General features: G+C 63.8%; 200 protein-coding genes and 21 pseudogenes (2 of these 221 cut by a window edge). 124 read left to right on the plus strand and 97 right to left on the minus strand.

All coding sequences use genetic code 11. The annotated features are described in order from the left end of the window. The 3 genes from FQV39_RS29980 to FQV39_RS29990 all read right to left on the minus strand — a co-directional run. Positions 1–641: the 5' portion of an NAD-dependent epimerase/dehydratase family protein gene (locus FQV39_RS29980; protein ID WP_187640378.1), read on the minus strand. It extends 376 nt beyond the left edge of the window; the window shows 641 of its 1,017 coding nt (coding positions 1–641); it begins with the start codon at positions 639–641; its stop codon lies beyond the left edge, outside the window. 45 nt (positions 642–686) lie between these two features. Beyond that, complete coding sequence (locus FQV39_RS29985; protein ID WP_149134151.1) at positions 687–1,286, minus strand: GNAT family N-acetyltransferase; 600 nt, start codon at positions 1,284–1,286, stop codon at positions 687–689. A 170-nt stretch (positions 1,287–1,456) separates the two neighbouring features. Then, positions 1,457–2,434, minus strand: coding sequence for an ABC transporter six-transmembrane domain-containing protein (locus tag FQV39_RS29990; RefSeq protein ID WP_149134152.1), 978 nt, complete (start codon positions 2,432–2,434; stop codon positions 1,457–1,459). Between the two features lie 64 nt (positions 2,435–2,498). Here FQV39_RS29990 and FQV39_RS29995 point away from each other — a divergent pair, with 64 nt between their 5' ends. The 8 genes from FQV39_RS29995 to FQV39_RS33415 all read left to right on the plus strand — a co-directional run bounded on the left by FQV39_RS29995 (position 2,499) and on the right by FQV39_RS33415 (position 12,250). Further along, positions 2,499–3,098: a TetR/AcrR family transcriptional regulator gene (locus tag FQV39_RS29995; RefSeq protein WP_149134153.1), complete on the plus strand. Its 600-nt coding sequence runs from the start codon at positions 2,499–2,501 to the stop codon at positions 3,096–3,098. A 200-nt stretch (positions 3,099–3,298) separates the two neighbouring features. Then, on the plus strand, positions 3,299–4,420 hold the full coding sequence (locus tag FQV39_RS30000) for a DUF418 domain-containing protein (RefSeq protein ID WP_149134154.1): 1,122 nt from the start codon (positions 3,299–3,301) through the stop codon (positions 4,418–4,420). 118 nt (positions 4,421–4,538) lie between these two features. Beyond that, positions 4,539–4,949: a GNAT family N-acetyltransferase gene (locus FQV39_RS30005; RefSeq protein WP_349238605.1), complete on the plus strand. Its 411-nt coding sequence runs from the start codon at positions 4,539–4,541 to the stop codon at positions 4,947–4,949. A gap of 194 nt (positions 4,950–5,143) precedes the next feature. Then, positions 5,144–5,860, plus strand: a complete 717-nt coding sequence (locus FQV39_RS30010; RefSeq protein ID WP_149134156.1) for a riboflavin synthase subunit alpha — start codon at positions 5,144–5,146, stop codon at positions 5,858–5,860. A gap of 147 nt (positions 5,861–6,007) precedes the next feature. Further along, on the plus strand, positions 6,008–6,814 hold the full coding sequence (locus FQV39_RS30015; protein WP_149134157.1) for an aminoglycoside adenylyltransferase domain-containing protein: 807 nt from the start codon (positions 6,008–6,010) through the stop codon (positions 6,812–6,814). Positions 6,815–6,877: 63 nt separating this feature from the next. Next, complete coding sequence (locus FQV39_RS34275; RefSeq protein ID WP_187640379.1) at positions 6,878–7,522, plus strand: hypothetical protein; 645 nt, start codon at positions 6,878–6,880, stop codon at positions 7,520–7,522. A gap of 925 nt (positions 7,523–8,447) precedes the next feature. Continuing rightward, positions 8,448–11,501: an autotransporter-associated beta strand repeat-containing protein gene (locus FQV39_RS30025; protein ID WP_149134158.1), complete on the plus strand. Its 3,054-nt coding sequence runs from the start codon at positions 8,448–8,450 to the stop codon at positions 11,499–11,501. Beyond that, complete coding sequence (locus FQV39_RS33415; protein WP_248313558.1) at positions 11,498–12,250, plus strand: autotransporter outer membrane beta-barrel domain-containing protein; 753 nt, start codon at positions 11,498–11,500, stop codon at positions 12,248–12,250. Before FQV39_RS30025 ends, FQV39_RS33415 begins: the two co-directional genes overlap by 4 nt. Positions 12,251–12,382: 132 nt before the next feature. Here the strand turns inward: FQV39_RS33415 and FQV39_RS30035 are convergent. Continuing rightward, positions 12,383–13,482 (minus strand): annotated as a pseudogene (locus tag FQV39_RS30035) (ATP-dependent helicase); the annotation flags it as partial. 111 nt (positions 13,483–13,593) lie between these two features. Between FQV39_RS30035 and istB the strand changes: the two are divergent. Next, a complete protein-coding gene (istB, locus tag FQV39_RS30040) occupies positions 13,594–14,394 on the plus strand; it encodes an IS21-like element helper ATPase IstB (protein ID WP_149134459.1) in 801 nt (266 codons plus the stop codon). Between the two features lie 58 nt (positions 14,395–14,452). Here the strand turns inward: istB and FQV39_RS30045 are convergent. From FQV39_RS30045 to FQV39_RS30060, 4 genes and pseudogenes are all read right to left on the minus strand, one after another. Beyond that, positions 14,453–15,155, minus strand: a pseudogene (locus FQV39_RS30045) (UvrD-helicase domain-containing protein); the annotation flags it as partial. Next, positions 15,152–15,373: a hypothetical protein gene (locus FQV39_RS30050; RefSeq protein ID WP_149134160.1), complete on the minus strand. Its 222-nt coding sequence runs from the start codon at positions 15,371–15,373 to the stop codon at positions 15,152–15,154. The gene FQV39_RS30050 and the pseudogene FQV39_RS30045, both read right to left, overlap by 4 nt. 103 nt (positions 15,374–15,476) lie before the next feature. Then, positions 15,477–16,469: a 3'-5' exonuclease gene (locus FQV39_RS30055; protein ID WP_149134161.1), complete on the minus strand. Its 993-nt coding sequence runs from the start codon at positions 16,467–16,469 to the stop codon at positions 15,477–15,479. Between the two features lie 126 nt (positions 16,470–16,595). After that, positions 16,596–17,045, minus strand: coding sequence for a Ros/MucR family transcriptional regulator (locus FQV39_RS30060; RefSeq protein WP_282570353.1), 450 nt, complete (start codon positions 17,043–17,045; stop codon positions 16,596–16,598). A 327-nt stretch (positions 17,046–17,372) separates the two neighbouring features. On the opposite strand from FQV39_RS30060, the gene FQV39_RS30065 reads away from it, so the two are divergent. Next, the gene (locus FQV39_RS30065; RefSeq protein ID WP_248313549.1) at positions 17,373–18,659 is read left to right on the plus strand and encodes a metallophosphoesterase family protein; all 1,287 of its coding nucleotides are present in this window, start codon (positions 17,373–17,375) and stop codon (positions 18,657–18,659) included. Further along, on the plus strand, positions 18,659–22,120 hold the full coding sequence (locus tag FQV39_RS30070) for an AAA family ATPase (RefSeq protein WP_149134163.1): 3,462 nt from the start codon (positions 18,659–18,661) through the stop codon (positions 22,118–22,120). The genes FQV39_RS30065 and FQV39_RS30070 overlap by 1 nt, the downstream gene beginning before the upstream one ends. 149 nt (positions 22,121–22,269) lie before the next feature. Here FQV39_RS30070 and tnpC (FQV39_RS30075) read toward each other — a convergent pair whose 3' ends face one another. The 5 genes from tnpC (FQV39_RS30075) to FQV39_RS30095 form a co-directional block, all read right to left on the minus strand. Further along, positions 22,270–23,802 (minus strand): IS66 family transposase, encoded by a 1,533-nt coding sequence (gene tnpC, locus FQV39_RS30075; RefSeq protein ID WP_149129230.1) that lies wholly within the window; start codon positions 23,800–23,802, stop codon positions 22,270–22,272. A gap of 42 nt (positions 23,803–23,844) precedes the next feature. After that, complete coding sequence (gene tnpB, locus FQV39_RS30080; protein ID WP_187640172.1) at positions 23,845–24,201, minus strand: IS66 family insertion sequence element accessory protein TnpB; 357 nt, start codon at positions 24,199–24,201, stop codon at positions 23,845–23,847. Beyond that, positions 24,198–24,635 (minus strand): IS66-like element accessory protein TnpA, encoded by a 438-nt coding sequence (gene tnpA, locus FQV39_RS30085; protein WP_149129231.1) that lies wholly within the window; start codon positions 24,633–24,635, stop codon positions 24,198–24,200. Before tnpA ends, tnpB (FQV39_RS30080) begins: the two co-directional genes overlap by 4 nt. A 235-nt stretch (positions 24,636–24,870) precedes the next feature. Further along, positions 24,871–26,388, minus strand: coding sequence for a hypothetical protein (locus FQV39_RS30090; protein ID WP_149134164.1), 1,518 nt, complete (start codon positions 26,386–26,388; stop codon positions 24,871–24,873). 1,072 nt (positions 26,389–27,460) lie between these two features. Continuing rightward, positions 27,461–27,766: a hypothetical protein gene (locus FQV39_RS30095; protein WP_149134165.1), complete on the minus strand. Its 306-nt coding sequence runs from the start codon at positions 27,764–27,766 to the stop codon at positions 27,461–27,463. A 1,366-nt stretch (positions 27,767–29,132) separates the two neighbouring features. Between FQV39_RS30095 and FQV39_RS30100 the strand changes: the two genes are divergently transcribed. Then, positions 29,133–32,876 (plus strand): DUF2339 domain-containing protein, encoded by a 3,744-nt coding sequence (locus tag FQV39_RS30100; protein ID WP_149134166.1) that lies wholly within the window; start codon positions 29,133–29,135, stop codon positions 32,874–32,876. Positions 32,877–33,623: 747 nt separating this feature from the next. Here the strand turns inward: FQV39_RS30100 and FQV39_RS34180 are convergent. Both FQV39_RS34180 and FQV39_RS30105 read right to left on the minus strand, forming a co-directional pair. After that, positions 33,624–33,755 carry a hypothetical protein gene (locus FQV39_RS34180; RefSeq protein WP_282570354.1) on the minus strand — a complete coding sequence of 44 codons (132 nt, stop codon included), beginning with the start codon at positions 33,753–33,755 and terminating at the stop codon, positions 33,624–33,626. Between the two features lie 71 nt (positions 33,756–33,826). After that, complete coding sequence (locus tag FQV39_RS30105; protein ID WP_149134167.1) at positions 33,827–34,516, minus strand: Crp/Fnr family transcriptional regulator; 690 nt, start codon at positions 34,514–34,516, stop codon at positions 33,827–33,829. 282 nt (positions 34,517–34,798) lie between these two features. Between FQV39_RS30105 and FQV39_RS30110 the strand changes: the two genes are divergently transcribed. The 4 genes from FQV39_RS30110 to FQV39_RS30125 are packed head-to-tail and all read left to right on the plus strand — an operon-like array spanning position 34,799 to position 38,214. Further along, positions 34,799–35,509, plus strand: coding sequence for a porin family protein (locus tag FQV39_RS30110; RefSeq protein ID WP_149134168.1), 711 nt, complete (start codon positions 34,799–34,801; stop codon positions 35,507–35,509). Between the two features lie 19 nt (positions 35,510–35,528). Continuing rightward, positions 35,529–35,723 carry a hypothetical protein gene (locus FQV39_RS30115; protein ID WP_149134169.1) on the plus strand — a complete coding sequence of 65 codons (195 nt, stop codon included), beginning with the start codon at positions 35,529–35,531 and terminating at the stop codon, positions 35,721–35,723. A gap of 6 nt (positions 35,724–35,729) precedes the next feature. Next, positions 35,730–37,166, plus strand: coding sequence for a DUF1254 domain-containing protein (locus tag FQV39_RS30120; protein WP_149134170.1), 1,437 nt, complete (start codon positions 35,730–35,732; stop codon positions 37,164–37,166). Between the two features lie 16 nt (positions 37,167–37,182). Next, positions 37,183–38,214 (plus strand): DUF1254 domain-containing protein, encoded by a 1,032-nt coding sequence (locus tag FQV39_RS30125; RefSeq protein WP_149134171.1) that lies wholly within the window; start codon positions 37,183–37,185, stop codon positions 38,212–38,214. 382 nt (positions 38,215–38,596) lie between these two features. On the opposite strand, the pseudogene FQV39_RS30130 reads toward FQV39_RS30125, so the two are convergent. Together FQV39_RS30130 and FQV39_RS30135 are read right to left on the minus strand one after the other, a co-directional pair. Then, positions 38,597–40,212: pseudogene (locus tag FQV39_RS30130) on the minus strand (GMC family oxidoreductase). A 63-nt stretch (positions 40,213–40,275) separates the two neighbouring features. After that, positions 40,276–41,076: an alpha/beta fold hydrolase gene (locus FQV39_RS30135; RefSeq protein ID WP_149134172.1), complete on the minus strand. Its 801-nt coding sequence runs from the start codon at positions 41,074–41,076 to the stop codon at positions 40,276–40,278. 145 nt (positions 41,077–41,221) lie between these two features. Here FQV39_RS30135 and FQV39_RS30140 point away from each other — a divergent pair, with 145 nt between their 5' ends. Beyond that, entirely contained in the window at positions 41,222–41,719 is a 498-nt protein-coding gene (locus FQV39_RS30140) for a MarR family winged helix-turn-helix transcriptional regulator (RefSeq protein ID WP_149134461.1), read from the plus strand. A gap of 7 nt (positions 41,720–41,726) precedes the next feature. Here the strand turns inward: FQV39_RS30140 and FQV39_RS30145 are convergent, their stop codons facing one another. Then, positions 41,727–42,506 (minus strand): SDR family oxidoreductase, encoded by a 780-nt coding sequence (locus tag FQV39_RS30145; protein ID WP_149134173.1) that lies wholly within the window; start codon positions 42,504–42,506, stop codon positions 41,727–41,729. Further along, positions 42,503–42,835 (minus strand): nuclear transport factor 2 family protein, encoded by a 333-nt coding sequence (locus tag FQV39_RS30150; RefSeq protein WP_248313550.1) that lies wholly within the window; start codon positions 42,833–42,835, stop codon positions 42,503–42,505. The genes FQV39_RS30145 and FQV39_RS30150 overlap by 4 nt, the downstream gene beginning before the upstream one ends. Positions 42,836–42,990: 155 nt before the next feature. On the opposite strand from FQV39_RS30150, the gene FQV39_RS30155 reads away from it, so the two are divergent. Beyond that, positions 42,991–43,908 carry a LysR family transcriptional regulator gene (locus tag FQV39_RS30155; RefSeq protein ID WP_149134174.1) on the plus strand — a complete coding sequence of 306 codons (918 nt, stop codon included), beginning with the start codon at positions 42,991–42,993 and terminating at the stop codon, positions 43,906–43,908. A gap of 132 nt (positions 43,909–44,040) precedes the next feature. On the opposite strand, the gene FQV39_RS30160 is transcribed toward FQV39_RS30155, so the two are convergent. The 7 genes and pseudogenes from FQV39_RS30160 to FQV39_RS30190 all read right to left on the minus strand — a co-directional run bounded on the left by FQV39_RS30160 (position 44,041) and on the right by FQV39_RS30190 (position 51,184). Next, entirely contained in the window at positions 44,041–44,535 is a 495-nt protein-coding gene (locus FQV39_RS30160) for a hypothetical protein (RefSeq protein WP_149134175.1), read from the minus strand. Between the two features lie 470 nt (positions 44,536–45,005). Further along, positions 45,006–46,034, minus strand: a complete 1,029-nt coding sequence (locus FQV39_RS30165; RefSeq protein ID WP_149134176.1) for an IS110 family RNA-guided transposase — start codon at positions 46,032–46,034, stop codon at positions 45,006–45,008. 470 nt (positions 46,035–46,504) lie between these two features. Further along, positions 46,505–48,202: an FAD-dependent oxidoreductase gene (locus FQV39_RS30170; RefSeq protein WP_149134177.1), complete on the minus strand. Its 1,698-nt coding sequence runs from the start codon at positions 48,200–48,202 to the stop codon at positions 46,505–46,507. 197 nt (positions 48,203–48,399) lie between these two features. Next, positions 48,400–49,456: pseudogene (locus FQV39_RS30175) on the minus strand (cupin domain-containing protein). Between the two features lie 121 nt (positions 49,457–49,577). After that, entirely contained in the window at positions 49,578–50,102 is a 525-nt protein-coding gene (locus tag FQV39_RS30180) for a DsbA family protein (RefSeq protein WP_149134178.1), read from the minus strand. Then, positions 50,099–50,608, minus strand: coding sequence for a redoxin domain-containing protein (locus FQV39_RS30185; protein ID WP_149134179.1), 510 nt, complete (start codon positions 50,606–50,608; stop codon positions 50,099–50,101). The genes FQV39_RS30180 and FQV39_RS30185 overlap by 4 nt, the downstream gene beginning before the upstream one ends. Before the next feature lie 57 nt (positions 50,609–50,665). Continuing rightward, entirely contained in the window at positions 50,666–51,184 is a 519-nt protein-coding gene (locus FQV39_RS30190; RefSeq protein WP_149134180.1) for a Dps family protein, read from the minus strand. A 552-nt stretch (positions 51,185–51,736) separates the two neighbouring features. On the opposite strand from FQV39_RS30190, the gene FQV39_RS30195 reads away from it, so the two are divergent. Genes FQV39_RS30195 through FQV39_RS30205 form a run of 3 tightly spaced genes read left to right on the plus strand, consistent with a single transcriptional unit; the run spans position 51,737 to position 54,646 of the window. Further along, entirely contained in the window at positions 51,737–53,617 is a 1,881-nt protein-coding gene (locus FQV39_RS30195) for a PAS domain-containing sensor histidine kinase (protein WP_149134181.1), read from the plus strand. Further along, entirely contained in the window at positions 53,614–54,270 is a 657-nt protein-coding gene (locus FQV39_RS30200) for a response regulator transcription factor (protein WP_149134182.1), read from the plus strand. The genes FQV39_RS30195 and FQV39_RS30200 overlap by 4 nt, the downstream gene beginning before the upstream one ends. 22 nt (positions 54,271–54,292) lie before the next feature. After that, positions 54,293–54,646: a response regulator gene (locus FQV39_RS30205; RefSeq protein WP_149134183.1), complete on the plus strand. Its 354-nt coding sequence runs from the start codon at positions 54,293–54,295 to the stop codon at positions 54,644–54,646. A 59-nt stretch (positions 54,647–54,705) separates the two neighbouring features. Here the strand turns inward: FQV39_RS30205 and cydB are convergent, their stop codons facing one another. The 4 genes from cydB to FQV39_RS30225 form a co-directional block, all read right to left on the minus strand. Further along, positions 54,706–55,749 (minus strand): cytochrome d ubiquinol oxidase subunit II, encoded by a 1,044-nt coding sequence (gene cydB, locus FQV39_RS30210; protein ID WP_149134184.1) that lies wholly within the window; start codon positions 55,747–55,749, stop codon positions 54,706–54,708. A 3-nt stretch (positions 55,750–55,752) separates the two neighbouring features. Then, on the minus strand, positions 55,753–57,171 hold the full coding sequence (locus FQV39_RS30215) for a cytochrome ubiquinol oxidase subunit I (protein ID WP_149134185.1): 1,419 nt from the start codon (positions 57,169–57,171) through the stop codon (positions 55,753–55,755). A 2-nt stretch (positions 57,172–57,173) separates the two neighbouring features. Then, complete coding sequence (locus FQV39_RS30220) at positions 57,174–59,474, minus strand: FdhF/YdeP family oxidoreductase (protein WP_149134186.1); 2,301 nt, start codon at positions 59,472–59,474, stop codon at positions 57,174–57,176. A 391-nt stretch (positions 59,475–59,865) separates the two neighbouring features. Beyond that, on the minus strand, positions 59,866–62,628 hold the full coding sequence (locus FQV39_RS30225) for an ATP-binding protein (protein WP_187640381.1): 2,763 nt from the start codon (positions 62,626–62,628) through the stop codon (positions 59,866–59,868). A gap of 224 nt (positions 62,629–62,852) precedes the next feature. Between FQV39_RS30225 and FQV39_RS30230 the strand changes: the two genes are divergently transcribed. Beyond that, positions 62,853–64,031 (plus strand): MFS transporter, encoded by a 1,179-nt coding sequence (locus FQV39_RS30230; RefSeq protein ID WP_149134188.1) that lies wholly within the window; start codon positions 62,853–62,855, stop codon positions 64,029–64,031. 87 nt (positions 64,032–64,118) lie between these two features. Continuing rightward, entirely contained in the window at positions 64,119–64,640 is a 522-nt protein-coding gene (locus FQV39_RS30235; RefSeq protein WP_149134189.1) for a hypothetical protein, read from the plus strand. Between the two features lie 2 nt (positions 64,641–64,642). On the opposite strand, the gene poxB is transcribed toward FQV39_RS30235, so the two are convergent. Further along, positions 64,643–66,376, minus strand: coding sequence for a ubiquinone-dependent pyruvate dehydrogenase (gene poxB, locus FQV39_RS30240; protein WP_149134463.1), 1,734 nt, complete (start codon positions 66,374–66,376; stop codon positions 64,643–64,645). A gap of 170 nt (positions 66,377–66,546) precedes the next feature. Beyond that, positions 66,547–67,662 (minus strand): FAD binding domain-containing protein, encoded by a 1,116-nt coding sequence (locus FQV39_RS30245; RefSeq protein ID WP_149134190.1) that lies wholly within the window; start codon positions 67,660–67,662, stop codon positions 66,547–66,549. A 365-nt stretch (positions 67,663–68,027) separates the two neighbouring features. Between FQV39_RS30245 and FQV39_RS30250 the strand changes: the two are divergent. Continuing rightward, positions 68,028–68,516, plus strand: a pseudogene (locus FQV39_RS30250) (MFS transporter); the annotation flags it as partial. Positions 68,517–68,563: 47 nt separating this feature from the next. Here FQV39_RS30250 and FQV39_RS30255 read toward each other — a convergent pair. From FQV39_RS30255 to FQV39_RS30310, 12 genes are all read right to left on the minus strand, one after another. Beyond that, positions 68,564–69,670 carry an alkene reductase gene (locus FQV39_RS30255; protein WP_149134191.1) on the minus strand — a complete coding sequence of 369 codons (1,107 nt, stop codon included), beginning with the start codon at positions 69,668–69,670 and terminating at the stop codon, positions 68,564–68,566. 63 nt (positions 69,671–69,733) lie between these two features. Further along, on the minus strand, positions 69,734–71,401 hold the full coding sequence (gene actP / locus FQV39_RS30260) for a cation/acetate symporter ActP (protein ID WP_149134192.1): 1,668 nt from the start codon (positions 71,399–71,401) through the stop codon (positions 69,734–69,736). Further along, positions 71,398–71,697 (minus strand): DUF485 domain-containing protein, encoded by a 300-nt coding sequence (locus FQV39_RS30265; RefSeq protein WP_149134193.1) that lies wholly within the window; start codon positions 71,695–71,697, stop codon positions 71,398–71,400. Before FQV39_RS30265 ends, actP begins: the two co-directional genes overlap by 4 nt. A 168-nt stretch (positions 71,698–71,865) precedes the next feature. Beyond that, positions 71,866–72,276 (minus strand): cupin domain-containing protein, encoded by a 411-nt coding sequence (locus FQV39_RS30270; protein WP_149134194.1) that lies wholly within the window; start codon positions 72,274–72,276, stop codon positions 71,866–71,868. 57 nt (positions 72,277–72,333) lie between these two features. Continuing rightward, positions 72,334–73,587 (minus strand): FAD binding domain-containing protein, encoded by a 1,254-nt coding sequence (locus FQV39_RS30275; protein ID WP_149134195.1) that lies wholly within the window; start codon positions 73,585–73,587, stop codon positions 72,334–72,336. A 118-nt stretch (positions 73,588–73,705) separates the two neighbouring features. Next, positions 73,706–74,428 (minus strand): ABC transporter ATP-binding protein, encoded by a 723-nt coding sequence (locus FQV39_RS30280; RefSeq protein WP_472840678.1) that lies wholly within the window; start codon positions 74,426–74,428, stop codon positions 73,706–73,708. Then, positions 74,418–75,155, minus strand: a complete 738-nt coding sequence (locus FQV39_RS30285; protein WP_149134197.1) for an ABC transporter ATP-binding protein — start codon at positions 75,153–75,155, stop codon at positions 74,418–74,420. Before FQV39_RS30285 ends, FQV39_RS30280 begins: the two co-directional genes overlap by 11 nt. Next, positions 75,155–76,141, minus strand: coding sequence for a branched-chain amino acid ABC transporter permease (locus FQV39_RS30290; RefSeq protein WP_149134198.1), 987 nt, complete (start codon positions 76,139–76,141; stop codon positions 75,155–75,157). Before FQV39_RS30290 ends, FQV39_RS30285 begins: the two co-directional genes overlap by 1 nt. Next, the gene (locus FQV39_RS30295; protein ID WP_149134199.1) at positions 76,138–76,989 is read right to left on the minus strand and encodes a branched-chain amino acid ABC transporter permease; all 852 of its coding nucleotides are present in this window, start codon (positions 76,987–76,989) and stop codon (positions 76,138–76,140) included. Before FQV39_RS30295 ends, FQV39_RS30290 begins: the two co-directional genes overlap by 4 nt. Before the next feature lie 47 nt (positions 76,990–77,036). After that, complete coding sequence (locus tag FQV39_RS30300) at positions 77,037–78,572, minus strand: aldehyde dehydrogenase (protein WP_149134200.1); 1,536 nt, start codon at positions 78,570–78,572, stop codon at positions 77,037–77,039. 19 nt (positions 78,573–78,591) lie between these two features. After that, positions 78,592–79,575 (minus strand): amidohydrolase family protein, encoded by a 984-nt coding sequence (locus tag FQV39_RS30305; RefSeq protein ID WP_149134201.1) that lies wholly within the window; start codon positions 79,573–79,575, stop codon positions 78,592–78,594. 35 nt (positions 79,576–79,610) lie between these two features. Beyond that, positions 79,611–80,840 (minus strand): ABC transporter substrate-binding protein, encoded by a 1,230-nt coding sequence (locus FQV39_RS30310; protein WP_149134202.1) that lies wholly within the window; start codon positions 80,838–80,840, stop codon positions 79,611–79,613. A 146-nt stretch (positions 80,841–80,986) separates the two neighbouring features. Here FQV39_RS30310 and FQV39_RS30315 point away from each other — a divergent pair, with 146 nt between their 5' ends. The 10 genes and pseudogenes from FQV39_RS30315 to fdhD all read left to right on the plus strand — a co-directional run bounded on the left by FQV39_RS30315 (position 80,987) and on the right by fdhD (position 93,447). After that, positions 80,987–81,706, plus strand: a complete 720-nt coding sequence (locus FQV39_RS30315; RefSeq protein ID WP_149134203.1) for a TetR/AcrR family transcriptional regulator — start codon at positions 80,987–80,989, stop codon at positions 81,704–81,706. 225 nt (positions 81,707–81,931) lie between these two features. Then, positions 81,932–82,867 carry a LysR family transcriptional regulator gene (locus FQV39_RS30320; protein ID WP_149134204.1) on the plus strand — a complete coding sequence of 312 codons (936 nt, stop codon included), beginning with the start codon at positions 81,932–81,934 and terminating at the stop codon, positions 82,865–82,867. Positions 82,868–83,007: 140 nt separating this feature from the next. After that, a complete protein-coding gene (locus FQV39_RS30325; protein WP_149134205.1) occupies positions 83,008–84,144 on the plus strand; it encodes an alkene reductase in 1,137 nt (378 codons plus the stop codon). 276 nt (positions 84,145–84,420) lie between these two features. Continuing rightward, the gene (locus FQV39_RS30330; RefSeq protein ID WP_248313551.1) at positions 84,421–85,650 is read left to right on the plus strand and encodes an MFS transporter; all 1,230 of its coding nucleotides are present in this window, start codon (positions 84,421–84,423) and stop codon (positions 85,648–85,650) included. 116 nt (positions 85,651–85,766) lie between these two features. Further along, complete coding sequence (locus FQV39_RS30335; RefSeq protein WP_149134207.1) at positions 85,767–87,098, plus strand: c-type cytochrome; 1,332 nt, start codon at positions 85,767–85,769, stop codon at positions 87,096–87,098. 8 nt (positions 87,099–87,106) lie between these two features. Further along, positions 87,107–87,598, plus strand: a complete 492-nt coding sequence (locus FQV39_RS30340) for a (2Fe-2S)-binding protein (RefSeq protein ID WP_149134208.1) — start codon at positions 87,107–87,109, stop codon at positions 87,596–87,598. Then, the gene (locus FQV39_RS30345) at positions 87,595–89,823 is read left to right on the plus strand and encodes a xanthine dehydrogenase family protein molybdopterin-binding subunit (RefSeq protein WP_149134209.1); all 2,229 of its coding nucleotides are present in this window, start codon (positions 87,595–87,597) and stop codon (positions 89,821–89,823) included. Before FQV39_RS30340 ends, FQV39_RS30345 begins: the two co-directional genes overlap by 4 nt. A gap of 16 nt (positions 89,824–89,839) precedes the next feature. Then, the gene (locus FQV39_RS30350) at positions 89,840–91,009 is read left to right on the plus strand and encodes an HlyD family secretion protein (protein ID WP_149134210.1); all 1,170 of its coding nucleotides are present in this window, start codon (positions 89,840–89,842) and stop codon (positions 91,007–91,009) included. Beyond that, the gene (locus FQV39_RS30355) at positions 91,006–92,628 is read left to right on the plus strand and encodes an MFS transporter (protein ID WP_248313552.1); all 1,623 of its coding nucleotides are present in this window, start codon (positions 91,006–91,008) and stop codon (positions 92,626–92,628) included. The genes FQV39_RS30350 and FQV39_RS30355 overlap by 4 nt, the downstream gene beginning before the upstream one ends. Positions 92,629–92,717: 89 nt before the next feature. Further along, positions 92,718–93,447 (plus strand): annotated as a pseudogene (fdhD, locus tag FQV39_RS30360) (formate dehydrogenase accessory sulfurtransferase FdhD). Positions 93,448–93,702: 255 nt separating this feature from the next. Here the strand turns inward: fdhD and FQV39_RS30365 are convergent. After that, entirely contained in the window at positions 93,703–94,704 is a 1,002-nt protein-coding gene (locus FQV39_RS30365) for a cation diffusion facilitator family transporter (RefSeq protein ID WP_349238610.1), read from the minus strand. Between the two features lie 375 nt (positions 94,705–95,079). On the opposite strand from FQV39_RS30365, the gene FQV39_RS30370 reads away from it, so the two are divergent. The 3 genes from FQV39_RS30370 to FQV39_RS30375 all read left to right on the plus strand — a co-directional run bounded on the left by FQV39_RS30370 (position 95,080) and on the right by FQV39_RS30375 (position 96,792). Further along, on the plus strand, positions 95,080–95,574 hold the full coding sequence (locus tag FQV39_RS30370; protein ID WP_349238606.1) for a response regulator transcription factor: 495 nt from the start codon (positions 95,080–95,082) through the stop codon (positions 95,572–95,574). Between the two features lie 98 nt (positions 95,575–95,672). Continuing rightward, positions 95,673–95,804 carry a hypothetical protein gene (locus tag FQV39_RS34185; RefSeq protein ID WP_282570357.1) on the plus strand — a complete coding sequence of 44 codons (132 nt, stop codon included), beginning with the start codon at positions 95,673–95,675 and terminating at the stop codon, positions 95,802–95,804. 145 nt (positions 95,805–95,949) lie between these two features. Further along, positions 95,950–96,792: an alpha/beta fold hydrolase gene (locus tag FQV39_RS30375; protein WP_149134213.1), complete on the plus strand. Its 843-nt coding sequence runs from the start codon at positions 95,950–95,952 to the stop codon at positions 96,790–96,792. Positions 96,793–96,968: 176 nt separating this feature from the next. On the opposite strand, the pseudogene FQV39_RS30380 reads toward FQV39_RS30375, so the two are convergent. The 7 genes and pseudogenes from FQV39_RS30380 to groES all read right to left on the minus strand — a co-directional run. Then, positions 96,969–97,274: pseudogene (locus FQV39_RS30380) on the minus strand (transposase); the annotation flags it as partial. A gap of 79 nt (positions 97,275–97,353) precedes the next feature. Next, positions 97,354–97,527, minus strand: a pseudogene (locus tag FQV39_RS30385) (transposase domain-containing protein); the annotation flags it as partial. Between the two features lie 203 nt (positions 97,528–97,730). After that, a pseudogene (locus FQV39_RS30390) lies at positions 97,731–98,428 on the minus strand (IS110 family RNA-guided transposase); the annotation flags it as partial. A 168-nt stretch (positions 98,429–98,596) separates the two neighbouring features. Continuing rightward, on the minus strand, positions 98,597–100,480 hold the full coding sequence (gene htpG, locus FQV39_RS30395) for a molecular chaperone HtpG (protein WP_149134215.1): 1,884 nt from the start codon (positions 100,478–100,480) through the stop codon (positions 98,597–98,599). Positions 100,481–100,786: 306 nt separating this feature from the next. Further along, positions 100,787–100,987: a hypothetical protein gene (locus tag FQV39_RS30400; protein ID WP_149134216.1), complete on the minus strand. Its 201-nt coding sequence runs from the start codon at positions 100,985–100,987 to the stop codon at positions 100,787–100,789. An 85-nt stretch (positions 100,988–101,072) separates the two neighbouring features. Continuing rightward, the gene (groL, locus tag FQV39_RS30405; RefSeq protein ID WP_149134217.1) at positions 101,073–102,698 is read right to left on the minus strand and encodes a chaperonin GroEL; all 1,626 of its coding nucleotides are present in this window, start codon (positions 102,696–102,698) and stop codon (positions 101,073–101,075) included. A 58-nt stretch (positions 102,699–102,756) separates the two neighbouring features. Continuing rightward, a complete protein-coding gene (gene groES, locus FQV39_RS30410) occupies positions 102,757–103,071 on the minus strand; it encodes a co-chaperone GroES (protein ID WP_149134218.1) in 315 nt (104 codons plus the stop codon). 259 nt (positions 103,072–103,330) lie between these two features. Between groES and FQV39_RS30415 the strand changes: the two genes are divergently transcribed. The 3 genes from FQV39_RS30415 to FQV39_RS30425 all read left to right on the plus strand — a co-directional run bounded on the left by FQV39_RS30415 (position 103,331) and on the right by FQV39_RS30425 (position 104,671). Continuing rightward, complete coding sequence (locus tag FQV39_RS30415) at positions 103,331–103,600, plus strand: usg protein (RefSeq protein ID WP_149134219.1); 270 nt, start codon at positions 103,331–103,333, stop codon at positions 103,598–103,600. A gap of 48 nt (positions 103,601–103,648) precedes the next feature. Then, the gene (locus FQV39_RS30420; protein ID WP_472840679.1) at positions 103,649–104,068 is read left to right on the plus strand and encodes a DUF982 domain-containing protein; all 420 of its coding nucleotides are present in this window, start codon (positions 103,649–103,651) and stop codon (positions 104,066–104,068) included. 393 nt (positions 104,069–104,461) lie between these two features. After that, positions 104,462–104,671 (plus strand): cold-shock protein, encoded by a 210-nt coding sequence (locus FQV39_RS30425; protein ID WP_149134220.1) that lies wholly within the window; start codon positions 104,462–104,464, stop codon positions 104,669–104,671. Between the two features lie 943 nt (positions 104,672–105,614). On the opposite strand, the gene ligD is transcribed toward FQV39_RS30425, so the two are convergent. Beyond that, on the minus strand, positions 105,615–106,655 hold the full coding sequence (gene ligD, locus FQV39_RS30430; protein WP_149134221.1) for a non-homologous end-joining DNA ligase: 1,041 nt from the start codon (positions 106,653–106,655) through the stop codon (positions 105,615–105,617). Between the two features lie 95 nt (positions 106,656–106,750). Continuing rightward, positions 106,751–106,981 (minus strand): hypothetical protein, encoded by a 231-nt coding sequence (locus FQV39_RS30435; protein WP_149134222.1) that lies wholly within the window; start codon positions 106,979–106,981, stop codon positions 106,751–106,753. Positions 106,982–107,383: 402 nt separating this feature from the next. Between FQV39_RS30435 and FQV39_RS30440 the strand changes: the two genes are divergently transcribed. Further along, positions 107,384–107,599, plus strand: a complete 216-nt coding sequence (locus FQV39_RS30440; protein WP_149134223.1) for a hypothetical protein — start codon at positions 107,384–107,386, stop codon at positions 107,597–107,599. Between the two features lie 585 nt (positions 107,600–108,184). Here the strand turns inward: FQV39_RS30440 and FQV39_RS30445 are convergent. Continuing rightward, on the minus strand, positions 108,185–108,382 hold the full coding sequence (locus FQV39_RS30445) for a hypothetical protein (protein WP_149134224.1): 198 nt from the start codon (positions 108,380–108,382) through the stop codon (positions 108,185–108,187). 43 nt (positions 108,383–108,425) lie between these two features. Continuing rightward, positions 108,426–109,277 (minus strand): non-homologous end joining protein Ku, encoded by an 852-nt coding sequence (ku, locus tag FQV39_RS30450; RefSeq protein WP_472840680.1) that lies wholly within the window; start codon positions 109,275–109,277, stop codon positions 108,426–108,428. Positions 109,278–109,378: 101 nt separating this feature from the next. Here ku and FQV39_RS30455 point away from each other — a divergent pair, with 101 nt between their 5' ends. Further along, positions 109,379–109,606: a DUF7696 family protein gene (locus FQV39_RS30455; protein ID WP_149134225.1), complete on the plus strand. Its 228-nt coding sequence runs from the start codon at positions 109,379–109,381 to the stop codon at positions 109,604–109,606. A gap of 63 nt (positions 109,607–109,669) precedes the next feature. On the opposite strand, the gene FQV39_RS30460 is transcribed toward FQV39_RS30455, so the two are convergent. After that, a complete protein-coding gene (locus FQV39_RS30460; RefSeq protein WP_149134226.1) occupies positions 109,670–109,900 on the minus strand; it encodes a hypothetical protein in 231 nt (76 codons plus the stop codon). Between the two features lie 259 nt (positions 109,901–110,159). Between FQV39_RS30460 and FQV39_RS30465 the strand changes: the two genes are divergently transcribed. Next, positions 110,160–110,381: a hypothetical protein gene (locus FQV39_RS30465; protein WP_149134227.1), complete on the plus strand. Its 222-nt coding sequence runs from the start codon at positions 110,160–110,162 to the stop codon at positions 110,379–110,381. A 756-nt stretch (positions 110,382–111,137) separates the two neighbouring features. Here FQV39_RS30465 and FQV39_RS30470 read toward each other — a convergent pair. Further along, on the minus strand, positions 111,138–111,563 hold the full coding sequence (locus FQV39_RS30470) for a metallophosphoesterase family protein (protein ID WP_149134228.1): 426 nt from the start codon (positions 111,561–111,563) through the stop codon (positions 111,138–111,140). A gap of 372 nt (positions 111,564–111,935) precedes the next feature. Here FQV39_RS30470 and FQV39_RS30475 point away from each other — a divergent pair. From FQV39_RS30475 to FQV39_RS30485, 3 genes and pseudogenes are all read left to right on the plus strand, one after another. Beyond that, positions 111,936–112,917, plus strand: a pseudogene (locus FQV39_RS30475) (IS110 family RNA-guided transposase). 663 nt (positions 112,918–113,580) lie between these two features. Then, positions 113,581–113,763, plus strand: coding sequence for a replication initiation protein RepC (repC, locus tag FQV39_RS33425; protein WP_187640386.1), 183 nt, complete (start codon positions 113,581–113,583; stop codon positions 113,761–113,763). A 19-nt stretch (positions 113,764–113,782) separates the two neighbouring features. Continuing rightward, on the plus strand, positions 113,783–114,010 hold the full coding sequence (locus FQV39_RS30485; protein ID WP_149134230.1) for a hypothetical protein: 228 nt from the start codon (positions 113,783–113,785) through the stop codon (positions 114,008–114,010). A gap of 13 nt (positions 114,011–114,023) precedes the next feature. On the opposite strand, the gene FQV39_RS30490 is transcribed toward FQV39_RS30485, so the two are convergent. Together FQV39_RS30490 and FQV39_RS30495 are read right to left on the minus strand one after the other, a co-directional pair. Continuing rightward, positions 114,024–114,263 carry a WGR domain-containing protein gene (locus FQV39_RS30490; protein ID WP_149134231.1) on the minus strand — a complete coding sequence of 80 codons (240 nt, stop codon included), beginning with the start codon at positions 114,261–114,263 and terminating at the stop codon, positions 114,024–114,026. 109 nt (positions 114,264–114,372) lie between these two features. Then, complete coding sequence (locus tag FQV39_RS30495; RefSeq protein ID WP_149134232.1) at positions 114,373–114,561, minus strand: WGR domain-containing protein; 189 nt, start codon at positions 114,559–114,561, stop codon at positions 114,373–114,375. Positions 114,562–114,957: 396 nt separating this feature from the next. Between FQV39_RS30495 and repA the strand changes: the two genes are divergently transcribed. From repA to FQV39_RS30530, 7 genes are all read left to right on the plus strand, one after another. After that, positions 114,958–116,160, plus strand: coding sequence for a plasmid partitioning protein RepA (repA, locus tag FQV39_RS30500; protein ID WP_149134233.1), 1,203 nt, complete (start codon positions 114,958–114,960; stop codon positions 116,158–116,160). Positions 116,161–116,235: 75 nt separating this feature from the next. Beyond that, positions 116,236–117,237, plus strand: a complete 1,002-nt coding sequence (gene repB, locus FQV39_RS30505) for a plasmid partitioning protein RepB (protein ID WP_149134234.1) — start codon at positions 116,236–116,238, stop codon at positions 117,235–117,237. 156 nt (positions 117,238–117,393) lie between these two features. Next, positions 117,394–118,623: a plasmid replication protein RepC gene (repC, locus tag FQV39_RS30510; protein ID WP_149134235.1), complete on the plus strand. Its 1,230-nt coding sequence runs from the start codon at positions 117,394–117,396 to the stop codon at positions 118,621–118,623. A gap of 78 nt (positions 118,624–118,701) precedes the next feature. Then, positions 118,702–119,190: an MbcA/ParS/Xre antitoxin family protein gene (locus FQV39_RS30515; protein WP_149134236.1), complete on the plus strand. Its 489-nt coding sequence runs from the start codon at positions 118,702–118,704 to the stop codon at positions 119,188–119,190. A gap of 194 nt (positions 119,191–119,384) precedes the next feature. Beyond that, the gene (locus tag FQV39_RS30520; protein ID WP_149134237.1) at positions 119,385–119,591 is read left to right on the plus strand and encodes a hypothetical protein; all 207 of its coding nucleotides are present in this window, start codon (positions 119,385–119,387) and stop codon (positions 119,589–119,591) included. A gap of 328 nt (positions 119,592–119,919) precedes the next feature. Continuing rightward, a complete protein-coding gene (locus FQV39_RS30525) occupies positions 119,920–120,138 on the plus strand; it encodes an AbrB/MazE/SpoVT family DNA-binding domain-containing protein (protein ID WP_149134238.1) in 219 nt (72 codons plus the stop codon). After that, on the plus strand, positions 120,125–120,472 hold the full coding sequence (locus tag FQV39_RS30530) for a type II toxin-antitoxin system PemK/MazF family toxin (protein WP_149134239.1): 348 nt from the start codon (positions 120,125–120,127) through the stop codon (positions 120,470–120,472). The genes FQV39_RS30525 and FQV39_RS30530 overlap by 14 nt, the downstream gene beginning before the upstream one ends. Before the next feature lie 203 nt (positions 120,473–120,675). Here the strand turns inward: FQV39_RS30530 and FQV39_RS30535 are convergent, their stop codons facing one another. Next, the gene (locus tag FQV39_RS30535; RefSeq protein ID WP_149134240.1) at positions 120,676–121,818 is read right to left on the minus strand and encodes a site-specific integrase; all 1,143 of its coding nucleotides are present in this window, start codon (positions 121,816–121,818) and stop codon (positions 120,676–120,678) included. A gap of 127 nt (positions 121,819–121,945) precedes the next feature. Between FQV39_RS30535 and FQV39_RS30540 the strand changes: the two genes are divergently transcribed. After that, positions 121,946–122,893 (plus strand): DUF1403 family protein, encoded by a 948-nt coding sequence (locus FQV39_RS30540; RefSeq protein ID WP_149134241.1) that lies wholly within the window; start codon positions 121,946–121,948, stop codon positions 122,891–122,893. A gap of 3 nt (positions 122,894–122,896) precedes the next feature. Further along, on the plus strand, positions 122,897–123,601 hold the full coding sequence (gene scpB / locus FQV39_RS30545; protein WP_149134242.1) for an SMC-Scp complex subunit ScpB: 705 nt from the start codon (positions 122,897–122,899) through the stop codon (positions 123,599–123,601). 205 nt (positions 123,602–123,806) lie between these two features. Here scpB and FQV39_RS30550 read toward each other — a convergent pair whose 3' ends face one another. Both FQV39_RS30550 and FQV39_RS30555 read right to left on the minus strand, forming a co-directional pair. Further along, entirely contained in the window at positions 123,807–124,085 is a 279-nt protein-coding gene (locus tag FQV39_RS30550; protein ID WP_149134243.1) for a hypothetical protein, read from the minus strand. A 477-nt stretch (positions 124,086–124,562) separates the two neighbouring features. Continuing rightward, on the minus strand, positions 124,563–124,937 hold the full coding sequence (locus tag FQV39_RS30555) for a VOC family protein (protein WP_149134467.1): 375 nt from the start codon (positions 124,935–124,937) through the stop codon (positions 124,563–124,565). Between the two features lie 472 nt (positions 124,938–125,409). Here FQV39_RS30555 and FQV39_RS30560 point away from each other — a divergent pair, with 472 nt between their 5' ends. The 11 genes from FQV39_RS30560 to FQV39_RS30610 all read left to right on the plus strand — a co-directional run bounded on the left by FQV39_RS30560 (position 125,410) and on the right by FQV39_RS30610 (position 138,642). Then, positions 125,410–126,978, plus strand: coding sequence for an ABC transporter substrate-binding protein (locus FQV39_RS30560; RefSeq protein WP_149134244.1), 1,569 nt, complete (start codon positions 125,410–125,412; stop codon positions 126,976–126,978). Positions 126,979–127,024: 46 nt separating this feature from the next. Next, complete coding sequence (locus FQV39_RS30565) at positions 127,025–127,924, plus strand: ABC transporter permease (protein WP_248313554.1); 900 nt, start codon at positions 127,025–127,027, stop codon at positions 127,922–127,924. Then, complete coding sequence (locus FQV39_RS30570) at positions 127,917–128,882, plus strand: ABC transporter permease (protein ID WP_149134246.1); 966 nt, start codon at positions 127,917–127,919, stop codon at positions 128,880–128,882. The genes FQV39_RS30565 and FQV39_RS30570 overlap by 8 nt, the downstream gene beginning before the upstream one ends. Further along, on the plus strand, positions 128,879–129,829 hold the full coding sequence (locus FQV39_RS30575) for an ABC transporter ATP-binding protein (protein WP_149134247.1): 951 nt from the start codon (positions 128,879–128,881) through the stop codon (positions 129,827–129,829). The genes FQV39_RS30570 and FQV39_RS30575 overlap by 4 nt, the downstream gene beginning before the upstream one ends. A 1-nt stretch (position 129,830) precedes the next feature. Further along, positions 129,831–130,820, plus strand: a complete 990-nt coding sequence (locus FQV39_RS30580; protein WP_149134248.1) for an ABC transporter ATP-binding protein — start codon at positions 129,831–129,833, stop codon at positions 130,818–130,820. After that, positions 130,817–132,925, plus strand: coding sequence for a hydantoinase/oxoprolinase family protein (locus tag FQV39_RS30585; RefSeq protein ID WP_149134249.1), 2,109 nt, complete (start codon positions 130,817–130,819; stop codon positions 132,923–132,925). Before FQV39_RS30580 ends, FQV39_RS30585 begins: the two co-directional genes overlap by 4 nt. Before the next feature lie 4 nt (positions 132,926–132,929). Continuing rightward, positions 132,930–134,774, plus strand: coding sequence for a hydantoinase B/oxoprolinase family protein (locus FQV39_RS30590; RefSeq protein WP_149134250.1), 1,845 nt, complete (start codon positions 132,930–132,932; stop codon positions 134,772–134,774). Next, complete coding sequence (gene alr / locus FQV39_RS30595; protein WP_149134251.1) at positions 134,771–135,982, plus strand: alanine racemase; 1,212 nt, start codon at positions 134,771–134,773, stop codon at positions 135,980–135,982. Before FQV39_RS30590 ends, alr begins: the two co-directional genes overlap by 4 nt. Continuing rightward, positions 135,975–137,051: a LacI family DNA-binding transcriptional regulator gene (locus tag FQV39_RS30600; RefSeq protein WP_187640387.1), complete on the plus strand. Its 1,077-nt coding sequence runs from the start codon at positions 135,975–135,977 to the stop codon at positions 137,049–137,051. The genes alr and FQV39_RS30600 overlap by 8 nt, the downstream gene beginning before the upstream one ends. A 30-nt stretch (positions 137,052–137,081) precedes the next feature. Then, positions 137,082–138,014: a pyridoxal-phosphate dependent enzyme gene (locus tag FQV39_RS30605; RefSeq protein WP_149134468.1), complete on the plus strand. Its 933-nt coding sequence runs from the start codon at positions 137,082–137,084 to the stop codon at positions 138,012–138,014. Between the two features lie 64 nt (positions 138,015–138,078). Further along, positions 138,079–138,642 (plus strand): cysteine hydrolase family protein, encoded by a 564-nt coding sequence (locus FQV39_RS30610; RefSeq protein ID WP_187640388.1) that lies wholly within the window; start codon positions 138,079–138,081, stop codon positions 138,640–138,642. A gap of 307 nt (positions 138,643–138,949) precedes the next feature. Here FQV39_RS30610 and FQV39_RS30615 read toward each other — a convergent pair whose 3' ends face one another. Next, on the minus strand, positions 138,950–140,071 hold the full coding sequence (locus tag FQV39_RS30615) for a trans-sulfuration enzyme family protein (RefSeq protein WP_149134253.1): 1,122 nt from the start codon (positions 140,069–140,071) through the stop codon (positions 138,950–138,952). Between the two features lie 127 nt (positions 140,072–140,198). Between FQV39_RS30615 and FQV39_RS30620 the strand changes: the two genes are divergently transcribed. The 7 genes from FQV39_RS30620 to FQV39_RS30650 are packed head-to-tail and all read left to right on the plus strand — an operon-like array spanning position 140,199 to position 146,147. Next, the gene (locus FQV39_RS30620; protein WP_149134254.1) at positions 140,199–141,389 is read left to right on the plus strand and encodes a M20 metallopeptidase family protein; all 1,191 of its coding nucleotides are present in this window, start codon (positions 140,199–140,201) and stop codon (positions 141,387–141,389) included. 37 nt (positions 141,390–141,426) lie between these two features. Beyond that, positions 141,427–142,293: a transporter substrate-binding domain-containing protein gene (locus FQV39_RS30625; protein WP_149134255.1), complete on the plus strand. Its 867-nt coding sequence runs from the start codon at positions 141,427–141,429 to the stop codon at positions 142,291–142,293. Between the two features lie 19 nt (positions 142,294–142,312). Continuing rightward, positions 142,313–143,038, plus strand: coding sequence for an ABC transporter permease (locus FQV39_RS30630; RefSeq protein ID WP_149134256.1), 726 nt, complete (start codon positions 142,313–142,315; stop codon positions 143,036–143,038). Positions 143,039–143,041: 3 nt separating this feature from the next. Continuing rightward, positions 143,042–143,743: an ABC transporter permease gene (locus FQV39_RS30635; protein ID WP_149134257.1), complete on the plus strand. Its 702-nt coding sequence runs from the start codon at positions 143,042–143,044 to the stop codon at positions 143,741–143,743. Then, positions 143,740–144,510, plus strand: a complete 771-nt coding sequence (locus tag FQV39_RS30640) for an ABC transporter ATP-binding protein (protein WP_149134258.1) — start codon at positions 143,740–143,742, stop codon at positions 144,508–144,510. Before FQV39_RS30635 ends, FQV39_RS30640 begins: the two co-directional genes overlap by 4 nt. 10 nt (positions 144,511–144,520) lie before the next feature. Continuing rightward, entirely contained in the window at positions 144,521–145,225 is a 705-nt protein-coding gene (locus FQV39_RS30645; protein WP_187640389.1) for a GntR family transcriptional regulator, read from the plus strand. A 13-nt stretch (positions 145,226–145,238) separates the two neighbouring features. Then, entirely contained in the window at positions 145,239–146,147 is a 909-nt protein-coding gene (locus FQV39_RS30650; protein ID WP_149134260.1) for a homocysteine S-methyltransferase family protein, read from the plus strand. Between the two features lie 259 nt (positions 146,148–146,406). On the opposite strand, the pseudogene FQV39_RS30655 reads toward FQV39_RS30650, so the two are convergent. Further along, positions 146,407–147,400: pseudogene (locus FQV39_RS30655) on the minus strand (IS110 family RNA-guided transposase). A gap of 232 nt (positions 147,401–147,632) precedes the next feature. Further along, positions 147,633–148,523 (minus strand): LysR family transcriptional regulator, encoded by an 891-nt coding sequence (locus FQV39_RS30660; protein WP_149134261.1) that lies wholly within the window; start codon positions 148,521–148,523, stop codon positions 147,633–147,635. A 112-nt stretch (positions 148,524–148,635) separates the two neighbouring features. Between FQV39_RS30660 and FQV39_RS30665 the strand changes: the two genes are divergently transcribed. From FQV39_RS30665 to FQV39_RS30680, 4 genes are read left to right on the plus strand one after another with little or no spacing between them, the layout of a single operon-like run. After that, positions 148,636–149,292, plus strand: coding sequence for an HD domain-containing protein (locus tag FQV39_RS30665; RefSeq protein WP_248313555.1), 657 nt, complete (start codon positions 148,636–148,638; stop codon positions 149,290–149,292). Positions 149,293–149,302: 10 nt separating this feature from the next. Continuing rightward, the gene (locus FQV39_RS30670; protein ID WP_149134262.1) at positions 149,303–149,980 is read left to right on the plus strand and encodes an amino acid ABC transporter permease; all 678 of its coding nucleotides are present in this window, start codon (positions 149,303–149,305) and stop codon (positions 149,978–149,980) included. Between the two features lie 3 nt (positions 149,981–149,983). Then, the gene (locus FQV39_RS30675) at positions 149,984–150,631 is read left to right on the plus strand and encodes an amino acid ABC transporter permease (RefSeq protein ID WP_149134263.1); all 648 of its coding nucleotides are present in this window, start codon (positions 149,984–149,986) and stop codon (positions 150,629–150,631) included. Positions 150,632–150,671: 40 nt separating this feature from the next. Next, positions 150,672–151,469 (plus strand): transporter substrate-binding domain-containing protein, encoded by a 798-nt coding sequence (locus tag FQV39_RS30680; RefSeq protein WP_149134264.1) that lies wholly within the window; start codon positions 150,672–150,674, stop codon positions 151,467–151,469. Positions 151,470–151,922: 453 nt separating this feature from the next. Here FQV39_RS30680 and FQV39_RS30685 read toward each other — a convergent pair whose 3' ends face one another. Together FQV39_RS30685 and FQV39_RS30690 are read right to left on the minus strand one after the other, a co-directional pair. After that, a complete protein-coding gene (locus FQV39_RS30685) occupies positions 151,923–152,969 on the minus strand; it encodes an IS110 family RNA-guided transposase (RefSeq protein ID WP_149134265.1) in 1,047 nt (348 codons plus the stop codon). A 244-nt stretch (positions 152,970–153,213) separates the two neighbouring features. Beyond that, entirely contained in the window at positions 153,214–154,080 is an 867-nt protein-coding gene (locus tag FQV39_RS30690) for a LysR family transcriptional regulator (RefSeq protein WP_149134266.1), read from the minus strand. 162 nt (positions 154,081–154,242) lie between these two features. Here FQV39_RS30690 and FQV39_RS30695 point away from each other — a divergent pair, with 162 nt between their 5' ends. From FQV39_RS30695 to FQV39_RS30745, 11 genes are all read left to right on the plus strand, one after another. After that, positions 154,243–155,088, plus strand: a complete 846-nt coding sequence (locus FQV39_RS30695) for an oxidoreductase (protein WP_149134471.1) — start codon at positions 154,243–154,245, stop codon at positions 155,086–155,088. Positions 155,089–155,174: 86 nt separating this feature from the next. Further along, positions 155,175–156,623, plus strand: a complete 1,449-nt coding sequence (locus tag FQV39_RS30700) for an MFS transporter (RefSeq protein WP_149134472.1) — start codon at positions 155,175–155,177, stop codon at positions 156,621–156,623. Positions 156,624–156,769: 146 nt separating this feature from the next. Next, positions 156,770–157,243: a hypothetical protein gene (locus FQV39_RS30705; protein ID WP_149134267.1), complete on the plus strand. Its 474-nt coding sequence runs from the start codon at positions 156,770–156,772 to the stop codon at positions 157,241–157,243. A gap of 861 nt (positions 157,244–158,104) precedes the next feature. Further along, positions 158,105–158,998, plus strand: coding sequence for a hypothetical protein (locus FQV39_RS30710; protein WP_149134268.1), 894 nt, complete (start codon positions 158,105–158,107; stop codon positions 158,996–158,998). Between the two features lie 15 nt (positions 158,999–159,013). After that, a complete protein-coding gene (locus FQV39_RS30715; protein ID WP_149134269.1) occupies positions 159,014–159,400 on the plus strand; it encodes a cupin domain-containing protein in 387 nt (128 codons plus the stop codon). Positions 159,401–159,422: 22 nt separating this feature from the next. Continuing rightward, the gene (locus FQV39_RS30720) at positions 159,423–160,340 is read left to right on the plus strand and encodes a VOC family protein (protein WP_187640390.1); all 918 of its coding nucleotides are present in this window, start codon (positions 159,423–159,425) and stop codon (positions 160,338–160,340) included. Between the two features lie 49 nt (positions 160,341–160,389). Beyond that, on the plus strand, positions 160,390–161,742 hold the full coding sequence (locus tag FQV39_RS30725; RefSeq protein ID WP_149134271.1) for an MFS transporter: 1,353 nt from the start codon (positions 160,390–160,392) through the stop codon (positions 161,740–161,742). Between the two features lie 16 nt (positions 161,743–161,758). After that, complete coding sequence (locus tag FQV39_RS30730) at positions 161,759–162,517, plus strand: cupin domain-containing protein (RefSeq protein WP_149134272.1); 759 nt, start codon at positions 161,759–161,761, stop codon at positions 162,515–162,517. Between the two features lie 10 nt (positions 162,518–162,527). After that, entirely contained in the window at positions 162,528–164,180 is a 1,653-nt protein-coding gene (locus FQV39_RS30735; protein ID WP_149134273.1) for a bifunctional 3-(3-hydroxy-phenyl)propionate/3-hydroxycinnamic acid hydroxylase, read from the plus strand. A gap of 45 nt (positions 164,181–164,225) precedes the next feature. Continuing rightward, positions 164,226–165,074, plus strand: coding sequence for a fumarylacetoacetate hydrolase family protein (locus tag FQV39_RS30740; RefSeq protein WP_149134274.1), 849 nt, complete (start codon positions 164,226–164,228; stop codon positions 165,072–165,074). Between the two features lie 71 nt (positions 165,075–165,145). Then, positions 165,146–166,129, plus strand: coding sequence for a Bug family tripartite tricarboxylate transporter substrate binding protein (locus FQV39_RS30745; RefSeq protein ID WP_149134275.1), 984 nt, complete (start codon positions 165,146–165,148; stop codon positions 166,127–166,129). A 20-nt stretch (positions 166,130–166,149) separates the two neighbouring features. Here the strand turns inward: FQV39_RS30745 and FQV39_RS30750 are convergent, their stop codons facing one another. The 3 genes from FQV39_RS30750 to FQV39_RS30765 all read right to left on the minus strand — a co-directional run bounded on the left by FQV39_RS30750 (position 166,150) and on the right by FQV39_RS30765 (position 169,949). Further along, positions 166,150–167,076 carry a LysR family transcriptional regulator gene (locus tag FQV39_RS30750; protein ID WP_149134276.1) on the minus strand — a complete coding sequence of 309 codons (927 nt, stop codon included), beginning with the start codon at positions 167,074–167,076 and terminating at the stop codon, positions 166,150–166,152. Between the two features lie 745 nt (positions 167,077–167,821). Continuing rightward, positions 167,822–168,529: a GntR family transcriptional regulator gene (locus FQV39_RS30760; protein ID WP_149134277.1), complete on the minus strand. Its 708-nt coding sequence runs from the start codon at positions 168,527–168,529 to the stop codon at positions 167,822–167,824. A 91-nt stretch (positions 168,530–168,620) separates the two neighbouring features. Beyond that, a complete protein-coding gene (locus tag FQV39_RS30765; RefSeq protein ID WP_149134278.1) occupies positions 168,621–169,949 on the minus strand; it encodes an MFS transporter in 1,329 nt (442 codons plus the stop codon). Positions 169,950–169,989: 40 nt separating this feature from the next. Here FQV39_RS30765 and FQV39_RS30770 point away from each other — a divergent pair, with 40 nt between their 5' ends. Beyond that, positions 169,990–171,216: a CapA family protein gene (locus tag FQV39_RS30770; protein ID WP_149134279.1), complete on the plus strand. Its 1,227-nt coding sequence runs from the start codon at positions 169,990–169,992 to the stop codon at positions 171,214–171,216. Between the two features lie 454 nt (positions 171,217–171,670). Continuing rightward, the gene (locus FQV39_RS30775; RefSeq protein WP_349238611.1) at positions 171,671–172,462 is read left to right on the plus strand and encodes an endonuclease/exonuclease/phosphatase family protein; all 792 of its coding nucleotides are present in this window, start codon (positions 171,671–171,673) and stop codon (positions 172,460–172,462) included. Positions 172,463–172,665: 203 nt separating this feature from the next. Here the strand turns inward: FQV39_RS30775 and FQV39_RS30780 are convergent, their stop codons facing one another. From FQV39_RS30780 to FQV39_RS30800, 5 genes are read right to left on the minus strand one after another with little or no spacing between them, the layout of a single operon-like run. After that, positions 172,666–173,679, minus strand: a complete 1,014-nt coding sequence (locus FQV39_RS30780) for a proline racemase family protein (RefSeq protein ID WP_149134281.1) — start codon at positions 173,677–173,679, stop codon at positions 172,666–172,668. A 35-nt stretch (positions 173,680–173,714) separates the two neighbouring features. After that, positions 173,715–174,503, minus strand: coding sequence for an ABC transporter permease (locus FQV39_RS30785; protein WP_149134282.1), 789 nt, complete (start codon positions 174,501–174,503; stop codon positions 173,715–173,717). 1 nt (position 174,504) lies between these two features. After that, positions 174,505–175,338 carry an ABC transporter permease gene (locus FQV39_RS30790; RefSeq protein ID WP_149134283.1) on the minus strand — a complete coding sequence of 278 codons (834 nt, stop codon included), beginning with the start codon at positions 175,336–175,338 and terminating at the stop codon, positions 174,505–174,507. Beyond that, positions 175,338–176,393, minus strand: a complete 1,056-nt coding sequence (locus tag FQV39_RS30795) for an ABC transporter ATP-binding protein (protein WP_149134284.1) — start codon at positions 176,391–176,393, stop codon at positions 175,338–175,340. The genes FQV39_RS30790 and FQV39_RS30795 overlap by 1 nt, the downstream gene beginning before the upstream one ends. A 31-nt stretch (positions 176,394–176,424) precedes the next feature. Further along, on the minus strand, positions 176,425–177,468 hold the full coding sequence (locus FQV39_RS30800) for an ABC transporter substrate-binding protein (RefSeq protein WP_149134285.1): 1,044 nt from the start codon (positions 177,466–177,468) through the stop codon (positions 176,425–176,427). Positions 177,469–177,575: 107 nt separating this feature from the next. Here FQV39_RS30800 and FQV39_RS30805 point away from each other — a divergent pair, with 107 nt between their 5' ends. Beyond that, entirely contained in the window at positions 177,576–178,610 is a 1,035-nt protein-coding gene (locus tag FQV39_RS30805; RefSeq protein WP_149134286.1) for a GlxA family transcriptional regulator, read from the plus strand. Between the two features lie 159 nt (positions 178,611–178,769). Here the strand turns inward: FQV39_RS30805 and FQV39_RS30810 are convergent, their stop codons facing one another. Continuing rightward, positions 178,770–179,276: a RidA family protein gene (locus FQV39_RS30810; RefSeq protein ID WP_248313513.1), complete on the minus strand. Its 507-nt coding sequence runs from the start codon at positions 179,274–179,276 to the stop codon at positions 178,770–178,772. A gap of 76 nt (positions 179,277–179,352) precedes the next feature. Then, positions 179,353–180,336: a LysR substrate-binding domain-containing protein gene (locus tag FQV39_RS30815; protein WP_187640355.1), complete on the minus strand. Its 984-nt coding sequence runs from the start codon at positions 180,334–180,336 to the stop codon at positions 179,353–179,355. Positions 180,337–180,476: 140 nt separating this feature from the next. On the opposite strand from FQV39_RS30815, the gene FQV39_RS30820 reads away from it, so the two are divergent. From FQV39_RS30820 to FQV39_RS30865, 10 genes and pseudogenes are all read left to right on the plus strand, one after another. After that, entirely contained in the window at positions 180,477–181,979 is a 1,503-nt protein-coding gene (locus FQV39_RS30820; protein WP_187640356.1) for a sugar ABC transporter ATP-binding protein, read from the plus strand. After that, complete coding sequence (locus FQV39_RS30825; RefSeq protein ID WP_149134289.1) at positions 181,976–182,977, plus strand: ABC transporter permease; 1,002 nt, start codon at positions 181,976–181,978, stop codon at positions 182,975–182,977. The genes FQV39_RS30820 and FQV39_RS30825 overlap by 4 nt, the downstream gene beginning before the upstream one ends. Beyond that, positions 182,974–183,939 (plus strand): ABC transporter permease, encoded by a 966-nt coding sequence (locus FQV39_RS30830; RefSeq protein ID WP_149134290.1) that lies wholly within the window; start codon positions 182,974–182,976, stop codon positions 183,937–183,939. The genes FQV39_RS30825 and FQV39_RS30830 overlap by 4 nt, the downstream gene beginning before the upstream one ends. Continuing rightward, a complete protein-coding gene (locus FQV39_RS30835) occupies positions 183,936–184,892 on the plus strand; it encodes a substrate-binding domain-containing protein (RefSeq protein ID WP_248313514.1) in 957 nt (318 codons plus the stop codon). Before FQV39_RS30830 ends, FQV39_RS30835 begins: the two co-directional genes overlap by 4 nt. Before the next feature lie 12 nt (positions 184,893–184,904). Beyond that, the gene (locus FQV39_RS30840) at positions 184,905–185,792 is read left to right on the plus strand and encodes a polysaccharide deacetylase family protein (protein WP_149134291.1); all 888 of its coding nucleotides are present in this window, start codon (positions 184,905–184,907) and stop codon (positions 185,790–185,792) included. A 16-nt stretch (positions 185,793–185,808) separates the two neighbouring features. Continuing rightward, complete coding sequence (locus tag FQV39_RS30845) at positions 185,809–186,642, plus strand: aspartate dehydrogenase (RefSeq protein ID WP_149134292.1); 834 nt, start codon at positions 185,809–185,811, stop codon at positions 186,640–186,642. 24 nt (positions 186,643–186,666) lie between these two features. Further along, positions 186,667–187,452 (plus strand): SDR family oxidoreductase, encoded by a 786-nt coding sequence (locus FQV39_RS30850; protein WP_149134293.1) that lies wholly within the window; start codon positions 186,667–186,669, stop codon positions 187,450–187,452. Between the two features lie 14 nt (positions 187,453–187,466). Continuing rightward, complete coding sequence (locus FQV39_RS30855; RefSeq protein ID WP_149134294.1) at positions 187,467–188,159, plus strand: RraA family protein; 693 nt, start codon at positions 187,467–187,469, stop codon at positions 188,157–188,159. 201 nt (positions 188,160–188,360) lie between these two features. Beyond that, positions 188,361–189,209: pseudogene (locus FQV39_RS30860) on the plus strand (helix-hairpin-helix domain-containing protein); the annotation flags it as partial. A gap of 65 nt (positions 189,210–189,274) precedes the next feature. Continuing rightward, positions 189,275–189,478 (plus strand): annotated as a pseudogene (locus FQV39_RS30865) (autotransporter domain-containing protein); the annotation flags it as partial. Positions 189,479–189,503: 25 nt separating this feature from the next. Here FQV39_RS30865 and tnpC (FQV39_RS30870) read toward each other — a convergent pair. Together tnpC (FQV39_RS30870) and tnpB (FQV39_RS30875) are read right to left on the minus strand one after the other, a co-directional pair. Then, positions 189,504–190,619 (minus strand): annotated as a pseudogene (tnpC, locus tag FQV39_RS30870) (IS66 family transposase); the annotation flags it as partial. Positions 190,620–190,715: 96 nt separating this feature from the next. Next, positions 190,716–190,970: pseudogene (tnpB, locus tag FQV39_RS30875) on the minus strand (IS66 family insertion sequence element accessory protein TnpB); the annotation flags it as partial. Between the two features lie 161 nt (positions 190,971–191,131). Between tnpB (FQV39_RS30875) and FQV39_RS30880 the strand changes: the two are divergent. Then, positions 191,132–191,287, plus strand: a pseudogene (locus FQV39_RS30880) (RpiB/LacA/LacB family sugar-phosphate isomerase); the annotation flags it as partial. Here the strand turns inward: FQV39_RS30880 and FQV39_RS30885 are convergent. The 3 genes and pseudogenes from FQV39_RS30885 to FQV39_RS30895 all read right to left on the minus strand — a co-directional run. Then, positions 191,284–191,709 (minus strand): annotated as a pseudogene (locus FQV39_RS30885) (IS3 family transposase); the annotation flags it as partial. The pseudogenes FQV39_RS30880 and FQV39_RS30885 sit on opposite strands and share 4 nt — an antisense overlap. Positions 191,710–191,831: 122 nt before the next feature. After that, the gene (locus FQV39_RS30890; RefSeq protein WP_149134296.1) at positions 191,832–192,605 is read right to left on the minus strand and encodes an IclR family transcriptional regulator; all 774 of its coding nucleotides are present in this window, start codon (positions 192,603–192,605) and stop codon (positions 191,832–191,834) included. Position 192,606: 1 nt separating this feature from the next. Further along, positions 192,607–193,320, minus strand: coding sequence for an IclR family transcriptional regulator (locus FQV39_RS30895; protein ID WP_248313515.1), 714 nt, complete (start codon positions 193,318–193,320; stop codon positions 192,607–192,609). A 177-nt stretch (positions 193,321–193,497) separates the two neighbouring features. Between FQV39_RS30895 and FQV39_RS30900 the strand changes: the two genes are divergently transcribed. Genes FQV39_RS30900 through FQV39_RS30935 form a run of 8 tightly spaced genes read left to right on the plus strand, consistent with a single transcriptional unit; the run spans position 193,498 to position 200,505 of the window. Then, positions 193,498–194,343: a shikimate dehydrogenase family protein gene (locus FQV39_RS30900; RefSeq protein ID WP_248313516.1), complete on the plus strand. Its 846-nt coding sequence runs from the start codon at positions 193,498–193,500 to the stop codon at positions 194,341–194,343. A 43-nt stretch (positions 194,344–194,386) separates the two neighbouring features. Then, the gene (locus FQV39_RS30905) at positions 194,387–195,055 is read left to right on the plus strand and encodes an amino acid ABC transporter permease (RefSeq protein ID WP_149134298.1); all 669 of its coding nucleotides are present in this window, start codon (positions 194,387–194,389) and stop codon (positions 195,053–195,055) included. Positions 195,056–195,065: 10 nt separating this feature from the next. Next, positions 195,066–195,713: an amino acid ABC transporter permease gene (locus FQV39_RS30910; RefSeq protein ID WP_472840681.1), complete on the plus strand. Its 648-nt coding sequence runs from the start codon at positions 195,066–195,068 to the stop codon at positions 195,711–195,713. 38 nt (positions 195,714–195,751) lie between these two features. After that, entirely contained in the window at positions 195,752–196,597 is an 846-nt protein-coding gene (locus FQV39_RS30915; protein WP_149134300.1) for a transporter substrate-binding domain-containing protein, read from the plus strand. 55 nt (positions 196,598–196,652) lie between these two features. Continuing rightward, positions 196,653–197,432 (plus strand): amino acid ABC transporter ATP-binding protein, encoded by a 780-nt coding sequence (locus FQV39_RS30920; protein ID WP_187640357.1) that lies wholly within the window; start codon positions 196,653–196,655, stop codon positions 197,430–197,432. A gap of 60 nt (positions 197,433–197,492) precedes the next feature. Then, the gene (locus FQV39_RS30925; protein WP_149134301.1) at positions 197,493–197,960 is read left to right on the plus strand and encodes a MaoC family dehydratase; all 468 of its coding nucleotides are present in this window, start codon (positions 197,493–197,495) and stop codon (positions 197,958–197,960) included. Continuing rightward, the gene (locus FQV39_RS30930; RefSeq protein WP_149134302.1) at positions 197,960–199,489 is read left to right on the plus strand and encodes an acyl CoA:acetate/3-ketoacid CoA transferase; all 1,530 of its coding nucleotides are present in this window, start codon (positions 197,960–197,962) and stop codon (positions 199,487–199,489) included. The genes FQV39_RS30925 and FQV39_RS30930 overlap by 1 nt, the downstream gene beginning before the upstream one ends. A gap of 29 nt (positions 199,490–199,518) precedes the next feature. Next, positions 199,519–200,505: an aldo/keto reductase gene (locus FQV39_RS30935; RefSeq protein ID WP_149134303.1), complete on the plus strand. Its 987-nt coding sequence runs from the start codon at positions 199,519–199,521 to the stop codon at positions 200,503–200,505. A 134-nt stretch (positions 200,506–200,639) separates the two neighbouring features. On the opposite strand, the pseudogene FQV39_RS30940 reads toward FQV39_RS30935, so the two are convergent. From FQV39_RS30940 to FQV39_RS30950, 3 genes and pseudogenes are all read right to left on the minus strand, one after another. After that, positions 200,640–201,270, minus strand: a pseudogene (locus FQV39_RS30940) (beta-keto acid cleavage family enzyme); the annotation flags it as partial. A gap of 333 nt (positions 201,271–201,603) precedes the next feature. After that, positions 201,604–203,289, minus strand: coding sequence for a GMC family oxidoreductase (locus FQV39_RS30945; RefSeq protein WP_149134304.1), 1,686 nt, complete (start codon positions 203,287–203,289; stop codon positions 201,604–201,606). Then, positions 203,286–204,506, minus strand: a complete 1,221-nt coding sequence (locus FQV39_RS30950; RefSeq protein WP_149134305.1) for an enolase C-terminal domain-like protein — start codon at positions 204,504–204,506, stop codon at positions 203,286–203,288. The genes FQV39_RS30945 and FQV39_RS30950 overlap by 4 nt, the downstream gene beginning before the upstream one ends. Positions 204,507–204,604: 98 nt before the next feature. Between FQV39_RS30950 and FQV39_RS30955 the strand changes: the two genes are divergently transcribed. From FQV39_RS30955 to FQV39_RS30985, 7 genes are read left to right on the plus strand one after another with little or no spacing between them, the layout of a single operon-like run. Beyond that, on the plus strand, positions 204,605–205,288 hold the full coding sequence (locus tag FQV39_RS30955; protein WP_149134306.1) for a FadR/GntR family transcriptional regulator: 684 nt from the start codon (positions 204,605–204,607) through the stop codon (positions 205,286–205,288). Positions 205,289–205,317: 29 nt separating this feature from the next. Then, on the plus strand, positions 205,318–206,613 hold the full coding sequence (locus FQV39_RS30960) for an ABC transporter substrate-binding protein (protein WP_149134307.1): 1,296 nt from the start codon (positions 205,318–205,320) through the stop codon (positions 206,611–206,613). Between the two features lie 15 nt (positions 206,614–206,628). Continuing rightward, positions 206,629–207,537: a carbohydrate ABC transporter permease gene (locus tag FQV39_RS30965; protein ID WP_187640358.1), complete on the plus strand. Its 909-nt coding sequence runs from the start codon at positions 206,629–206,631 to the stop codon at positions 207,535–207,537. Continuing rightward, the gene (locus FQV39_RS30970; RefSeq protein ID WP_149134309.1) at positions 207,534–208,355 is read left to right on the plus strand and encodes a carbohydrate ABC transporter permease; all 822 of its coding nucleotides are present in this window, start codon (positions 207,534–207,536) and stop codon (positions 208,353–208,355) included. Before FQV39_RS30965 ends, FQV39_RS30970 begins: the two co-directional genes overlap by 4 nt. Positions 208,356–208,360: 5 nt before the next feature. After that, on the plus strand, positions 208,361–209,473 hold the full coding sequence (locus tag FQV39_RS30975; protein WP_149134310.1) for an ABC transporter ATP-binding protein: 1,113 nt from the start codon (positions 208,361–208,363) through the stop codon (positions 209,471–209,473). Positions 209,474–209,477: 4 nt separating this feature from the next. Next, a complete protein-coding gene (locus FQV39_RS30980; RefSeq protein ID WP_149134311.1) occupies positions 209,478–210,224 on the plus strand; it encodes an SDR family NAD(P)-dependent oxidoreductase in 747 nt (248 codons plus the stop codon). Positions 210,225–210,238: 14 nt separating this feature from the next. Then, the gene (locus tag FQV39_RS30985; protein WP_149134312.1) at positions 210,239–210,634 is read left to right on the plus strand and encodes a GlcG/HbpS family heme-binding protein; all 396 of its coding nucleotides are present in this window, start codon (positions 210,239–210,241) and stop codon (positions 210,632–210,634) included. A 289-nt stretch (positions 210,635–210,923) separates the two neighbouring features. Here the strand turns inward: FQV39_RS30985 and FQV39_RS34285 are convergent. Together FQV39_RS34285 and FQV39_RS34290 are read right to left on the minus strand one after the other, a co-directional pair. Continuing rightward, positions 210,924–211,740: pseudogene (locus FQV39_RS34285) on the minus strand (ABC transporter ATP-binding protein). Next, on the minus strand, positions 211,631–212,512 hold the full coding sequence (locus FQV39_RS34290; RefSeq protein WP_349238600.1) for an ABC transporter ATP-binding protein: 882 nt from the start codon (positions 212,510–212,512) through the stop codon (positions 211,631–211,633). Before FQV39_RS34290 ends, FQV39_RS34285 begins: the two are co-directional and overlap by 110 nt. A 287-nt stretch (positions 212,513–212,799) precedes the next feature. Here FQV39_RS34290 and FQV39_RS30995 point away from each other — a divergent pair, with 287 nt between their 5' ends. Beyond that, positions 212,800–213,825 carry an IS110 family RNA-guided transposase gene (locus FQV39_RS30995; RefSeq protein ID WP_149134313.1) on the plus strand — a complete coding sequence of 342 codons (1,026 nt, stop codon included), beginning with the start codon at positions 212,800–212,802 and terminating at the stop codon, positions 213,823–213,825. 243 nt (positions 213,826–214,068) lie between these two features. Then, positions 214,069–215,227 (plus strand): annotated as a pseudogene (locus FQV39_RS31000) (IS110 family RNA-guided transposase). Between the two features lie 352 nt (positions 215,228–215,579). On the opposite strand, the gene FQV39_RS31005 reads toward FQV39_RS31000, so the two are convergent. The 4 genes from FQV39_RS31005 to ehuB form a co-directional block, all read right to left on the minus strand. After that, entirely contained in the window at positions 215,580–216,575 is a 996-nt protein-coding gene (locus FQV39_RS31005; RefSeq protein WP_149134314.1) for a succinylglutamate desuccinylase/aspartoacylase family protein, read from the minus strand. 32 nt (positions 216,576–216,607) lie between these two features. Then, on the minus strand, positions 216,608–217,267 hold the full coding sequence (locus FQV39_RS31010) for an amino acid ABC transporter permease (RefSeq protein WP_149134315.1): 660 nt from the start codon (positions 217,265–217,267) through the stop codon (positions 216,608–216,610). Continuing rightward, positions 217,257–217,910, minus strand: a complete 654-nt coding sequence (locus tag FQV39_RS31015) for an amino acid ABC transporter permease (protein WP_149134316.1) — start codon at positions 217,908–217,910, stop codon at positions 217,257–217,259. Before FQV39_RS31015 ends, FQV39_RS31010 begins: the two co-directional genes overlap by 11 nt. Before the next feature lie 87 nt (positions 217,911–217,997). Continuing rightward, entirely contained in the window at positions 217,998–219,059 is a 1,062-nt protein-coding gene (gene ehuB / locus FQV39_RS31020) for an ectoine/hydroxyectoine ABC transporter substrate-binding protein EhuB (RefSeq protein WP_248313517.1), read from the minus strand. On the opposite strand from ehuB, the gene FQV39_RS31025 reads away from it, so the two are divergent. Then, entirely contained in the window at positions 218,999–220,264 is a 1,266-nt protein-coding gene (locus FQV39_RS31025) for a threonine synthase (RefSeq protein WP_149134317.1), read from the plus strand. The genes ehuB and FQV39_RS31025 overlap by 61 nt on opposite strands. A gap of 14 nt (positions 220,265–220,278) precedes the next feature. Here the strand turns inward: FQV39_RS31025 and FQV39_RS31030 are convergent, their stop codons facing one another. From FQV39_RS31030 to FQV39_RS31050, 5 genes and pseudogenes are all read right to left on the minus strand, one after another. Next, entirely contained in the window at positions 220,279–221,499 is a 1,221-nt protein-coding gene (locus tag FQV39_RS31030; RefSeq protein WP_149134318.1) for a M24 family metallopeptidase, read from the minus strand. Between the two features lie 24 nt (positions 221,500–221,523). Beyond that, positions 221,524–222,258, minus strand: a complete 735-nt coding sequence (locus FQV39_RS31035) for a GntR family transcriptional regulator (RefSeq protein ID WP_149134319.1) — start codon at positions 222,256–222,258, stop codon at positions 221,524–221,526. Between the two features lie 337 nt (positions 222,259–222,595). After that, a pseudogene (locus tag FQV39_RS33960) lies at positions 222,596–223,073 on the minus strand (FAD-dependent monooxygenase); the annotation flags it as partial. Next, complete coding sequence (locus FQV39_RS31045) at positions 223,070–223,546, minus strand: AAC(3)-I family aminoglycoside N-acetyltransferase (RefSeq protein ID WP_149134320.1); 477 nt, start codon at positions 223,544–223,546, stop codon at positions 223,070–223,072. The gene FQV39_RS31045 and the pseudogene FQV39_RS33960, both read right to left, overlap by 4 nt. 93 nt (positions 223,547–223,639) lie before the next feature. Then, on the minus strand, positions 223,640–223,990 hold the full coding sequence (locus FQV39_RS31050) for a DUF2200 domain-containing protein (RefSeq protein ID WP_149134321.1): 351 nt from the start codon (positions 223,988–223,990) through the stop codon (positions 223,640–223,642). Between the two features lie 279 nt (positions 223,991–224,269). On the opposite strand from FQV39_RS31050, the gene FQV39_RS31055 reads away from it, so the two are divergent. From FQV39_RS31055 to FQV39_RS31075, 4 genes are all read left to right on the plus strand, one after another. After that, on the plus strand, positions 224,270–224,629 hold the full coding sequence (locus tag FQV39_RS31055) for a cysteine hydrolase family protein (protein WP_248313518.1): 360 nt from the start codon (positions 224,270–224,272) through the stop codon (positions 224,627–224,629). A 749-nt stretch (positions 224,630–225,378) separates the two neighbouring features. Continuing rightward, positions 225,379–226,167: a DDE-type integrase/transposase/recombinase gene (locus FQV39_RS31060; RefSeq protein ID WP_149134323.1), complete on the plus strand. Its 789-nt coding sequence runs from the start codon at positions 225,379–225,381 to the stop codon at positions 226,165–226,167. A 433-nt stretch (positions 226,168–226,600) separates the two neighbouring features. Then, entirely contained in the window at positions 226,601–227,272 is a 672-nt protein-coding gene (locus tag FQV39_RS31070; RefSeq protein ID WP_149134324.1) for a TetR/AcrR family transcriptional regulator, read from the plus strand. Then, positions 227,269–227,831: the 5' portion of an ABC transporter ATP-binding protein gene (locus FQV39_RS31075; protein WP_149134325.1), read on the plus strand. 202 nt of this gene lie beyond the right edge of the window; the window shows 563 of its 765 coding nt (coding positions 1–563); the start codon lies at positions 227,269–227,271; the stop codon falls past the right edge of the window. Before FQV39_RS31070 ends, FQV39_RS31075 begins: the two co-directional genes overlap by 4 nt.

The following is a 227,831-nucleotide window of genomic DNA, read 5'->3' on the forward strand; positions in this document are numbered from 1 at the left end:
ACTGCTTTGACCACTGCATCCGCAATAGCGGCGACCGAAGTCGTTTGAAAACGGCTTCTGCCCTCATAAGCGAGCGGGATGACTGCTCTGCCATCGAGCAGTCTTTTGACAAACCACCACTCTCGCGCGTGTTTGCTTTCAGGCCCATGAATCGCGCAGGGGCGCAGTATCGTGACTGGGCACGCCGATTTGCCGAGAAGCAGCGCCTCCATGGCGCGCTTTCGAGTTGAGTAGGTTTCCGGCCCGGGAGGTATCGTTGGACTTTGCTCAGTCAACGGTACAGAAAACGAAGGGAACCCGCCGCGAGCAGCTTCGTCGAGCGTTCGAGCTTGGTTGTCGCAATAGACGCTGGCGCTGGAGATAGCCACGATACGCCCTGCCGACCGGCCCGCGTGCACGAGACACCCGGCATCGAGCGCATCGAAGGCAACGCAAGAAAGCAGCAGGTCCGTATCTGTCCCCACGATCGCGTGCAAACCGTCTGCGTCGCGGGCATCCGCTTCAATATGCCAACAGCCATCCGGGACGGCGGTGGCCCCGCGGCTGACAACTTGCACGTCCCATCCATCGCCGATCAGGCGTCGGGCAGTTGCAAGCCCGACTTGACCGGTCCCGCCTATGATCACAGCTCTCGAAGGCATCGTTATATTCGGCCGAATTTGTGAATTTGAAGAGTTCTACAAATCTCATTCAACTGCATTCCGGAGCTCGGCAGTCCAGTTTCCATAGAATTGCAGACCCGCCGATTTGCCGAGGGCCGCAGAAGCGCTGTTGTCCCGTTGGCACCGGAACTGCGGGTGTAACCCCTCCCCGACCGCGTAAGTAGACATCGCCAGCACGACGTTCCGACCGAAACCGCGCCCCCGCTCTGAGACCAAGGTTAGCACCCCGATGTCTCCGATCGCTGAGTTCATCCAAGGGTAGATGCTGCCCGCGGCCACCAACCTTTTACCCGAAAAGGCGCCGAAAGCCGCCCAATGCTCCAGCTCGACATAGGCCGCATCGAGATCTGGCAGCGAGACTTCGGCCTGAAATGCTGCGAACAATTCGGCGTCCGCCGGGCCGAGCCGTCTGACTCCCTCCGGCATAGGCATCCGAGCCAGACGCCGCGTTTCGGCTTCGGAATAGTGGTGCAGCAGGTCCGCGCCATTCAGCGTGATGCCTTGATGAGCCAAGGTCTTCTGTAGCTGCTCAACGGTCCAGTTTTGACCAAGCGGCTCCACAAGCGCGGAAACCTCTGGCGACATAACGACCCGCACGTCCCCCGCTGCATGTTCGAGGATCATAATCCGTATATCCTCTCCGAGAGCTCGGTTGAGGCCGTATTGGAGCTTGGAGTCGGGCGTCCGAACTCGCTGGAATAGACTATCCCAGAAGGCGTCGACCTCCCGGGAGAACGTCGTTTTGACCTTCGCTTCCTCGAATCTGGAACTGGCAGACAGACAGCCTCGCGCGCTCACGGCGTTAAACTCGTTGCCTTGTTACCGACTTCTGCATTTGCCGTTGCCCATTCGGGCGATGCTCCTGGCGCGGCAGCGTTGGCGGAAACCCGTTTGCCGATGTTCTTAAGACGGGCCAACTGGTCAATGACCGTCGGCGCCTCGTCGAGGCTTGAGACGAACGTCCAGAGGTAGGTTATGACCGAATAGATGTGGCCTGCATTCGTGCTGCTCGAGCCCGCCATGTGAACGATCGCGAAGCCGAAAAGCGACGCCGCAACGACGCCGAGCACCAGGTAAGCTGCCGCCTCGCGATCAGATAGAAGAACCCGAAGCTTTGCCGTCACCTTGTAGTGTCGGGCTAACGCCGATCGACTTTGAGCGTCGATAATCCCGATTTCCTGCTCGAGACGCCGGTTCAATCGGCCGTGCAGAATTTCGTTCTTACGCCCGAAGCGCGGCATCCACATAAGATTCAGCAGCAGGGCTGCAACGCTGACCGCGCCAACGAGAGGCTCGAGAATCAAGAGCATCCCAACGGCTCCGACGAGCGAAACTAGCGAGGTGAGTATCGTCGGGAGATGCTTGTCGAAGAAGTCGACGAACTCGCGCGCCAATACGACGCGCGCAGCAACCGTGGATACGTTCCCGCCTCTTGAGCCTTGTTCCAGCGCGACCCGAACCGCGATCCCGGCATAGATGCCGGTGTACACGCGCGTGTCCACTGCCCGACGGGCTGCCCCCACGACCCAGAACGACAAGACGATGCCTGCGTAGGATGCGGCCGACAGCGCATTTCCCGCAATGATCGCGTTCACTGCAAATCCCGCAAAGAGGGGGTACGCAAGAAAGAGCGCGTTCTCCAATGCGACCAGCGCCAGGGTGAGCGTTAGCTTTCCTGGATTCGAACTGGCGATATGGGAGAGCGAGCTCGTGGCGGTGGGCTCAGCCTCGACGCGAGCTGCTGATGGCGGTAGCTGATGAGTGTGGATCATAGGATGATTTGAGCGATTGCTCAAATATGTAATTGAGCGAGCGCTCAAGCGCAAGGGGCTGAGAATGGCGCTGCGAACACGGATATCTTCCGAGGGAAACACCCGCGAACAGATCCTAGCGGCAGCACTGGAACTGTTCAGCGAGCGAGGATTCGCGAATGTATCGACGCGGGACCTAGCGGAGAAGGCCGGGATCGCCAGGAGCCACGTCTATCATTATTTCAAGAATTGGCAGACGCTGCGCCACGAAGTATTCGACCGCTTTGCACAAGAACAGTATGACGACCTGCTTTCAGGCATGGCCAATCTAAATCCAGACCAGAAACTAGCGGTTTTCTTTCGGGAGTTCATGGCGGATGGATCCAAGACCGGGATCGCGATGTGGCTGGATGCTTGGGATGAAGCACTGCACGATCCCGTCTTGGCCGAAGCCTATATCGCCGTCAACAAGCGCTGGCAGGCGCTTCTCGCAAGCATCATTGCCGAAGGAAATCGAACCGGACAGTTTTCTTGCGGATCGCCAGAGCGCGCAGCTCGCCAGCTTTACGCGCTGGCAATGGGCTATTCCGACACCTTAATTCTCGCGCCGTCCGAAGCGCTTGTTCGAGAAATCCTGAGCGAGGTCGCTGAAGCAACCCGGATGTTGGTTGGTTCACGGCAGTAAGCCCCAGCCAGATCATCGAAGCCTTGGCGCGACACGACTGTCGCCACCTCCCGTACCCGCTCGCACGGACCGGTTTTGCCGACGGCGCAAGCGTCCAGACACTTCAACATCCTTCAACGCACTGCCCGATTAAACACGGCTTGACATATTGAGCGGTCGCTCAATATGAACTTGAGCAGTCGCTCAATTTTGTGCTCAACATGGCTACCAGTTCCCGTTCCACCGAAGTCGATACAATCCGTGCCGCTGCCCTGATCGGGATATGCGTTGTGAACGTCCCCTTTCTGGGTTTGCCCGCGATTCAGGCGGTAGGCACGCCTCAGGGCACAAGTGATCGGTTCGCGGCGTTCGCCGTCGAATTCCTGTTCCAGGGGAAATTCTTTCTGCTCTTTTCCTTTGTTTTCGGCTGGGGCGTGGAACTTCAATCACGAGCTGCTGCGCGAGCCAGCGCGTCTTTTGGCAGGCGCTATTTTCGCCGGTTGGCCGCATTGGCTGTTCTGGGTTGTCTCCACGCCGCCTTGGTGTTTCCCGGAGACATTCTGTTGATCTACGCGATCCTGGGCGTGCTGCTCTGGCCGTGCCGCAACATGGCGCCCCGGCGCCTACTCATGCTCGCGTTCCTTATGATCGTCGTGGAACTTCTCACGTTGGGCGCATTGGCATTTGTGACTCAGGGCACCGCTGGGCTGCCTCAGCCCTCCGGCGGGAGCGTCGGGCAAGGTGTCCTTGCCCGGGTATCGGAATGGCCAGAAACGCTAGGCTTCCTACTGCTTTTTCAAGGCCCCTTGGCGTTTGGAGCTTTCCTAGCAGGACTCGCGTCAGCGAAATCCAGGTTCTTCGAACCTGACAGCGACGGCCGCCGGAGGCTTGGCCGATCAGTTCCATGGCTCTGGGTGCTCGCTATTCCGGCAAACTTGGCATTCGCGATCTTCTCGAAAAGCGAAGGCTTGCCGGGCTTGGTAGGCTTCCTGAGCTTCGCAGTTGGAGCTCCGAGCCTTGCGGCAATATATCTGCACATGCTGGTGAAGATTGACGCCGCGCATCTCCTGCCGAAAATCGTTCGTCGCGCCGGACAGAACTCGCTAACCGCCTACGTCCTCCAGGGTGTGATAGCTGGCACTGTCTTCGGAGGCTATGGCCTGGGTTGGTTTGGAGCACTCGGTCAGCTTCAGCTCATCCCGCTCGCCATCGTGCTGGCAACGCTCTCCATGATGATCACCTCGCTCGCCGCGCTGGTGATCGGCTACGGCCCTCTAGAGCTGCTTCTAAGAAGAATGACTTATCACGGCGAGAAATCTGTTCGCCAGTTCACTAACGCTTGAGATCGCCATGTCTGAACTACCATCCAAAAGCTCCTCCATCTCCTTCCGTCGTGTTACGGCAAAGACCGTCTGGGACGTTTGCTGTCTTAGCGAGACACTTTCGGACGCACAGAGGAGCATGATTGCTGACAATGGCTCCTCGATCGCGGAAGCCCATTTTTCAGAGAACGCTTGGTTCCGAGCAGTCTACGCAGACGAAACGATCGTCGGCTTCATCATGCTGCACATCGGGAGCGATCACGACGACGGAATTGAATATCCGGGCGCCTTCCTCTGGCGGTTCATGATCGGTGGACGCTTTCAGCGTTTGGGGTTTGGCAGGGCCGCCATCGAGCTGCTAGCGCGAGATCTCAAGTTCCGCGGCTTCCAGGAACTGCGGGTCGGCTACGGAATCGGCGAAGGGAGCCCGGAGCCATTCTATTCGAGCCTGGGGTTCGTTCCCACAGGCAGAAAGTATGGCGAAGAAGAGCTCGAGGCCGCACTCAAATTTCCGTCGCAACATGACGATTTCGTGGAGCTCTCAGCGTGATTAACTCGGTAGCTAAGCGCGTGCCACTCCCACCCACCAAGCGCGAGCTTGAAATGTCGGCAGATGTGAGGGAAGAGGCCGATGCCTCGTCGGACGTCGCACCCGATGCGGGCGCGTGGGAGCTTTATCGCAATCGGTAGGCTCTGCGATCAGATCGAGCCTGATGGCCCGGGCTCGCAAGGACGAGGAAAGCAATGTTTACTGGGATTGTTCAGGCGGTTGCGAAGGTTGAGGCCATCAAAGATGACAACGGCATTCGGACATTTGCGCTCGAGTTCCCCGAAGGCTTCACCGAGGATCTGGCTATCGGAGCCAGCGTGGCAGTGGATGGAGTTTGCCTGACCGCGACGACCATCGAAACTGCCAAGCGAGTGCTTTTCGACGTCATGCTTCAGAGCCTGGCCGTCACCACGCTGGGAGACTGCGAGGTCGGCACGTTGGTCAACGTCGAGCGCGCAGCAAAAGATGGAGCCGAAATCGGCGGACATCCTCTCTCAGGGCATATCGACTTTGCAGCGCGAGTCGACCTCATCAAGGAATACGGGGCCAACAAGTCCATCCGGTTCTCCATTCCCAGGCCCTTTGAACGCTATATTTTTGCGAAGGGTTACATCGCAATCAACGGGTGCAGCCTCACGGTCTCCGAATGCAACAAGGCCGAAAGCTGGTTCGAGATTTGGCTCATCCCTGAAACGCGCCGCGTAACGAACCTCGATTTCAAACGTGAGGGCGAGATGCTCAACGTAGAGATCGATCGGAGTACACAGGTCGTCGTCGACACCGTAAGGGATGCCGTTGCTGAAAGCCTCGGCGAACTGCGGCCGCTCCTTGAGACTGTGCTGAAGGAACGGGGTCTGGTTCTCGAAGATCTGGTGAAACCGTCCGGGCTGTTGCCCCCGCGGCAGCATTGATCTCCTCGCGCCATTGGCGGGCACGGCCTAGGCGGCGTGGACAAAATCGGACGTTCAGAAGCGAACCTTGTGAGAGTTTGAGGAGTTGCCGAAAGTTGCCGTTCTGCCGCACGTTCCGGCGCAGCAAACGAACTCAGCGACGCGACCATGGGAGTTTTGGAACTGCCGACCCACCGAACAAATGTCCCAGCCGAAGCTTCAAGCGCATTGCCGCTTCTGAAACATCGACTCGGAATTTCTCTTTCGGCAGTCTATCTGCACGGCTCTGCCGTAGCCGCAGGGCTGCGCACGAGGAGCGACGTCGATCTGCTCGCTGTCGTGGAGGAGGAGGTGCCCGCATCCATACGTGCGGACCTCTCGTCCGATCTCCTAGCTGTTTCAGGGCACTACCCCTTCGACAGGCTCGGTCGTCGGCCGCTTGAGGTCATCATCATACGACGGACCGATCTCGAAGGCATGCCGTATCCGGCGCGAGCGGAGTTCGTCTACGGCGAATGGTTGCGGACCGCTCTCGAAAGTGGGGCCATCCCGGAAGCGGAGGCGAACCCGGAGTTCACTCTGCTTCTCGCGCAGGCGAGAGAAGAAGCGGTCCCCCTGATCGGCCCGGACATCACCGATTTGGTTCCCGTCATACCGTCCGCCATCATACGCAAAGCGATCGGTGATCTCCTGCCGGAACTGATCCGGGCCGTCGAAGGGGACGAGCGTAACGTGCTGCTGACGCTGGCGCGCATGTGGAATACGGCCACGACAGGTCAGTTTGTGTCCAAGGATAGTGCTGCGGAGTGGGCAGGGGCGAAGTTGTCCGACCGCGCCGCAGATATCCTCGCCCTCGCGCGAGATGCATATCTTGGACGCGCCGAGGACGAGTTGCATTGTCGGCGAACGGAGGTGTCGCAGGCGGTCGACGAAATGCGCGACGGCGTCGTGTCTGCGCTGCAACCATTCGAGTGATGTCGGCTGTTCCTTAATGCGACTGAAAGCTGCCCGCCCCCACCACCCAGATAAGTCGTTTCGATGAGCGCTGAATATGTCCATGCGAGCCAAGCGGGGTGGACGAATTGGTTGACGCTGGATCGAGCGGTTGATTCAACGCTTCCTTTTGGAGGCGTGATTGAGCCGGGGCGATCTGAGCGGAGCGGAGTGGCGGGTTTTAAAGGATCTGCTGCCGATCGAGCCATCGAATTCCGCAGTGCCCAGAGCGTCAGCGCCAATCCGAGAAGCGCCGGCAGCGTTACCGCCGGAAAGTCCCGCGGAATGACAGCAGGTGAGCAGATTCCGACGGCAACCTCCCAAAAATGGAAGAGCGCGTGCGCGCAAAGCCAGGACGTCGCGGCTGCCCATAGTCCAACACGGCGCCGGGGCGTGAAAAGCCCGAGGCCGAACGCCACGCCGAGGAACATCTGGATCATCCCGATGTCGCGAATGAAGTGCTGGTTGAAGAAGCCGGTATCAGTCACGCCCGGGACAAGTTCGTACCAAGCCAGTGGCGCGATCAGCATGAAAAGGCCGTTCGCGGTCAGGAAGGTGCCGTTGAACGCCACCATGATGACGACCATCGCGGCAGCGGCGCGGCCTCGAGGGAGCATCGCCTCGCACGTCAAAATCGCTTTCATCAATCACCTCTCGCCGAAGTGCGCTCACCACCGGGCACTCGCGTGATCTCGGGGCGGGGTGACAGCGCAGGAGCGAGTGAAATTGTTCTCGTTGAGCGCTTGGATCTCTACTGGCCCCTCCGATGTCTGCTCTCGATAGATCGCCAGACGGACCTGTACCTTGGCATAGACAAGAAGGAGCAACAGCCTATGCAGAGCCTGATCCGGATCCTGGGTGGATCGAGCTTCAACCCGCCTGCTGCCGGTCAGGATCGTGGTGAGAGATAGCTGGAGCTGCGAGCTCGCGACGCTAAACACCGGCATCCGACGTCCGGCTCCGGGAGCTAAGCCAAGTTCCGCTTTGGCGCGTTCTTTGCGGCAGGCCTGGAGTGCGCCCCTGCGAGTAGACAGGATCAGGCCGCGGTTTTGACCGTGAGCCGGGCGTGTTGATCCTCAAACTGCTGCGGGGTGAGATAGCCGAGCGCGGAGTGCAGTCGGCTTGGGTTGTATGTGATTAAGCGCCGAAGCCTGACCCCGCGAATTCTGCCTTTAACCTACTGACTTGAATGCCATATTGCCGTTCTGAGAGGGGTCATGATCGGCGCCGATCATGACCCCTCTCAGAATGCAGATAACCTCTTAAATTGACTGGTTTAGATATCACTTGAGGTGGGTCATGCTTCGGTGCTGAATCACAAGCCACATCCCAGTCCGCAAAAAAAGGCTTGATCTTCGAGCTGCGATTAGACGACAGCCTCGGTGGTGAGCGGAAGTCAGGCTTTTGCCAGAATCCGGACATTGGTGAGGGTTCGCCGGGACGCATCCCTTTGCCGACCGCAGCAGTGCGAAACAAGCGTGGCCGGGAAAGGCGTGTTCCTGCCGGTGCGCTCAACGTAACGGACTGTTTTTACTGTTGCCTTTCTGTCATTGGCAGCGGAAGACGAATCCCTGAAGAATGCAACTCTGGATGGCTTGATCTATGCGGGGCTTAGATGGACGCGGGCGTCAGCGGGGGCGTTTCGAAGCTTAGGTCGATCACGCATACTAGACTGCTTACTGGCGTCAGTTGCGCAGTTCTCGCGCTGGCGTTCTCTCTGCCCGCAGCAGCGCAGAACTGGACCGGCACGACCAGCTCCGACTGGACGGACGGTACGAACTGGTCCACCGGCACTGTGCCGACCAATCTCACCGCCGCGAGCATCGACACCACATCGCCCAACGTTACCGTCCTTGGTGTGGGCGGCGCGGAGACCGGTTCGACCGCCAACTTGGTCGTTGGGACGTCAGGGCTGGGAAATCTTACGATCCAGAGCGGCAGCACACTCAACAGCAGTGGTGGGACTCTGCTCGGAGGTTTTGCTGGAAGCGTTGGCGTCGTAACCGTCACCGGGCCCGGATCGAAATGGAACACGAGCGCCAGCGTTCTTGCGCTCGGCAACAATGGCTCCGCTACGCTCAACATTCAGGACGGCGGTACAGTCACCGCTCTCGGCGGGGTGCGCCTTGGAAGTAGCGCAGCGTCTAATGCTACGCTGAATATCAGCAGCGGCGGCACGCTGGAGACGACGGCAATCTTGCGCGGCTTGCTCGGCACCAAGCAGGCCAATTTCGACCAGGGAACGCTGAGAGCTCTGAGCAATAACGCGACATGGGTCGCTTCGGGCTTCATCGGCACTCAGCTCAATATCGCCGCGGGCGGGCTGACGCTCGACAGCAACGGCTTTGCGGTGACGGTGGCGAGTCCATTCAGCGGCGTCGGCAGCGTGACGAAAGTCGGCGCCGGCACCGTCACCTTCAACACGGCTCAGACCTATACCGGCGAAACGGTGGTCCAGTCCGGCACGCTGGCACTGACCGATACCGGCTCAGTTGCCGGCTCCAGCCGTGTCGTGGTCGACGGCACATTCGATATTTCCGGCATCGCGGCAGCGGGCTCTGATATCCAGTTCCTCGCCGGCAGCGGCGCTGTCGAACTCGGCACGAAGACACTGACGATCTTAAATGCGAGCAGCATCTTTTCGGGGTCAATTACCGGGTCGGGCGCGTTGGCGATCGGCGGCGGCACCCAGTTTTTGACGGGCACCAATACCTACGCGGGCGGAACGGTGATCGCCGTCGGGAGCGCATTGCGGATCGGCGACGGCGGCACCTCGGGCTCGATCGTCGGCAACGTCACCAACGATGGCACGCTCACATTCAACCGTTCGAATGACATCAGCTTCTCCGGAAATATCTCCGGATCGGGCAGCTTGAGGAAGCTCGGGGCTGGCACCTTGGTCCTGTCCGGCTTCAATACCTATAACGGTGGCACGTTGGTCACGGCGGGCGTTCTGCAAGCCGGCAGCCCCGACGCGATCGGCTCTGGCATGCTGACGCTGAACGGCGGCACCTTCCGGGCCGGGACGAGCTTCATCAACTCCTTCGCCAATCCGATCGGGCTCGGTGCCGTGGGCGGGACGATCGACGTCAACGGCCAGGTGATGCTGCTCTCGGGCAATATCAGCGACGTCGGTGACGGCGGGGGGCTCCTTTTTACCAATACGGGCGGCGCCATCGGCGCGGCCGAGCTCGCCGGCAACAACAGCTATACCGCTCAAACCGCCGTCGCGGACGGGGTGACGCTGATCGCCGCCTCCGACACGGCGTTCTCGGCGAACTCGGACGTGGCGCTCGGGGCCACTGGCGCGCTGCTGGCGAATGGTCGCAACGTCACGGTGCGCTCGCTCTCGGGAGGCGGCGCCGTCGGCAATGGCCATGACACGGTCGCCGGCTCGCTCACCATCGCGCTGCCCTCCGGCACGGCGAGCTATGGCGGCGTGATCATGGACGGCGACTTGGGCGATGCGCCGCTCGCTCTGGTGAAGGCCGGCGCCGGCACGCAGATGCTGTTCGGCACGAACAGCTATAGCGGCGGCACCACGATCATCGGCGGCACGCTGGTTGGCTCGGCGGCCAGCTTCGGCAGCGGCGCGATCGTCAACGATGCCGCGCTCGTCATCGACCAGCCGGTCAACGCTGTCTTCGCCAATGCGATCAGCGGCGTCGGCACCTTCACCAAGCGCGGCGCCGGCAACCTCAACCTCACCGGCACGAGCACGCTCAGCGGCCAGACCACGGTCGAGGCGGGCAGGCTCTCGGTCAACGGCTCGCTGGCGAACTCGGCGGTGACGGTGCTCGCCGGCGCGGCGCTCGGCGGCAATGGCACGATTGGGTCGACGCAGGTCCGGTCGGGCGCCACGATCGCGCCCGGCAATTCGATCGGCACGCTCACCGTCAACGGCAACCTCGTGCTGGCGCCGGGCTCGACCTACGGGGTCGAGATCGCCGGCAATGGCGGCTCCGACCGGATTGCGGTCTCGGGGACGGCGACGATCGTCGGCAGCCAGGTCGGCGTCAGCGCGCTCGACCCGCAGACCAGCTACATCAACGGCCAGCGCTACACGATCCTCACCGCCGCGGGCGGGGTCAGCGGCACGGTCGCCGGCGCGGTCTCGCGCTCGGCCTTCCTCGACCTCTCCGTCGATCAGCAGCCCAACCAGGTCGACCTCGTCATCCAGGTCAAGGGCACGCCGCCAGTGACGCCTCCGACCGATCCGGGCACCCCGCCGGTGACGCCGCCCGACGCTCCGCCGGCCGTGTTTCAGACCGTGGCGGCGACGCCGAACCAATACGCCACGGCAGTCGCGCTGAACACGCTGCCGCAGGCCGGCGGCACGCTGGCGCTCTACAACAGCCTGCTGATGCTCGATGCGCCAGGTGCGCGAGCCGCCTTCGACGGGCTCTCGGGCGAGGTCCACGCCTCGGCCAAGACGGCGCTGGTCGACGAGAGCTGGCTCCTGCGCAACGCCGTCAACGACCGGCTGCGCGCCGCCTTCGGCGCGGTCGGGGCCCAGCCGATGGCGACCATGAACTACGGCTTCAGCGCCGACCTCGCCCCGAGCGTGAAAGGGCCGATGCCGGCGCTGAGCACCGACCGCTTCGCCGTCTGGGGCCAGGGCTACGGCGCCTGGGCCGGACGGACGGCGACCGCAACGCCGCCAAGCTGACCCGCTCGACCGGCGGCTTCCTCGTCGGCGCGGACGCGGCGCTGTTCGACGCCATGCGCTTCGGCGTGATCGCCGGCTACAGCCGCAGCGCGTTCGACTTGAACGCCCGGCTCTCCTCGGGCGAGAGCGACAACTACCATCTCGGCCTCTATGGCGGCGGGCAGTGGGGCGCCCTCGGCCTGCGCACCGGCGCGAGCTACACCTGGCACGACGTCTCGACCCGCCGCACCGTCGCCTTCGCCGGCTTTGGCAACGGCCTGAAGAGCGACTACGATGCCGGCACGGCGCAGGTCTTCGGCGAGCTCGGCTACCGGGTCGACCTCGGCCGGGTCGCCCTCGAACCCTTCGCCGGCCTGGCCTATGTCAACCTGCACACGGACGGCTTCAACGAGACCGGTGGCGCCGCGGCGCTCTCCGCCCGCAGCGACGACACCAGCCTGGGCTACTCGACGCTCGGCCTGCGCGCCTCGACCAGCTTCGGCCTGCAGGGCATGGACCTGACCCTGCGCGGCGGGCTGGCCTGGCGCCACGCCTTCGGCGACGTCGACCCGGAGGCGACGCTCGCCTTCGCCGGGTCGAGCAGCTTCACTGTCGCCGGCCTGCCGATCGCGAAGAACGCGGCGCTCGTCGAGGCCGGGCTCGACCTCGTCATCAGCCAGAGCGCCACGCTCGGCGTCTCCTATACCGGCCAGCTCGCCGAGGACGCCCAGGACCACGCCTTCAAGGGCGTCCTCGCCGTCAGGTTCTGAAACAGGTTCAAACGCGGCTGCCGCGCTGGGCTCGCGCAGCCGCAGCCAGGTGGCCGTAAGCAGACCTTTCAAATGTCCGAGATGGGTCGATATTGCCCCTTCGATCTCGGTCCGGAAGGTGACATTCCGTCAGGCTGCGTCGATCGGAATGCAGCCATCGACCGTGTTCATGACGAAGACCGACTTCCATTCCTGGCCCTTGGCCGAATGAATCGTCGAGAGGATCAGATAGTCCTCATCGAGATGCGGCACCCCGGCCTGGTCGCTGGTCGCGTCCGGCGGGTCGAGCGTCAATTCGGTTAGGAAGCGCTCCCGCGACGGATAGCCGCTCGCGATCTGTTCGAGCTGCACGAGATCGGCCTGCCTTGTGCTGGCGTCTTCGTGGATGCGCTCCAGGTGAGGCTCGTACCAACGACGGGCTCGCTCAATCTCGGCCGGCCAACCCGCCGTGCCGGCGCGCAGCTCGCCGACTGCGTCGACGAACGACGCCCAGTCGTCGCCCGCCCGCGGCGGAGCCGGAGCGTTTTCCATAGCTTCGAGCGGCACTGAGGCCTGCGCAACATGTTCCAGGACGCGCTGCGCGGAGGTTGGACCGATGCCCGGAAGGATCTGCAGGACCCGGAGCCGGAGACCTTATCGCGCGGGTTTTCGACGAAACGCAGTAGTGCCAGCAGATCCTTGATATGGGCGCTATCCAGGAACTTGAGGCCGCCAAACCTGACGAACGGAATGTTCCGGCGCGTGAGCTCGATCTCCAGCGGACCGCTATGATGGGATGCCCGGAACAGCACCGCCTGCTGCTTAAGCGTCGAGCCACCCTCTCGGTTCTCCAGAACCTTCTCGGCGATGAAACGCGCCTGATCGGCCTCGTCCCGAACATGGACGAGCTGCGGCGGCGAGCCGGTCGCACGATCGGTCCAGAGGTTCTTGGTGAAGCGCTCGGCCGCCAGATCGATAACGGCGTTCGCTGCCGAGAGGATGGCGCTGGTCGAGCGGTAGTTCTGATCGAGCGTGATGACCTCTGCAGGCGGCACGAAGGCTGCGGGGAAATCGAGGATGTTGCGGACGGTCGCGGCCCGGAACGAATAGATCGACTGGGCATCGTCGCCGACGACCGTCAGGCCGCGGCCGTCGGGCTTCAACGCCAGCAGGATCGAAGACTGCAGCCTGTTCGTGTCCTGATACTCATCGACCATGACGTGATCGAAGCGGCCGCCTATGTCCGCCGCTGTCGCTGGGCGTTGAATTCTCCCTGAAAGTGGGCGCCGAAAATTCCCTGGCTGGCGTCCTTGCCTGAAGCTGCGGGGCGCGCCCCGCAGCTTCAGGCTTTCCACCTGTCGTCGATGATGCCGCGCGCGCTCGAGGTTCTCGACGCCACCTTCCGTCGGATCGAGCAGGGCGAGATCGACGGCATCGAAGCCCTCGATACCCTGCTCGTCGAGGAACTGACGGTGCGCGAGAACCGGCGTGTGAAGACCGCGCTGATGATGGCGCGGCTGACGGCGATCAAGACGCTGGCCGGCTTCGACTTCAGCTTCCAGCCCTCACTCGATCGCAACCGCATCCTGGCGCTGGCCGAGCTCAAGTTCATCGACAGGGCCGAGGTCGTGCATCTGCTCGGGCCGCCGGGCACCGGCAAGAGCCATCTCGCCACGGCTCTGGCAGTCGAGGCGGTCAAGGCCGGGCGCAGCGTCGCCTTCTCGACGCTCGCCGACATCATCACCTCGCTCGCCAAGGCTGAGAAGGACGGGACGTTGCGCGAGCGCATCCGCTATCTGTGCCGTGCCTCGCTTCTGGTCGTCGACGAGATCGGCTATCTGCCGGTCGTGCCCGGCGGCGGCAATCTGTTCTTCCAGCTCGTCAACGCCCGTTACGAAAAGGGCGCCATGATCCTCACCTCCAATCGCGGCTTTGCCGAATGGGGCGAGGTCTTCGGCGATCCCGTCGTCGCCACGGCGCTCCTGGATAGGCTGCTGCACCATGCCGTCGTCATCCAGATCGAGGGCTCAAGCTACCGGCTGCGCCAGCATGCCGACCTCGTTCCCGAGCATGTTCGCTCCAAGGCCCTCATCAATCCGCCGCCGGCGCCCAAACGCCGCGGCCGCCCGCCAGGAAGGCTCCAGACCGATCAAGACGCCGGCTGATCCCCGAAACCAAACCCTGCCAGGTAGGGAATTTTGGAAGCCCACATCTGGGGAAACTTCGGTGCCCGTTGACAGCCGCGATATCGGGATCAGTCACGGCCTGCGCCCAGTAGAGCAGCAGGTCGTCGTAATCCAAGACGTTCTGGCTCTGCTTCGCCTCGACATAGGCTGCGAAGAGCTCCCTCAACTCGGCCGCCCAGGTGGCGCACCAGGGATAGGACGGGCGCAGAACCTCTTCGATTGGCAGCTCGGCGTTCACACAGCGGGAATAGATCGCCAGGCAGGTGCCCTTCGTCGGAAACCGTGACTCCGTTTTGGAGAAGCCGAGCTCGTGCCGGACCAGGTTCATCTGGTCGGCGGAATCTTCCCGGTCATGGATCGTGAAAGCCGGATCGAGACCAAGCTGCTCGGCATAGTCGCGCAGCAGGCGCGCCGATGCCGTGGAAGGTGCCTGCCCAGGTGAGCGCGTCGGCGAGTACGCCGGCACCCTCGCCAAGCACCTTCCGGACGATCCGCTCGACGCGCTTTGCCATCTCGGAAGCCGCGCGCCGTGAGAAGGTCATCAGCAGGATGCGCCGCGGATCGACGCCGCTGACCATGAGATGGGCGACGCGGTGCGCAAGCGTGTTGGTCTTGCCCGAGCCGGCACCCGCGATGACGAGCAAGGGCGAGGAAGCCACCGCGCCAACCCCATGGATCACCGCGCGTCGCTGGGCCGGGTTGAGCGCGGCGAGATAGCTGATCGGGGCGATGGCATTCATGCCTTCAATTCCCGAACTGGCCGCGCTCCTTCCGAGAACCGGCCGCGCAGGAAGCCCAGTGAGGCTGCCCGATCGGCATCTCGCAAGAGCTCATCACGGTTGTGAAGCAAGGCCCCGATGGCCGCCCGGGCGTCGCCGTCGAACTCCGCCAGAACGGAATCTATTTGTTGCTCCTTAGGCTTCGGAGCAGGCGCCTGTTTCAGCACGACTGGCGGCATGGGTGCGTCCTCAAGAATGAGAACATTATGAGAACGATCGCTTTCGAGGAGTCAAGCTCCGTGGCGAAATTCACACCGGGGCGCCTACTGGAATGGGCGCCGGCTAGGCGCGATATCGATCGAGCGCCGTAAGCCGCTGGATCAGTGGTTCAGCGTCCTCCCAGCCATAAATCTCGGTGCGGAGATAGCGGAGCTCCTCCTCTTCGAGCTCGTCATCGATCTCGATCCACCAGGCTCTCGGCCTGCCGTCGCTTCCATCCGACCAGCGATAGCCTCTACCCTTCAGTTGGTCCTTCATGTCGAATGGCGCGTTCTCCGCATAGATGCGGACGCGGCTACGCTCGCTTGAACGCAAGAGTTCCGAGAATGGTTGCGCGCCACCCTCCCCCGCAGGCCTCGCCAGCACCTCGAGCAGCGCGTTGCAATCATCCGTCGCGCGATGGCCTTCGTGAAACAGGCCGGATTGGCCGACCAGATATCCGAGCTTGTTGCCCTCAAAGCCAAGATCCGCCCACGGAATCTCTTTGACGGAACATGCCCAGGCCTTCGAGACGAAGGTCGGCGAGAGTTTCTCGCAAAACGGCCGGTCGAACGCGGCATTATGGGCGATCACGAGATCGGCAGGTTCGATAAGTGCATCCAGCGCTGCAACATCGATTTCGCGACCAGCAACCATCTCGTCAGTAATCCCCGTCAGCCGCGTAATCTCCGCCGGGATTGGCTCCGAGGGCTGGCGCAGGCCGCTATAGATGCCCACGACGTCGCCGATCACGCCCTCGTTGTCATAGGTGAAGGCGACTGCACCAATTTCGATGATCTCGTCCTTGGCGTGATTGAGACCTGTTGTCTCCGTGTCGACCCAAACCGCAAGGTTTGGGAACGCGCTTTCCGCTCGCGGGATCACTGCGCGCGGCACGAGTTTGCGCAGAACCCTGTAGCGACCGCCCTGCTCCAGCCGCTGCGCAGCTTCTTCTTCATTCCAGCCCGTTGGCAGCGCCGGCGCGTTGGCTCCGCGCTTTCGCGGCGCTGGCCGAGGCGCTTCCCTGTAGCCGGGTGCGTCGTCGAACAGGTCGATCTGGGTGGATGCTGACTTCATCGTGCAGTCGTCACTTCCTTCGCCGACTGCCTGTCCGTCGTTGCCAGAACAAGAAAGTCGGGATCGTGATCGCTCTCGAAGAGGACACGGCGTCCAAGCCTCGGCGAGCGCACGCCCGCTCCAGTGCTAGGCCGCCTTGCCGCGCGAACTCTTCCGACGCTGCTGCCCGAGCCCCATGGACTTGGCCAGGTTCGATCGTGCTTCGGCATAGGCAGGAGCAACCATCGGATAGTCCGGCGGCAGGCCCCATTTTGCGCGATACTCATCGGGCGTCATGTCGTAGGCCGTGCGCAGGTGGCGCTTGAGCGATTTGAACTTCTTCCCATCCTCCAGGCAGATCAAGAAATCCGCAGTGATCGACTTTTTGATCGACACTGCCGGCGCGGGCTTCTCGGCCGGCGTCGGCGCCGGCGGCTCTTTGCCCAAGCCCGTGATCGCCGAATGCGTGGTGGCGATCAGCGCGGGAAGATCCGCCGCGGGAACGCTGTTATTCGACACGTAAGCCGATACGATATGGGCAACGAGATCGATGATTTCGGCGTTAGCTTCTGACATTTCAAATCCCAGCTGCTTCATTGCGGAGGACCCAATTCGATTCAGCGTCTTATGTTTTCGAGCAGATCAAGGCAAATTGTCGCCAGGGCTCACGTGCCTGTCTGTTTGCGACCGGTTTGCTAGAGGCGCGCCGCGGACCTTGAAGAACCACGCTCGAATGAGAGAGCAACCGCTTCAGGGCGGATGCGAACTTCATGCTGCCAAGCCGAGGTGGTCCGCCAACTATAACGACAATCCTCCGGGCTTGCCTTTCAGGGTGATTTTGTTGCGGACAAGCTCAGTGGCGTTTCTATCGGATCGTGCCACGCACCCATTATGCTGCTTGGGAATTTGCTCACGGATGGGGGCTTGAGCGTCATTTCTGGTTTTCGCTTTGTCCACTGCGCGGATCTGCACATCGACGCCCCGCTAAAGTCGCTAGCGCTGCGCAACCCCGAGCTTGCTGAGCTGGTGGCGAACGCGACGCGAAAAGCATTCGTCGCGACGATTGATCTGTGCCTCGAGGAGAAGGTCGACGCGCTGCTGATCGCGGGCGACCTCTATGACGGCGACCAGACCTCGATGAAAACCGCCGGCTTCATCGCCGCGCAGCTCCGCAGGCTCGACGAAGCTGGAATTGGGACATTCGGGATTCGCGGCAATCACGATGCCGAGTCGCGGATCACCAAGGAACTCGTTTTTCCCGACAGTGTCACGTTTTTCAAAGGTTCAGCCGCAGCCATTCCCCTGCCCGGCCAGGTCGGCCGCCGAGACGTCGTTGTCCACGGGATCAGCTTTCCGAAGCCGCACGCGCCGGAAAGCCTATTGCCGAAATTCAAGGCGCCGGTCGAAGGCGCGATCAATATTGCCCTTCTGCACACGAGCCTTGCTGGCGCCGAAGGTCATGACCGCTATGCCCCGTGCAGCGTCGCGGACCTCGCCGGTGCCGGCTTCGATTATTGGGCGCTCGGCCACGTCCATAAGCGCCAGGTTCATCTCGAAAAGCCGGCCATTGTAATGCCCGGCATCCCCCAGGGGCGGGACATCAACGAGAGTGGCGCCAAATCGGTCAGCCTTGTTACCATCGCCGACGACGGCAGCATCACGATAGCAGAACACCGCACGAGTACCGCCCAGTTTGAGCGCGTTTCAGTGGATTTGTCCGGTATCGAAGACTGGCCTGAGGCCATGCGAGCGATCGGCCGAAAATTGGCGGCCGAGCGAGACACAACCGCCTCTGAGCACCTCATCGCCCGCGTCTCCCTCAGCGGCGCGACCTCCCTCAATTGGCGACTGCGTCGGGAAGCGGACTTCCTGCGCGCCGAAGTCGAACAGCAGGCGGCGATCATCGGAAACACCTGGATCGAGAAGGTCAGCTCAGCCTGCTCGGCTCCGGGTGATGTCACGATTGAAGCCGCTGGCGCCGTCGCAGAGCTTTCGCAGCTGGTTTCTGAGACCGTCCTGCAATCCGACGCCTATCGGCTCGCAGCCAGCGAGCTGATTTCCGAGCTTCAGGGAGCCCTACCCCGCGAGCTCCACAAAATCTTCGGAGAGGACCAGGCCAGCTTCGAGAAGGCCGTCGCAGAACTCTCCCAGGACGGGGCGCTTGACGTAATTGCTCATCTGCATGAGGCCGAGCAGGAGCCGCGGATCTGATGCGGATCAGGCGCCTCGACCTCACCCGCTATGGCCGCTTCACCGACCGTTCGATCGACTTCGGCGCTCCCGAAACCGGCAAGCCCGATTTTCATTTGATTGTCGGGGCGAATGAGGCCGGGAAATCGACCCTGACGGCCGCCATTGTCGATCTCTTCTTTGGGATGGGTCAGCGCTCCCCATACGGCTTTCTGCATGGCTACGACGGCATGCAGATTGGCGCCGCGCTCGATCTTCCGAGCGGCGAACGCGAGGTGGTCCGGGTTAAGCGAGGCGCCCGGCTGCGCGATGCGAGTGGGCAAGCTATCGATGAAGGCATCCTGACGGCTGGTCTTTCCGGCATCGATCGCGAAGCCTATCGGATGATGTTCTGCCTCGATGAGGAGACGCTTCGGATGGGTGGCGAGAGCATTCTCGCCAGCCAGGGCGAGCTCGGACAGCTGCTCTTTTCTGCCAGCGCCGGCCTTGCGGCCTTTGGTCAACGATTGAGCAAGCTCCAGGAGACCGTCGACGCCTTTCACAAACCGCGTGGCAGATCGACAGAGCTCTCGGTCTTCAAAGCCAGGCTCGACGAGCTGAAAGCCCGGAAGGATGCCATCAACGTCCTCGCCACGACCCATGCGCAACTCGTGCAGGAGCGTGACGACGCCGCCGCGAAGTATGAGGCTGCGCTGTCCCAACGTACCACATCCAAGCTTCGCCTCGATGAGATCAACCGCTATCTCGGGATCCTGCCTGATCTCGCAGCTCTGAAGGCTTTCCGCCTGGACCTGTCGACCTTGGCAGACGTGCCTCAGCCGCCGGCCGCCTGGAGCGAGCGCCTGCCGGAGCTCATCGGTGCCGAGGGACGTATCAAGGCAGCTTGTGAGATTGCCTCAGCCAACGTCGAGCGGCTCCGTCGCGAGCGCGACGCTATCCACGTCGAGCAATCGCTCATCGACGCCGGGCCGGCGATCGATGCCCTCCGGAATGGCGAGGCGCGTTATGTGGCAGCGCTCGATATCTCAAAGCGGGAATCCGAGCTTACTGTCATCGAGGGAAATCTGAGGAAGATCGCAGAACGCCTTGATCGTGCAGACGAGCTACCGGCGAAACTGGTGTTGCCCGCTATGCTAGTCGGGAAGCTTCGTGGGCTGATCGATCGGCGTTCACGTATCCGCGAAAGGCTTCAGGCGGCCTTCCGCGAATGCGTTCGCGCAAGCGACGCACTTACAGTGGCAAAGCAGGTGCTCGCATCGTACGGAACCGCCGAACAGGACGAAGCGCTAACCGCACGAATCCAGCTCGTGCTCGACCAGGCCCGGGCAAGCGATCACGCAGCACGCGAGAAGGCGGCCCGGCGTGTTGTCCTCGGTCTCCAAGAAAAGCTCTCGGACCAGCTTGGCCAGCTTGGCTCGTGGTCCGGTGACATCGAGCACCTCGCTGCAGTCAAAACCCCGACGACGGACCAGATCGAAGATTGGCGCCGCCGGGGCGAAGCGATCCGTCAGGCCATTCTCAAGCACGCCTCTGACATCGAAAGCCTGACCAACACCGCGGTTGAACTCGCTGCCACCATCACCTCGATCAAGGCGGCGACGGGACTTGTCGACGATGCAACCGCTCGCATCTCTCGTGCCGATCGAGATGACGCCTGGCGAGCCCATCGCCAGGCCCTCAGCGAAGGCACTGCCACCGCCTTCGAAACCGCGTTGCGCAACGATGATGGGATCATCGAGACCCGGCTTAGCCAGACGAGCCTTGCGGCCGACCTGAGGCAGGCCGTCCAGGCCGAGGCGACGACAGCCGCTAGGCTCCGGCGGGCGGTGCAGCTCCACGCCGACGCCCAGGCGTCGAAGTCCGATTTGGACGCCGAAATGGCGGCCACGTTCATCGCCGTCGGCTTGCGAGATGATGCGCACCTCGCTGAACTCGAGCGGTGGCTGATGCGCCGCGCCTCGGCACTGGAAGTCAATGCGGGGCTCAAGGCAGCATCGACCGATCTCCGCATTGCTCAAGAAGATGGCGCTACGCAGGTTGAACGGCTGGCGGCAGCCCTGAAATCGATTGGAGTGATGCCACCTGAGGACGGGTTCGAGAGCCTCCTCGTCAGCCTTCAAACAGCGGTCGATCGGCAGACAAAACTGCGCTCCGATCTTGCCCATGCTGCGAAAGCGGTCGAAGGCGGGGCCACCGAACTGGCCACGAGGCAGAGGGACGCCGCTGAAGGGCAATCGGCTCATGATGACTGGCAGCAGGAATGGAATGCCACGGTCGGATCCTGTTGGCTGAGCGAAGTGCCCTCACCTCTCGGCCCTGACGAAGTCAGCCAGGTCCTGAGCGTTCTTGCCGAAATCCCGCCGCTGGAAAGCGAGCGCGAAAGCCTCAGCCATCGCATTGCGGCAATGAAGCGAGATCAGGGTCAGTTCGTCCAGGCCGTAGGCGACGTTGGCAGCTCACTCCAGATACAAGCGAGCGAGGCCGATCCTATCAAGCTTGCTTCGGACTTACGTCGCCGGCTGGAGATCGCCCGGTCGAACGAGCGCGACTGGCGCAACAAAGAGGCCGAGCTCGAGCGAGCGGTGATCGTCCATCGCGATGCTTTGGAGGAGCTTACCCTTCACCAGGCCGAGGTTGAAACACATACCTCGTTTTTCGGCGTCGCCTCGCTCATGGAGGTCAGCGCCAAAATCGAGGAGGCTAACCGCCGATCCGACCTCGAGCGCCAGGTGAAGGTTCTGAGCAGCCGCATTACAGTGGCGTGTCGGACGGAAACCTTGGGCGCCGCCGAAGCGACCCTTGTTGCGTTCGAGCAGGCTGCTCTGGAGGCAGAGGCGGCCGCCCTTATAGGTCGGTTGGAGGGGCAAGACCGTGAGGCTCACGAGCTCCATGCTCGGCATTTGCAGGCCGATCATGCGCTCGCCGCGATTGGTGGCGACGACGCTGTGGCCCGCCTCGACGAAGAGCGGCGCACCGTGCTGGTCGAACTCGAAGAAAAGGCCATCCAGTTTGCACGCCTGAAATTGGGCATCGCAGCCGCTCACCAAGCTCTGCAGAGCTATCGGGATACGCATCGCACCTCGATGCTACAGAATGCGTCCGATGCGTATCGGACGATCACGAAGGGCGCGTACTCCGGCTTGTCCACGCAACCGAATGGCGACAAGGAAATCCTTCTTGGCGTCATGGCGGCCGGCGGATCCAAGCTAGCGACCGAGATGTCGACCGGCGCCCGGGCACAACTCTACCTGGCGCTTCGTATCGCCGGCTATCATGAGTTCGCAAAGACGCGTCCGTCGTTGCCGTTTATCGCGGACGACATCCTGGAGACCTTTGACGATTTCCGCTCCGAGGAGGCTTGCCGCCTATTCTCCGGGATGGCGTCAACCGGTCAGGTCATTGTCGCAACCCATCATCACCATCTGATCGATATCGCTCGCCGCGCCTGTGCAGGCGTCATCGTACATGAAATCGAGGCCTGAGGAGCGGTCTTGCAAGCGCTTGTAGACTGCCGAGATTGCATCGACAGCCAAGTGAGAGATCGGGCATGATGGCACTTTCAAAGCAACCGTGAGGGGCCATGGCCGGTCTCCATGATCGAAGGGCTCTCCTCAAAGCGTAAGCGTCGTCCTCAGGCCACGTCGCTGAGAGTGGGGTGTGCCGGATAGGCCCAGGGCAGCAGTTCATCGATGCGGCTATTCGGATGACCGTTGACGATCCTGGTCATGATGTCGGCGAGATAGGCGTGCGGCTCGACGCCGTTGAGCTTCGCGGTTTCGACGAGCGAGGCGATGACGGCCCAATGCTCTGCGCCGCCGTCGGAGCCGGCGAAGAGTGCGTTCTTGCGGGTTAGGGCCAGCGGCCGGATCGAGCGCTCGACGGTGTTGGAGTCGATCTCGACGCGGCCGTCATCGAGGAAGAGGCTCAAGCCCTCCCAGCGCGAGAGCGCGTAGCGGATAGCCTCGGCGAGCTTCGTCTTCTGGCTGATCAGGCTGAGCTTCTCCCGCAGCCATGGCTCCATGGCCTCGAGGATCGGTCTGCTTTTTTCCTGGCGCGCGGCTCGGCGTTCATCGGCGTCGAGGCCACGGATCGCGGCCTCGACGCGATAGAGCTCGGCGATGCGCTGGAGGGCTTCGCTGGCGATCGGCGCGGGGCCGGCCTGGGCGAGTTCGTAGAAGCGCCGCCGCACATGGGACCAGCAGAGGGCCAGGCGAACCTCGCCGCGTTCGGCCAGCACCTTGTAGCCACCATAGCCGTCGACCTGGAGGATGCCGCCGAAGCCGGCGAGATGAGCGATCGGTCGTTCCGCCTTGCGGTCGGGAGCATAGACATAGACGACGCCGGGCGGGTCGACGCCGCCCCAGGGCCGGTCATCGCGGGCATAAGCCCAGAGCTGGCCCGTCTTCGTCCGGCCCCGGCCAGGATCGAGCACGGGCGCGGTCGTCTCGTCGGCGAACAGCTTGGGCGAGGCTTTCAGCACCGCCAGCATCCGTTGATGCACGGGCCGCAGCAGGAAGGCCGCGCGCCCGACCCAGTCGGCCAGCGTCGAGCGGTCGAGCGCGACGCCCTGGCGCGCATAGATCTGGGCCTGACGGTAAAGCGGCAGATGATCAGCGTATTTCGAGACGAGCACCTGGGCCACTGTCGCCTCGGTCGGGATGCCGCCCTCGATCAGCCGGGCCGGTGCCGGCGCCTGCACCACGATGCCCTCGCAGGACCGGCAGGCGTATTTCGGCCGGCGCAGCACGAGCACGCGGAACTGGGTCGGCACGATGTCGAGGCGCTCAGCCACATCCTCTCCGATGCGATGGAGCTTGGCGGCACAGCAGGGGCAGATGTTGCGCTCGATATCGACCACCGTCTCGATCCGCGGCAGATGCGCCGGCAGCGCGCCGCGGTTCGCGCGGCGCTGGCGCGCCCGGGCCGCCTTCTCGGCTGGCACTGTCTCCTCAGACGCCGCGAACCCGGCGGCTTCGACCTGCTCGACCTCTTCCAGCCCCAGCAGAAGCTGATCCTCGGGCAGGCTCTCGGCCCGGCGACCGAAGCGATGCCGCTGCAGTTCCTTGATGATCTGGCGTAGACGCGCAATCTCCGCTTCCCGTGCGATCAGCATCGCCTGAAGCGTCTCGGGGTCACGGGGAAGCTCTGGCGGGAGCGAGGCCATGACGCGGATTCAATCATATTCGTCAGATGCTTGCGAGTTCTTTCAGCTCGCGGCGACCGGTGTCGCCGTCCGCTGCGGTTCATGGACCCGGCGCCAGTCCAGCCCTTCGAACAGGGCCTGAAGCTGGGCCGCCGTCAGCCGCAGGGCTCCGTCCTCGATCTTGGGCCAGCGGAACTCGCCATCCTCCAGACGCTTCGAGACGAGCACCACGCCGGTTCCGTCCCAGAACACCAGCTTCACCCGGTCCGGGCGCTTGGCGCGGAACACGTAGATCGTGCCGGAGAACGGATCGGCGCCCATCGTCTCGCGCACCAGCGCGGCCAGGCCCTCGGCGCCCTTTCGGAAGTCGACCGGCTTCGTCGCGACCATGACGCGGACCGCGCCGGTCGGGCCGATCACGACCCAGCCTTCAACGCGCCGAGCACCGCCGCGATCGTGGCCGGGGAGGCCCCGTTCTCGATCGTCACCCTGACGCCGGCGACGTCGATCTCGATGGCCGCCGCGCGGCGCTGCCGAGCGCGCCGTGATGTGGGCGCCGGCCGCTGCGGTGTAACTGCAGGTTCCGGCGCGACCACCGCCGACACGAACGCTGGCACCGCATCTGCGGCCTTGCGGATCTCGCGGCGCCAGGTGAACAGTTGCTGCGGCGACAAGGCATGGCGGCGGGCGACGGCGCTCACCGTCGCCCCAGGCTCGAAGCTCTCCGCCACGATCCGCGCCTTGTCCTCGGCAGACCAGTCCCGCCGGCGCCCCGCGCCGGTGAAGACCTCAAACCGCCGAACCGGATCGTCGATCTCGGCGCTGGTTTTAAGCGTAAGCTCTGAAATCGTCATATGTCCAAGCCCTCCAGGCTCGGAACATCAACGTTCAAATCCCCGCACGAAAGGTGGGGCCAGGATGACGCTTACCTCAAAGCTGCAGGAAGACCACGTTCTCAGGACCTAAAGCAAACGCTCAGCGCTCCAAGTTCCTCAGTTTGCCTACCCGCTGCTAACTTCGGTCTACAAATAGGGAAGAGCGGCTCGCCTAACGGCGGCCGCCCTTTTTCATGCGCAATCTCTCAAACCCTCAGAGATCGATATCGGAGTAATCGATATCGGTTCGGAGCCGCAGGTTCGCGATGAAAAGCTCCCGATCTGTCGAGGCGAACTGAGCAAGCTCAGCCAAATCCGGCAGTTCGTATTTGTCCGCCCACGCTTCCTCGATCATGTAGCGGCCCAAGATCTCTTCATGAAGGCGCTTCGGATAGCTCCACCCCGGAAAGCCCTGCTTGACCTTGCACAGGGGGACCTTCGACGGATCGTGGCCGGACCACTCGGCGATATCCAACCGCGAAAAGCCTTCGAACCAGACCATAGCGTCGACAATCTCACGATAAACGCCATGTGAGCTGGTAAGCAGGTGATCCAAGATATCGCAATCGAGACTGGCCACGCGAACCATTGCGGTGTCCCGGTCAACCTCGCCCCGCATCATCAGATCATATGTCCGCTCGACATAGTGCAAACGGCGCTCGATCGCCGGCCAAACTGCCACACGCAAACGCTCGCGCTCTATCTCAGGCTCAAACGTGCGCTTGTATCGCTGATAAAAGCCCATGCACGAACCGCATTCCTTCACGTACCGATCGAAATCTGCCTTCGGGCTGTCTTCGTCGTCGAAAATCGTGCGCTGCATCCAAGCCTGCATTTCGCCCTCGGACATCTCCGAAGACGGAATATGCCGCGAGAGACCGAAGCCTTTGAATAGGGCACGAACCTCCGGCGCGGCCCTGGCTTCATCCATGGCGTCGCTGAAATCATAGGGCAGTTTGCGCGCACCATCCTGTCCGCGCTCCCAGAGAACGAATTCCTGGTTTTGCATCCGATGGCTACGCAGGATGGTGCTGCGCAAAAACGCGCCATCCTCTGAAAGCTCATCACCTGCCAGTTCCTCAGCAGCGCGCTGAAGGCTGGCCTGATGACGGGCCGCAATCGCAGCGAAATCGAGTACCGCCGGCGCCGAACTCGCCATCGGCTCGGCAACGAGCGCGCCGTCGGCAACGACGACATCGACCTCGATCGGAGCGACGACATCCTGCTGCGCAGCGATCGTTCCGGTGAGCAGAGCGCGACCGATCTCAGCAGCAGCCTTCGGCGCAATCGCGCGCGCCGGCGAAGCCGTCACCGGCGACACGAGAACAGGTGCGTTCAACTTCGCCAGACGCATCGCTTTCGCTCGCAGGCGACCAGCGCGCGTCTTTGCACGCGAGGGCCGCGGCGGACGCGGATCCCCGGGCTGATACTTGCGCGGACGTCCAGGGCCCCGACGAGCAACGCTCTGCCCTTCCTCGGGCAACACGCCAAACTGCGCGGCTACCTGCAACGCGGTTGTGCTGTCATAGCGCCCCCCAGGGGTCGAAAGCTCAACTAGCTCTAGCAGGCGACGCTCCTCCATCGCATCCGCTTCAATCTGCGCAAGACGGGCTTCGTACTCACGACGGGCAACCTCAAGCGCCGCCTCACGGAGAACCGTGGCGTTCCGCAAATGCCGCTGCTTTTTCTCGCGCGGGCGCTCAATGCCCCACGTGTACTGAAAAACCGCCATGAAAATCGAACCTTGATATCTCTCGGGTTTTTGCGACCCGAATTTCGCACAATAATTGTACCGGACTGAGCCGTACGTCGCCAAGCCCTGTCGGCGATTATTCGGCTTCAATGCGCCGCAGTTTTCAGCCGGACTTTCGCTTCCGTCTGATCGCAGTTCCCAGGCTCGCTCGCAGCAATCCCGCCGCGGTCTTTGCTCGTGTCGGGCGCGGCGGGCGCGTATCGTGCGGCCCATATTTCGGCGGTCTCCCTCGACCGCGCGGGACTGCCGCCGGCTCCGCACTATCGAAGTCAGTTCGCCCGAAAAACCCCGAATACGTCGCGTCAGCTGCATCGTAGCGACCGCCTCTGGTCAGGATATCGACCTGCGCAATCTGCGCCGCGATAGCGACGTGTCGCCGATCAATCACCGCGAGATCAGCCAATAGCCGCTCTCTCAGCCGATCGGCTTCGGCGTCTAACCCGAGATACTGCGCAACCAGCCTGTCCCTTCGGAGAGGCGGGCGTTCCGTCCCCCATACGTAATTAAACGCGCTCATTTTCCGTCACCTGAAATAGCGTGCCAGCGAATAATCCACTCCATAAATTCCGCAGTGAATTTCGCCGAAAATCTCGTCCGCGCCCAACGCATCGGACGCGGATGAAAAAGCTAATAAATAGCACCCTGAATTCCGCAATCATCGCGGTGGAGTTCACTTCGGTCAAGATGACCATCGCTATTTTTCGAGCGACCGAATTCCGCACTATTTTCATGCCGCGTTTGTCCTAGGATACCCTTACTCTCTGCTAGATCCGAAAAGCGCAAATCGCGCAGTGAATTTCCCTGTAATTGGTCATTTTTATCGCCCCACATTGCGCACTTTAAAGATGCAGAAATTCAAAGAGATAGCTTCCCTCAACGGTCGAATTTCACCCCCTATTTTGAGGCGCAAAAATCCCACATTCCACCGGACGCACAGATGCTGATGGGCTTAGTTCCAAATGGAACGAAGTTCCATAATCTTCCTTATGCGAATCAAATCCGAAGCTGAAAGCGCAGCATCTGGTATGTCGAGTATAGCTCGACACGCTACCTATTGATCCGATGCCCTGAAACGTGCCCAGCGCTTATCACGCGAGACCCAGCCTGGCTTGGTCGCCGGCCCTCTTGTCGGCCGCTTGCGCGGAAATCCATGGTCCTCGAGCCATAAACGGACAATTTCCTGGCCAATAAACCCCAAACCGATCACGACCTCGAGGCGCAGCGCCGCGACTTCGTCCGGACGCGGTTGCCAGCCTCTCGGCCGAGGCCGCCACTCCTCATGGAATGCGTCCCATAACGCATTGAGAATGCGGCTCTCCTGGTGTCGATCGAGGCAGTAGGCCAGCAGGTCCTTCATGGCGCGTCTCCCTGCGATCGAGACTAGCGCCGGCGGCCGACCGCTTGAACCCGCATTCGTGTGCAACACGATCCGGGCTCAAATCCCCAAAGATTGATAGATATGTCCCGAAAGGTGCGCAAAACTGGCGCCTACGCTTCAAATTTGCGGACTCGTGCAAACCCCGCGGTGGCTTACGACACCCCGCTTTCAAAAGGACGATTCCGCCGGCGGCATCTGCTGGCTGAAGCACTGGCAGCTGCCGCCGGCGTTCCCTAGTAAGGACGAGGCTCCATAGACGGCCTAAAGGCCCCACAGAGCCTCCCTCCCCTCTAAGGACCAGGCCCTGCCCTGCGCAGCCGGCGTTGCCCGCTCCGGGCGCCTGAGAAGCCCCAAGCAAGGACGTCGGAAACCCCCGCAAATGCGCAGCCTCACAGTGGCTGCATCCCACCAAAGACAGGCCCGGAATGGGCCTCACCCCAAAAATAAAAAATAGGCTCAATACCGCAGTTTTTGTGGGTGCCTTCGCACACCACAGAAAACTGCGTGACGCCTTCGCGTCATTGAGGTCTCCGACAGCCCCTAGGACCACATCACTTCCATCCTCTTTCGACCTTGGTGCGTGCCCACGCACCCCAGCCCAAGCCTTCGCCCGGGCACGATCGGTTTCGGATGTCGTTTGGCCGCCCTTCGGCGGCTCTTGAATGGTGGCCCAGCGCCTACGCGCTCGAGGTGCTTGGAGACGATACTGGCTATCGAATTGAGGCACAGAAATTCGTGTGTCGATCGCCTCATGACGAGGCAATGGGAGAGGCGCCGTGGCCTACGCCATAAGCCTCCCGTGACACTTCCGCGTGCCTGCGCACGAGCGAATTTTGATGCCTCATTGGTCGCCGCTACCGGCGCCTTATCCTAGCCAGTGCGGCGGCCTTCGCCGGCGCAATTTTGCTGTCACCTACCGGCGTCAGAAGCTGTCGCTTTAAGGCTGAGAATCCACACGTAGAGCTCTCATCGTTTCAGAAGTCGCTCAGGAGACTCCTGCCCCCGGCTGATCGCTATTCTACAGCGCGGGCCGAATCTCTGTGTGAGCGCCATCCTCTTTGAGGAACTGGCGTTCGGAGCAGATAGTGCTCCCCGGAGCTGAGACAGCGACTGCAGCTCTTCTCCGAAGCGATCTCCTCAGAGTTTGGCCCGGTCATGATTCCGGTCAACCTCGAGATAGCTCGCACATCGGCTCGTCTTAGAGCTCGTGCATGTACCCGTGGACATTTGCTGCAGCCGAAGCCAGGCAGCGCCTGTCACCAAGAAGCCCCCACAATCGTTCCCTTGAAGATACCCATCGGCTAGACAGTATGCAGTTACGACTGCCGGAGGCCGATTAATCGTCATGGAATGGGTGATTTTCGGCATCCTCGCCGGACTGTTCTTCTTCATCGTCGTTCCCTGGGCCGCCTTCGCAGCCTCTGGGCGCAGCAGGCAAGCACTGGAACAAGTCGGGAAACTCCATTCCGAAATCGCGTGGCTTCGAAGCGAACTGGCGACCCTCAAGGCGAGCGGCATAACCGCCACTAGCGGCGCAACCCAAAACTCCGCGCCAATCGAAGAAACCGAGGAGCAACCCCCGACCATTACGGAGCAGGCTCAAATACCGGCGCCGCCGGTGCCTCCTCCCCCATTGCCAATCGACGTTGCAGCAGACGAGCCGCCAATACCTGCCCTGGTCATCGCCGAGACCGATGAACCTGAGACCCGGACCCCTATCTCGGTTGCGGCCAGAATTTCGCACGAAGGCGAAGACATCATTGCGAACCCTCCGCCGCCACCTCCATTTACCGATCAATTTGCGCAGGACGAAAATGCCGAGACCGCTCGCGTCTCACGCCCAGACATCGAGGAAACAATCGGATCCCGCTGGGCAGTCTGGATCGGTGGCATCGCTCTCGCCTTCGGCGGCCTATTCCTGATCCGGTACTCGATCGAGGCCGGTATGTTCGGCCCGGGCGTGCGCCTGCTGATGGGAGCAACCTTCGCCGTACTCCTCGCCGCCGCCAGCGAATATCTGCGGCGCACCGAAGCCCCCCTACCCTTCCAGGTTCCCTCCAATGCCCTCACCGCTAACATCCCGGCGATACTCGCCGGTGTTAGTGTTCTTGCGGGCTTTGGCGTCGTCTTCGCAGCTCACGCGATTTATGGGTTTATCGGCCCGACCCCAGCCTTCGTGCTCATGGCGTTGATCGGGCTCGCTGCGCTCGGAGCTTCTGTCATTCATGGACCGGCTCTCGGCCTATTCGGCCTGATCGGCTCCTATGCAACACCGCTTCTGATCAGCAGCACCGCGCCGGCGTTTGCCTCGCTATCGCTCTTCATCACCTTTGTGACGGCGACTGCCTTCCTGCTCCACATCCGTCGCCCGAGCACCTTGCTCACCCTGGCAGCGGTCTCGGGACACGCCGCGTGGACCGCGCTGATTGCATTCGCAATGCAAGGGCTCTTTTGGCCTTCGTTCCTGCTAATTGCAGGTGCCACCCTCGCTCTCCTGCTGATCAAGGAAATCCCTTCTATCAAGGGTCGACAGGATAGGCCTTGGTCGATCGCTGGCTTTGACCTCACGAGCATCATTGCCATAGCTGTTCCCGTCATCCTCGCCGGGGTGCTCTGGGTTGGATTCGGTGGACCCACACCGCTCAACGTCGCGATCATCTTCACCGTCGCCATAGGTGTCATCGCCGCAGCCCGTCATCAGGACCTGGCGCCGCTCGCTCCACTCAGCGCGGCCGGATCTGTTGGCATGATCCTGCTCTGGCCGACACAGCAAGGGCCAATAGGTCTCTCGCCGGCGACCGTGGTTGACCTCATCAGGCTAACGCTCGCGCCCAATGCTGCGCCCGGACTGAATCTCACCGCCGCCGCCTTCGGCTTGATCGCCGGCGCAATTCCGTTCGCTATCCTGATCAAGCGCAGATGGTCTGGCGCCGGCGGCTACATCGTCCGCGGATGCCTCGCCTTCTCTTCCGCCCTCGCTCTGGTCTGTCTGCTACTGGCTACCGCCCTGCGCACCAACGGCTTCGAACGATCGCTTGGTTTTGCGGGCCTTGCCACGCTGCTAACTGCAGTCCTGTTCGTGGCTTCGGAGCTCCTGCTTACGGTTGAGAAAGCGAACACCAAGTCGCGTCGAAATCCGCTCGCGCTTATCGCATCCTCTGCCTACGCGGCAGCGGGCGCTATCGCGCTCGGTATGGCGGTCGCCTTCGCCCTTCGCGAAACCTGGCTCGCAGTCGGCTTCTCAATTTCCGCAGCGGGCCTCGCACTTCTTGCAAAGAGCCGTCCTATTCCGCTGCTGCGCACCATGTCCGCCAGCTTGGCGACGGCTGCTATCGCTCGGTGGATTTGGCAACCAATCCTGTCTGACATGGGATCCTGGCCAATCCTCAACTGGCTTATCCCCGCCTATGCCCTACCTGCACTTTGCTTCGCAGTCGGTGCTATCGCGCTGCGGGGGAGGCAGGATCGTCCGCGCATCATCCACCAGGCGCTCGCTGCATTCTTCGGAGCGGCATTCATCCTGCTGCAGGTGCACCAGGCCTTCGTTGGGCCCAACCTCGCTCCAAGCGTCGCTTGGGTTGCCGGCCATTACCTCACTCCCAGGAACTGGCTCTTCGAGGACGTTGCCTGCCTGACGATCGCACTCGGTTTCCTGTGCGGCGTTTTCCAACTCCTCGGCCGCGCCCCGGATCGTGCTACCTTCCGGATCGCTGCGATAGCCGCGGCCGCGCTCATGATCCTTCTCGCCGTTGGCGGTTTGGGCGGCCTGTTCAACCCGCTCTTCGATGGCACTGCGGTCAATGGTTGGCCCATCCTGAATCGGCTTCTCTGGTACGTCGCTGCCGGCGCCGTCCTAGGCAGTATCGGCTACAGACTATCTGCCGATCACCGCTCGCCAATCGCCGACGCTATCAGCTCTTGCGCGGTCTTCCTGGTCTCGCTCGGTGCTGTCCTCATGGTGAGACAAGCGTTCGCAGGGCCGAGACTGGTCCCGGTCGACGCCAATTCCGTCGGCTATTTCGAAGCGATCATGATCACGATCGTCCTTCTTGCGCTCACGGTCGCCGCGCACCTCTGGAATGACATTGGCCGTGGCGCGGTAGCGCGCTTCGCCGTCCTCATTCTGGGCTTCCTTGCGGTCGCTTGGGCCGCCCTAACCATCGGCCTCGCGCGAAATCCATTCCTCGACGGCAGCGGCGTCTTCGGGCCCGTCATCTTCAATCGCATCCTCTGGGGATATGGTGCCATCGCCGTCGCATTCGCAGCTGCGTCATGGTGGCTCAAAGACCAGCTACCGCAGCTCAAGCGTGGATTCAGCACCGCTTCCAAGGCGGCCGCGCTCATGGGAGCATTCCTGCTGATCCGGCACGGGTTCCATGGTGCCTACCTGGTATCCGACGTCCCGATTACCCTCGCTGAATCTGGCGTTTATGCTTCGCTCGGATTGCTGGCCGCCATCGGCCTCATGATCGCCGGCTCCATCACCCTAAATCGAACCGAGGTTCAGATTAATCCGTATCACGTCGCGATTGCATCGTGCGGCCTCTTCGCAGTCCTCGCATTTGTCGCGAGCCCCATTGCGACCGATGAGCCGCTCGCCGGAATTCTGGTGCTCGACAACGCGCTAATCGGATACCTAATGCCATCTGCGCTCGCGTTTATTGCTGCGCGATGGACGCGTGCGTACCGGCCTAGCCCCGCCATTGAGCGCACCTTCGGCCTCACGGCCATTGTCGGCACTCTCACATACGTACTCGTTGAGGTGCGACGCGCTTTCGTCGGACCGAATCTCGTCGGGCCCGACATCGGGGCGAGCGAGCTTTACGCGTACTCGGCTGCTATCCTAGTCTTCGGCGTCGCCCTGCTCGCCCTCGGATTCAAGCTTCGTTCGCGGGATCTGCGCCTTGCTTCGCTGGGCGTGGTGACCATCGCAATCAGCAAGGCCTTCCTCGTCGATATGTCAGGCCTCGAAGGCTTGTTGCGTGCCCTCTCCTTCATCGGACTCGGGGGCTGCCTCGTTGCAATCGGATTAGCGTATCAACGGCTCCTGCGAAAAGAGATTGCCACGACGGAGAAACTCGCAAACTAGTCCGTGACCCAATAATCCGGAACGTGGGGTTGGGTCGGGGCTGTCGTCTAATCGCAGCTCGAAGATCAAGCCTTTTTTCGGACTGGGATGAGCTTCTCCGGGAGCACCGTCGTCTTCGCGGTCGACATGAAGGCGCCGCCGTGCGTATCGCCTTGGGATGAGCCATGCTCGCCGCCTGCGGTCTGCCACGACAAGCTGCATCCAAACAGGCAGTCCTCCAGGCACCGCATGGACCTTCAGATGGTCCGCAAATGCGGCACGCGCCTCGGCGCAAATGCTAACGCTAGGGGACGTGCGGTTCGGGAGGCACCACGCGGCCTATGACGGCCAGATGCTTGTCGCTGCGGTTCATGACTAGGACGACAATTGTTGTACCGTCTTCGCACTCCAACGTTAGCCTGTGGCAAAATGCGCCGTCGTCGAATGTCGAAGTGTCCAGAAAGAGGTGACCTGCTCGTCTGTCGTCGTAATCACTGCCAAACTGGAAAACGACCTCAACTCTTTGCCCACCGCAAAGGTTCAACCAGCCCTTTCCCCTGATCATTGCTTGTCTCCGCTGAGACAATTCCTCTCAATTTTTTGCCCTTCAGGTCCCTTTGGCAAGGGAATTACCAGCGCCTGCCGGAGTATATCCGCTTACCAAAAGTGCCGGTTGCGGCACCCTTCCTTGTCATGGTCCAGCTCGCCTCAGCGCGGCAATGGCTTCGCCCTTATGAGTTCAACGGCCTGATTAGCCAGCCTCCTGGCTCACCACGTGAAGCCGAGGCGACGCCCTAGCGGCAGCAGCACGACGACCAGAAAGGATTGGCCCGCCGCATTGGCCATGAGGGCGAGGAACAATGCGACCTGCGCCATGCTGGGTCGGGATGGTGGCATCATGTCCTCGAAACGGGATATCCAAGACAACCGCAGCGCCCGCTGCCCGGCGTGGGACAACGGATGTTTGCGACTCAATCGGTACCGTCTCCCTCGGCGAAGCGGCGGAGCGCTGCCGGATCGGTGATGTGGATGGAGCGGTAGGTGTTGGTCAGCCAACCTGCCTCGGAGAAGCGCTTGATGGCGGCGTTGACCTGCTTGCGCGAGGCGTTGGCCATGACACCGACCTCGCTCTGGGTCAGCGGGATCGGTGTCTCACCGATCCAGGTCGTGCGCTGAAGCACCGAGGCGATCCGCCGGTCTGCCTCGGACTTTTGCAGATCGTGGATCACGCGGAACAGGAACTCGACAGTCATCATCAGCATGAGCGCGACATGGTGCACCACCGCCGGATCGCGTGCGGCCATCTGATCCATCGCATCGAGGGGGAGATGCAGCATCGTCGTTTCGACGACGGCCCTGAGTTCGGCCCTCCGTGGCTTCCGTGTGAGAAAGCAGCCTTCGCCGGTCCAATGCCCCGGAACCCCCAGAAGGATCAGGCGCGGCGTCGCGCCGGCCGGAGCAAGGCTGGCGCTGACGGTGCCCGCCACAAGCCCGTAAACCCCGCCTGCGGGATCGTCGAGGCGAAACACCGTCTCGCCCGGAGCGAAGTGCAGCAAGACCGAGCGCCGCAGCACCTCGGTCCGGAACGCCTCGGGCAATAGCGGCAGCCAGCCGCGCTCGCTCATGATCTGCTCGGCGCGAGCCCTGCTGACTGGCCCCATAAAAAAGCTCCGACTTTGTCCGATTCCGGACAAATACGCCTTCCGAGGCGCTTATACCAGCAGCCGCAGAACCGCTGGCTCATTGTTCTTGGGCTTACCCAAGGCGAGCGCCGTTCGACGACTGACGCGTGACAAGATTGCATCGGATGCGGTGAAGCGGTCCGCAGCTTTGGGAGTAGAGATGACGTGCACTCCGCCATGAAGCCGGTTTGCCGGAGCACACTAATTGCTGTCAGCCTATTCGTCGGCCTGCCGACCAACGCCGCGGACCTTCCGCCTGCCATGAGCGCTCCGCCTTCCCTTATTCAATCCGTTGGCCCGAGCTTCTCCTTCACCGGCTATGGCTGGGCCTCGGCGCTGCACGGGCGTGCCTCGACACTGCCGCCGCTGCCCGCAGCCAAGGTCGATCTCAGCTTCGGCGATATCCTGAAGGACTTGAACGGCGGGCTAATGGGCGTTGCCGAGATGCGGCTCGGCAACTGGGGCTTCATCGCGGACGCCATGTTCAGCCAGGTGACCTCGGGCGCGACGCTCCCCGGGCCGTACTTCTCCAGCCTGAAACTGCGCTCGCAGACGCTCACGCTGCAAGCTTCCATGCTGTATCGGCTTTACAGCGACGCCACCTTCGACCTCGATCTCGGCGCGGGGCTGCGCTTCTGGAATCTCGACAACCGCTTGACGATCGGCCCGGGCGCGCTGAATCTCTCCATCAAACATTCCGAAGCCGAGAGCTGGCTCGATCCAGTGGTGGCCGCCCGGTTGATCGCTCGGATCGGCGGGCCATGGAGCGTGACCCTGAGCGGAGATATCGGGGGCTTCGACGCGGGCTCGCGGTTGACCTGGCAGGCGCTCGGGGCCGTGAACTACCGCTGGAGCGAGGACTGGACGCTCCACGCCGGCTATAGAGCCCTGCATGTCGACTACCGCAAGGGCCGCTTCCTCTACGACACGACCATGCACGGCCCCATCCTGGCCGCGACCTATCGGTTCTGACGGAGCGCCGGAAAAGCTCATGTCCATGCTCGACCTCTTCACCTGGCTCGTCCTGATCGTGCTGCTGTTCAGTTCCATCGCCGTCATGGTCCTGGCCGCCATGCCGCCCGGCATGATCGCGCGGCATGGTCGCGCGGCGGCGCAATACTCCGGCGGATTGCGATCCTCAACGGCGTTCCCCCTTCTGAGCCGTTCAGGCCTCCAGCCAGGATAAATCAACATGGCAAGCTCCTTCTCCATCGACAGACGGGCGCTTCTCGCGTCGCTCGCGAGCATCGGTGCGGGCACCTCGCTCGGCCCGATCTCTAGCCCTTCGGCCGCCGGGGCGGCTGAAGCGGATAGGCTGCGCGCGATCGCCAAGGAAGCGACGATCTGGGGCTTCCCGCTCGTCGACAATTACCGCATCCAGTATTCGTATTTTGCGGATCGCGGCGGCTCCGAATTCAAGGCGCCCTGGAACGTGATCGCCAACACGGCGCGCGTCTACACGCCCGAAGACAAGGCGATCCAGACGCCGAACTCGGACACGCCCTATTCCTATATCGGCGCCGACCTGCGCACCGAGCCGCTGGTGATCTCCGTGCCTGCCGTGGAGGCTGGTCGCTACTACTCGCTCCAGTTCATCGATCAGTACACCTTCAACTTCGCCTATGTCGGCAGCCGCGCCACCGGCAACGAAGCCGGCAGCTTCCTGCTCGCCGGGCCGGGCTGGAAGGGGCGCAAGCCCCCGGGGGTGAAGAGCGTTATCCGCTGCGAAACTGATTTCGCCTTCGTGCTCTACCGGACCCAGCTCTTCGAGCCGGCCGACATCGAGAAGGTCAAAGCGATCCAGGCGGGCTACAAGGTGCAGCCCCTCTCGCAATTCCTCGGCAAGGCGGCGCCGGCAGCCGCGCCCGCCATCGAATTTCCCCGGCCGCTCTCGGCCGAGCAGCAGCGCAGCTCTGCCGAGTTCTTCCAGATCCTGAATTTCGTCCTGCAATTCTGCCCGACACACGCGTCCGAACGGGGCTTGCTTCGGCGCCTCGCGCATCTCGGCGTCGGATCAGGCAAAGCTCTGGATATCGCCAAGCTCGCGCCCGAGCGGCGCAAGGCGCTGGAGGACGGCATCGCCGATGCCTGGAAGGCCTTCACCGCCTTCAAGGCCAGCGAACTCGACACCGGCAAGCGCACGGCGGCAGAGGGCTTCGGAACGCGGAGCTTCCTGAAGAACGACTACATGATCCGCATGGCCTCGGCCGCGCTGGGAATCTACGGAAATTCGAAGGAGGAGGCGCTCTACCCCTTCTATTACACGGATTCCGCCGGCAAGCCGCTGAACGGCAAGGACGGGCGCTATACGCTGCGGTTCGATCCGAAGAGCACGTTCCCGGTCAACGCCTTCTGGTCGCTTACTGTCTACGAGTTGCCGCAGAGCCTGCTCTCGGCGAATGCGCTCAACCGCTACCTCATCAACTCGCCGATGCTGCCCTCACTGAAGCGGGACCCGGACGGGTTGGTGACGCTCTATCTCCAGCACGAATCTCCGGGACCGGAGCGTGAGGCGAACTGGCTACCCGTTCCCGCCGGACCGTTCTGGACGACGCTGCGGCTCTACTGGCCCAAGCCCGAGGCATTGAACGGTCGCTGGAAGCAGCCGCCGCTCGTTCGTGCCGCCTGATAGAAAGGAAGCGACCATGAGAAAGACATTCGCACTGCTGGCAGCGGCCGCCATCGCCGCAAGCTGGTCAGCCCAGGCGCAGGCGCCCCAGTCCAAGCCGGTCCCCGTCACGGTCGAGAACTTCCCGCGTGCCGAGTCGGACCTCTATTTCGCCGGCATCGTCAGGAACGGCGGCTTCGGCAAGTTCGATCATACGCGGGAACCCGCGCCGCTCGACAAGCAGACCGTCATCCGCCTCAACCGCGACACCCTCTACTCGTCCGCCGTGTTTGACCTCGATGCCGGGCCGGTCACGATCACGGTCCCCGATGCGGGCCGGCGCTTCATCTCGATGCAGGTGTTCGACGAGGATCAGTACACCCATCGGGTCGCCTATAAGCCGGGCCCCTATACCCTGACGCGCGAGAGCGTCGGCACGCGCTACGTCGCCGTGGCGTTCCGCACGCTGGCCGATCCGGCGGACAAGGACGACATGAAGCAGGCCCATGCGGTGCAGGACGCGATCAAGGTGGAGCAGCCTGGCGGGCCGGGCAAGTTCGAGATCCCGGCCTGGGACCAGGCCAGCCAGAAGAAGGTCCGCGACCTGCTGATAGCGCTCAGCGATACGCTGCCGGACAAGAACCGGATGTTCGGCACGCGCGCGGAGGTCGACCCAGTCCGCTTCCTGCTCGGCGCGGCCTCGGGCTGGGGCGGAAACCCCGACAAGGAGGCCGTCTACCTCAATGTCGTCCCCGAGAAGAACAACGGCAGGACGGTCTACGGCCTGAAGGTTCCGGCGAGCGTGCCGGTCGACGCCTTCTGGTCGGTCAGCCTCTACAACAAGGACGGGTTCTTCGAGAAGAACGAACTCGGCGCCTATTCGCTCAACAGCATCACCGCGAAGAGGGGCGCCGACGGCGGCGTCGACATCCAGTTAGGCGGCTGCGACGGCGCGCTCCCCAATTGCCTGCCGATCATGGAGGGCTGGAACTACATGGTCCGCCTCTACCGACCCCGAGCGGAAGTCCTGAACGGTACCTGGACCTTCCCGGCCGCCGCGGCGAAGTAGGAAGCGGTCTGGCATAGCCGGTGCCGGGGCAGCGGCTTGTTCGGTAGATCGCTGAGGCGGCACGACGAGATAAGGCGCCGCCGACTGTGAACCTGCAATTGAGGTCGGCACTCCGATCGGATTGCGTAGCAGTCTGATCGGCGTGCGCTCCGGTCCCTAGACACTATATTCCGAGATCTGGAAATGGGAGAATCCCTTCGTAAAGAACGTCCGGTTTCTGGCGAGCTCTCAACGTCCGCAAATGGCGCAGCGCCGCCAGCTAACCGGGAACGGCCATGACAATGCGCCGGCGAGTACGGAGATAGATATCTCTGCGGCCTCACGCGGCGAGTCTGAAGCGCGGCCGGCGCGCTTCAGCACGTATCATCAGTACATCAGGGAATTATAGCCCGTACTGCCGTCGCATTATCTCGGCAGCCCGCTCGCCGACGACGGCGCACGGCGCCATCGTGTTGCCCGTCGTGACACGCGGCAGCACCGAGCCATCGGCAATCCGCAGGCCGATGATTCCATGCACCGCCAGCTTGCCATCGACGACCGACATGTCGTCCGATCCCATCTTCGCGGTGCCGCACTGATGCCAGTAGGTAACCGCCGCATCGCGGATGAACGCGTCGTCGATCGGCCGACCGGCCCCGGGGATGCGTTCGACACTGACGAACGGCTGAAAGGCGTCGCTGCTGCCAAGCTCCCGACAAAGCCTCACGCAGGCCCGAGCCGCCTCAAGGTCGCGCGGATCCGACAACATGTTGGCATCGACCACAGGCATGTCGTCTGGATCGGCAGACTTCAGACGAATCCGGCCACGACTGTGAGGCTGGGCAAGTCCCGCGAACATCGTCCAGCCATGGCTTGGCACGCCCCTTTGGGCCGTCCGCTCGCTCGGGACCGGGAACTCCACCTGGCAGAAGAGAAGATCGGGCTCCGTCAGGTCCGGCCGGCTTTTCCAATACAGGGTGGCCTCGCTGCCGCTGTTGCGTGGCGGAATCGGCTCACGGTATTCCCATGTGCAGCCGAACGAGACGTGATCCTGTAGATTGCGGCCGACGCCGGGAAGATGCTGGACGACCGGGATGCCGAATCGTGACAGCTCCTCACGATCGCCTACCCCTGACACCATCAGCAACTTCGGCGTATTGATCGCACCGGTCGAGATCACGACCTCCATGCTTGCCTTTACGGCCGTGATTGTGCCGGCGCGCTCGATCTCTACACCTGTGGCGCGGCGCCCTCGAACAGGACGCGCCTAACGACCGTCTCGGCGAGGATCGTCAGGTTCGGACGATCGGCGATCGGCCGGACATAGGCCCGATACAGGGAATGCCGCCGTCCTTCCCGAACCAGCATGTCAGTGTAGGCAACCCCGCCCACGCCTTCCATCATCTCGCCGTTGGGATGATCGAAGCGGGGGATGCCGAGGCCTTCCGCTGCATCCAGCAGGGCGCCGGCGATGGGGCTCGGGTCTTTCGCGGGCTGGACCCAGACCGGACCGGTCGTGCCCCGGTATCTCGGATCCGGCTTACCCTGCCAGTTCTCGATCCGACGATAGATGTCGAGAACCGAACCATAATTCCAGCCGGGATCGCCCGTCGCTGCCGCGAAATGGTCCCAGTCCCTGCGGTGGCCGCGTGCCCATACCATGACGTTGACACTGGAGCCGCCGCCGAGGCCCCTACCCATCGACATCGAGAGGGCCCGGCCGTCGAGATGGGGATTGGGCTCAGCCTGGAATCCCCAATCGCGATCAGTACCGAGATTGGTAGGCCACAGGGCGGGATCAAGGACGGACTCAGCGTCGTCATCGGGACCTGCCTCAATCAGCAACACCTCGCACGCGGGATTCTCGGCCAGGCGGCGCGCGATCACTGATCCCGCCGAACCGGCACCGCAAATGATGAAGTCGTAAGTGGCCTTGAGGTTGGCTTTGCGCTCCGCCTGGTTTTCACGCGCGCGCTTTTCCAGGCCCCCGGCATCGCCGGGGGCAGAGTTGTCAGTCATCGGTTGCTCTTTCGATTTCGGCACTAGGCCGTTTAGGGAGCCGCGCGGTACGCGGCGGGCCGACTACTTCGCTGCAGCAGCGGCCTGGCGAGCGGCCTGGTCGATCACATCAGCGACGACCTTGGGCTGGGTCATGAACAGCGCATGACTGGCCGAGACCTTGGTGACCTTGGCGCCGATGCGCTTCGCCATGTGGTCCAGCATCGCCTGATCGAAGGCCTTGTCCTCGCTGGCAATCACGGCCCAGCTCGGCTTGGTCCGCCAGGCCGCGTTCTTCAGCTTGGTTCCGAAGGCCGACAGGTTGATCGGCACCTGCGAGTCCCGCATGAAGGCGACGTCCGGTTCGGCAACGTCATGGGCGAAGCCGGCCTTGAACTTGTCGCGATCCACGAAGGCGAAGCCATCTTGCGTCTTGTCGAGAACGAACTCCGTCGCCGGCGCGAAACCCTCGTATTGCTGGGCAGTGGTTTCGCCGGCATCAGGGGACAGGGCCGAGACATAGACCAGGCCGGTGACCTTGGGATCAACGCCGGCTTCCGTGATGACGCTGCCACCCCAGGAATGTCCGACGAGGATTGTGGGCCCGTCCTGCCTGTCGAGCGCTCGCTTGGTCGCAGCGACGTCGTCTTCGAGCGAGGTCAGCGGGTTCTGGACTATCGTCACGCGGTAGCCGCGAGCCGTCAGCAGGTCATAGACGCCCCGCCAACCCGTTCCATCGGCGAAAGCGCCGTGGACCAAGACGACATTCTTTGCGGGCTGCGCGGCGCGCGGCTGCGGGGTGTTCGCAGGCTGCGCGAGGGCAGCCTGTGCGAGAGTGCCGATAGCAGCTGCGGCGACCAGGACGTTGCGAATCGGCTTGCTCATGAGATTTCTCCTTAGGTTTGTTTGCTACGGTAATTGTTATCGCGATATATAAATTACTGTTCTTCGCCACGCTTGTCAATCGAAACATTATCGCGATATATGTTTTTGGGATCACGGTCCTGTGACCGCGACGAAGGGGCTGCTGATGACCAAGGGCACGACCACTCCTCCAATGCCTCTGGAGGACCAGCTTTGCTTCTCGATTTACTCAGCGGAGATCGCGATCCAGCGGGCCTATAAACCTTTGCTCGATGGCCTTGGGCTTACCTACCCGCAGTATCTCGTGCTCAACGTCCTGTGGCGCGAAGATGCCCAGACCGTTGGCGGTATCGCTCACCAGCTTGCTCTGGAGTCCAGCACGCTGACGCCGCTCCTCAAGAGGATGGAAGCAGCGGGCCTGCTGCGCCGCACCCGCAATCCCGAAAACGAGCGCCAGGTCATCATCGCGCTCACCCCGGACGGTGACCGCCTTCGCTTTCGAGCCGGCTGCCTGAACGACAACCTCCTTTTGGCGTCGGGACAGACCCCCGAGCACCTCGCCGAGCTCAATCGCCTGGTCCGGCAACTTCGAGATGCGATCTACGGCCATACCGGCGTCTTGGAAGGGGCAGAGACACCGCCGGTCACTGCCCCCGAGAGCTGAACCCGGCCTAGACTGTCGGCACGGTCCCGCCATCGATGACATATTCGGTCCCGGTGATGCTTCCCGCTCGGTCCGAAGCTACGAATGCGATCAGGCTTGCAACTTCGTCGGGTTCGGCCGGCCGGCCGATCGGAATGCCTCCGAGCGCAGTCATTATCATCTTCTTGGCAGTCTCAATATCGACGCCATGGTCCCCGGAAAGGCGCTCTGCAAAAGCGATGGAGCCCTCCGTGGCAATCCATCCTGGCGAGACACTGACGACCCGAACCGCCTTGGGCGAAACCAGCTTCGAGAGGCTCTTGCTGTAGGACGCGAGCGCGGCCTTCGCCGCGGCATAGCCGATCGTCGATTCCGGCAGCGACATGACGCGCTGAATCGAGGTGACGTGGATGACGACGCCGCTGCCTTGCGCCGTCATCGCCGGCACCAGCGCGCGATCGAGACGAGTGGCTGGCATCAGGTTCAAGTCGAGCTCCTTGCGCCATTCCTCGTCGGTGAGCGCCTCATACCCTCCCGCCGGCGCCGAAGAGCCGCCCAGCATGTGCACGATGATGTCGACGCCGCCCAAGCGCTCCCGAACGGCATCGGCCAGTTGTGCACAGCCCTCCGGCGTCGTGAGATCGGCGCCCACGAACATCTCGGCCGGCATATCCGCTGGTTTCGACCGGGCGTTGGTCAGAACCTTGGCGCCCAACTCTCTGAAGAGCTTGACCGTTGCCGCGCCAGCGCCACGTGTGCCGGACGTCACGAGAGCCCGCTTGCCCTCAAAGCTGATGAACGGGGTCATAGCGTGACCTCCAGCTCACCGATCTTGTCCCCTTCGAGACGGAAGAAGAAACGCAGGTCGATCGGGCTGCCCGGGAAGTTGCCTTCGACGTGGCAGGTCACGACAGTGCGGCCACGATCATGGGCGACCGAGATCGGGGTCGACTTAGCGGTGTATTTCTTCGAGTAGTCCACTTTCCACTGACGAATCTCGTTCCGTCCAGTGTGGACCTTGTTTTCATCCCGAACGGTAGCGTTTTCCGAAAAGCAATCGGCCATCGCCTCAGGATCGGGATCGAGATCCGCAGTGAAATACCGCGCTATCGGCGTAGAAAGTTCAAGGGACATCATTATCCTCATCAATTGATGAAGTCGGTAGAATTGGCCGTCGGCTGATCTATTCAGATTTTGCCTCGGCAGTTGCTTCCACGGACATCAACTTAGCGATGGACAACGGGGTTGATAATCGGGATAAAATGGGATGAAACATCACGAAATTCGGGACAATGATCGGCCACAACCTCATCGAACTGGACGCCGTGATGGCGGTTGCGCGTCGGAAGTCTTTCCGAGCAGCGGCCGTTGAGCTGCAGGTTTCCACGACGGCCCTGAGCAACCTGATCGCGAAGTTTGAGAAGCAGCTTGGCGTCCGCCTGTTCAATCGGACGACCCGGAGCGTTTCGCTCACCGATGCAGGTCGGAACTTCGTCGAACAGATCGGACCTGCTCTCGTCGACATACACAGCGCTATGGACAGCGCGATGTCTCAACAGGAGACGGCTTCCGGGACCATCAGGATCAATGCCTTCCCAACGGCCGCGCGCGAAATTCTCGCGCCCGTCATTCTGGAGTATCTGCGACGCTACCCGCAGGTCCACATCGACCTGGTCACTGAAGGCCGCTTGGTTGATGTGGTGGCCGATGGCTTTGATCTTGGCGTGAGAAGCGCGGACTTTGTCCCGAGCGATATGATCGCAATCCCGATCGGCCCTAGCAGATCATATGTGGTCGTGGCTTCGCCTGATTATTTTGAGAACCACGACACTCCTCGCGTGCCGCTGGACCTCCTCAACCACACGTGCATCCGCATCAGGTTGCCCGACGGCGGCATCTACAAATGGCATTTCGAGAAAGATGGCCAGCCGGTCCAGATCGACGTCAAAGGCCCGATCACATTGGATGAGGCCAGCCTCTCGCGAATTGCCGTTCTCAGCGGGATCGGCATCGGCTTCTTCATGGAATCGGACGTCCGAGAAGACATTGCAGCCGGCCGCCTGATCCGCGTCCTAGGGGACTGGATGAAGCCCGCGGCGCCACTGTGTCTCTACTATCCCGGCCGGAAGAACCCTTCCGCAGCCTTCAAAACCTTCATAAATCTCGCTCGCGAATTCACCTCAGCTGTCAATGATATCGTGAACCGGTGATCCATTCTGATGCTCCGAGCGCATCGCCACGTGGGCCATGCGCTAGGCGAGAGAACGTCACACCCCGCAAGCCCGTGAACTTTCGGCGCCTGTCTTCTTCGTGGACGCGCTAACCGTGCGCTTCGAGAAGGGCTAGATCAATCTATCGACGCCCGACGTGGCCGCCTTACGGTCTACAATGCTACCGTCAGGGGAATAGAAGTATTTGGCGCTTTTCGCGATTTGGTCGGAATTGACGCCATTCTCGGTCAGCTCCTTCCAAAGCGCGGTTTTGGTCATGTCGATCATCGGATTGCGCAGCTCCGCATCTTGCTCATGTCGAGCGGTAATCGCGTCGATGAGCTTCTGCTGATCGGCGGATGGGGCTGGCACATAGCCCCGCTCATTCGCTGGGATCATCATCTGAAATGCGGGGTAATCGCCCGAAGTGTCCTGCCGGGCCCGATAGGCGACCAGGTCGTCCTTGAACTGCTTAATTTCGGCGTCCGAAGCCGGCGCTTGCGACTGACCAGGTTCTGATGGTGCCTTAGTGCCAGGTGGAGCTTTCGCTCCAATGCGTTGCGCGGCACCAAGATCATAAGCGGGCCTGTCGGGAAGATAGGCTGAGCCGAAACCGAGAACGTTCATTTCCTACCCCCATGCTACTCTCACAGTACGGATCAGCAATCGCCGTGCCGTCAGAAAGTCCGAAATGGACGGCAATTCTCGGCATTCTGGGTAACGACGCAGTCTTCGAGGCTGGCCGACCGCGGCAGATTTTGCTTTGCGGTCGGCAGTATCTGCCGCCTCTAAGTTTAAGCCGCGCCAACACAAATGTCCGCTTCTCGGCTGGAGCCCAACTTCAGCTTCTCTAATCGGGCATGAGGGTCAAGCTCTGGTTTGATCTGCGCTGGCCTTATCGTTCACGCGGGTCACGCTTCTCTTCGCAGTCTGATGGCTCCTTCCAAGCGGAGCCGCTGCACGCATGCATGGGATCAGGGTCTGGCGAGCCTCGCTTTTGGTCGCGCTCGGAGCGCAGCAGAAGTTTGCGGCTTCATCCATCCCGTCGTCCGCGTGGGACGATCCGGCCGGGATCGGTTCGTTAGTTTCGAGTTAGCTCATGCCACAGCCTCCGATCCCAGGCGGAAGTCGGTGCCATCGACCCACATGCGATGGAGGACGACGGCGATCTTGCGGGCGACGGCGACGACAGCGCGCCGGCGGCCCTTGGCCTTCATCAGGCGAACCCCCCAGGCCTTGAGGCTCGACCAGGTGATTGAGCGCATCAGCATGGCGTTCGCGGCGGCGTAGAGGGTGGCGCGCATGTCGGCGTCGCCGGCGTGGGAGATGCGGTCCGGGTTGTCGGTCTCGCCGGACTGGAAGCGCCTGAGCGTAAGCCCAAAATGGGCGCCGACCGTGCGGGAGCTCTTGAAGCGGGCGGGATCGTCCACCGCAGCCTTGAAGCTGAGGGCGGTGATCTCGCCGACGCCCGGCACGGTCATGAAGCGCCGGCAGATGGCGTGGTCGCGGGCGACCCGCTTCACGCGCCGATCGAGCTCGAGGAAGGTCTCCAAGAGCATCTGACGCGCCTGCAGCATCGGCAGGAGCGCATGGCTGAGCGCTGGATCGCTCTCGATCATGTCGCGAACGGCGAGGTCGAAGGCGCCGCGGGACAGGCGCATCGGCAGCTTGACGCCAAAGACCTTCAACAGGCCGCGGATCTCATTCTCCAGGTCGATGCACTTGCGCTGCATGACCTTGCGGCTGGTCAGCAGCGCGCGGGTGTGATGGCTCTCGACGCTTTTTACGTGCACTCGGCTGTACCAGCCCGACCGAAGGATCTGGGCAATGCCGCGGGCGTCGTGCTTGTCGGTCTTGTTGCGCATGGCCGACAGTGCGGCATTGACCTGGCGCGCTTCAATGCAGACGACCTCAAAGCCGGCCTCGGTCAGGCCATAGGTCAGGTGCTGCGTGAGCGTGCCCGCCTCAAGACCGACCTGGTGGATCGGCTCGCCGAATTCCCGAAGGCAGCGGACCAGGTCCGGGACCTCGGATGGGATCGACCTCTCGAGCCTGACCTTGCCGTCCTGGTCGATGATGCAGACCGCCACTGACCGCAGCGACACATCCAACGCAGTGTAGAACATCGTCCTCTCCCTTCGTCTCGGCTGAACCGAGACCACCTTAATGGGAGCTTGGCCCCTCGCGGGACCGCCCGATTACGCATGCTTTTGGCGCATCTCGCCCGCACGAGCGATGGTCAGAGGTGTAAATGTCCGTCGGATTCGGCACTGGTGGGCCAAGCGCATCAACGAGTTGAGGAAGTCGGCGGGACTGCCCAAACGTCCTCAATCGAGAGCCCCCCTTCAGCCAGTTGACCGCCATCCGCTCTCCACATCCCTGACCGAGCCTGCGGGCAGCCAAGCCTCATGCTCGGTCTTGCCCGGCATGCGCAGACAGGGTTGACGCCATCAGATTGTGAATCGGCGCGCTGTTGCCCCGCGGCAAGGCATTGAAACATGACCCTATCGATCACTTTCCAAGCCTTTGAGAAAATTGGTAAATTTGCCAATGGTAATGCTTCGGCGCTTGTTCGCACGTACGGTCGATGGCGAATCTACCTTGCCTCCTCGCCTCTTAGCGCGGCCAGGTAAACGTGAACCTGAGCTACCACCGCCGCTCCTTCGCCGACGGCGGCCGCGACACGTTTGGTTGAGCCCGCTCGGACATCCCCGATCGCGAATACTCCCGGTTGATCCGTCTCCAAGGGGAGGACGGGGCGAACGGATCGTTCTGATCCGGTGCATTCGGGCTGCCCTGTCGGAATGAAGCCTGCCTTGTCGACGCTGACGCGGCCGGAGAGCCATTCGGCATTGGGATCCGCGCCGACGAACAAGAAGAGATGGCGCAAGGAGACCCGGGTCATCGCGCCGCTCGCCCGATGACGCATGATCGCGCCCGTGAGCCCTCGCGCCGCGTTGCCTTCCAGTTCCGAGATTTCCGTTTCGGTATGGATCTCCACATTGGGAAGCGTGGAGATACGATCAATCAGGTAACGCGACATCGACGCCTCCAAGCCCTTGCCCCGAATGACCAGATGCAGCCGCTTGACCTTCGGCGCCAGAAAGACAATCGCCTGCCCCGCCGAATTACCGCCTCCAACCAGCGCTATTTCCTCACCGGCGCAAAGAAGGGCTTCGACGGGCGACGCCCAGTAAGAAACGCCGGATCCCTCGAAAAGCGGAAGGTTGGCGATCGCGGGCCTGCGATAGCGTGCCCCGGAAGCGATGACGACGGTCTGGGCCAGCACGGTCTGCCCGGCCGACAGATCGAGCTTAAGCGGCGCCAGAGGGGATGAATCGCGCACGGCGCAGTCCAGCCGCTTCACTTCCACCGGGATGGCCAGCTCGGCGCCGAACTTCTGGGCCTGATTATAGGCGCGTCCCGCCAGCGCCTGCCCGGAAATCCCTGTAGGAAAGCCCAGATAGTTCTCGATACGGGCGGAAGCACCTGCCTGGCCCCCGATCGCGCGCTGGTCCAGCACGAGGACGCTCAAACCCTCGGATGCGGCGTAAACGGCAGTCGCCAGACCCGCTGGACCCGCCCCGACGACGGCGACGTCATAAATCTTGGCTGGATCGAGTTCGGGGGTCATGCCCAGGCAAAGGCCGGCTTCCGCGATCGTCGGCCGTTTCAGCACGGTCCCGACCGGGCAGACCATCAAGGGCAATTCATCGGGCTGGATGCCCAGCCGTTCTACGATGGCACGCCCCTCGCTGTCGTCCTCAGCGTCGATGGTCGTGTAGGGATAGCCGTTGCGAGCCAGAAATCCCTGAAGCCGGGTCAGGTCGATCTGCCCCGGCGTTCCGATCAGAACGGATCCGGCTGCGCCCCCTTCGATCAGAGCAACGCGGCGCAGGATCAGCGCCCGCATCATGATTTCGCCGATATCGGCCGCGCCAATGATGAGAGCTCGCAAGTGAGCCGCATCGAGCGGAACGGCGAGGCACCCGTCAGGACCGGCTTTGCCGGCGGCCAGCGAGCTGCGACCCGCCAGTTGACTGACCTCGCCGGTGAACTGCCCGGCGCCCTGGAGCGTGATGATTTCCTCTCGCCCCAGGCCGTCACGGCGGACCACCTCAATTTCTCCTTCGAGGACCACCCAGGCCGGGGCGTTATGATCGCCCACGTCAAAGACGATTTCGCCCGCAGTGAACCTTTGCGGGGCGGCACTCGCGAAACGCCTGGCCATCGCTATCTGCGCGACATCGAGGATGGGGAACATTTGTTGGCGGCGCGTGTCGATCAGGCTCATCTAAGGGTCCTGGTTATTGTTGGAAGTGGCGCCCGGTTCGTCGCCTGGACGTTGGCGTAGACATTCGCATCGAGGATCGTCACGCCGTTCGATCACGCTGACCCTGCCTGCGCCAAAAGCGACGGGATGTCGCTTGCCGTCGCCGAGATCGTCCAAATGTCGCGGCGTGAAACGCGCCAACTAGTTGGTAGCAAAAGCTATCCGGACGCGGATTTGCCTGGCACCATGAAACGCGAATGTCGCGGCAGCTTGGCCGCGACGTCTCGCGACAACCCAAGATTGGTCGCGAGAACATCGACCGGATTCGAGGCGAGCCAGGCTGACAGATCGTTCGCCTCGTAGTGCCCGTTATTGAAGCCGATCAACACGCGCAGCAGCGCCGGGCCTGTGTTGCGGATGTAGTGCCCTGCCCCCATTGGCGCATAGCCGACGTCGCCGGCCTCGAATTGCTCCGTGACCACCTGCCCCTCCGCAAGGAACACAGCCATCTCAGCTGTTCCCTCCAGATAGTACTGCCACTCGTCGGCATTGGGATGCCAGTGCAGCTCGCGCATCGCATCCGGCTGAATCTCCAGCACAGACCCCGCTATGCTCGTCGAGATCGGAAACTCGTCCACCGTGACGGTGCGCTGCGTCCCGCCGCCCGCCGCCCGCCACGCGTCGCGGCTGCTGCGCATGCAGGGGATAGCGATGCGGTGTCACGAGCTGCGGCTCCGGCCGAACGGCAGCGTCGAACGAAGCATCGTCGGGAACGGGTCCTTTGGCGAAATAAGCCTCGCCCTTGGGAAGGGTGGCGAGATCACCCTCCGGAACACCCAGGTTTTGTGAGACCACCGAGAGCGGCGTCCGCGAAAGCCAGTCTGTTACGCTGAAGGTGTGATCTTCCGAAAAGTCGCCGTTGTCGAAGATCAGAATGAAATGGCACTCGCCGGGCCCGATTCCCTGGATCGAATGGCCCCAGCCGCGCGGAAAATACCAGACATCGCCCGGGCCAAACGTGTCTGTCGCCGAGACGCCATTGGGGTGAAGGATCGTCGTGCGGCAATTGCCCGACACGACATAGGCCCATTCGGCGGCGTTGGCGTGCCAGTGCAGCTCCCGCATCGAGCCGGCTTCAAGACGCATCGATACCCCGGCAATGCCGACGCTGGCGGGAAACTGGCGGACCGAGGCGCCGCGCGTAGTGCCGCCGGCTCCGACACGCGGGGCCGCGTTTTCGAGCTGGTAGCGGAATGAGAGTTTCGGATCGTTCATCGTTTCAACCCTTCGCATGAGAACCGGCCATCGCAGGTCCGCAGGTCGGGACAGCCGTTCGGCTCGAGCAGGTAATGTGTTTGTCAGGCCGCCAGCGGCGGGACGTGGTGTGCTGCTTGGGCTAGCCTCGCGCCGCCTGCCGGAGCATCTCGACGAGGCTCTCGACATCCCGTTCGCCGTCGTAGCGCAGGCCGTTGATGAACAAGGCCGGTGTCCCGTTCACGCCGCTTCGGACTCCGCCCATGAAATCGCCTTTGATCGTCTGGTCAAAGCGACCATCGAAAGCGTCGCGCAGCGCTGCTGCGTCGAGGCCGATCCTGCTGCCGTAGTGGAGGAGATCGCTCTCGGTGAGGGCGCCCTGATGCTCGTAGAGCATGTCGTGCGCCTGCCAGAACTTACCGATACCGGCGGCCGCTTCCGCGAACTCGGCCGCGCGAACGGCGTGGGGATGCAGCTCCGAGATCGGGAAATTGCGGAAGACGAAGCGCAGCCGGGAACCCATGGCATGCTGGACGGCCTTGAGGACCGGGTAGGCCTCTCCGCAATACGGGCATTCGTAGTCGCCATATTCCACGAGCGTGACGGGAGCGTCGGCCGGGCCTTGCGCATGATCTTGCGGGCCGACGGGAATGGAGAGATGGCTCATGATTGATGCCCCTGGGATGGTAAGGTTGCGGCGAGCTTGTCGAGCGCATCGAGGATGCCGTCGGCGCCGGGATTGATGCCGAGCGGAGACACGAAGCTCCAGCGGATGATGCCGTCCGCGTCGAGGACGAACAACGCCCGCTCGGCGATCCCCTCCCCGTGCCGGTAGACACCGAAGTTGCGCGCCACCGCGCCCTTCGGCTCGAAATCGGCGAGCAGCGGGAAATGCAGCTTGCGCTGTTCGGCGAAGGCCGCGTGGCACCAGACCCCGTCGACCGAGATGCCGACCAGCTGCGCGCCTGCCCGATGGAACTCAGGCAGGATCTGGTTATAGAGCGCCATCTGGTCGCCACAGACTGGGCTCCAGTCCGCAGGATAGAAGGCCAAGATCGCCGGCTTGCCACGAAGATCATCGAGCGAGACCTTCTGGTCCGGCGTCACCGGCAGACTGAAGGCCGGAGCGGCCGTGCCGGGTGGCAAGGCCGCAGCGGGATGCGGTTGAAGCATCGGGAACTCCCTATCGAATTCTGGCAGGACAGCGCGACACCACGGATCCGCCGATGATCAGCGCTCGCTGCGCGTAATCTCGTAGAGGAACCAGCCCCGACGCTCGGCCTCGTCGATCCAGACCTCGATCAGGCTGGTGGAGGCGACGTCGTTGTGGGTCTCGCAGACGGCGTGGGTCGCCCGAAGGAAGCCGGTCAGCTGGCGATTGTCGTCGGCAAGTTCGGCGATCATGTCCTGCGGCGTCACATACTCGGCATCGTTGTCGAGCAGGCGCTGGATGCGCTGGATGTGGCCGATCGAGCGCAGGGTCGTGCCGCCGACCTTGCGGGCCCGTTCCGCGATGGCGTCGGTGGTCGCGAATATCTGGTCGCCCTGCTCGTCGAGCATCAGGTGGTAATCGCGAAAGTGCGGCCCTGAGAGGTGCCAGTGGAAGTTCTTGGTCTTGAGATAGAGCGCAAACATGTCTGCGAGCAGGCCGGTCAGCGCGGCGGCGATGTCCGTCGTGGCCTGCGCGCCGAGATCGGTCGGCGTGCGGAGGGCGGCGCTCCGATGAGGCTGAAGCGAAAGATCGTTCATGGGAAATCTCCTGGAACATCGGCGATCCCGAGACCGAGACTTCGCTCGTCACCGAAAAAGGGATCGTCAGGGCGATCGGGGTTCGACACCCGATGACCAGAAGGATAGGCGGCGGCAGGGGGCGCCTAAATTGACCGATCGTTTCGCCGCCTCATACGTCAGTTTAGTCCCGGCATCCGAAGGTGTCCCGACGTGACGCCAGCGTCCCTGACAAGCCGGTGTCAGCGACACTTGGAGAAACTGCGGCTCATGTGCCCTGCGCCCGGCCGCGTAAAAGAGTCGCGGATATCGTCTCGTCCGAACTAAACTCCAGTATGATTTCCTCCGTCTCGGATTCCGTCACATTGGCAAGGCGGCACACCCCGCAATCGAAGCGGAAGCCATGATGATTTGCGACCAAACAGCATGGGCCGGCACAACGCCCTCCACGATGAGGTGGGCTGCGCCAACTCGCCGAGGCGAACCGTGATCATGTCGTCCCGGGAGCCCTCCCGACAGCTGTCATCGCTACATCAAGCTCCTAGAGACCGTGCTCAGCTTCCCGGTTCGCGCATGATGCGTAGCGCTTTTCGCGCCGCAGCCGCGCTGCTTGCCCTGGGAATATTTCTGATCGACACACTCACCCCCCTCGAGGGGGCAGTGGCTGTGCTCTACGTGGTCGTGGTTTTGCTCGCCGCGCGGACGTCGCGGCGTGGCGACATTCTCGCGGCCGCGGCCGCCAGCATCGCGCTCACCGTTGCGGCCTATGTTGACAGCCACGGATTGGCTCATGCCGGGTCGCCAACCTTGCGAGCGCTCGTCAGCCTTTCGGCGATCGGCATTACCGCTGCTCTCGCGCTCCAAAACCAGCGCGCGACCGATACGCTCACCGCACAGGCCAGACTGCTGAACCTCTCGCATGACATGATCTTCGTGAGGGACCAGTTCGGCGTGATCGCCTTCTGGAACAGCACGGCCGAGGAGGTCTATGGATGGCGTTCTCGCGAAGCGGTCGGTCGCGTAGCGGATGAGTTGCTTGAGACGAGCTATTCCGAGCCGCGCGAAACGATCGAGGCCTCCCTGTTCGAAACGGGGCGCTGGGACGGTACTCTTAGACAGAAGACCAAGCTCGGCGATATCCTGGTCGTCGAGAGCCGATGGGCCGTGCAGCGCGACCGGCTGGGAAGACCGGTGGGCGTGCTGGAAACACACACCGACATCACGGACCGCCAAGCAGCCCATGCCGCCCTTGTCCAGAGCGAGCGGCGCTACCGCCGCATGTTCGACGCCAGCCGGATCGGTGTCGTTCAAGAAGACTGGACCGAAATCCGGGCCGAACTGAGGGCGCTTGGTCTGTCAGACTCCGCGGCTCTGGGGGCACACCTGGCAGGCCATCCGGAGTTCGTCGAACGTGCCCGCAGATTGGCGAAGATCGTCGATGTGAATCCTGCATTTCTTGCTATGGTTGCGGCAGGCAGTTCATCCCGGTTCCTGGAATCGGTCGACGAGATCCTCTCGGAAACCGACAGGACTTTTACCGCCGCGCTGGCAGCCTTTGCTCGCGGCGAGACCTCTCACGAGGGCGAGACCGAGATTATTCGGCTCGACGGCCGCCGCATCCCGGTGCTCTTTGCGATCACCTTTCCAAGCGTCGATGACCATGATGCCAACGTTCTGGTTTTTGTTATCGACAATACAGAGCGCAAGCAGGCGCAGGACGCCTTGCTCGCAGCCCAGGCCGAACTCGCCCATGCAGCCCGTGTCGCGACGCTCGGCGAACTCACGGCCTCGATCGCCCATGAGGTCAATCAACCGCTGATGTCGGTCGTGACCAGCGGCGAAGCCGGGATGCGCTGGCTGCGCCGCGAAAAGCCTGACCTGCACGAGGTCGAGACGGCGATCGAACGCATCATCTCCGAAGGGCGCAGGGCCAGCGAGATCGTAAAGCGCATCCGCGCGTTCCTCACGAAAGCTCCGGCGCAGCACAATGAGCTCAGCGTCGCCGCGATCATCGACGAGGCGAGCCTGCTCGTGCAGCGCGAACTCGCGCGCGAACGCGTCGAATTATGCGTCGAGATCGAGCCCGACCTGCCATCGATCACGGGCGACCGGATTCAGCTCCAGCAGGTGCTGGTCAATCTCATGGTCAATGCCGGCCAGGCGATGGCGGATCAGCCGGGCCCGCGGCTCCTGTCCGTCGGCGCGACGCGCCCGACAACCGAAAGCCTCGTCGTGACGATCGGCGATTCCGGACCAGGCATCGCAGCCGGCGACATCGAACGCCTGTTCAGCCCCTTCTTCACGACCAAGAAGGAGGGAATGGGCATGGGGCTTGCGATCTGCCGAACGACGACGGAAGCTCATGGCGGCACGCTGTCCGTCGAGAGCGTGCCGGGCAATGGCGCGACGTTCCGGCTCACGCTCCCCGTATTGCAGATCGGCACGGCACCATGATCAGGCAGACTTCGGCAAAGACCGCCCCCGCCGCGAACTCGAGTCAGCCCGTGGTCATCGTCGTCGACGACGACCTCGCCGTGCGCGAGTCCCTCGACAGCCTGTTCCGCTCCATCGGGCTCCAGACGCGTCTGTTCGGATCGCCTGCGGAACTCCTTCAAGGTTCGCTTCCAAACCTGCCGGGCTGCATCATCCTCGACGTGCGGCTGCCGGGCATCAGCGGCCTGGATTTCCAGGACCAGCTCGCGAGGCACGGCATCGACCTGCCGATCATCTTCATGACGGGTCATGGCGATATCCCCATGACGGTGCGTGCGATGAAGGCCGGCGCCATCGACTTCCTGTCGAAACCGTTTCGGGATCAGGACATGCTCGACGCGGTCACCACTGCGATCGAGCGCGACAAAAACAGGCGAACCAAGGCCGCAACCGACGATGACCTGCGCGCCGAATATGAGACCTTGACGCCGCGCGAGCGTGAGGTGCTGGCCCATGTCGTGTCGGGGCTGATGAACAAGCAGATCGCCGGCCTCATCGGCTTGAGCGAGATCACCGTGAAGATCCATCGCGGCAACGTCATGCGGAAGATGGGCGTGCGATCGCTCGCCGACCTGGTGCGCAAGGCGGAAGCGCTGGGCATTTCTCTTCCCTGACGAGAGCCGCCTCCAAACCGCTGTGCGATGTCCAAAGCGATCCCTGGGGACCGCAACCGCCGAGGTACGCAGCTACGGCTCAGCGCCCGAGTTCCTGAATGATCGGGAGGTCGGGGACCCGGACTGCATGATCGCGGATATCCAGATGCCCCAGATGACCGGCGATCAGCTCCAGGCGGAGCTGATCGCGGCCGGCCGAAGGTTTCCGATGATCTTCATGACGGCCTTTTCCACGCCGGCGACGCGCGACCGCGTCATGAGCGCCGGAGCCAGCGCCTATCTCGACAGGCCCGCCGACGGCGACACCATCGCACGCTGTCTCGCGGCCGCCCTCGAGCGCCGCCACCCGTCCGAAGCCACCTCCCCGCGCCCCTGACGGGGACGGCTTGTGGCAATACGAGGAGCGGACGGGCTCCCGTCCCAAGGTTACCGTGCTCAAGCCTTGGTGCTGATCGCACCACCACCATATCCGTCGGCAAGGCCGGTCTTGCCGCGGAAAACCCAATAGGCATGCGCCTGATAGACAAGGACGACCGGCAAGATCAGGACAACGCCTGCCATGATGAAGGCCAGTGATTGCGGGTCGGAAATGCCGTCCCATACTGTCACGCTGCGTGGTACGACATAGGGCCAGAGGCTGACCACCAAGCCCAACAGGCCGAGCATAAACAAGCCGAGCGACAGCAGGAAGGTGCGGGCGTCCGCGCCACGCCATAGGCCGCGCCAGATGGACGCAATAACCGCGAGAGTGACCAGAGGCACCGGTGCGAGCAGGATGAGGTTGGGCCAGGAGAACCAACGCGCGGCAACCTCCGGGACGCTCCAGGCGCTCCAGGCGCTGACCAGCAGCATCATGATGGCGACGAGGATGAGGGCGGCATGAGCTATCTCACGGGCAAACACCTGTGTCGGCCCGTCGGTTTTCCAGATCAACCAGCCGGCGCCGATCAGCCCATATCCGCCCAGAAGACCAACCCCGCACAACAACCCAAGCAGAGTGAAGGAACTGAACGTGCCACCGGTAAACATCCCGTTGTCAACCGGAACGCCCGTCACAAGACCACCCAGGATCATGCCTTGGCACAACGTGGCCAGGATCGAGCCTCCCGCGAAAGCGGCGTCCCACACAAAGCGGAAGCGGGTCGCCTGGAGTCGGAATCCGAATGCGACACCGCGGAAAATCAAGGCAAAAAGCATGAACATGATCGGCAGATAGAACGCCGGCAGCAGCACATAGTACCCGGCAGGAAAGACGGCGAACAGCAATGTACCGCCCATCACCAGCCAGGTCTCGTTACCATCCCAAACAGGTTCTATGCTCGCCATCATCAGATCGCGGTCGGCATTGCGCGGAGCAGCGAGAAAGAGAATTCCAACGCCCAGGTCGAGACCATCTGCCAGCACGTAGACAGTCACGCAGAAAGCCGCGAGCGCGCCGAAAAGGAGGGGAGCGTGGTCGGTAAAGAACTGCCAGATCATGGTTCAAGCTCCCAGATGTCCGGCGCCATCGCCGATTGCTAGCGAGCTAGCCTTGTGTGTGGGGACGCCGGCATTGGTTCGATCGATGCCGGGCCGCTCACGCGTCGGCAATGCGTTGTCGGCTGGTCCCTTGAGCGCGACGCGTCCCGCGAACCAGAAGAAGGCGAGCAGAAGAAAGTTGTAGACGAGGAAGAAGATGAGAAGCGTCGTGGTGACGGCCCCGGCTGTGACCGGAGCGACCGCATCGGCCGTCCGCAGCAGGCCGTAGATGATCCAGGGCTGCCGCCCCGCCTCCGTCACCGTCCAGCCGGCCAGCACGGCGATGAAGCCCAGCGGCGTGACGGCCATGGCAACGATGTGGAACCAGTGGGCATAGAAGAGGCGGCGACGCAGCCGCAGGACCAGCCCCGTGATAGCGGTCACAAGCAGGATCACCCCGATGCCCGCCATGATGCGGAAGGCGAAGAACACCACCGGCACATAGGGACGATCGCCCGGCGGAACGGCCTTCAGCCCCTGAACCTCGCCGTCCCAGGAGTGTGTCAGGTAGAGACTGGCGAGATGGGGAAACTCAATCGCATAAAGATTGCGTTCGGCCTTCATGTCCGGCCACCCGATTACCGTCATTCCCGGCCCGCGGGTGGTCTCCCACAGCCCTTCCATCGCGGCGAGCTTGGTCGGTTGCTGAGCGAGGGTATTGCGCCCATGAAGGTCCCCGATGAAGATTTGGGCCGGCGCAAGGATGAGAGCCATCCACATCGCCATCGAGAACGCCGTACGCGACGCCACAAGATGCTGCCGCCGCCACATATGGAACGCCGACACGCCGGCGACGACGAAAGAGCAGGTCAGGAAGCTCGCGCACACCATATGCGCGAGGCGGTAGGGGAAGGACGAGGTGAAGATCACCGCGGACCAGTCGACGACATGGTAGATGCCCTGCGCGTCCGCCACCGCCCCGGCCGGAGTCTGCATCCAGCTATTGGCGGCGATGATCCAGGTCGAGCTGATGAGCGCGCCGATCGCGACCATCAGGCAGGCGAAGAAATGCGCACCGCGTGACACCCTGCCCTCGCCGAACAGCATGATGCCGATGAAGCCGGCCTCCAGGAAAAAGGCCGTCAACGTCTCATAGAGGAACAGCGGGCCAAGGACGTTGGAGACCGAGCGCGAGAAGCCGGCCCAGTTAGTGCCGATCTCGTAGCTCAGCACGATGCCGGTAATGACCCCCATGCCGAAACCCAGGGCAAAGATACGCATCCAGAAGCGTATCAGGTCGCGATAGACCTGGTTTCCGGTCCGCCACCACAAGGCGCTCAGCCATGTGATGAACCAGGCGGTGCCGATCGTGAAAGTCGGCCATAAGATGTGGAAGCCGATTGTGAAGGCGAATTGCAGGCGGGCAAGCTGGACCGCATCCATGATCAGTGCGCTCCCTTTTCCGCGAGCGACCGCACGATGCGGACCGGCACCGCCTTGGACGATGGGGTGAAGCTTTGCGGATCATGGGCGTAGAGCGGCACCAGCGGATTGGTCTCAGGGTAGTAGGCCGCGCAACCCCCATCCGGGAATGCATAGGCCACGACCCGAAAGCCGCGGACCGCACGCTCCATGCCGTCCGTCGATAGCGTCACGATGTCGACGCGATCATCGGCTGACAGGCCGCGCTTCTGCATTTCGCGTTCATTGAGAAAGATCACGTCGCGCTGGCCGTAGACACCGCGATAGCGATCCGAAAGCGAATAGAGCGTCGTGTTATACTGATCATGGCTGCGCACGGATGTGAGCCAGAGCGCATCGGGGTCCCCCAGTGCGGGATCTTCGCCGAGACCCTCATGGACGATGAGGTTCGCCCTGGCTGTCGACGTCGCCCAGACGCGCTCGCGAGCCAGTGAGGTGAGATGGAAGCCGCCAGGCTCACGGATGCGGGCGTTGTATCCCTGGAACATTGGGAAGACGGCTTCGATATCTTCGCGAATAAGCGAATAATCGCCGATCAGTTTCTCCCACGCGACCTTGGAGCGGGCGGCGAGCGTCGCGCGTGCCATGCCGGCGATGATGGCCGGCTCGCTCCGCAGATGGTCGGAGGCCGGCACATTATGTCCCGTCGACGCATGCACCATCGACATCGAATCCTCGACGGTGATGGACTGAGGGCCGCCCAACTGGATGTCGGTCTCGGTGCGGCCGAGGCAGGGGAGAATGAGCGCCTCCCGACCGTGAACGAGATGGCTGCGGTTGAGCTTCGTCGAGATATGGACCGTCAGGTCGAGCTTGCGCATCGCATCCTGGGTCAACTGCCAGTCCGGGATGGCGGCAGCGAAGTTGCCTCCGAGCCCGATGAACACGCGTGCCTCGCCACGCACCATTGACTCGAGTGCGGTGACGACGTTGTGGCCATGTGCGCGGGGCGGCTCGAACCCGAACCGGGCCTTCAGACGGTCGAGGAACTCCGGGGTGGGGATTTCCGTGATGCCGACCGTGCGATCCCCTTGCACGTTGGAATGGCCGCGCACGGGGCAAATACCACTGCCTGCCCGGCCGACATTGCCGCGCAGGAGCGCGAGATTGGCGATCTGCTGGACATTCTGGGTGCCGTGGCGGTGCTGGGTGATGCCCATGCCGTAAACGAAGATGGCCCGCTTGGCCTTCATGTAGATCTCGGCCGCCTGCGCGATATCGGCTTTCGCGATGCCGGAGATGCGTTCGATGTCCGCCCAGTTCACAGCGTTCAGATCGCCGATCAATTCGTCGATTCCTGTCGTATGACCACGGATGAAATCCCAATCGAGGACCGGCGCGCGTTCCTGATCGCGTGCGGCCGCATCCGCCTCGACGAGGTATTTCATCATTCCCTTGAGCAGCGCCAGGTCGCCGCCGATGCGCACTTGGTAGAGGCGGGAACTGATCGGAGTCGAGGTGAGCGTCGCCATTTCGACCGGATTCTGCGGTGACTGAAAGCGCTCCAGCGCCCGCTCCCGAAATGGATTGAACGAGAGGATGGACGCGCCACGGCGCGACGCATTGCGCAGGCTCGTCATCATCCGCGGGCTATTGGTGCCGGGATTTTGACCGAAGATCAGGATGCAGTCGGCCCGATCGAAATCGTCAAGCAGCACAGTGCCCTTGCCGACTCCGATCGACGCGGGCAGCCCCACACTCGTCGCCTCGTGGCACATGTTCGAGCAATCGGGGAAGTTGTTGGTGCCGTATTCCCGGGCGAAAAGCTGGTAAAGAAAGGCAGCCTCGTTCGAAGCTCGACCGGAGGTGTAGAACTCTGCCATGTTGGGATCGGGCAGCGCATTGAGGTTGCGGGCAACGATCGCGAATGCCTCCTCCCACTGCACCGGCACATAGGTGTCGGTCTCGGCCGAATAGCGCATTGGGTGCGTGAGGCGCCCTTCCATCTCCAGTTCGAAGTCGCTCAGGCCGCCGAGCTCGGTCACCGTATGGGCGGCAAAGAAATCGGGCGTGCAGCGCTTGGCCGTAGCCTCCCAGGCGACGGCCTTTCCACCATTCTCGCAGTACTCGAAGGGCGATGTCCGCTTCGGGTCTCCCCATCCACAGCCAGGGCAGTCAAAACCGCCATGCTGGTTCATGCGCGCGAGCGTAGCCATCCCCGAAATCGCGATATCCTGCTCGGCCAGCGCTTCTCCCATGGCCTTGAGGGCGCCCCAGCCGCCAGCGGGGCTGTCGTACGGGCGAACGGACTTCACGATGCCCATGGATAGCTCCTATCGCTTGATGAATGGGGAAATCGACTGACGGATGGCTGAGGTTTGAAAGCAGAGCCCAGGATGGCCCCTTTGAAGCACCTGGCGCCGGATCGACCGAGCATGGGGCTGAAGTCCATGCGGTTCGGGAAACCGAATTTGAGGACGATGAGAGACACGGACGTGACCTCTTACTCGCGGATGTGAGCGAAGCCGCCGAATGTCGTCACAACGAGGTCAGTCCCGGTGTAGGCAAGGCTGCTTGGCCTCCGCCCATCGGTCCTGGTGCCCGCAATGACTTGAGACGCCCACGCTTCGGCTCGCTATGGCCAAAGCGTATGTCAAAGGCGAACTCACTCCATGCTACATGGGTCTGCTCGGCTATAACGTATGTATGAGGAAATTATACATTCGTATGACTGGTCGCATAACGGCCGAGCACTTCTCGCGCGTTGCGATAGTCCGGCTTGGCATGGCCCTCGCCAAACGCAGCGACGAGCCCGCTCAGCCGTTCCACGATTTGAACCTTTTGCGGCGCGAACCTCGCCGCTGCCGTCGCGCAGCGCAACGCCCATGACCGCATGCCAGCCCCCTGGGCGGCTCGCCACGCTTCATCGAGGCTCGCAAGTGCCGCGTGAGGCCGCTCCGGCGCGATGATACCGGCGCGGATGTGGAGCAATTCCGGCAGGATCCAACTTTCCCCGGTGGTGCGACAGAAACTGATCGCCTCCTCTGCACGCGCCGTCGCGTCGCCCACCCTGCCGAGGCCGTCGAGAGCTTGCGCGTAATGACCAAGGAACAGAGCCCTGCGGACCGGCCAGCGCGTTTGCTCCAAAGCTTCGAGACCGGCCGCCAGCTCCTCCGCCGCCTGCGAGAAGTCACCGTTCAGGAGATGGAACGAGCCGCGATAGCACCGGCACCAAGCCCGCCATGGTCCGAACGAATGTCGGCTGGAGATATCGGCCAACAAATCGAGCCGCTCGGCCAGCATCTCCGCCTCGCCACAGTAGAAGGCGACCGGACAGCCGGAATCGACGAGGTTGAGCGCCAAGGTGGTGGCGTGCCCCCGCGCGCGCGCATCGGCCGTATTGCGGGTCGCGAGCGCCGACGCCTGATCCTGAAGGCCGAGCAGCCATAGTGTCACCGAATAGAATGCGCGCCCGTTCAGCTCCTGATCGTACTGCATACGGACGATAGTATTGGCCGAGATGCCGCCGCCGAGCGCCGCCTCAAGAGCGACCGCCGCCTCTTCGACACGACCTAGGAACAGGAGCGACATGCCCATGAGGCGATTGGCAATGACGAGATCAGCGCCCTGCGCGCCATCACCGATTGTGCCGGCGAGCTTGGCGAAATCGCGAGCGATCTCCAGTGCGGCGTCGTGACGGCCGGAGCAGAAAGTGACAGCCCACAGTCCCCAGATTGCCCGCAACTGCAACTCGACGCTGCCCGCCTTACGAGCGGCTTGGCAGGCCACCTGCATCGGCTCCTCGGCCTCGCTCCCCGGTCCGATGGTATAGAGCAGTGCCGTGCCTAGCGCGGTCATCAATGACACCTGGCGAGCCAAGTCGAGGGGCGCGCCCTCGCCCAAGCTAGAAACGGCGCGCTCGAAGCGCGCCCGGCACTCAGTCACCAGCGACTGCTGAAACCACAGCACGGCCGAGGAGACGGTTAACGCCACCCCGATCTCGCGGTCGCCCTTCGGGCCGAAGCACCAATCGAGTGCGGCACGAACATTGTCTAGCTGGCCGGCAAAGGTGGCGAGCCAATCATCTGGCTGCGCGCGCGGCCAGTCCTGCTCGGCGGTTGCGATCAGGTCCTTCATATAGGTGGCGTGGCGACGGCTCAACCGCTCGAGGCCGCCGGCTCCCCTGAGCTTCTCCAGCGCATAGGCGCGGGTAACCTCCAGTAGGCGATAACGGGGTATCGCCTGGGAGAAATCGGCGGCGACAAGTGATTTCGAGACGAGACTTGTGAGATTCTCGATCGTCGCCCAGCTCGCTTCCTCGATCGCGGCAACCTTGCTCGCCGCGTCCAGCGAGAAATGACCCGCGAAGATGGAAAGCCGGCACAGCGTGATCTGCTCGGCTGGGCTGAGGTGGTCGTAGCTCCAGGCCAAGGTCGCTTGCAGCGTTTGGTGGCGCGGCAGGGCGGTGCGACGTCCCGACACCAGCAGGCGAAAGACGTCGTCGAGCCGCTCCGCCAGTCCCTTGACTCCAAAGGCGTCCACGCGCCCCGCCGCCAGTTCGATCGCCAGCGGCAACCCATCAAGACGGCGACAGATCGCGACGATGTCCGCGATCTCTTCGGGGGCCGGCGCGTAGGTACCAAGCGTGGCAGCGGCACGCTCGACGAACAAGCGAGCTGCCGGATAGGCGAGCACATTGGCGGTCGCCTCGCCGACCTCCCGGGGCGGCACCTCTAATCCAGGCAGCCGGAAGACATGCTCACCCTTTGCCCGCAATGGTTCGCGACTGGTGACAAGAAGCCGCAATTCGGGATTGGTGGCGAGGAGCCGTTCGGCCAATGCAGCGGCGGTGGCAACAACTTGCTCGCAATTATCGAGGATCAACAGGCCGCGTTCGATCGGCAACTTCTCGTTGAGTTGCGGCGCCCCCGTCCCAAGAGTCATACCAATCGCGGATGCGACCGCGTCTTCCACAAGCGCCGTTTCGATGATCTGTGCCAGCTCGACCATCACGACGACGTCGATGGCTTCTGCGCCATCCTGTGCCAGCGCCACGCGAGCCACGTCGAGCGCAACCGTGGTCTTGCCAACTCCGCCGGGACCGACCACGCTGACAAAGCGGCGGTGAGCAAGCTCTTGGCCGATCGCCGCCACTGCCGCGCCGCGTCCCAGCACAGACGAAAGGTTGAAAGGCAGGTTTTGCCTTTTCGACCGGCTTGGCGGTGCGACACGCTCCGCAACTTCGGTGAACGTGACGTCGGCCACGAAGCTGTAGCCGCGCCTGGCGATATTGATGATGTACTGGCGTCCGTCCTGACCGTCGCCGAGCACGCGCCGAAGCGCCGTCATCTGTACCCGAAGATTGGCTTCTTCGACGAAAAGACCGGGCCACGCACTGGCCAGTAGCTCCCCCTTTGTAACGATATCGCCGGCACGCTCCACCAATGCAACCAGGAGGTCCAGCGTCCGTCCGCGCATGGGGACATGCGTCCCGTTCCTATACAGCCGCCTTGAGGACAAGACGAGCTGGAATGGGCCGAATTGGGCGGCGTGGAATACAGATTGCATCGACGATCCAGGAAACAACCATCAGGCGCTTGCGTTATTTATCAGTCTATCATTTATGATGCTATCATCGATTTCATATGTGAAATGCCGACGATCTCCTTTCGGACGGCGATGAAGAGGGCGAGACCGGAGACATGACGTCCACTCTCGCGGTCGAGACCGCTCGGATCGCGCCGCGGCCAAGCGGACTGCGGATCGCCTTGTTATTGGCTTTACTCTCCATGGCGGGGCCGCTCTACATCGACATCATGCCCTCGATAGTGGCTGCACTTCGTACCGAGTACGGCCTCGACGCGACACAGGCGGGATTCGTCGCCGCGAGCAATGGCTACGGCTCCACACTCGGTGCGCTCCTTGCTCTGTTCATCGTACCGCGTCTCCCCTGGCGACCGCTGGCAATCGGTCTCCTCCTCGGGCTGGTCGCCGCCGACGTCGCGACGACCGGCGTACGCAGCTACGAGGCGCTGGTCGTAGTCCGGGCGGTGCATGGGGTAATCGGCGGACTGCTGGTTGGTCTTTGCTACGGGTTGATCGCCCGCACCGCGGATCCTCGCCAGGCATTCGGCATCCTGTTCCTGTTCCATTTCGGCTTCGGCGGGATCGGCGTATTCGCCTCGACATTTCTCGCACCCTACATGACGCATGGCGTCGTCTTCCTGGTGCTCGCCGCCTTCAGTATTCTGGCGTTGCTCGTGGTGCCGTTCTTGCCCTTGTTCCGGTCGCCGCAGCCGGGACTTGAAAGAGCAGGCACTGACTCCGCTGGAATCCCCGTACGCAATCTGTTTCGCATTGGCGGTCTCTTCTTGTTCCAGGCGGCCAATCTCGGGTTGGGTGCCTTCTTGATCGGCATCGGCTCCGACCTCGGACATGCCGCGAGCTTTTCGGGCGCGGCTGTCGGGTTCGGACTTTGGGCGGGAGTGCCGGGCGCTCTCGCCATGTTGGCGATAAGCCGCGTCTACGGCTGGCGGCCCATGGTGGCGGTCGTGCTGGCGGCAGGCTTCAGCAAGGCGCTGATCGGACTGGGTCATGATCAGGCGCTGTTCGCGTTTGCGATTGCGGCCGTCTTCTTCGCTATGGCGATGGCACTGCCTTACGCGTTCGCGATCTGCTCCGATGGAGATGATAGCGGCAGATCGGCGATGCTGGCTGGCTTTGCCTCCAAGCTCGGCCTCTCAACGGGCCCGGCGATCGGAGGGCTTGTCTATCTGCACGGAGTTTGGGCACTTATTGCTGCGGCTATCGTCACGGTGATAGCCGCTTCGGCATTGTTCGCCTGGTCGCTGGTGCTGCAAAGGGCTCAGCAGAGCATCTGACGAAAATTTTGCAGTTTTTTACAGTGCCGCCTCCTCCCCATCGGCTAGTTCCTATTCATCGTTGAACGACGGTAAGGGGGAGAGGTCATGGCCGAGATTGCAAGTGAGATTGCACCCGAACGGCACAATGGGCTGACGTTCAATGACGAGCAGGCCGGGCTGCTCGATCCATGCGAGTTCGAGCTGATCCGGCAGGCGGCCACCACGGTCTTTTCGAGTGGTGACGAGTGCGAGATTGAACAGATGCTGCGGCTGCGCGACATGTTGCCGGTGCGTCGACGCATCCAATTACGGCCAGAGCGCGATCTCAGTGGCTTGATTACAGCGATGCGTATCGTGGTTGAACGGGACGGAGAACCCGTTGCTGATTGGACAGTAGCTCGTGGGGATGAGTACGTCGGCGACAGCGGCAATGCGACGTCTCGGGCTGTGGAAGCCATCGACGCATTTATGGCGATCATGCTGCACGCTGGAGCCGTCAAGCGCCACCTCGAGCGTAGCCAGTGGGCGGAGACCGCCAACTCGGCCGATCATATCCTCGCGAATGTCCAGCGAGCCTGGCGGCAAGTAGGGGGCTACTGCCGCAAGCACGCCGTTCCCGCTTCGTAGCCTCAGCGCGGCAGCAGGTTCTGCTTGGCGAGATCGATCACCTCGTCGCCGCGCCCGCTCATCACGGCGCGCAGCATCCAGAGGCTGAAGCCCTTCACCTCCTCGAGCCCGATGGTCGGCGGCATCGACAGCTCTTGCGTCGCCGTCACCACGTCGAGCACGGCGGGCCCGTCATGGGCGAGCACGTCGGCGACCGCGCCCGGCAGATCGCCGGGATCCTCGACCCGCACGCCATGGATTCCCATGGCGCGGGCCATCGCGGCGAAATCCGGGTTCTGCAGGTCGGTACCGAGCTCGACAAAGCCCGACGCCTTCATCTCCAACGCGACGAAGCCCAGCACGCCATTGTTGAAGATCACGATTTTCACCGGCAGGTTCTCCTGCTTGAGCGTGATGAGGTCGCCCATCAGCATGGTGAAGCCGCCATCGCCGGAGAGCGAAATCACTTGCCGTTCACGCTGTGCCGCCTGGATCCCGATGGCCTGGGGCATGGCGTTGGCCATGGAGCCATGCACCAGTGAGCCCACCAGACGCCGCTTGCCGTTCATCTTGAGGTAGCGCGCGGCCCAGATCGTCGGCGTGCCGACGTCGAAGGTGAAAGCGGCATCGTCGGCGGCAACCTCGCTGACGACCTTCGCCAGGTATTGGGGGTGGATCGGCTTGCGTCCCGGCGTACCGCGTGCAAGCGCGTCGAGGCCGTCGCGTGATGTCGCATAGCGGGCGAGGCTGTGGTCCAGATGCAGCCGGTCCTGCTTCACGGAGAGGCGCGGCAGCAAGGCGTCGATCGTCGCACCCACATCGCCGACGACGCCGAGATCGAGCTTGCAGCGCCGCCCGAGCTGGGCTGCTCGGATATCGACCTGGGCGATCTTGATGCCGGTGGGCAGGAACTGCTTATAGGGAAAGTCGGTGCCCAGCATCAGCAGGGTGTCACAGGCATGCATCGCCTCGTAACCCGAGGCGAAGCCGATGAAACCGGTCAGGCCGACATCGTAGGGATTGTCGTATTCGACATGCTCCTTGCCGCCGAGTGCATGCACGATGGGGCTCTTGAGCGTCTCGGCAAGCTGCATCAGTTGGGGATGCGCGCCGGCGCAGCCGCGACCGCAGAAGAGTGTCACGCGCTCTGCGCCATTGAGCATGGCGGCGAGCGCCTCGACCTGCGCATCGCCAGGGGTGACCACCGGTACCGGCGGAAGAAGACCGGCGACCGGCGAGACGGCTCGGTGGGGCGCGGGCTTGAGCGCCACGTCGCCGGGGATGACGATGACGGCGACGCCGCGTTCGCCAACGGCCGCCCGGATCGCGTTCTCCAGCACATAGGGCATCTGGCTCGGGTCGGAGACGAGCTCACAGTAGACGCTGCATTCGCGGAACAGATTTTGCGGATGCGTCTCCTGGAAATAGCCACCGCCGATCTCGGCCGACGGGATTTGTGCGGCGATGGCAAGCACCGGCGTGCGGCTGCGCTGGGCATCGTAGAGACCGTTGATCAGATGCAGATTGCCCGGCCCGCAGGATCCGGCGCAGACGGCGAGGTTGCCGGTGATCTGTGATTCGCCGGCCGCTGCGAAAGCTGCCACTTCCTCATGCCGGACATGCACCCATTCGATCTTGCCGGTCTGGCGTAAGGCTTCGGTCAGCCCGTTGAGGCTGTCACCCACGACGCCATAGATGCGCTCCACACCGGCCTGATCGAGGGTTTCAACAATGAGATCGGCGACGTTTCGTGACATGGTTCCTCGCAGCGGATGGTTCCAAGGTGGCGGAAGCACGGGGTCCCGGGGCTTCACGCCCCTGCTAGGTTCGTAACAAGCGGCCGCCGAAAGCACATTAAGACCGAAGGCTGCTCGTCTCATACGAAGGGATGTACAACCCGGCTCCGTCGACGCCGCCGCAGCCCCAATCACAGGGCGGAGGCGCCGAGCCTGCGTCCATAGGCGGCAATCTCCTCGCCAATGGAACGACGCTCACCTTCGTACGCCAATAGCGCGGCACCGAGATCGCTTTGCGCCGTCAATCGGCGCTGCAACGCCAAGACGTCGCCTGCGGCCTTCGACACACCCATGGCGGTATGGGGCCTGACGACGAAGGCGGCGTCGCCGATCAGCGCGATGGAACGACCAACCATGCGCGGAGCCTCATAGTCGAAGATGCCCTGGATCGAAGGCGTCTCCTCGGCAGCCACAGCGAGCGCGAATTGCGGGGGCAGCACCTCGAAGGCGTCACGGCGCAATCCGTCGCGTCTGTCCTCCGAAAGGCCACCCCGCGGAAGTGAAAATTCAAACGTCTGGCCGCTGCGATCGGTGAAGAGCCCGGCCAGTTCGTCAGCCGGCACTTTGCGATACCAAACCCAATTGTAGCGGCGCTCGCCTCTGGCCATCTCGCCCTTGGGCCCGGGCACGAGATAACCGAGGACATGGACACCTTGCGTCACATAGAAGGCGAAGCGCTCCAACAGGAGTCCTGCCCTTTCGGGAAGGGCAGTCTCCGGGATCAGCCCACGCCAGGCGACATAGCCCGCGAAGCTGTTGGTGTGGTGTTCGGGATTGACCGCTCGGCGAACCGCGGAACCGACTCCATCGGCCCCGATGACCAGATCCGCCTCCTCCGAAGTTCCGTCTGAGAAATGGATCGTCGCGCCGTCGAGACCGTCGCTGACGCGTTCGACCTCGCGACCGAGCACGTAGTGGTCGGACGCCATATGGGATGCGACCGTTTCGTAGAGCACATCCCAGGATACTTGCGTTTGCGGCGTGGCAAAGGTCTGCGCGACACGGCCGTCGCGCTCCAGATAGATGCGTTCCCGGGCGACGACACCGATGCGTGCGACATGCTCGCATCCGATCAGCCGGAGCATCTGGAAGACCTCTTGCTGCGGTACAAGGCCGGCGCCGCGCCCACCCAGCCCGTGGCGGGATCGCTCGTAGATGCGGACGTCGTGTTCGTCACGCTGGAGCAGAACGCCTGCGAAAAGACCCGCGAGCGAGCCGCCGACGATCCTGATGCGAAGAGCCTTCACGACCTTTTCCTTCCACGGGGTGGGAGTGGTTTTCGGTTACTTCCCGAAGCCAGCCGCGAGCGCCATCGACGATGCGCAGATCCAAAAGCAGGCTCGCTTAATCGTTCCGTTGCGCCGTCGATTTCCGCTTGGCCAAGGGACCGAGAGGCTTCGTGAAATACAAATCGCGAACAAATTCATCATTATCTTGCGGACAGGCTGTAGCCACGCACTTCAAAAACTGCGTCCGGTCCTGGGATGCAATCATACGCAAGTGTAAGTCAGACATCCGCAAGCACTAATGAAATGGGACCATCAGGGCTCTAACGTTGATGGAGTACCGTCGCCCTATCGATGCGAGCGACTGCTTGAATACTGCAGAGCGTCCGACGTTGACGGAACTGACCGGCGCGTCGGAGGGGTTCGTCACGCTCGCACTCGTGTTGATCGGGGTCGGGTTCACCATAGGCAACGGACTCGGCGGACGGCTCGCCGACTGGTCGCTCGATGGTGCGACCAGGATCTTCCTGGGCGCGCTCGCGCTCATCATGCTGGCCCTGCCCTTCGTGCTGACAAGCCATGTCGGAGCTGCGATCGGGCTCCTCATCTGGGGCGCGGCGGCCTTCGCCATCGTGCCGCCGGTCCAGATGCGGGTGATGCAGGCGGCATCGGAAGCGCCGGGCCTCGCCTCATCGATCAATGTCGGTGCGTTCAACCTCGGCAATGCGCTCGGCGCGGCCGTCGGTGGCGCCGTGATCAGCCTTGGCCTCGGCTATGTGGCCGTGCCGGTCGCGGGCGGGCTGCTCGCAGCGGGAGGCCTCGCGCTGGCTTGGCTCGGACGCGCCCGCCCGATGATCCAGACATGCGAAGCCTGACGCCGAACTCCAACGGGTTGAAGCGACATCGTCGCGTCGCAACGGAATCAGACTGCGCTGCCATTCGGCGGCGCAGTCTCCCTCGCCATCGGATAGTCGATGTATCCCTGCGGACCTTGACTGTACCAGGTCTCCATGTCGTCGGCGTTCAAGGGCAGAGAGGCTGCAATGCGAGCCGGCAGATCGGGGTTGGCGAGGAATGGCCGACCGAAGGCGATCGCATCGGCCGTGCCATTATCCAAAGCAAGCTGGGCCGTTTGCGCGTCATAGTCGGAATTCAAGATCAAAGGGCCGTTGAAGCCCGCGCGTATCATCGGGGCCAGGGCTGGCCGATCGGGTTTGCCGCGCGTGCCGTTGGGGCCGGGTTCGCGCAGCTCCAGAAACGCGATCCCGATTTCGGAGAGCACGTTGGCGACCTGCGCAAAAAGAGGCTCGGGATTCGGATCGTTGATCCCCTGGGAGTCGCCATTCGGCGATAGTCGGACCCCTGTTCGGTTCGGCCCGATCGTCGCAGCGACAGCCTCCGTAACTCCGCGCAACAGGCGGATCCGATTCTCTATCGATCCGCCATAGGTATCGGTCCTGTGGTTCGCACTCGCGCGCAGGAACTGATCGATGAGGTAACCGTTGGCCGCGTGAATTTGGACGCCGTCGAACCCGGCAGCCATCGCGTTGGCGGCGGCAGCACGATAGTCGGCGATCACGCCTGGTATCTCGCTTTCCGCGAGCGCGCGCGCCTGCTGGTGTGGTTGTTTTCCGTCGTAGGTATGTGCATAACCCGGGGCGGTTGTGGCCGAGGCCGAGACCGCTCGGCTACCACCCAGGAGACTGGGGTGGACAACCCGTCCCATGTGCCAGAGCTGACAAACGATGCGGCCGCCCGCCTCGTGGACGGCCTTCGTGACGCGCCGCCAACCGTCGACCTGCGCGTCCATCCAGATGCCGGTCGCGAAGGGCCAGCCCAGGCCCTGGCGGCTGATGCCGGTCGCTTCCGAGATGATCAGGCCCGCGCTCGCCCGCTGGCGATAATACTGGGCCATTATGGGCGTGGGCAGATGGCCGCGCGTGCCCCGCGCCCTCGTCAACGGGGCCATGAAGATTCGGTTCGGAGCAGAGATCGATCCGAGCTTCAAGGGGTCAAACAACGTCGGCATGGATGTGTCTCCAATCGTCCGGCACGGCAGGACCCACCGCGGTGGCCTTGCATGCAAACGGGCTTAGTGATGGCTTCCCGCGGGCTTCCGCTCGAAGCCGGTGTGAGCTGTGATGTACTGAGCCGTGAAGGCGGCTCGGACTGCTTTCGCGCTGCTGCTTTGATCCAGGATCGACACCAGCCACGATGTCGCGAACGCCAGCGGCACCGAGATGAACGCGGGATTGTCGTATGGGAAGATCGCGGGCCCTAACTTCAGGGTCGCGGTCCAAACGCTCGGGCTCAAGGCGACAAGCACGAGCGCGGTTATCAGCCCGACGACCGAGCCGGACACAGCGCCGGCGGTGGTCAGACCGCGCCAGGACACGGACAGCAGAATGACCGGGAAGTTGGCACTGGCTGCGATCGCGAAGACCAAGCCCACCATGAACGCGATGTTCTGGTTCTCGAAGAGGATGCCAAGGCCCATCGCCGCAAGGCTGATGAGGACGGCGGCCGCCTTCGAGATCTTGACCTCCTCCTGCTCGCTGACACGACCGCGACGCAGAACACGGGCATAGAGATCATGGCTAGCGGCCGAGGCTCCGGCGATCGTCAAACCGGAGACGACAGCGAGGATCGTCGCGAATGCGACTGCAGAGATGAACCCTAGCAATATTGATCCGCCCAGTTTGTCTGCCAAATGCAACGCGACCATATTCGCGCCGCCGATGAGGGCACCCTTCGGATCGACATAGGTTGCGTCACCCGAGACCAGCGCGATCGCGCCAAATCCGAGCACGAATAGCAGCGTGTAGAACACGGTGATGAAGGCTGTCGCCACCAGGACCGAGATGCGGGCCTGGCGTGCATCGGCGACCGTGAAGAAGCGCATGAGGATATGCGGCAGCCCGGCTGTTCCGAAGATCAGCGCCATCCCAAGCGAGATCGCAGAGATGGGATCCTTCACCATTCCACCCGGAGCCATGATGGCGGAGCCTTTTGGGTGGATGCTCACAGCCGCCGCAAAAAGCCGCTCCACGCTGAAGCCGAACCGACCGAGAATGAGCAGCGACATCACGACCGTACCGGTCAGGAGCAGCACGGCCTTGATGATCTGGACCCACGTCGTGGCGAGCATGCCCCCCAATGTGACGTAAAGCATCATGAGCAGGCCGACGATTCCGACGGCGACCCAGTACGGCAAACCGAACAAGAGCTCGATCAGCTTCCCGGCGCCGACCATCTGGGCGATCAGGTAGAACAGCACGATGACGAGCGTGTTGACGCCGGCGACCGTCCGAATGGGCCTTTCCGCCAGCCGGTATGCGGCCACGTCCGCGAAGGTGTACCGACCCAGGTTTCGCAGAGGCTCGGCGACCAGGAACAGGATCATGGGAAAGCCGACGAGAAATCCGATCGCGTAGATCATTCCATCGTAGCCGGACCCGTAGACCAGTGCCGTCACCCCGAGAAAAGTCGCAGCCGAGGTGTAGTCGCCCGCGATCGCCAGGCCGTTTTGTATGCCGCTCAATCCGCCGCCGGCGGCGTAGTAGTCTCGGGCGGTTTTGGTCCCACGGCGGGCCGCCCAAAGCGTGATGGTCAGGCTCGCCACCACGAAGACCAGAAACAAGGAAATCGCCACCGGATTGAGGGCTTGCCTGCCGGCCGTTGCGGTTATGGCGTCGGCCCGAGCAGCCGAGGTTGGCGCGATAAGAGCCGAGACAAGCAATGCTGTGCGTATCCAGTTCATTTCAGTTCCTCCTGGATGCGGCGCGTCAGCGCGTCGAAACGCCGATTTGCGCAGATGACGTAAATCGCGGTCAGGACGAACCCGAAGCTCAGGATCGAGGCACCGACGACAACGCCCCACGTCAATGCCGCGCCAGGATGCGTCGGAATTCCGAGCGATGCGGGTGAAAAGGCGACGATCAGGATGAAGCTGAAGTAGACCGTGATCATTGTGAGAGCCAACCCGCCACCAAGGCAGTTTCGTTCAAACGAGAGTTGCTTGAAGAGCGGATTTCTCCCCACGCGATCGTAGTCCATGGCCGTCTCCCCTTATTCGATCTGTGGCGAGTCCCGTTTGGGGAACGTGGGCCGATCAGCGCAGCGCGGAACCGGAATGCCCCCGCAGGATATTCAGCGTGATATATTTGATCGCATGATAATCAGCGACTTGGGTCAGTGCTTGCGCTGGATGCTGAACTACGCCGCTCAATTTACCTTCAGCGGGGCATTGACGCTGTCCAGGAACTCGACGGTCGTGAAGACCAGCTCGGTGTCGCCGATATTCTCGAGGTCGTGGATCATGAACTCTCCCGCCTCGTAATGATGGTGCTGGGTGTCTCCGGAGGCGTAACTGACCTCGGCGACGCGTCCGTCCCAGTAGTGGGAGCGTGCACGCCCTGGCGTGACCGCGGTCCAGAAGTAGTCGAGCACGTGAGTATGGAAGCCGATCCGTTCGCCGGGCTGCAAAACCAGGGTCCAGACGCGGACTCGTTCCGATTCCGAAACCAGGCGGCTTCCAACGCGCCCATTCCCGGCGTTTGCCGCGAATTCCGATCGTAGTTGCTCCGACAGATTCTGCGGCGCTGCCGGCCATTTCGGTACGATTGCTATCCCCATGACTTTCCTCCGTTGCTAGACATGGCCAGGTCGGCCTTCGGGCTGGTGGTGGCTTCCTCAGGCAGCGATACCGGTCGCAACGGCGGTTTCCGACATCACGGCCTCGGGTTGACGGTGCTTCTCGGCCATAGCGCGCTCTTCGTCGGTCGCGATCTGGGCCTGCATATACGCACCCAGGTGCCGGGCACGGCGGATCACGGCGCGACCAAACGGCAAGCGCGCAGCGTCGAAGCGGGCCAACGCCTTCGGGATATCGTCGGGTGAACTGGCGAGCGCATCGGCCAAGGCCAGGGCATCTCCAGCAGCCTTCGTGACGCCCATGCCGACATGCGGGCGCGCGACGAATGCTGCATCGCCGATCAGGGCGATCCGCCCGGCCAAGGCCATGGCCGGCGTCTCCAGGTCCTGGATGGCCTGAATGAAGGGTTGCTGCGTGCGCAGCACGACTTCGGCAAATTGCGGGGCGAGAAGGTCGACCGCAGCGCGGCGAAGATCATCGATGACCACGGGCCTGATGCGATGCGGGGGAATGGACAAGGCGTGCTCGACACCATCGACATCCGTCAGCAGCTCGCGGAGCGCGCCATCCTGCCCGGCGGGACGATACCAAACGAAGTTGAAGCGCCGCTTCCCCGCCTCGATGGATTCATCGGCTCCGGCGACAGGGTAGCCCAGCATCTGCTCGCCGGGCGGTAAGGAGAAGGCGAAATGGTCGCACAGTGCCGCGCGGGTCGCGGGCGTCAGGTCGCTCTCATCGACCAGCCCACGCCAGGCGACATAACCGACATAGGTTGGGGCTACGTCAGGCAGGAATTTGGCCCGGACCGTTGAAAAAATGCCGTCAGCTCCGATCAGGACGTCGCCCTCGGCCCTTGAACCATCGGCAAAATGGGCGACTACGCCATCTTCCGTGGTCGTCACGTTCTCGATGTTGCAGCCATGATGATAGATGCCCTCGGGAAGCTGCTCCTTCAGCAGCGCATAGAGCCGGCCCCACGACGTCAGAACCTGAGGTAGGGCCTGTTCACCGATGAGGTCGCCCTCGCCGGAGAAGACGCGGCGCCCCGCCACTGAAACGCCGATCTTCGCGCTCTCGCTGTCGATGCCGCACGCATCGAGGATATCGAAGAGTTCGGCATGCGTGACGATGCCTGCCCCGCGTCCGCCGAGCTCGGATGAGATCCTCTCGTAGACGTCGACCGTCCATCCGCGGCGAAGCAGGAGAAGTGCGGCGAAGAGCCCACCCATGGATCCACCCACGACCAGAGCGTGAGGGCGGCGATTGCGCGCGCTGCTGCTGTCATGACTCATCGTCGATCCTCCTCATCGGCTCGCTTGCCGCTGCTCAGGCTTTTTATTTATCTATTGATAAATATAAGCGAGATCCGGTTGACTCGCAACACTCTTCGATGTGCGCGCTGGCTTGTTTTCAGTGCACCCCGAGGTGGGTTTCCAGCAGCGCGCTGTCCTCGACGATGGCCGCGGCCGAGCCGCGCGCAACGATCTCTCCAGTGCTCATGATGACCACCTCGTCGGCCAGCCGGAGCGCAAAAGTGGTGTGCTGCTCGACGAGCACGATCGACAAACCTGCGGTTCTCAACTGCCTGACGATCTGGCCGACCTCGGCGACAATTTGCGGTGCGAGACCTTCCGTTGGCTCATCCATCAGCAGGAGCTTGGGATTGGTCATCAGCGCGCGGCCGATGGCGAGCATCTGCTGCTCACCGCCGGAAAGGTTGCCGGCGTGGTTCGCGTGGCGTTCTTTCAATCGAGGGAACAGCCCGAATATCGCGTCGACATCCCATTCGACGCTGTCTGTGGAAGAAGGCTTGTGCCGCGCGACGAGCAGATTTTCCGTCACGGAGAGGCTACGAAATATCCTTCGGCCCTGGGGAATCAGCGCCACCCGCGAACGGCAGATCGCCTCCGGCGAACAGGCGGCAATATCGACTCCATCCGCTACGATCCGACCGCTCCGGGCTGGAAGGAGACCCGCGATCGTATTCATACACGTCGACTTGCCGGCGCCGTTGCGTCCCAGGAGTGCCAGAATTCGACCTGCGGGCAGATGAAACGACACGTTTCGAAGGATGTGACTGTCGCCGTAATAGGCATTCACCGCGGCCAGGGTCAGCGCGAATTTATTGGGCAAGATAGGCCTCCCGCGTCCTGGGGTCGGCGATCACTTCATCCCGCGTGCCGTCGACGAGAAGCCTTCCGTGCTGCAACAGGGCAATCTTCTCGGCAAAGGCGAGCGCGACATTCATATCGTGCTCGATCATGATCACGGTGAGCGACCGCGGCAGTTTCTCGAAGAGTTTCGACACGGTCTTTCGCTCCTCCCCGGACAATCCGGCGAGCGGCTCGTCCAGAAGCAGCAGCTTCGGCTGTTGCGCGAGCGCCATGGCGATCTCCAGGCGTCGCTTCTCTCCATAGGAGGCCTCGGAGACCGGCCTGTCGGCGATCTGGTCGAGCAAGACAGAGGTCAAAATCGCAATGGCCCGCTGGCGCAAACCGGCATCGCGATCGATCGGGACGAAGGGATTCCAGCGCCGCGCATCGCTTCCGAGCATGGCGAGGATGACGTTTCGAATAACCGTCTCACGGGAAAACAGCGTCAGTATCTGGAAGGTTCGCCCAATCCCGTACGCGGCGCGCCGGAATGTCGGAAGCTTCGAGATGTCGTCGCCGGCAAGCGCGATCGAGCCGTCGCTGGGGCGAATATCTCCAGCGATGAGATTGAACAGTGTGGTTTTCCCCGCCCCGTTGGGCCCGATGATCAATCTCCGCTCGCCCGCTTCGACACGAAAGGAGATATCCTGAATGACATGCAGTCCTCCGAAGCTTTTCTTCAGGTTGGCAATCTCGAGCGTTGCCATCAGCGCGTTCCCTTTTGATCTGCCCGCACGACGCGGCTCGACACCACCGCCTTCGGACGCAAGATAGTCGAGGCCTTGGTGCCAAGGCGCCTGAGGCCGGGAACCAGCCCTTCCGGCACGGCGACGATGATGAACAGGAAGATGATGCCGAGCAGCGTCGGCCACCGATCGGTGTAGGCGCTTGCGACGTTCTTCAGGAGAACGACGAGAGCCGCGCCGATCAAGGGGCCAAACGCCGTTCCGATCCCGCCGGCAATCACCATCAGCACCGCTTCCGAGGAAACAGTCAGCGAGAGCGCATGCGGGCTGATGAAGCGAAACAGGTGGATGTACAGAATGCCCGCGACGCCGGCGACGAACCCCGAAACCACATAAGTCACGTAGCGGATGACCCAGACATCGTAGCCCAAGGTGCTCATCCGCCGAGGCTGGTCGCGCACACCCTCTATCGACGCCCCGAACGGCGATCGCATGAGGAGTGCGAGGAAGCCCATGGTCGCAGCCAGCGTGGCCAGACAGACGTAGAAGAACACGGTCGGACTGACCACAGCGGCGCTCGCGGACGATCGCGGCAAGGAAATGCCGTTGTCGCCATTGGTGAGGTCGACGAACCGAAATGCCACTCCCCAGACGATCTGGCCCAGCGCGAGCGTGATCATCAGGAAGCCGAGGCCGGTCGTTCTCAGGGCGATCAGCCCGAACAATGCCGCCGTGGCAGTCGTCAATGCGAGCGACCCGATGATTGCCGGCAAGGGTGACAGACCGCTGACGGTCGTCAGCAGCGCAAACGCATATGCGGCGATGCCAAGAAATGCCGCATGTCCGAGCGACACCATGCCACCGTAGCCTGCGATCACGTTCACGCTGACCGCAAACAATCCATAGATCAGGATTTGCGTTGCGATGCCGACGTAGAAGGCACTCGGCAAGATCAAGGGCAACATCAGGATGGCGGCCATCAGGAGGGCCGCAATGATCGTCTTCATGCGACTTGCCTTCCGAAAAGACCTTGAGGGCGCACCGCGAGGACCAGGACCATCGGCAGAAACAGGATGACGTAGGCGAGATCAGGCAACAGCATCTGGCCAAAGGTGTAGATGATGCCGATCAGGAGGCTTCCGAGGAAAGCGCCGCCCAGGCTGCCGATTCCACCCAGGATAACGACGAGGAGCGCGAGCGGAAGCATCTCTGAGTCCAGGCCGGGATAGACCGACATCACGGGCGCTGCCAGCGCGCCGCCCATTGCCGCCAAGGCGCAGCCGAGACAGAAAATGATCGTGAAGAGGCGCGACACGGGAATGCCGGTCGCCCGGGCCATTTCCCGATCATCCACTGCGGCGCGGATCTTGGCGCCCAGCGTCGTGCGTTCGATGAGCAGCCAGAGCAGCGCGGCCACAAGAGCCGCCAGAACGATGAGGAAGAGGCGATAGGCGGGAAACGCGAACGAGCCGATGCGAACGGCGCTCTGCAACCCGGCAGGCGCGGGATGGGCGATGGGATCGCCACCCCAGGCCAGGAGGCATTGATCGGCGATGATGAATGCCAACCCGAGCGTGCCCAGGACCTGAGCCAGTTCTCGCCCCGCCAGCCGGCGGATCAGAAGGCGCTCGACGAGGCCGCCAAAGAGCGCTCCGGCGAGGCCCGCGGCAACGATCGATGCCGCGAACCCCGCGCCGGCCGCGGATGTCGCAACATAACCGCCCAGCATGAAGAAGGCGCCATGAGCAAGATTTGCCACCCGCATCAGCCCGAAAATGAGCGAGAAGCCCGCGGAGAGAAGAAACAGGAGAGATCCGAAAGCCAGGCTGTTGAGGAGCCCATTTGCCCAGAACATTGCTGCGTGCCTTTGCTGCGACGATGCTTTCGTCGCGGACCTGAAGATCAGTTCAGACGGACGTCGGCGGCTTCGAGATCGAACCAGTCGAAGGGAGCGTCGCCGACATTGACCATGACGGCCTTGACGTCGAAATAGGCGTCGAACGCCTCTTTCCCGAACTCGCGCCCCATTCCGGAGAGCTTGAAGCCACCCCAGGGCGAGGCCGCATCGACGCGATGATGGTCATTGATCCAGATGATGCCGGCCTCGATCCGGTCGGCGACGCGGTGGGCCCGGGCGACATCCCGGGTCCTGACCGCCGCGGCAAGACCATAGGGACTGTCGTTGGCCAGGCGAATGGCCTCTTCTTCCGTGTCGAACGGCGCTACGACGGTGAAGGGACCGAACACTTCTTCCTGGAAGATCCGCATATGCGGCTGCACGTCGGCAAAGACGGTCGGCTCGACGAAATACCCCGCCTGGTCGGACAAGGTTGGAGGCACACGCCCCCCCGCCACCAGACGGGCGCCCTCCGCCGTCCCGATCCGCACGAAATCGAGCACGCGATCGCGCTGTCGTGGTGAGATCACCGGGCCCATTTGGGTTCCCGCGTCGAATGGATCTCCGACTTTGATCGACCGCGCCTTGTTCGCAAGCTTCTCGACGAACGCGTTGTAGATCGAGCACTGGACGATGTGCCGTGCAGCGCAGACGCATGTTTGTCCCGCACCGACGAAGGCGCCGAACGCGGCATAGTTCACGGCTTGGTCGAGGTCGAAATCCTCGAAGACGACGACCGGCGTCTTGCCGCCGAGCTCGAGCGTCTGCCGCGCGAAGTTGCTGGCCGCGGCGGCGCCCGCCAGCCGCCCTGCCGTGGTGCCACCGGTCAAGACCAGCTTCCGGATCAGGGGGTGTTCAGTGAGCGCCTTGCCGGCACCGGCGCCTGTGCCGCATACGACATTGAATACTCCGGGCGGCAGCCCTGCTTCGGAGAAAATCTCGGCCAGGCGCAGCGTCGTCAGCGGCGTGTACTCCGATGGCTTCACCACCGTCGTGCATCCCGATGCAAAGGTCGGGGCTAGATTGCGGGATGCGATCAGCAAAGGGTGGTTGAAAGGCGTTATGTTGGCCACCACTCCGACAGGCAGGCGCCGCGTATAGGTCAGGTAGTCGCCTTCGACGGGAATCACGTCGTCCCGGCGGGCGATGGCCAATGCGGCGTTGTAGCGAAACAGGTCCGGTACGCGGGCGAGCTGAGCCCTCGTTTCGCGAACGGGGCGGCCGTTATTCAGCGTCTCCAGCTCGAAGAGTTCATCGAGGTGGGATTCCATGACGTCGGCGAGCTTGTTGACAAGACGCCCCCGCGTGCGAACCGACATCTTCGCCCAGTCGGGGCTCTGGAACGCCGCGGCTGCGCTGCGGACCGCCACGTCCACGTCGGCGCTCGTGCTCTCGATGACGCGGTCGATCACCTCACCGGTGCCGGGCGAGTGAATATCCATAAGCTCGCGCGGACCCGGATCATGCGCGATGCCATCGACGAATAGGCCTCGAACCGGCGTCGAAGGCGACACCAAGGCTCTGTGCAGTCGCAGTCCCATTCTAGCCTCCCGCTTGTTGTCAGGCGCCGATCAGGCGCATTGCATTGCCGCCGCTGATCAGGGCGAAGGCCTCTTCAGAAAGGCCCTTCACGCCGCGCAGGGTGGAAACAGGCGTGACGTCGGCCATGTCGAACGGCAGGTCGGTGCCGAGAAGAACGTGCTGCTCGCCGGCGAAATCGATGAGATATCCCAGGGCAGCCGAATCATGAGTGATGGTGTCGAAGTAGAAGCGCCGGAGCAGATCTTTGGGCGACGCCGTTGTCGTCTTTGCTTCGCGGCGGACGTTCCAACCGTGCACCAGGCGGCCGATCTGATAGGGCAGGAAGCCGCCCGCGTGGGACAGGCAGAGCTTCAATTCCGGCAGTTCGTCCATGACGCCGCCAAAAATCAGATGGGCGGCCATCACTGCGGTATCGAGCGGGTTTCCGATCAGGTTGGTGAGATAGTAGTCCTCGAGGCCGGGCTTGGACCCGAAGTAGTAGGGATGGGCGAGGATGAAAACGTCCAACTCCTCGGCCCGACGCAGGACGTCGCGGAACTGAGGCGCCGCCAGCTGGACTCCGTCGATGTGGCAGCCGATCATGACCGAGCGAATGCCGAGGTCGTTGACGAGGTAGTCGAGTTCCGCAATCGACGCTTCAGGGGATTGCATCGGCAACGTCCCCATGGCTCGCATCCGCGTGGGATCGACGGCTGCGAAAGCGGCGACCTCTTCGTTGACGCGTCTGACGAACTCGGCGTTGCGGGATCCCTCGATCCGATAGAAGAACAGGGTCGGCGAAGGCGAGATGATCGCCTTGTCAAAACCGCGCTGGCCGAGTTGGCGCAGCTTCTCGGCCGGCTCGACGAATTCGTCGAACAGAGGGTAGGCAAAGCCATCACGATGGATCATCCGAGCTGCGCCCGACGAATTGTCGGTCGTGACGCCGAAGGGCTCCGGATTGGACGAGAGCAGATCGACGATGGATTTCGGAATGACGTGATTATGCGCGTCGACGATCATGCGACGAGGTTCCTTCGACAGAAAGCGGCAAGAAATCAGATTTTTGCTGGGTCGTTTCTGGAATAAACCGGCGCCTTCAGAAACGCCTCCGGATCGTAGTTCCAGAATTGGGACACATTCGGATAGCTTTCGATGACCGTATTCATCAGCCGCCCGTTCTTTTTCTCGGTTCGGCGAATGTAGATATTCTGGACGGGGTTGGCATATTCATCGAGATGCCAAGGTCCGCGGGGATCGTCATCGACGCGCACCTGTCGCAGTGCAGCCATGAATGCGGCCTTGTCTTCGATCTTGCCGCCTATCGCGACAAGGGCCTTTTCTAAGGCCAGGCCCGCCGAATATGAGCCGACCGAATAGAACCCCGGGTCGTTGCCGGTTTCCTTGCGCAGTTTTTCAACGAAACGCTGGTTTGGTTCGCTCTCGAGTGCAGCCGAATACCAGCCGGCCGAAATGATGCCAGCAGCTTCGTCACCCATGCTGTGAAGGACGCCTTCATCGACCGTCGTCATGGCGGCCACAATGGGAGTTGTCTGCTTCAGGCCGTACTCCGCGTATTGCCGGAGAAAGCGCTGGCCGTTGGCACCGGCGAAGGCTGCGAAGACGGCATCCGCCCCAGTGATCTGGGAGATATACGATCCATAGTCGGCCGCGTTCAGCGGCGCCCAGAGCTTGGTGGCAATCTTCCCTCCGGCCGCCTCGAAAGCCCGCTGGAAGCCTGCCGTCTGCTCCTGTCCGAACGCAAAATCGTCGGCAATCGTGATGATCTTCCGGTACCCCAGTTCGCGCGCTGCGTATTCGCCCAGCGGATGACAAGGTTGGGCGGACGTCGAGGACGTCCGGACGAACCACGGATTGACCTTGCGCTGGGTCATGTCTTCGGCGGCAGCGGAGGCGCAGAGAAATGGAATCTCGGCCTCAGCGAAGTAGTCGTTGATCGCCAGCGCCTCGAAGGCCGCAACAGGGCCGACGACAAGATGAACATTGGAGCGCTGGACCAACTCCTGGGCCCGGGTCTTGGCGAGAGCCGGCTGCCCGCCTGTGTCTGCGACGATGAATTCGACAGGCCGACCGGCGATCTGATTGTTCCGTTCCCGAAGAAAGAGGCGAAAGCCGTCCTCCATCTGCCGGCCGCCCGAGGCGAGAGCACCCGACTTCACAGTGAGCATTCCGATCCGGATCGGGCTGGCCTGAGCCCGGCTTCCACGGGTCGCAGCCAATGTGGCCATAGCGGCGCCCGCCGCCACGAGACTTCTTCTCGTCAGCATGATCGTCTCCCTAGTGATCTTGTTATTTATCGTTTGATCATTTTATTTCATCCGACAAATTGCGAGTCAAGCACAATTTTTGGCCGCAGCGGCCGATAAGCGGAATTCAACGTTGCCAAAAAGAGAGCGAATGATAAATTGCTGGGATGGCGACCGACGAGAACCGCAACTTCCCCAATGGTGGCTTCGCCTCGCAGAAGAGCGGCCCGGCTCTCGGCCCACGAGTGGGCAACACGACCGGCGTTGGAAAGAGATTGCCCCCTGCCAAACGGGAGGAGGAAATCGTCCGCGAGGCGATACAGTTCTTCGCGCAATTCGGGTTCGAAGGGCAGACGAGAGAACTGGCGAAGCGGCTGAACATTACGCAGCCGCTGCTCTATCGTTATTTTCCAACCAAGGATGCCTTGGTCGAACGCGTCTACCAGGAGGTTTTCCTGCGCCGCTGGAACCCCTTTTGGGAAGAGCTGATCCTCGACGAAACGCGGCCTTTGAATGACAGGTTCGTCGCGTTCTACGTCGACTATGCGCAGGTCATTCTAACGTATGAATGGATTAGGCTTTTCATGTTCGCGGGCCTCAAGGGCCTGGACTTCAACACGCGGTATCTCGATCTGCTTAAGAGCAAGATCTTCGGGGTGATCATTAATCAGCTGAGAACGGAGTACGGCCGTCCGACGTCGGACAAGCTCCCCATTACGGATCTGGAGATCGAAGCGATCTGGAGCTTGCACGCGAGCATCTTCTATCTCGGCGTGCGAAAATTCATTTATCAGATGCCGGTTGGCGATCTGAGGTCGATCGTCGAGATGAAGGTCAAGATGTTCGTGGGCGGGATATCCGCGGTTCTGGCCGGAGAACCGGTTTGAGCCCGGAACCAGTGACGCGTCCAAAAATGGATGCCCTGCCAAAATCGTGCGCAATTGGCGTCATTCATAGAATCATGCGGTCTGATGAGGCCAGTCTCGGTGGCTGCCGGCGCTCATTGGGGACGGTGACGAACGTCCCCAGTCCGCCATCTCGACCGGACGCTGACGCGCGTCCCCGCTGACCTGTTGCGGTCAAAGCTGCCACATCGGGCGCAAAGGTGAACCATGGACCTGTTCGGCGCGATGAAGGCGTTCGTTGCGGTGGCGGACGAAGGCGGGTTCGCGCCGGCAGCACGCAAGGCCGGATTGGCGACATCGTCGCTGACGCGACAGGTCGATGCGATCGAGGAGCAGTTCGGGACGGTGCTCCTCAACCGCTCGACGCGCAGCGTGACGCTGACGCCTGCCGGGGAGGACTATTATGTTCAGGCCGTCCGCATATTGTCGGATGTCGAGGAAGCCAATCGCAGCATCAGCGAGCGCGGCGGCCCTCCCCGTGGCCTGCTCCGGGTGAGCCTGCCTGTGACCTTCGCCCGCCTGCACGTCACCCCGTTCCTTCCCGAATTCCTCAAGGCATGCCCGCACATCGAGACCGAACTTGTCATGACCGACGAGGTGGTGAATCTGGTCGAGAACAGGATCGACGTCGCCATCCGGCTCGGCAGTCTGGAATCGTCGAGCATGATCGCGCGTCGGCTGGCGCCGCACCGTCGCCTGCTATGCGCGAGCCCCGACTATCTCCGCGCACAAGGCGAGCCGACCGCGCCGGCAGAACTTGCAAAACACAACTGCCTGACCTTCTCCTACGCCACCGGCGATCGCACGTGGCGCTTCTCGAAAGACGGGCGCGACGAGCAGGTGCGCGTGCGTGGCACAGTGCGAGCCAACAACTCCGAGACGCTCAAGGAGGTCGCGCTGGCCGGTCTGGGTCTCATCCTGATGCCGACATGGCTCATCGGGCAGGAACTTGCAGAAGGGCGGCTGCGGCCAGTTTTGCCGGGCTGGGAGCCAAATACCGGGCGAATCTCGGCGTCAGCGCAGTCGGACGCCGGCATCCACGCGATCTATCTTCCCGACCGACGCGGCTCGGCGAAGGTGCGCGCCTTCACGGACTTTCTGGCTGAAAGCTTCGGTTCGCCTCCCTACTGGGATCGTGCATAGCGCCCACGCAGTCCCCGTGCTTCGTTGCGTAGCGCGCAACAGACATCGCGAATATCCTGGGATTATAAGTCCGCGATAAAAGGAGGAAGTTTGATCGCAGTCCACGGGCGCCCCACTGGCGCCGAGCAGGAAACACCGCGATGAAGCCCTCCCTCTTCTCCCCGATCGCCCTCGCAGGCATGACACTCCCACATCGTGTCGCGATGGCGCCGCTGACCCGTTCGCGCGCCGGCGAGGGTAACGTGCCGACGCCGCTCACCGTCGAATATTATCGGCAGCGCGCCGGGGCGGCGCTCATCATCACCGAGGCCACCCAGATCTCCCAACAGGGTCAGGGCTATGCCTGGACGCCGGGTATCCATGACAACGCTCAGATAGTCGCCTGGTCTAAGGTCGCGGCTGCGGTGCATGCGGAAGGCGGCCGCATCTTCATGCAGCTTTGGCATGTCGGGCGCGTCTCGCATCCCATATTCCAGCCAGAGGGTGCCCTGCCGGTAGCGCCCACCGCAATGCCGGTACCGGGTAAGACCTTCATTATCGACGAAGGCGGCAATGGCGTCTGGGCCGACGTGCCCGTGCCACAGGAACTGACGATCGCAGGCATCGAGGCGATCATCGCCGACTATGCCGAGGCCGCGCGCAACGCGATCGGGGCCGGCATGGACGGCGTCGAAATCCACGCGGCCAACGGCTATCTGTTGGACCAGTTCATCAATACCAACAGCAACCACCGCACCGACCGCTATGGTGGCAGCGTCGAAAACCGCGTGCGACTGCTGCTGGAAGTGGTTGATGCGGTGACGGCGGCAATCGGCAGCACGCGGGTCGCTGTCCGACTGACGCCGATGGGTCGGTTTTTGGGGATGGGCGATGAGACGCCCGAAGACACCTTCGGCTATATAGCCGCTGAGCTCGACCGACGGAAACTAGCCTATCTCCATGTCGTCGAACCATCGACTATGGGAACGGAAACGGACACGGCAGAGGACCCGCGCTGGGACGCGATCGTGCGACTGATGCGCCAACGCTTTTCCGGCACGTTGATGCTAGCGGGCGGCTATGATCAGGCCGGCGCCGAACGCGCCCTTGCAGATGGCCGGGGCGACATCATCGCCTTCGGCAAGCTTTTCCTGTCCAATCCCGATCTGCCGGAGCGTTTCGCGCGCGGAGCTGAGCTCAACGATGCTGACCGCACGACCTTCTTTGGCGGCGCAGCGACGGGGTACACGGATTATCCAAGCCTTGGGCCAGTGCGCGGTACGACAGCCACGGCCTGACAAGCGACACCAGCATCGCAATCCGAATGGCGGCCCTCTGGATAGCCGCGAGGAGCGCATTCAGCCGCGGTCGGGGCGACGAGTCCTCCGGCCGCAGAAGTTACGACCAGGCCAAGGGCACGCAATCATACGCAAGTGTGAGAGAGGCATTCGCAAGCGCTAGAGCTACGCGCGTGTCCAAGCCCTATTCCTAAGCGAACGATACAGCTTGCCGGACAGTGCCGTTCGCGTCGGTCGACCTCGACGATCCGGATATTTATCAAAGGAAAATCGACGATGGATCAGCCACCGGATGCACAACAACGCCCCAGCGCGATGAGCAGGCCTCTGATTTACGCCATGGCCAGCGCCGCCGGCATCGCCGTCGCCAACATCTATTACAACCAGCCGATGCTCGGGTTGATCGAGGACGAGCTTCCCGGCAATCTGACTGGCCTGATACCAACTGCCACACAGCTCGGCTACGCCGCGGGACTCTTCCTGATCGTTCCTCTCGGCGACATCGTCGAGCGCAGGCGCCTGATCGTGGCCCAGTTCGCCATCCTGGCTTTCGCCCTCGTTCTGGCCGCGATCGCGCCGAGCGCCCTCCTGGTTGTGCTTGCCTCGCTGGTCGTGGGGCTCGCCTCGACAGTGGCTCAGCAGATCGTCCCGCTCGCGGCCCATCTCTCCTCGCCGGAGCGGCGCGGAGCCACCGTCGGTACGATTCTGGCCGGCATTCTGACGGGCATCCTGCTGAGCCGGACGCTGGCCGGTTTCGTCGCGACCCATGGCGGCTGGCGGGAGATGTTCTGGCTAGGCGTGCCGATGGCGCTCGCGGCCGGGGCCCTGATGATGCTGAAGCTTCCGCATAGCAAGCCCGACTCGCAGCTCGGCTATGGCAGTCTGCTCCATTCGATCCTGCATCTGTGGCGCGAATTCCCGGCCTTGCGGCTAGCCGCCTTCACGCAGGCCCTGATCTTCGCCGCCTTCACGACCTTCTGGACCGTCCTCGCCTTCCGTCTGCAAGCGCCGCCTTTCGGACTTGGCGCCGACGTCGCGGGTCTCTTCGGAATCGTCGGCGCCGTCGGGATCTTCGCGGCCCCACTCGCCGGCCGCTTCGCGGACAAGCACGGTGCGGCTCCGGTCGTCGCGATGGGGGCGATCTTGACACTGGTCTCCTGGCTCGTCTTCGGCCTCTGGACCTCGCTTTCCGGACTCGTCGTCGGCGTGGTGCTGCTCGATTTCGCGATGCAGTCGGCCCTGGTCTCGAACCAGCACATCGTCTTTGCCCTACGACCTGAAGCGCGCGCCCGGCTGAATACCATCCTGATGGGTGCGATGTTCCTTGGTGGAGCGTTCGGCTCGGCGACCGGGACCGCGGCTTGGCAGGCCGGAGGCTGGCCAGCGGTCGTTTCGCTGGGCCTTGCCTTCGGTGCCGCCGCCACCCTGCTGCAGCTCCTCAGCCTGCTTCGCGAGCGCCGACAGCAGCTCGCGATGGATAAGCCGGCCAGCTCACCGCCGCGGTAAGGCCGGTCGACGACCCGCTCGGCGTCGCCGGTCGCCACAAGAAATCGACAGCAGTTGATGGCCGTCAGGCCCGAATCCGAAGCCGTCGAGGCGGCGCTGGCAGAGGACTCATGCCCATGCGAACCAGATCGATCCTCATGGCCGGTTCGGCTGTTGCCGTTGCTGCCGCCGGCGTCGCCCTCGCCTATGCCTGGCACTCGGAAATCGCCCCGATCCCCAAGCCGACCGCCGCCAGCTTCGATACGGCGCTCGTGCGGCAGGGGGCGACCCTCGCACTGATCGGCGACTGCAGGACCTGCCATACTACGCCCGGCGGCCGGGTCTTCGCCGGCGGCCTCGCAATGCCGACGCCATTCGGAACACTCTACTCGACCAACATCACGCCCGATCCCGAAACCGGAATTGGGACCTGGTCGGAGGACGCCTTCAAACGCGCCATGCGCGAGGGCGTCGATCGTGAGGGCAGGCATCTCTATCCAGCCTTCCCTTATGACCATTTCACCCTGACCTCCGATGAGGACATCAAGGCGCTCTACGCCTTCTTCATGTCGCGCGAGCCCGTGAAGGCGAAGGCGCCGGCCAATGAGCTGCCGTTCCCGATCAACATCCGGCTGGTCCTGGCCGGTTGGAAGCTGCTTTTCCTGCGCGAGACGCGCCTGCAGCCCGATCCTCTGAAGGATGCCGTCTGGAACCGGGGCCGCTATCTCGTCGAGGGCCTCGGCCACTGCGGCGCCTGTCACACGCCCCGCAACCTCATGGGAGCCGAGAAGAAATCCCGCGCCTATGAGGGCGGAGAAGCCGAAGGCTTGCATGCCTACGCGCTCGGCAAGGCGTCCCAGGCCCCTGTCCCCTGGAACGCCGCCGCGTACGAACAGTATCTTGCCGAAGGCTTCCACCCCCAGCATGGCGTAGCCCGCGGGCCCATGGCGCCGGTGGTCGAGAACCTCGCCTCCGTGCCGCGCGAGGAGGTCGCCGCGATGGCGACCTATCTCGCCTCCCTCGCCCCGGAGGCCGTGGGGCAAGCAAAGACCACCGGGCCATCCCAGACGGTGGCGTCCCCGCCCTCCCCTCCACAATCGGCCGGAGTCCAGACCGCGACGCCGGCCGCGACCTCCCAGCAGGGCTCCCGCCTCTACGCAACAACGTGCGCATCCTGTCACGATGCCGGCCGCCCCCAGCCGCTCGGCGCAATAAACCTCTCACTATCGACTGCCGTTGCAGGCGAGAGCCCGGAGAACCTCGTCAACCTGATCCTTGACGGCATTCCAGCCGCGAGTGGTGCGACGGGGCCGGTCATGCCCGGCTTCGCCACGACGCTGAGCGACCGGCAGATCACGGATATCGCCGCCCATCTGCGCGCCGCCGCCGGCAAGCCCGTCTGGCCCAATCTCGGTGCAACGATCAGCAGCGCGCGTTCGGCGCGCCAAACCCAGCAAGCGAAACGGTGAGGCCATCGATGACGACGCTGACGATCAATGGCGTATCGCGAACCGTCCAGTCGGACCCGGACACGCCGCTGCTTTATGTCCTGCGTAACCAGCTCGGGCTCAACGCCGCAAAATATGGCTGTGGGCTCGGCCAGTGCGGAGCCTGCACCGTCATCGTCGACGGCGAAGCGGTCTTCTCCTGCGTCACTCCGGTCATGCTTGTGGAGAATCGGTCGGTGACGACGCTGGAAGGCCTCGGCACGCGCGAGCAGCCGGGCATTCTGCAGCAGGCCTTCATCGACGAGCAGGCCGCCCAGTGCGGCTACTGCATTCCGGGCGTGATGATGCGTGCCCAGGCGCTGCTCGAACGCGAGGCCGAGATCTCCGATGCCGCGATCCGCGAGGAGCTCGAACCGCATCTGTGCCGCTGCGGCACGCATATGCGGATCCTTCGTGCCGTCCGCCGGGCCGCAAACATCATGCGGGCGAAACGCCCTGCCTTGGCAGGAGCGAAACTATGAGCGCTTCGATCTCACGGCGCGCCGTCCTCGCTGGCGGCGGCTCGCTTCTTCTCGCCTTCAGCTTGTCGGGCGCGCGAGCCCAGACCGAGACCGGCAAAGGCGGGGGGCCTGCCAAGCGTGGGCTGCCAGGCAGCCTCGACGACACGCCGCGTCTCGATGCCTGGATCCGCATCGACGCGAAAGGCACCGTCACCATCCTGACCGGAAAGGCCGAACTTGGGCAGGGTCTCAAGACCGCCCTGCTCCAGGTCGCGGCCGAAGAGCTCAAGGTCGCGTTCGACGGGTTGACGCTGATCACCGCTGACACAGGCCTGACCGCTGACGAAGGCTACACCGCCGCCAGCCATTCGATGCAGGATTCCGGCAGCGCGATCCGCAACGCAGCAGCGCAGGTCCGCGAAATTCTGATCGCGGAAGCAGCGCGACGCCTCGCCATCCCCGAAGCGGGGCTGCGAGCGAAAAACGGCGCGGTGATAGCCCCCAATGGCGTACGCATGACCTATGGCGACCTGGTTCGTGACGAACTGCTGGAGGTTGAAGCCAAGCCCGTCTCGCGCCTGACACCGACCGCCGACTTCACGGTGATGAACCGACCCGTGCCCCGCATCGACATTCCCGCGAAGGTCACTGGCGGAGCGGCCTATGTGCAGGACATGCGTCCACCTGGGATGCTGCATGCACGCATGGTCCGTCCGCCCAGTTATGGTGCGACGCTCTCAGGCGTCGACGCTGCTGCCATCGAGCGCCTGCCGCGTGTCGTCAAGGTGGTGCGCAACGGCAATTGGCTCGCCGTCGTTGCCGAGGATGAATGGGCCGCGATCCAGGCGATGCGCCGGTTGGCGGCGAGCGCGACCTGGACGGAGACGCCGAGCCTTCCGGACGAAACGAAACTCGCCGCGCAACTGATGGCGCTTCCCTCCAAAGACACCACCATTCTCGACCGGGGAAAGCCTGGTGCGGCGGGCCGCATCGTCGAGGGTCGTTTCGTCCGCCCCTATCTCGCCCATGGTTCGATCGGCCCATCCTGCGCCGTCGCCGAGGCCCGCGATGGGACGGTGACGGTCTGGACCCACACGCAGGGCGTCTTTCCGCTGCGCCAGGCCATCGCGGAGCTGCTGAAGCTGCCGCTCGAAAAGGTGCGTTGCATTCACGCTGAAGGCGCCGGTTGCTACGGGCAAAATGGCGCGGACGATGTCGGAGCCGATGCCGCCCTGCTCGCAGTCGCCGTCCCGAACCGGCCGATCCGCGTCCAGTGGATGCGGGAACAGGAGCATTCCTGGGAGCCGTTCGGCCCCGGTATGGTCACCTCCGTCCACGCCGCCGTCGACGATTCAGGCGCCGTGGTCGACTGGCATCACGAGGTCTGGAGCCAGTCCCACATGATGCGACCTGGCCCTGCGGGCACGCTGCTGGCGGCGCGCGAAATCGCTGACCCCTTCCCTCCCGCGCCACCGGTCGAACTCGCGCAGCCCGAGGGTGGCGGCGACCGCAATGCCATCCCGCTCTACGACTTCCCCAACGCCCGAGTCGAGCATCATTTCCTCCCAGAGTTCCCGTTGCGGGGCTCGTCGATGCGCTCACTCGGCGGCTACCTCAATGTCGTCGCGATCGAGAGCACGATGGACGATCTCGCCCGCGCCTCCGGGCAGGATCAGGTCGCGTTCCGTCTGCGCTGGCTGCAGAATTCACGTGCCCGTGCCGTCATCGAGGCCGCTGCTGCGAAATTCGGCTGGACGGGTCGCCCGGCCCTCCCGGCCGGAGGCGGTTATGGTTTCGCCTTCGCCCAGTACAAGAATCTCGAAGCCTATTGTGCGATCGCCGTCGAAATCGCGATCGAACCCGAAACGGGCGAGGTCGATATCCGCCGCGTGACGGCGGCGGTGGACACCGGCGAAGTGATCAACCCGGACGGGGTGCGCAATCAGATCGAAGGCGGCGTCATCCAGTCGGCCCGCTGGACGCTGTTCGAGCGTGTCACCTTCGACCGCACGCGCATCACCTCCGTCGACTGGTCGGCCTATCCCATCATGCGGTTCGCGAGCGTACCGGCCTCGATCGACGTCGAGATTCTCGACCAGCCCGGTGCTCCGTTCCTGGGGGTCGCGGAGGCGGCGCAGGGCCCGATGGGCGCGGCGCTCGCCAATGCGATCCGCGACGCGACGGGTCACAGATTGCGCGAACTGCCGCTGACCCCCGAGCGCATCAAGACGGCTATTGGCCCCTGAACTGGCGTGACCGAACATGGCGACGACCATCACCGACGCAGCTAACCCCGCACCGGCTACGGCCACGGCGATGCCGGACGCTCAGAAAGCCGGAGCCATCGGCGCCGTGCTGACCCACCCGCTGTTTCATGCGGCGATCGTCGTGGCGATCGTCGCGCTGGGCTGGACCATCGCCTCGCGCTGGGATCGCTGGACGGGAGCGGCGCGCCTCCAGCGCACGGACGACGCCTTCATCGCCGGCGATACCACGCCGCTGGCGACACAGATTTCCGGCTACGTCAGAACGGTCGCGGTCGACGACTATCAGCCGGTCGAGGCCGGACAATTGATCGCTGAGATCGAGCCCGCGGACTACCAGGCGCAACGCGATCTCGCGGAGGCCGATCTCGCCGCCGCTCGTGCCTCATTGGCGAGCGTCGCCGACAAGCGCGCAGTGCAGCGAACGCTGATCGAGCAGGCGAAGGCCACGATCACCATTGCCGAGGCCGAGCTGGTGCGCGCCAATGCCGAGGCTGTCCGCCAGCGCGAGCTGCTGCGAAAAGCCTTGGCCGGCACCGAGCAACTCGTCGAACAGGCCGATGCCGCCGCGGCGAAGGCGGCCGGCACGCTGTCCTTGTCTCGCTCGCAGCTCGCTCAGCAAGAGGTGCTCCTGACCTCTCTCGATGCCACGGAGCGCGAGCTTGCGGCACAAGTCGACAGCGCAAGAGCGCGCCTGAAGCTCGCCCAGGACAATCTCGGATACACCCGCATCCAAGCACCGGTCGCCGGCTTGACCGGCGCGCGGCAAGTCCGGCCCGGGCAGTTCGTTGCGCCCGGCACGCAGATCATCACGGTCGTGCCGATGGCGACGCTGTGGGTAGTCGCCAATCTCAAGGAAACCCAGATGACCAATGTGCGCGCCGGAGAGCCCGCGCGGGTCACGGTCGACGCCTTTCCGGGCACCGTTCTGACGGGCCGCGTGGCAAGCTGGTCGCCCGGCACGGGCAGCGTCTTCGCACTGCTCCCGCCAGACAATGCCACCGGAAACTTCACCAAGGTGGTGCAACGCATGCCGGTCAAGATCACGCTCGATCCGAACCCTGATCTCGGGGTCCTGATCCGGCCCGGCATGTCGGTGGTTGCGACGATCGATACTGGCGGCGAACCGCAAAAGCAGGACGGCACGTCGCAAGGGCCACGACCGTGACTGCGATCGTTCAAGGCCAGCAGTCACCGCAAGCGGTGGTTCCCAATGTCGGCTGGCGCCCTTTCGTTGGCTTGGCCGGAGTGATGCTCGGGTCGATGATCGCCACGCTGGGCACGCGCGTCACCAGTTTCGGGTTCGCCGACCTTCGCGGCAGTCTGGGCGCCGGCTTCGACGAAGGAGCCTGGATAACCACGTCATTCGGGCTCGGCCAGCTGATCTCGGGCATTGCGTGCCCTTACCTCTCCTCGATCACCGGCGGACGGCGCATCCTTCTCACAGGCATCTTCATCGCCTTCATGGCCTGCCTGCTTGCTCCATTCTCCCACAACATTCACGGATACATCGCCACGCAGTTCTTCGCGGGTCTGGGAACGGGAACCTTTATCCCGCTGACGATCATGTTCATCGTCCGTCACCTGCCCAAGCCATTGCTGGCCTACGGTATCGCCATCTATGCGATGAACCTCGAGATTTCGCTGAACGTCGCGGCCTCGCTCGAAGGCTTCTACATCGACAACTGGTCCTGGCGCTGGATCTCATGGCAATATTGCCTCGCGCTGCCGATCATGGGCCTTTGCGTCTGGCTCGGCATGCCCAAGGATGCGCCGATCCGTGACTCGCTGAGGAACCTGGACGGTGCAGGGCTTGTTTACGCCGGGCTCGGGCTTGGCGCGCTCTATGCCGCCCTCGACCAAGGCAACCGGCTGGATTGGACGGCGAACGGCCTCGTCGTCGGCCTGTTCGCAATCGGCGGCCTGTCGATCATCGCATTCCTCGTCCGCGAGATGACGACGCCTCACCCGGCCCTGAACCTGCGCATCCTCGCCTCTCCGGGCCTGATCGTGATGTTCGCGTTGCTGGCGGGCTTCCGCTTCATCATCCTCTCGACAGCCTATGTAATCCCCAGCTATCTCCAGATGCTTCAGAACTATCGCGCCCTCGACATCGGCGCCGTCCTGATCTGGATCGCAGCGCCGCAGATCTTCCTCGTCCTGCCGTTAGCCGTGCTGATCCAGCGGATCGATCCGCGCTGGACCCTCGGATCCGGAGCGGTGTTGATCGCGGTCGCCTGCCTGATGGCAGCAAAGCTGACGGGGGCCTGGGCTACGGCGGATTTTCTACCCTCGCAAATTCTTCAGGCGGTCGGGCAGTCGCTGGCGCTGACAAGTCTCGTAGCCCTGGTCGCACGAACAGTGAGACCCGAACAGGCCGCTACGATCGGCGCCTTCATGCAGACAAGCCGGCTGCTTGGGGGCGAGGTCGGCGTCGCCTTCATGCAGACCTTCGTCCGACAGCGCGAACAGATACACTCGAACCTGCTCGGCCTTCACGTCCAGGGGCAGGCGGGCGACACAGCCAACCGGGTTGCGCAGTACGGTCGCGCTCTTGCCGGCCAACTTGCCACGACGACCGAAGCGGCAGGCGCCAAAATCCATCTGCTCGCGACTGCTGTTACCCAACAAGCCTCGGTCCTTGCCTTCATCGATGCGTTCGAGGCGGCTGCCGCAGTCGCGATTATTTGCTGGTTCCTGGCTGCTTTCGTTCCGAAGTCGCCGCCACGGCCACCAGCCGCCCCGGCTGAACACTCCAACGTCCATCCACGGTCAGTGAGCATTTGAAACGGAGCTGTGTGGTGAACCTCGATTCTGCGACCTCATGGCGAGCTCAACTGTCCTGGCGCGACGGCTGCCTGTCCAACCGCCCGCGGATGGTTCCGGCCGAGACCGCCGTCGCGCTGAGCTATGGCGGGTCGACCCACGCCGTAATGATGGCGACGCCGCAAGACCTTGAGGATTTTGCCATCGGCTTCTCCCTCAACGAGGGCTTGATCGCTGATCCCGACGAAATCCATAGTCTTGACATTCGACCCGAGCGGCAAGGCATCGACGTTCAAATTTGGCTCAGCCCCGGGGCGCTCGAACCTGGTCACCGCCAGAAGGAGAGCCATGGTGGGACCTGTCGGTTGCGGTCTGTGTGGTGTCGAAAGTCTCGCGGCGGTGTCGCGATCCTTGAAACGGGTCGAAGCGGGACGACGCTTTAGCGCGGCTGCGCTGCTCGCAGCCATGGCGGAGCTGACGCCACTGCAACGCCTCAACCAGCACACCCGCGCCGTCCACGCCGCAGCCTGGTGGCAAGAAGATCTCGGGATCGTTGAACTACGCGAAGATGTCGGTAGGCATATCGCCCTCGACAAGCTCGCCGGTGCGCTGACACTGAAAAATTTGAGGCGGGACCGCGGGGCCGTTCTTCTCACCAGCCGCGTTTCCGTTGAAATGGTCCAGAAAGCCGCGATGATCGGGGCTCCCCTTATCGTTGCGGTTTCGGCTCCGACATCCCTGGCGGTCGACGTCGCCGACGAGGCCGGCATCGCACTGGTGGCTATCGCGCGAGACGATGGCTTCGATGTCTTTTCCCATGCCGATCGGATCGATTTCTGATCGTCCGTCGCATCCGCCATCACGCGCATGGCCCTGGGCAGTCTCGACTATGAAAGGCGCCGTCCGTCGCGGCCAACACCATATCGCGCTGGCTTTGAAGCTCGCCCTTGGTGCCCGCCGTTCCGTCGCCCCGAGACCGCTGGCTCGGCGGGCGCCCCCCTGCCGACAAACACCCTATCTCGGCATCCAAGATCCGAGATTACGACTTGCAAAGATGGTGGCAACAGCCTCTCGCATTGCCATGTACGGCGGCGTCTACCAGCCACGCGCCGCACTCAGTTCGGCAAAGGTCTTGCGACTCTGAGGCTTAACGAAAAACGAGACGACTTCGGGATGTTTGCTTTTGACCGCGACATCCAGCGCTGCTGTAGCCCTCTCGATCTCGGGCGCGCTCAACCGCCCTTCGAACGTCACGCTGAGAGCCACCAATATCTGTTCGGGGGACAGTTGAACCGTTGTCGCGCCATTGACCGATTCAACTCCTGAGACCGCCGCAGCGATACCGATGATGGCCTGGGTCGTAGCCGGCGACACTGACCGGCCAATCAGCAGCGATTTGCCCTGTGCTGCCAGGATGAGAGCCGTGGCTGCCAATATCAGTGCGATCCCGATGGACGCAAAGCCATCCAGCAAGGGGCGGTCGAGCAGGGCGCCGAGTCCTATCCCCATGGCTGCGATGAACAATCCAGCCAGACTAGCCAACCCGCCGAAAAGGATCGTGAGAGACGATGTATCAGGGCTTCCGCGGATGAAACGGCCCAGACCCGAAAGACCTCTGGATCCGAGGATCCAGTAAAGCGCATACCTTGTAGACAGAAGCTCGATGACAAGTGAAATGAACAATATCGAAAAATTCAGCGTGAGCGCTTCGATAGGCTGAGGACTGGCAATTTGCGTTGCGCCGTCATGGAGAGCGCTACCGGCCCCAGCCGCAAAGATCACCAGAGCCGCGACAAAGCTCCAGAAATAGACCTCCCGTCCAAAGCCGAGCTGGTGGACCGCATTGGCCGGCCGGCGCGCTGCCACAATGCCGTAAAGCAATGCGATTTCGGTTGAAGCATCCATGATCGAGTGGAGCGCTTCGGCATACATCGCCGAGCTTCCACTTGCGTATGCAGCAGCGAATTTAAGCCCGGCCACGGCCACGTCCGCACTCATCGCGACGGCGACGATACGCGCTCTGCCATGGAGCAACGCCACAATGTGGCGTACCCAATCATGAGGATGCGCTACCCTTGCCCATATCGTCGCTCGCATGATGGACAAAGGCTCCCACGAACCAAATTGACGTGGCGAAAACCAATGCCAGCGGGCGCCGGCCGGCGAAAGGCATACCTAAGTGTGCCCATATGGCGCTTGGAAGAGAGGATTGCCTTGCGGAGGATCGTGCCCTCACGATCGATCATTCGAGCCCTTTCAAGTCTTCGCCCCCGGGCGCGGCGAGCGGATCAATGTGACCGAGCGGCGTCGCGCGCGAATCTGGTCATGATGTTAAGCGAGCAGCCGTCCTATTCATTGGGCGATGGAGGCCGGCTTCATCCGTCAGCATACGCAACTGATCAACGCCCTGGCTCGGCAATTCGTCGAGTTGGGCTTGTAGTTTCCTCCCGGGAACGCCCGCCAAACCTGTGTATGATTTCCGGCGCGCCGAAGAGAGGGCATACCAGACCACAGCTGCGCATCGGACGCTCCTTTCGTGCGACGCACGGCACGAAGGATTTTGAGATGAACCGCTCTGTCACCATTGCGATCGTCGAGGATGACGACGGCGTTCGCACTTCGCTCGTCAGCCTCATTCGCTCGCTCGGCTACGAGGTCCGCAGCTACGGCTCAGCGCCCGCGTTCCTGAACGATCGGGAGGTCGGCGACCCGGACTGCATGATCACGGATATCCAGATGCCCCAGATGACCGGTGATCAGCTCCAGGCGGAGTTGATCGCGGCCGGCCGAAGGTTTCCGATGATCTTCATGACCGCCTTTTCCACGGAGGCGACACGCAACCGCGTCATGGCCGCCGGAGCCAGCGCCTATCTCGACAAGCCCGTCGACGGCGACACCATCGCTCGCTGTCTCGCGGCCGCCCTCGAGCGCCGCCACCCGTCCGAAGCCGCCTCCCTGCGCCCCTGACAACAACACCTTCGTATGAGGCCGTGAACCAAGTGTAGGATTCTCGGTCGCAGGCCGCAGGCCTAGCCTCCCTTCGTCAACCCGCTCTGGAGATAAGCATGAGCACGATTAAGACGATGGACGGCCTCGGAATGTTTCACCAGGACTGCTGCAAGCGCTACTTCAGCCGACGGGTCGGCTCGCTGCGCCGCGCCTGCGCAACGCGGGCGGCCACGAACGGGTCCCGGTAGGGCCACCATGTCGAACACAGCACCCAGCCTGACGCGGCGCGACATCGTTGCCGGAACTGCCGGCGTCGCCGCAGCGACGTGGCTTCCCCCGCAGGCGATTGCCCAACACCAATCATCCCGTCAGCATTCAGGAAGAGAGACTAAAATGAGCAGCGGTTTCATCAAGACCAAGGACGGCACCGAGATCTTCTACAAGGATTGGGGTCCGAAGGCCGCCCAGCCGATTGTCTTCCATCACGGCTGGCCTTTGTCATCCGACGACTGGGATGCCCAGATGCTGTTTTTCCTCGCGAACGGCTTCCGCGTCGTCGCGCATGACCGGCGCGGCCATGGCCGCTCCTCGCAGGTCGATACCGGCAACACCATGGATCAGTACGCCGCCGACGCATCTGCTGTTGTCGAGCACCTCAACCTCAGAAACACCGTCCATATCGGACATTCGACCGGTGGCGGCGAGGTTGCCCGCTACGTCGCCAAATTCGGCCAGCCCCAGGGCCGCGTCGCCAAGGCCGTGCTCGTCAGCGCCGTGCCCCCACTGATGCTCAAGACCGAGAAGAACCCCGGTGGCCTGCCGATCGAGGTGTTCGACGGCTTCCGCAAGGCGCTCGCCGCCAATCGCGCGCAGTTCTATCTCGACGTGGCGTCGGGTCCCTTCTACGGCTTCAACCGGCCCGGCGCGAAGGTCTCTCAGGGCGTGATCGAGAATTGGTGGCACCAGGGCATGATCGGCGGCGCCCTGGCTCATTACGAAGGCATCAAGGCCTTCTCGGAGACCGACCAGACCGAGGATCTGAAGGCGATCACCGTGCCGACCCTTGTGCTCCACGGCGAGGACGATCAGATCGTCCCGATCGACGATGCCGGCAGGCTTTCGGTCAAACTGGTGAAGAATGGGACGCTGAAGACCTATCCGGGCTTCCCCCACGGCATGCTCACCACTCATGCCGACGTCATCAATCCCGATCTGTTGGCCTTCGTGAAGGGTTGACCGGCTGCCCGGCTTAAGGATCAAGCGAGGTCGGATGAAATCCGCCCTCGCTTGATCACAATGAACTGATGGGTTGTCTAATCGCTGATATGCGGTCAAGGCCTTTGCGATCTCGGAGGCATGCATGCCGGGTGCATGGTTGTCTTCGCGGTCGGCATCGGCCGCCGCATGATGGAGCCGATCCTCTCCCGGAGCTTGAGGCCCCACGTGCGCAGGCTGCTGTCGGTCGAGCTGCGAGTGAGGATGACCGCCGCGGCCTCATAGAGACGTCCCCGCAGTTGGCGATCGCCGCGCCGAGAGATATGACCGTCACAATCGACTTCGCCCGACTGGTAGCGGCGGGTTGTCAGGTCAATCCAGGCGCCGACGGAACGGGATTGCTTGAAGTTGTCCGGATTCTCGATGGCAGTGGCGAAAGCAGTCGCAGTGATTACGCCGACGCCGGGGATCGACATGAGGATGCGGCAGGCTTGGCTCTGGCGAGTTTGGACGGACCGACCTCGGTCAGGCTGCGCAACAAGAAGCGTCGCTCGTCCTCGCTTGGCTCAGGTCGCTTCGCCGTCACGCGGCGGCCTTCATCTGGACGCGACGCCAGTTCCAGGGGAGCAACTCGCCGAGGCAGCTCTGCGGTGTGTCGGCGATGCGCGCCAGGACATCGGCCAGCCAAGCCTGCGGATCGATGTCATTGAGCTTGGCGGTGCCGATGAGGCTGTAGATGACCGCAGCCCGCTCACCGAGTACAATTTCGCTTCAGCCTACACACTGGAAGGCGATGCCGGCGATCCTGACGACCCAGGAAGAGGTTGATCTTTAGCTGGCTGACCGGCGAATGGGACGATGTGCGGCACCTGCAGCAGCCGCTTCCCGGCGACATGCTTGTGATCGTCGAACCGCTAGCGAAGCCTGACGACAAGCTGCGGTAGGCTGCATGGGATGGGATCCGGTATGGCGGCTACGAGAGCGCTCGCCAGGAGAGGACCGACGCCCGGCACACCCATCAGCCTGCGGCCGATCTCGGTCGCGCGGGCGTTCGTTCTGATCCGGCGATCCGTTTCCAAGATCTGATCGTTGATCAGCGCGAGTTGAGCAGCCAGCCTTCCAAGACACATCTGCGCCTCGGCGGGCACACGCTCGTCTTTGTCGGCGATGAGCCTGATGAGAGCCCCCAGACCTTCCCTCCCGATCGGCGCCGCCAGCCCAAACTCCGCCATGTGGCCTCGGATCGCGTTCGACAGCTGGACGCGCTGGCGCATGAGCATGAGCCGAACACGATGCAGCACCAGGATGCCCTGCTGATCGACGCTCTTCACCTCGACGAAGCGCATGGTCGGGCGGGTCACGGCTTCGCAGATCGCTTCCGCATCGGCCGCATCATTCTTCTGCCGCTTGACATACGGCTTCACATAGCTCGGCGGCATCAGCCGGACCTGGTGGCCGAGCTTGATCAGCTCGCGCGCCCAATGATGCGCCGTGGCACACGCCTCGATCCCGATCAAGCCGGCAGCTTGGCGAAGAACGGAAGGAGTTGCGCTCGCCGAACCTGCCGCCGGACCACGACTGTGCCGCTCCGGTCGACACCGTGAACCTGAAAGACCGACTTCGCGATGTCCAACCCGATCGTGATTGCCTGATCCATGCTCTCCTCCATCTCTGCGAGAGCTTATGCTCCCGCGGGGCTGGAGAGCCGTCCACAGCATCACAACCGGACATTCAGAAGCCGCCTAGAACCGGACATTCAGAACCGTGTTATGCGCGGCAAACTGCATAGCCAGCCGCGCCAACAATGCGTTCCCTGCTTCGACTATCAGCCATCGCCGAAGCTTCGCGTCACCAGCCGGTTCAGCCTTTCGGCGAATGCATTTACGTCTGTCGGGCGTTCGCCGTCCAAGACGCGGGCGGTATCCAGGAGGAGATGGGTGACGTCGCTACGTAGCGCGCCATCCTCGATAGACGCGAGGGCTGAGACCATCGCATGGCGCGGGTTGACCTCGAGGATCGGCTTGGCCGCACTCTCCACTCGCCCCGCGGCGCTGAGCAGGCGCTCGAACTGGCGATCCGGTCCCTTGTCGGACGCAACAAGGCAGACCGCGCTCTCGGTCAGCCGATCGGAGGATCGGACATCCGCGACCTCGTCGGCCAGAATCTCCTTCATCGACGCGAGCAGAGCGCTGACCTTCTCACTCGTTTCAGCGGCAGGAGGCGCTACGCCGTCGAGCAGCGGGATGAGGCCGAGATCGGCCGCACCTTGCGTCACCGACTTGAACGGCTTGCCTTCGAATTCCGGTGCTGCCGACGCCCAGAAGCTGTCGATCGGATCGGAAAGCAGCAGCACCTCGATGCCGCGCGCCCGGAAACCTTCGAGCTGCGGAGAATTCGCGATCCGTGAGGCATCGTCGCCGGCGATGTAGTAGATCGCGGTCTGGTTGTCCTTGAGCGTGCCGACATAGTCCTTGAGGCTGCGCCACCCCTCGCCGGAGGCAGTCGTCCGGAAGCGAGCGAGAGCGAGTAGCTGTTCCCGGCGCTGGAAATCCTCATAAAGTCCTTCCTTGATGACGGCGCCGAAATTGTCCCAGATCATCCGGAACGTGTCCGGATCCTGCTCGGCCAGTTTCGCGAGATCGGCGAGGACACGGTTGGTGACTCCCTTCTTGATCGCAGCGAGCAGCGGGCTGTCCTGGATCATCTCGCGGGACACGTTGAGCGGCAGGTCGGCGGTGTCGACGATGCCGCGGACGAAGCGCAGGTAGCGCGGAAGGAGATCGGCCTCGTCGGTTATGAAGACGCGCTTCACATAGAGCTTGATCCGGCCCTTACGGTCGGCGTCGAAGAGATCGAACGGACGCGCGCCCGGGACGAAGGCCAGCGCGGTATATTCGTGCAGGCCTTCCGCGCGAAAATGGATCGTGGCGGCGGGCTCATCATACTGTCCTGCAACGCTGCGATAGAAATCGGCGTATTCGTCCTTGGTAATCTCGCTCTTCGGCTTGGTCCAGAGCGCGGCCCCGTCGGAGAGGGCCACCGTATCGGCGCCCGGCTCCGTGATCAGCGAGATCGGGACAGGCACATGGCCGGACTGTTCCTTGACGATGCGCTCCAGGGTCCAGCGCTCCGCATAGGACTTGGCATCCTCCATCAGGTGCAGCGTCACCCGTGTCCCGCGTGTCGGAGCCTCGTCCAGCGCCGCTGGCGCCACCGTGAACTCGCCCTTGCCGTCCGATGACCAGGTCCAGGCTTCGGTGCTATCGGCGCGACGGCTGACGACCTCCACCTTCGCAGCGACCATGAAGGCGGAATAGAAGCCAACGCCGAACTGGCCGATGAGCTGCGCGCCGTCCTTGCCATCGGCGGTTGCGACCCGCTCCATGAAGCTGCGGGTTCCCGAGCGCGCGATCGTGCCGAGAGCTTCGATCATCTCGTCATGGCTCATACCGATGCCGTTGTCGGCAATAGTCAGCTTGCCGGCCTCCGGGGCGGCCGAGATGGTGATCGCAAGCTTGGGTTCTTCGCCCAGAAGCTCGGGCTTGCCGATCGCTTCGTAGCGCAGCTTCTCGCAAGCGTCGGCTGCGTTCGAGATCAGCTCGCGCAGGAACACGTCGCGGTCGGAGTAGACCGAATGCACCATCATGTGCAGCAGGCGGGAGACGTCGGCTTCGAAGCTGCGATGCTCGGCTGTGGCGGTCGTTGTCATTCGGATTTTCCGGATAGGGTCCTGATCAAGGCGAGTATGGCGTTCAACCGCGCGGTAGCGAACTCTCCCGCGCCAGGCAATTGGGACTCGATGTGAGCGGCGACCGTCTGCCAGGTCGCCGATCCGTCCCGTGTCATGACGGCCAGGAGATTATCCTTAAGCCCGTATGTTGCGCTCTCGGCGTTCGTAATGAGGGCCTTGAAGCGGTCGGAGGGTGAGATTTCCTTAGGTTCCTGCGGACCATCAGTCATGTGGCTGCCTGATATAACCGCGGCGAATGCTAGGGGCTTTCCAAAGGCGTCTCGCCTAGGCTTTTTCGCGAAACCGATCGATCGCACGCTGTGCGAGATCATCCTCGTCGAGCGCCAGAGGCACCAGCGACGCAACGATATAGGCGAGGTTGTTTCGCTCCAGCTCGTCAGAGCCCGCCGCAAGCGACGGCTTGAGTTCCGCCCAGGCCTTTTCAAGAGCAGCTTCGGCGCGGGCCAGATCGATGGGATCGGTCAATGATGAAAAGGGCATAGCCTTCCCCTCGGCATACTTGTTGGGGCCTTGAGAGAGGGCGCCGCGAAGCCGCGGCGCCCTCGATTTCTCAATAATCCATGCCGCCGGCGGGCATTGCGGGTGCCGGATCCTTCTTCGGCGCCTCGGCGATCATCGCCTCGGTGGTGATGAGTAGGCCCGCGACCGATGCCGCGTCCTGGATCGCCGTGCGCACGACCTTGGTCGGGTCGATGATGCCAGCCTTGACCAGATCGCCGTACTCGCCAGTCTGGGCGTTGTAGCCCCAGGCGTAGTTCGGCGCTTCGAGCAGTTTGCCGACTACGACAGCGCCATCGCCACCGGCATTCTCGACGATCTGGCGGGCCGGAGCGGTGATCGCCTTGCGGACGATCTCGACGCCGGTGCGCTGATCGTCATTGCCTGGCACAAGACCCTCCAGAGCCTTGGCCGCGCGCAGGAGGGCGATGCCGCCGCCCGGCAGGATGCCTTCTTCCACCGCGGCGCGGGTCGCGTTCAGCGCGTCGTCGACGCGGTCCTTCTTCTCCTTGACCTCGACCTCGGTTGCGCCGCCGACGCGGATCACCGCGACGCCGCCGGCGAGCTTGGCCAGACGCTCCTGCAGCTTCTCACGGTCGTAGTCCGAGGTGGTCTCCTTGATCTGGGCCTTGATCTGCGCCACCCGGGCCTCGATCTCGACCTTGGAGCCCGCACCATCAACGATGGTGGTGTTCTCCTTCTCGATGCGGACCTTCTTGGCGCGGCCGAGCATGTCGAGCGTTACGGTCTCCAGCTTGATGCCGAGATCCTCGCTGATCGCGGTGCCGCCGGTCAGGATCGCGATGTCCTCCAGCATGGCCTTGCGGCGGTCGCCAAAGCCCGGAGCCTTGACGGCAGCGATCTTGAGGCCGCCGCGCAGCTTGTTGACGACCAGCGTAGCAAGGGCCTCGCCTTCGACATCTTCCGCCACGATCAGCAGCGGCTTTCCGGTCTGCACCACCGCTTCCAGCAGCGGCAACATCGCCTGGAGGCCCGAGAGCTTCTTTTCGTGGATCAGGATGTACGGGTCTTCGAGCTCCGCGACCATCTTCTCGGTGTTGGTCACGAAATAGGGCGAGAGGTAACCGCGGTCGAACTGCATGCCCTCGACGACGTCGAGCTCGGTCTCGGCGGTCTTGGCTTCCTCGACGGTGATGACCCCCTCGTTGCCGACCTTCTTCATCGCCTCGGCGATCATCTCGCCGATCGTGCGATCGCCGTTGGCGGAGATGGTGCCGACCTGCGCGACCTCCTCCGAGCCGGTGATGGTCTTGGAATGCTCGCCGAGCGACTTCGTAACCGCCTCCACGGCGAGATCGATGCCGCGCTTCAAATCCATCGGATTGATGCCCGCGGCGACCGCCTTTGCGCCTTCGCGGACGATGGCCTGGGCGAGCACGGTCGCGGTCGTGGTGCCGTCACCGGCCGCGTCGTTCTGCTTCGACGCAACCTCGCGGACCATCTGGGCGCCCATGTTCTCGAACTTGTCGGAAAGCTCGATCTCCTTGGCGACGGTGACGCCGTCCTTGGTGATGCGCGGCGCGCCGAACGACTTCTCGATCACGACGTTGCGGCCCTTCGGACCGAGCGTGACCTTCACGGCATTAGCCAACGTGTCGACGCCGCGCAGCATCCGCTCGCGCGCGTCCTGCGAAAACTTCACGTCCTTCGCAGCCATGATTCCTCACTCCTTCAGACTTGAGGTTTCAGCTTGATGAGATGGGATGAAGGCCCCTTCAGGCGGCCTTCTTGAGTGTCGCGGTCGTCTCGACCACGCCCATGATGTCGGACTCCTTCATGATCAGGAGATCCTGGCCATCGATCTTGACCTCGGTGCCGCTCCATTTGCCGAACAGCACGCGGTCGCCGACCTTGACGTCGGGCGGCACGAGCTTGCCGGTCTCGTCGCGCGCGCCGGCGCCGACGGCGACGACCTCGCCCTCCTGCGGCTTTTCCTTGGCAGTGTCGGGAATGATGATCCCGCCCCGGGTCTTCTCCTCGGCGTCGATGCGCTTCACGACGACGCGGTCATGCAGTGGCCGAAACTTCATGAGTTCCTCCAGTTTCCATGTCGGTCACATGTCAAAGCGGGCCGGCCCTGTATGGGTCTCGCGGCGATGCCGCGCGCCCCTGAGGCGCCGTGCCCGCGCGATGATTTGGGTTGCTCATTTTTGGCCTTCAAGGGGGCGGCAGCACTTTTTTGGGTCGAGTGCTAACAGCCTGAAAAGGCCGCGCAAATGCAACCTTTCAGCTTGCGCGGGCGTTAAAATCGCGCTGCCATCGGCCAGTGAAACCAGGGAGCTGAAAGTAATGGCTTCGACGGACTTCGCCCGCCAGATCGCCGGCTACGGATTGACCACCGCCGGGATCCTCTACCGACTGCCCGACCACCCTTCGATCCTCCAGGAATACATCTGGCAGGACTACGACCTCGCCCCCCGCTTTCCCGAGCTCAACAAGTTCCTCGCCTTCTGGCAGGCCAAGCTCGACGGCAAGCTGTTCCGCATCACCGTGGCTCACAGGGACCTGATCGGCCCAGCCGACCTCAGTGCGGTGAGCGGCGAATTCCGGCTCCAGTAACGTCGAGGCTTCGGCGGACTTGATCCGGGGCGAACGCATCCCAAAATCATGGCAGCCGCCGACAGCGACAGCGCGCTCGACGCGGCGATCAACCCAACCGGATCCATGTTGCTTCCAGGAGGATATGGCTATGGCAACGTTGGCAATCGCTCCCCAATCAGGGAGGGCTGCATGATGACATCCGACGACTTCGAGAGGCCGGTCGTAATCCTGACCGGGCTCGGGCACCCGGCGGCGATCGCGTCTGCCATGGAGGCCTACATGTTTCTCGCTGATTGGCCGGTGAGCCGGCGTGATCCGGTCCACGGCTTTGCGTTGAAGGCCTGCCTGGCAGCGATCCGCGGCGACATCGAAGCGGATACAGCGCGCGGCCTGTTCGCGTCATGGGCCGAAAAGCACGACCTTCTCGCGCCCGACGTCACTGCGTTCATGGGAAGCCGAAGGGAAGGCTCCCGGGGCCGTGCCTGAGGACCAGATGCCCCCGGCTGCTTGGCGGCCCGGGGGCATTCGCCGAATCTGGACGCGACTTCGTGCTTCACTTCTGGGCAGCCAGATCGCGTTGCCCCCATCCAAGCGCCCCTACCAACGCTCCGATGCGATTGAGGATTGACACAATTTCTTAGAAAATGCCACGAAATTGATAGTGAAACGATCGATATCAAAATAAAAAATCGAATATCTGAAAATTGTCTTGAAATTATCATTGGCCTGAGATAGAAATATTTCTATCGAGATTGCTTGGACGGCCGTTGTTATTTTCGCGCTTTGGCGCGGCTCTGATAATCCCCCCTTTCGAAATCGTTCTGAACTCGCCGTACATTTTGTCGGCGAGCGACAGGTGTAGCCAAAGGAGGGTTTTTCATGACCACCGGCACAGTGAAATGGTTCAATTCCACCAAGGGTTTCGGCTTCATTCAGCCTGATGACGGCAGCCAGGACGTGTTCGTACACATCTCCGCCGTCGAACGCGCTGGCATGCGCGACCTGCGGGAAGGCCAAAAGCTTGGATTTGAGGTCGCTCGCGACAACAAGTCAGGCAAGATGGCCGCGGAACAGCTCCAGACTGCGTGATTAGGCAATCGTCGCCGTTGACCACGGATGTACTGGCACCAGCGACTATAGCCACTCTAAAGGCCGGGCATTCGCTCGGCCTTTTTGCATTCCATCCAGATGCGAACGGAAACCATTGTGATCGAACTTTCGAAGCAGCGCTTGGTCGCTGACAACCAGTTCTTGAAGATCCAAACCAGAGCGAGTTCCCACGCCAGGATTGTCTCCGAAACGGAGAGGCTAATCCAGCAGCGTGCAGACAACATGCTCAGGCAGCGCGGGCTGCGAATGGCCAAGGAGGCTTCCGATAGGCAGGCAGCGCGTGCGGCGCAGGTCAGCATGAAAGGACACCGACGGCCTGGCTCCAAATAGCACCGGACGATCGCCGATCTGAAAAAACCAGCCGTCAATGGCCCGAATTGTTATGGCCAACGGGTCAGTATTGCGCGTCTTGACGGCTCCACGACAAATCATCAAAAGACATGGACAGAGCCTGCAATAACGTGCCGACAATTGCTTCGAGCGAGTGAAATAACTGCACGAAAAGGACGGCAAGCTCGAAGGGCTCCGGGCTCAAGTCCATAGCGCCGAACTGTTGCCGGCGGGGCGACAAGCGCGACCAGCAGCGCGACGGCGTGGCGGAAGACAGGTCAAGGCGGACGTCGACACCAGGTATAATCGCCGGACTTGGTGACGGTCGCGGGTTAGCGCCCCTATGCCCATCCGCTTGAGCCCGGTCTCCCAAGGGGACTGCGCCTTTTTGGATTTCATACGACGTCCTAGCAGCGGGCCAGTGCCGCCATGTACAGCAGTAATTTTGCCTGACGATTTGCCGATCCCGGATATCTGCCTGCGCTATCGCTGCTCCAAGTGCGGCGGCAAAAACCTCTCTTCGCGCGGCAGCATCAGGGAGCACTACGAGAAAGCTGAGGAGAGCCGGCGCAAGGCTTAATCGGCCGAGCCGTTAGCTAAGCTGATAGACAGCGGCTTCGTCAGCCTCTTCGCGAAGACCTTTGAAGGCGGCGTGCCGCAACTTGCCGTCGTCGGTCCAGGCGCGGAATTCGATCTCGGCGACGAGCGTAGGTGTCAGCCAACGATACGACTTCGGCCTGCCCTTCATGTTCACGGCTGGCTTGAAAATGATGAGCTGATCCATCTGCTCTCGCAGCGCCGTTGCGCTTGCATGTGTGAAGCCAGTCCCGACGCCGCCGACATAAACCAGGTGGTCCCCCTGACGAGCTGCAAGAAGCAGCCTGCCAACTCCGCCAAGCGCTACGGTCGAAGGGTCATAGCCAATGATGACGAAGCTCTCGGACTGGACGCATTTGATCTTGAGCCATTCGCCACCGCGGCCGGATCGGTAGGGAGCAGACCGGCGCTTCGCGATGATCCCTTCAAGGTCCATCTCACAGGCAAGTCTCAGGAAGGCCGCGCCGTCCGCGTTGATGTCCTCGCTCATGTGGATCGAGCCGTGCGGCGCGATGCCCAGGGTGTCATCAAGGATAGCGCGCCGCTCACCGCAGCCAAGCGCCCGGAGATCGTGGCCATTCAGGTAGAGAAGGTCGAACGCGTAGAAGATCGCCTCAGATGCGAAGCGCTTCCCTCCCCGGCCGCCGAGAGCCTTTTGCAGAGCCCCGAAGTCCGAAGCGCCGCGCTCGTCGAGAACCACCGCCTCACCATCGACGATCGCGCTATCGACACCAAGCTCCAGGGCATCATGAGCAATGGTTGGGAAGCGGCTTGTCCAATCATGCCCGCCGCGGGTGACGATGCGGACCTTGCGGCGTGGCCCGATATGAACGGCGAGACGATAGCCATCCCACTTCACTTCGAAGGCCCAATCGTCGCCGCTCGGCGGCTTGCTCGCCAGACGCGCCAGGCACGGCTCCACGCGATCAGGCATTGGATCGGTAAAGAGGTCGAAGACGGCCTTCTGTCGCCGGGTGAGCGGTCCCTTTGGCGTATCCCCGCTCAGCCCGGCCCCCAGAACGCGCTGCGCACACATGGACGCAACTCCGCAACGAACGAGTCGCAAACGGTCGGCGGGTCGATTAGTTCCTCATGATGAGGAGCCCGCCGGCAATCGTCGGCGGGCATGGCTCAGCTGAGCACCGATGGTTCGTGATGATCGTAATGAAGCAGGACGTTATGCTTCAGATCCTCCTCGTCGAGCGCCAGGGGCGCAAAGCCGGCGACGAGATAGGCGATTCTGGTCCGTTCCCTTTCATGCTCCGGCTCGGGAATGGACGTCTTGACCTCGTTCCAGACGGCCTCCAGTGCGGCATGGGCCCGAGCGAGATCGGCAGGATCACTCAAAGATGAAAACGGCATGGCTCCTTTCCCCTAGAAGTGGACCGCGGGGAAAAATTTAGGATCAAAGAAACGGTGCGCAAGAGCCTCGACAAGGTGTCGGAACCGCGCCTCGATCGGCCCGTTGAATCCCTCATCACTGCGTTGCGTTGAGGTGTGAAATGGTTGCGTTGCGAAAGCCTGCAGGGCCGTCCGCGCGCCGGCCGATGCCACCTAAGCGCGAGCTTTATCGGGAGCGCTGCCAAGATGAGTATGGCAACCACTATATCGTCATTGTCTGGCGCGAGTGGCCCGGCCTCCCAACAACATCCTACACGCTCAAGGACGGGACGCCGGTTCACTATGAGGATGAGTGCTACTTCACGATCGCCCCAACCGGAAAACGTCTAACCCGATGCGACGTCTGAAGCGGCGGGCCAGACAATGCCTCCAGCGCATAGCAAGAACCCCAGGATCGATGTCGTCGACATCAAGCAGATGGTGGTGGCAGGAGAACCGGGCGGCCCGGCTGTTCTGACGTGCCGCGGGGTCGGCGGCAGGCTGATCGACCTTCACCTATCGCCCGAAGCGATGACGAAGCTCGAAGCTTTCCTCGCCCGAGCGAATCTGGAACAGGCGAAGCTCCACCAGATGCACTGACCGACGCAACCGCGCTGTTTTGGCTTGGAATGATCTTGGCAGTATCTCTCGGCGCAGTGGTGCCACGAGCCAGCCTAGGCAGGCCAGCTCGGTATCAGTGTGGCCGCGCGCATGAGCAGTCTGATCCCGCCGAATATCAGATGGCCGAGAAGCGGGCCGATTTGACTCGCTGAGCTATCGGGCGCCTACTTAACCACCAGCCGACTACCCGCCCGTTTGGGCGGTTAGCATCATCAGTTCCCGCGTCGCACGCGGACGATCGGCGATCCAGTGAAACCGACAGTCGAGGCGTACACGGTCGCTTTGCCGTGGTACGAGCCGGAGGATTTCCGGCTGCTCTGGGAACTCGCCCATGATCGAAACGAGATGCCTTCCTGCTATGAGGCTTGGCATCGCAACGCTGTTGCGGTCATGAACGCTTGGCTCGCAAGAGGGCGAGCGCTCGAAATTGTCACCATTCGGCCCGCCGAGTTCCTCGGATGGCTCGCCCAAACGGGACTCCCCAATACTGCCGAAACACGCCGCCGCTTTGTCGAGCAGCGCGCGTGCTCTTGCCTCGATGTGGCCTAACAGCCTCAGAGAGCCCTAGCGCTCCGCAGTGTCTTGGACCGCGACGATTTCCCTGGCGAGCTGCTGGAGTCGGTACGACGCAGCCGCCAGCGCCTCGGCGTCGACGGTGGTCACACCGACTGTGGCGGGCCCAAGCGCCACGACAGCCCGGGCCGACACTTCCTGAGCCTCGGCGAAGAGGCCGCGCAAAACTTTCAACAATTTTGGGCTCATCCTGGCGGCCAGCCTCCTATTACCGCTTTGAGCATGGCTGCAGCTATGCCGCCTTCTTGGTGGCGCGCCGTTTCGGCGGTGGTGGCCTGCCGCCCTGCTTCGCGCTGGCGCGCAGAGCCTCCATGAGGTTGCCGACCTTCGGCGGCTCAACCTTCTTCGGCGCCGTGATCGTCTTGCCCGCGAGCTTTGCCTTTACCAGCTCAGCCACCGCAGCTTCGTACCGGTCGTCGAATGTGGCCGGATCAAACTCGCCGCGCTTGCTGTCGATGATGTGCTTGGCGAGGTCGATCATCTCCTTCTGGATCTTCAGCTTGGGGATGTCTTCGAAGGCGTCTGACGCCGATCGCACCTCGTAGTCGAAGTTCAGTGTGTGGGCGACGAGGCCCCGCCCCTGCGCGCGGATCATCAGTCCGCGATAGCGCCGGAACAGCACGGCATGGGCCAGGGCGCCGACGTTGCTGGCGCGCAGCGCTTCACGAATCACCGCGAACGCCGCGGCAGCGCTCACACCGACCGGGGCGAGATAGTAGGGCTTGTCGAAGTAAAGCGTGTCGATCTCAGCGCAAGGGATGAAGGCGGCCACGGCCAGGATCTTGTTGCTTTCGGGGATGGCCTGCGCGATCTCGTCGGGTTCAACCTCGACGTATTGGTCCTTGTCGATTTCGAAGCCCTTGATCTGGTGTTCGCGGTCGACCGGCTCGTCCGTGACAGGATCGACGAACTCGCGTCGCAGGCGGTGCCCGGTGTCGCGATTGATCATATGGAATGACACCCGCTCGGATGTGCTCGCACCCGTGTAGAGCGCCACCGGACAACTGATCTCGCCGAATCTCAGATTGCCCTTCCAGTTCGCCCGCGCCGCAACCATGGCACTCAACTCCGGACGCAACACCACCGGATTCAATGCTGAGCTGGTCGGCATGTTCCGAGGCGGTTTCGAACCGCGTGCGAATCTGGCATCCGCCGCGCATGCCCTACCCGCCCGCCAAACCTCCCATGAAGTTCTCGATCCTCGCCGGCCGCGAGGTTTCGACCTGGTCGGAGGAGTGGAAGCACGAGTGCGAGATCCGCTATCTCGCCGGCATGAAGCTCGGCGAGCGCAACGAAGCCCTCGACGGCGTGAAGGATGGCCTGAGGGGGATCAAGAGCATTCGCGAAGATGCCGCCGCAGCACACCTGCGCGCCGAGATCGACCGCTATGCGGCGCTTACGGCGAAGGGCTAAACGATCACCGAGACGGCGCGTGCCAGGGCCGCATCTAGGGCCAGGATGGATTGGATAGGGATCTCAATAGACGATCAGTTCAACCGCGATCCACGCGATCACAGCCAACGCGAGCCCCGCAATCAGCACAATCAAAACCGGCCATCCCAGGAAACCCTGCCGCGCCTCGACGGGTGTTTCCACCGCCGGATCGGCATTGCTGTGGTCGTCGGCTCGTAGCGGCGGCAGCGGGTCACCGCCGCGCAACTTCTCCAAATCCTGTTCGGGCACTTTGGGTCGAGTATCGACCGTCATGACCGTCTCCCTTGGTACTCTGCAGGCCTTTCGGCCATTCACCGCAAAGGAAACTCCTGTCGGCCTGCGGTGTTCCTGGCTCCCGCCCAAACGCCCCATGGGAGGGGAAAGGCAACAGCTCGGCACCACGCCGCATCCAAGGCGCCCCAAGAGCCTGACCCGAAATGGTGAACGACTCTTGTTCAGTAGCGGGCTAGATTGTTGTCGAGCGATCGACGCGGAACTTCCGCAAATGTCAAAGCCCGAAGGCCCAATCGCAATGGCGCAGCGGCACGTTCGCGAAGGCGAGGCGCACGTGCAGAAGCTGCGCGACCAGGTCGATAGCTTGATGAGCCGAAGCGAGGATGCTTCCGGTGCGAAAGGGCTGTTGCGCCTTGGCGAGGACGCACTCGCGATGCATCAAACGCTTCTCGTTGAGATGCTTGAACAGCAGGCGGCTGGGCTGCGCGACGAGGATGGGAACTGGCTCTCGCTCCGGTGAGCAAACGAAAATGGCCCCGCCAGCCGAAGCCAGCGGGGCCAACTCAGGTGATTACGGGGGAGCAATCACCGCCGCTATCCGGGGATGGCAACCGACGCCGCGGAAGGATTTCCTCGGCGCTTGAGAGCGGCACGAGCGGAACTTCGACGCTAAGGTTTAGGTTCCGGAGCGGGTTGTGTCGGGATGACGCACCAACGAAAAATGCCACTACGAGATCTAGCGAACCCGATGCTCACAGCCAGCGAGATAGCGACAGATGCTGATCTCTAGCTCGGCCCGCTCCCGTCCTCTTGGAGAATCCTCCGCTGCGATCTCGATGCATCGCAAGCGCTCAAGAGCATCGCGAAATTGTTCGGGCGTTTCGATTTGTTCCAATACTGGGAATGTGCGGCTTTTGGTTCGGTTCTGCATAGCCATCCTCCAACGACCATACGGCATTTGGGAGGCAGGCAAGCTTGCGACGAAGGGAACCGCGTCGGCGGGGGACCAACGCGGTTCCCCTCTCTGGTGATTGCGAAGTTCAACCAATCACCGCCGCTCTGCGACGATGGCTCAGTGTCATCGGCTCGAACGCCGATCACATCGATGTCCTTGCCCAAAGCGCTACTCAAGCGCGCCAAGAAAGGGCGGAATCGGTCTGACAGCGGGCCGGAAATGTAGCTCGAGAATGCAGGGGGCTTTGTGCATTGCTGAGCCCCCTCCCCTCCCCTCCCTTTCACGCGCCATGCCGAACCGAGATCGAACCCAACGTCGTCGCTATATTTCGATGACGCAGTGCGGATCGAAACCGCGGTTTTCTCGGTCGCCGTGAAGATTAGGATAGCCCGCCTGGTTTGCGAAGACGCGCGTCCGTCCTAACCGATAATCATGTGATCCATGATCGTGACCATGGATCCAGAGCTCTGGCTGAAATTCTCCGATGACATTGCTGAGGTCAGAAGCAAAGGCGGGGGTCAGCGGGCTGCCGTGATACCGCGACGCGATCGAATTTGGGTGAGGTGCGTGGTGGGTGACGACTATCGTCGGGCCGTCGAATGCCTCCGCCAACTCCTTCCTAATGAATGCCAGATCCAGCCGATGCTCGGCCGCGGCGTGCCACGGCATGAAGCGGCTGAAATGGCCGCTCGCCTCTTGGTACCTTATCAAGCGGTGGTCGTTCAGCGTTTCGCCCGCATAGACCATCGAGGGCCCAGATTGATCTCATATTCGGCCGCAACTTTACCGAAGCACACTCTGCTTCAACTTCAGCCTGCCAACGCAAAACTTCATCTTCCGATAGAGGAATATCTAGCTGTTTTGCTAAATTTTTGATGCCGATGGGCCGTGTCATCGCCCATAAAGCTACCTGATGGTAGTCCGATACAATTCTAAACGGATGGCGTCGATCGGTTATCTCGACAACAGTGCCGAATGCGTCGAAGCAGACTGCGCGGATGGTGGTCACGTGTTCACCCCAGATGAGTTCTTTGTCTGTGTATTGTCGGAAACCTTCATCCGCTGCGTCCGCGGGACGTTGGCTGACGACCCCCGCGCTTAGATGTCAGCGGACGTGCAATTGGCTTTCGGAGACATTCCTCAATGGCGGACCTACGGTCTCGTCGGCGAGCCACGGCGCCTGCTCCGCAGTGCCCTTCTTCATATGTCGGTTCGCTCTGCGCCAGTGCTCATTATTGGGCTCGGGAGATCTCCACCCTAGGGCACGAGACCCGGCTCATCCCGCCAGCATACGTGAAGCCCTTCGTCCACCGGCAGAAGAATGACATGGCCGACGCGCAGGCGATCTGCGAGGCGGCGCAGCGGCCGACGATGCGGTTCGTCACGCCCAAGAGCGCGCAGGCGCAGGGGGCGGCGGTGATCTTCCGCACGCGCGACCTTCTGGTGCGCCAGAGAACTCAGCTGATCAACGCGCTGCGCGGCCACCTTGCCGAGTTCGGCTTCATCGTGGCCCAGGGACCCGGCCATGTGAGCAAGCTCATCGACCTGATTGACGATCCTGCGAGTGACATGCCGGCCGAGGCTCGGCCGGTCCTGGCAATGATCGCCACAAGCTTGCAGATGCTCCAATCAAACATCGCAGAGCTCGATCGAAAGATCGCGGCCCGGTCGAAAGATCGCGGCCCGGTCGAAAGCCGATCCTGTCGCAAAGCAGTTGATGACGATCCCTGGCATCGGACCAATCGCGGCCACAGCCTTGGTGGCATTGGCGCCAGCAGCGCACACCTTTCGACGGGGCAGAGACTTCGCCGCGTGGTTGGGGCTTACCCCCAAGCAGCATTCCAGTGGTGGTAAGGAGCGTCTGGGCAGGACCACAAAGATGGGCGAACGCAGCCTGCGCAGACTCCTGATCCTGGGCGCAAGCTCGGCGGTCAAGGTCGCGGCCCGCGACAGATCGCGAGCCAGTCCGGGGCTCGACGGCATGCTGGCACGCAAGCCACGCATGCTGGTGACGGTGGCATTGGCCAACAAGATTGCCAGGATCGTCTGGGCGCTCATGGCGCACGGCGGATCCTACAGAGCTCCGACTGCTGCGGCATAGAAGCCGAGGCGGTCAGAGGCGGTCAGGGAGGCAGGAAGGTCCGAAGAGAGGTATGGCGCAACGGTCAGAAGACGGGGTCGGGAAAACCAGGGAATATGTCCCAGCGCCTCGAGCGCGCGGAAGCGGTGTGGACCCGACCCGCGATCTCCATACAGGCCAGCGGTCCCGTGAACGGCCGCACCAGTAGGCCGGACACACGGACGCACCTGAACCTGAGCGCCAATCGCCTCGACAAAAACCTCTTGCATCCGAAGGGGCGTCCACACACGGACATCACGAAGACCCTCGACTACATGAGCCTTCAGTCGAGGGCCTCGACACTTCCAGGTGGAGGGATGAGGCGATCATCGTTGCGGTGGAGGCTACTCGCGCTCGCGGCTGGCGCCTTGACGGAACTCGTCGGCCGTCTGGTCGAGATCAGCCACTAAATTTCTAAGTGTCTGGCCGATCACGTTAATCGGACGATTCTGAGCCGTAATGCAGCTCAGAATGAGCCACATATTCAGATTCAAACCTCCGATTCCATTGAATCTGAACCGGCTCTCCAAGAAGGCCGGGAGGACGCTTCAAGCAATCCTTCCCGCGATGCGCCCTCCCCGATGTCCGGTGCTCTGCCAGTGCCTGACACTCCATCGAGTAAGCCGCTCCCGTTTGATCGACGTGATGGGCGAGGTCGACGCCGTCATTACCGTGGTCATGATCCAGGAAAAGGGCGACGCCATCCGATCACCAGGCGGCTACCTGCGACAGCTCACGCAGAAGAGGAAAGCCGGCGCGTATGCGATCGGACCGATGCTGATGGCGCTCTTCAATTCTCAGCTCAAATCCAGCGCCCGCGCTGCTTAGCCATCCCGAGGTTCACCTCATGACACTCAGCAACCAGAATGGTGCCCGCTGCTCTGACGGGGTTATCTGCGTCGCCTTCCGCAGTCGCTGCCTTGCGCCGGCGCCTGTACCAGATCCCGTCGTTCCGACGATCGCAAGGCTCTCCGCCTTCATCAGCAAGGAGGCCGGCTGCAGCGTCGAAGCGGCCAATGACATCCTTGAGGTGCTGATGGAGGTTTTCGGCGTCAACGAGACCCAGCTCTCATAACGCGCGGGGCAAATCACGCGAGACGCTCGCGATAGCCGCGTCGGCGCTTCCGATGGAGCCAAGCATCCAAGGCGACCTTCGCGGCTGCCTCATCCGGATGGATATCTATCCTGCTCCCGCCTTGGTGGCCTATCCGGCCCCACTGGCGAACGAGGCTCATCTCGCCCCACAAGGTCGGTTCGATCGACAGGACATAGTACCGCTGCATGTTCTGTGAGGGCTCAATACGGTCGAGAACGACTAGGTGGAGCATGGGGCATGGCCGATTGACAGGTGCCCAAGAATCATCGGTAGGTCGACGCCGGTCCAACGCATTTTAAGAATCAATGGGCGCGAACGGATTCCCGATTGGAATGGTCGGCCTATTCCCGCACCTTCGCGGCTGCCTCATCCGGATGGATATCTATCCTGCTCCCGCCTTGGTGGCCTATCCGGCCCCACTGGCGAACGAGGCTCATCTCGCCCCACAAGGTCGGTTCGATCGACAGGACATAGTACCGCTGCATGTTCTGTGAGGGCTCAATACGGTCGAGAACGACTAGGTGGAGCATGGGGCATGGCCGATTGACAGGTGCCCAAGAATCATCGGTAGGTCGACGCCGGTCCAACGCATTTTAAGAATCAATGGGCGCGAATGGATTCCCGATTGGAATGGTCGGCCTATTCCCGCACCTAAACATCGACAAGCTTACTTCGTTCTACGGCACTACAGCTGCTGAATTGACAGCTGTACGGAAATCGAAATTCGCTTGTGGTATCAAGGTGTTCTGGCGAGCTATGCCTCGTATTTTGACAGCCCAGCCGCCGGGGCTACGTGTTTACTTCTCGTTAACGCAAAATTGGTTGCCGCCTTTGTCGAATCAGGCATAATTCACGCTTGAAATTACCATTGCTCCGGAAAAGCGTCACTGTTCCGGAAAAGCGTTATTCCGATAGGCGGACACCGGATGAACTTCGCGAACATCAGCGATGATGCTGGCAAGCTTTTTCATGAGATCATCCTCCAGCAGGGGGAGCTGATCTCTGAAAAGCTCAATCTGCTGCGTATCGAGCACTATCCACCAAATGCAACGAGGAGCTTGCGACAGTTCGCGCTGGGCGAAGTGGCGTATTTTCTGGGCGTCACCCCGTCGAATGTTAAAAAGCTCCACCTGGAAGGAAAAGGGCCGACGCCCACAACCACCTCCTCTGGCCGCAGGACGTACACTGCCGAGCAGATGCTGGAGCTCAGGCAGTACCTCGATCGCCACGGGCGATCGGGGGTCAAGAAGTACGTGCCGCACCGCCGTCCGGGCGAGCCGCTGCAGGTTATCTCCGTCGTGAACTTCAAGGGCGGCAGCGGCAAGACGACGACGGCCGCCCACCTGGCGCAGTATCTCGCGCTCACTGGCCACCGCGCTCTTGCGATTGATCTCGATCCGCAGGCGTCGCTGTCAGCTCTTCACGGGATCCAGCCGGAACTCGACAAGAACCCCTCGCTTTACGATTGCCTGAAGTACACGGCCGATCGGGTTCCGATCTCGCACGTGATCCGGCCTACCAACTTCCCGGGCCTGGACATCGTGCCAGCGAACCTGGAACTCCAGGAGTACGAGTACGACACGCCGATGGCGGCCCAGAAGACAGTCGAGGGGAAGCAATTCTTCTTGCGGTTAAGCGGGGTGCTGAAGGAGGTCGACGACCGCTACGATGTCGTTGTCGTCGACTGCCCGCCTCAGCTCGGCTATCTTACGCTGACGGCGCTTACTGCATCTACCTCGGTGATCATTACGATCCACCCGCAGATGCTCGACGTCATGTCGATGAGCCAATTCCTTCTGATGCTTGGAGGAATCCTCGGCTCGATCGTGGGGCACGGCGCCGACGTCCGCCTGAAATGGTTCCGCTATCTGGTCACGCGATATGAACCGATGGATGGGCCCCAGGCCCAGATGGTTGGCTTCATGCAGGCGATGTTCCCAAAATTTATGCTCGCGAGCCCGATGCTGAAGTCCACAGCCATCGCGGACGCCGGCATTACGAACCAGTCGCTATACGAACTCGATCGGTCCCAGTTCACTCGCGAAACCTATGACCGGGCGATCGGATCCCTCAACTCTGTCAACGAGGAAATCCGTTCCCTCATGCACGATGCATGGGGGCGGAGATGACCGCCGAATTGACAGCTGTACGGAAATTGAAATCGGCTCACCAATTCAACGCTTTACGCGGAGCTAGTGTCTAAAATGGCGCGTAAGAACCTGCTCATCAGGGCAATGGAAAGTCCGGTGGAGGTCCCGGACATTCCGGCATTGCCTATCCAGGATGCTCGGTCGCTGTACGCGAACCGCGGCGCCTCGCGCGCCATGAAGCAATCAATCGAAGAAATGGCCGACCAGGCCAAACTCATCGCCGACGGCGAAGTCGTCGTTGAGCTCGACCCGGACCTCGTTGATGGCTCATTCGTCTCAGACCGCATCGAGGACGACGAGGTCGAGTTCGCGCTGCTCAAGGAAGGCATTGAGAAGGAGGGGCAACTCCAGCCGATCCTTGTCCGGCCTCATCCTGAGGTAGCCGGCCGGCATATGATTGTCTTCGGCCATCGCCGGCATCGCGCCGCGAAGGAACTGGGAAAGCGGGTCCGGGCCATTATCCGGTCACTGGACGACGTCGCCCATATCGTAGCGCAAGGGCAGGAAAACGCGCGCCGGGCCAACCTGTCGTTCATCGAGAAGGCCCGGTTTGCAGACAGCCTACGCCAGCTCGGCCATAACAGGCAGACGATCATGGCGGCTGTTAGCGTCGACGAGACGGTGGTAGCCCGGATGTTTAGCATCATCGACGTCGTGCCAAAGGATGTCGTCGAAGCCCTTGGCGCTGCTAGGGCCGTCGGCCGGCCGCGTTGGGAGGAGCTGAAGAAGCTTATTGCCCATCCAACGAAGGGCGAGACAGCGAGCGCTATCGTGCGCTCGGAAGAATTCAGTCACACGCCGATCCCCGACAGGTTCAGCTTCCTCGTCGAGAGGATCAAGAAGGCGCATAAGGCCCCCCAGCAGAGGAGGGCGGCTGAAGGCCTATGGGCGCCGAGCGACAACCGTGTCGCCGCCAGCTACCGGAACACCGGCCGCACATTCAGCCTCTCGCTCAAGTCCAAGGACGCGGGCGAGTTCGGCAACTTCATTTCGAGTAACCTGGAGAAGCTCTATCGCGACTTCAGGGAAACGAAAGACCGCAACCAAGGAGATTGAACGCAAAAGAAAACGCCCCCGAAACGGCTGTTCCGAGAGCGCTCTCTGTCTTAAGCAAACTGAGAATCGCACTTCCTCGAATCACCGTCAAGAGTCTCGCGAGAGATTTGCGCCATTCGGCGAGCGGATTTCTTTTGCCTGAATAGGGCAAAGGACATGGAACCACGGCTATCAACGACGCCCTTTGGGCGGCGGACGCTGACGCTTGCCCATGTGGCGAGCCAGGCGCTCGCAAAGGAGCGGCCGCCCGAGAAGGCGGTCCACAAATGGAATCTGTTTCGGGACATTTGCACGGCCAAGGCTCCGCTCGGCGTGAATGAACGCGCCCTGGCAGTGCTCGACGCTTTGCTGACCTTCCACCCGGAGACCGTTCTGACGGGCGAGCAGCTCGTCGTCTTCCCGTCGAACCAGCAGCTGGCGCTACGGGCCCACGGCATGTCGCCAGCGACGCTCCGCCGCCACCTGGCTGTGCTCGTCGACGCCGGCCTGATCATCCGCCGCGATAGTCCGAACGGGAAGCGCTACGCTCGCAAGGGTAGGGGAGGGGACATCGAGCTCGCCTTCGGCTTCGATCTGTCGCCGTTGGTTGTACGATCCGCGGAGATCGAGAGATCAGCCGAGGACGTCAGGCTCGAGGAGCGAGCCCTGAAGCTCGTGCGCGAGCGCATCACCATCTGCCGGCGGGACATCGCCAAGATGATCGCGACAGCGATGGAGGAGGGCGTTCCGGCCCACCAGGTGGGGCAGGGACCTTCGACCTGGCAGGAGATCCACGCCCTGTATCGTTCAATAATTGGCAGGATTCCACGGACCGCTCCACGCGAGATCCTGGAGCCGATTGCCGACGAGCTGTCGATGCTGGCCGACGAAATCCTCAACCTTCTGGAAATTCACACAAAAGCTCAGAATTTAAGCGGCAATGAGTCTCATTCTGAGCGGCACAAACAGAATTCAAAACCAGATCTCCCTACTGCTCTTGAACCTCGCTTTCCAGAAAGCAGGGGGATCGAAGTCGAGATTGATCCGGAACCAGTGAGGAAGCCAGAAAAGGCATTCCCGCTGGGGATGGTCCTCGATGCCTGCCCAGATATCATCGATTACGCCCGCGGCGGAATTTCCAACTGGCGAGACTTCCTCGCTGCAGCCGCGATGGTGCGATCGATGCTCGGAATTAGTCCGAGCGCCTGGTTCGACGCGCAGAGTGCGATGGGCGAAACAGAGGCTTCGATCGTGGTCGCGGCGATCCTGCAGCGCGGCGACGCGATTTCCAGCGCCGGCGGTTATTTGCGTGGCCTGACACGGAAGGCGGAAACCAACGAGTTCTCAATCGGGCCGATGCTGATGGCGCTGATTGGAAGCCGTCGGCGTGAGCCGAGACGGGCGTAGGTTGCCCGCTGATGACATGCGAGGACCGTAGCCGGCACAATTCTGGTACAACGAGTACTTAGCGACGAGGAATGCACGATGGCTTGGAAACCACCCGCGCCGATCGACACCAGCCCCGAGGATCGGGCGCGCGTGAGCGGCCCAGGGATGCGGGCCTTTCTGAATATCGCGCGAGTTTGGGAGCTCGACTTTGCCGAGGTGCGAAAGCTCCTGGGCATGCCGGCGGCGGCCGAGTTTCAGACTTGGTACGACGCTGCCCGCGGCGAGGAGCCGCTGACCCTTGAAACCGACGTCCTGCTGCGGATCTCGGCTGTCCTCGGCGTCTATCAGTCCCTCCGCGTCCTATACGGATCAGAGCATGAGGGCGCGGGATGGCTCCGAGGCGTCAATCGTGCAAACCCCTTCAACGGCAAACCGCCGATGGAGCTGGTGCTGTCGGGCTTTGAACCTGGTCTGATGGATGTACGCCGCTACTTGCTCGCCAAGGAACACGGGGCTGGCGAGGCCCCGAACGAGATCGACAGGGACTTTAGGCCCTATACAGATGCCGATTTGATTTGGAGATGATCGGCGTTACGAGCGGCATTGAGAAAGAACGAACCGCGGCTTGCCAAAATGTCTGTTGAAATCGAGCCCGATCTGTAATCGATCACGGGCATATCCTCAATTTCATCAGATTGCCGCTGTCCAAGGCGTTGGAACTGTGCTCCTGCGGTTCACGCTCGCCTCGCAGCCTCGTTCATTCGTCGAGAGGAATATTCGTGTTTCAAATCAAGGCCATGGTCCGCGGCAGCAAAGTCAGTGAGCGAGCTCCAACTGCGACAGAGGCACTCCGGCGGTTCAAGGATATCCAGACGCGCGCCGGTGTGACTGCCTGCTCGATCATGAAGGCCGGTGTCTTGGTCGCTCCGGCCGAGCTTCTCAGCGCCGCGACGGTCGAAGACATGCGGGCGAAGTCGGGGCTGTAATACGTGGTTGGGCGGAGCCACGCCGTTCGCCAGCCGAGCGATCTCGTTCGCAACTCGACGCCTTCGTTTGGGCGTCGGCAGCAGTGTGCCGAGGCAAGGCGGACTGGCGGGGATGAACACAGGGCATAGCGTTGAAAGTACGCTAAACGACGCTATGCCCTCGAATATGCTACATCGAGGATCGTCAGCGGGTTAGGTCCTGCTGATTGGGAGTCACACGGCCCGATCCGAGAGCGGGGAGGGGGATTGGACACCCCAAAAATCCGTTCCGGCTTGCACGAGGAAAGGAAAATCCTTACTGTAAGGAATTTCCTTACAGGAGATCCTCATGATCACAAGCAAGCTGACAAGCAAGGCACAGACGACAATTCCGCAGCCAATCCGGGCGGCCCTTCGTCTACGCGAGGGCGACGAGATCGCATATAGCATCGAGGGCGACGCGGTTGTGATCCGCAAGGCCACGGTCCCGCTGCCGGCCGAAGATCCGTTTGGGACGTTCAGTGAGTGGGACAGCGAAGCCGACCGGAGGGCCTATGCCGACCTCTGATTTCCGCCAGGGTGATGTTGTCCGCGTTCCGTTCCCCTACACCGACCGCAACACCCGGCAACATAGGCCGGCGCTTGTTGTCAGCAACGGCGGGATCGGCGAGGGCGCCGCCCTATTGTGGGTGGTGATGATCACCAGCGCCGAAAATCGGCCATGGACCGGTGACGTATCTCTGGGCCAGTTCTATTCGGAGGCTGGCTTGCCGGTGCCGAGCGTGATTCGTCCCGCCAAGATCGCGACGATCGAGGCGGCCCATGCCGATAAGCTGGGGCGGATCAGACCCAGGTTGATGGCCGAAGTCGGCACCCACCTTAAGAAGCATATTGGCCTTTAAGGTGTCATCTCGTCCCTAACCGGAACCAACCCCATCGAGGCATTTTTTCCGTGGCAACAAAGTCAGCGAGTGCGCTCCGCCGGCAGCCGAGGCTCTAGGCCGGTTCAAGGGCACCGGACCGGCCATCATGAAGATTGGCGTCCCTGTTGGCCCGGCGGCGCTTCTGAGTGCTGCTACTGTCGAAGAGATGCTCATCGTTCGGCTCAAAGCCCCGCGGCCTTGGTGAGATTGACCCGGAAGCGGTCACGCCGTCGTTGATACCTTCGAGTCATTTCGGCCGAGGCATGGCCGAGCTGCTTCTGGACATGGCGCTCGTCGGCCTCGGCCGAGGAGGCGAGGCCGGCGCGCAATGAGTGGCCTGAAAATTTCTGTCGACGCTCTCCTTCGGAGAGATCACCGCGCACGCCGGCGGCGAGCGCCGTGCGCTTGACCAGACGGGCGATCTCCCGGTCGTTCAGGCGTTCGGAACCGACGCCCCGGCCCTGGTCGGTCACCCGTCGAAACAGCGGACCGTGCGCGATCCTGGCGAGTTTCAGCCAGGTTTGCAGCGCCACGACCGGGCAGGTGGCGTCGGCGGAGCCGCGGCCGACCTCGACCTCGCGCCAGCCGGTCTTGCCGCGTAAGCTGACGACCAGCCCCAAGTCGAGGATCTCGACCCAGCCGCGGCCATCCTCGGTCTGGTCGCGACCGACATCGAGTCCGACGATCTCGGATCGGCGCAGGCCGCCGGCGAAACCGATGAGCAGCATCGCCCGATCCCTGAGCCCGCGGAGCGTGCCGCGATCGAGCGTCTCGAGCATGGCGATGATGTCCTCGGGCAACACCGCTTCCTTTTGGTGTGGCGGTGCGGCGTGACTGTTGCGGATGCCGGCGAAGACGGTGGCGATATGCCGGTCCTTGCGATCCAGTGGCGTGCCGCGCTGCGCGTAATTCCAGGTCAGGGCTGACAGCCGGCGCTCGATCGTCGAGACGCTGTTCGGCTTGCGCTCGGTCGCCGCGCCGGAGGCGCAGGCGGTGATGTAGAGCCCGACGACGTGCGGGGACGGCGGGTACGCCTCGAGACCCTGCCGCCGGCACCAGCTCGAAAAATGCCGCCAGTCGGAGGCGTAAGCCCGGCGCGTGTTGGCCGAGCTCGCGGCCGCGACGTAGTCGCGGGCGCGATCGGCGAGCCGCGCGAGATGCGGCGACAGACCGGATGTTTCGGCCGTGACGGGGGAGGGGAGGACGCCGGCGGTCTCGGCCGGTGCCCGGACCTCGGAAAGATCGACAGCTGCCGTCGGACTCTCTGGCGGAGCGGAGCTCTCCGGAGCGTGATTTTCGGCGTTCTGGGCGGCGATTTCGGCCATCTCTTCTATAAGGCGCAAAACATCCGATAAGGCAAGCTTATCGGACATTATCTGCGCCTGACAGGGCGTGCGCTTTCAGCCGAAACGGATGGCATAAACCGCACTTCAGGGGTATCGTTCCCGGACGATGTCCGCAGCCGATTCGACCGCCAGCCTTGCCTTCATGCCTCCAGCCGTACCCGGTTGGGCGCTGCCGCGCGGACCGGTGACGAGCGATGTTGAGGCGGCGTTCCTGGCCGGCGCGGCCTTGAATTCCTTGGATAATTTGGTTTGCACCGCGACGCCCTGGGCCGGCGCCTGGCGCCAGCGCATGGCGCTGAAATGCGCGGCCGCAGCGGTCGCGCTCGCCGGACGAACCGAGGACGAAGCGCAGCTGCGCGACGCCTGGCATCTGCGCACGGCCGGCGCCGATCCCGGCCCGGCAGGCAATCTTCTCGCCGCCTGGAGACGTCTTGCCGAACGGTCGCCGGATATCGGGCCTGATGCCTTGCGGTCGATCGTCGCTGTGCTCGGCCTGCGCTGGCGCGATGATCTCGCTGGTCTGGAATGCTTCGATGGCCTCGCCCGATCGAACCGGCCAGCGCCGCTGGTCGCCGCCGCGCTCATGGCTGAGGTCCAGCGGGTGCGGCCTGATGCTGAACTGCTCGCCTGGTGGCTGGCTGATCTAGCGATCGCTGCACGGATGCGTTGGCCGATGGCCATGCCGATGTTGGTGACGCAGGCGCGGGGGCCTGCCTTCCGCAGTGCGGGCGGTCGCGGTCGCATTCGCCCGGGAGGGGAGGGGTTCGAGCGCGGGATTTGTGTGGCGCTCGCGCTGGCGGCGGCGCAAGCCTGCCGACTCGCCGGCGAGATCGCACCACGAGCGGCCCGGCTCGTCGCCGCTGCGCCGAAGCTGCGGGCGAAAGGGGCAGGGGACGTCATCCAGCTTCTGCTCGACGACGACGCCGTGTCGGGGACATGGCAGACCGCGAGCCTGACGCGCTGGGGCGCGCGTCGCCTGTTCGACAGGCTGACCAGCCTTGACGCTGTGCGTGAGCTCTCCGGCCGTGCCAGCTTCCGGCTCTATGGGCTTTGACGCATGGCGCGGCGCACGCAGACAGAAGAGCTCTTTGACGCCGAACTCGCCGACATGCCGCCGGAGCTGCGCTGGCGCGAATGGATGGGCCGGGTCGAGGCGGTGATCTTCGCTTCGCCCGTCCCCGTCGGCCGCGAAACCCTGGCCCGCGTCGTGGGCCGCGACTGCAGCCTTGATCTCCTGATCGACGACATTCGCGATGAGCTGGTCGGGCGCCCCTACGAGCTCGTCGCTGTCGCCGGCGGCTGGCAGCATCGCACGAAGAACGGCTTTGCCGCAGCGATCCGGGCTGCGACCGGCCTCGGTGCGCCTGACAGCAAGGCGCTGTCGCAAGCAGAGAGCCTGGTGCTGTTGTGCATCGGCTACTTCCAGCCGATTACCCGCGCCGAACTCGGCCAGGTTTTCGGCAAGGAGGTCAGCCGCGACACCATCGGCCATCTGCGCAAGCTCGGCTTCATCGCCGCCGGACCGCGCAGCCCACAGCCTGGTGCGCCCTATACCTATGTGACGACGCCGGCCTTCCTGTCGCAGTTCGGCTTCGAGACGCTGCGCGATCTGCCGGATTTCGAAAGGCTCGAGGATGCCGGACTGCTCAGCAAGGACAGGCTGCTCGCCGGCGATCTTCTGCCGTCGTTCTCGGCGATCGGGGATAGCGAAGAGGTCACCCCGGTTCACGATCAGCACGAGGTCTCGGTCGATGACGAATAAGCGGGCGGAGCGCAACTTTGGCCCTGAGCGGATGTATCGACGACAGCTCAGAGCGCGGTAGTCGATCTCGTTTTTCGGCCGGAGGTTTGGGCAGCCCCGGTGATTAGGCGAGGGAACGCGGCCTCGACTACGCGAACATCCCCGCGGTCGCCCTCATCTACCTCGCCTCGAACCGGGATCGCTATCGGGACTAGCAGAAGCCTAGCTATTGTTGCCGACGCTTGATTGCCTCTCTAAGCAACGCCACCGCCGCATCTGCATTCCCCTTCGGACCCTTAAGGCCGACCGCGACATATTCGCCGCCGACGACGGCTCCGGCTTGCCACTCACCACCCATTTTCTTGCCCATGACCTCCATTATGGGTGTACGAACGACATAGGCTTTCGCGCCGATATTTGGCAGGGACCGGAACCCCTCCCAGTTCTCGAAGCTCCAATTCTTGAGTTGCAGTGCATTGCCCGCTGGAAACACACTTATGCTCATCTTGTGGTCCGCGCCTTCATCGGACCATGAGCACCCGGACGAGCCCGGCAAGAGGCCGCTCTCAGCGTTGCCGACCGATGCGCCGACGTATGCGGAGGCCTCCCTCTGCGTGAACAGCTTGCACGCGGGGTTGTCCGCGGCCTGCGCTGCCAAACGGCCGCTAGATGCCGCGAGCAGGATAGTCGCCAAGACCGGGAGCAATAGTTTACGCACGAGTTTGCCTCATGTTTCGACTCAGAACAGGCTAATGCACGCTGCGAGCTGCGTCCTGATGCAAATGAAGGATATCGGAGAGATCGAGTGCGATCTCGCGCATCGGATGATGAGACTGCGGCGCCGAGAGCATACCTTTGCTGCGGTCTCCGGCGCGACTTGGCGGGCCGGTTGACCAAAGGAAAGTCCGAGACTGGACCGTCCGCTTGCCGGCGGATTTCCCGAAAAGCGGAATGATCTTCGGAGCAGCTATTGCCGATTGTGTTACTTCGTCGGCTGAGAGCGCGCGGTGAGCTTGTTTCCGTCCGGATCGCGAAGGTAGGCGACGAAGGCTCCATTCGGGCGCTCGCTGGGTGGGCTCTCAATCGCCGTCCCACCGTGCGTGGTGCCGGCCTTATGCCACGCGAGAACATGGTCACGGCTCGCAGCGGCAATACCGATAGTGCCACCGTTGGCCGCGGTCGCTGGATTGCCGTCGATCGGCTTCGTGACCATTAGCCGACCGCCCTTGTGGGCATAGATCAGCCTGCCTCTGGCATCTATCTCGCCAGGCTCGCCTCCTAACGCGGCGAATGTGGCGTCGTAGAAATCTCTAGCCCGCTCTAGGTCGTTGCTGCCGATCATGACGTGAGTGAACATATTTCTATCTCCAAGGAGAGCCTGTGCGAGATAATCGAGCGCGGAGACGAGCGACAAGGCATGTCCGCAGAGTTGGCGGCAAGCCCAGCGCCTATCCGCCTCTGAAGATGCAACGATTACTGCAAGGCGAATGTCCGCTCACAGGCACCGAACCAATCTCCGCTAACGACCCAAGTCGGACATTGGCCACTCGCTGACGCAGCGATCGAAAATGGCCCATTCCCGACGCTAAGGTCCGGTTTCGGGCAAACTGATCGGCCTGCCAGCAAAATGCCGAAGGTGTCACTTTCCAGACTTGAATTATGCTGGTCCCCGGCGGTCAGCTTCCCGTACGTCCCGCAACCGGGATTGAGAATTTCCGCGCATCACGGATCGCTGCCGATGCCGATCGAGCCCCAACCCTCTTGACAATGGATTCGCTTGGTGAAACGTTTCCAGTAACAAAGGAAACGTTTCCACAAGGGGGATCGCCATGGCTTCTGCCTCTCTCAATCGTCGTGTTTTTCTCCAGGGTGGAGCAGTCACCATTGGGGGGCTCGGTCATTCAGTCGCCGCACGAGCGGCCGATGAGCGCTCTCTGGTCGTCGCGATCCCGTCGAACCCCTCGACCTTCGACCCGATCAACCAGGGCAATCACGATGCCATGGTGGTCAATCAGCTGATTTTCGAGAACCTGATCGAGATCGATGGCGAAGGTCGCCGGCGCCCCATGCTCGCGAAGGCGATGCCGGCGATCTCCGTCGATCGAACCGAATATGTTTTCGAGCTACGCGACGACGTCACCTTCCAGAACGGCCAGCGGTTCACGGCGGAGGACGTGAAGTACAGCTACGACTACATGCTCGACCCGGCTCACAAGGCGCTGCGACGCTCGGTCTGGACGAATATCGAATCCGTCGATGTCCTGGATCGTTACAAGGTGCGCTTCAAGCTGAAGACGCCTTTCCGGCCCTTCCTCGACTACATGACCAAGTATATGGGGATTTTTCCGGCGGGAAGCCGCGAGAAATACGGCAACGAGGTTTTCCAGCAGAAGCCCGAGGGGCTTGGAACCGGGCCCGGCATCTTCGTCTCGGCGCGGTCCAACGATGTCGTCGAGTTCCGCTGCAATCCGAATTACTGGCGCAAGGACAGCATCGCCTGGGACCGGCTGCGCGTGCGGATCGTCTCCGAGGAGGCGGCCCGGATCGCTGCGCTGCTATCGAAGTCGGTGCACATCATCGGTGCGCCCCCCGTCCGCGACTATGTTCGCCTGCGGCAGGCCAAGGCGCAGGGCATCACTGGCGGCAGCCGCCCGGCGCTCGGCAGCATGATGCTGATGATCCACAACACGCGCAAGCCGCCGTTCGACGACCCCAATTTCCGCAAGGCGGTCTCGCTGGCGACCGATCGCAAGACCATCGCCGAGAAGATCTTCAACGGCCTGGTCGAGCCTTCGGCGGTGCCGGCGCCGGCCTCGGCCTGGTGGTACAACGCCAAGGCGGCCGAAGGGCTGGCTTTCAATCTCGACCAGGCAAAGGCCTATCTCGCCAAATCCCGCTACGCCTCCGGCGCCGAGTTCGAGCTGCTCTATTCGTCGCAAGGCTATCTGCTGGATGTCGGCGATGCGGCCCTGTTCATCCAGGCCTCGCTGGCGCGGCTGGGCATCAAGGTGAAGCTCCAGCCGCTCGAGACCGGCCAGCTGATCGAGCAGGTCTTCGCCGGCAACCAGACCTCGGTGCTGATGGCCGTGATCGGCCCGTCCGACCCGACCTTCATCATCCAGGGCATCTACACGCCGAACCAGGTGATGACCCGCAGCTCCGGCTACAGCAGCGAGCGGCTCAACACCCTCCTGGCCGACAGTTTCCGCGTCGACGACGAGCCGTCGCTCGGGCCGATCCTCGCCGACATGCAGACGATCCTGGCAGAGGATTCCCCCTCGACCTGGATCGGCGCGATCCACAGCTTCAACCTTTGGCGGACCAATGTGCAGGGATTCGAGCCCAATACAGGGATCACGCTTCGCCTGACCGACGTCGCCCCGACCGACGCGCGCTGAGGCAAGGACCATGTGGTTCGCAGGTCGGATAGCCAGCAGCCTTGGGGTGCTCATCGTGGTTAGCGCGGTGCTGTTCGCGCTGACGCGGCTGACGCCGTTGTCGCCAGCGCGGATCGTGCTCGGCGCCGATGCCACCACCGAGCAGATCCAGGCCTTCGAGCATGATCGCGGTCTCGATCGCAGCCTGCCGGCGCAGTATTCGGCCTGGGTCGCGCAACTGCCCCGGTCAGGGTTCGGGCAGTCCTACATCACCGGGCGCTCCATCGATCTCGAGCTGCTGGAGAGCCTGCCGGTGACGGTGGAGCTGGTGGTGGTCACCTTCCTGCTGACCCTGGCCGGCGCGATTCCGCTCGGCCTCATCGCTGCGCTGACCGAAGACCGCTGGCCGGACCATCTGATCCGCATGCTGTCGCTGATGGCCGTGTCGGTTCCGGGGTTCTGGCTTGCCCTGATCCTGATCCGCGTCTTCGCTGTCAGGCTGGGCTGGGTGCCCCCCATCGGAATCACGCCGTTCGCCGAAGGCTGGCACGCCCATCTCGCCTCTCTGGTGCTGCCGGCTCTGTCGATCGCGCTCTATTATATCGGCGCGCTGAGCCGCCTGATGCGTGCCGCCGTCATCGAGGTCCTGGGGCAGGACTATGTCCGCACCGCGCATTCGCTCGGCCTGAGCCGGGGCCTAGTGGCCCGCTACGTGGTCAAGAACGCGCTGCCGCCCTTCGTCAGCGTCGCCGGCATGTCGTTCGGCTATATGTTCGGTTGGGCGATCATCATCGAGCTGGTCTTCAACATACCCGGCCTGTCGCGGGCCTTGCTGACGGCCATCACGCAGCGCGACTACCCGATGATCCAAGCCACCGTTCTGGTCGTCACGGCGATGTTCATCGTCTCGAACCTTGTCGCCGATCTCATCCAGAGGCTGATCAACCCGAGGCTGCGACATGCTTGACGTCGTGCGCTCCACGGAAGCTGCGTCCGCGGCTAAAGCCGCCGGAGCCAGGTGCTCGCGTCCGCTCTCCGCGCTTGCCGATCTCGTGCGCCGCCTTGCCGGAACCCGGATCGGCCTGGTGGGCCTGGTGATCGTCGGCTTGCTCTGCCTGGCGGCGTTGTCGGCGCCCTGGCTCCCGCTGCACGATCCGCTCGACCTGATGATGGAGCATCGGCTGGAGCCCCCGGGCGCGTCGTTCCTCCTCGGCACGGACGAGATGGGGCGCGACATCTTCGCCAGGCTCGTATGGGGCGCGCGTGGCTCCCTGATGATCGGCGTGCTGACCGTCGCGATCGGGCTCTCGGGCGGCCTCCTGGTCGGAACCCTGTCCGGCTATTACAGCGGGACGCTGGTCGAGAGTGTCCTGCTCGGCCTGATGGACATCTTTGCGGCGATACCGCTGCTGGTCTGGGCCATCGCGATCGTCGGCATCTTCGGCACCGGGCCGGTGCAACTGGGCCCGCTCCTGCTCCCGAACGAAGCCAAGATCATCGTGCTCGTCGGGTTGCTGTTCATTCCCGGGCTGGCGCGCGTCACCCATGGCCTGGCCCTGGCCGAGGCCAAGGCGGACTATGTCGCGGCGCGGCGCCTGCAGGGCGCAGGGGCGTGGTCGATCATGACCAGCGATATCCTGCCCAACATCCTCTCGCCGATCTTCGTCCAGGCGAGCGTGCTGATCGGCATCGGCATCATCATCGAGGCATCGCTGAGCTTCATTGGCCTCGGCGTGCAGCCGCCGACACCGAGCTGGGGCGGCATGCTGGCCGATACGCGTTCGCTCGCCTTCTCTGACGAATGGTGGGTCGCGACCTGGCCGGGCCTGGCCATCTTCCTGGCCGTGATCGGCTTCAATCTGGTCGGCGATGCGCTCCGCACCGTGCTCGATCCACGGCGGCGTGACGGAGGGCCGGCGCTATGACCGCTCCCGCACTGTCCCTCACCGACCTCTCGATCGCCTTCGGTCCCGAGATCGCCGCCCGGAAGGTCGTCCACGGGGTGACGCTTCAGGTCATGCCCGGCGAGAAGCTGGCGATCGTCGGCGAGTCCGGTTCGGGCAAGAGCGTCACGGCGCTCGCCGTCATGCACCAGCTCGGACGCGGCGGCCGCATCGTCGGCGGCGCGATGCACCTCGACGGCGAGGATATCACCAGCCTGCCCGAAAGCGCCTGCCGCGAGCTGCGCGGTCGCAAGGTGGCGATGATCTTCCAGGACCCGATGACCGCCCTCAATCCCGCCTTCACGGTCGGCCGGCAACTCTCGGACGCCATCCGCAGCCATGACGACCCCGGCCGCAAGGCGGCACAACAGCAAGCCGAAGAACTCCTCGCCAAGGTCGGTATCGACGATCCGCGCCGGCGCAGCAGCCAATACCCCCACGAGCTCAGCGGCGGCATGCGCCAGCGCGTCCTGATCGCGATGGCGATCGCCTGCCGGCCGCGGCTGCTGATCGCGGACGAGCCCACGACCGCGCTCGATGTCACCGTTCAGGCGCAGGTGGTCGCGCTGCTGCGCGATATCTGCGCCAGCTCCGGGATCGCCCTGCTGTTCATCTCGCACAATCTCGACCTGGTGGCGGAGTTCTGCGACCGGATCGCGGTGATGTATCGCGGCCGGATCGTGGAATCTGGCAGTGCCGAGGCGATCTTCAGCGCGCCGCGCCATCCCTATACGCGCCTCCTGCTGGACGCCGTGCCGCGGCCAGGCCGTCCGTTGCGGACGGCTGTCCCCGCCCCCCTGGCCGAGAGCCCGGGCGAGGGTGCTTGCGACTACTTCTCCCGCTGCCGCCTGGCGGATGCGGATTGCCAAGTGCGGCCTGCCCTGCGGGGCGCGGGGACGCATTTGAGCGCCTGCTGGCGGAGCGCCTGAGATGAGCTACGCACAGGGATCCGCAGCACCGCTTCTGGCCGCCACGAGCGCCGGCCGACGCTATCCGCTCGCACATTCGCCGCTGGCGCGCCTATTCGACCGGCGCACCACGCCCGCTTTGTCAGGGGCGAGCCTCGACGTGCACGCCGGCGATGTCCTCGGGATCGTCGGCGAAAGCGGCAGCGGCAAGTCGACGCTCGCGCGCCTACTCGTCGGCCTCGACCGCCCGAGCAGTGGCCAGGTCCTATTCGAGGGGCGGGATCTATCCTCGTTCACGGCTGCCGATTGGCAGCGTTTCCGAAACCGTGTCCAATTCGTGTTTCAGGGGGCGCACACGGCGCTCAACCCCCGCAAGACCGTTGCGCGCAGCTTGAGTGAAGCCTTCCCGGAGCAGCCTGCGCCGGGCGCGCTCAATGCCCTGCTGGCGCAGGTCAGCCTCGGGCCGGAGCTACTCGACCGGCTGCCGCATCAATTATCGGGTGGACAGAAGCAGCGCATCGGCATCGCCCGGGCTCTCGCACGCCAGCCGGAGGTGCTGATCGCCGACGAGCCGACATCAGCGCTCGACGTTTCCGTGCAGAGCGAGATCGTCGCGCTGCTGCAGCAGCTGCATCGCGACCGGCGCCTGACATTGGTGATCATCAGCCACGATCTCGGGCTCGTCGGGGCGTTCTGCGACCGCGTGCTGGTCATGTATGCCGGGCGCATCGTCGAGACGGGGCCTGCTGCGCAGATCCTGGCGGAACCGGCGCATCCCTATACGCAGCGCCTGGTCGCCGCCATTCCGCGCGGGCTCGCCGGGCGCGGCCGTCCGGCCGAACCGCCGCTTTCCGAAGCCGCCCGCCATGGCGGCTGCCCGTTCGAACCCCGTTGCAGCAACCGGATTCCGATCTGCGCGCAAGCCGAACCGCCCGAGGTCGTCCTCGGCGATCGGCTCGTCGCCTGCCACCTCGCGCCAGCTCGGTCCATCATCGCGGAGACCAATCCATGACAACGCGCTCGTTTCGCGTCGGCGCCGATATCGGCGGCACCTTCACCGACATCACATTCCTCGAAAACGGCGAGACGGTTCATTCCTTCAAGCACCCGTCGACGCCGGACGACTACAGCCGCGGCATCGTCGACGGCATCCTGGCGCTGCTCGAACGCATCGGCGGCAGGGTGAGCGAGATCGAGGAGGTCGTGCACGCCACGACCGTCGCGACCAACGCCATCCTGGAAGGCAAGGGCGCCACGACCGCACTGCTGACGACGCGCGGCTTCCGGGACGTCCTCGAGCTCGGCCGGCTGCGCATGCCCGAGCTCTACAACCTCAACTACGAGAAGCCGACGCCGCTGGTGCCACGCCACAGGCGCTACGAAATCCCAGAGCGCATCGGCGCGCATGGCGAGGTCGTCCTGCCCCTTGACGAGAAGGCGGTGGCCGAGGTGGCGCGCCGCATCGCCAGCGAAGGCACGCGCGCCGTCGCGGTGAGCTTCCTGCACGCCTATGCCAATCCGCAGCATGAGCGGCGGACCTGCGAGATCCTGACCGAGATCCTCGGCCCGGATGTCTTCGTCAGCTGCTCCAGCGATGTCCTGCCGGAGATCCGCGAATACGAGCGAACCAGCACGGTGGTGGTCAACGCTTATCTCGGGCCGGTCGTGCGTTCCTATCTGCGTGCGTTGACGACCCGGCTGCGCGAGGCCGGCATCCACGCTCCGCTGCAGGTGATGCAGTCGAGCGGCGGCGTGATGAGCGCGCTGGCGGCGAGCGAGAAGCCGGCCTGCATCATCGAGTCCGGCCCTGCGGCCGGGGTCATCGCTGCGGCCCGCATCGGCGCGGCCGGCAGCTCCAGCGATATCATCACCATCGATATGGGCGGCACCACCGCCAAGGCCGCGATCATCGAGCAGGGCCAGCCCGCGCGCACCACGGAGTACGAGGTCGGCGCCGGGATCAACATTTCGAGCAAGCTGATCAAGGGTGGCGGACATGCGGTGAAGCTGCCCTTCATCGACGTCTCGGAGATCGGGGCCGGCGGCGGCAGCATCATCCGGGTCGATGCCGGCGGCCTGATCCAGGTCGGCCCCGACAGCGCCGGCGCCGTTCCGGGCCCGGCCTGCTATGGGGCGGGCGGATCCCGGCCGACGCTGACCGATGCGCTCGTCACGCTCGGCTACATCAATCCGGAATACATCGCCGGCGGCGCCGTGCGCCTCGACGCCGCTCGTTCCCGGCAGGCGCTCAGCGAGCAGGTCTGCGCGCCGACGGGCCTCAATCTCCAGGCCGCGGCGCATGGCGTCTACGCCATCGCGGCATCGACGATGATGCGCGCCGTCAAGGCGGTCTCGACCTATCGCGGACGCGATCCGCGCGATTTCACCCTGTTCGCATTCGGCGGCAACGGCCCGGCCGTGGCGGCCGAGATCGCCCGCCTCCTCGACATGAAACGCGTCGTCGTCCCGTCTCATCCTGGCGTCTTCAGTGCGCTCGGGTTGCTCTATTCGACGACCGAGCACGACCTGATGCAGACCTATTTCTGCGCTCTGGATGGCATCGATTCCGACGAGCTCGACATTGCCTATCGCAAGCTCCAGACCAGCATGATCGCTGGTCTGGAGGCAGACGGGTTCGCCAAGGACGACATCGAGATCGACCGGCTCGCCGACCTGCGTTACGCCGGGCAGGCCTATGAGCTGACGATCGCGGTCGCCCGCCATCCTGACGGGGCAATCGATATCGCGGCCACGAGCGAGGCCTTCCATCGTGAGCATGAGCTGACCTACGGCCATGCCTCGGCGGGCGATCCGCTCGAAATCGTCAACATCCGCGTCACCGGTCGCCCTCAGGGCGAGAGCGCCACGGCCTACCGGCCGTCGGCCCCTCAGCCACTTGCGGCATCGCCCAGTACCCAGCCGGCGCGGACCTGCTGGTTCGGCGCGGAATGGGGCCATCTGCCGACGCCGGTCATCACCCGCCGAGACCTCGCCGCCGGCGATCGCCTGAGCCCGCTGATCGTCGAGGAATACGACGCCACCTGCGTCGTGCCGCCCGGCTGGACCGCGGGTCTGGATGAATTGGGCAACCTCGTGCTCACAGCCTCCGAAAGGTAACGCCATGCTCGCCACCAATTCTGTTCCCGATCGGACGCGCTCCGATCCGGTGACGTTGGAGATCGTCAAGAACGCCCTGGCCTCAATCGCCGACGAGATGGCGCTCGTCATCCTGCGCAGCGCCTATTCGCCGATCGTCCGGGACTCGATGGACTATTCGACGGCGCTCTGCGACCGGGACGGGCTCATCATCGCGCAGGGCCTGACTAATCCCGTGCATCTCGGCTCGTTCCCGAGCGTGATGGCGAATATCCTCAAGCGCTTCGGTGGGACGATGCAGCCAGGCGACGGCTACATCACCAATGATCCCTACGGCGCCGGCGGCATGCATCTGCCGGATGTCTACCTGGTCAAGCCGGTCTTCCATGACGGCGAGGTCGAGGGCTTCGTCGCCAGCCTCGTCCACCACACCGACCTCGGCGGCATGGCGCCGGGCAGCATGGCGCTCCATGCGACAGAGATTTTCCAGGAGGGTCTGCGCATCCCGCTGATCAGGGCGATGCGCGAAGATCGGATGGACGAGAACCTTCTCGCCTTCCTCGAGGTGAACTCGCGCATTCCCGATCAGGTCCTGGGCGACCTGCGGGCGCAGATCGCCGCCTGCGCCGCGGCGGAGCGCGGTTTCGGCAAGGTACTCGCCAAATATGGTGCGCTGCCGATGCGTGGCATGTTGGCCGAGCTGCACGACTATGCCGAGCGTCTCGTACGCGACGAGATCCGTGCGATGCCCGACGGCGTCTACGAGGCCGAGGATTTCATCGATGGCCTCGGCGAGGTCGGTGGCCCGATCCGGTTCAAGGTCGCGATCACGGTCGCCAGCGACGAGATCGAGATCGACTGGACCGGAACCAGCGGGGAGGTGCCGGGCGCCATCAATGGGCCGGTCGCGATCACCTATTCGGTCGCCTATGCTGCATTGCGCTGTGCCGTTCAGGCGGCGGTGCCGAACTGCGAGGGCTATGCCCGCCCGGTTCGGGTCGTGGCGCCGCTCGGCACCATCGTCAATCCGCGTCCGCCAGCCGCCTGCGCTGCGCGCGGCGTCATGGCCTATCGGATGCTCGACGTGCTGTTCAATGCCTTCGCCCAGATCGTGCCCGACCGGATGCCGGCCGCCGGCGAGGGCGGCCCTTCGGCGATCTCGCTGAGCGGCGTCCATGACGGCAAGGCCTGGCTGATCACGGACGGAATCCTCGGAAGCTGGGGCGGCCGTGCCACCAAGGATGGCGTCGATGGGATCGCCAACCCCGGCGCCAACCTGTCGAACATGCCCGTGGAGCTGATCGAGGCGCGCTATCCGCTGCGGATCGAGAGCTATGGCCTGGTTGCCAATTCGGGTGGTGCTGGGCGACGCCGCGGTGGCATGGCGATCACGCGGTCCTATCGCATCCTTGGGAAGACTGCGGCCCTCACTGTCCGCTCGGACCGCCGCGCGCATCTGCCACCGGGGCTGTTCGGCGGGTGCCCGGGATCGCCGTCCCTCAATGTTCTCGATCACGATGGCAAGGCCGATCTCCTGCCGGTGATGCCGATGCGGACGCTTGCGCTGCACGAGGGCGATCTCTTCACGCATGTCGCGCCCGGCGGCGGCGGCAATGGCGACCCGCTGGAGCGCGATCCGGCGCATGTGGCGGCCGATGTACGTGACGGGCGCTTCACCGAGGCATTTGCGCGCGATGTCTATGGCGTCGTGATCGGTGCGGATGGCCGCGTGGATCCCAGCGCGACGAAGGCCCGCCGCGATCGCCTGGCGGCCGATCCTTCCGGGCTGGCTGCCGCCCAACTTCGTCTGTTCATGGACCGCAATCGGAGCGTGGCCTCGAACACCGAACGAAAAGGAGAGGCGGCATGACCGTGCATGCAGCATTGGCGGGTTACGATCCCGCCCAGACGCGGACGGACTGCCTCCGGCACGATCGCGCTCGCTTGCTACGCCCGAGCTGGGCGGAGCTCGATTTTGGCGCGCTGAGCCGGAATGTCGCCGCGACGCGCAAACGGGTCGGCCCGGATGTCCGCATCTATTTCGTCTGCAAGGGCGACGGTTTCGGCTTCGGAGCCGCCGCGGTCGCGAAGGCTGCGGAACGGGCGGGTGTCGATGGCTTCTGCGCAGGCAGCCCGGATGAGGTCGTTTCGATCCGCAGCACCGGGACGACGCTCCCGGTCCTGCTGTTCGCCTCCACCATCCCGGCCGACCTGCCGGCCGCGGCGCGGCTCGGTGCCACGGTGACGGTGCAGAGCATCGCCGATGCGGAGGCGGTGATCGCCGCGGGCGAAGCGATCGAGGTCTTCGTCGAGGTCGATTGCGGTCTCGGCCGCTATGGTTTGCGCCGCGAGCAATGGCCGGGCGTGCTGCAGCGCCTTCGCGCCGCTGGTCATGTCGCGGTTCGGGGCCTGTACTCGCATTTGAGCGCGCCGGACGATCCCGCAACGAGCAGGGATCAAGCCGCACTCTTCCGGCAGGCGGCGGCCGATGCCGCCGCAGCCGGGCATGACGATCTCACCCTCATGCTCGCATCGAGCCGTGTGGTGCTGGCCTATCCCGACATGCTCTTCAATGCGGTCGATCCCGGGCGGCTGATCTATGGCGGAGGGCTCGACGAGAACTGGATGGAGATCGGCGCTCTCTCGCCTTTGCTCAAGGCCGTGAAATCCCGGATCATCCAGATCCAGGAGCACCCTCCCGGCACCGTGCTCGGCATAGGCTATGGCGCGCCGATCGCCATCGCGCACGGCATGCGCACCGCAGTCGCGCCCATCGGCTTCTGGGACGGGCTGAACCATATCCCGCCACTGGGCGAAGTCCTGATCCGCGGCCGGCGCTGTCCTGTGCTGGGCCGCCGGACCTTCCAGCATTCGGTCCTCGATGTGACTGCGCTCGGCGATGTCGCACTCGGTGACGAGGTCGTCGTCCTCGGCCGGCAGGGAACCGAGGAAATCTCGATCCACGATCTCGCCAGGGCAATCGGCATTCCCGTCATCGAACTGGTTCCCCGGCTCGCACGGTGCTTGCCACATGTGTATGTCGATGAGGCGCAGGAGAGGGGCGGTCCGGGTGAGTGAGGAAAGGGCGGGGCAAGCGACGAGCGAGCCCAGGACCGTCACGATCAAGGATGTCGCCAGCCGGGCCGGGGTCGGCCTCGGCACCGTCTCGCGCGTCCTCAACGGAAACGAGAATGTCGCGCCCCAGTTGCGCGACCAGGTCTTCCGGGCCGTTCAGGAGCTCGGCTATCGTCCCAACTCCGTGGCCCGCTCCATGCGGCTCGGCAAGAGCTACGCCGTGGGCTGCCTCGTCACGGATATCCGGCAGCCGATCGCGGCCGAAATGATCGCAGCGGCGGAGACGACGCTCGGCCGGGCCGGCTACACGCTGATTGTCGCGAGCACCCATTTCGACAACGGGCGCGAGGCCGAGATTTTATCGTTGATGCAGAACCGCGTCGTCGACGGCATGCTTTTGACCGTCAATCGCGACAACGACCCGGATGTGGCGCAGCGGCTCGCCGCGATCAACATCCCGATGGTGCTGTGGGAACGCAGCCCGAGCGGCGGCTTCGATACCGTTCTGACCAAGCATCGGGACGGCGCCCGCAGCGCGACCGCTCATCTCCTCGAACTGGGACACCGCGAGATCGCGCTCGTCGCCGGTCATCTCGACACATGGGTCGGCCGGGAACAAAAGGCGGGCTTCGATGCCGCGTTCGCAGACCACGGGCTTGAGGCGGCGGCAGGTCTCGTCTTCGAGGTCGGTCTGTTCAAGATGCGCGAACTGGAGGCGTTATGCCGCCGGGAACGGCCGATCACGGCCATCATCGCCAATATCGACGAGATCCCCGGGATCCTGCGCTTCTGCGCGAAGCGCGGCCTGATGCTGCCGCGCGACCTGTCGATCGTCTCGATCGGTGACGCCAGCATCCTGGAAGTCATGACGCCCTCGATCACGGCGGTACGCGGCAACGGCACGAAAGTGGCGCAGCTCGCAGCCAATCTCCTGCTGAAGAAAATGTCCGACAAGCAGCCCGAGACCGTGCCGGAGCGTCTCACCGTCGGGATGCAGCTCAAGGTCCGGCGTTCCACCGCTCCTTTGGGCACGGGTGGCGAGAATGGCTCGGGCCGCCAGGGGCGTGTCTGAGCCCGATCGCTCATGATGGAGAAGACCGGGGTGCCCCTCCATGTCAGAACGCCTACCTGCTACTCACTGGCTCTCTCCCGCGCGAGCGGCCGCAAGGTCTGGCTGAAGCTTGAATCTCTCCAGCCCACGGGATCGTTCAAGCTCCGCGGCATCGGCCTTGCGTGTCAGCACCATGCACGGCACGGTGCCAAACGCTTCGTCAGCTCCTCCGGGGGCAACGCCGGGATCGCCGCCGCCTATGCCGGGCGCGAGCTTGGCATCCCGGTCACGGTGGTCGTTCCCGAGACGACACCGGCAAGGGCGCGGCGCCGCATCTCCGACATGGATGCCGAAATCCTTGTGCATGGCGCCTCCTGGCAGGAGGCGAACGAGCACACGCTCGCGATGCTGGGAGACGGCGATGCGTTCATCCACCCTTTCGACGACCCGGTGGTCTGGTCAGGGCATTCGACGATCATCGACGAGGTGGTCGAGGATGGCGTGCGGCCTGACCTCGTCGTTCTCTCCGTCGGCGGCGGAGGATTGCTCAGCGGCGTCGTCAAAGGCCTGCAGCGCCACGAGCTGACGACCCCCGTTCTGGCCATGGGGACGACCGGTGCCTCCTGCCTTGCCCAATCGGTTGCCCGCAAGGAACGCATCGTCCTGCCGGCGATCGACAGCATCGCGACCTCGCTCGGCGCCCGCCAAGTCGCGGAGCATGCGTTCGCCCTGCTGTCGAAGCATCGCATCGGCTGCGCCGTGGTGTCGGATCTTCAGGCGGTCGATGCCTGCCTGCGTTTCCTCGACGATCATCGCATTCTCGTCGAGCCGGCCTGCGGGGCGAGCATCGCTGCGATCTACGAGCAGGTGGCCGAACTCGCCGATTTCCAGAACATCCTGGTCATCGTGTGTGGTGGGGCGCTCGCGAGCGTGGAGCAGTTGACGGCATGGCGTCGCAGCCTTCCTTCAACGAATGCGTCCTGAGTTCAGGTCAAGCTGCGCGTACGACGTGTGAGGCCTGGCTCAAATCTAGCGATGGATGATTGCGATGACGGTCGATTTCCAGGACAGCTTCATCGAGCGGGCAGCCCTCGTCGTCATGCACTATCAGGTGGATGTGTTCGACATCCTGTTCGGCGAGCAGCCATCGCCCCTGCTGGATCGTTGCAACGCCTTGATCCGGCGCTGGCGCTCGACCGGCCGGCCTGTGTTCTTCCCGAATTTTTCCTTGGGCGCAGGCTATGAGCATGCACCGCCGGCGAGCAACCGCCAGATCACCCCTTATCTCCCGAGCGGGCGATTTCGGACCGGGCTGCCTGTCACAGGGTTAGCCGTGAAGACAGGAGATCTCTTCTACGCATGTCCGCGCGCCAGCGTCTTTCATGGCACGTCACTCGACGCGGATCTCAGGACGCGCGGAGTAAGCACCCTCGTCATGGCTGGGATAAGCACGACCGGCGTCGTTCTTTCGAGCGTCGCCTGGGCCTGCGATGCGGATTACGATATCCGCCTGGTCGAAGACTGCTGCTACGATCCTGACCAGGACGCGCATGAGGCGCTGTTCCGCTCTGGTTTTGGAGGGCGCGTGCAGGTGGTGAGCGGGGTGCGTTGAGAGCTGACCCGGTTTAACTGAACAGTTTCCGGGCTCTTGCTAAGTGGGTTTCGGCCTTGGTTATGCCGCAGCGGCGATTGGCAGCAGCGCGTTGAAGTAAGTTGGTCCGGCGTTTGCCGGGCCAAGCCCTGGTGCCGCTTCAGGGGCTGAATCGTACTGTCAGTGCGTGCCCCTGCATGTCTGCTTCCGGGCGATCGCCTAGAGTCGGCTATTGGCGCATTGCGCCTCTAAGCTCTCTCAGCCGACGTAAAACCAACGGCGATGAAGGACTCTGCAAGCCTGTTCGAGGTCGTGGCCTCCGCAAATGTCAGCCGTTGGTGCAGAGCATCTGCCGAAGGTCTTCGTGGAGATCATCTTGATCCTCCAATCCGATCGACAACCGTACCAGCCCCGGTGGACAGTCGGACGCCTCTCCTTCTGTGCTTCGCCTGTGTTCGATGAGGCTTTCGGGCGATCCGAGCGAGGTTGATGAACGGAATATCTTGGCGCGGGAGCACAGGGCAACGGCTGCCGCGGCATCATCGAGCTCGAAGGAGAGCATGCCGCCGAAGCCGCCCTTGAACTGGCGGCGGGCCAGTTCGTGCTGGGGGTGCTGCGGCAGGCCCGGATAATGCACGGCCCGCAGCTGGGGCTGGAGCGCAAGCCATGAGGCCAGCGCCCAGGCCGTCTTGGAGACGCGTTCCATCCTGAGTGCCAGGGATCGCATGCCGCGCAGGAGGAGCCAGCCCTCGAAGGGCGGCAGGATGCTGCCTTGCGCCTCGCGGGCCGCTACGATCTCACGCCACCACGCATCGTTCTCTGACGCGACGAGGACGCCGGCGACCAGATCGCCATGGCCGTTGAGATACTTCGTCGCCGAATGCAGCACGAGATCGGCGCCCAGCGTCAGCGGCCGGCAGAGCACCGGGGTCGCCGCCGTCGCATCGACCAGCAGCCTGGCGCCGTGACGATGCGCCAGCGCTGCCAGCCCAGCAATATCCGGCACCCGCCAGAGCGGGTTGCTTGGGCATTCGGCCCAGACCAGACGTGTCGGCGCGGCAGCGAGACTCCGGTCGACCGCATCGAGATCGCAGAGATCGACTTGCTCCAGTCCTAAGCCGAAGCGTGAGGCGAACGCGCCGATGATGCGCCCGAACTCGTAATAAAGGCCGCGGTCGATGAGCAGCCGATCGCCCGGCCTGAGGGTCGCGAGCACAGCCTGAGCAGCAGCCGCGCCCGCCCCGAAGGCAGCCGCCGCCTCGCCACCATCGAGCTGGCGAAGAATGGTCTCGATAAGTGTCGCTCCGCTGTTTTCCGAGCGGGCATAACCCATCGCGCCGTCGCCGCCCGGTCGTCGATGGGTCACGCCAGGATGGATCGACGGTACCAACCCGCCTGTCGAAGGATCGGCGACGTGATCGAGCTGGGCGAGAATGGTTGCAGCGTGCATTGAGAAGATTCTGCTCCAAGGGCGGCCCACTTTAGAAGCTCGTTGTCGATTGTCGATCCTCGATCCGATTGCGATGGCTAAGGATCTGTGCGACGTTCCGCCTCCCTTACCGTCCGTCAGAGCTGAGATGACCGCCGACCGACCCAACGATCCCGCCGCCGATATCGAGCGACATGTCGCGGCCATCGAACCGCAACTGATCGCGGTCCGGCGCGATATCCACGCCCATCCGGAAATCGGTTTCGAGACGGTGCGGACGGCCGAGCTTGTCGCGCATGAACTGGAGCGCATCGGGCTCGCGCCCCGGCGTGGCGTGGGACGCACCGGCGTCGTCGCGGAGATCGCCGGCGGGTCGCCTGGTCCTTGCCTGCTGATCCGTGCCGACATGGACGCGCTGCCGATGCAGGAGCGGACGGGCCTGCCCTTCGCCAGCACCATCCCCGGCAAAATGCACGCCTGCGGCCATGACCTGCACACGGCGACCTTGCTCGGTGTCGCCTCAGTGCTGCAGACGATGGCACCTCAGCTGCGAGGCAGCGTGCGGCTGGTGTTCCAGCCGGCGGAGGAGACGGTGGAAAGCGGAGCCGCCGCCATGATCGCCGACGGCGCTGCCGACGGCGCCGCCATCGCGCTCGCTTTCCACAACCGGCCCGAAATGCCGGTCGGCCGCTTCGGCTATGTCCGGGGAGCGTCCACAGCATCCAGCGACGAGTTCGACGTGATCGTGCGTGGCAAGTCGGGCCACGCGGCCCGTCCGCATTCCGCGCTCGATCCGATCGTGGCGGCGTCGGCGATGGTCATGCAGCTCCAGACCGCGATTTCGCGCGTCATGGACCCGACGCACTCGGCGGTGCTGACGATCGGCCACATCCAGGGTGGCTCGACGCACAACATCATCCCCGACAGCTGCCTCTTCCAAGGCACAGTCCGCTGCCGCTCGACTGAGAGCCGCGATACGATGGAAGCCGCCTTCCGCCGCATCTGCGAGGGTGTCGCCGCCTCCATGGGCGTCACCTGCGAGATCGACTACAAGCGCGGCGCTCCGGCGCTGATCAACGACGATAAGGTCGTCGATGCGGTGATCGGCTCGCTGAGCGCTCAGTTCGGCGCCGGCCGGATCGGCCACCTCGAGGGTCGCTTCGGCGCCGAGGATTTCTCCTATTTCTCGGAGCGCATTCCATCCTGCCAGCTACTGGTCGGCTCATCTCAGCCCGGCCGCGACGACCGGGTCCACAATTCCGATTACCAGCCCGACGAGCGCTGCATCGGGCTCGGCGTTGCGGCGCTTTCCCGCACCGCGCTCGACATCCTGTCCTGATCCCCGCCATTTTTGACAAGGCACCGGAGACCTCGCCATGACGATCACACGCTCCGATTTCTTCAAGCTCGGCCTCGGCGCCGCGGCCGGCCTGGCGCTTGGCGCCACTCCCCGCTCCGCCGCTGCAAAGGAGTGGAAGCTCATCCGCGTCGCCACCGAAGGCGCCTTTCCTCCCTACAACATGCACGCCCCCGATGGACGTCTGATCGGCTTCGAACCAGATCTGCTGCAGGAGCTCTCCGCCCGCATGGGCGTGAAATGCGAGATGATCGCGCAGGCCTGGGACGGCATGATCGCCGGCCTGACCGACGGCAAATACGACGCCATCATGGACGCGGTTTCGGTCACGCCGAAGCGCGAGGAGGTCATCGCCTTCTCCCGCCCCTATGCCTCGGCCGGATCGGGCTTCGCGATCATGAAGGAAGGAAGCATCAAGTCGCTGCCCGGCACGGGCGCGCCGCGTGTCCCCTTCGCGGATGAGGCCGTCGCGAAGAAGGCGATCGAGGAACTCGCCAAGCCGCTGGCCGGCAAGACCGTCGCCGTGCAGGTCTCCACCATCCAGAACGATGTCCTCAATCGCTACTTCAAGGATGTGCTGACCATCCGCACCTATTCGTCCGGGCCTGACACATTCCTCGACCTCAAGAGCGGCCGGGTCGACGCGGTGATGGCCTCCCAGATCAACATCCAGGCCAACGCCAAGAAGTCGAACGGCGAGATGATCCAGTCCGGTTATCTCTTCACCGGGGGCCTTCTGGGCGTCGGGTCCGCGGTCGGTCTGCGCAAGGGCGACCCGGAGCTCAAGGAGATATTCGACAAGGCGCTGAAGTCGACCATCGATGACGGCACGCTGAAGAGGCTGGCGCTGAAGTGGTTTGAAATGGACATCACGCCCGCGAGCTGACCGGGACGAGTGTGACGGGATGGACGACAGCCTGACATTGCTGGGCTTCGGCCCGGAGGGTTGGGGCCATGCGCTCCTGAACGGCGGGCTGATGACGCTCGCTGTGTCGGCCGGTGCCTTCGCGCTCGGCCTCGGACTGGGCACCTTGCTTGCCTGGGCCCGGATCGCCGGGCCAGCGCCGGTGCAGCGTCTCGCGCAGGGCTACGGCGTCGTCATGCGCGGCATCCCGGACCTGCTGGTCATCTATCTGTTTTATTTCGGCGGGCGGCAGGTCGCCTCCGCCGTCGCCAAGCAATTCGGCCACGCAGGCCCGGTCGAGATCAGCGGCTTCGCGGCCGGTTGCCTCGCCATCGGCCTTCTGTCGGGCGCCACACAGGCGGAGGTGCTGCGCGGCGCCTTCCACGCCATTGCGCCGGGTACGCTCGAGGCGGCGCGTGTCACCGGCATGAGCCGCTGGACGATGTTCCGGCGGATCATTGCGCCGCTCGCCCTGCGCCCTGCGCTGCCGGGCCTGGGCAACCAATGGCAATCCGTCATCAAGGAATCGGCCTTGGTCTCGGTCACCGGGCTGGTCGAGACGCTGCGCGCCGTGACGGTGGCGGCGAATTCGACCGAGTTGCCCTTCCTGTTCTTCGTCGCCGGCGGGGCGATCTATCTCGTCATCACCACCATTTCCGGCTTCCTCTTCCGCATCGCCGAATGGCGTTCCATGCGCGGGCAGCCCGCCGCGGCCGGACGAGGCTGAGCGATGGATTTCGTCTTCATCGCCCAGGTCTTTCCCAAGCTGCTTGCCGGTCTGCCGCTGACGTTGCTGCTCGCCGTGCTGTCGCTTCTCGGCGGAGGCCTCATCGCGCTCGGCCTCTCGGGGCTACGGGCATCATCATGGATTGGCGCACGCATCGCCGATTTCTACGTCTACATCTTCCGCGGCACGCCGCTGCTGATCCAGATCTTCCTGATCTATTACGGGCTTGCCCAGTTCTCGGCCGTGCGCCATTCCGTATTCTGGCCGTTGCTGCGCGAGCCCTATGTCTGCGCCCTGCTTTCGCTGATGCTGAACGACGCCGCCTATACTTCCGAGATCCTGCGCGGAGGCTTGCGGGCCGTGCCTGCCGGAGCGATCGAGGCAGCCCGTGTCGCGGGTATGACGCGCCTGACGATGCTGCGCCGCATCGTCCTTCCTCTCGCTTTCCGCCAGGCGCTACCGGCCTATGGCGCCGAGATCACCAGCATGGTCAAGGCGACCTCGCTGGCGAGCGTCGTCACGCTGATGGAAGTGACCGGCATCGCCCGCGCGGAGGTGTCGGAAACCTATCGTGCCATGGAAATCTTCCTTTGCGCGGCGGTGATCTATCTCGTGCTGGTGACGGTGATCGCGCGGGCGGTCGACCTGCTCGAAAACCACCTCACCCCCTATCGCCGCCCGACCAGCGCACGGAGCGTGGCATGAAGCCGATCACGGTCAAGCTGACCCACATCCGCAAGAGCTTCGGCGGCCATGAAGTGCTGCGCGGGATCGATCTCGCCGCACGCGACGGCGATGTGACCGCGATCATCGGCGCGAGCGGCTCCGGCAAAAGCACCCTGCTGCGCTGCATCCCGCTGCTCGAAATCCCGGATCAGGGCGAGGTCACCGTCGGCGATGCGCAGATCCGCATCAAGGATGCCGGCCACCGTTTCTCGCGCACCGAGCGGCAGACCGTCCGCCGGCTGCGCGGCCAACTCGGCTTCGTCTTCCAGAGCTTCAATCTCTGGCCGCATATGACGGCGCTTCAGAACGTGATGGAGGTACCGCTGCACGTGCAGGGCCGTCCCCGCGCCGGATGCCGCGAAGAGGCCGAAGCGATGCTCGCCAAGGTCGGCCTCGCCGACAAGTTCGATGCCTGGCCGGCGCATCTGTCCGGCGGCCAGCAGCAGCGTGTCGCCATCGCCAGGGCCTTGGCAATGCGGCCGCGCGCGCTGCTCTTCGACGAACCGACCTCGGCCCTCGATCCCGAGCTCGTCGGCGAGGTGCTGCGCGTCATCCGGGCCTTGGCCGAGGAAGGGCGGACCATGCTGATCGTGACCCATGAGATGGCCTTCGCGCGCGAGGTCTCGAACCACGCCATCTATCTGCAGGATGGACGCATCGAGGAGCAGGGCCCACCTGAGCAGGTCTTTCTCGATCCGCAATCCGAACGCACGCGCCGTTTCGTTGGCATGCAGCGCGGAGGCTGAGGACGTCATCATGCCTCTGTCAAGCGACCAGCAGCCGATCGAGCGGCTCAGCCTCGCGGATGTGGCGATGCGCCGCCTGCGCGACGAGATCGTGCACGGCCGGCTCGAGCCGGGCGAGGTGCTGACCGAGATAGCTCTGGCGGCCCGGCTGGGCGTCGGGCGCGGCACGGTGCGCACGGCGCTGTTCGCACTGGAAGCCGACGAACTCATCGTGCGCGCGCCCTATTCCAACTGGCGCGTCGCCAGCCTCGACGATCAGGTCATCTGGGAAATCTACACGCTGCGCGAGGCGATGGAGGGGCTCGCCGCCCGCATTCTCGCCGAACGGGCCGAGCCGCGGTCAAAAACTGCTCTCGCCGCCGCCTTCGCACAACTGGCGCCAGCAGAAGCGGGTTCGGTCGATGAGCGTGTCGCAGCCGATCTCGGTTTTCACCGTGCGATCGTCGAGACGACCGGCCACCGCCATCTGATCAAGCGCTACGGCGCGCTCTCGACCAAGATGGAATGGCTGTATCGCTGGTCGGAAACGCATTGGCCGGCGCGCTTCCCGCTCGTAGACGATCATCGCGCCCTGTTTGAGAGCGTGATGCGCGGCACGCCCGACGAGGCGGAACGCGCCGTACGCACCCATATCGACCCCAGCCTTGCGGCCGATCTCGAGGGATATCGGAGTCTCATGGCGGCTGGCGGCACAGTCTCGGAAACGCATTCATGAAGAGCGGTCGGTGATGGCGGATCAGGTGATCGTGCTTGATGGCGGGATGGGCCGCGAACTCAAGCGCATGGGCGCTCCGTTCCGCCAGCCCGAATGGTCCGCGCTAGCGCTGATCGAGTCGCCGGAGACTGTGGTCGCGGCCCACCGCGCCTTCATCGAGGCCGGCGCCGAAGTCATCACGACCAACAGCTATGCGGTTGTGCCCTTCCATATTGGAGAGCAGCGCTTTGCGCAGGACGGCGCGCGGCTGGCCGCTCTTTCGGGCGAACTCGCGCGGCGTGCCGCCGATGAGGAGTTTCAGCGCCGCGGGCGTACTGTCAGGGTAGCCGGATCGCTCCCGCCACTGTTCGGCTCCTATCGGCCTGATCTCTTCGACGCCAAGCGAGCCCCCGCCATGCTGGCTATGCTGATCGAGGCGCTGCTGCCTTCCGTCGATCACTTCCTCGCCGAGACGCAAAGCTGCATCGAAGAAGCGTTGGCGGCCTGCGTGGCGGTCGTCCCCACGAGCAAGCCGATCTGGATCTCTTTCACACTGCAGGATGCGTGCGGTGTCGGCGGCCTGCCGGCACTCCGCTCCGGCGAAAGCGTCGCGGAGGCCGTCGCCGCTGTCCGAAAGGCTGGAGCCGCCGCTGTGCTCTTCAACTGCAGCCTGCCGGAGGTGATGGGCCCGGCTGTCGATGTCGCGCGCTCCGTGCTCGGCGATACCGTCCCGATCGGCGTCTATGCCAATGCCTTCCCGGAAAAGACCGGGAACAGGGCGGCCAACGAGGGCCTCAGCGACCTGCGCGACGATGTCGGGCCTCAGACCTATCGCGACTTTGGACGAGATTGGCGCCGCCGCGGGGCACGCATCATCGGCGGATGCTGCGGCATCGGCCCGGATGCGATCTGCGCGCTTCATACCGAATTCAAAGCCGATTGAACGTCCGCTTCTCTAATCGGGCAGATGGGTCAAGCTCGGATTGCACCTCTGTGCCGGGGTCTCGTTCACGCGGGTCACGCTTCTCTTCGCAGTCTGGTGGCTTCTGTCGAGCGAAGCCGCTGCACGCATGCATCGGATAGGGTCTGGAGAGCCTCGCTGTTGGACGCGCTTTGAAGTGCAGCAGACGTTTGCGGCTTCATCCATCCCGTCGTCCGCGTGGGACGATCCCGGCCATGATCGCTGGAAAGCTGTGGTCAGGTCATGCTGCAGCCTCCGATCCCAGGCGGAAGTCGGTACCGTCGGCCCACATGCGATGGAGCAGGACCGCAATCTTGCGGGCGACGCCGACGATAGCGCGCCGACGGCCCTTCGTCTTCATGAGCCTGACACCCCAAGCCTTGAGGCTCGACCAGGTGATCGAGCGCATCAGCATGGCGTTTGCGGCGGCGTAGAGCGTCGCCCGGACGTCTGCGTCACCTGCGTGCGAGATCCGGCCCGGATTGTCCGTCTCGCCAGATTGGAAGCGCCGCGGCGTCAGGCCGAAATGGGCCCCGACCGTCCGAGAGCTCTTGAAGCGGGCGGGATCGTCCACGGCGGCCTTGAAGCTGAGGGCGGTGATCTCACCAACGCCTGGCACGGTCATGAAGCGTCGGCAGATCGCATCTTCGCGCGCGGCCCGCTTCACCCGCCGATCGAGCTCGGTGAAGGTCTCGAAGAGCATTGCTCGTGCCTCCAGCATCGGCAGGAGCGCATGGCTGAGCGCAGGGTCGGTCTCGATCGTCTCGCGAACAGCAGCATCGAAAGCCCCTCGGGAGAGTCGAAGAGGCAGCACCACGCCGAAGATCCGCAACAGGCCGCGGATCTCGTTCTCGAGGTCAATGCACTTGCGCTGCATCACCTTGCGGCTCGTCAGTAGCGCTCGCATGTGGTGGCTCTCGATGCTCTTCACGTGCACTCGGCTGTACCATCCCGACCTGAGGATCTGGGCCGCGAGCGTCATGCTTGTCCGCGACCTGGCGCGCTTCCATGCAGACGACGTCGTAGCCAGCCTCCGTCAGTCCGTAGGTGATGGGCTGCGTCAGCGCGCCGGCCTCAAACCCGACCTGATGGATCGGCTGACCGAACGCCGCGAGGCAAAGAAGGACATCGGGCACGTCGGAGCGCACCGAGCGCTCCAAGCAAATCGTCCCGTCATGGTCGATGATGCAGATCGCCACCGAGCGCAGCGACACATCCAGCGCAGCGTAGAACATCGCGACACCCTCCCTCTTGGATCTGCTGAGATCCTAATGGGAGCTTGCACCCTCGCGGGTCCGCCCGATTACGCATGCTCCTGGCGCAGCTTGCATGTCTGGCAAATCGCCAACGCCGATCATGACTTCGACGCGGCGAGCCATTCAGCGGAATTTGCATGATAATCGAGCTCCCGGATGCGTGGAGCTGAGCGAAGCACCCATTTGCGGCCCGACTGCTTGCAAACCGACGTCAGTCACAAAAGGCGTGCCGGCCGGCCACGGCACGGATGGCATCGGTCGCGGCCGGAATGACCGGATCGAGAACGCCGACCGGGACGCCGATGAAGACGTCCTGCGGGGCTACCGGCTCGATCTCGCCCAGGACGCACAAGGTCCCGGCCTTGACGGCCGCTTCGACCAGCTTGACCGGCATGACGCCAATGCCGGCACCGGCCGTCACGAGCCCGACGATGGCGGGCATGCTGTTGCAGATGCTGAGCGTCGGCATGTCGATGCCGGCATCGCGGAACCAGTCGGCGATGATGGTGCCGACATTCGACGGCGGCGGCGTGGAGAAGATGCGCTGGCGCGACAAGGCGCGGGCATCTTGGACGATGCCGCGATAATGCGGCGTCGCGATCCAGGCGACGTTCAGCGCACCGAGGCGCAGATAGCGCAGGCCGGCGATGCTCGGCGGCGTCGAGACGACGGCGATGTCGAGCTCGCCGGCATCGAGCTTCAGCGTCAGGCTGTGACTGAGGTCGACCACCACCGAGACGGCGAGCCTCGGATGCCGCTCGGACAGGTCCCGGAGCAGGTCCGGCAGGCAGATGGCCGCGAAGGCGTCCATCACGCCGAGTCGCAGCACGCCGCTCACCGGGCTGTCGCGCCCGAGATGCTCATGCATCTCCTGCATCAGGCTGACGAGCCGTTCGGCATAGGCGAAGACCGCCTGGCCCTGCGGTGTCAGGCGTACCGGCTGGTCGCTGCGAACCAGCAGCGGGCGGGCGATCTGGCGCTCCAGCTCCTTAACCCGGTAAGTCACGGTCGGCTGCGTCACATTGAGCCGCCGCGCCGTCGCGTGGAAGCTACGCAGCTTCGCCACCCAATAGAAGGCCTCGATCAATTTCAGGCTTGTCATCGGCGATCCGATACAATGGCTCTATCAGCCTAGCCGTATTTTCGATTGGAAACCAGGAAAGGGCTGGGCTTAGGCTCCGCTTCCAAGACGCGCCAGACAGCCGAGGTTCTTCGTGCCGACCCTGCCCGAATCCGAATTGAGCAACGTGCCGCCGCAGGTCCGGGCGAGCATCCTGGAGGACCTGCCGGAGATCCTCGGCATCGGCGACGAGGCGCTGCGCGAGGCCGTCATCCGCGCCTGGGCCCTGTCGCTGCGCGACTCCTCGTTTACCCGCATCTCCGACATGCCAGGTGAGGGCGCGCCCAATCATTTCGTGCTGCACCAGGGTTCGCAGGAGCTGCATCTGCGCGGCGTCGCCAAGCTTGCCATGGCGATCGTCGACGAGTTCACCTCGACCTTCCCGCAAGTCGAGATCGACCGCGATCTCGTGCTCGCCGGCGCGCTCTGCCACGATATCGGCAAGTGCTGGGAATGCGACCCGGTCAACCTCGCCCGCTGGCAGGAGCGGCCCGACCGGGCCGGCTATCCCTCGCTGCGCCACTCCGTCTACGGCGCCCATATCTGCCTGGCGGCCGGGCTACCGGAGACGATCGCCCATATCGCGCTCGGCCATTCGATGGAAGGCCAGCACATCAAGGTCAGCACCGAATGCATGATCGTGCGCTGGGCCGACAATTCCTGGTGGTACAGCGCGGCGGCGCTCGGGCTCTGCCGCGCCGACAGTCTCTCGGCCGCCGGGCCGATGATGACGCCGCGGCCGCTACCGTGATCGCGGCGTGATGACCGGCTATTCGCTCACCTTCGGGCCTGTCCTCGAGCGATGGCCGCCTCTGGTGGACGGGCTCGTCCTGACGATGCTGCTGACGCTGGTCGGCATGCTCCTCGGTACCGGCGCGGGCCTTATCATCGCGTTGGCGCGACGCTCGGCGCATTGGCCGCTGCGCTGGCTCGCCCGAGGCTATGTCGAGATCTTCCGCAACACGCCGCTGCTGGTGCAGCTCTTCGTCATCTATCTCGGCTTGCCTTCGCTCGGCATCCGCCTCTCGCCGGTCGCGGCGGCTTTCGTCTCGCTGGTGCTGAACAACGCCGCCTACACCGGCGAGATCATCCGCGCCGGGCTGGCCGGGACGCCGCGCGGGCAGATCGAGGCGGGAAAGAGCCTGGCGCTGCGGTCTTGGCAGATCCTCGCCTTCATCGTGCTGCCGCCGGCACTGGCACGCGTCTATCCGGCGCTGGTCAGCCAGAATGTGCTGCTGATGCTGTCGACCGGCATCACCTCCGCCATCGGCGCTCAGGAACTGACCGCCGTCGTCTCGGACATCAATTCCGACACCTTCCGCAGCATCGAGGCCTTCTCGGTCGCGGCGGGGCTCTACCTTCTCCTCAACTATTTGCAGCGGCTCCTGCTCTGGCTGCTGGGGCTGAGGCTGTTCCGCGGCAGCCGGGTCTGGGCCTGAACCATGCGCAGCATCGGCGTCAACGAGCTGACCTATATCGTCCTGGCGCTGCGCTGGACGCTGCTCCTGTCGCTGCTGGCGCTCGCCGGCGGGGCTGCCTTCGGCGCGCTGCTCACCGGGCTCGGCCTCAGCCGCAGCACGCTCGTGCGGCGCTGCCAGATGCTGTTTGTGCAGTTCGTGCAGGGCACGCCGCTGCTGATCCTGTTGCTGATCGCCTATTTCGGGCTCAGCGCCGTCGGCTTCGACATCGGCGCGCTGCTGTCGAGCGCGCTGGCGCTCACACTCTATGCCGGCTCCTATTTCTCGACGATCTGGCTCGCCGCGATCCGCGCGGTGCCGCCCGGCCAATGGGAGGGCGCCTCCGCGCTCGGCCTGTCGCGCTGGCTCAGGATGCGGCTGGTCGTGCTGCCGCAGGCGCTGCGGACCGCGCTGGCGCCGAGCTGTGGCTTCGTCGTCCAGGTCATCAAGAACACCTCGCTGGCCTCGATCGCCGGCTTCATCGAACTGACCCGCGCCGGCCAGATCGTCAGCAACGCGACCTTCCAGCCGCTGCTCGCCTTCAGCGCAGTGGCGGCCGCCTATTTCGTGATGTGCCTGCCCTTCACCCTACTGTCCGAATGGTTGGAGCAGCGTCAGGCCCGCTCCCACTGAAGCCCGTAGTCCGTCAATGCAAGAAGAGGGGAAAGAGACGATGACGATGAGGTTCGGAAACTGGCTGCGCAGCCTTGCGGCTGTGATCCCGCTGGTGCTGGCGGGCGCGGCTGCCAACGCCCAGACGCTCGATGCGGTGCTGAAGCGCGGCAAGGTGCTGGTCGGCGTCAATACCGCTTCGCCGCCCTTCGGCACGACTAATGCCGAGATGCAGCCCGACGGCTACGATGTCGAGATCGCCAGGATGCTGGCGAAGGAGCTCGGCGTGCAGCTCGAGATCGTGCCGGTGAACAATGAGAACCGCATCCCGAGCCTACTCACCGGCAAGGCGGACGTGATCGCCTCGACGCTGCAGATCACGCCGGAGCGGGCCAAGTCGGTGCTGTTCACCGCGCCCTACGGCATGCATGAATCGATGGTGATCGGCCCGCCGGAGCTGAAGGCGGCGCAACTCTCCGACCTCGCCGGCAAGCGCGTCGGCGTCGCGCGCGGCTCGGCCTATGCCAATCTCATCGCCCAGGCGAACATCCCCGGCCTGCAACTCGTCCAGTTCGCCGATGACAGCGCCAATCTCAATGCGCTTGTCGCCGGGCAGGTCGATGCGGCCGGCACGGTCTCCTACCTCGCCTCGGAGCTGAACAAGCGCTATCCCGACAAGAAGTTCGAACGCAAGCTGACGCTGACCAGCAATGTCTATGCGATGGGCGTGCGCCGCGGCGATTTCGATTTCCAGCGTTGGGTCAACACCTTCCTGTTCGTCAACATCCTGAACGGCGCCATCCCCAAGGCTTATGAGAAGTGGATGGGCGACGCCTGGAAGCCGCTTCCAGCGTTCTGAGGGATACGCAAAGCCAGAACGGTATGGCCGATCAGCCGTACCGTTCGGTCTATGGCTGCCTAGTGTGAAATAAGGCGCCTGTCCGGACCGCCGATATCTCTTGATGTGAATGTCCGCTTCTCTATCGCGGTTTAAGTCAAGAGGCGGCACCGATCGACCGCCGGTTGTGCCAGCGGGGACGACGGCAGTGCGGATCGCGTCCAGCTGCGGTCGGTTCCTGCTCGGGGGCATTTCGGTGTGAGGTCGCCGCACGGGGCTCGCGCTTCTCTCCGGGGTCGGCGCAGTGGCCGCCCCATGATGGGGTAAGAGGATGAGGCGGACCAATCTTTCGGGCGCTCTTGCCGCCGTCGCGCGGCAGAGGCTGCGGACATTACGATCTCGTCTCACCACCGTCCCCGTGAGGACCTCTTCCTGCCGTGGCAGAACCTGTCGCTGCTCCTGTGCGGGGCGGGGTCAGGCCGCCTCAACGGTGGCTGCCGGGTCGCGCCCCCAGCGGAAGTCGGAGCCGTCGACCCACATGCGATGCAGGATCACCGCCAGTCGCCTGGCGACGGCCACGATGGCGCGCCGCATGCCGCGCCGCTGCGCGACCCGCGTGCCCCATGCTTTGAGCCAGGACCAGTGCCGGCTCTGCGTAAGCAGCGTCTGGGCGGCCTCGTACAGCATCGTCCGCAGCATGGTGTCGCCGGACTTGGAGATGCCGCCATCATAGTCGCTCTCGCCGGACTGGTGGCGTCGAGGTGTCAGACCAACGTGCGCGCCGACCGCCCTGGAGTGAACAAAGCGCTGCGGCTGATCGACCGTCGCCCGATAGGTGAGCGCCACGACCGCCCCGACGCCAGGCGCGGTCATCAGCCGCCGGCACACGGGATCCTGGCGAACCACTTCGAGCAGCATTTTGTGCATCCGCGCGAACTCCTGGCGCAGGACGCGCCGGACGGTGAGCAGCGGCTCCACGATCGCCGACAGACTGGACATGCCCGCCACCAGGTCGCGGATGCGAGCCTCGAACCCGGCCGTGCTGACCACGCCGACCTTGAGGCCGAAGTTGCGCAGCGTGCCGCGCAGGTCGAACTCGATGTCGAGCATCTTGCGCTGCAGGAGTTTCCGGCTGGTCAGCAGCATCCGCTTCTCCTGGCTCGCCAGCGTCTTGACGTGGACCGGTTTGAACAGGCCGACGCGCATCATCTGCGCGATGCCACGAGCGTCGTGACGGTCCGACTTGTTGACCTGTCGCGCCTTCAGGAGCGAGTTCATGTGCCGCGTCTCGACGCAGATCACCGGCAGGCCTGCTTCCGCCAAGCCATTCACCAGCCACTGCGAGAGCGGACCGGCCTCTATCCCGATCCGGCCATAGTCGCCACTGATGGACGTGAGCAGCCCGACGAGATCGTCCGGCTCGGTCGCAACCTTCTGCTCGCACACAACCTTGCCGGCTTCGTCGACGACGCACACCGCCGTCTCCTGCACCGACACGTCCAGACCTACGAAATGCGCCATCGCCGTCGCTCCTTCGCTCGCTGCCGAGGTCAGGTCCGACCTCTCCGGCACCGTATGTGAAGGGCCGCGCACTCCCGCTCCCAGATCGCGCGCAGCCACCGCGATACGTCATCTTCCGGGCAGTGCTTCAATGTCTGCAACTGGCGCAACGCGAAAGGAACACCCCGTACGATATCGATGGGAAACAGGCGCCCGTAAGTCCGTTCCGGCACGGCCCTCAAGCTGAAGTTCCCGACTGCAGCGTTCACAGTTGGAGTGGTGTCTTCGCAATATGATCGGTCACGACCGTTATGAAGGTCCGCAGCCGCTGAAGGCGCCGGATGTCCCGGTGATAGCCCATCCAGATGTCCCGTGAGGGTGGCTCTACTGGCAGGTCGAGCTTGCGAAGACCCACTATCTGGCTTCCGACCACCTGTGGCAGGACGGCGATGCCGATGCCCTGGCGGCTCATCCGCCCCTGCACGTTCCGATTGTTCGACCGGAGGAGCGGCTTCGCGTTCGGAAAGCTCTCTATGAGCCAGGCAATATCCGGGAACTGGCCGGTGGACGTGTCGTGGGTGATGAGCCGGAAACCGGCTCCATCGCCATAGACCGGCTCGGGTGAGCCTGCCGCGACGTAGACGCCATAGGGCAGACGGACCAGTCGTCGCTGCACGACATCGGGGTTGTCGAAGGGGACGATCCGGAAAGCGATGTCGGCCTCCCGCTGCGCGAGGCTGAACAGGCGGGTGCCAGTGAGAATTTCCAGATCGACGTGCGGACAGGCCCTCGCATAATCGTCGATGATCGGCGGCAGGACATAGGCGCCGAACCAGTCGGCCGAAGATATGCGTAAGGTGCCCTGAAGGGCTTGCTCCCGTCCGGCGAGGCGCCGCTCGATGGCCAGAGCGCCTTCCTCCATCTGCTCGGCCAGAGCGACGACGGCGTTGCCTTCTTCCGTCGGAATGAAACCGTCGGCCGTTCTCTGAAACAATGTGTGGCCGGTGGCCTGTTCGAGAGCCCGGAGGCGGCGTCCGACCGTGGGGTGGCTCAGATGAAGCGCGCGGGCGGCAGCGCCCAGCGTGCCGGTACGGGCAATGGCCAGAAAGATCCTGACGTCGCTCCACTCCATCGCCGCACCCACAAAATTGAACCGAGATCGAACGGTACTGTCAGTTATCGAACAAATCCAACCGCCTATCTTCTCCGCATCCCGTTAAAGACGCAAAGCGCGCCGGCCGCTTATGGCGGCGGTGTGGTGCGGCGCTCGGTCCCAACGCTCAAGGAGGACATGATGAAAACCTGGCTGATCACAGGGTGCTCGTCGGGCCTGGGCCGGCAGCTTGCCGAGGCCGTGGTCGCGCGAGGCGATCGCCTCGTCGCCACGGCCCGCTCGACGGATAGCTTGCAGCTGCTGTGCGAACGCTATCCCGAGACGGTGCGCACCATTTCGCTGGACGTCACCCGCGCCGGCGAAGCCGCAAGGGCCGTGGCGCTCGCCGAAAGCGCGTTTGGCGGTCTCGACGTCCTCGTCAACAATGCCGGCTTCGGCTTCATCGGTGCGATCGAAGAGGGAGAGCCCGACGAATATCGACCGATGTTCGAGGTGAACGTCTTCGGCTTGATCGAGACGACCCGGGCCGCGCTGCCGGTGCTGCGCAGACGCGCCGGAGCTCGCATCGTCAATCTCTCATCGGGTGCCGGGATCGCCGGCTCCGCGGGTTTCGGCTTCTACAATGCGAGCAAGTTTGCGGTCGAAGGTCTGTCCGAAGCGCTCGCACAGGAGCTTCGTCCGCTCGGCGTGCAAGTGATCATCGTCGAGCCTGGGCCTTTCCGCACCGAGTTCCTCGGTCGCTCGATGATTACCGCGGCGCGGGAGATCGCCGCCTATGCCGAGACGGTGCCGGCGAGACGTCATTACCGTCACACCAATAACGGCAGGCAGGCAGGCGACCCGGCCAAAGCCGTCGCCGTTATGCTGCAGGCCGTCGATGCCGAGCATCCGCCGCTGCACCTCCCGATCGGGCCGCGCGCCCACGCGATAGCGAAGCAAAAGCTGGACTCCTTCCGCGCCGACATCACCGCCTGGCGCGACATCTCCATCGCGACCGACTTCGACACTCACAACGACGCGATCTGAATTGATCGGAGGTAGCGAAGTTGAGGTTCGAGAACGGAACTACACTCATGAGCGCGACGACATGTGAAGCCGGGGCCCCTACGACTATGGTCCGGGAAGGTGACGACCCGCCCGAGCCTCGGCGCTGGACGACGTTCGTGATCCTGCTCGTCGGCGCGTTCCTGCCGCCGCTCGACTTCTTCATCGTCAATGTGGCGCTGCCCTCGATCCGGGGGGATTTGGGGGCCTCTTCCTCCGCCGAGCAGCTCGTCATTTCTTCCTATGCCGCGCTGTATGCCGTGACGCTGACAACCGGTGGGCGGCTTGGCGATCTGTTCGGTCGCGGCCGTGTGTTCTTTCTCGGCCTGATCGGCTTTGCCGCCGCCTCGACGCTGTGCGGCTTTGCCTGGTCGCCTTGGGTGCTGGTAGCCGGGCGCGTATTGCAGGGCGTAACGGCCGCCGTGATGGCGCCCCAGGCGCTCGCTTCTGTGCAGGCGATTTTCCCGGAGAGGGAGAAGCCGCTCGCCCTCAGCATCTATGGTGCGATCTTCGGTTTGGCCGCGGTGGTAGGGCAGGCATTGGGCGGCGTCCTGATCTCGCTGGATCTTATGGGGCTGGGGTGGCGGGCGATCTTCCTGATCAACCTGCCGGTGGCGATGCTCGTCCTGCTGTTCGGCATTCCTCTGCTGAAAGAGACGCGCGCGCGCGTCGCACGCCGGTTGGATCTCGGTGGCATGGCGCTCTCGATGCTGACGCTCGGTGCGCTGCTCGTGCCGCTGATCGAGGGGCGCGAAGCTGGGTGGCCGCTCTGGTCCTGGCTGTCGCTCGTCGGGGTGCCGCTGCTGGCGTGGCTCTTCTGGCGTTATGAGACCCGGCTGGCACGAGCGGACGGTGCCCCCCTGCTCGACCCGGTCGCCTTGCGGACACCGGGACTGGGCCACGCGCTGCTGATCGCGCTGTTGTTCTATTCGATCGGCAGCTTTTTCCAGCTGTTCTCTACCTATTTGCAGGACGCGCTGCATGTGACTGCGCTGCAGGCGGGCCTCGTCTTCCTGCCGTTTGGTGCCGGATTCCTGCTCGGGCCGCTGTCGACGCCCTTTCTCCGACGGTTCTGCGGCGCCTATGTCAATCCGATCGGCATGGGGCTGGAAGTTGTCGGGTTCTTGGGTCTCGCCGGGCTCATCGCGGCGACATTGACCGGCGTGCATCCCGCACCGATGCCGCTTGCCGCCCTCCTGTTCGTCATCGGTTTTGGGCAAGGGCTCGCGCTGCCGACCCTGATGCGGATGGTGACAGGCCGGGTCGCGCCGGCCCTTTCCGGCATGATCGCCGGCATCGCCAGCTCGACTCTCCAAGTCAGCACCGCGCTCAGCGTCGCCGTGATCGGTGGGATCTTCTACGAGGTGTTGGGTGCGCGAACCGATCCGGCTGCCATCACGCAGGCGCTCATCGTCGCCGTCCTTTGCATCGCCTTCTGTCTCGCCGGAAGCGCAGCTCTGAGCATCACGCTCGTCCGGCTGCCTCCTCCGCGCGACGAGGCGCAGGGGCTGGTTTGAGACCCCCTCCACGGCGCATGCCCAGAGGCGCTTATCGCCAATCACGAAGGCTCCACCGGAGCCGAGAACCGGCACGCCTGCACAAACCGCGACGCCCATCGACCGGGGTCATCTATCGTACCAGATCAGAAAACAGGACAGCCTTCATGTTTGGAATTTCGCCGCTCGGCTGGGTGCATACGCTTGGCAGCCTGCCTGCCATTCCGCTCGCCATCTACATGTTTGCCCGACACGGCCGGATCGTGCCGCGATCTGTGCCCGGCGCCCTTTATTTCGTTTCGATGCTCATCGGCGCGACAACGGTGTTTCTGGTTGCCCGTGAGCCAATAAGCTACGGCATCGGCGCGGCGACGATCCTGTTGCTGCTCGCCGGCTACGGCGTCGGGCACATTTCTCGTTTCGGCCGTGGCGCCACATACCTCGAAACGATCTTCCTAAGCCTTACGGCATTTCTTCTCATGGTGCCGAGCGTCAGCGAAACGCTTCGTCGCGTCCCGGATGGCCATCCCCTGGTTACCGATCCGAAGTCACCGCTCCTCCAGGGCGCCCTGGCCAGCCTCTTCGTCATGCTCATCATCGGCTTGACCACTCAGATCGTTCATTTGCGCAGACAGAGCTGACTCGGGACAGGCTCCTCACCAAGCAGGATGGCCGCCAAGTGAATGGGCATATGGACGTGCGCCGACGGCGGTACGCAGCCAGGATTTGCTAGCAATCCCGTTCGGCTGAAGGCGTTCCACCTCGCGCCACGAACCCACCTAGCCCTAGTAGTACCGCGTCAAGGGCCGACGTCCGCTCCTCGGCGATAAACCAATGTCCGCAACTGGCGCCGAGCGATGGAGCGGATGAGCTATGGTGGTTTCGGATGCGGCATCCCGATGGAGGATGCGTCATGGTTGTCGAAGCTCAACCGATCTATCAGCATCCGGCCTGGATACCGGACGCATCATAGGCCCGAAACTGCCGCTGAAGCCGCGCCACATCTGAGCCATCCGGACACGGCTACAGCACGACCGGCGCGTAGTTTCCGCTCATCTGAGGGCCGACATCACTATTGGGGTTCTTGAGAAGCGGACCGATCTCGCAGCGCTTGTCGTACCATCATCCGGTGCTCGGCACGATTGCTTCGATGGTTCGGTGCTCGCCGTTTTTTGGAAGTGCGCGAAAAGGCGCGGCGTCGCATACGAAGCCGTTGATCTAAAACAGCGGCTGTCAAGATGACATGCCGAGCGAGATGCCGTTATCGCGAACTGGGCGCAGCGTGCAGGAGACGCACGTCGTGCACTTTATATAGATAAAAGCTATATTAAGCTGCGCAATCATTATTATTAATGGGCTGTTTCCGCTGTCACCATCTCTCGCGTCAGTGAGATGCGGAGCGCGAAGACGGCATGCGACAGGCGCCCATAGCGGTATCGGGGCGGTTGCGACGAGGCGGGCCTGCGAGCGCCGGCCTGCACATCATCGGCGCATTCCCAGGGATGGATTCCAGGACGGCGCTGACGCTGCAGGGGGATGAACTGGCGGGGCTGCTGTCGACCGTTTCGGACGGCCGCGTGCACCACCCCGCAGACATCGCGGGATCGTCTGAGGACCGATCGCTCGAAACCAGCCCCGAGTCCTACCCTGCTTGGCGGGCTGCCTCGCTGGCCGCCTTCTCCGAGCTCAAGGCGCAAGGCCTCCTCCCGAGGGAGGCCAGGCTGCAGACGAGCGTCCCAGTCACCATGGGAAACTCCGGGTCGCCCGGCCAGTCTGGCGAAGCTGAAGCCGAGACCAGCGTTAACAGCGCACTTCCGGCGCATATTGCTCGCATTGCCGCAGCCTTGCCGGCCGCCGAATGTGCGATCCAGCTCGAATTGCCTTATGCGGCTCTGAGCGAGGCGACCCGGGCGTCGACTGACGCCGATGCGGCAACCGGGCGTGCCGCTTTCGTGGCCGAGGCGCTGCGCGTCATCGAGGCAGTGCCCGGAGACGTAGAACTTTCCCTGCATTTCGATTGTCGCGACGGCGCGCGCTTCACCATGACGCCGAGCGATGCCGAGGTCATGGCCGAGCTCGCGCGGGAGATACTCGCTCGCGCCTCTCGACCGGTCGATCTGATCCATATCCCCGTGCCGTTGCGCCACGAGAGCGACGCGTTCTTCAGCGGCCTGGCCTCGCTTGAGCCGCCGCCGGCGACGCGACTTTGCCTGGGATTGATCCATCTGTCCGACGGGCTGGAAGGCGCGCGGCGACGCATCGATCTGGCTCGCCGCCATCTCGCGACATTCGCGATTGCGGCGCGCAGCGGCTTTGCCGCGCGGCCGCCGGACGCGATCAGGCCGTTTCTGCGGCTCCATGCCGAGGTCGCACGCGAAATGGCCGCACTATCCTGAATTCGGGAGGACAACATGACAGAAAAAACGGCCGTCAAGGCCTATCACTGGGATGACATTCCCTCGCGAGAGCTCAAGCCCGGCATCATCCAGCGCGGCTTTCGCAGCGATGGTGTACTGGTCACTTACAACTACCTCGAGCCGGGCTGCCAAGGCTCGCCCCATAGCCACCCGTTCGATCAGATTTTCATGATCGTCCAGGGCCGGGTGAAGCTCCATGTCGAGGATCAGCTCTTCGATTGCCCGGCGGGAACCGTGATCCGCATCCCGGCGCATCACGTCCACTATGTCGAACCGCCGGCGCCGGAAGACGGCACGGCAATCAATGTCGATATCTTTGGCCCCGTGCGCGAGGATTACCTGCCGATCGTCGCCTATCAGGGCGACGAGTTCTCGCGCTGAAGCCGCCGACATGGCGACGGCGATGAGAACGACGATCAGCGGCGTGAGGAGCGTCGAACTCGAACTCGCGGATCCCGAGCGGGCCGCCTGCTTCTACACGGATGTCTGGCACCTGACCGAGGTCGCACGCGTGGGCGAAACGATCTATCTGCGCGGGACGGCGGGGTTTCATCATATCCTTGCTCTGCGTGCGAGCCACGGCCCGGCCCGTGTCGGCCGGGTGGTCTACGAGGCGCGAACACCAGCCATCGTCGATGCGCTTCACGCGCGGTTGGCGGCGGACGGCGTGACGCAGCTGGAAGTCCCCGGCGAGCTCGACGGAGTCGATGGCGGCTACGGCTTCGGCCTCGCCGATCCGAGCGGGCGTCGCCTGGCGATCGTCGCCGACGCGGCGCGGCACCCGGATGACGAACGGCGTCCCGACCGGCCCTACAAGATCGCCCATGTCAACTTCAACGATCCTGCGGCCGATCGCTTGACGGAATTCTATGTCCAGTGCCTCGGGATGAAGCTGGTCGACCGCGCGGGGCGACAGGCCTTCCTCAACGCCGACTCACCCGACCACAGCTCGATTGTGATCTGCCAGGCCGAAGCGAACACGCTCAACCATATCTCCTTCGAGATGGCGGACCTCGATTCCGTCATGCGGGGCGCCGGCCGCATGATCGACGCCGGCCATCCCATCGAATGGGGCGTGGGGCGCCATGGCTGCGCCGATAATGTCTTCGCGTATTTCGCCGGACCGGAGGAAATCCCGCTCGAATATACCTCCGACGTCCTGCAGATCGACGAAACCTATCCCTATAACGGCCCCGAGTATTGGGCCTGGCCCGCGGGCCGTCTCGATCGATGGGGCGTGACGCCTCCTCACACCAAACGCTGGAAACGCATCCAGAGCCTCTTCGCATTCCGCAGCGGCGACTACCGGCTGCGCGGCTGATCACCTGTCGGGCGCAAGATCCGACGGACAAAAACCAAACGAGGAAACCATGGAAACTCCATCGAGGATATCGATCGACGCATTGATCGATACGCAGAGCATCGGCGGCTACAGGCTCGCCGTCTTCGCACTCGCCGTCATGCTCGCGATGCTGGACGGGATCGACAACGTCACGCTCGGTCTCGCCGCCCCTGCCTTGTCGGCGGAACTCGGCATCGCGCGCTCCGAACTCGCCTCTGTCTTCACCGCGACCTTGGTCGGGCTGACTGTCGGGGCCTTCGCGCTCGGCTATGCCGGGGATCGCTGGGGCCGGCGGCCCTGCACCATCGCCTGCGTCGCATTGTTCGGCGCGTTCACGCTCGCCGTCCCCTTCGCACAAGACATCAATCATCTCATCGTCTTCCGGGCGCTCGCAGGCGTCGGCATCGGCGGGCTGCTCCCCAATATCTGCGCGCTCGTCGCCGAATTCGCGCCGTCCCGGCATCGTCAGACGGGTGTCCTCGTCGTCAGCGGCGGCATCGCGGCCGGGGCGATGCTCGGCGGCGTCCTGAGCGCGATGCTCGAGCCCGCATTCGGCTGGCGGGCGCTCTTCTTCGTCGCCGGGGGGGCCACGCTCGTGGCCCTGATCGCGACATGGCTCGGCCTGCCCGAATCCGTGCGCTTCCTGCTGGCTCGACGTGGCGACGAGGAGCGTGTCGCCGCTCTTCTGCGCCGCATTGCGCCACAGGCCCCGTTGCCGCCCGATGCCCGTTTCACGATGGCCGACCTGGGCGGTCGGGTGTCGCTGGGCCGGCTGTTCGGCGACGGGCTCGCCGCGACCACGATCCTCCTTTGGGTGAGCTATGCGACCGTGCTGGCGGTGATGTACCTGCTGTTCCAGTGGCTGCCGACGCTGGCGCGCGATTTCGGCTTCTCCCAGCAACAGGCGATCTTCGCCGCGACGGCTTTCAACCTGGGCGGAATGCTCGGCTCCGTGCTTCTCGGCCCCTTGGCCGCGCGCTGGGGCACCTATCGCGTCGCGACGGTCAACTTCCTCCTGATCGCGCCATTCGTTTTTGCGATCGCCCATTCCTCCGGGAGTTCGACGCTGCTCCTCTCGGGCGCTTTCGCGGCCGGCTGGACGGTGATGGGAGGGCTCGGCCTCGTCAATGCGCTGGCGGCCGAAAGCTACCCGACCGCGGTGCGGGCGACGGGGATCGGTTGGGCGAGCGGCATCGGACGCCTGGGTTCCGCATTCAGCCCGTCCTTGATCGGCTTGCTGCTTGCGGCCGGTTGGACGGCGCGGGACGTCCTCGAACTGCCGATCGCGCCTGCCGTCGTCATGGCGCTCGCCGTGATCGGGATCGGGAGGATGCGTCGCAAGCGCCTTCCAGCCGCAGCGGCTGGTTTCGCCGCAGCCTGACCGGAAAGCGCTTCTCATGCACCAGGTCAGCTCCGTCCCCGCCGCCCCCGCCGGACCGTCGCGTCATATCCTCGCCGGCAGGGCGCAGGGCATTGAAAGCTGCGAGATCGCACTGCTGCGGCTCGCCGCAGAAGACTCGGGAGATGTTAGGCCGGGCAGTTCCGAAGAGCGGCTGATCTATGTCCTGTCCGGCGCAGTCGAAATCTCCTCGGGCGAGCAGTGCGTGACGCTGAGAAAAGGGCACTTTCTCTTCCTGCCCCGTGGGCGATCTCACGAGCTGCGCCAAGAGGGGCCGGACAACGCTGTGGTGTTGGACATCCGTGCCTTCGTCGCTGGCGCGGCGGCGGCGCCGCCAGCCCCGACCACGCCGCTGACCAAGCTCACGGGACAGGTGTCACCGGACGCATTGGTCACTCATCAGGGGCATCTGGCGGAAGGGCGTGCCTTCGAGACGCAAACCCTGATCGACCGCAAGCGCGGTTCGGAGCGGCTGAAGGTCTTCTTGGCCGCCGTTCAGCCCGGCAGCGGCATGGGCCTGCACATTCATCCCTTCGATCAATTCTACTACATGCTCGATGGCGAGCTGGACCTGCAGATCGGGCTGGAAACCGGCATCGCCGCAGCCGGACAGCTCGCGCTCTTTCCGGCTGGCATTGTGCACCGCAACCGTAATGCGTCGTCGGCTCCCGCGCTCCAGATCACCATCAACGCTCCCGAGGCGTCGGCCGGCGCCCCCAGCGTCTTCGACGTGACTCTCTCCCAGCCCCAACGCTGAGAAACCATCGATGCCAGCCGATCCTTCCAAAACGCACCTTTCCGGCAAAGCGAACGACGTTCAGGTCGTCGTCGTCGGCTTCGGTCCGGCCGGAGCCCTGGCCGCGAACCTTCTCGGCCAAGCCGGCATCCGCACCCTTTGCGTCGACCGATCGCGCGAGGTTTACGGCAAGCCTCGCGCGATCGCTCTCGACCATGAGATCCTGCGCATTCTCGACAATATCGGCGTTGCGGAGGCGGTGTCACCCCACATCGCCCCCTTCGATCTGTCGGAGCATTTCGGCGTCGATGGAGGGCTTCTTCGGCGGATCGGCATGGTCGGGACGCCCTATCCGCTGGGCTATACCCCCACGATGGTTTTCACCCAGCCGCCTCTGGAAGCGGCGTTGCGGGAGCACGCCCGCCGCTGGCAGAGCCTCGAAGTCCGGCTCGGCACTCAGGTGACGGCGATCGTGCAGGACGAGCACGGCGTCGCTCTTGAACTCCGCGACGCGGCCGGTTCGGTCGGCCGCGTCACGGCCGATTACGTGATCGCCTGCGACGGCGCCTCGAGCAGCCTGCGCGGCATGGTCGGCCTGACGCTCGACGACCTCGATTTCGACGAGCCGTGGGTCGTGATCGACCTCAAGGTCGACGCCGACAAGCTGGGCAGGCTTCCGGCCAACTCGGCCCATTACTGCGAGCCGACCCGTCCGGCGGTCTACATCGTCGGACCGGGCAATCACCGCCGCTGGGAGATCATGCTTCTGGACGGGGAAGACCCGCGCGAGATGGAGCGGCCCGAACGCGTCTGGCAATTGCTGAGCCGTTGGCTCGGTCCTGACGATGCCATACTCTGGCGCGCTGCCAGCTATCGCTTTCATGCCCTCGTCTTGCGCGAGTGGGGCCGCGGCAGGGTGTTCTTCGCCGGAGACGCCGCGCATCAGCAGCCACCGATCCTGGGGCAGGGCATGTGCCAGGGCATGCGGGACGCGACCAACCTCGTCTGGAAACTGCAGGCGGTGATCGCAAGCGAGGCCGATCGGTCCCTGCTCGACAGCTATGGCGAGGAGCGAAGCCTGCACGTGCGCGAACTGATCGAGCAGATCAAGCAGATCGGCGCCGTGCTGTGCGAGCGCGACCCCGACGAAGCGCGCAAAAGAGACGCGAGGATCCTCGCTGAGAGCGGAGGCGTGCCCGCGACGATCACAAGGCAGTCGGTGATACCGCCGCTGCGCGCGGGCCTTCTGTCGGACTCTGCGCGGGACGGCACGGGAAGCCTCTTCCCGCAACCGCGTGTCATGGCTGCGGCAGGAGAGGGCCTGCTCGATCGCGTCTGCGGTACGGGCTGGCGTCTGGTGATCGATGCGGAATCGCAGCGATGGGAGCAGGATGAGCTTGTGGCTCTTTCGGATGCCTCCCGAGGTCTCGGGATCACGGTTCTTGCTCTCACGCGCGATGCAGAGTCCGTCTCGCCCGCCATCAGGTCCTTTGGTGAGCGGGATGGCATCCTGGCGGGCTGGTTCGCGGATCACGCCGCATCCGCCGTCCTGGTCCGTCCGGATCACTACGTCTTCGGAACGGGCGACGCGGCGGTGACCACCCTCGCGCTCATCGCCGAGCTCGGGACCCTATTGAGACCCGCCGCCGGGGCGCTGCCCAGCCAACGGACCGCCGCGGCCTGATCAGCCATAGCTTCACACTATTCACTTCACAAAGAGATCGAGATCATGAAACTGGCTTCCTTCACCGTCGATGGTCGCGCGAGCTGGGGGCTCGTCGAGGATGGCGCCGTCGCCGATGTCGGCGCGGTTCTGCGTGATCGCTTCGCTGACCTGAAGGCCGTGCTCGCAGCTGAGGCGCTGACGGCCATTCCCGGCGCGGCTGTGCCCGCCGAGAGAATTCCCCTGTCCCGGATCACATGGCTGCCGGTGGTTCCCAATCCGGACAAGATCCTCTGCATCGGCCTGAACTACGAAATGCACCGACAGGAGACCGGACGCTCGGAAGTGGAGCATCCGACCGTTTTCGCTCGGTATGCCAACAGCCAGATCGGACATCTCGCCGATATCGTCAGGCCCAAGGTCTCGACCGATCTCGACTATGAGGGCGAGCTGGCGGTCATCATCGGCAAGGCGGGGCGCTATATCGAGAAGGCCGACGCTTGGAACCATATTGCCGGCTATGCCTGCTATAACGACGGCAGCCTGCGTGATTTCCAGCGGCATACGCATCAGTTCACTCCGGGCAAGAATTTTCCCGGCACCGGCGCCTTCGGTCCCTGGATGGCGACACCCGACGAACTCGGCGAGCTTCCTGGCCTCAGGCTACAGACCCGGGTCAACGGCCAGATCGTCCAGGACGCCCTGTTCGGCCAGATGATCTTCGATATCCCCACCCAGATCGCCTATTGCTCGCGCTTCACGCGGCTCGAGCCCGGCGACGTAATCGCGACAGGAACACCGGGCGGCGTCGGCGCCAAGCGCAATCCGCCCCTCTGGCTCAAGCCGGGCGATCTCGTCGAGGTCGAGATCGATCGCCTCGGCACACTGAGAAACGGTGTTCGCGACGAAATCTGACGACGGCCGGGCGATGCCGGATCGGGACCGCTCCACGTCGATAGGAGCGGCCCAAACCCAGGGAGGATATCATGAAGCCTTTGAACAGACGCGCCGTCCTGGCCGGCTTGGCCAGCGGCATGGTGGCTATGACGGCAGCGCACGCACAAAGCTGGCCCCAACGTCCCGTCACCATCGTCGTGCCGCAAGCGGCCGGCAGCAGTCCGGATATTCTGTGCCGGATGGTGGCCGAGCGCCTGGCGCGGAGCCTGGGACAGCAATTCGTTGTCGAGAACAAGCCCGGCGCGGCCAATGTCGTCGGCACGCAGGCCGTGGTCCGCGCAGCGCCGGACGGCTATACGCTGCTGTTCACGACCTCGGCAGGGCTGGTCACCAATCCCTTCACCTTCAAGAAGCTGTCCTACGACCCGTTGCGCGACCTGTCGGCCATCGCGTTCGTTGCCCGAAGCAATCAGGTGATCGTCGTCACGCCATCGGTGAAAGCGAATTCACTCGCCGAATTGATCGCGCTGGAAAAGACGAAGCCGGGTTCGCTGTCCATCGCCGTGGACGGCCCCCGCAATCTGTCGGGCATTCTGGGGCAGGCGATCAACAAGGCCGCGGGGACCCGTTTTGTGCTCGTGCCGTACAACACGATCTCAAGCGCCGTTCAGGACACGGTCACGGGGCGGACCGAGGCGGCGATCCTCTCCGTCTCGGTCGCCGAGGCCCATATCGAGGAGAAAACGCTGCGCGCCATTGCCGCCGCGGGCACGCGCCGCATCGCCTCGATGCCGGACTTGCCGGCGATCGCCGAGATCCTGCCGGGTGCCGATCTGCAGGCCTGGTTCATGCTGATGGGGCCTGCCGGCCTGCCGGCCGCGATCGCCGAGTCGCTCGCCAAGGCGGTCTCACAGGCCGCGGCGGATCCCGAGCTGCCGCAGGCAGCCGCAAAGCTCGGCTTCGAGATCGAGGGCGACAGGGTCACGACACCGGCGAGCGCCGCCGCCTTCCTGCAGAAGGAGTACGACAGCGCCGGCAAGCTCATCGCGACGCTGGGTATCGAACCGCAGTGAACGCGATCAGGTGATCCCGCTCAGGAATGATCGTAATGCGCCGCCTTTTCGCGCGCGATTTCGATGAAGCGCCTGGCCAGCGCGCTCGTCGGCCTCTGCTTGAGGGTACGCAGGCCGAAGACGCGTCTGGCGGGTTGCTCCCGCAGCGGCAGGGCGACGAGGGACCCGTCCTCCAGCTCGCTGCGAACGATCTGATGCGAAAGAATCGTGATGCCGTCCGTCCGGCGCACGATCTCCTTCAGCACTCCGAACGGTGCCGCACGAACGATCCGTGTGGGGAAAGTGAGGCCTGCAGTCGTGAATAGTGCCTCCACCAGGGTGGTGAAGGTGCTGCCTTCGGGCGGCATCACCCAGAGTGCGTTCTTATGATCGAGCAGCGACAACTCGCCTTCTCCGGCCAGCGGATGGCCCTGCCGCACGACAGCGGCGACGCCGGCCCCGAATAGCGGTTCGTTGGCGACGTCCTCCCGTTCCCGACCGCTGGAGCCGTGGCCGCTGATCGTGCTGATCACCACGTCGATGCGGTGTGTCAGGAGACCGGCGAGCAGATCATCGTCCGAGCCTTCGATTACGTTGCACGCCATTGCCGGATGTTCACGGCAGAGGCTCGACAGGATGTCGGGTATGATGCTGCTGGCCGAGAGCGGCGTGCCTCCCACGGTCAAAGGTCCGGCGATGCCGACATGGACATTCTGCATCTCCTCGCCAGCGGTCCGGAGGACGGCCTCCAAACTCTCCGCATGCCTCAGGAGCGTGAGCCCGGCCGGGGTGAGCTTCGCACCATGCCTCCCACGCTCGACGAGCGCATGTCCGGTGACATCCTCGAGCCGGGCAATGCTGACGGAGAGTGAAGGCTGCGCCACACCAAGTCGCTCGGCCGCGCGTAGCAGCGAGCCGGTTCGATGAATTGCCAGCAGATGCGCGAGCTGACGCGGCGAGATGTCCATTCGGCGGAAATCCAGACGTTCAAGATGCGTGGACGATATCACTGCCGGTGCACGACTTGGCTGATCGATTTGCGCGAAAGGTTATCCTCGGATCGGTCCTGACTGATTGAAGCGAATAAATTCCTTACGACGTGTTCGGGACTTCGGCACGCTTTTGCCGTGCTGCCGATAGATGTTCGCCGACGCTACACGTGCTTGGACTGAAAGAAGAAAATTTCTCTCAATATTCATGCCGCCCCGCAAACAACCGTGACTGCCGTTTCCGAGCCGGAATACACACACTGCTAAACCAGCCGTGCCCAGGCTACGATACGCAGAACGACGATCGCCAACGCGAACGAGGTAGCATTACGTGGCTGACGCAGCCGATCTGCAGCGCCGGCTTATGGCCGGGCGCCGACTTCAGCAGTTGGCGCAGGATCACCTCAACCCAAGCTTCCCGCAAAGCGCTCGGCCAGCCGTTGCGTCTTGAATGCGTCGCTGACCCAATCGATGAATACTCTGGTCTTACGAGGCTATGGTAGCGCCGCGACAGCGCTCTCCACTGTCGGAGTGGCGCGGCGCAGGCTTGCATAAGAGGCCAGTCCGAATACCCGCTCGGTCGACCGGGGGACGACAACTCGATCGACCGGGAATGTCTAATGTCTGGTTTCGGGCGACAAGCCAACGTCTGGAAATGGCGCAAGCCGCTGAGAAGCCGTCGTAGGCCAAGATGAACTCTGCTCTTTTGGCGACGCTCCCGTCTTCAGGCTGAAAAGACAGGCTTGTCAGCAAAGCCAGTATGTCGCCGCATCATGCGGCCGACGACTCGATCCCTCGATATCTTCACATGCCGAGCCACCGCTTGCCGCGCAGCAGCAGCATCTCGACGCGCGAGGGCATCGATGATCTCGTCGTGATCGTGCCGTACCTCTTCGGCGTCTTCGGCTGCGCCGAGATCGGCGAACAGCAGGCGCTGCATCTCGTCCATGGTCTGCGCGATCGCGCGCAAAAGCCGGCCGTTGTCCGCGATTTGCGCAATGCCCTCATGGAACTCCTGATTGGCTCGCATAAAGGCGCGGTAACTTGCTTGATTGCCGACCTGCAACTCGACGGATGACAATCGCCGCATCGTCTCGACATGGCTGTCGGTAATCCGCGGCGCGGCAAGTTCTGCCGCCGAACATTCCAGGATCAGGCGCATCTGGATCAGCTCGTGAAAATCGCGGAGCGTCAGCTCCGTGACGCTGTAGCCGCGACGGGGAATGACGCGAACAAGGCCATCCTGCCTGAGCCTCGATAACGCCTCGCGCAATGGCGACGTACTGACCTTGAAGCGAGCAACAAGGTCCGATTCATTGAAGACAGACCCTTGAGCGATCTCCCCCAGGACGATCGCGGCTCGCAGCTCTTCATAGACGCGATCGGCGAGGGAGATCTTTCCCTCCGATTTCGAATCGGCCTTAGCCAGCATCACCTTGTCCCCTACGGGTTAGGAGTCGCGGCACGAGTCGCACCGCGACTGCGCGTCGTGTCTAAAAGGTCGGCTTCATTAAGCCAGCACGTCAAGCACGGCGGCCGGCGAAGAAGCGCCGCACGACCAGGATCAGCACCAGCGCCGCAGAAGCCTCGACAATCGCCACCGCCAAGAGTCCCGGTGCGATGTTGCCGGTGGCGTCCTTCAGCAGGCCCAGGCCATAGGGGGCAAGAAAGCCGCCGAGGTTGCCGAACGAGTTGATGATCGCGATGCCCGCCGCCGCCGCGGTCCCCGCGAAGAGCTTGCTCGGCAACTGCCAAAAGACGGGAATGGCACCGTAAGCGCCCGCGAGAGCCAACGCGAACATTACGAACACGAGCTGTGGCGAGGAATGAAGAACGGCGGCAATGCCAGCCAACCCCAACGCGCCCGCGGCCAGCGAGCCGATGCACTGCCAAAGCGGACGTCCGGTGCGATCGGCCATCAGCCCATTGCCGATCATGACTGCCGAGCCGATCAGCGAAGCGCCCGAGACCAGCCAGCCAATCGTGGCCACGTTCGCAAATCCGGCCTCGCGCATGATTGTTGGGCCCCAGAATGCGACGGTGGCGTTCGCGACGATGACGCAGAAGTAGACCAGTGTGAAAATCCACAGCCGCGGGTCGCGCAGCGCCGTCGAAAGCGCATGCTCCCGCTGTCCCAGCATGCGCGCGTCACGATCAAGATCGCTTCGAACCGCGGAGCGTTCGTCGTTGCTCAGCCAATGTGCCTGCTCCAGCCGGTCGGTCAGCCAAAGCAGGGCGACGAGGCCGATAAGGATGGTCGGCGCGCCCTCGACGATGAACAGCCATTGCCAGCCGGACAGCCCACCCCACCCTTGCATCGTGGTCATGATCAGCCCGGCCAGCGGGCCGCCGATCACGCCCGACAAGGCGACCGAAGACATGAAAATGCCGAAGACCCTCGCCCGGCGTTCCGTCGGGAACCATGTGGTCAGGTACAAGATCACGCCCGGAAAGAAGCCGGCCTCGAAAGCGCCGAGCAGAAAGCGCAACGCATAAAAGGTCGCTGGCGTTGTCGCGGATGCCATTGCCATGCAGACAACACCCCAGCCGATGGCGATGCGGGCGATCGTCTTTCGTGCCCCGATCTTCTGAAGCAGCAAGTTGCTCGGGACCTCGAAGAGCAAGTATCCGATGTAGAAGATGCCTGCACCGAGACCATAAACCGCTTCCGAAAAGCGGAGCTGGTCCGCCATTTGCAGCTTCGCAAAGCTGACGTTTACGCGGTCGACCCAGGCCAGCACCCAAAGAACCATGATCAGCGGGATCAGGCGCCAGAAGATTCTGCGATAGGCACCGTCCAGCAGCGCATCCCGAGAGCGGGGGGCGACGCCCGCCAATGATGTTTCGGCCATGTGAAATTCCCCTCAGTGGCCTTTAGCCAGCATATGCCGGGTGGGCTTGATTTGTGATGCATTAAAAAAACATCACAAATCAGTCAAGCGAGTCAAGCGGTCTCGTCTCGATCTCGATTGGGAGAGAGATGGGATTGACGATCGCGATTTTCTGATACGAAAGTGGTGCATCAAAAAAATATTACAGGATGAAGCGGTAATGGTAGTGCTCGGTGCAGTGGGGGATATCGTCGTCCGCAACAGGATTTATGCGGATGGCGAAGCGATCGATCGCGATTATCAGGAGACGCTTTCGTACGTGCGCGAGAGCGATCTGGTTTGGGGGGCGTGCGAGGTTCAGTTCGCTGGCCGCGGATATCGCAGCGATGCGCCGATCGCATATCTCGTCGATCCAGCCGTTGCGGGCGATTTGGGACGAGCGGGGTTCGGCCTGCTCACGGTTGCGACCAATCACACCTGTGATTTTGGACCCGACGCGTTTCTGGAGACCCTTCGGCACTTGCGCGAGGCCGGCGTGTCGACAGTCGGCGGAGGAGTGAACCTGGAGGCATCCCTCGCACCAGACATCCGGGAGATCAATGGCTGCCGCATCGGCACGCTCGCCGTGTCCTGCTTGTTGCCGCCGGACTATGCTGCGACCGAAACACGGCCCGGCATCGCCCCGCTGGCGATCGAGCAATGGCCAGAGATCCATCCCGTCTTGCTCGCAACCGAGCCTGGCGCGCCGATGCGAATGCGCAGCAAGGTGTCCGCTGGCCATCTGGATCGCCTTCGGGAAGCAATCGCAAATCTGCGGCTGCGCGTCGACGCGCTCATTGTCAGCGTGCATTGGGGCTACGGGCGCGGCGACCCACTGGCGGAGTATCAACGCCCGCTTGGGCACGCCTTGATCGATGCCGGTGCCGACATGGTGCTAGGCAATCACGCTCACAGCCCCGCAGGTCTGGAGACGTATCGAGGCAAGCCCATTCTCTACAGCCTCGGCAATCACATCGCTCAGCAGGATTGGAAGAACGCTACGCCCGATCAGCAGGCCATCTTCTCCCAGATCGATCCGTGGTCCCTGGTCTGTCGCATCAATATCGACAGCGTCGGCATCTCTGCGATCGAGTTTCGCGCCACCGAGTGCAACAAGGCGGGCTTTCCGGCCCTTCTTAATGAGCCCTCGCGTGCACTGCCAATCTTCGAACGATTTCTAAGGCTTGCGGCAAGTGAAAACACCAGATTCGAGATCTCTGGTGCGAGCCTGATGGCAAGCTTCGGTTGAGAAGCTCGTGATGAACTGACCGAATCGGGGCTCGGGCGGTTCATCCATAAACGCCCGCTTGCTCGCGAGGGTTTCGTCCGTGGCGTGCTTCGCTAGGAGGTCCGCTTTCGGGCCGAGAGCCAATGTCCGTGTGTGGACCTCAGCCGCCGAAACGTTCACGCGCATTATCATGATGTCCGGCCCCTGAAGGCTAAGCGAGCCTGCGTGGGGCAGGATCGCGCCCACCTCTTGATGGGCATCAGGCTACCGCATGCCGATGTCTGCTTCCAGGCGACCAGCCAATGTCTGGAAATGGCGCGAGGCTCGCGGCCCTCCGAGTCCATAGTCGGCCTAGAAGCTGCAATCTGCCAGCGACGAACTGTCGGGAGACTATCGACCCCGAACCATTGCCACCGCTACAACGCCTCCGGGCAGGGAACAGTCGAGGCTCAAGGCTGATAGATAGATGAAGATCATGTGTCTAAACGGCTGGGGCGGGAAGCTCCATGCGCCGCTCACTACCTATCTGGGGGCGTCATCTCCAGACATCCTCTGCTTCCAGGAGGTGGTACACAGCCCTGAGACCACGAAAGAGTGGCTGACCTACCGAGACGGAAGCCACGTTCTCCCGCAACGAGCGAACATGTTTCGCGATGTCGCGAGGGTTCTCCCAGATCACACGCCGATCTTCTGCCCGGCAGCGCAAGGGGTGCTCTGGGATGGGGAGTCATCCATCCCATCACAGTGGGGCCTTGCAACATTCGTGCGCCGCACGCTGCCGATCACAGGGCAGGTGCAAGGCTTCGTCCACAAAGCCTTCTCTCCCGATGGCTATGGCGAGCACCCGAGGTCCCGAAGCGCTCACGTCGTCCGGGTTTTCGACTTCGAAAAGGCGCAGTTCATCTGCGTTGCCCACATGCACGGCTTACGCGACCTCGGAGGAAAGGGCGATACCCCCGAAAGGGTCGCGCAAGCCAACCGGCTGGCGGAACTCGTTCAGCAAATCGCGGAGCCAGGCGATCCTGTCGTCGTGTGTGGGGATTTCAACGTCGACCCTGGGAGCCAAACGTTTGAGATCCTCGGCCGCATCGGTCTGGTGGATCTTGTCACCGCACGAGGGTTCGACAGCACGCGCACGTCTCACTATTCGAAAGCAGGAAAATTCGCTGATTACATGCTTGTAAACGGTTACGTGGACGTGGCGGACTTCACCGTGGTCGCTGAGCCCGAGGTCTCGGACCATTGCCCCTTGGTTCTGACATTGTGAGAGGCTTGCCCGAAGCCGCGCCGTCCGCGCTCCACCAGGTGCTCGGAGAGGCATGGAGGATCGAGGGTCTATCATTTTCCCACGAGCGCGGAGCGTCCGCTTCTCGGCGCGCTTAATGTCCGCAAATGGCGCCAGACGGCGATACATGTCGACCGAGAGCGGGCCGGGACAACTCCATTCTGTCGTCCCGGTGCTATCGTCGATCAAGCCACGAGGAAGCCGGCGTCGACCGGGTCGTCGCGGTTGATCGTCCAGCGCGCCGTGCCGAGCAGGCCAGCGGTGCCCTTCACCGTCGGGCGCACGGCGCGGGTGCCGTTCAGGCTGGCTTCGCCGATCAGGCAGCCCTCGAAGGTGCCGGAGCCGAGCAGGCCTTCCGAGCGGATCGGCTGGTGCAGCTTCATCAGGCCGCGCGCTTCATACATCGCCATCATCGCGCTGGTGCCGGTGCCGCCGGGCGAGCGGTCGAGCTGGCCAGCTGAGAAGACGTGGACGTTCTTGTAGAAGGCGCCTTCGATCGTCGGCTCGTGCCAGAAGGTGACGAAGTTGAAGTTGTTGATGTGGGCCGAGGCCGGGTGCTGGATCGCGACCTTCTGGCGGAGCTGCTCGCGTGCGATGATGCCGAGACGCGAGAGTTCCGAGCCGTTCTCTGGCGAGATCCGGAGCGAGGTGCCACGCAGGTCGATGATGCCGAAATAATTGCCGCCCCAGACGATGTCGGCTTTGAGCGAGCCGACGCCCGGCAGGTCGAACGGCACGTCCTGCGCCGCGACATAGGCCGGCACGTTCTCGAAACGGGTCCAGAGCACGTCCGGACCGTCATTGGCGACCTCGGCGGTGACCAGCCCGGCGGTGGTCTCGAAGCGGATAGTGGTGCGGCCGTTCTCGCCGCGCCGGACAAGGCCGAGCGCGACCATCGCCATGCCGACGGCGATCGTGCCGTGGCCGCACATATGGGAGTACTGGGTGCCGTCGATATAGATGAGACCGGCATCGTAATCCGGGCTCGACGGCGGCGTCAGGAAGACGCCGAACATGTCCTTGTGCCCGCGCGGCTCGCGCATCAGGGCGCAGCGCAGCCAGTCATAGTTCTCCTCGAGGAAGCGGCGCTTCTCCAGGATGCTCGATCCGGCCGGGTACGGAATCCCGCTATGGATGATGCAGAGGGGCTCACCCTCGGTATGCGTGTAGACGACGTCGAAGACATTCTGCTGGCGCATGGTCGGCTCCTTGGGAAAACAGGTGGTCGAAAGGGTTAGCGGCGTCGCTCCGAGAGCACGTCGAGGCCGATGGTGAGGTCGAGCAGCACGATCACGACGGCGGCGACGATGATGGTCAGGCCGGAGACTGCCGCGATCGTCGGGTCGATCGTGTACTGGACGTAGTTGAACAGCTTGACCGGGATCGTGGTCAGCTCGGCGGTCGTGTTGAAGATGCTGAGCTCGACATTGATCCAGGAGGCGATGAAGGCGAAGATCGCGCCGCTGACGAGCCCGCTGCGGATCTGCGGCAGGGTCACCAGGAATAAGGTGGTCAGCGGCCGAGCCCCGAGATCGGCGGAAGCCTCCTCAAGGCTGCGCTGCTCGTCGCTGAACTGCGGCAGCACGGCACGCAGGACGAAGGGCATGATGATCACGACATGCCCGACGAGCAGCGCCGGAAAGCTGCGGACGAGCCCGATCGCGCTGCCATATTGCAGCAGCGCCGCGCCGAGCACGACATGCGGCAGGCTCAGCGGCGACATCAGCGTCTCCGAAAGGAGGCCGCGGCCGGTGAAGCGATAGCGGGCGATCGCGATCGCCGCAGGCACCGCCAGCAGCACCGCGACAATGGTCGCGACGACTGCGAGCAGCGTGCTGATCAGGAAGGCCGAGACATAGGAGGGGTCGCCCAGCATCTTGCCGTACCAGGCGAGCGTGAGGCCCTGTGGTGGGAAGGCGAGGAAGCTGGTCGTGGTCAGCGATGCCCCGACGAGGACGACGAGCGGCAGCGCGAGATAGGCCAGCGCAGCGAAGGAGACGATCCGGACGAGAGCTGAGATCATCTCAAGCCCTCCTCGGCTCACTGAACCGCCCGGCGATGGCGACGAGCGCCAGCGTCAGCACCAGCATGGTGATGCTGAGCGCACCGCCATAGTTGAAGTCGAAGACCGAGCTGTATTGCTGGAAGATCAGCATCGAGAAGACGGTGATCCGCCCGCCGCTGAGCAGCGCCGGCGTGACATAGGCGCTGACCGCCAGCATGAAGACCATGACGGCACCGGCCATCAGGCCGGGCAGGCTGAGCGGGAAGATGATGGTGCGGAAAGTGCCGGCCGGCGTCGCGCCGAGATCGGCGGCGGCATGCTCCAGCGCCGGATCGACCTTGGCGAGCGCGTTGCCCACGGCGAGCACGATAAAGGGCAGCAGGATGTAGACAAGGCCGATCAGGATGCCGAGCTCGGTGCCGAGGAAGCGCATCGGCCGCTCGATCAGGCCGAGCCCGATCAGCCCGTCATTGACCAAGCCGTTGCGGCCGAGCAGCACCATCCAGCCGAAGGAGCGGACGATATTGCTGGTGAACAGCGGCACCACCAGCAGGATCACGCAGAAACGGCGCCAGGGCCGCCATTTGACGATGCGGACGAGATACCACGCGAGCGGATAGCCGATCAGCACGCAGACGAGCGTGGTAAGCGCCCCGATCCGAAAGGTCACCCAGAGCACGTCCCAGTGATAGGCGTCGGCGAGGATGCGGACGTAATGCGCGAAGGTCGGCTGGCCCGCCAGCGTGGTCAGGCTCGCGATCAGCACGACTGCCATCGGCGCCAGGAAGAAGGCGACGAAGAAGGCGGCCGGCAGGGCGCAGAGCAGCAGGACCGGGCGCAGCGTTCCCCTCATCACGCATCCCCCAGCACGAGGCGCAGGTCGCTAAGGCGGAGATTGGCGAAGACGGGCTGACCGACGCCCAGGCCGGCCAGAGTGGACGGGGCGAGCCGGGAGGTCAGCGTGGAGCCGGGAACGGTAAGCGCCACCGAGGCATGGCTCCCGACATGGACGATGTCAGAGACAACGGCCGGCAGGGCAAGGCGCTCGGCGACGGGCTCGGCCGTGACGAGGATATCCTCCGGCCGCAGCACGCCGGTGAGTTCGCCCAGCGGTACATCGGCGGCGGGAAGCGTGATCGCGCCGTCAAGCAGCGAGAAGCTGCCATCGCCACGCCGCTCGACCGGAAGCAGGTTGGCATCACCGATGAAATCGGCGGCGAAGCGGGTCGCTGGCCGGGCATAGATGTCCTGGCCACGGCCGATCTGCTCGATCCGGCCGCGGTTCATCAGCACGATCCGGTCGGCCATCGTCATCGCCTCCTCCTGGTCGTGCGTCACGAACAGGAAGGCGATGCCGAGCCGATGCTGGATCTGCTTGAGCTCGCTCTGAACCTTCTTGCGCAGCTTGAGGTCGAGCGCGCTCAGGGGCTCGTCGAGCAGCAGCAATTGCGGCCGGTTGACGATGGCGCGCGCCAGCGCGACGCGCTGCTGCTGGCCGCCTGAGAGCTGCGCCGGCAGCCGTTCGCCGAAACCAGCCAAGCCGACGAGCTCCAGCGCCTCGGCCGCGCGCTTGGCCGCCTCGTCGTTGGCGACGCCCTGCCGGCGCGGCCCATAGGCGACGTTCTCAGCCACACTCATATGCGGGAAGAGCGCGTAGTTCTGGAAGACGGTGTTGAGCGGGCGCCGATAGGGCGGCAGCCGCGTCACATCCTCGCCCGCCAGCCGGATCGTGCCGGCCTCCGGCGTCAGGAAGCCGGCGATGCAGCGCAGCAGCGTCGTCTTGCCGCAGCCCGACGGCCCCAGCAGAGCGATGAACTCGCCCTGCTCGACGGCAAGCTCGATCGCCGTCAGCGCCGGCTGTCGGCCGAAATGCTTGGACAGGCCGTCTATGGCGAGGATGGGGCTCATGCTGCGGCTCGCGGTGCTTGTTGCCGTGCGATCACTTGCGGGCGATCTGGCGGTTCCACTCGTCGACGACTCGCGAGCGCAGGCCGTTGATCTCGGCCCAGTCGAACAATTGCAGGTTTTTGACCGAGCCGGTCTCGCCCCAGGGCAGCTTGCGGGCGGTCTCGGGCTTGACCGTGACGTTCTTCACGGACGGGCCGAGATAGAGCTTCTCGGCGAGACAGCCGGAGGCTTCCGGCGTCAGCGCCTGGTTGATGAACTTGGCGGCCGCCTCCTTCTTCGGCGTGCCCTTGACTAGGTGCAGGCGGGCATCGGTCGCCCAAGCGCCTTCCTTCGGCACGACGAAGCCGATCGGCAGCCCCTTGTCGGCAAGATCCCAGGCGCCGACGTTGAAATGCGCGCCGATGATCGCTTCGCCACTCTGATAGGCATTGGTGGCGGCGCCCGAGGAATCGAAGAACAAGGCGGCCTTGAGTTCCTTGATCTTCTTGAAGGTCGGAGAAAGATCGCCGTCCGGGTGGCCCCAGATCTTCGACAGGAACATCACGAAGGGCACGCCCGAGGAATTCGCCGGCGAAGGGATGGTGACGGCGTCCTCGAACTCCGGCTTCCAGAGATCGTTCCAGGAGGTCGGCACGGCCTTGACCTTCTGGGTATTGTAGGTGAGCCCGAGCGAATAATAGCCGGTGCCGAGCGCATAAGTGGTCGCGCCGCTCTTGTAGATCGCTTCCGGCAAGGTGTTGGCGAGATTGGGGATCGCCGCCGGGTCGAGATTGTCGGTTACCTCCGCCGCGAGAGCAAGCTCGCTGATGCCGCCATCCATCCAGGCGACGTCGATGGTGGGAGCCGCCTTCTGCTGCTGCAGCTTCGCCAAAGTGACGGTCGAGGTGCCGATCTCGGCGTTGACGGCGATGCCGGTCGCCTTGGTGAAGGGCTCGGCGACGCAAGCTTTGAAGGCATCGCCCCAATTGCCGCCATACCAGGCGACGGTGATCGACGAAGGCTGCTGCGCCAGGGCCGGGGCGGTGAGCAGGGTGGTGGCGAGCATGGCCGCGGCCAGCCGGATGGGTCGGGTCATCGTCGTTCTCCTCTGCCGAGCGTCTTTGCGCTTCTGTAGGGATATGTTGGCGCGCAGGCCGCAAAAGGCACTAGAATGCGCCGGCCCAAAATTTGAATAATCACGACATGAGCACCGTGCAGCTCCAGCCAGCCAGCGATCGGCCACTGCCCGCGACAACGCCAGTCTCGCGGCTGCGGATCGGCTTCCTGCTGCTCGACCAGTTCACGCTCGCCGCCTTCTCCGGGCTGATCGACGTGCTGCGTCTGGCGGCTGACCATGGCGGGCGCAGCCGCCAGCTCCATGCCAGCTGGACGGTGATGAGCCTCGACGGCGAGCCGCGGCGTTCGAGCTGCGGCGTCTCGGTCACCCCGAATGCAGGCCTGCTCGACCCCGCCGGCTTCGACTACATCGCCGTCTGCGGCGGCAACGACTACCTCAACGACGCTCTCCCCGAGAGCCTGCTCGGCTATCTGCGCCGGGCGGCTGCCTCCAGCGTGCGACTACTTGGCATCTGCACCGGCACCTTCGCCATCGCCCGTGCTGGCCTCGCCGGCCCGCGCCGGGTCTGCGTGCACTGGAACGTGCTCGACGCCTTCAAGGAGCGCTTCCCCAAGGTCTCGGCCGGGGTCGAGCGGCTCTTCATCGACGAGGGCGACCTGATCACCTGCGCCGGCTCGACCGCCGCGATCGATCTCGGCCTCTATCTCGTCGCGCGCCATTGCGGCCGGGACAAGGCCCAGCAGGCGATGCGGCACATGATGCTGCAGGACATGCGCCCGGCCGAGATGCCGCAGGCGCATTTCTATGCCGAGCTGGCGCCCAATCTCGACGTTCGGGTGCAGCAGGCCGCGCAATTCATCGAGCAGCGGCTCGACAATCCCCCGCCCATCGCCGCGGTGGCGCGCTATGTCGGCGTCAGCCCGCGCCAGCTCGAACGTCTGTTCGGCGCGTCATTGGGCCAGAGCCCGGCCGCCTTTCAGCGCAAGCTCCGGCTCGACTATGCGAAATGGCTGATCCTCAACAGCAAGCGCTCGCTCACGGACATCGCCATGGGTGCCGGCTTTGCCGACAGCGCCCATCTCTCGCGCGACTTCAAAGCCGCGTTCGGTGAACCACCGCGGTCTCTACGCCGGGCCGCTCCGGCACGCAGGGACGGCTGACAGCGATCGCTATCGCAGAGCGCGCCGGCCGCGAGGTCGATGCCGGCCACTCCAGTTGCGATAATGGCGCATCGCGGCCGTGCCTGACCTGTGAGGTGATCAGGCATCAAGTTGTTGGCCCAATTTTGCCGGATGTCCCGGACTCTGCCCGTCGTGAAGTCAGCGCCGCTTTGCCGCGATGACTTCGATCTCCACGAGCCAGCCCGGCCAGACGAGGCTGGTGACCTGAGCACGTGTGCGCACCGGAATATTCGGGTTCTCGGACGTGCCGAAGAATTCGAGATACGCCTTCGAGAAAGCCTGGAAGTCGGCCTTGCCGCCCTTAGCGGGATCGCCAACGAGGAAAGCCTGCATCTTGACGATGTCACTCATTGCGAACCCGCGTTTGGCGAGCGTTGCCGCGATGTCCTTGAGGATTCCTCGCGTCTGCGTCTCGGTGTCGCCATAGGCGGCGACGGTGTCATCTGGAACCGTCGCGTCGACGACCGGCGGAGTCACTCCGCTCAGCATCAGAAGGTCGGTCCCGGAGGGAACCAGCAGCGATTCCAGGAACTGGTTCTTGTACGGCGATGCGTCATCCAAGCGGAAACGTTCGATGTCGGCACTCATGGCAGCCTGTGTTCCCGTCAACAGCCATACGATGGCGAAAGCCTTGAAGCCCGGCATGGTTGTCCCCCTCGTCTCGATGCCTGAAGCAGCATCGAAGCGGGGCCGGTTCACAAACGAAAAAATAGCCGTCTATCTATGAGGCCGGCTCATGCGTGACCCCGGGCAGCGCATCCCGAGCCCGAAACGCCTCGGCGAGCGCCCAGGAGCGGAATTGCTGAACGTGGCGCTCGTCCAGACGCGTCTCGTGGATCAGCAGATAGTACTCGCCCGCACTGTCGAGACCACCCGCAACGGGCATCACGAGCTCACGCATCCCGTCCTGATGTGCCAGCACGATGTCGGGAACGAGCGCGATGCCGCGGCCCTGCCGTGCCGCATCCAGCGACATGAAAAAGTGCCCGAACTGCAGCGTCTGCTCGATCTCGACCGCGGCGCGCACGCCATGGGCCTTGAGCCAGTCCGGCCAGGCATGGCGGCGCGTCGAAGTATGGATCAGCGGCCAGCGCGCCAGATCGGCCGGAGTGATGCCAGTTTCGCCGATCAGGTCCGGTGAGCAGACCGGCACGAGCCGATCCGGAAAGAGTTCGTCGGCATGGACCCCGTCCCAGCGCGTCAGCATCGATAATTCGATGCGCGGCTGGTTGCGCTCATAGTGCCGGCCGGGCAGCCGGCCGACACGGATCGCGACATCCGCATCGTGCGCGAGCAGATCGGCGGGCTCGATCGAGGAAACGACCCGCAGCTCGATCTCCGGGTGCTGGCTGGTGAAGTGATGGAGCCGTGGCATCAGCCAGACCGAGGCGACCGTCGGCAGCACGGACACTGTCAGCGTCGCCCGGTCGCGGCGGCGGGTGAAGCGGCCAGCGGCGCGCTCGAGCTCGTCGAGCATGCTCTCGACGCTGTGGAAGAACTGCTCACCCTCGGCGGTGAGCTCGATCCTGCGGGTGAAGCGGTGGAAAAGCTCCTGCCCGAGATGGAGTTCCAGCTCCTTGACCTGACGGCTGACCGCACCCTGCGTCAGGTTCAGCTCCTCGGCCGCCTTGGTGAAGGACAGGTGGCGCGCCGCAGCGTCGAAGCCGCGCAACGCATTCAATGGCGGCAGACGCCTCTTTCGCATGCAGCACCTCTCGTATGCATGAGAATAGATCATGCATGAGCGCCGAACAATTCGTTTGTGACGACCGGGTGGCGGCTCCATCGTCACGGCAACATCGGTGCAGCCGAAGAGCGCATCAGGTGGTGAACGGGGAACTGCCGATGACGATCGAGCCAGCGATCGCGCTAGCCATGCGCGACATCACCAAGCGCTACGGTGCGACCTGTGCATTGCGCAGTGCCGATCTCGCCTTGCGCGCCGGCCGTGTCCATGCGCTCCTCGGGGAGAACGGCGCCGGCAAGTCGACCCTGGTGAAGATCATCGTCGGCGCGGTGAAGCCCGACAGTGGCAGCGTCGCCCTTGCCGGCAAGCCAGTCGCCTTCCGCTCGGTCGCCGAGGCGATCGCCGCGGGAATCGTGCCGATCTATCAGCATCTCAGCCTGTTTCCCGAGCTCTCCGTCCTCGACAATCTCTCGGCGTTCCAGCTCGCCGCCGGCCGGGCCGGTCTCAGCCGCAACGCGCTGGCGGGGCGCGACGAGGCCAGGGCCTGGCTCGCCCGGGTCGGGCTCGACCTCGATCTCGACCGTCCGGTTTTATCGCTCTCGCTCGGCGAGCGCCAATTGCTCGAGATCGCCCGCGGTGTCGGCCGCAACTGCCGCATCCTCGTTCTCGACGAGCCCACGGCGGCACTGAACGGCGCCGAGGCCGAGCGGCTCTTCGTCGTGGTGCGCGATCTCTGCGCCGGCGGCGCGGCCGTGCTTTTCATCTCGCACAAATTCGACGAGATCGAACACCTCGCCGACGAGGTCACCGTGCTGCGTGATGGCGCCACCGTGATTGATGCCGCTCCGATCGGCCGGCATGACCGCGCCACGCTGGTCAAGGCGATGCTCGGCACCCAGGTCGAACATGAGCAGCGCTCCGGCAGCGCTCGGGCCGAGCCGGTCCTGATTGCGGCAGGCGTGCGCATGGCGACTGGCCATAGCCTCGATCTTTCCGTGCGAGCCGGCGAGATCGTCGGCCTCGCCGGGTTGGTCGGCTCCGGTGCACTCGCCATCGCCGCCACCATGGCCGGAGCTACGTCCGGTGCCGGCGAGATCGCGGTCGGCGAGCAGCGCTTCGCGCTCGGCGACCGGCGCGAGGCCGTCCGCCTCGGTGTCGCCTATGTCCCGGCCGATCGCCATGCCGAAGGGCTGTTTCCGCCCGTCAGCGCGATCGGCAATGCCTCCGCCAGCGCGCTCTCGCGCTTCTCCGCCCGTGGCCTCCTCGGCAAGACGCGCGAACGCAATGCGATCGAGCCGCTGCTGCGCCGTTTGCATCTGCATCCGGCCCGGCCGGATGCGGAGGCCGCGAGCTTCAGCGGCGGCAATCAGCAGAAGCTTCTGATCGCGCGTTGCCTTGCTCTGCCGAACCTGCGGGCGCTGGTCCTGCTCGAGCCGACGCGGGGCGTCGATGTCGCCGCCCGCGCCATGATCCATCGCGCCATCATCGAGATGGCTCGCAGCGGCGTCGCCGTCCTGATCGCATCGAGCGATCTCGACGAGCTGACGGCGCTCTGCGACCGCTATCTCGTGGTCCGCGACGGGATGATCGCGGAGGAACTGCCGGGTAGCGCCTCGATCGAGGCGATCATGGCCGCGCTCGCCGGAAGGGCCGCGGCATGAGCAGCTTTCCTCTCGGCGATCGAGGCCCCTCCAGCATGGCCGCCATCCTGCGTCCGCCCGCCATCCTCGTCGTGACGGCGCTGCTGTTTGCGCTGGCGGCCCTGACGGTGCCGCGCTTCGGCACGCTCGGTAATGTCGAGAACGTTCTGCGCATCGCCGCGATCCTCGGCATCGTCGCCTGCGGTCAGGCCATCGTCGTCATTCTCGCCGGCATAGAGTTCTCCTTCGGCGCCTCGGCGGCGCTGGCGAGTGTCGTCATCGCCATGGCCCTGCCGACGGCCGGAGTCGTCGGCGCCTTCCTCCTCGGCGGCCTGCTGATCGTGGGCGTCGGCATGCTCAATGGCCTGCTCGTCGCCCGCTTCGCTGTGCCGCCGGTGATCGCGACATTGGGCATGCTGATGATCGCCTCCGGTCTCGCCGCCTGGCTTGCCGGTGGCCTGCCGATCGATGCGCCGCCCTCCAATGCCTTCTCCTTCCCGGCGCGCGGCCGCGTCTTCGGCATCCCCGTGCCGATCCTCTGCGCCGCCGCCGCTTTCGCCGCGCTGCATGTGCTGCTTGCGAAAACCCGGCTTGGGCGCGGCTGGTATCTGGTTGGCGCCAATGCGACGGCGGCCAGGCTCGCCGGGCTTTCCGTGCCCCGCCTCGTCTTCGCCGGCTATGCCGTGGCAGGCCTGTTCTGCGCGCTCGGCGCCGTCATCCTGACCAGCCGCGTCGCCTCGGGCCAGCCCATGCTCGCGCCGAACCTGCCCTTCGAGACCATCGCCGCCTGTGCCGTTGGCGGGCTGCCGCTCGGCGGCGGGCGCGGCAATGTCCTGCAGGTCGCCTGCGGCGTGCTGATCGTCGCCATGCTCAACAACATCGTGGTGCTGCTGAACCTGCCGACTGCCTACCAGTTGATCCTACTCGGCACGCTCGTCGTCGCTGCGGTGCTGCTCCAGCGCGACTGGGCCTTCCTCGGCCAAGCCGCCCGCGTGCTGACTGCCGGGAGGCGCGGATGACCCCCGCTATCGCACCTCGTCTCCTGGTCGCACCTGCCGGCATCCTCGCCGCCGGCTTCGTCTTCGCCACGATCGCACCCGGCTTCCTCTCGCTCGGCAATGCCGCCAGCGTCGCCGGACAGGCCTGGGTCCTGATCCTGCTCGCGACCGGACAGATGTTCGCCCTCGCCGCCCGCGGCTTCGACATCTCGGTCGGAGCGATCGCGGCGTTCGCCGGAACGCTCGCCGCCATGGCCGCCAACAGCTTCGGGCTGGCGGGCCTGCTGGTCGCCCCCGTCGTCGGCTTCGCTTGCGGCACCTTGAACGGCTGGCTGGTCGGCCGTCTCGCCCTGCAGCCGATCGTCGCGACGCTGGGCTCGCTGGTCGCGCTGAAGGGCCTTGCCCTGCTGGTCAGCGATGACGGCCAGGCCGTGCCGCTGGTCGAGGCCGGTCACGCCACCAGTCTCGCCTTTGATCCCATTCTTGGCCTGCCGCCGCTGGCCTGGCTCGCCCTCGGCTGCGTTCTCGGCGCCCAGTTCCTCCTGAGCCACGCCACGCTCGGCAAGCGCATCCTGATGCTCGGCGCCAATTCCGAAGCCGTCGCCCTGGTCGGCGCCGATGCCGGCGCGCTGCAGATCCGCGCCTACCAACTCTGCGGCCTTTTCGCCGGACTCGCCGGAGCGCTGATGACGGCGCGGGCCGGCGCCGGCCTGCCGACCGAAGGCGCCGGCATGGAATTGCAAGCGATCGCCGCCGCGATCATCGGCGGGACCGCCCTGTCGGGTGGCGTCGCCAACGCCATCGCGGTCGCTGCCGGCGCCTTCTTCGTCCAGGTCGTGCTGACCGGGCTCAACCTCACCGGGGTCTCACCCTTCCTGGCGCAGGTCACCGTCGGCCTCGTCATCCTCGGCTCCGGCCTGATGGACACGGCCCTCCGCTCGCTTCTTTCCCGCAACCGCCAGCCCAAGGACATATCGCCATGACATCCCTGTCCCGCCGTAGCCTCCTGCTCGCCTCGATCGCTGCCGCCGCGCTGGCGCAACCGGCCCTCGCCCAGGAGAAGACGATTGGCATCGCCGTGCCGAACCTTGCCTCCTCCTTCTGGATCTCCGCCGTCTACGGCATGGAGAGCGAAGCGAAGGCCGGCGGCGCCAAGGTGCTGAAGCTCAATGCCGGCGGCGACGCCAATGCCTCGCAGCAGATCGCCCAGGTGCAGGACCTGATCCAGCGCAAGGTCGCGGCGATCGTGATCGGCGCGACCAATGGCGACGCGGTCAAGCCGATCGTCGAGCGCGCGATCGAGGCCGGCATCCCGGTCGTCGGCATCTCCTCGCCGCCGAACACGCCGAAGCTCGCCTCTCTGGTCAGCGCCGACCATGCCGACATGGGCAAGCTCCAGGCCGAATGCCTCGCCAAGGCGGTCGGCGGCAAGGGCACGATCGCGATGATGGCGGGGCCCGCCGGCCAGGCCTGGTCGGACCTGCGCGCCCAGGGCTTCCGCGAGGCGCTGGCCAAGGCGGCGCCCGACGTCAAGATCGTCGCGGAATCGCGCCTTGCCGACAACCGTAATGCCGCGCTCGGCACCGCCGAGGACTGGACGCAGCGTTTCCCCGACCTCGCCGGCATCTATGCCGCGACCGACGACATGGCGGCCGGCGTCGTCTCCGCCTTCAAATCAGCGAGCAAGCCGGTGAAGGTCTCGGCCTCGAATTTCAGCCCGACCGCCCAGCAGATGCTGAAGGACGGCGACATCGCCTGCACCTCGATCCAGCAGGTCGTCGCCCAGGGCAAGGCCGCGATGGCGCAGGCGCTGAAGGCCGCGGCCAAGCAGCCGGTCGAGGCGCGGGTCGTGCTGCCCGCGCTGCTGGTGACGCGTGAGAACGTCGCGACCGTTGATCTCTCCTCGGTCGTCGCGCCGGCCGATTATCGCCCCTGACGGATACCGGTCATGCTGCCTACCCCTGGACGTTTCCCCTACTCGCCCATCGTCGACCGGCCTGACTTCACTTGGCCGGGCGGCAAGCGGCTCGCGGTCTATGTCGCGCTCTGCGTCGAGCACTTCTCCTATGGCTCGGGGCTCGGCCTGCCTTATTCGCCGGGGCTCCAGCACCCCAACACCTATAACTGGGCCTGGCGCGAATACGGCAACCGCGTCGGTGGCTGGCGGCTGATCGAGCTCTTCGACGAGTATCGCCTGCCGCTCTCGGTGTTGCTCAACACCGCCTGCTACGAGCACTGCCCGGAACTGGTCGCAGCCCATCGCCGTCGCGGCGACGAGATCGTCGCCCATGGCCGGACCAATTCCGAGCACCAGAACGGCATGGACGTCGATGCCGAGCGCCGGCTGATCGCCGAGGCGACACAAGCGATCGCGAGGCACGAGGGCGCTGCGCCCGGCGGTTGGATGAGCCCCGGCGCCCATCCCAGCGCCAACACCGAGGATCTGCTCGCTGAGGCCGGCTACGGCTACACCATGGACTGGCCGATGGACGACCAGCCGGTCTGGCTGAAGACCAACAGCGGCCCGTTGCTGGCGATGCCCTATCCGCACGAGGTCAACGACGTACCGATGGTCGTGCTGCATGACGGCACGGCGCAGGCCTTCGCCGACATGGCGATCGACAATCTCGACGAGATGCTCGGCCAGTCCGAGCAGCAGGCGTTGGTCTACGGCATGACGATCCACACCTTCATCGTCGGCCAGCCTTTCCGCATCCGGCAGTTCCGCCGGGTGCTCGACCATCTCAACAAGCATCAGGACCGCATCTGGTTCACCACGGCCGGCGCCTGCGCGCGCCATTACGCCAGCCTGTTCCCGGCACCGTCTGCCGGCTGATCGCAAGGAAACGCCCATGACTTCCCCTACCGCACCCGGCGCGCATCCGCGCCGGCGGGTCGCCATCGCCGGTCTCGGCGCCGTCGGCCTCAAGATCGCCAGCGTGCTCGACCAGGGCGTGCCCGGCTGCGAGCTTACCGCCGTCTCCGCCAACGATCGCGACAAGGCGCGCGAGCGGCTCTCGCATCTCTCCCGGCCGATCCCGGTCGTCGCGATCGACGAGCTCGAGGGCCTCGCCGACATCGTCGTTGAATGCGCACCGGCCGCTTTGCTGCCGGCCATCGCCGAGCCCTTCCTGCGCGCCGGCAAGACGGTGATCGTGCTGAGTTCCGGCGCCATCCTCTCGCATGAGGGCCTCGTCGAGATCGCCCGCACCCATGGCGGCCAGATCGTCGTGCCGACCGGCGCCCTGCTCGGCCTCGACGCCGTCACCGCCGCGGCGGAGGGCGTGATCCGCTCGGTCCGGATGATCACCCGCAAGCCGGTGCGCGGCCTCGTCGGCGCGCCCTATCTCGTCGAGAACAATATCGTCCTGGACGATGTCAGGGAGCCGACACGGGTGTTCAGCGGCACGCCGCGCGAGGCTGCGATCGGTTTCCCGGCCAATCTCAACGTCGCCGTCGCGCTCTCGCTCGCCGGCATCGGGCCGGACCGGACGACGCTGGAGATCTGGGCCGACCCGGCGCTGACCCGCAACACCCACACCATCGAGGTCGACGCCGACTCCGCCAGCTTCTCGATGACGATCGAGAACGTGCCGAGCGACAACCCCAAGACTGGTCGCATCACCGCGCTGTCGGTGATCTCCTACCTGCGCAAGCTCGACGCTCCCCTGCGCATCGGCTCGTAAGCCAGGACTCACAAGGAACCCATCATGGATCTGGGAATTGCTGGACGCACGGCGCTCGTACTGGGCGCCGGCGGCGGGCTCGGCCGCGCCATCGCCAGGACGCTCGCAAAAGAAGGCGCCAAGGTCGCACTCGCCGATATCGACGAGACTGCGCTCGCCGCCACGGCGGCGGATATCGCCGCCCTCGGCGTGCCGCATCTGGCGCGACGCTGGAACATCGGCCGCCTCGACGAGGCCGACGGGCATCTTACCGCGATCGGCGAGGCGCTCGGGCCGGTCGACATCCTCGTCAACAACACCGGCGGCCCGCCGCCGAGCCTCGCCGCCGGTGTACCGCCCGAAACCTGGACGGCACAGTTCCAGGCGATGGTACTCTCCGTCATCGCGCTCACCGACAAGGTGTTGCCGGGCATGCGCGAGCGCGGCTTCGGGCGGATCGTCACCTCGACTTCCTCAGGCGTGATCGCGCCGATCCCGAGCCTCGCCATCTCGAACGCCTTGCGCCTGTCGCTGGTCGGATGGTCAAAGACCTTGGCGCGCGAGGTCGCCGCGTCCGGCATCACCTGCAACATCATCCTGCCGGGGCGGATCGCCACCGACCGCATCCTCTTTCTCGACGAGCAGAAGGCCAAGCGCGAAGGCCGCCAGCTCGCCGACATCGTCGCCGAGAGCACGGGCTCGATCCCGCTCGGCCGCTACGGCACGCCCGAGGAATACGCCGACGTCGTCGCCTTCCTCGCCAGCGCCCGCGCCGCCTACATCACCGGCTCGGTCGTCCGGGTCGATGGCGGCTACCTCCAGAGCATCTGAAAGGATTTGAGGTCATGACCGAACTGCCCCAGCGCGACGCCACCTGGCGCGAGGACATCTGCCGCCGCTTCCTCGCGGTCGACACCTCGAATGTCGCCGACGTGCTCGATACGCTTGGCCTGCCCGACCAGGGGCTGGCGCCGCAATTCGCGCCTTACCCAGCGACGACCGGCCGGCTCGCCGGCTTCGCCTACACGATCCGCGGCCAGATGACGCCGTTTCCGCTTGGCGGCGACGCCGAGAAGATGAAGGCCTGCCAGGGCGTCTCGCCCGGTGAGGTCACGGTCTGGAGCGGCGACGGCGAAGGCATCTGCTATTTCGGCGAGCTGATCGCGATCGGCATGAAGGAGAAGGGCTGCGTCGGCGCGCTCGTCGATGGCGGCATCCGCGACATCCGCTGGATCGGCGAGCAGGCCTTCCCGGTCTATGCGCGCTATCGCACGCCGGTGCAGTCAATCGGTCGCTGGAAGGTCAATGCCAGCCAGGTGCCCGTGCTGATGCGCGGCGCGACCAGCCGCTATGTCGAGATCAAGCCCGGCGACTTCATCCTTGCCGACGAGGACGGCGCCATCGTCATCCCGGCCGAGCGGATCGAGGAGGTGCTGGTAGAGGCCGAGCGGCTGACCGCCGTCGAGGTCAATATCCGGCAGGAGCTCTCGCGCGGGCTCTCGCTCGCCGACGCCCTGGCGAAGTACGGCCACGTCTGAGGTTCGGACAAGCAGCGCCCGGACGCTGGTCCGGGCGCTTCACCTCGCTGTTCAAAAGGGGAAAATAAGCAATCTGTCTCACAGTCGTAACCGCGAACACACAGCGGCAATCCTGACTCAATAACAACGGCACTTTCTGCTCGTCTGCTGCCTCCTGACATCGATGTCGACTTCGAACATGAGCGGCGGGAGGAGGTCAGCCGCGAGGGCAGGGAGGATGTCGTCTATCCAAAACCGGAGCTCGCAGCGGTGCTTGGAAAGATCCTGGGCGTGCCGCTCTTCCAGGAGCAGGCGATGCGGGTCGGCCATCGAATGCGCCGGTTTCACGCCTGGCGAAGCTGATCAGCTCCGGCGCGCGATGGCGACTTTCAAGCACACCGGCGGCGTCTCGAAATTCAGCGAGAATCTGATCAATGGCATGGTCGCGAATAGCTATGAGCACGGGTTTGCTGAGCGCACGTTCCGGCAACTCGAGGGCTTCGGGAGCTATGGCTTCCCAGAGAGCCACGCTGCATCGTTCGCGCTGATCGCCTACGCCTTGTCGTGGATGAAATGTTGGCACCCGGACATTTTCTGCTGCGCGCTACTCAACGCTCAGCCGATGGGCTTCTATGCCCCCGCTCAGATCGTCCGCGATGCGCAAGAGCATGGCGTTGAGGTCAGGCCGGTCTGCGTCAACGAAAGCCACTGGGATTGCACTCTGGAGCCACGCGATGCCGACGACGGGCGTCTGGCTGTTCGGCTGGGCCTGCGGCATGGTGAAGGGCCTTGGCAATGCCGAGGCGGCGCGCCTTATCTTGGCCCGGGCCAGGCAGCCCTATGCCTCGGTGGATGATCTCTGGCGCCGGGCCGGAATCCCTTCAGCCGCCTTGGTCGAGCTCGCTCGCCGATGCGTACCGGCCGTCGCTCGGCATCGCGCGGCGGGATGCGCTCTGGGCCATCAAGGCCCTGCGTGATGAGCCACTCCCGCTCTTCACGGCGGCAGCAAGGGACGAGCTGATCCCGATCGCGGAGCAGTCAGAACCAACTGTCGCCCTCAGGCCAATGACCGCTGCGCCAGCTACACTTGGCACGCCGTCGAGACCAGCCGCAGGGTCGCCTTCGCCAATTTCAGCGACCGCCTGCGCGCCGACTACAATGCCGTCACGGCGCAGATCTTCGGCGAACTGGGCTACCGCATCGACCTCGGCCGCGCCGCGTTCGAGCCCTTCGGTGGCCTGGCCTATGTCAACCTGCACACCGACGTTAAAGATATAGACACAAAGCACTACCTCACGCGAAACACATACTGGTTCCATTGGGGGCACAGAGCGCAATGAAGGCTGAAGACAATTTTATCGCCGCCTCGAAGAGCTTGTCGATACGAGTGACGGCTTCGAAGGCGATCGGTGAGATCGGCGCGGCGTTACGCCCGCGCCGGCGACTCGTGGCGATATCGGCAAGCTCGAAGAACTTCCGGCGAGCATGGGCCCAGCACAGGGCTTCGACGACCGGCCCAGACTGGCGATCGGGCGCGAGCAGCCGGTTATAGCCGGCATAGGCGTCGGCCTGCAGGACGCCGGTGAAACCGCGCAGGTGCTCATCGGGGTGATCGCCCGAGCGGTCTCGCGAGGCCTGGACCAGCACGGCCGGCGGATCGGCGCCGCCGAATGGCCGGTCGTCACGGACATAGACCCAGGCCCTGCCGGTGTCGGTCTTGCCCTTCGCCAGGATCGGCACCGGCGTGTCGTCGCCATGAAGCCGTTCGGCCGCCATGACATGCTGCTCGATCAGGCTATGGAGCGGCCGCAAGGCCGCAGCGCAGGCGCCGACATGGTCGGCCAGCGTCGAGAGCGGCAGATCGATGCCTTCGCGGGCATAGCGCTCGCTCTGCCGGTTCAGCGGCTGGTGCTGGCCCTACTTCTCGAACAGCACCATCGCCAGCAGGTTCGGTCCGGCATGACCACGTGGGATGACATGGAATGGCGCCGGCGGCTGGGCGATCGTCTCACACTCGCGGCAGGAGAAGCGCTCGCGCACCGTCTGGATCACCTTCCACTGGCGCGGGATCACCTCCAGCGTCTCGGTGATGTCCTCGCCGAGCTTCACCAACTTCAGCGAGCCGCAGCACGAGCAGCTCTCCGGTGCGACGACGACAACGCGTTCGCGCGGCAAGTGGTCCGGGAACGGCTGGCGCGCGGGGCGCTTGCGCTGGAACGCCACAACGCTTGTCGCCCGCGCTGCAATCTCCGCCGCCAGTGCGTCTTCGGTCGCGTCGGCTTCGAGATCCTCGAGCTGCATCTCCAACTGGTCGAGGAGCCGGGCCTTGCGCTCCGAGCGCGTGCCGTAGAGCTCGCGCCTGAGCTTCTCGATCTCCAGCTTCAGCCGCCCGATCAGCGCGTCCGTGCTGCTGTTTGCAGCACGCTCCCGGGCGGCAGCCGCTTCGGCCTCCAGACGTGCCGCGCGCTCCGCCAGGATCATCGCATGGGCGGCGGCGAGGTCGCTCGGCAGGGCATCGGAGGCGTTCGTCACAGGGCGATGGAATCACTCCATCGCCCGCGAGCCAAGCGCAAATGTTCATCCCGTCGCGCTGGGGCGCCAGCTCCGCTGCGGCATCCGCCAATCGATGCCTTCGAGCAGATAGCCGAGCTGGGCCGGCGTGATCGTCACGATGCCATCCGCCGGCGACGGCCACAGGAACCGGCCACGCTCCAGCCTCTTCGAGAACAGGCACGCACCCTGACCGTCGTGCCAGATCACCTTGAGCAGGTCGCCGCGCCGGCCGCGGAAGACGAAGAGGTGGCCGCCATGCGGATCGCGACGCAGCACCTCACGGCACGCTTCTCGTCCCAGTTCCAATGCCTACGCCGTACATACGTCTCGTCGCCCACTACCGTTCTCCAGCGCCGCTGCTGGCATCGATGCCAAATCAGCGTGATGGCAGGCTGGACAGGCTCTCACCTTCGAACAAGGCGGCCCTCGGCGGAGGGATACTCTGCGCCGACACCTTCTCAGCCCGCATGATCCGCCAACACAACGATGCCAACATGCTGTCGATTGGCGCGCGCGTGGTGGGCGAAGGGCTGGCGCTCGATATCGTGGATGCGTTCCTGACTGGCCTGCTGCCGGTTCTGTGGACAGTCAGTTAAGCTAATCCCACCTTCTTTTCGAACTCGACCGGGCTGAGGTAGCCGATGGTCGAGTGCCTGCGAACGACGTTGTAGAACCGCTCGACGTAATCGAACACGTCGGCACGAGCGTCGTCGCGTGTCCGGTAGACCCTGCCTATGATCCGCTGGGTTTTGAGCGAGGAGAAGAAGCTCTCCATCGCGGCATTGTCCCAGACATTCCCCGAGCGGCTCATCGAGCAGATGACGCCGTTGTCGGCCATGAGCTTCTGGAACTGCTCGCTGGCATACTGGCTGCCCTGGTCCGAATGGTGCAGCAGGGCATCCGGCTTTCCCCGTCGCCAGATCGCCATCATCAACGCGTCGGTCACGAGTTGAGCGGTCATCTCGGCCTTCATCGACCAGCCCACCACCCGGCGGGAGAAGAGCTCGATGAGCATCGCTCTGAAGGCCGTTAGAGCCTCGCGGACGATGGCGGTGCCTTTGGCGACAGGCCGGAGGTCAAGTCGATCTTGGATGCGCTACGACGAGCCCGCGGCCTTTGTCAGCCAGTTCGAATTTCCGCTCAGCTCAGGCTGAATAGCGGGGATGATGCCGCTGCGGCGCCGAGCTCGTCAGCGCTGGCGAGTAGCCATGGAGCGATTTCGGCCATTCGTTCCAGCGTCATGCGTATCGTCGGACCCGCAACGCTGATCGTGCCGACAGGTTGGCCGACCCCGCGCTTGCGAATAGCCGTGGCCATCGCCGAGGTCCCGATTTCATAGGCTTCCGTGACACAAGCATAGCCCATAGCGCGGGTCCGTTCGACTTGCGCGAGCAATTGCTCGATCGTCGTCGGAGCATTCGGGCCGAGGCCCGGGCGGTGCAGGCCTTGCTTCTCGACGACCGCTCGCACCTGCGCGTCGTCGAGGCTTGCGAGCCAGGCCTGCCCGTTCGCGGTAGCGGCGAGATAAACCTCGGGCTCCGTGTGCGGAACGTAGAACAGTCCGCTTTGTGCGCTCTGGGATTTGGCCACCCAGGTCAGGTGATCGCTTTCGACGACCGCGAGCCTCACCAGTTCTCCGGTCCGCTTCGCCAGATCGTCGAGAATGGGCTGAACGAGGTCGGTGATGCCGCTGGTTCCGAGATAGGCGAGCCCCAGCGCCGCCAGCTTGACGCTGAGACGCACCGCGCCATCCGGCGTGCGGAAGACGAAGCCGCCCTCGGCGAGCCCCTGAACCGTCCGCTCCGCGGCAGCCTGCGGCATCTTCAGGAGTTGGGCCAACGCGCGCGGTGTCAGGCCGCCCGGATACTGCGCCAGTGTTTCCAGCATGCCCAGGGCTCGAATGCGGCTGGACATGTCAGTGAACCGGTTCGGCGAAGATCGGCAATCCCGCGCCGGCTTCGGCGATCGCCGCGGCTGTCTCGCGCAGCGCCGGCAGGATGTAATCCATCGCCGCGCTCGTCATGCGAATGACGGGGCCGGCGACGCTGATCGTACCAATCGGGCGTTTCGAGCGCTCGCTGAAAGCCGCGACGGCGATGGCCGAGGTTCCCGGCTCGTAGGTCTCGAAGATCTTGGCGTAGCCCAGTTCCCGCGCGGTCTCGACGAAGCTCAACAGCGCGCGCATCGTCCGGGGCGCGTTGGGGCCGTAGCCGTCGCGCTTCACGCCCTGTCTGGCGACCAGTTGCAGGACCTCGTCCTCTTCCAGGCAGGAGAGCCAGGCGTGGCCGTTCGAGGTCGCGGCCAGATACACCTCCGCGCCCTCATCGGGATTGTACAGCAGCCCGCGCCGCGCGCCCTGGGCTTTCGCGACACGGATCAGCTTCTCCTCATGGATCACGGCCAGCGTGACCAGTTCGCCGGTCCTGTCCGCCAGCCGATCGAGCAGGGGCTGGATCCGGGTGGTCACCCCGGCGGAGGCCAGGTGGCTGAAGCCGAGCGCCACGATCTTCGCGGTGAGCCGATATGCCCCACCGTCGAATTCCTGGCGGATATAGCCCTCGTCCTTGAGGTCCGCGAGCAGCCGATGCGTCGCGCTGCGCGGGATCGCGAGCGTGTCGGCGATCGTCATCAGCGGCAGGCCGCCGGCATGACGGGACAACAGCTCGATAATCGCGACGGCCCGATCCATGCTCGCTCCATTCCAATTGGACTCTATTCAAAATGGAATGATGTGTCACCTGCTTGACTCGAATGGAACAATATCATTTATGGAATTAATTCCAATTTATCGAGCGGGCGCGATCCGGTGGCGGCAGCCTTCCACAGCGGCGATACGAGCGATCTTCCTGCCATCCCAGCGGGGACGGCGATCAGTGGCCGCACGCGCCTCTTTGCGGTGCTCGGAGATCCGGTCGCCCAGGTGATGGCGCCGGCGATGATGAACCGTCTCTTCGCCGAGAGCAGGGTCGATGCCGTGATGATCCCGGTGGAAGTGTTCTCCAGTGATCTCGCGGTGGTCGTCGGAGGCTTGAAGCGGATCGCCAATCTCGACGGCATCCTCGTCACCGTCCCGCATAAGCTCGCAGCTTGCAGTCAGGCCGATCGGCTGAGCCACGCCGCAAGGCTGGCGGGCTCCGTCAATGCGCTGCGGCGCGAAGCCGACGGCATGTGGTCCGGCGACAATTTCGACGGCGAAGGCTTTGTCCGGGGCCTCCTCCGCGCCGGCCGCGCGGTTGCCGGCAAGCGCTTCGCCCTCGTCGGAGCGGGCGGGGCCGGCGTCTCGATCGCCGTGGCCGTGTTACAGGCAGGGGCGTCGGCGCTGTCGATCGTCGACACAGATCCTCCCCGTGCCGTGGCGCTTGCCGGCCGCCTCGCCGCACATTGGCCGGGCCGCGCGCAGGCGGCCGAGATCCTCGATCCCGCAAGCGACGTGGTCGTGAACGCCACACCGCTGGGATTGCGCGCGGACGATCCGCTGCCCTTCGGGCTCGATGGCCTGCCGCAGCATGCCGTCATCGCCGACATCATTATGAAACCGGCCGAGACGCGGCTGCTGCGGGAGGCCGCGGCACGCGGCCTCGGCACGCATCCGGGGCTCCCCATGCTCAGCGAGCAGATCCCTCTCTACCGGGAGTTCTTCCGCATCCCCTGAGACAACGACCCTGGCAGCAGACCGGGGCGCCTGGAGGAAAACTTTGACCTATCAGTTCGATTTCTCGGCCTTGCTTCCCTATTGGGAGCAATTGCTGCGCGGCTGCTGGCTGACGATCCTGCTCTCCGCCATCTCGATTTCGGCGGGGCTCGCGATCGGCATCCTGACCGCTCTCGCCAAGCAGAGCCGGTTCGCGGCGGCGCGGATCGCGGCCAGCACCTATGTCGAGGCCATCCGGAACACACCGTTCCTGGTGCAGGTCTTCTTCATCTTCTTCGGCCTGCCGGCGCTCGGCATCAGCTTCCAGCCCTGGAGCGCTGCCATCCTGGCGCTGAGCCTCAATTGCGGGGCCTTCTCGGCGGAGGTCATCCGCGGCGGGATCGACGCGATCGCGCGCGGCCAGTACGAGGCCGGCACGGCACTCGGCCTCAAGCCGCTTCAGATCTTCCGCCACATTATCCTGAAACCGGCGCTGCGGATCATATTCCCGGCTCTGTCCGGCCAGTTCGTCCTGACGCTGCTGACGACCAGCATCGTCTCCTCGATCTCGGCGGAGGAACTGACCTCGATCGCCCAGTCGATCGATACGCTGACCTTCCGCAGCTTCGAGATCTACATCGTCGCGACGATCCTCTACCTGACGATGTCGTTCGGCTTCGCGACTTTGTTCAAGCTGATCGACCGCGTCTATTTCTCCTATCCGGTGAAGTGAGGGCGCCATGATCAGGCAATTCGGTCTGCCCGAAGCTCTCGCCATCCTCTCGGGTGTGCAGGCGACGATCCTTCTCTCCCTGATCGCCTTCGTCGGCGGCGGTGTCATCGGGCTCGCCGTCGCGCTGATGCGCACCTCGGAACGGCCCTGGCTGCAACGCTGCGCCGGCTTCTACATCGACTTCTTCCAGGGGACGCCGCTGCTGATGCAGCTCTTCCTCGTGTTCTACGGGTTGCCGGTGCTCGGCTACAAGGTGAACCCCTGGGTCGCGGTCGCCATCGGCTTCACGCTGCATGCCAGCGCCTTCCTCGGCGAGATCTGGCGCGGCAGCATCCAGGCCGTGCCGCGCGGGCAGACTGAAGCCGCCTATGCGCTCGGCCTGAGCTACGCCTCACGCATGCGCAACGTCGTGCTGCCGCAGGCGATGCGGATCTCCGTCGCGCCGACCGTCGGCTTCATGGTGCAGCTCATCAAGGGCACTTCGCTCGCGGCAATCATCGGCTTCGTCGAATTGTCCCGCGCCGCCCAGATCATCGCCAGCGCGACCTACAAGCCGCTGCTCGCTTATGGCTGCGCGGCGATCGTCTACTTCGTCCTCTGCTTCCCGCTTTCACGCCTGAGCATGCGCCTCGAGAAGCGCTTCGCCGTAAAGACCTGACGGCCCCTGAAAACAACATTCAACCGGAGGAAACACGCATGAACTGGATTCAGACATTCCGGCGTACGGCGCTGGCTTCGGCCATCGTGCTGGCAGCCGCATCCGCCATGGCGGGCGCCGCCGCGGCGCAGACGGTGGAGGCGATCAAGAAGGGCGGCGTGCTCAAGATCGGCTCGCAGGTCTCCCAGGTGCCGTGGGGCTTCAGCGACGCGTCGGGCAAGCTGACGGGCTTCGACATCGAGCTCGGCGAGATGCTGGCGAAGGATCTCGGCGTGAAGGCCGAGGTCACCCCCGTCACCTCGAGCAATCGCGTCGCCGCGCTGCTGACGGGGCAGGTCGACGTGCTGGCGGCGGTGATGGGCATCTTCGCCGACCGGCAGAAGGTGGTGCTGTTCTCGCGGCCCTACACCACCAACGATACGATCTATATAGGCAAGGCCTCGGCCAACATCAAAGGCTGGGACGATCTGAAGGGTGTCCGGGTCGGCGTCCCACGCGGGACACCGCAGGACATCGCCATCACCAAGGCGGCGCCGGCCGGGGCGACGATCCAGCGTTTCGACGACGACGCCGCGACCGTGCAGGCGCTGATCGCGGGACAGGTCGACATGATCGGCGGTGCCGCGACGCAGGTTCCGAACATCGCCCAGGTCGCCGGTCCCGGCAAGTTCGAGCAGAAATTCATCGTGGCGCGCGCCTACAACGCCTTCGCGGTGCGGCCCGCCTCGCGCGAATGGGCCGATTATCTCAGCGATTTCGTCGCCCGCAAGCTCGCGAGCGGCGAATTGCCGGCCCTTTACAAGAAGTGGATCAGCGGCGAGCTCGCCCAGATGCCGACGACCGGTGAGGGCGAGGCCGCGCTCCCGGTTTCGATGGTGCAGTGATCTGCGCGCGGGCGGCGTCGTCGCCGCCCGCCGCTTTCCAGAGTGAGCAAGACTTATGTCAGTCACCCCTGATCAACGAAACGGCACAGGCACGCCTCCGGAGACCCCGATCATCGAGATCGCGGGGTTGAGGAAATGGTTCGGCACCTTCCAGGTCCTGCAGGATATCGCGCTGACGGTCGCGCGCGGCGAACGCATCGTCATCTGCGGGCCATCCGGCTCGGGCAAATCGACCCTGATCCGCTGCGTCAACAGCCTTGAGCGCTATCAGGAAGGCCGCCTCGTCGTCGACGGGCACGATCTCGGAACCGGCCAGAAAGCCATCGACACCGTGCGCGCCGAAGTCGGCATGGTATTCCAGCAGTTCAACCTCTTTCCCCATCTGACGGTGATGGAGAACTGCATGCTGGCCCCGATGAAGGTGCGTAGCATGCGGAAGAAGGAGGCGCAGGAACTGGCGATGCACTTTCTCGCCCGTGTGCGGATCGCCGACCAGGCTCTGAAATATCCGGCGCAGCTTTCCGGCGGCCAGCAGCAGCGCGTCGCGATCGCCCGCGCGCTCTGCATGACGCCGAAGATCATGCTGTTCGACGAGCCGACCTCGGCGCTCGACCCCGAGATGGTCAAGGAGGTGCTCGACACCATGGTCGGCCTCGCGGAGGACGGCATGACGATGCTCTGCGTCACCCATGAGATGGGCTTCGCCCGCAAGGTCGCGGACCGCGTCATCTTCATGGACGCCGGCCTGATCGTCGAGATCGGCAAGCCCGAGCCCTTCTTCGCGAACCCGCAGAGTCCCCGCACCCAGACCTTCCTCGGGCAGCTCCTGCACTGACGCATCGCAAGCCGCGCGGGCGGCGCCCATCGCCGCAGCCGTTTTCCAAAGGGACCCATCATGCTTCCGGGCAAGTTCTACGAAGAGATCCAGATCGGCGACGAACGCCTGACGCCGCGCGTCACTGTCACCGAGGGCCATGTCCTGGCCTATGCCGGCGTCGCCGGCGATTTCTCCCCGATCCATATGGACGAGGTTTATGCCCAGTCGACGGTGTTCGGCGGGCGCATCGCCCATGGGCTGATGGGGCTCTCACTGACCGACGGCATGAAGGTGCAGTCCGGCTTCTTCCATGACGGCATCGCGCTCGGCTGGAGCTGGAACTTCAAGAAGCCGATCCGGATCGGCGACACCTTGCAGGTGAAATTCCGCGTCGCCGACATGCGCATCCCGAAAAGCCGCAGCGACATGGGAATCCTGATCGTCGCGATCGCGCTCCTCAACCAGCATGGCGAGGTGGTCCAGGAGGGCGAGCACCGCCTGATGGTACCGCGCAAGCCAGAAGCCACCTTGGCGGAGGCGCGGTGATGACCCGCAACAAGTTCATGACGGCCGATCAGGCCGTCGGGCTGATCAAGGATGGAGACACCGTCGCGCTCGTCGGCGGCGGCGGCGGCCTGATGGAGGCCACCCACACCTTCCGGGCGGTTTCGCGCCGCTTCCTCTCGACCGGCTATCCGCGCCAACTCACCGTGCTCCACGCGCTCGGGATCGGTGACAAGAAGAGCGAGGGGATGAACCACTTCGCGCATGAGGGGCTGGTCAAGCGCGTCATCGGCGGCCACTGGGTCTGGTCGCCGAAGATGCAGGAGATGGCCCGCGACGAGAAGATCGAGGCCTATGTCCTGCCGAGCGGCTGCGTGATGCAGCTTTATCGCGAGATCGGCGGGCAGCGGCCGGGCCTGTTCACCCATGTCGGGCTCGGCACCTTCGTCGATCCGCGGCATCAGGGCGGCAAGATGAACGCCTCGGCGAAGGAAGATCTCATCGAGGTGGTGAATCTCGGCGGGCAGGAACTGCTCTGGTACAAGTCCTTCCCGATCAACGTCGCGATCATCCGCGGCTCCTTCGGCGATGCGGATGGCAATATCAGCCTCGACCAGGAGGCGGCGAATGTCGATGTCTATGCGGCCGCCCTCGCGGCGCACAACTCCGGCGGCATCGTCATCGCGCAGGTCCGCACGGCGGTGGACGTCAACTCGCTGCCGGCACGGTCCGTGCGGGTTCCCGGCGCCATCGTCGACGTGGTCGTCGTCGATCCCGACCAGCGCATGAGCTACGACCTACCCTACGATCCGCTGATCTCCGGCGAGCGCCGCGGCCCGACCCTGCTCGATCCGCCGCAGCCGCTCGACGTCCGTTCCCTGATCGCGCGGCGAGCCTATCGGGAACTGACCGAGGGCGACGTCATCAATTTCGGCGTCGGCATCGGCGAGGGCGTCGCCAAGATGGTGGCGGAGCGCGGCGAGGTCGGGCGCTACTACCAGACGATCGAGCACGGGACCTATGGCGGCTCGCTGCTGGTCGGGCTGCTCTTCGGCTTCGCGCGCAGCGCTTCGGCCATGATCGACGGGCCCTCCCAGTTCGATTTCTATGCCGGCGGCGGGCTCGACACCGCCTTCCTCGGTTTCGGAGAGCTCGATGAGGCGGGTGACGTCAACGTCTCCAAGCTCGGCGGCCTGACCGTCGGTCCGGGCGGCTTCATGGACATCGCCCAGAATGCGAAGAAGGTTGTGTTCTGCGGGACCTTCGACACCAAGGGCAGCAAGCTTCAGGTCGGCGACGGCAAGCTGACGATCGCGCAGCACGGCCATGTGCGAAAGCTCGTCGGCAAGGTCGAGCAGATCACCTATTCCGGCAGGCAGGCGCTGAAGCGCGGTCACAAGGCGGTGTTCGTGACGGAGCGGGCTGTCTTCCACCTCGAAAACGAGGGGCTCGTCCTGAGCGAGGTCGCGCCGGGGGTGGATATCCGCCACGACATCCTCGAACGGATGGACTTCATGCCGCTTATCCCCCGCGATCCGAAGCTCATGGACAGCGCGATCTTCACCGACTGAACCAGCCTTCGATCCGTTCCGAGGACATCATGGATTATCGTAATCTCGGTCGCACCGGCCTCAAAGTATCGCGCATCGCGCTGGGCTGCATGAGCTATGGCGACCCGACGCGCGGCAACCATAACTGGGTGATGGGTGAGGAGGAGGGGCGCCCCTTCATCCGCAAGGCGCTGGAAGCCGGCATCAACTTCTTCGACACGGCGAACGTCTATTCGGACGGCGCGAGCGAGGAGGTGCTCGGTCGGGCCATTCGCGACTTCACCCCGCGCGACGCCGTCGTCATCGCCACCAAGGTCTATGGCCGCATGCGCCCCGACGCCAATGGGCAAGGCCTGTCGCGCAAGGCGATCTTCGCTGAAATCGACGCGAGCCTGAAGCGTCTCGGCACGGACTATGTCGATCTCTACCAGACCCATCGCTGGGACTACGAGACCCCGATCGAGGAAACGCTGGAAGCGCTCAGCGACGTCGTCAAGGCGGGCAAGGCCCGCTATATCGGCGCCTCGTCCATGCATGCCTGGCAGTTCATGAAGGCGCTGGGCTTGCAGCGCCAGCACGGCTGGGAGCGGTTCGTCTCGATGCAGAACCATCTTAACCTGCTCTACCGCGAAGAGGAGCGGGAGATGCTGCCGCTCTGCCGTTCCGAGGGGATCGGCGTCGTGCCGTGGTCGCCCCTGGCGCGCGGGCGGCTGACGCGGCCCTGGCAGGACGAGCCCGCGACGGCGCGCGCCGCAGCCGACGAAGTCGGCAAGGGCTTCTACGATAAGACGAAGAGCGCGGACCGCGCCGTGGTCGAACGGGTCGGGGACATTGCGGAGCAGCGTGGCTTGCCACGCGCGCAAATCGCTCTTGCCTGGCTGCTTCAGAAAGAGGGAGTGACCGCCCCGCTCGTGGGGGCGACTAAGTTGGCACAACTTGAGGATGCCCTGGCGGCGCTGACGCTCAAGCTTTCCGATGCGGAAGTCCACGCATTAGAAGAGCCATACGTTGCCCACGAAGTGTCAGGCTTTGTCTGACACCGAACCGGCTCGCGCCCATCGGTTAGCGATGTCGGTCACCAATGCATTTGGCCTAACCGCCCAGGTGCCGGTTCGGTCGGTCTACTTGGCCGGCGGCGGGCATGACTTCAGTTCTGAGCGGTCCGTCGAGACTATGACGCGGGCAGGCGCAGCAGAGTGCGAGCCTCTGCGACCGAGGCCGGGTGCCGGCCGTATTCCGGGCACAGCGCGGCGACGCGCTTCACGAGAGCGGCGTTCGAGGGAGCGAGCGTTTCGCGGTCGAGCCTGACATTGTCTTCCAGTCCGGTGCGGTGGCCGCCGAGCTCAAGTGACCAGCGGTTGAGCGTGATCTGGTCGCGCCCGATGCCGGCGCCGGTCCAGATCGCGGCAGGCGTCAGGCGCTTGAGCGTCGCGATGGAGAATTCGAGGGAGGCACGATCGACCGGCATCGCGTTCTTCCACGCCGTCCTTCTCCATCGCGGCCGCCTTGAAGATCATCGACAGGTCGAACGCCTCGATCTCGGGTTTGACGGCGTGGCTCAGCATCTCGGCAGCGAGCCAGTCGATGAGCTCGGGGCTGTTCTCGTAGACGCGCGTCGGGAAGTTGCACGATCCCGTCGAGAGCGACGCCATGTCGGGCTTCAGCGGGATCATGCCGCCACGCTCGCGGCCGGCACCCGATCGGCCACCGGTCGAGAACTGCACGATCATGCCGGGGCAGTGCTGGCGCAGCCCCTCGAGGAGGCGCGCGAAGCGCTCCGGATCGGAGGTGGGCGTGCCGTCAGTCTGGGCCTGTGTGGCTAGCCGGCATTCCACAGTCAGCTACGGGACCGGTCCCGCTCTGGCGGCGAAAGCGCTACCTAGACTGCCCGAAACCGGACGCTGCGGACGTCAGGAAGTGGCCAACGTCGGTCGCAACACAGGCTGGCGGTCAATGTCCACGATGGGTCCGATTTCGGCCATCACGCGCCGCGTTCGGTAGGTCCGCTCTCGGGCAAGGAGCCAGAGTCCCCTTCTGGCGCAACACGGCCTTGAGATTTCCCCTAGCAAGCGATGAGCTGCAAGGCCGCAGATTGGGTCCAATGCGGATCAATGGTTCTTCCCCATGGAGCTGTGTCAGATCAGCCCGTCAGCGAGTTTCTCCGACAGCATGATGGTTGGGAGGTTGGTGTTGGCTCGCGGTACGCAGGGCATGATCGAAGCATCAATCACATGCAGCCCCTCGACACCGTGGACGGCGCCGTCGCGTGGCGAGACGACGGCCGCCTCGTCGTCGGCGCGCCCCATTCGGCAAGTGCCGGAGGGATGATAGCCGCCGATGGTGTGCTTGCGGATCATCTCCTCCATCGCATCGTCGTCTTCCAGCGCCGTCGGGATGTCGTCGCCGCTGGCGAAGAGGCGGTCGACCAGCAGCTTGCGCAGCGGTCCCGGTCCTTCGGTCAGAAGGGCAGGCCCCAGCGTGACCAGCCAGTTGCGCAGGTTGACGCCTCCGACGAGCTTGGCCATGGCGCCATGGGTAGCAGCAAAGGGGTTGCTGCAGGCTTGCCGCAACTCGTTCGAGGCATAGAGCGACCACATCCGCCGCACCGCCAGCTTCATCCGTGCCATGTCGCGCGGGTCGGACAGCATCTGGAAGGCTATCTCGGGTCGCCCGGTCGGGTTTTCCGGATTCAGCCGAACCCAGCCGGTAGAATAGGGCTTGTTGATCCAGCTGAAGAGCGAGCCGATGCGCCTGCCGATCGGGTGCCAGGCCGATTTCGAGACGACGACCATGAACATGTCGCCATGCCCGCAGCCCTCGACCTCGGAGGAGTAGCGCCAGGCCGCCTGAACATGACGTCGCGGTGTCCTGCCCAGACGATGCCCACGCCGAATCCATGACGACATCGCCATCGAGGGATGCTCGTTCAGGTTCCGACCCACCCCTGGCAGATGCTGGACAACGGTAACGCCCGCCTCCTTCAGATGTTCGGCATTCCCGATGCCAGCACGCAGAAGCAGCGCCGGGCTTTCGAGCGCCCCGGCCGACAGGATCATCCGGCGCGCCGCGATATGCTCTTCGCCGATCTGGACGCCTGTGACGCGCCGACCGTCCATCAGCAGGCGATCGACCTTGCTGTTGGAACGGATCGTTAGGTTCGGCCTGCGGCGGGTCGCGGCGTCGAGATAGCCCATCGCGGCCGAGCAGCGCGAGCGGCGATCGGTCGTCAGCGACATCGGGAACCAGCCATCCTCGAAGACCGCATTCTGGTCGCCGATATTGCGATAGCCTGCGGCCGTCAGCGCCTGCATCGTCGCGCGGGTAAAGCCGGGCCATTCCTCGGGCATGACCCGGCTGATCGTGATCGGGCCGGACGAGCCGTGCAGCGGCCCGTCATAGTCCATGTCGGTCTCGAGCTTGCGGAAATAGGGCAGAACCCCTTCCCAGCCCCAGCCCTCGGCGCCGAGCGCTGCCCATTCGTCGTAGTCGGCCGGTAGCCCGCGATTGCCGATCTCGCCATTCATGCTGGAGCCACCGCCGATCACGCGCGGCTGGATGTAGGGCTTCACTGGCGAGCGGGCGGGATCATTATGCGAGAGTGGCATCAGCCGGGCACGCAGGTCGCGCCACTGATAGGCGGAGTTGAAGGCGGCACGATAGGGATAGACGTCGCGAATCTCGTCGGGCTCCAGCCCCGGCTGGAAATCAGGTCCGGCCTCGATCAGGAGGACGCGGTTCTTGCCCGACGCCGAGAGCCGGTTGGCCAGCACGCAGCCTGCCGGCCCACCACCGACGATGATTTCGTCGTAGGCCGCGGTCATTTTGCGGCTCCGCCGCCCTTCTTCAGGGTGAATTCCTGATAGGCGGTGCGGTTGGCGAGAATGTAGTCCCAGTCGTACTCGACGCCGAGGCCGGCCCCATCGGGGACCGGCATGCAGCCGTCCTCTCCGATATCTTCCAGCGCATCGCTGTAGCCGGAGCCGAAGACCGGCGGCACGGGATTGGCGACACCGGGAGCGACGAGGGAGAGCTCGTACCAGCTCGAATTCCGCATCGCGGACATGCAATGCCGCTGCGCCGGGCCGGCGGCGTGGATCTCGCAATCGAGGCCGAAAGCCTCGGCGAGGTGCGCGACCTTCATCGTGCCCGTGATGCCCATGTCGTAATCGGGATCGACGCGCATGTAGTCCGTCGCCCGGTCCCGGAGCCAGGCCGCCTTGCTCTCGAGGCCGCGTACATGCTCGGTCAGCATCAGCGGGGTGCGGACGCTCTCCTTGAGTTGCCGGGCCGCGTGGGGGGACCAGCCGGCATCCATGAACGGGTCTTCGTACCAGAGATAGCCGCCCTCATCGCAGGCCTTGCCGACATAGATCGCGTCGGCCAGCGTGTGCAGCTCGCTCGCGGCGTCGTACATCAGCTCCATCCGGTCGCCGACGCGCCTGGCGCAGAGCAGCAGGTTCGCGGCCTCCTCCTTCGGGTCGCCCTCACCCCAGCCATGGATCTTGTAGCCGCGATAGCCGAGCGCGAGGCACTCCTCCGCGAAATCGGCATAGGCCTCGATGCTGTCGAGAATGCCGTCGCGGCCGCCGTTCAGCGTGCTGGCATAGGTCGGAAGCCGCTGGCGGTAGCCGCCCAACAGCCGCCAAACCGGACGATCGACCGCCTTGCCGGCGAGGTCCCACAGCGCGATGTCCAGCGCCGAATGGCCGATCGCCATGTAGTGCCGGTGGGCGCGCTTGAGCTTGTTGTAGATCGCCTCGCGCTCCTCGGCGTCCTCGCCCAGGATCAAGCCGGCGGCAGCCTTGACTTGGCCGACCATGACACCGTTCTTGCCGCTGTGGACGCTGCAATACTCGCCGCGATGCCCGCCGTCGGTCTCGATCCGAACGGCGAAGGCCGTCAGCCGCGACTGCGCGCCCTTCATCACGCTGCGGTTGCCGCTGGCATCCACGCCGAGCCCGTCGACCGTATAGCCGAACTCATGGATCTCGATCCGTGCGATCCGCGCTTCCGGCCGCGAGCCGATCAATCTGTTCATGGCGGTTCCTGACAATTTCGGCTTGCAATGAGCAAAGCTGTCTGACAACATAATTTTAAGCAGACTGATTTGGAGCCGTCAACGGGACAAGACGCCAGATGGACTCGGAGGAAAGCCGCTCCGCGATCGCCTACAGGCAGATCGCCGGCTACATCGACAATGTCGCGGATGGGGCGCGACTGCCGCCCGAGGCGGATTTTGCCGAGATGTTCGGCCTGTCGCGGGCCAGCATCCGCGAGGCTCTGGCGCGGCTGCGGGCCGAGGGCATCGTCCGCTCGCGCAAGGGCTCGGGCACCTATGCGGTGCGCAGCGGCGCGCCCGAAATGGTCAGGCTTTCAGCGATTTCCTCGGTGCGCGAACTGGCCCAGTGGCACGAGGTGCGGCTTGCGCTGGAAAGCGAGGTCGCGGCCCTGGCGGCCGACCGGCGAACCGAGGAGGACTTAGCGCGGCTTGTCGCGGCGCAGGAGGCGCTGCTCGCCAGCCTGCTGACCGGGCGGGGCGAGCGCGAAGACGTCGCCTTCCACGCGGCGCTGGCGGTCTGCGCCCATAATCCGAAGCTGTCTGACGCCTTGGGGCGGCTGACCTCACACATCTTCAGCTGGGGCAATCTTTCAGCGCAGCGCTCCGTGCTGACCATGGCGGAGCGCCGCGAGCTGATCGCGCTAGAGCACGGCGCCATCGTCGCCGCGGTCGCGGCGCGGGACGGGGATCGCGCCCGCGCCGAGATGCGCCGTCATCTTCTGGCTGGCCGCACGCGCGTGCTCAGCGACCTGCAAATGTAAGCAAAAACCGATCGGGGAGGATCCAGTCCATGAAAGCGATGGTCTTTGACAGAAGGTCGGTGCTGCGTGCCGGCGCGGCGGGGCTGGCCTTCGCAAGCCTGCCGAAACAGGCTGGCGCACAGGGCCTTTCGGGCACCGTTCGGGTCTGGACCTTTCTCGGGGCGGATGGGCAATCGCCGCGCGAGGTCGTGCTGCGCGAGATCATCAAGCGCTTCAAGGCAGCGCATCCCAGCGTCGATATCCGGATCGAGTCCCAGCCCTTCCAGGAGCTCGAGGTGAAGTTCGTCGCCGCCTCGGCCCAGAACCGCGCGCCCGATGTGATCTGGATGCGCGACACCTTCCTCGATCTCGTCCAGCAGCGCGGCGCGCTCGCCAATCTCGACGACCTGCTGTCAGCCGATTTCAAGGCGAAGGTGCTTCCCGATCTCTTCCCGGTCTTCGTCGAGAAATCGGTCTTCAACAAGAAGCGCATCTCCCTGCCGCTCTGGCCCAGCCCTGCCCAGGCGATCTTCTACCGCAAGGATGCGCTGTCCGAGCTCGGCCTCGATACCCCGCCGCTCACCTGGGACGCTTTCATCGCCGCCGCCGGCAAGCTGACCAAGGGCGAGCGTCTGGGCTTCGGCCTGCCGACCAACGACAACAGCGTCTCGGCCTTCATCAACATCATGACCGGCTTCGGCCCGACGATCTTCGATGCGGCCACAGGGCAATTCAACGTGACCGGCCCCGAGGCCAAGGAGGCGGCCAATGTTGTCAGACAGCTTGTGGCGAACGGAGCGCTCTCGCCGACGCTGCTGAATGCGATGGGCGACGATATCCAGGACCAGTTCGCCTCCGGCCGCTTCGCGATGGTGCAGGCCTTCGCGCCGCGCTTGCAGCAGTACAAGCAGATCGCCGCCGGCTATAACGGCAAGGACCTGGCGGTGACGGCTTGGCCGGCCTTCGGCACGCGCCCACCAGCGGTGCTGCTCGGCCCCTACTGGACGGTGGGCATCTCCGCCAAATCCGCCAACCTGGCCGCGGCGACCGCCTTCGTCGAGAGCCTGTTCAGCGCGGAGGCGTCGCTGGAATGGGCGAAGACCGCAGGCCTCGTGCCCGATCGGCGCTCCGTGCTGAAAGATCCCTATTTCGCGACGCCGGCGGCGTCCGACATCCACGCCTTTACCGCGCTGCTCTCGGCGCCGGGCGTGCTGACCTTCCCGCAGCGCATGCCCAACATCACCAAGGTCTTCCCGGTGATGAACACGGCCCTGCAGGAGCTGATCGGAACCAAGGAAAGCGTGGACGCCATTCTCGAACGGGCGAAATCCACGCTGGGCTGGTAGCGCACCATGCATGCCATGCCTCTCGCGAAGCCGCGGAGCCTCGACGCCGTCGCGCGCCAGGCCCGGCTGGTGGGCTCGTCGCTGGTGGCGCCGGCCCTCCTGCTGGTCATCGCCATCAACATCCTGCCGGCGCTCTACGGATTCTACCTGAGCCTGCACAAGGTCTTCTTCTTCGGGAACGAGGGCTTCGTCGGCCTCGGCAACTATGTCGAGCTCTTCCGCGATCCATTCGCTTGGCAGGCGATCGGCCGGTCGCTGCTCTTCACCTTCGCGGCACTGGCCGTCGCCGTGCCGCTGGCGCTACTGGCGGCCATGGGCATCCGGCGCCTCGGCCGCTGGGGCAGCGTCCTGCTGACGGTCCTGCTGGTGCCCTGGGCGATGAGCCCGATCGTCGTCGCGCTGTTGTGGAAATGGATCCTGGTGCCGTCGCCCGGCGGACTGGTCGGCGCGGCCTTCAATGCCTTCGGCCTGCCGCCGCGGGACCTCCTGACCGACCCGCTGCTGGCCATGCCGACGCTGATCATCGTGGCGGTCTGGCGCAACTTCGCCTTTGCCACGATCATCCTGATCGGCGGCCTCGGCCAGATCCCGCGCGATCTCTACAAGGCGGCCGCAGTCGACGGACTCGGCTCCTGGGAGAGCTTCCGCAAGATCACGCTGCCGCTGCTCGCGCCCTCGCTGCTGATCGTGATCTCGATGCTGACGATCAGCTATTTCAACGAGGTGCAGCTCATCATCGGCCTGACCGGGGGCGGCCCGATCCGCCAGACCAGCACATTGGCCTATGCGCTCTACCACACCGGCTTCGTCGAGCTCGACCAGGGGCGCGGCAATGCCATCGCGGCCGTGATGTTCCTGATCAATATGGGGCTGATCGCCATCTATATTCGCATCCTGGGCAAGCAGCCGGGAGCTGCCGCATGAAAATCCTGTCGCGCGCCTCGCTTCTCGTCGCCTGCCTGCTGGCCGGCATCGTCGCCCTCGGCCCGATCCTCTGGGCCGCCTCGACCTCGTTCAAGGCGACCAGCCGCATCTTCGCGGTTCCGCCCGAACTCCTGCCGCAAAGCCCGACTCTGGAGCACTACGTCAAGCTGGTCGCCGAAGGTGTCCACTGGGCCTTCCTGAACAGCTCGGCCTATACGGTCGCCGCCGTGCTCCTCGCGCTGATCCTCGGCGCGACCGCAGGCTATGCGCTGATGCGCTATCCTGTCGCGGCCAAGCCTGCGGTGCTGCTCGTCTTCCTCGGGACGATGGCGGTGCCCGGCTTCGCCGTGCTGCTGCCGACGCAGATGCTGGCGACCAGCATCGGCCTGCACAATACCTGGGCGATCCTGCCGATCCTCTATGCCGGGCACATCCTGCCCTTCGCGGTCTGGGTCACGCGCTCGCATTTCGCCACCGTTCCGCGCGAGCTGGAGCAGGCCGCCGAGATGGACGGCTATTCGCGAGCCGAGGCTGTCTGGAAGGTCGTGCTGCCCGGCGCGAAGCCCGCGCTGCTGGCGGCGGCGACCTTCGGCTTCCTGCATTGCTGGAACGACTACGTCACCGGCTCGACCATGGTCGATGCGCCCGAGCTGCGCACGCTCCAGGTCGCGCTGATCTTCTTCCAGGGCTTCCACGGCCGCGACTGGGGCTCGCTGATGGCGGGCGTGATCATCGCGACGATCCCGCCGGTGGTGGTCTTCCTCCTGTTTAGAAAATTCCTGATCGGCGGTTTCGCCGACGGGTCCGTCAAAGGCTGAATCATATGACCGAGGCACGGCCGAACCCGGCCCAATCCGTCCGCTTCCGCAATGTCGGGAAGAGCTACGGCTCCGGCTGGGCGGTGTCGGGCGTCAACATCGCCATCGAGCCCGGGCAGTTCGTCACGCTGCTCGGCCCCTCCGGCTGCGGCAAGAGCACGACACTCAACATGATCGCCGGGCTGGAGACGCCGACCGAAGGCCAGATCATGATCGGCGGCCGCGACGTCACCACGATGAAGCCGGCCGACCGCGACATCGCCATGGTGTTCCAGTCCTACGCGCTCTACCCGCATATGACGCTCTACGAGAACATCGCCTTCCCCTTGAGGGCGCGGCGGCGCCGCACGCCCGAGGCGGATGTCGACCGCAAGGTCCGTGCAGCCGTGAAGATGCTCGGCCTCGAGGCGATGCTCGACCGATTTCCGCGCCAGATCTCGGGCGGCCAGCGCCAGCGCGTCGCACTCGGCCGGGCCATGGTGCGGACACCCACCGTCTATCTGCTGGACGAGCCGCTCTCGAATCTCGACCAGCAATTGCGGGTCCAGATGCGTTCCGAGCTGAAGGACATCCATCAGCGGCTGGGCGCCACCATGCTCTACGTCACCCACGACCAGAGCGAGGCGATGACCCTGTCGGACCTGGTCGTGGTCATGTCGAACGGCCGGATCGAACAGGCCGGCAGTCCGCGCGAACTCTACAACAACCCGGCCAATCTCTTCGTCGCCCGCTTCCTCGGCGAGCCCGGCATGAACATTCTCGACGGCGAGGCCGAGGCCGGGCGGCTGCGCGGGGCAGGCTTCGACATCGCCCTTCCCGCGGTCGCGGAGAAGGCCGGGCGCAAGATTTCAGTAGGGCTTCGGCCGGAGGACCTGCAACACGACCCGTCCAAGACGGCAGTCATCCGCGGCACGGTCCGCACCGTCGAATATCTGGGCTCACGCAGCCTCGTCCGTGTCGAGGTGGGCGAGCGCCTGATTGCCGCCTTCCTGCCGCCTTCCGTCGACCTTCCGGCCGGCGCCGCCATCGGCTTGTCGCCGGCCGATCCGGACAAGGCGCGCTTTTTCCAAACCGATGGCGGCGCTTCGCTGCATTACCATCAGAACCTTGCAGGCTGAGCCCATGAACAGGATTTCCCTCGACGATCAGGTCGCGGTCGTCACCGGCGGCGCGCAGGGGCTGGGTCTTGCCATCGCCAAGCGGCTCATTGCGTCCGGCGCGCGCGTCAGCCTCTGGGATCGCGACGCGGACGAACTGAAGAAAGCGCTGGCGCTGCTCGGCCCCGCGGCTTTCGCCAAGCCGGTCGACATCACCGATCTCGACGGCCTGGCGCGCAGCCATGGCGAGGTCGAAGCCGAAATCGGCCCGGTCTCGATTCTCGTCAACTCGGCCGGCATCGCCGGCGGCAACGCACCACTTGACGCCTATGACCCGGAAGAGTGGCGCCGCGTCGTCGAGGTCAACCTGAACGGCACCTTCTACGTGAACAAGGTGGTCGTGCCCGCCATGAAGGCGCGGAATTACGGGCGGATCGTCAACATCTCCTCGGTCGCGGGCAAGGAGGGCAATCCCAACCTCGCAGCGTACTCGGCCGCAAAGGCGGGCGTGATCGGCCTGACGAAATCGCTGGGCAAGGAGCTCGCCGGCTACGACATCGCGGTGAATGCGATCTCGCCTGCTACCGCCAAGACCCGCATCCTCGATACGCTCAAGCCGGAATTCATCCAGTACATGCTGTCGCGCATTCCCCGCGCCCGCTTCCTCGAAGTCGACGAGGCCGCCGCCATGGTCGCATGGCTCGTCAGCCGCGAGAACAGCTTCACCACAGCTTCGGTCTTCGACCTTTCGGGCGGCCGTTGCACGTACTGAGCACGGGAGGCACTATGACGCTGGAACGGGCGCAGAGCCTGATCGCCGCGGCTCTCGCCGCTGGCCGTGCGCGCGGAACCAGGCCTCTGGCGGCCGTGGTCGTCGATGCCGGGGGCCATATCGTAGCCTCAGCCCGTGAGGACGGGGCCACGATCGCCCGGCACGACTTCGCCCTGGCGAAGGCCTGGAGCTGCATCGCGCTCGGATTGGATACGCGCGACCTCGTCGAAAGAGTGGAGGCAAATCCAGCCTTCTTCTCCGCAGCCGCGACCCTCTTGTCCGGCAGGTTGCTCCCTGCCGCCGGCGGGGTACTGGTTCGCGAGGATGAACAGATCCTAGGCGCGCTCGGCGTCTCCGGCGACGCTGCAGAAGTGGATGACGCCTGTGCAATTGCTGCCATTGGACGGTGAACTGGCGAGCGAACAGGCTTCGTGGCTTGGTTCGAACCGAGATTGACACCCCTTTGCAGCTTTTGAGCAGGCCTTCGATGTCCGTTTCAGGACAGATGTTCAAGGTCCGCTTATCGGCGATCAACCGATGTCTGGTTCTGGCGCATTTCACCCGGTCACGTTTCGGGGCAATTTGGCCCTTTCCGGAGGCCGAGCCTCACCCCCCAGCTAACATTCTCGCGACGTGTTTCGCAGAACCAAATTGCCAGCCTCGATGACGGGAGCCGCCGAATGAGCTTGCTCGACGCCTTTACTGCTTCCGAGAACCCTGCGGGCGTGGTGGCACGATAAAGCCTCCGGATTGATGCGCCCACAGGTCGGCGTAGAGCCCGCCGCGATCAAGCAATTCCGCATGGGAGCCTTGCTCAACAATGCGCCCGCCATCCATCACCACAAGTCGGTCCATGAGTTGCAGCGTAGAGAGGCGATGTGCGATAGCGATGACAGTCTTCCCGCGCATGAGATCTGAGAGCGCATCCTGGATCGCGGCCTCGACCTGCGAGTCGAGGGATGGCGTCGCCTCGTCGAGCAGGAGAATCGGGGCGTCCTTCAGGATCACCCGTGCGATGGCGATGCGCTGGCGCTGTCCGCCGGAGAGTTTGACGCATCATCCGCTCATCGGCGTCGTGGCGGGCGTAGAGGATGTTCTCGCCGATGGAGCGGTGCAAGAGCGAGGAATCCTGAGCCACCATCGCGATCCGTGCGCGCAGCGACTCTTCGGTGACGCAGGCGATGTCCTGACCGTCGATCAGGATTCGACCCGATTGCGGTTCATAAAAGCGGAGCAGCAGATTGACGAGCGTGGACTTGCCCGCGCCCGAGCACCCGACCAGACCGATCTTTTCACCGGCGCCAACGGTCAAGGATAGCCCGTCCACCACGCGGTGCGGCTTCGTGTAGTGAAAATGCAGATCCTCGAACCGAATCTCGCCATGTGGAGCCTCGAGCGGACGCGCGTCAGGCTTGTCGAGCTGGCTCAGCGGCTGCGCGATCGTCTTCATTCCTTCCTGCACTACGCCGATATTCTCGAAAATGCCTGCGATTTCGAACGCCACCCAACCTGACATGGCGATGATCTGGGTTGTCAGAAGAAGGGCGGTCGTCAGCGTGCCCGCATCGACGCGCCCCTGCGAGAAAAGCCAGACGCCGATCCCGCCAGTCGTCGCCAACAGGATCGCGTTGAGGCAGACCAGGCAGAACATAGACGGTATTGAGTCGCTGCTGGCGGGCGAAAGTGGCCTGGAAGCGAAGGAAGCCGTCGCGAATATAGGCGTCATCATCGGTCCGGCGCCCGAACAGCTTGACGGTCATCATGTTGGTGAACGTGTCGACGATCTTGCCGGAGATGGCCGAGCGCGTCTCCGAGGTCTCGCGCGACCGGACCTGCACCTTCGGCAGCGTGTAGGCGAGAAGTGCACCGTAGAACAGAAACCAGACCATCATCGGTGCGGCGAGGCGAATGTCCTGCGTGCCGAGAAGACCAATCGCGGTCGCGCCGAAAATGAGTATCTGCCAGACCGCGCGAACGAAGGAGACGATACTATCCCGCAGCGGCCGGGCCGTCTGCATGACCCGGTTGGCCAAACGCCCGGCGAAGTCGTCATGAAAGAAGGCGAGCGGCTGGCGGACGACGTGCCAGTAATTTTGCCAGTGAACCAGCGTCGTGAAAGAGACGGCGATCGAGTGGTTCACGAGCAGGCGAAACAGGATCGTGCCCAGCGGCCGCACCACGAGCACGATCGCCGCCATGATCAGAAGCAACTGGCCAGCAGCGTCGAAAACGCGCTCGCGCGGTACCGACGACAGGACAGAGACGAGGCGCCCGATAAGATAAGGCACCACTGCCTCAATGACGGCGAGCGCAAAGTGGGAGGCTCGCCCGGAGGCGAGGCTGTCGAATCCACAAGAGAATCGAAGAACCTGAACATCATTCCTTATGATTATTACGGTGCCGACGGTGCAACCTCTAATGGTCGCAACCAGACGGGAGTTCAAAACTGATCAACCGCGTTTCCACGTAGCCGCCCAGATGATTGGCATTCGCTGTCGCTGTCCGGAGTTGATGCTGTGGACGGCTCTCCGCCCCTGCGGGAGCGTGAGCTCCTGCAAAGCAGGAGGAGAGTTTCATGGTCGAGGTGGTCACAGTCGGTCTGGATATCGCCAAGTCGGTCTTTCAGGTTCACGGCGTGGATGCCGGCGGGGAAGTCGCGCTTCGTCGCCAGCTCCGGCGGGCGCGGGTCTTGCCCTTCTTCGCCAAGCTGCCGGCGTGTCTGATCGGCATCGAAGCCTGCGCTACGGCGCACTATTGGGCCCGCGAGCTCGGCGCGCTGGGCCACCAGGTGAAGCTCATACCGCCGAGCTATGTGAAGCCATATGTGAAGCGGCAAAAGAACGATGCTGCCGACGCCGAGGCGATCTGCGAGGCCGTGACCCGGCCGACGATGCGCTTCGTGGAGGTGAAGAGTCCTGAGCAGCAAAGCGTGATGGTGCTGCATAGAGTCCGGCTGACCTTGATGCGCCAGCGCATCCAGCTGTCCAACACGATCCGGGGGCACATGGCTGAGTTCGGCTTGGTGGCGCCGATCGGGCGCGAGGGGCTGCAAAAGCTCATCAGGCTGGTGGAAGAGAGGGATCCACGCGTGCCGGATGAGGCGAGGGTCTGCTTGGAGTTTCTGGTCGCCCAACTGCAGCTGGTGAACCTGCAGATCCTGGAAACCGATCGACGGATCAGGACCAGCGCACGGTCCACCGAGGTCGGTCGCAGGCTGATGAGCATCCCCGGCGTCGGGCCGCTGCTGGCCAGCGCTCTGGTCGCGACGGTGGCTGATCCGAAAGCCTTCAAATTCGGCCGTAACCTGGCAGCCTGGATCGGGCTCGTGCCCAAGCAGAACTCCAGCGGCGGGAAGGACCGATTGGGCGGGATCACCAAGCAGGGCGACCGCTATCTGCGGCAGCTCCTGGTCGTCGGCGCCTTGGCCGTGGTTCGCTACGTCGAGCGGCACGGGACTCGCCGGCCGTGGCTCGTTCAGTTACAGACGAAGCGACCGACGAAGGTGGCGACGGTGGCTTTGGCCAACAAGATCGCCCGGATCGCCTGGGCCATCATGACCAGCGGCGAGAGCTACCGCGAGCCGGAGCCGGCTGCCGCGTAAATCAGGCGCGCCAGCGCCGACAAACTTGGGAAGGGCACCGACGGACTAACGCATCCCGCCGGTCGATACCGAAGGACAGGAAAGCCCTCTTGCGCCGCTGCGCCTCCAAGCGCGCGGTTTTGGTCGGGACCCGTCCTCGCGGAAGGCATTATGGCCAGCGGCCATGCGCGCCGCCCCAACAGATCCCATGATTGCGGCGCAGGCGGATACGCTGCGTCATCCAAAAGAGAGGGATCCCCGGCCATGTCGCAGTCATCCAACACTCTCGGCCCTGTTCATTACGATGGAACGCTCGTGCTCGCGATCGAGCTGAGTAGCAAGAGTTGGGTTCTGGCGGCGCAGATCCCCGGTCTTCCGCAGACGCGGGCGAAGCGCACCATCGATCCGGACAAGCTCGCCCTTCAATCCGCGATCGACGGCTACCGGCGCTCGTGCGGCTGCTGCCGGCCACTCGGTCGACCGGGTCATTGCGACCTATGAAGCCGGGTGGTCCGGGTTCTGGCTGGCAAGATGGCTCATCGCGATGGGCGTAGAGGTCCATGTCATCCAGCCTTCGAGCGTGCCCGTGGATCGGCGTATGCGCCGCGCGAAGTCCGACGGCATCGATGCCGAATTGCTCCTGCGCACGCTGCTCGCATGGCTCCGCGGCGAACCCCGCGTCTGTTCGATGGTGCCGATCCCTGATGAAGTCGACGAGGATGCCCGGCGCTGCGTCCGGGAACGGACCGAGCTGGTCTCCGAGCGTGTTGGCCTTGTCAACCGGATCGGTGCTGTTCTGGCGACGCTCGGAGCCGGCGACTACAATCCCCTTCTCCAAAATCGCCGCCGCCGGCTGGCTGAGCTGCGGACCGGGCTTGGCAAGCCGCTCCCGCCAAACGCGCTGGCCAAAATCGAACGATTGCTCACCAGGTTGGAACTTGTGATCGCGCAAATGGCGGAGTTGGAGCGCGACCGCGATGCCGTTGCCGAGGCCGTTGCGCCAGACGAAGGCGGCAAGATGATCCAGCAACTTTGCAGCCTGCGCGGCATCGGTGTGCAAAGCGCGACCGTGCTGGTCCGCGAGGCCTTTGTGCGCCGCTTTGCCAACGGGAAGGCGCTTGGCTCATACGCCGGTCTTGCTGCGACTCCGTACAGCAGCGGCGGGATCGAGCGCGAGCAAGGGATCGGAAAAGCTGGCAATCGACGGCTCAGAACCGTGATGGTCGAGCTCGCCTGGCTCTGGCAGCGCTATCAGCCTGGTACAGCGCAAGTGGCCTGGTTCCGCGATCGCGTCGGCTCAACCGGCCGGCGTGTCCGCAAAGTGATGGTGGTCGCCCTCGCGCGCAAACTCCTGATCGCCCTGTGGAGGTTTGTCATTGACGGTATCGTGCCCGAGGGCGCGATCATGAAGCCCTCGGCGTAGACCATCTCCGAGATCGGGCTGCACTGCTACGGCATTGCGGCCCGGTGATCCGAGGGAACGTCGCCGTTGTTCGGCGTGGCGCCTGGCGCGTCTTCACAGAGTGGTGCCGTTCCTTTGGAGCTCTCCCGTCCCGTATGCGGGACAGTGGTCGGGATCGCCATCCCGCCGGATGTGAGGTTTGCAGGCAGGTCCTGCCGCGAGAGAGCTCACCTCGGTTCATGATCGGAAAAAACCGTTGACCGGAGAATCATCATGTGAGGTCGAACACATGGCCGCACCGACCAGCCCTGCCGCAGTCCAACAAAACCCTTGCCAACGGGGAGCCGTCCACACATGGCGCTTAGCGCACTCACTACTGCGCATCGAACAATCCGAATAAGGCGTCGCCCGTCGCAGTAAGGGTTGGAAATCGTCGATAGGCTACGGTTCCGGCAGCCGCAAATGTCAACGGAACCGGGTCGGAGGGGGTTTCGTCGAGACGATGCACGACACCGGCGGCCTGTCCGGTCGAGACCTTCTCACCCGTTGTGACGAAAGGCTCGAACAGCCCTTGGCAGGGCGAGAATATTGCGCCTTCCCGAATGAACCTCACAAACTGGGTCGGCACTGCCTGCTTTGCTTCGAGATCGGGAGCAATCCCGTACTCGCGAAGAACGCGGGCCAGGCCATCCTCTGCGATCGTGAGCCCGTCGCGTGAAAGGGTAGCGCCACTGCCGAGCTCGGTCGCGATTGCTGGAACGCCGCATTGCTCTGCCGCAGCATAGAGCGTCGATTTCGCGCCGCCCCCCGATCCATCCGTGATGATGCTGTAGGGAGCGGCGAAAACATCAAGCAGCCGCCGAACGGCCTGCGCTTCAACGTCATCGCGACCAGGATGGGCGAGCGTTACTGTGAAATAATCGAGCGAACTGCCGCCCGAATGGAGATCAACGACCAGGTCGGCCATCGGGAAGAGTTCAGTGGCAACATAATGCGCGATCATCGAGGTCGGCCCGCCATCGGCGTTGCCGGGAAAAACGCGGTTGAGATTGCCGCCGTCCAGCGGAGAATTGCGACGCCCGGCTGCGACCGCGGGCTGGTTCAGGGCCGGGAGGATAATGACGCGTCCCTCCACGCGCGACCGCGAGAGCAGCTGGACCAGCTTCCGCAAGGCAACCTGGCCCTCGTATTCGTCGCCATGGGTGCCGGCGGTGAACAAGGCGGTCGGGCCGTTGCCGCCGTTGAAACAGATCATAGGCACTGGAATCCAGCCATAGGCCGAGATGTCGGAGGAATAGGGCACCCGAGCGTGATCGCTTTGCACACCCAGCGCGTTGAAATCGATAGCACTCGAAACTCGGCTTTTCATGTTGTTTCCATGTGTGAAAGAGCGAGGCCGGATCAGCGCTCGTAGAGGCGCTGCATGCGGACTTCGAGACGGCGGACCAGCCAGGCGATGGTGAGGGCTAGAGCGAGGAAGAGAATGCCGAGCACGATCATCGGCTCGGCGTAGCGGAAGGTGTCGGAGGCCACTTCCAACGCGGCGCCCAGCATCTCCGGGACGGCGAGGACGCCGAGATAGGGCGTCGATTTGAGGAGCGACACGAAGTAGTTGCCCATCGGGGCCGCAACCTGACGCAGGACCTGCGGCAGGACGATATGTGTTAGCGTGATCACGCGGCCGAGACCTAGCGACCTGGCCGCCTCGAACTGACCCTTGCCGATCGAGTCGATGCCGGCCCGGAACACCTCGGCGAGATAGCTCGAATAGTACAGGGCCAGGCTTAAGATGCCGACCATATAGGCCGACAGCGTGATTCCGTAGGTCGGCAGCACGAAGAAGAGAAAATAGAGCTGGGCCAGAATCGGGATAGAGCGGATCGCATCGATCGTGAATTGCACGCAGATGCCGGTCAGCCGGCCGGAGCGGCGCAGCAGCTCCCAGGCCAGTCCCATCAGCGCCGCCAGCAAGGATGCGACGATCGACACCCAGATGGTTGTCCAGATCGCCGCGAGGATGCGCGGCAGGATTTCGATCGCGAAGGCAGGGTCAAACCGCATGGCCGAGCCCCTGCGACCGCGCGACCTGACTTTCCACCCAGCGCCCAAACCGGGTGATCGGGTAGCAGACGATCAGGTAGGATAGGAGCAGGCCGCTATAGACGCCTGCAGGATCATATTTGACCTGTGCGATTTCCTTGGCCCGAAAGGTCATGTCGGTCAGCATGATCAGCGATACCAGCGACGTGCCCTTGAGCAACTGGATGAACTGGTTGATGAAGCTCGGCATCATGATCGGCAGCGCCTGCGGAAGCTCGATCAGGAGCAGGATCGGGAGCCGCCGGAACCCGAGCGCGCGGCCCGCTTCGATCTGTCCTCGCGCGAGCCCCTGCAGAGCGGCCCGTACCGCTTGGCTGGCATAGCCACCGGCATTGAGCCCAAGCACCATCGATCCGACGAGGATGGCTGGAAGCGTGATCCCGAAGGCCGGGAGCGAGTAGTAGAATACGAAAAGAAGCACGAGGACCGGCGAGGAGCGCCAGAACTCGATGAGCGCGGTGATGATCCAGCCCCAGATGCCGGTCGCCAGGTATTGGGCGACGCCGCAGACGAACATGAAGGGCAGGGCGAACAGAAGGCCAAGGCACGTGACCTGCAAGGTGACGGAAAGGCCCTGAAGAATGGACAGTGTCGTGCTGATCATCGTGCATCCACTAGCGAGGCTCGACCGCGCGGATGAAGTACGGCGGAACGAGCTGGCGTTCCGCCTGTTATTGTCTCTTGGGATTGCTCAGCCCTGGCAGAGCTGAGCGGCCGTGACGGTTTCCGGCGCCATCTCCTCGCTCGGCGAGAAGCCGTATTTCTCCATGATCTTCGCCAGCGTGCCGTCCTGGCGCATCTCGACCAATCGCTTGTTGTAGAGATCGCGCAAGGCGGTATCGGCGGGCCGGAACGCGAGCGCCGCGTAGTTCAGCGCCGGTTGCCCGTTTGGCTTGATGAACGGCTTGAACGGTGTTGCACGCTCGACATCCTTCAGGTTCGGGCTTTGCATCACCGCGATGAGCGAGCCGATCGACATCGTTACTGCGTCGACGCGCTTGGCGGTGAGAGCCGATACCGACGAGCCGACATCCTGAAACAGGGTCATCTGTGAGGCTGGGATGCCGGCGTCGAGGGCGTTTTGCGTATTCGAGCTACCGCGACCGCCACCCATGCGGATCTGCGAATTCGCGACAATGTCGGCATAGCTATGGATCTTGAACGGATTGCCTTTCGCGACCAGCACGCCGTCACCCACCGCGAGATCAGGTTCGCTGAAAATGACCTGCTTGCAGCGCTGTTGATTGATCGCCAGGCCGGAGGCGACGATATCAACCCTGCTGGCCGCCAGCGCGGGAATAAGCGCGCCGAACTCAGCGATCACCAGCTCGATCTTCTCAACGCCAAGCGGTTTGAAGGCTGCACGGACGAGATCAGGGTGAAAGCCCGTTGCCTCGCCGTCCTCGCCCTTGAACCCCCACGGCGATTGGTTTGCAAAGCCAACCGTGATCTTGCGATCCTTCAGCACATTGTTTGACGCGGCCTGGGCAAAGCCCTCGGGGGCAAAAGTGAGGGCCGCAAGCGCAGCCGCAACGCCGAGCGCAAGGCGCCCGGCTGACAAAGTCCAAGATGGCATGGAAGCCGTTCCCCGTTTGATTGACCCTGTCATTGGGACTAGATATACCAGGTATGTCAATATCGATTGCAGTTCCGCGGCCCGCCGCTGGCGCTGCCCTTTCAGGCACTGGAAACATGACGAACACAGCGGAAGCCGGCGCTGACACCCAGTCGCGCGCGATCGGGCAGCGTTCACTCGGACCGGACGCGACCTTGCATCCGCTATACCCAGTCTTCACCAGCGGAGCGCCGCTGCGCAGCCAGCAGCGATGGAACTATCCGCTTGAAGTCGCCTTCGATTATTCAGGAGTGGACCCAAGCGTCTTTCACCAGCCACCTTTGGCCGGAATCGCGCGTTGGGCTCCGCTTCTGCCTCCTCTCGATCCCAGGCTCAGCTTCGGGGAAGGCGGCACGCCGTTGATCCCGATTTCGACGGCAGCGACAGCGAGCGAAATTCCGGTTTTCCTGAAGGACGAGTCCCGCAATCCGACATGGAGCCATAAGGATCGGCTGAACCTATGTACGGTCAGCGCGGCTGTCAGGAGCGGCGCAAAGGGCGTCGTGGTCGCATCCTCGGGAAATCACGGCGTTTCGACTGCGGCCTATGCCGCGCGGGCAAACCTTCCCTGCGTGGTGCTTACGCCATCCGAGATCAGCAAGACTTTCCTCGCCATGCTGCGAGCCTATGGAGCCTGTCCGGTTCCGGTCGAGACCGCCCATAGATGGCCGTTGGTGCAGGCGATCTGCGAAAGGGCAGGGTACCATCCGACCAGCAACCTGACGCCGTTTCATACAGGGCATCCATTCGGACCGGAGGGCTACAAGACGATTGCCTACGAGATCTTCCTGCAGTTTGGCCGGGCCGTACCGGCAGCGGTCGTTGTCCCGACCGGATACGGCGAGCAGCTCTACGGCATCTCGAAAGGCTTCAAGGAGCTCGTCACACTGGGCCTCTGCTCCAACATGCCGCGCATGTTCTCCGTGGAGCCTGCGACACGCGGCCCCCTGCATCGGGCCGTTCAAACCCATGAGCCGATGGCAACGGTGGAGGCTGGGGAAACGCGACAGTATTCGATTGCCTGTACGGCTAGCGGGTACCGCGGCGTGCTCGCATTGGAAGCCAGCCGAGGAATGGCTTTAACCGTTGACGACGCCTCGGTCTGTGCCGCCCAGGCGACTTTGGGGCGTCAGGGCATATGGCAGGAATTTTCAGCCTGTGCCGCCTTCGCGGCGCTGCCCCAGATTCTCACCCAAAACCTGTCCGGTCCCATCGTTCTTATCGGCACGTCGGGAGGGTTCAAGGATCCTATCGAGGCGGAAACTCTGCCGGTCGTCGGTCCTGGTTTCGAGCACGTCGCGGACTACGTGCGCCAGAAGAGCGGCATCGACCTCAGATCGTGAGTGCTGGTTAAGCCTCAAAGCGGGATGACGGGCATCGTCTCGGGGGACAGCGCGCCGACGAATTCGGGCCCGTCACTGTCGATGTAGACACATTCTTCAAACTGGAAAACGCCTCCGCCTGCTTCGAGCTTCGGTTCAAGATGCAGGACCATTCCCGGTTCGATGACGGTATGGTCGTCGCGGCTGATCGACGGGGGCTCGGTCACCTCGCGCCCGCCGCCATGCCCTATGCGCGAAACCGCTCCATAGACTGACGGGAGCCCTGCCTCGATCCACAGCCGCGTGAATCTTGCATGGACCTCGGCGCAGGTTTCGCCAGAGCGAACGCTTGAGGCCAGCTCGATCGTCACACCGCGAACAGCGGCATAAAGCGCGCATTCACGCTCGCTCGGTTCTCCGACACGGGCAATCCGGTTGCGGTCCGCCGAATAACCGCCATAGCAGGAGCGAAAATCGGTCCAGACGTAGTCGTTCTCTCGCAAGGGCCGCGCGCCGGATGGGCGCGAATAAACGAAATCCCCATTCATGAAGAGCGCCGAGATCGGGTCCTGCCGCTCCGCGCCATTCAGAGCTATGTGAGCTTGAAGCTGACGTGCAAACTCAGCCTCGCTCATTCCCGGCCGTGCTTGTGCCACGACCGCATCGAACGCGTTGTCGACGATCGCCAAAGAGATCCGTTTCAGCTCGACCTCGTAGCGCGACTTGATCATGCGTACCCGCCACAGGACGGTTTCAGCATTGATCAGGTCGTATCCGCGCGCGCGGATGCCGTCGACGAGAGAAAGAGAACCGCGGCCGAGCATGTCCTGGCCGTAGTCGACTCCGATCCTCGCATTGGCCAGCCCAATCGCGTCGGCTACGGCTTCAATTGTCGCAAGGGCACCTTCTGCGGCGTAGCCTCGATAGAACCGCGCCGAGAATGGCCGAGGCGTCGAAGCGACGTTTCGTTCTTCGATCGTGCTGCCGACGACGATGACATCACGCAGCGTGATCACGGCCTGGAGCGGCCTGGCGTTGTAGGACCAGGTCATCGTACGGTAGCCGGTGAAATACTCGAAATTGTTGCGCTCGGTGATGACGACGGCGTCGATTCCCGCCTTCGCGAGCTCGATCCTCAAGCGGTTCAGGCGATCGTCGAATTCGCTCTGAGGAGTTGGGCCGGTTGGAGGGGCGGGCAGACTGACGTCGGCAGGGGCAAGCCGCTTGAGCTGTCGGGTCGGCATCATGCGCAACATGGGTCCGTTGTTTCGAAACGGCGATCAGGCCGCGGGATCATCGATGGGGATGTCGATGTTGCAAGCCAGCTTGTCGAACGGTGCCTCGACGCTCCCGAACACTGACAAGGCCGGGTCTCGGGTCGTCAGGTGATAGAGGCGCCTGAGCGTGGGGTATCCGACGGGGATTCCGAAGGCGGACTGCGCTTCGGCTGACGCCGGCGCAGCATCGATGACGAGCCGCTTGTTGATCACTGGAGTTTTCGTCGGCTTGAGGATGTCCATGATGAACTTGGTGGAAACGTCTCTCATGATCGGGTGATCCATCGGGACCGGGACATAGGACGTGTCGAACATGATCGGCTCGTCGCTGATGGAGATGACCCTGCGAATGCAGGACATCGGCCCGCGCGGCGGCGAAAACAGATCGAAAGAGCGGTCGGTGATCGGTTCCCAGCTCAGCGAAATCAAAGTGAGTGATAGCGGGAGCTTGGAGTCCATGGCCTGCTCCAGCGACGTCATGGACACGTCAATCTCGCGGATGAAACGCTTGTTCTGTCGTACAAACACGCCGAGGCCTTGCACCGTGCGCAGTAAGCCGAGCGCCTTCAGATCCTTGATGGCGCGCTTGATCGTGATCAGGCTGACGCCGAATTCTTCCGCGAGACTTACGGCTGAAGGAAGCGCGTCGCCGGGCTGATAGCGCTTGGTGTCAATGCGGCGCTGGAGCTCTTCGCGAACCGCTTCGTTCAGCGGCTGCCCCTCCCGCGCATTCAGCATCTATGTCTCCAGTTCGTGATGCCCATCGGTCGAAATCAGGCAGGATGTGAGGGGGTGCTGAATATACCTCGTATACCCAAATATCGAGGCTCGACAATCGACCTTCTGCTCGGCGCGTTCCTCTGTCCGAATTCGAGAAGCTCTGGGATGCCGGCCTGCTCTCCAAGGACAGGCTGTTGGCGGGCGACGCCGCCAGATGGACCCGTCGACGACGGGAGCTGATACCGAGAAGACCCTCAAACAACACTTGCAGCTGGTCTGCCGAGGTCTGGCCGGAGCGCTTGTCCTGAGTGAGCTCATGGGAGATCTTCTGCCCATCTCGCAGCTCGCGCAGGCCGGCACGCTCCACCGCGCTTCGCCCACCATCGCACCCGACCAGATATTGCGCCCGCATCGCCCGACAATCGGACAATTCGGCGGCGCCCGTGGCGTCTAGCACCAAACCCGTCGCCTCGCATCCGCGATAGACCCGCACCCCGAACTCATCGACCCAGTCGGCAAGGATGCGCTCGATGTGCTTCTGCCACAGGGCCAGCACGTAGTTGTGCCGCGTCGGGAAGTCGCTGATGTCCAGTGAAATGCCGGAGAACCACATCGATCGGATCGTCTGGCCCTGCGAGAGAAAGCGGTCGGCGATGCCGCGCTGATCGAGGACCTCGAGGTGCGTGTGTGCAGTCCGCCGGAGCGCAAACCGATCAGCTCTCGATCGCCGCGCCGCGCGACGATGGCAGTGTCAATGCCCGCCAGCGCCAGTTCGCCCGAAGCATCAACCCTGTCGGGCCGCCTTCGACGATCACGACCGCGTGCTCATTCATGGCTGTCTGGCGTCGACGGCAATGTCGAAGTGCATCACGTCTTCGCGGACGCCGAGCTTTGTGTACAAGGCGATCGCTGGCTCGTCGCCATAGTCCGCCTGGACATAAATCACCCAGGCTCGGGATTTCCGCGCGATGCCGCGCAGATGGTGGATGAGGGCCGTCGCGATGCCTTGCCGGCGATGTCCTTCATCGACCGCAAGATCGTAGATGTAATATTCGCGCCTTTCCTGCTCGCATTTGTCGAGCGCGTAGGCGACGAGTCCGCCGACTACGTCCTCGCCCTTCAGCGCAGCAACCACGGCGACATTTTCCCTGGAGAGCAGGCCCTTGAGATAGGTATCGCTTGGTGGGCCGTCCCCGAACGTCGCGGGGTCTGCGAAAGCTCGTCCGAACAGGGCATTCAGTTCGCGCATAAGCCGGACGTCTGAAGCCTCAAGGCGGCGTGTGACATAGGCAGGAGATGAAGACATGGTCGCTCCCCGACTCGGCATTTCACGTTTGCGCCGGTCTGGGCACGGCAACCGTGCTTTCGTCGTTATCGAGCCGGTATCGACACGACCACATCAAGTTCGCAGGATTTTCTGCATCGCCTTGCCCTTGGCCAGCTCATCGATCAGCTTATCCAGGTAGCGGATTTCTTGCATGGTCGGTTCCGTGATCGTTTCGACCCGCACGCCACAGATCACGCCCGAAATCAGGGATCGCGAAGGATGCAGACGAGGCGCGTCGGCGAAGAAATTCTCGAAGCAGGTTTTCTTTTCCAACTGAGCGTCCAGCCCTTCCTGACTGTAACCCGTCAGCCAACGGATGATCTCGTCGACCTCAGCTTTGGTCCGCCCCTTTTTCTCCGCCTTGGCAATATAGAGCGGATAAACGCTGGCAACGCTCATTGCATAGATTCGATGCCTGATCATCTGGCCTCCCTCATCGACCGACTTCGCTCACCAAAAGACCGCCGAGTTACTAGCGGCATCGCTTCTTGGCGTTTGTCGTAGCGGCGCAACCGGATTGGAGTCTGACGAGCGGAGGGCGCACACGCTACGCTCCAACAGGCGCCATTGGACCAGAATCGACGAAAGAATGTCAATGATCGACCAGGTTTCGCGAATTATCCGCGCGCGAACCTTGCCCAGCGACGAGAAGTGTCTATACCCGATCGCCTATGTCGACTAATTGCCCAGCCGGGGCTGGATGTGCGCGAGGAAGACCTCATCGTCCGCAAGACCCGTTACTCCGGGATGATCCAGGGCGCCGGCGATCTGCATGAGGCGCTGCGCCGGCGCAGGATCGAGGCGGTTCTTGTCGCTGGGACGATGACCAATGCCTGCTGTGAATCGACCGCCCGCGATGCGATGATGCTCAACTACCGCACCAGCATGGTGCACGACGCAAATGCCAGCCTTCGCGATGATGAGCACGCTGCGGCACTGATCAATTTCCACCTGTTCTTCGGTGATGTCGTCTCGACCGAAGATCTTCTGCTTCGCTATCAGGCATTCGAACAATCGGACGCCAGCACGGATCTGGCCGACCGGGCAGCATCCTTCACTTGACGACGTGCCCGCGCGGTTACGCCTTAGAAAGCGCGCTTCCCGCCTCCCTAGGCCGACCCGTTGGTGCGAGGGGATCGCTCGGCTGAATTGTCTCGAGGGGCGATGAATCGACGAGCTCTCAGCTCACCAATCCCATTGGTGGGGAGCGCCTCTCAGAACTCACTGAGGGGCTCGTCTTTTAGGAGCGGCGAGCCATGGCCGATGAAAGCGAGAACTGTCAATTGGTGCTGGCAACCTCACGGATGAACTCAAGAAGCTAGCGCTGTTTTGCGTTGGCCAACGCGCTCCATCGTCGAGCTCGGCCAGCGCGGCGCCATCGAAGCGCGGCATGGCGAGGCGGACTGCGAGACCCTCCAGCACCGAACGGATCTCGGTGCAGATCTTCGATGACCAGTTCGACACCACGAGCTACCAACCGACCCAGCGATCCGAAGCTGCTATCTCACCAAGCCTGGTCCATTGGCGTCAGAAAACGGTTTGGATGTGGGCTGGCGACTTTTCACAGCGCGGTGGAAGCGACGGCGATCACCGATACCCCAAGCGGCAGGCAGAGCGGCGTGCAAACGAGATGCGGCACTTCAGAGATCTCGCCGTTGCCGCCGCTGGTGAGGAACGCGGGCGGTGAAATATTATCTATCGGCTTGCACAACGGACAAAGAAAAAGGGCCGCCCGCTAGGGCGGCCAAGTCTAGTTGTTTAGTCCCACGGTGTGATGGCGTATCGTTATCGTCGTCAGAGAGGGACGCGCTATGGGCCAGGTTCTTCACGGGAGCGCCACGACCACGCACGCCGTTCGAACGGAGCTACAGCGATCGCAAGCTTCGGCCGCGGAGCTCGCGCGGCGCTTCGGGATCAACGAGAAGACCGTGAGGAAGTGGCGGTCCCGGCAGACGGTCGGCTGCCTTCAGCGTCACGGAATCTCTCGCCTGCCGAAGGCCGATCGCGAAAAACCGAAGCGGTTCAAGGCCTACGAGATCGGCTGCTTCCACATCGACATCGCCGAGCTGCGCTATGAAGGCGGCAAGGCCTGTCTGTTCGTGGCCGTGGACCGGACCTCCAAATTGGTCTTCGCCAGGATCTACCGGAAGGCGACAAAGCTCGTAGCGGCGGGCTTCCTCAAGGCGCTGGTCAGGGCCGTTCCCTACAAGGTCCACACGGTGCTGACGGATAACGGCGTTCAGTTCGTCCAGCACGACAAGAGGGCCGAGGGCGGCTTCCTCGCTCACGTCTTCGGAAGAGTCTGCGCCGAGAACAGCATCGCGCACAGGCTCACCAAGCCCTATCATCCGTGGACCAACGGCCAGGCGGAACGAATGGTCCGAACCATCAAGGACGCCACCGTCCGCACCTTCCACTACGCCTCGATCAACGACCTGAGGCGCCACGTCCGGGACTGGCTGCTGGCCTACAATTACGCCAAGCAGCTCAAGGCGCTGCGGTTCAGGACCCCGCTTGAGGCCATCAAGCAAATCAGCACCGAAAAGCCAGAGCTGTTCAGCCGTCGGCCAGGCCATGACATGCTGGGACTAAACACTTAGAGCGTTTTGCGCTCTTCTGGGTCATAGCCTGCGGCTTTGAAGAACTTTGCACATTCGGCTGGCGAGAAGAGCGGAATGATGTCTGCGATCCTGCTCCAGAGAGTTTGCTGCGGGGCTGCCAGCCTGACAGTCGCGAGCGCACCAGCGGATCGCGCTGGCCACGCTCACTCCGAACCGTTCAGCCGCTTGGCGCCGCGACATCCCACCTGAAACGGCCGCTACAACGCGTTCGCGAAGATCGAGAGACAAGCTGCGAGCCATAGCTGCCGGCCTCCGATCCGGCAGACAGGTTGAATCAGAACACGCGCCCCTTAAGAATCCTCAACGATTCAGCTCGACCGGAAAACGCTCTAACAGCAAGTCGGATCACGCGGTATCACAAAAACAATCTTGACTGTTTGTAAATTGTGTCTCAGCCTCGGATTTCTTTCCGATGGCTTGGATCAATGCCAGAGAGTTTGGCGTGAGCGGCAATAGGCGATCACAGAAAGAACGTAGTACGGAGACTTCAACGCGGTTGCTGACGGCGGCGATCGACCTTCTTCACGATCGCGGCCTTGCCCGCACCTCAACACCGGAAATCGCGCGTCGAGCAGGGGTCTCGCGCGGCGCGTTAACGCATCACTTCCCCAGCCGCGAGGCGATCATCAGCGCCTCCGTCGCCGATCTGCTCAGCAGGACCGCGCGAGACCTGCATCGCTTCGCCGAAGAGTTCATCGCGCGCGGCGGCTCAAGCGACGAGATTGTCGACTACATCTGGCGGATGATGGACGACCGCCTTTTCTACGTCACGATGGAATTCTTGCCCGAGGCGCGCCACAACGACGAGTTCCGGGCGCAGCTCATCCCGACTGTTCGCGAGTTCCATGCCGGTCTGGACGCGATCTGGACGGCGCTCGCCGTCCGCGCCGGAACTGACCCCGACCATACGCGCACGGTGATGAACGCAACTATGTGCCTCGTGCGCGGCATGATCAGCCAGACGGTGCTGCGGCCGAACGATCCAACCTACTACGACGGCATGCTTCAGTTCTGGAAGGGGCAGGTGCGCCAGCAGTTTCCGATCAAGCCCGTTATGGCCGGGAAACACAGGGCGGCGTCTTGAGCGCAGCGCTGACGATCGGGGGGCTGAAGCTCTCCTTCTACGGCGTGCATGTGCTGCGCGGTGTTGATTTTGCCGTTCCCGAAGGGTCGTTCACCGGGCTGATCGGCCCGAACGGGGCGGGAAAATCCACCCTCTTCAACGCGGTGTCGGGGCTGTACAGGCCGGATGCCGGCTCGGTTCGGCTGCGGGATGTCGAAACGGCCGGGCTGCCGCCCGAAAAGCTGGTCGCGGCCGGGCTTGTCCGCTCCTTCCAGCTCGCACGCGGCTTCCCCAAGCTCAGCGTCTTCCAGCACCTGATGCTGTACGGCGCGGCGCAGCCCGGAGAACACCTGCTGGCGGGGCTGTTCGGCTCGCAGCAGGCGCGGCAGCGGGAAGCGGCGCTGGCCGAGCGCGCCTTCGGCATCGCCCGCAGGCTGAAGCTCGACCATGTGCTCGACAATCCCGTAACGGCCCTGTCCGGCGGGCAGAAGAAGCTCGTCGAGATCGGTCGGGCGCTGATGGCCGAGCCGACGATCCTGCTGCTCGACGAACCGATGGCCGGTGTCAATCCGAGCCTGAC

This window comes from Bosea sp. F3-2, from assembly GCF_008253865.1.
GTDB lineage: Bacteria > Pseudomonadota > Alphaproteobacteria > Rhizobiales > Beijerinckiaceae > Allobosea.

Excerpts from the sequence above, each read along its gene's own strand:
- FQV39_RS30070 (WP_149134163.1), top strand. The coding sequence starts at position 18,659 with ATGCGGATCAGGCGCCTCGACCTCACCCGCTATGGCCGCTTCACCGAC.
- FQV39_RS30345 (WP_149134209.1), top strand. The coding sequence starts at position 87,595 with ATGAGCGCTTCGATCTCACGGCGCGCCGTCCTCGCTGGCGGCGGCTCG.
- cydB (WP_149134184.1), bottom strand. The coding sequence starts at position 55,749 with ATGATCTGGCAGTTCTTTACCGACCACGCTCCCCTCCTTTTCGGCGCG.
- FQV39_RS30375 (WP_149134213.1), top strand. The coding sequence starts at position 95,950 with ATGAGCAGCGGTTTCATCAAGACCAAGGACGGCACCGAGATCTTCTAC.
- FQV39_RS30555 (WP_149134467.1), bottom strand. The coding sequence starts at position 124,937 with ATGTTCACTCACGTCATGATCGGCAGCAACGACCTAGAGCGGGCTAGA.
- FQV39_RS30025 (WP_149134158.1), top strand. The coding sequence starts at position 8,448 with ATGGACGCGGGCGTCAGCGGGGGCGTTTCGAAGCTTAGGTCGATCACG.
- FQV39_RS30230 (WP_149134188.1), top strand. The coding sequence starts at position 62,853 with ATGACGTCCACTCTCGCGGTCGAGACCGCTCGGATCGCGCCGCGGCCA.
- FQV39_RS30120 (WP_149134170.1), top strand. The coding sequence starts at position 35,730 with ATGGCAAGCTCCTTCTCCATCGACAGACGGGCGCTTCTCGCGTCGCTC.
- FQV39_RS30685 (WP_149134265.1), bottom strand. The coding sequence starts at position 152,969 with ATGGCGCATTTCGTAGGTCTGGACGTGTCGGTGCAGGAGACGGCGGTG.
- FQV39_RS30640 (WP_149134258.1), top strand. The coding sequence starts at position 143,740 with ATGAAGCCGATCACGGTCAAGCTGACCCACATCCGCAAGAGCTTCGGC.
- FQV39_RS30825 (WP_149134289.1), top strand. The coding sequence starts at position 181,976 with ATGAGCAGCTTTCCTCTCGGCGATCGAGGCCCCTCCAGCATGGCCGCC.
- FQV39_RS30645 (WP_187640389.1), top strand. The coding sequence starts at position 144,521 with ATGCCTCTGTCAAGCGACCAGCAGCCGATCGAGCGGCTCAGCCTCGCG.
- FQV39_RS34185 (WP_282570357.1), top strand. The coding sequence starts at position 95,673 with ATGAGCACGATTAAGACGATGGACGGCCTCGGAATGTTTCACCAGGAC.
- FQV39_RS31015 (WP_149134316.1), bottom strand. The coding sequence starts at position 217,910 with ATGATCAGCACGACACTGTCCATTCTTCAGGGCCTTTCCGTCACCTTG.
- FQV39_RS30010 (WP_149134156.1), top strand. The coding sequence starts at position 5,144 with ATGTTTACTGGGATTGTTCAGGCGGTTGCGAAGGTTGAGGCCATCAAA.
- FQV39_RS30105 (WP_149134167.1), bottom strand. The coding sequence starts at position 34,516 with ATGGGGCCAGTCAGCAGGGCTCGCGCCGAGCAGATCATGAGCGAGCGC.
- FQV39_RS30635 (WP_149134257.1), top strand. The coding sequence starts at position 143,042 with ATGGATTTCGTCTTCATCGCCCAGGTCTTTCCCAAGCTGCTTGCCGGT.
- FQV39_RS30815 (WP_187640355.1), bottom strand. The coding sequence starts at position 180,336 with ATGCGAAAGAGGCGTCTGCCGCCATTGAATGCGTTGCGCGGCTTCGAC.
- FQV39_RS30180 (WP_149134178.1), bottom strand. The coding sequence starts at position 50,102 with ATGAGCCATCTCTCCATTCCCGTCGGCCCGCAAGATCATGCGCAAGGC.
- FQV39_RS30110 (WP_149134168.1), top strand. The coding sequence starts at position 34,799 with ATGAGCGCTCCGCCTTCCCTTATTCAATCCGTTGGCCCGAGCTTCTCC.
- FQV39_RS30215 (WP_149134185.1), bottom strand. The coding sequence starts at position 57,171 with ATGGATGCGGTCCAGCTTGCCCGCCTGCAATTCGCCTTCACAATCGGC.
- FQV39_RS30835 (WP_248313514.1), top strand. The coding sequence starts at position 183,936 with ATGACATCCCTGTCCCGCCGTAGCCTCCTGCTCGCCTCGATCGCTGCC.
- FQV39_RS30425 (WP_149134220.1), top strand. The coding sequence starts at position 104,462 with ATGACCACCGGCACAGTGAAATGGTTCAATTCCACCAAGGGTTTCGGC.
- FQV39_RS31005 (WP_149134314.1), bottom strand. The coding sequence starts at position 216,575 with ATGAAAAGCCGAGTTTCGAGTGCTATCGATTTCAACGCGCTGGGTGTG.
- FQV39_RS30225 (WP_187640381.1), bottom strand. The coding sequence starts at position 62,628 with ATGCGCGGACGGACGCTGGACCTCCTGGTTGCATTGGTGGAGCGTGCC.
- FQV39_RS30575 (WP_149134247.1), top strand. The coding sequence starts at position 128,879 with ATGACCGCTCCCGCACTGTCCCTCACCGACCTCTCGATCGCCTTCGGT.
- FQV39_RS30805 (WP_149134286.1), top strand. The coding sequence starts at position 177,576 with ATGAGCACCGTGCAGCTCCAGCCAGCCAGCGATCGGCCACTGCCCGCG.
- FQV39_RS30005 (WP_349238605.1), top strand. The coding sequence starts at position 4,539 with ATGATTGCTGACAATGGCTCCTCGATCGCGGAAGCCCATTTTTCAGAG.
- FQV39_RS30760 (WP_149134277.1), bottom strand. The coding sequence starts at position 168,529 with ATGCTGGCTAAGGCCGATTCGAAATCGGAGGGAAAGATCTCCCTCGCC.
- FQV39_RS30795 (WP_149134284.1), bottom strand. The coding sequence starts at position 176,393 with ATGAGCCCCATCCTCGCCATAGACGGCCTGTCCAAGCATTTCGGCCGA.
- FQV39_RS30495 (WP_149134232.1), bottom strand. The coding sequence starts at position 114,561 with ATGCTCCACCTAGTCGTTCTCGACCGTATTGAGCCCTCACAGAACATG.
- scpB (WP_149134242.1), top strand. The coding sequence starts at position 122,897 with ATGGCGCGGCGCACGCAGACAGAAGAGCTCTTTGACGCCGAACTCGCC.
- FQV39_RS30585 (WP_149134249.1), top strand. The coding sequence starts at position 130,817 with ATGACAACGCGCTCGTTTCGCGTCGGCGCCGATATCGGCGGCACCTTC.
- FQV39_RS30970 (WP_149134309.1), top strand. The coding sequence starts at position 207,534 with ATGAAAATCCTGTCGCGCGCCTCGCTTCTCGTCGCCTGCCTGCTGGCC.
- FQV39_RS30985 (WP_149134312.1), top strand. The coding sequence starts at position 210,239 with ATGACGCTGGAACGGGCGCAGAGCCTGATCGCCGCGGCTCTCGCCGCT.
- FQV39_RS30695 (WP_149134471.1), top strand. The coding sequence starts at position 154,243 with ATGAAAACCTGGCTGATCACAGGGTGCTCGTCGGGCCTGGGCCGGCAG.
- tnpC (WP_149129230.1), bottom strand. The coding sequence starts at position 23,802 with ATGGCCTCGCTCCCGCCAGAGCTTCCCCGTGACCCCGAGACGCTTCAG.
- FQV39_RS30625 (WP_149134255.1), top strand. The coding sequence starts at position 141,427 with ATGACGATCACACGCTCCGATTTCTTCAAGCTCGGCCTCGGCGCCGCG.
- FQV39_RS30490 (WP_149134231.1), bottom strand. The coding sequence starts at position 114,263 with ATGCTCCACCTAGTCGTTCTCGACCGTATTGAGCCCTCACAGAACATG.
- FQV39_RS30435 (WP_149134222.1), bottom strand. The coding sequence starts at position 106,981 with ATGCCGTTTTCATCTTTGAGTGATCCTGCCGATCTCGCTCGGGCCCAT.
- FQV39_RS31050 (WP_149134321.1), bottom strand. The coding sequence starts at position 223,990 with ATGATCAGGCATCGAATCTATGCAATGAGCGTTGCCAGCGTTTATCCG.
- FQV39_RS30350 (WP_149134210.1), top strand. The coding sequence starts at position 89,840 with ATGGCGACGACCATCACCGACGCAGCTAACCCCGCACCGGCTACGGCC.
- FQV39_RS30925 (WP_149134301.1), top strand. The coding sequence starts at position 197,493 with ATGCTTCCGGGCAAGTTCTACGAAGAGATCCAGATCGGCGACGAACGC.
- FQV39_RS30535 (WP_149134240.1), bottom strand. The coding sequence starts at position 121,818 with ATGGCCGAAATCGCCGCCCAGAACGCCGAAAATCACGCTCCGGAGAGC.
- repB (WP_149134234.1), top strand. The coding sequence starts at position 116,236 with ATGGCGCGTAAGAACCTGCTCATCAGGGCAATGGAAAGTCCGGTGGAG.
- FQV39_RS30235 (WP_149134189.1), top strand. The coding sequence starts at position 64,119 with ATGGCCGAGATTGCAAGTGAGATTGCACCCGAACGGCACAATGGGCTG.
- FQV39_RS34275 (WP_187640379.1), top strand. The coding sequence starts at position 6,878 with ATGAGCGCTGAATATGTCCATGCGAGCCAAGCGGGGTGGACGAATTGG.
- FQV39_RS30125 (WP_149134171.1), top strand. The coding sequence starts at position 37,183 with ATGAGAAAGACATTCGCACTGCTGGCAGCGGCCGCCATCGCCGCAAGC.
- FQV39_RS30920 (WP_187640357.1), top strand. The coding sequence starts at position 196,653 with ATGTCAGTCACCCCTGATCAACGAAACGGCACAGGCACGCCTCCGGAG.
- FQV39_RS30270 (WP_149134194.1), bottom strand. The coding sequence starts at position 72,276 with ATGGGGATAGCAATCGTACCGAAATGGCCGGCAGCGCCGCAGAATCTG.
- FQV39_RS30840 (WP_149134291.1), top strand. The coding sequence starts at position 184,905 with ATGCTGCCTACCCCTGGACGTTTCCCCTACTCGCCCATCGTCGACCGG.
- FQV39_RS30290 (WP_149134198.1), bottom strand. The coding sequence starts at position 76,141 with ATGAAGACGATCATTGCGGCCCTCCTGATGGCCGCCATCCTGATGTTG.
- FQV39_RS30670 (WP_149134262.1), top strand. The coding sequence starts at position 149,303 with ATGACCGGCTATTCGCTCACCTTCGGGCCTGTCCTCGAGCGATGGCCG.
- FQV39_RS31045 (WP_149134320.1), bottom strand. The coding sequence starts at position 223,546 with ATGTCTTCATCTCCTGCCTATGTCACACGCCGCCTTGAGGCTTCAGAC.
- FQV39_RS30135 (WP_149134172.1), bottom strand. The coding sequence starts at position 41,076 with ATGAGCAAGCCGATTCGCAACGTCCTGGTCGCCGCAGCTGCTATCGGC.
- actP (WP_149134192.1), bottom strand. The coding sequence starts at position 71,401 with ATGAACTGGATACGCACAGCATTGCTTGTCTCGGCTCTTATCGCGCCA.
- FQV39_RS31025 (WP_149134317.1), top strand. The coding sequence starts at position 218,999 with ATGACGAACACAGCGGAAGCCGGCGCTGACACCCAGTCGCGCGCGATC.
- FQV39_RS30095 (WP_149134165.1), bottom strand. The coding sequence starts at position 27,766 with ATGAAGGACCTGCTGGCCTACTGCCTCGATCGACACCAGGAGAGCCGC.
- FQV39_RS30465 (WP_149134227.1), top strand. The coding sequence starts at position 110,160 with ATGGCGCAGCGGCACGTTCGCGAAGGCGAGGCGCACGTGCAGAAGCTG.
- FQV39_RS30265 (WP_149134193.1), bottom strand. The coding sequence starts at position 71,697 with ATGGACTACGATCGCGTGGGGAGAAATCCGCTCTTCAAGCAACTCTCG.
- FQV39_RS30935 (WP_149134303.1), top strand. The coding sequence starts at position 199,519 with ATGGATTATCGTAATCTCGGTCGCACCGGCCTCAAAGTATCGCGCATC.
- FQV39_RS30515 (WP_149134236.1), top strand. The coding sequence starts at position 118,702 with ATGGCTTGGAAACCACCCGCGCCGATCGACACCAGCCCCGAGGATCGG.
- FQV39_RS30320 (WP_149134204.1), top strand. The coding sequence starts at position 81,932 with ATGGACCTGTTCGGCGCGATGAAGGCGTTCGTTGCGGTGGCGGACGAA.
- FQV39_RS30715 (WP_149134269.1), top strand. The coding sequence starts at position 159,014 with ATGACAGAAAAAACGGCCGTCAAGGCCTATCACTGGGATGACATTCCC.
- FQV39_RS30590 (WP_149134250.1), top strand. The coding sequence starts at position 132,930 with ATGCTCGCCACCAATTCTGTTCCCGATCGGACGCGCTCCGATCCGGTG.
- FQV39_RS31035 (WP_149134319.1), bottom strand. The coding sequence starts at position 222,258 with ATGCTGAATGCGCGGGAGGGGCAGCCGCTGAACGAAGCGGTTCGCGAA.
- FQV39_RS30775 (WP_349238611.1), top strand. The coding sequence starts at position 171,671 with ATGTGTCTAAACGGCTGGGGCGGGAAGCTCCATGCGCCGCTCACTACC.
- FQV39_RS31060 (WP_149134323.1), top strand. The coding sequence starts at position 225,379 with ATGGGCCAGGTTCTTCACGGGAGCGCCACGACCACGCACGCCGTTCGA.
- FQV39_RS30420 (WP_472840679.1), top strand. The coding sequence starts at position 103,649 with ATGGCAGCCGCCGACAGCGACAGCGCGCTCGACGCGGCGATCAACCCA.
- repC (WP_187640386.1), top strand. The coding sequence starts at position 113,581 with ATGGGCGAGGTCGACGCCGTCATTACCGTGGTCATGATCCAGGAAAAG.
- FQV39_RS30440 (WP_149134223.1), top strand. The coding sequence starts at position 107,384 with ATGCCTCCAGCGCATAGCAAGAACCCCAGGATCGATGTCGTCGACATC.
- FQV39_RS29990 (WP_149134152.1), bottom strand. The coding sequence starts at position 2,434 with ATGATCCACACTCATCAGCTACCGCCATCAGCAGCTCGCGTCGAGGCT.
- FQV39_RS30975 (WP_149134310.1), top strand. The coding sequence starts at position 208,361 with ATGACCGAGGCACGGCCGAACCCGGCCCAATCCGTCCGCTTCCGCAAT.
- FQV39_RS30705 (WP_149134267.1), top strand. The coding sequence starts at position 156,770 with ATGTTTGGAATTTCGCCGCTCGGCTGGGTGCATACGCTTGGCAGCCTG.
- FQV39_RS30525 (WP_149134238.1), top strand. The coding sequence starts at position 119,920 with ATGATCACAAGCAAGCTGACAAGCAAGGCACAGACGACAATTCCGCAG.
- FQV39_RS30955 (WP_149134306.1), top strand. The coding sequence starts at position 204,605 with ATGGACTCGGAGGAAAGCCGCTCCGCGATCGCCTACAGGCAGATCGCC.
- FQV39_RS30690 (WP_149134266.1), bottom strand. The coding sequence starts at position 154,080 with ATGGAGTGGAGCGACGTCAGGATCTTTCTGGCCATTGCCCGTACCGGC.
- FQV39_RS30950 (WP_149134305.1), bottom strand. The coding sequence starts at position 204,506 with ATGAACAGATTGATCGGCTCGCGGCCGGAAGCGCGGATCGCACGGATC.
- FQV39_RS30980 (WP_149134311.1), top strand. The coding sequence starts at position 209,478 with ATGAACAGGATTTCCCTCGACGATCAGGTCGCGGTCGTCACCGGCGGC.
- FQV39_RS30650 (WP_149134260.1), top strand. The coding sequence starts at position 145,239 with ATGGCGGATCAGGTGATCGTGCTTGATGGCGGGATGGGCCGCGAACTC.
- FQV39_RS30895 (WP_248313515.1), bottom strand. The coding sequence starts at position 193,320 with ATGACGATCGCCGACACGCTCGCGATCCCGCGCAGCGCGACGCATCGG.
- FQV39_RS31010 (WP_149134315.1), bottom strand. The coding sequence starts at position 217,267 with ATGCGGTTTGACCCTGCCTTCGCGATCGAAATCCTGCCGCGCATCCTC.
- FQV39_RS30050 (WP_149134160.1), bottom strand. The coding sequence starts at position 15,373 with ATGCCGCCAGTCGTGCTGAAACAGGCGCCTGCTCCGAAGCCTAAGGAG.
- FQV39_RS30370 (WP_349238606.1), top strand. The coding sequence starts at position 95,080 with ATGATTTCCGGCGCGCCGAAGAGAGGGCATACCAGACCACAGCTGCGC.
- FQV39_RS30765 (WP_149134278.1), bottom strand. The coding sequence starts at position 169,949 with ATGGCCGAAACATCATTGGCGGGCGTCGCCCCCCGCTCTCGGGATGCG.
- FQV39_RS30615 (WP_149134253.1), bottom strand. The coding sequence starts at position 140,071 with ATGCACGCTGCAACCATTCTCGCCCAGCTCGATCACGTCGCCGATCCT.
- FQV39_RS30200 (WP_149134182.1), top strand. The coding sequence starts at position 53,614 with ATGATCAGGCAGACTTCGGCAAAGACCGCCCCCGCCGCGAACTCGAGT.
- FQV39_RS30460 (WP_149134226.1), bottom strand. The coding sequence starts at position 109,900 with ATGACGGTCGATACTCGACCCAAAGTGCCCGAACAGGATTTGGAGAAG.
- FQV39_RS30820 (WP_187640356.1), top strand. The coding sequence starts at position 180,477 with ATGACGATCGAGCCAGCGATCGCGCTAGCCATGCGCGACATCACCAAG.
- FQV39_RS30945 (WP_149134304.1), bottom strand. The coding sequence starts at position 203,289 with ATGACCGCGGCCTACGACGAAATCATCGTCGGTGGTGGGCCGGCAGGC.
- FQV39_RS30485 (WP_149134230.1), top strand. The coding sequence starts at position 113,783 with ATGACACTCAGCAACCAGAATGGTGCCCGCTGCTCTGACGGGGTTATC.
- FQV39_RS30785 (WP_149134282.1), bottom strand. The coding sequence starts at position 174,503 with ATGATCTCAGCTCTCGTCCGGATCGTCTCCTTCGCTGCGCTGGCCTAT.
- FQV39_RS30720 (WP_187640390.1), top strand. The coding sequence starts at position 159,423 with ATGAGAACGACGATCAGCGGCGTGAGGAGCGTCGAACTCGAACTCGCG.
- FQV39_RS30700 (WP_149134472.1), top strand. The coding sequence starts at position 155,175 with ATGGTCCGGGAAGGTGACGACCCGCCCGAGCCTCGGCGCTGGACGACG.
- FQV39_RS30740 (WP_149134274.1), top strand. The coding sequence starts at position 164,226 with ATGAAACTGGCTTCCTTCACCGTCGATGGTCGCGCGAGCTGGGGGCTC.
- FQV39_RS30630 (WP_149134256.1), top strand. The coding sequence starts at position 142,313 with ATGGACGACAGCCTGACATTGCTGGGCTTCGGCCCGGAGGGTTGGGGC.
- FQV39_RS30145 (WP_149134173.1), bottom strand. The coding sequence starts at position 42,506 with ATGACCCCGTTCATCAGCTTTGAGGGCAAGCGGGCTCTCGTGACGTCC.
- FQV39_RS30300 (WP_149134200.1), bottom strand. The coding sequence starts at position 78,572 with ATGGGACTGCGACTGCACAGAGCCTTGGTGTCGCCTTCGACGCCGGTT.
- FQV39_RS30310 (WP_149134202.1), bottom strand. The coding sequence starts at position 80,840 with ATGCTGACGAGAAGAAGTCTCGTGGCGGCGGGCGCCGCTATGGCCACA.
- FQV39_RS30915 (WP_149134300.1), top strand. The coding sequence starts at position 195,752 with ATGAACTGGATTCAGACATTCCGGCGTACGGCGCTGGCTTCGGCCATC.
- FQV39_RS30445 (WP_149134224.1), bottom strand. The coding sequence starts at position 108,382 with ATGAGCCCAAAATTGTTGAAAGTTTTGCGCGGCCTCTTCGCCGAGGCT.
- FQV39_RS30000 (WP_149134154.1), top strand. The coding sequence starts at position 3,299 with ATGGCTACCAGTTCCCGTTCCACCGAAGTCGATACAATCCGTGCCGCT.
- FQV39_RS30845 (WP_149134292.1), top strand. The coding sequence starts at position 185,809 with ATGACTTCCCCTACCGCACCCGGCGCGCATCCGCGCCGGCGGGTCGCC.
- FQV39_RS30170 (WP_149134177.1), bottom strand. The coding sequence starts at position 48,202 with ATGAGCCTGATCGACACGCGCCGCCAACAAATGTTCCCCATCCTCGAT.
- FQV39_RS30570 (WP_149134246.1), top strand. The coding sequence starts at position 127,917 with ATGCTTGACGTCGTGCGCTCCACGGAAGCTGCGTCCGCGGCTAAAGCC.
- FQV39_RS30220 (WP_149134186.1), bottom strand. The coding sequence starts at position 59,474 with ATGGGCATCGTGAAGTCCGTTCGCCCGTACGACAGCCCCGCTGGCGGC.
- FQV39_RS30530 (WP_149134239.1), top strand. The coding sequence starts at position 120,125 with ATGCCGACCTCTGATTTCCGCCAGGGTGATGTTGTCCGCGTTCCGTTC.
- FQV39_RS30470 (WP_149134228.1), bottom strand. The coding sequence starts at position 111,563 with ATGGTCTATGCGGGCGAAACGCTGAACGACCACCGCTTGATAAGGTAC.
- FQV39_RS31030 (WP_149134318.1), bottom strand. The coding sequence starts at position 221,499 with ATGTTGCGCATGATGCCGACCCGACAGCTCAAGCGGCTTGCCCCTGCC.
- FQV39_RS30100 (WP_149134166.1), top strand. The coding sequence starts at position 29,133 with ATGGAATGGGTGATTTTCGGCATCCTCGCCGGACTGTTCTTCTTCATC.
- FQV39_RS30315 (WP_149134203.1), top strand. The coding sequence starts at position 80,987 with ATGGCGACCGACGAGAACCGCAACTTCCCCAATGGTGGCTTCGCCTCG.
- istB (WP_149134459.1), top strand. The coding sequence starts at position 13,594 with ATGATGCCGCGCGCGCTCGAGGTTCTCGACGCCACCTTCCGTCGGATC.
- FQV39_RS30365 (WP_349238610.1), bottom strand. The coding sequence starts at position 94,704 with ATGCGAGCGACGATATGGGCAAGGGTAGCGCATCCTCATGATTGGGTA.
- FQV39_RS30340 (WP_149134208.1), top strand. The coding sequence starts at position 87,107 with ATGACGACGCTGACGATCAATGGCGTATCGCGAACCGTCCAGTCGGAC.
- FQV39_RS30960 (WP_149134307.1), top strand. The coding sequence starts at position 205,318 with ATGAAAGCGATGGTCTTTGACAGAAGGTCGGTGCTGCGTGCCGGCGCG.
- FQV39_RS30335 (WP_149134207.1), top strand. The coding sequence starts at position 85,767 with ATGCGAACCAGATCGATCCTCATGGCCGGTTCGGCTGTTGCCGTTGCT.
- FQV39_RS30060 (WP_282570353.1), bottom strand. The coding sequence starts at position 17,045 with ATGAAGCAGCTGGGATTTGAAATGTCAGAAGCTAACGCCGAAATCATC.
- alr (WP_149134251.1), top strand. The coding sequence starts at position 134,771 with ATGACCGTGCATGCAGCATTGGCGGGTTACGATCCCGCCCAGACGCGG.
- FQV39_RS30745 (WP_149134275.1), top strand. The coding sequence starts at position 165,146 with ATGAAGCCTTTGAACAGACGCGCCGTCCTGGCCGGCTTGGCCAGCGGC.
- FQV39_RS30800 (WP_149134285.1), bottom strand. The coding sequence starts at position 177,468 with ATGACCCGACCCATCCGGCTGGCCGCGGCCATGCTCGCCACCACCCTG.
- FQV39_RS30725 (WP_149134271.1), top strand. The coding sequence starts at position 160,390 with ATGGAAACTCCATCGAGGATATCGATCGACGCATTGATCGATACGCAG.
- FQV39_RS29985 (WP_149134151.1), bottom strand. The coding sequence starts at position 1,286 with ATGATCCTCGAACATGCAGCGGGGGACGTGCGGGTCGTTATGTCGCCA.
- FQV39_RS30660 (WP_149134261.1), bottom strand. The coding sequence starts at position 148,523 with ATGACAAGCCTGAAATTGATCGAGGCCTTCTATTGGGTGGCGAAGCTG.
- repA (WP_149134233.1), top strand. The coding sequence starts at position 114,958 with ATGAACTTCGCGAACATCAGCGATGATGCTGGCAAGCTTTTTCATGAG.
- FQV39_RS30675 (WP_149134263.1), top strand. The coding sequence starts at position 149,984 with ATGCGCAGCATCGGCGTCAACGAGCTGACCTATATCGTCCTGGCGCTG.
- FQV39_RS29995 (WP_149134153.1), top strand. The coding sequence starts at position 2,499 with ATGGCGCTGCGAACACGGATATCTTCCGAGGGAAACACCCGCGAACAG.
- FQV39_RS30305 (WP_149134201.1), bottom strand. The coding sequence starts at position 79,575 with ATGATCGTCGACGCGCATAATCACGTCATTCCGAAATCCATCGTCGAT.
- FQV39_RS30995 (WP_149134313.1), top strand. The coding sequence starts at position 212,800 with ATGGTCGAGGTGGTCACAGTCGGTCTGGATATCGCCAAGTCGGTCTTT.
- FQV39_RS30150 (WP_248313550.1), bottom strand. The coding sequence starts at position 42,835 with ATGATGTCCCTTGAACTTTCTACGCCGATAGCGCGGTATTTCACTGCG.
- FQV39_RS30830 (WP_149134290.1), top strand. The coding sequence starts at position 182,974 with ATGACCCCCGCTATCGCACCTCGTCTCCTGGTCGCACCTGCCGGCATC.
- FQV39_RS31070 (WP_149134324.1), top strand. The coding sequence starts at position 226,601 with ATGGCTTGGATCAATGCCAGAGAGTTTGGCGTGAGCGGCAATAGGCGA.
- FQV39_RS30055 (WP_149134161.1), bottom strand. The coding sequence starts at position 16,469 with ATGAAGTCAGCATCCACCCAGATCGACCTGTTCGACGACGCACCCGGC.
- FQV39_RS30330 (WP_248313551.1), top strand. The coding sequence starts at position 84,421 with ATGGATCAGCCACCGGATGCACAACAACGCCCCAGCGCGATGAGCAGG.
- FQV39_RS30850 (WP_149134293.1), top strand. The coding sequence starts at position 186,667 with ATGGATCTGGGAATTGCTGGACGCACGGCGCTCGTACTGGGCGCCGGC.
- FQV39_RS30275 (WP_149134195.1), bottom strand. The coding sequence starts at position 73,587 with ATGAGTCATGACAGCAGCAGCGCGCGCAATCGCCGCCCTCACGCTCTG.
- FQV39_RS30890 (WP_149134296.1), bottom strand. The coding sequence starts at position 192,605 with ATGTCCAGCCGCATTCGAGCCCTGGGCATGCTGGAAACACTGGCGCAG.
- FQV39_RS30750 (WP_149134276.1), bottom strand. The coding sequence starts at position 167,076 with ATGGACATCTCGCCGCGTCAGCTCGCGCATCTGCTGGCAATTCATCGA.
- FQV39_RS30190 (WP_149134180.1), bottom strand. The coding sequence starts at position 51,184 with ATGAACGATCTTTCGCTTCAGCCTCATCGGAGCGCCGCCCTCCGCACG.
- FQV39_RS30560 (WP_149134244.1), top strand. The coding sequence starts at position 125,410 with ATGGCTTCTGCCTCTCTCAATCGTCGTGTTTTTCTCCAGGGTGGAGCA.
- FQV39_RS30295 (WP_149134199.1), bottom strand. The coding sequence starts at position 76,989 with ATGTTCTGGGCAAATGGGCTCCTCAACAGCCTGGCTTTCGGATCTCTC.
- FQV39_RS30730 (WP_149134272.1), top strand. The coding sequence starts at position 161,759 with ATGCACCAGGTCAGCTCCGTCCCCGCCGCCCCCGCCGGACCGTCGCGT.
- poxB (WP_149134463.1), bottom strand. The coding sequence starts at position 66,376 with ATGTCACGAAACGTCGCCGATCTCATTGTTGAAACCCTCGATCAGGCC.
- FQV39_RS30965 (WP_187640358.1), top strand. The coding sequence starts at position 206,629 with ATGCCTCTCGCGAAGCCGCGGAGCCTCGACGCCGTCGCGCGCCAGGCC.
- FQV39_RS30325 (WP_149134205.1), top strand. The coding sequence starts at position 83,008 with ATGAAGCCCTCCCTCTTCTCCCCGATCGCCCTCGCAGGCATGACACTC.
- FQV39_RS30550 (WP_149134243.1), bottom strand. The coding sequence starts at position 124,085 with ATGAGCATAAGTGTGTTTCCAGCGGGCAATGCACTGCAACTCAAGAAT.
- FQV39_RS30140 (WP_149134461.1), top strand. The coding sequence starts at position 41,222 with ATGACCAAGGGCACGACCACTCCTCCAATGCCTCTGGAGGACCAGCTT.
- FQV39_RS30580 (WP_149134248.1), top strand. The coding sequence starts at position 129,831 with ATGAGCTACGCACAGGGATCCGCAGCACCGCTTCTGGCCGCCACGAGC.
- FQV39_RS30455 (WP_149134225.1), top strand. The coding sequence starts at position 109,379 with ATGAAGTTCTCGATCCTCGCCGGCCGCGAGGTTTCGACCTGGTCGGAG.
- FQV39_RS30780 (WP_149134281.1), bottom strand. The coding sequence starts at position 173,679 with ATGCGCCAGCAGAATGTCTTCGACGTCGTCTACACGCATACCGAGGGT.
- groL (WP_149134217.1), bottom strand. The coding sequence starts at position 102,698 with ATGGCTGCGAAGGACGTGAAGTTTTCGCAGGACGCGCGCGAGCGGATG.
- FQV39_RS30810 (WP_248313513.1), bottom strand. The coding sequence starts at position 179,276 with ATGCCGGGCTTCAAGGCTTTCGCCATCGTATGGCTGTTGACGGGAACA.
- FQV39_RS30790 (WP_149134283.1), bottom strand. The coding sequence starts at position 175,338 with ATGAGGGGAACGCTGCGCCCGGTCCTGCTGCTCTGCGCCCTGCCGGCC.
- FQV39_RS30160 (WP_149134175.1), bottom strand. The coding sequence starts at position 44,535 with ATGAACGTTCTCGGTTTCGGCTCAGCCTATCTTCCCGACAGGCCCGCT.
- groES (WP_149134218.1), bottom strand. The coding sequence starts at position 103,071 with ATGAAGTTTCGGCCACTGCATGACCGCGTCGTCGTGAAGCGCATCGAC.
- htpG (WP_149134215.1), bottom strand. The coding sequence starts at position 100,480 with ATGACAACGACCGCCACAGCCGAGCATCGCAGCTTCGAAGCCGACGTC.
- FQV39_RS30735 (WP_149134273.1), top strand. The coding sequence starts at position 162,528 with ATGCCAGCCGATCCTTCCAAAACGCACCTTTCCGGCAAAGCGAACGAC.
- FQV39_RS30610 (WP_187640388.1), top strand. The coding sequence starts at position 138,079 with ATGACGGTCGATTTCCAGGACAGCTTCATCGAGCGGGCAGCCCTCGTC.
- FQV39_RS30185 (WP_149134179.1), bottom strand. The coding sequence starts at position 50,608 with ATGCTTCAACCGCATCCCGCTGCGGCCTTGCCACCCGGCACGGCCGCT.
- FQV39_RS30165 (WP_149134176.1), bottom strand. The coding sequence starts at position 46,034 with ATGTTCTACACTGCGTTGGATGTGTCGCTGCGGTCAGTGGCGGTCTGC.
- FQV39_RS30195 (WP_149134181.1), top strand. The coding sequence starts at position 51,737 with ATGATGCGTAGCGCTTTTCGCGCCGCAGCCGCGCTGCTTGCCCTGGGA.
- FQV39_RS30115 (WP_149134169.1), top strand. The coding sequence starts at position 35,529 with ATGTCCATGCTCGACCTCTTCACCTGGCTCGTCCTGATCGTGCTGCTG.
- tnpA (WP_149129231.1), bottom strand. The coding sequence starts at position 24,635 with ATGACGATTTCAGAGCTTACGCTTAAAACCAGCGCCGAGATCGACGAT.
- FQV39_RS34180 (WP_282570354.1), bottom strand. The coding sequence starts at position 33,755 with ATGATGCCACCATCCCGACCCAGCATGGCGCAGGTCGCATTGTTCCTC.
- FQV39_RS30855 (WP_149134294.1), top strand. The coding sequence starts at position 187,467 with ATGACCGAACTGCCCCAGCGCGACGCCACCTGGCGCGAGGACATCTGC.
- repC (WP_149134235.1), top strand. The coding sequence starts at position 117,394 with ATGGAACCACGGCTATCAACGACGCCCTTTGGGCGGCGGACGCTGACG.
- FQV39_RS30285 (WP_149134197.1), bottom strand. The coding sequence starts at position 75,155 with ATGGCAACGCTCGAGATTGCCAACCTGAAGAAAAGCTTCGGAGGACTG.
- FQV39_RS30255 (WP_149134191.1), bottom strand. The coding sequence starts at position 69,670 with ATGCCGACGTTGTTTGACCCCTTGAAGCTCGGATCGATCTCTGCTCCG.
- FQV39_RS30930 (WP_149134302.1), top strand. The coding sequence starts at position 197,960 with ATGACCCGCAACAAGTTCATGACGGCCGATCAGGCCGTCGGGCTGATC.
- FQV39_RS30155 (WP_149134174.1), top strand. The coding sequence starts at position 42,991 with ATGATCGGCCACAACCTCATCGAACTGGACGCCGTGATGGCGGTTGCG.
- FQV39_RS30540 (WP_149134241.1), top strand. The coding sequence starts at position 121,946 with ATGTCCGCAGCCGATTCGACCGCCAGCCTTGCCTTCATGCCTCCAGCC.
- FQV39_RS30090 (WP_149134164.1), bottom strand. The coding sequence starts at position 26,388 with ATGGCGGTTTTTCAGTACACGTGGGGCATTGAGCGCCCGCGCGAGAAA.
- FQV39_RS30710 (WP_149134268.1), top strand. The coding sequence starts at position 158,105 with ATGGATTCCAGGACGGCGCTGACGCTGCAGGGGGATGAACTGGCGGGG.
- FQV39_RS30015 (WP_149134157.1), top strand. The coding sequence starts at position 6,008 with ATGGGAGTTTTGGAACTGCCGACCCACCGAACAAATGTCCCAGCCGAA.
- ligD (WP_149134221.1), bottom strand. The coding sequence starts at position 106,655 with ATGTGTGCGCAGCGCGTTCTGGGGGCCGGGCTGAGCGGGGATACGCCA.
- FQV39_RS30415 (WP_149134219.1), top strand. The coding sequence starts at position 103,331 with ATGGCTTCGACGGACTTCGCCCGCCAGATCGCCGGCTACGGATTGACC.
- FQV39_RS30680 (WP_149134264.1), top strand. The coding sequence starts at position 150,672 with ATGACGATGAGGTTCGGAAACTGGCTGCGCAGCCTTGCGGCTGTGATC.
- FQV39_RS30620 (WP_149134254.1), top strand. The coding sequence starts at position 140,199 with ATGACCGCCGACCGACCCAACGATCCCGCCGCCGATATCGAGCGACAT.